The sequence below is a fragment of the Patescibacteria group bacterium genome (assembly GCA_041661625.1).
Taxonomy (GTDB): domain Bacteria; phylum Patescibacteriota; class Patescibacteriia; order JAHIZJ01; family JAHIZJ01; genus JBAZUB01.
In genome coordinates this window covers 345,833-576,518 of record JBAZUB010000001.1, presented here as the reverse complement: position 1 = coordinate 576,518, position 230,686 = coordinate 345,833, and the positions used below count along the sequence as shown (strand labels likewise).

Annotated in this window: 196 protein-coding genes, 7 tRNA genes, 1 rRNA gene, 2 pseudogenes and 1 riboswitch (2 of these 207 cut by a window edge); of the genes and pseudogenes, 86 read left to right on the top strand and 120 right to left on the bottom strand. The window is 49.3% G+C overall.

The genetic code is table 11. The features are described from left to right. From WC734_02850 to WC734_02835, 4 genes are all read right to left on the bottom strand, one after another. On the bottom strand, positions 1-738 hold the 5' portion of the coding sequence (locus tag WC734_02850; GenBank protein MFA6198071.1) for a DEAD/DEAH box helicase. The gene continues 726 nt to the left of window position 1, outside the view; the window shows 738 of its 1,464 coding nt (coding positions 1-738); the start codon lies at positions 736-738; its stop codon lies beyond the left edge, outside the window. 250 nt (positions 739-988) lie between these two features. After that, complete coding sequence (locus WC734_02845) at positions 989-1,525, bottom strand: YfcE family phosphodiesterase (GenBank protein ID MFA6198070.1); 537 nt, start codon at positions 1,523-1,525, stop codon at positions 989-991. Positions 1,526-1,562: 37 nt separating this feature from the next. Beyond that, a tRNA-Gly gene (locus WC734_02840) sits at positions 1,563-1,633 on the bottom strand. A 20-nt stretch (positions 1,634-1,653) separates the two neighbouring features. Beyond that, positions 1,654-1,974: an MGMT family protein gene (locus WC734_02835; GenBank protein ID MFA6198069.1), complete on the bottom strand. Its 321-nt coding sequence runs from the start codon at positions 1,972-1,974 to the stop codon at positions 1,654-1,656. A 140-nt stretch (positions 1,975-2,114) separates the two neighbouring features. Here WC734_02835 and WC734_02830 point away from each other — a divergent pair, with 140 nt between their 5' ends. Both WC734_02830 and WC734_02825 read left to right on the top strand, forming a co-directional pair. Beyond that, positions 2,115-3,863 carry a 2-oxoacid:acceptor oxidoreductase subunit alpha gene (locus WC734_02830; protein ID MFA6198068.1) on the top strand — a complete coding sequence of 583 codons (1,749 nt, stop codon included), beginning with the start codon at positions 2,115-2,117 and terminating at the stop codon, positions 3,861-3,863. Between the two features lie 34 nt (positions 3,864-3,897). Beyond that, positions 3,898-4,734 (top strand): thiamine pyrophosphate-dependent enzyme, encoded by an 837-nt coding sequence (locus tag WC734_02825; GenBank protein MFA6198067.1) that lies wholly within the window; start codon positions 3,898-3,900, stop codon positions 4,732-4,734. A 79-nt stretch (positions 4,735-4,813) separates the two neighbouring features. Here the strand turns inward: WC734_02825 and WC734_02820 are convergent, their stop codons facing one another. The 14 genes from WC734_02820 to WC734_02755 all read right to left on the bottom strand — a co-directional run bounded on the left by WC734_02820 (position 4,814) and on the right by WC734_02755 (position 19,087). Continuing rightward, positions 4,814-5,521 (bottom strand): ferredoxin--NADP reductase, encoded by a 708-nt coding sequence (locus WC734_02820; protein MFA6198066.1) that lies wholly within the window; start codon positions 5,519-5,521, stop codon positions 4,814-4,816. 80 nt (positions 5,522-5,601) lie between these two features. After that, positions 5,602-6,075, bottom strand: a complete 474-nt coding sequence (gene bcp / locus WC734_02815) for a thioredoxin-dependent thiol peroxidase (protein ID MFA6198065.1) — start codon at positions 6,073-6,075, stop codon at positions 5,602-5,604. 94 nt (positions 6,076-6,169) lie between these two features. Continuing rightward, positions 6,170-8,176, bottom strand: coding sequence for a beta-propeller domain-containing protein (locus tag WC734_02810; protein ID MFA6198064.1), 2,007 nt, complete (start codon positions 8,174-8,176; stop codon positions 6,170-6,172). A 25-nt stretch (positions 8,177-8,201) separates the two neighbouring features. Next, positions 8,202-9,230, bottom strand: coding sequence for a 23S rRNA (adenine(2503)-C(2))-methyltransferase RlmN (rlmN, locus tag WC734_02805; protein ID MFA6198063.1), 1,029 nt, complete (start codon positions 9,228-9,230; stop codon positions 8,202-8,204). Between the two features lie 46 nt (positions 9,231-9,276). Then, positions 9,277-10,410, bottom strand: a complete 1,134-nt coding sequence (locus WC734_02800; protein ID MFA6198062.1) for a DUF5667 domain-containing protein — start codon at positions 10,408-10,410, stop codon at positions 9,277-9,279. Positions 10,411-10,414: 4 nt separating this feature from the next. Beyond that, on the bottom strand, positions 10,415-10,981 hold the full coding sequence (locus WC734_02795; protein MFA6198061.1) for a sigma-70 family RNA polymerase sigma factor: 567 nt from the start codon (positions 10,979-10,981) through the stop codon (positions 10,415-10,417). Between the two features lie 29 nt (positions 10,982-11,010). Further along, positions 11,011-11,793: a PD-(D/E)XK nuclease family protein gene (locus tag WC734_02790; protein ID MFA6198060.1), complete on the bottom strand. Its 783-nt coding sequence runs from the start codon at positions 11,791-11,793 to the stop codon at positions 11,011-11,013. 106 nt (positions 11,794-11,899) lie between these two features. Then, complete coding sequence (locus WC734_02785) at positions 11,900-13,696, bottom strand: right-handed parallel beta-helix repeat-containing protein (protein ID MFA6198059.1); 1,797 nt, start codon at positions 13,694-13,696, stop codon at positions 11,900-11,902. Positions 13,697-13,842: 146 nt separating this feature from the next. Continuing rightward, positions 13,843-15,252 carry a putative Ig domain-containing protein gene (locus tag WC734_02780; GenBank protein ID MFA6198058.1) on the bottom strand — a complete coding sequence of 470 codons (1,410 nt, stop codon included), beginning with the start codon at positions 15,250-15,252 and terminating at the stop codon, positions 13,843-13,845. A 132-nt stretch (positions 15,253-15,384) separates the two neighbouring features. Next, a complete protein-coding gene (locus WC734_02775) occupies positions 15,385-17,004 on the bottom strand; it encodes an Ig domain-containing protein (GenBank protein MFA6198057.1) in 1,620 nt (539 codons plus the stop codon). Between the two features lie 131 nt (positions 17,005-17,135). Beyond that, positions 17,136-18,275 (bottom strand): CapA family protein, encoded by a 1,140-nt coding sequence (locus WC734_02770; GenBank protein ID MFA6198056.1) that lies wholly within the window; start codon positions 18,273-18,275, stop codon positions 17,136-17,138. A gap of 270 nt (positions 18,276-18,545) precedes the next feature. Further along, positions 18,546-18,622, bottom strand: a tRNA-Pro gene (locus tag WC734_02765). A 51-nt stretch (positions 18,623-18,673) separates the two neighbouring features. Next, positions 18,674-18,749 (bottom strand) — tRNA-Phe (locus tag WC734_02760). 261 nt (positions 18,750-19,010) lie between these two features. Then, positions 19,011-19,087 (bottom strand) — tRNA-Ile (locus WC734_02755). 352 nt (positions 19,088-19,439) lie between these two features. Here WC734_02755 and WC734_02750 point away from each other — a divergent pair. After that, positions 19,440-19,874 carry a hypothetical protein gene (locus tag WC734_02750; protein ID MFA6198055.1) on the top strand — a complete coding sequence of 145 codons (435 nt, stop codon included), beginning with the start codon at positions 19,440-19,442 and terminating at the stop codon, positions 19,872-19,874. Positions 19,875-19,937: 63 nt separating this feature from the next. Here WC734_02750 and WC734_02745 read toward each other — a convergent pair whose 3' ends face one another. From WC734_02745 to rpsP, 10 genes are all read right to left on the bottom strand, one after another. Further along, the gene (locus tag WC734_02745) at positions 19,938-20,774 is read right to left on the bottom strand and encodes a hypothetical protein (protein ID MFA6198054.1); all 837 of its coding nucleotides are present in this window, start codon (positions 20,772-20,774) and stop codon (positions 19,938-19,940) included. A gap of 516 nt (positions 20,775-21,290) precedes the next feature. Then, positions 21,291-22,907: ribosomal RNA gene (locus tag WC734_02740) — 16S ribosomal RNA — on the bottom strand. A 619-nt stretch (positions 22,908-23,526) separates the two neighbouring features. Then, positions 23,527-24,084 carry a hypothetical protein gene (locus WC734_02735; GenBank protein MFA6198053.1) on the bottom strand — a complete coding sequence of 186 codons (558 nt, stop codon included), beginning with the start codon at positions 24,082-24,084 and terminating at the stop codon, positions 23,527-23,529. Between the two features lie 102 nt (positions 24,085-24,186). Further along, positions 24,187-24,564, bottom strand: coding sequence for a hypothetical protein (locus WC734_02730; protein MFA6198052.1), 378 nt, complete (start codon positions 24,562-24,564; stop codon positions 24,187-24,189). Between the two features lie 256 nt (positions 24,565-24,820). Further along, positions 24,821-26,149, bottom strand: coding sequence for an MFS transporter (locus WC734_02725; GenBank protein MFA6198051.1), 1,329 nt, complete (start codon positions 26,147-26,149; stop codon positions 24,821-24,823). Positions 26,150-26,152: 3 nt separating this feature from the next. Then, positions 26,153-26,749, bottom strand: coding sequence for a CYTH domain-containing protein (locus tag WC734_02720; GenBank protein MFA6198050.1), 597 nt, complete (start codon positions 26,747-26,749; stop codon positions 26,153-26,155). Then, entirely contained in the window at positions 26,746-27,417 is a 672-nt protein-coding gene (trmD, locus tag WC734_02715; GenBank protein ID MFA6198049.1) for a tRNA (guanosine(37)-N1)-methyltransferase TrmD, read from the bottom strand. The genes WC734_02720 and trmD overlap by 4 nt, the downstream gene beginning before the upstream one ends. Positions 27,418-27,672: 255 nt before the next feature. Beyond that, the gene (locus WC734_02710) at positions 27,673-28,089 is read right to left on the bottom strand and encodes a KH domain-containing protein (GenBank protein MFA6198048.1); all 417 of its coding nucleotides are present in this window, start codon (positions 28,087-28,089) and stop codon (positions 27,673-27,675) included. 133 nt (positions 28,090-28,222) lie between these two features. Then, on the bottom strand, positions 28,223-29,047 hold the full coding sequence (locus tag WC734_02705; GenBank protein ID MFA6198047.1) for a reverse transcriptase domain-containing protein: 825 nt from the start codon (positions 29,045-29,047) through the stop codon (positions 28,223-28,225). Between the two features lie 621 nt (positions 29,048-29,668). After that, the gene (gene rpsP / locus WC734_02700; GenBank protein ID MFA6198046.1) at positions 29,669-30,139 is read right to left on the bottom strand and encodes a 30S ribosomal protein S16; all 471 of its coding nucleotides are present in this window, start codon (positions 30,137-30,139) and stop codon (positions 29,669-29,671) included. 234 nt (positions 30,140-30,373) lie between these two features. Here rpsP and WC734_02695 point away from each other — a divergent pair, with 234 nt between their 5' ends. Further along, the gene (locus WC734_02695; GenBank protein ID MFA6198045.1) at positions 30,374-30,742 is read left to right on the top strand and encodes a hypothetical protein; all 369 of its coding nucleotides are present in this window, start codon (positions 30,374-30,376) and stop codon (positions 30,740-30,742) included. Between the two features lie 212 nt (positions 30,743-30,954). On the opposite strand, the gene WC734_02690 is transcribed toward WC734_02695, so the two are convergent. The 11 genes from WC734_02690 to rpmF all read right to left on the bottom strand — a co-directional run bounded on the left by WC734_02690 (position 30,955) and on the right by rpmF (position 41,998). Further along, positions 30,955-33,636: an AAA family ATPase gene (locus WC734_02690; protein MFA6198044.1), complete on the bottom strand. Its 2,682-nt coding sequence runs from the start codon at positions 33,634-33,636 to the stop codon at positions 30,955-30,957. 180 nt (positions 33,637-33,816) lie between these two features. Continuing rightward, complete coding sequence (locus WC734_02685) at positions 33,817-34,035, bottom strand: hypothetical protein (protein ID MFA6198043.1); 219 nt, start codon at positions 34,033-34,035, stop codon at positions 33,817-33,819. A 76-nt stretch (positions 34,036-34,111) separates the two neighbouring features. After that, positions 34,112-34,309 (bottom strand): hypothetical protein, encoded by a 198-nt coding sequence (locus tag WC734_02680; protein MFA6198042.1) that lies wholly within the window; start codon positions 34,307-34,309, stop codon positions 34,112-34,114. A gap of 378 nt (positions 34,310-34,687) precedes the next feature. Beyond that, positions 34,688-37,534, bottom strand: coding sequence for a FlgD immunoglobulin-like domain containing protein (locus tag WC734_02675; GenBank protein MFA6198041.1), 2,847 nt, complete (start codon positions 37,532-37,534; stop codon positions 34,688-34,690). A gap of 5 nt (positions 37,535-37,539) precedes the next feature. Then, positions 37,540-38,445 (bottom strand): hypothetical protein, encoded by a 906-nt coding sequence (locus WC734_02670; GenBank protein ID MFA6198040.1) that lies wholly within the window; start codon positions 38,443-38,445, stop codon positions 37,540-37,542. A gap of 30 nt (positions 38,446-38,475) precedes the next feature. Beyond that, positions 38,476-38,600, bottom strand: a riboswitch (cyclic di-GMP riboswitch). A 174-nt stretch (positions 38,601-38,774) separates the two neighbouring features. Then, the gene (locus WC734_02665) at positions 38,775-39,068 is read right to left on the bottom strand and encodes a hypothetical protein (protein MFA6198039.1); all 294 of its coding nucleotides are present in this window, start codon (positions 39,066-39,068) and stop codon (positions 38,775-38,777) included. 98 nt (positions 39,069-39,166) lie between these two features. After that, positions 39,167-39,760 (bottom strand): hypothetical protein, encoded by a 594-nt coding sequence (locus WC734_02660; protein ID MFA6198038.1) that lies wholly within the window; start codon positions 39,758-39,760, stop codon positions 39,167-39,169. A gap of 166 nt (positions 39,761-39,926) precedes the next feature. Further along, a complete protein-coding gene (locus WC734_02655; protein MFA6198037.1) occupies positions 39,927-40,415 on the bottom strand; it encodes a DUF456 domain-containing protein in 489 nt (162 codons plus the stop codon). Between the two features lie 66 nt (positions 40,416-40,481). Next, on the bottom strand, positions 40,482-41,177 hold the full coding sequence (rnc, locus tag WC734_02650) for a ribonuclease III (GenBank protein MFA6198036.1): 696 nt from the start codon (positions 41,175-41,177) through the stop codon (positions 40,482-40,484). 121 nt (positions 41,178-41,298) lie between these two features. Further along, on the bottom strand, positions 41,299-41,757 hold the full coding sequence (gene nusB, locus WC734_02645) for a transcription antitermination factor NusB (GenBank protein MFA6198035.1): 459 nt from the start codon (positions 41,755-41,757) through the stop codon (positions 41,299-41,301). A gap of 13 nt (positions 41,758-41,770) precedes the next feature. Then, on the bottom strand, positions 41,771-41,998 hold the full coding sequence (gene rpmF / locus WC734_02640) for a 50S ribosomal protein L32 (GenBank protein ID MFA6198034.1): 228 nt from the start codon (positions 41,996-41,998) through the stop codon (positions 41,771-41,773). Positions 41,999-42,305: 307 nt separating this feature from the next. On the opposite strand from rpmF, the gene WC734_02635 reads away from it, so the two are divergent. Then, a complete protein-coding gene (locus WC734_02635) occupies positions 42,306-42,689 on the top strand; it encodes a hypothetical protein (GenBank protein MFA6198033.1) in 384 nt (127 codons plus the stop codon). A 225-nt stretch (positions 42,690-42,914) separates the two neighbouring features. Further along, a complete protein-coding gene (locus tag WC734_02630; protein ID MFA6198032.1) occupies positions 42,915-43,460 on the top strand; it encodes a hypothetical protein in 546 nt (181 codons plus the stop codon). A gap of 202 nt (positions 43,461-43,662) precedes the next feature. On the opposite strand, the gene gyrA is transcribed toward WC734_02630, so the two are convergent. The 3 genes from gyrA to WC734_02615 are packed head-to-tail and all read right to left on the bottom strand — an operon-like array spanning position 43,663 to position 47,232. Continuing rightward, positions 43,663-46,113, bottom strand: a complete 2,451-nt coding sequence (gyrA, locus tag WC734_02625) for a DNA gyrase subunit A (GenBank protein ID MFA6198031.1) — start codon at positions 46,111-46,113, stop codon at positions 43,663-43,665. A 28-nt stretch (positions 46,114-46,141) separates the two neighbouring features. Next, on the bottom strand, positions 46,142-46,618 hold the full coding sequence (locus WC734_02620) for a hypothetical protein (GenBank protein MFA6198030.1): 477 nt from the start codon (positions 46,616-46,618) through the stop codon (positions 46,142-46,144). 5 nt (positions 46,619-46,623) lie between these two features. Next, positions 46,624-47,232: an MBL fold metallo-hydrolase gene (locus tag WC734_02615; GenBank protein ID MFA6198029.1), complete on the bottom strand. Its 609-nt coding sequence runs from the start codon at positions 47,230-47,232 to the stop codon at positions 46,624-46,626. Positions 47,233-47,366: 134 nt separating this feature from the next. On the opposite strand from WC734_02615, the gene WC734_02610 reads away from it, so the two are divergent. Continuing rightward, positions 47,367-47,684 (top strand): carbon storage regulator, encoded by a 318-nt coding sequence (locus tag WC734_02610; GenBank protein MFA6198028.1) that lies wholly within the window; start codon positions 47,367-47,369, stop codon positions 47,682-47,684. A gap of 90 nt (positions 47,685-47,774) precedes the next feature. On the opposite strand, the gene WC734_02605 is transcribed toward WC734_02610, so the two are convergent. Then, positions 47,775-50,015, bottom strand: coding sequence for an N-acetylmuramoyl-L-alanine amidase (locus WC734_02605; protein MFA6198027.1), 2,241 nt, complete (start codon positions 50,013-50,015; stop codon positions 47,775-47,777). Between the two features lie 195 nt (positions 50,016-50,210). Between WC734_02605 and WC734_02600 the strand changes: the two genes are divergently transcribed. The 3 genes from WC734_02600 (at position 50,211) to WC734_02590 (ending at position 51,388) form a co-directional block, all read left to right on the top strand. Continuing rightward, entirely contained in the window at positions 50,211-50,405 is a 195-nt protein-coding gene (locus WC734_02600) for a hypothetical protein (GenBank protein MFA6198026.1), read from the top strand. A gap of 166 nt (positions 50,406-50,571) precedes the next feature. After that, entirely contained in the window at positions 50,572-50,994 is a 423-nt protein-coding gene (locus WC734_02595; GenBank protein MFA6198025.1) for a hypothetical protein, read from the top strand. Positions 50,995-51,094: 100 nt separating this feature from the next. Further along, positions 51,095-51,388, top strand: coding sequence for a hypothetical protein (locus WC734_02590; protein ID MFA6198024.1), 294 nt, complete (start codon positions 51,095-51,097; stop codon positions 51,386-51,388). Between the two features lie 533 nt (positions 51,389-51,921). Here WC734_02590 and WC734_02585 read toward each other — a convergent pair. From WC734_02585 to WC734_02560, 6 genes are all read right to left on the bottom strand, one after another. Then, entirely contained in the window at positions 51,922-52,485 is a 564-nt protein-coding gene (locus WC734_02585) for a hypothetical protein (protein ID MFA6198023.1), read from the bottom strand. Positions 52,486-52,728: 243 nt separating this feature from the next. Beyond that, a complete protein-coding gene (locus WC734_02580) occupies positions 52,729-53,139 on the bottom strand; it encodes a hypothetical protein (protein ID MFA6198022.1) in 411 nt (136 codons plus the stop codon). A gap of 151 nt (positions 53,140-53,290) precedes the next feature. Next, on the bottom strand, positions 53,291-54,514 hold the full coding sequence (locus tag WC734_02575; GenBank protein ID MFA6198021.1) for an O-antigen ligase family protein: 1,224 nt from the start codon (positions 54,512-54,514) through the stop codon (positions 53,291-53,293). Then, positions 54,511-55,941, bottom strand: coding sequence for an O-antigen ligase family protein (locus WC734_02570; GenBank protein ID MFA6198020.1), 1,431 nt, complete (start codon positions 55,939-55,941; stop codon positions 54,511-54,513). The genes WC734_02575 and WC734_02570 overlap by 4 nt, the downstream gene beginning before the upstream one ends. Continuing rightward, positions 55,938-57,071, bottom strand: coding sequence for a glycosyltransferase family 4 protein (locus tag WC734_02565; protein MFA6198019.1), 1,134 nt, complete (start codon positions 57,069-57,071; stop codon positions 55,938-55,940). Before WC734_02565 ends, WC734_02570 begins: the two co-directional genes overlap by 4 nt. Then, positions 57,068-58,489 carry a flippase gene (locus tag WC734_02560; GenBank protein ID MFA6198018.1) on the bottom strand — a complete coding sequence of 474 codons (1,422 nt, stop codon included), beginning with the start codon at positions 58,487-58,489 and terminating at the stop codon, positions 57,068-57,070. The genes WC734_02565 and WC734_02560 overlap by 4 nt, the downstream gene beginning before the upstream one ends. A 231-nt stretch (positions 58,490-58,720) precedes the next feature. Between WC734_02560 and WC734_02555 the strand changes: the two genes are divergently transcribed. Continuing rightward, entirely contained in the window at positions 58,721-60,718 is a 1,998-nt protein-coding gene (locus tag WC734_02555) for a SpoIID/LytB domain-containing protein (protein MFA6198017.1), read from the top strand. A gap of 6 nt (positions 60,719-60,724) precedes the next feature. After that, positions 60,725-61,033: a hypothetical protein gene (locus tag WC734_02550; GenBank protein MFA6198016.1), complete on the top strand. Its 309-nt coding sequence runs from the start codon at positions 60,725-60,727 to the stop codon at positions 61,031-61,033. A gap of 827 nt (positions 61,034-61,860) precedes the next feature. On the opposite strand, the gene queA is transcribed toward WC734_02550, so the two are convergent. Next, a complete protein-coding gene (gene queA / locus WC734_02545; GenBank protein MFA6198015.1) occupies positions 61,861-62,892 on the bottom strand; it encodes a tRNA preQ1(34) S-adenosylmethionine ribosyltransferase-isomerase QueA in 1,032 nt (343 codons plus the stop codon). An 88-nt stretch (positions 62,893-62,980) separates the two neighbouring features. Here queA and WC734_02540 point away from each other — a divergent pair, with 88 nt between their 5' ends. Then, positions 62,981-64,678, top strand: coding sequence for a DUF2207 domain-containing protein (locus WC734_02540; protein MFA6198014.1), 1,698 nt, complete (start codon positions 62,981-62,983; stop codon positions 64,676-64,678). Positions 64,679-64,835: 157 nt separating this feature from the next. Here the strand turns inward: WC734_02540 and WC734_02535 are convergent, their stop codons facing one another. From WC734_02535 to WC734_02475, 13 genes are all read right to left on the bottom strand, one after another. Further along, positions 64,836-65,390, bottom strand: coding sequence for an epoxyqueuosine reductase QueH (locus WC734_02535; protein MFA6198013.1), 555 nt, complete (start codon positions 65,388-65,390; stop codon positions 64,836-64,838). 75 nt (positions 65,391-65,465) lie between these two features. Further along, entirely contained in the window at positions 65,466-66,062 is a 597-nt protein-coding gene (locus WC734_02530; GenBank protein ID MFA6198012.1) for a hypothetical protein, read from the bottom strand. A gap of 337 nt (positions 66,063-66,399) precedes the next feature. Continuing rightward, positions 66,400-66,648 carry a hypothetical protein gene (locus WC734_02525; GenBank protein MFA6198011.1) on the bottom strand — a complete coding sequence of 83 codons (249 nt, stop codon included), beginning with the start codon at positions 66,646-66,648 and terminating at the stop codon, positions 66,400-66,402. A gap of 170 nt (positions 66,649-66,818) precedes the next feature. Continuing rightward, positions 66,819-67,847 (bottom strand): Holliday junction branch migration DNA helicase RuvB, encoded by a 1,029-nt coding sequence (gene ruvB / locus WC734_02520; GenBank protein MFA6198010.1) that lies wholly within the window; start codon positions 67,845-67,847, stop codon positions 66,819-66,821. 310 nt (positions 67,848-68,157) lie between these two features. Continuing rightward, positions 68,158-70,185, bottom strand: coding sequence for a VanW family protein (locus WC734_02515; protein MFA6198009.1), 2,028 nt, complete (start codon positions 70,183-70,185; stop codon positions 68,158-68,160). Positions 70,186-70,195: 10 nt separating this feature from the next. Then, positions 70,196-70,429, bottom strand: coding sequence for a hypothetical protein (locus tag WC734_02510; GenBank protein MFA6198008.1), 234 nt, complete (start codon positions 70,427-70,429; stop codon positions 70,196-70,198). 20 nt (positions 70,430-70,449) lie between these two features. Further along, the gene (locus WC734_02505) at positions 70,450-70,917 is read right to left on the bottom strand and encodes an Hsp20/alpha crystallin family protein (protein MFA6198007.1); all 468 of its coding nucleotides are present in this window, start codon (positions 70,915-70,917) and stop codon (positions 70,450-70,452) included. Positions 70,918-71,039: 122 nt separating this feature from the next. Beyond that, positions 71,040-71,387, bottom strand: a complete 348-nt coding sequence (locus tag WC734_02500) for a hypothetical protein (GenBank protein MFA6198006.1) — start codon at positions 71,385-71,387, stop codon at positions 71,040-71,042. 169 nt (positions 71,388-71,556) lie between these two features. Next, a complete protein-coding gene (locus tag WC734_02495; GenBank protein MFA6198005.1) occupies positions 71,557-73,137 on the bottom strand; it encodes a hypothetical protein in 1,581 nt (526 codons plus the stop codon). A 533-nt stretch (positions 73,138-73,670) separates the two neighbouring features. Beyond that, on the bottom strand, positions 73,671-74,465 hold the full coding sequence (locus WC734_02490) for a hypothetical protein (protein MFA6198004.1): 795 nt from the start codon (positions 74,463-74,465) through the stop codon (positions 73,671-73,673). Positions 74,466-74,615: 150 nt separating this feature from the next. After that, on the bottom strand, positions 74,616-74,969 hold the full coding sequence (locus WC734_02485; GenBank protein MFA6198003.1) for a hypothetical protein: 354 nt from the start codon (positions 74,967-74,969) through the stop codon (positions 74,616-74,618). Positions 74,970-75,109: 140 nt separating this feature from the next. Continuing rightward, positions 75,110-75,970 (bottom strand): C39 family peptidase, encoded by an 861-nt coding sequence (locus tag WC734_02480; GenBank protein ID MFA6198002.1) that lies wholly within the window; start codon positions 75,968-75,970, stop codon positions 75,110-75,112. 215 nt (positions 75,971-76,185) lie between these two features. Next, entirely contained in the window at positions 76,186-76,767 is a 582-nt protein-coding gene (locus WC734_02475) for an RNA polymerase sigma factor (GenBank protein ID MFA6198001.1), read from the bottom strand. A gap of 337 nt (positions 76,768-77,104) precedes the next feature. Between WC734_02475 and WC734_02470 the strand changes: the two genes are divergently transcribed. The 8 genes from WC734_02470 to WC734_02435 all read left to right on the top strand — a co-directional run bounded on the left by WC734_02470 (position 77,105) and on the right by WC734_02435 (position 93,361). Next, positions 77,105-87,532 (top strand): hypothetical protein, encoded by a 10,428-nt coding sequence (locus WC734_02470; protein ID MFA6198000.1) that lies wholly within the window; start codon positions 77,105-77,107, stop codon positions 87,530-87,532. 259 nt (positions 87,533-87,791) lie between these two features. Continuing rightward, positions 87,792-88,745 carry a hypothetical protein gene (locus tag WC734_02465; protein ID MFA6197999.1) on the top strand — a complete coding sequence of 318 codons (954 nt, stop codon included), beginning with the start codon at positions 87,792-87,794 and terminating at the stop codon, positions 88,743-88,745. Between the two features lie 33 nt (positions 88,746-88,778). Beyond that, complete coding sequence (locus WC734_02460; protein ID MFA6197998.1) at positions 88,779-89,849, top strand: hypothetical protein; 1,071 nt, start codon at positions 88,779-88,781, stop codon at positions 89,847-89,849. A 113-nt stretch (positions 89,850-89,962) separates the two neighbouring features. After that, positions 89,963-91,117: a hypothetical protein gene (locus WC734_02455; protein MFA6197997.1), complete on the top strand. Its 1,155-nt coding sequence runs from the start codon at positions 89,963-89,965 to the stop codon at positions 91,115-91,117. A 48-nt stretch (positions 91,118-91,165) separates the two neighbouring features. Further along, the gene (locus WC734_02450) at positions 91,166-91,426 is read left to right on the top strand and encodes a DUF4342 domain-containing protein (protein ID MFA6197996.1); all 261 of its coding nucleotides are present in this window, start codon (positions 91,166-91,168) and stop codon (positions 91,424-91,426) included. Positions 91,427-91,746: 320 nt separating this feature from the next. Further along, positions 91,747-92,232 (top strand): hypothetical protein, encoded by a 486-nt coding sequence (locus WC734_02445; protein MFA6197995.1) that lies wholly within the window; start codon positions 91,747-91,749, stop codon positions 92,230-92,232. 233 nt (positions 92,233-92,465) lie between these two features. Further along, positions 92,466-92,765, top strand: a complete 300-nt coding sequence (locus WC734_02440) for an RNA-binding protein (GenBank protein ID MFA6197994.1) — start codon at positions 92,466-92,468, stop codon at positions 92,763-92,765. A 149-nt stretch (positions 92,766-92,914) separates the two neighbouring features. After that, a complete protein-coding gene (locus WC734_02435; GenBank protein MFA6197993.1) occupies positions 92,915-93,361 on the top strand; it encodes a hypothetical protein in 447 nt (148 codons plus the stop codon). Between the two features lie 96 nt (positions 93,362-93,457). Here WC734_02435 and WC734_02430 read toward each other — a convergent pair whose 3' ends face one another. From WC734_02430 to WC734_02420, 3 genes are all read right to left on the bottom strand, one after another. Beyond that, complete coding sequence (locus tag WC734_02430) at positions 93,458-94,147, bottom strand: hypothetical protein (protein MFA6197992.1); 690 nt, start codon at positions 94,145-94,147, stop codon at positions 93,458-93,460. Between the two features lie 146 nt (positions 94,148-94,293). Further along, positions 94,294-94,806: an NUDIX hydrolase gene (locus WC734_02425; protein MFA6197991.1), complete on the bottom strand. Its 513-nt coding sequence runs from the start codon at positions 94,804-94,806 to the stop codon at positions 94,294-94,296. 28 nt (positions 94,807-94,834) lie between these two features. Continuing rightward, positions 94,835-94,910: transfer RNA gene (locus WC734_02420), tRNA-His, on the bottom strand. 258 nt (positions 94,911-95,168) lie between these two features. Between WC734_02420 and WC734_02415 the strand changes: the two genes are divergently transcribed. Together WC734_02415 and WC734_02410 are read left to right on the top strand one after the other, a co-directional pair. Further along, entirely contained in the window at positions 95,169-96,116 is a 948-nt protein-coding gene (locus WC734_02415) for a hypothetical protein (protein ID MFA6197990.1), read from the top strand. Between the two features lie 106 nt (positions 96,117-96,222). Next, a complete protein-coding gene (locus WC734_02410) occupies positions 96,223-97,038 on the top strand; it encodes a patatin-like phospholipase family protein (GenBank protein ID MFA6197989.1) in 816 nt (271 codons plus the stop codon). Here WC734_02410 and WC734_02405 read toward each other — a convergent pair. Further along, a complete protein-coding gene (locus tag WC734_02405) occupies positions 97,035-97,595 on the bottom strand; it encodes a 3'-5' exonuclease (GenBank protein MFA6197988.1) in 561 nt (186 codons plus the stop codon). The genes WC734_02410 and WC734_02405 overlap by 4 nt on opposite strands. A gap of 324 nt (positions 97,596-97,919) precedes the next feature. Here WC734_02405 and WC734_02400 point away from each other — a divergent pair, with 324 nt between their 5' ends. Further along, positions 97,920-98,255: a hypothetical protein gene (locus WC734_02400; GenBank protein ID MFA6197987.1), complete on the top strand. Its 336-nt coding sequence runs from the start codon at positions 97,920-97,922 to the stop codon at positions 98,253-98,255. A 78-nt stretch (positions 98,256-98,333) separates the two neighbouring features. On the opposite strand, the gene WC734_02395 is transcribed toward WC734_02400, so the two are convergent. From WC734_02395 to WC734_02370, 6 genes are all read right to left on the bottom strand, one after another. After that, the gene (locus WC734_02395) at positions 98,334-99,107 is read right to left on the bottom strand and encodes a hypothetical protein (protein ID MFA6197986.1); all 774 of its coding nucleotides are present in this window, start codon (positions 99,105-99,107) and stop codon (positions 98,334-98,336) included. Positions 99,108-99,261: 154 nt separating this feature from the next. Further along, entirely contained in the window at positions 99,262-99,516 is a 255-nt protein-coding gene (locus WC734_02390; GenBank protein ID MFA6197985.1) for a hypothetical protein, read from the bottom strand. 386 nt (positions 99,517-99,902) lie between these two features. Then, entirely contained in the window at positions 99,903-100,193 is a 291-nt protein-coding gene (locus WC734_02385) for a hypothetical protein (protein MFA6197984.1), read from the bottom strand. 618 nt (positions 100,194-100,811) lie between these two features. Next, a tRNA-Arg gene (locus tag WC734_02380) sits at positions 100,812-100,886 on the bottom strand. Positions 100,887-100,986: 100 nt separating this feature from the next. After that, complete coding sequence (xerA, locus tag WC734_02375; GenBank protein MFA6197983.1) at positions 100,987-101,940, bottom strand: site-specific tyrosine recombinase/integron integrase; 954 nt, start codon at positions 101,938-101,940, stop codon at positions 100,987-100,989. A 159-nt stretch (positions 101,941-102,099) separates the two neighbouring features. Then, positions 102,100-103,212 carry a helix-turn-helix domain-containing protein gene (locus WC734_02370; GenBank protein MFA6197982.1) on the bottom strand — a complete coding sequence of 371 codons (1,113 nt, stop codon included), beginning with the start codon at positions 103,210-103,212 and terminating at the stop codon, positions 102,100-102,102. Between the two features lie 369 nt (positions 103,213-103,581). Here WC734_02370 and rpsO point away from each other — a divergent pair, with 369 nt between their 5' ends. The 5 genes from rpsO (at position 103,582) to WC734_02345 (ending at position 107,690) form a co-directional block, all read left to right on the top strand. Next, a complete protein-coding gene (gene rpsO, locus WC734_02365; protein MFA6197981.1) occupies positions 103,582-103,851 on the top strand; it encodes a 30S ribosomal protein S15 in 270 nt (89 codons plus the stop codon). After that, on the top strand, positions 103,851-104,477 hold the full coding sequence (locus tag WC734_02360) for an NYN domain-containing protein (GenBank protein MFA6197980.1): 627 nt from the start codon (positions 103,851-103,853) through the stop codon (positions 104,475-104,477). The genes rpsO and WC734_02360 overlap by 1 nt, the downstream gene beginning before the upstream one ends. A gap of 95 nt (positions 104,478-104,572) precedes the next feature. Further along, the gene (locus WC734_02355; GenBank protein ID MFA6197979.1) at positions 104,573-106,846 is read left to right on the top strand and encodes a polyribonucleotide nucleotidyltransferase; all 2,274 of its coding nucleotides are present in this window, start codon (positions 104,573-104,575) and stop codon (positions 106,844-106,846) included. Positions 106,847-106,939: 93 nt separating this feature from the next. Then, positions 106,940-107,398: a cytochrome b5-like heme/steroid binding domain-containing protein gene (locus WC734_02350; protein MFA6197978.1), complete on the top strand. Its 459-nt coding sequence runs from the start codon at positions 106,940-106,942 to the stop codon at positions 107,396-107,398. Positions 107,399-107,465: 67 nt separating this feature from the next. Further along, positions 107,466-107,690, top strand: a complete 225-nt coding sequence (locus WC734_02345; protein ID MFA6197977.1) for a hypothetical protein — start codon at positions 107,466-107,468, stop codon at positions 107,688-107,690. A 48-nt stretch (positions 107,691-107,738) separates the two neighbouring features. Here the strand turns inward: WC734_02345 and WC734_02340 are convergent, their stop codons facing one another. After that, the gene (locus WC734_02340) at positions 107,739-108,368 is read right to left on the bottom strand and encodes a hypothetical protein (GenBank protein ID MFA6197976.1); all 630 of its coding nucleotides are present in this window, start codon (positions 108,366-108,368) and stop codon (positions 107,739-107,741) included. A 119-nt stretch (positions 108,369-108,487) separates the two neighbouring features. Between WC734_02340 and WC734_02335 the strand changes: the two genes are divergently transcribed. The 5 genes from WC734_02335 (at position 108,488) to WC734_02315 (ending at position 113,752) form a co-directional block, all read left to right on the top strand. Then, the gene (locus WC734_02335) at positions 108,488-109,057 is read left to right on the top strand and encodes a cytidylate kinase family protein (GenBank protein ID MFA6197975.1); all 570 of its coding nucleotides are present in this window, start codon (positions 108,488-108,490) and stop codon (positions 109,055-109,057) included. Continuing rightward, a complete protein-coding gene (locus WC734_02330; GenBank protein ID MFA6197974.1) occupies positions 109,038-110,684 on the top strand; it encodes a hypothetical protein in 1,647 nt (548 codons plus the stop codon). The genes WC734_02335 and WC734_02330 overlap by 20 nt, the downstream gene beginning before the upstream one ends. A gap of 627 nt (positions 110,685-111,311) precedes the next feature. Then, positions 111,312-111,674: a TraR/DksA C4-type zinc finger protein gene (locus WC734_02325; protein MFA6197973.1), complete on the top strand. Its 363-nt coding sequence runs from the start codon at positions 111,312-111,314 to the stop codon at positions 111,672-111,674. A 14-nt stretch (positions 111,675-111,688) separates the two neighbouring features. Further along, entirely contained in the window at positions 111,689-112,186 is a 498-nt protein-coding gene (locus WC734_02320) for a signal peptidase II (protein ID MFA6197972.1), read from the top strand. A 54-nt stretch (positions 112,187-112,240) separates the two neighbouring features. After that, positions 112,241-113,752 (top strand): YifB family Mg chelatase-like AAA ATPase, encoded by a 1,512-nt coding sequence (locus tag WC734_02315; GenBank protein MFA6197971.1) that lies wholly within the window; start codon positions 112,241-112,243, stop codon positions 113,750-113,752. 44 nt (positions 113,753-113,796) lie between these two features. Here the strand turns inward: WC734_02315 and WC734_02310 are convergent, their stop codons facing one another. Both WC734_02310 and WC734_02305 read right to left on the bottom strand, forming a co-directional pair. Continuing rightward, the gene (locus WC734_02310; GenBank protein ID MFA6197970.1) at positions 113,797-114,432 is read right to left on the bottom strand and encodes an SOS response-associated peptidase; all 636 of its coding nucleotides are present in this window, start codon (positions 114,430-114,432) and stop codon (positions 113,797-113,799) included. Between the two features lie 45 nt (positions 114,433-114,477). Continuing rightward, positions 114,478-115,476, bottom strand: a complete 999-nt coding sequence (locus tag WC734_02305) for a hypothetical protein (GenBank protein ID MFA6197969.1) — start codon at positions 115,474-115,476, stop codon at positions 114,478-114,480. Between the two features lie 390 nt (positions 115,477-115,866). On the opposite strand from WC734_02305, the gene WC734_02300 reads away from it, so the two are divergent. Next, a complete protein-coding gene (locus WC734_02300; protein MFA6197968.1) occupies positions 115,867-116,115 on the top strand; it encodes a hypothetical protein in 249 nt (82 codons plus the stop codon). 117 nt (positions 116,116-116,232) lie between these two features. Here WC734_02300 and WC734_02295 read toward each other — a convergent pair whose 3' ends face one another. Next, a complete protein-coding gene (locus WC734_02295; GenBank protein MFA6197967.1) occupies positions 116,233-117,525 on the bottom strand; it encodes a M23 family metallopeptidase in 1,293 nt (430 codons plus the stop codon). Between the two features lie 313 nt (positions 117,526-117,838). Here WC734_02295 and WC734_02290 point away from each other — a divergent pair. The 8 genes and pseudogenes from WC734_02290 to WC734_02255 all read left to right on the top strand — a co-directional run bounded on the left by WC734_02290 (position 117,839) and on the right by WC734_02255 (position 138,036). Further along, positions 117,839-118,957 (top strand): annotated as a pseudogene (locus WC734_02290) (class I tRNA ligase family protein). Then, complete coding sequence (locus tag WC734_02285; protein MFA6197966.1) at positions 118,943-121,354, top strand: class I tRNA ligase family protein; 2,412 nt, start codon at positions 118,943-118,945, stop codon at positions 121,352-121,354. The pseudogene WC734_02290 and the gene WC734_02285 overlap by 15 nt, the downstream one beginning before the upstream one ends. 18 nt (positions 121,355-121,372) lie before the next feature. Beyond that, complete coding sequence (locus WC734_02280; protein ID MFA6197965.1) at positions 121,373-122,023, top strand: L-threonylcarbamoyladenylate synthase; 651 nt, start codon at positions 121,373-121,375, stop codon at positions 122,021-122,023. Continuing rightward, on the top strand, positions 122,016-122,834 hold the full coding sequence (gene rsmA / locus WC734_02275) for a 16S rRNA (adenine(1518)-N(6)/adenine(1519)-N(6))-dimethyltransferase RsmA (protein ID MFA6197964.1): 819 nt from the start codon (positions 122,016-122,018) through the stop codon (positions 122,832-122,834). The genes WC734_02280 and rsmA overlap by 8 nt, the downstream gene beginning before the upstream one ends. Before the next feature lie 135 nt (positions 122,835-122,969). Next, positions 122,970-123,788 carry a hypothetical protein gene (locus WC734_02270; GenBank protein ID MFA6197963.1) on the top strand — a complete coding sequence of 273 codons (819 nt, stop codon included), beginning with the start codon at positions 122,970-122,972 and terminating at the stop codon, positions 123,786-123,788. A 3-nt stretch (positions 123,789-123,791) separates the two neighbouring features. Beyond that, positions 123,792-133,979, top strand: a complete 10,188-nt coding sequence (locus tag WC734_02265) for a carbohydrate binding domain-containing protein (protein MFA6197962.1) — start codon at positions 123,792-123,794, stop codon at positions 133,977-133,979. 4 nt (positions 133,980-133,983) lie between these two features. After that, positions 133,984-136,668, top strand: a complete 2,685-nt coding sequence (locus WC734_02260; GenBank protein MFA6197961.1) for a hypothetical protein — start codon at positions 133,984-133,986, stop codon at positions 136,666-136,668. A 6-nt stretch (positions 136,669-136,674) separates the two neighbouring features. Next, a complete protein-coding gene (locus WC734_02255) occupies positions 136,675-138,036 on the top strand; it encodes a hypothetical protein (GenBank protein ID MFA6197960.1) in 1,362 nt (453 codons plus the stop codon). Positions 138,037-138,342: 306 nt separating this feature from the next. On the opposite strand, the gene WC734_02250 is transcribed toward WC734_02255, so the two are convergent. Next, positions 138,343-138,726 (bottom strand): endonuclease domain-containing protein, encoded by a 384-nt coding sequence (locus WC734_02250; GenBank protein ID MFA6197959.1) that lies wholly within the window; start codon positions 138,724-138,726, stop codon positions 138,343-138,345. Positions 138,727-138,851: 125 nt separating this feature from the next. On the opposite strand from WC734_02250, the gene WC734_02245 reads away from it, so the two are divergent. From WC734_02245 to WC734_02195, 11 genes are all read left to right on the top strand, one after another. Beyond that, on the top strand, positions 138,852-139,982 hold the full coding sequence (locus WC734_02245; GenBank protein ID MFA6197958.1) for a glycosyltransferase family 4 protein: 1,131 nt from the start codon (positions 138,852-138,854) through the stop codon (positions 139,980-139,982). 198 nt (positions 139,983-140,180) lie between these two features. After that, complete coding sequence (locus WC734_02240; protein ID MFA6197957.1) at positions 140,181-140,879, top strand: hypothetical protein; 699 nt, start codon at positions 140,181-140,183, stop codon at positions 140,877-140,879. A 10-nt stretch (positions 140,880-140,889) separates the two neighbouring features. After that, positions 140,890-141,399, top strand: coding sequence for a nucleotide exchange factor GrpE (locus tag WC734_02235; protein ID MFA6197956.1), 510 nt, complete (start codon positions 140,890-140,892; stop codon positions 141,397-141,399). Between the two features lie 112 nt (positions 141,400-141,511). Further along, positions 141,512-141,937, top strand: a complete 426-nt coding sequence (locus WC734_02230) for an Hsp20/alpha crystallin family protein (GenBank protein MFA6197955.1) — start codon at positions 141,512-141,514, stop codon at positions 141,935-141,937. Positions 141,938-142,053: 116 nt separating this feature from the next. Continuing rightward, positions 142,054-143,958 (top strand): molecular chaperone DnaK, encoded by a 1,905-nt coding sequence (dnaK, locus tag WC734_02225; GenBank protein MFA6197954.1) that lies wholly within the window; start codon positions 142,054-142,056, stop codon positions 143,956-143,958. Between the two features lie 717 nt (positions 143,959-144,675). Continuing rightward, a complete protein-coding gene (locus WC734_02220; protein ID MFA6197953.1) occupies positions 144,676-144,969 on the top strand; it encodes a DUF3467 domain-containing protein in 294 nt (97 codons plus the stop codon). A 15-nt stretch (positions 144,970-144,984) separates the two neighbouring features. Then, on the top strand, positions 144,985-146,157 hold the full coding sequence (locus tag WC734_02215) for a hypothetical protein (GenBank protein ID MFA6197952.1): 1,173 nt from the start codon (positions 144,985-144,987) through the stop codon (positions 146,155-146,157). Positions 146,158-146,160: 3 nt separating this feature from the next. Further along, positions 146,161-147,261 (top strand): molecular chaperone DnaJ, encoded by a 1,101-nt coding sequence (gene dnaJ / locus WC734_02210; GenBank protein MFA6197951.1) that lies wholly within the window; start codon positions 146,161-146,163, stop codon positions 147,259-147,261. Positions 147,262-147,398: 137 nt separating this feature from the next. After that, positions 147,399-147,782: a hypothetical protein gene (locus tag WC734_02205; protein MFA6197950.1), complete on the top strand. Its 384-nt coding sequence runs from the start codon at positions 147,399-147,401 to the stop codon at positions 147,780-147,782. A 14-nt stretch (positions 147,783-147,796) separates the two neighbouring features. Beyond that, positions 147,797-148,816: a pyridoxal-phosphate dependent enzyme gene (locus WC734_02200; protein ID MFA6197949.1), complete on the top strand. Its 1,020-nt coding sequence runs from the start codon at positions 147,797-147,799 to the stop codon at positions 148,814-148,816. A gap of 103 nt (positions 148,817-148,919) precedes the next feature. Further along, on the top strand, positions 148,920-149,492 hold the full coding sequence (locus tag WC734_02195; protein MFA6197948.1) for a hypothetical protein: 573 nt from the start codon (positions 148,920-148,922) through the stop codon (positions 149,490-149,492). A gap of 217 nt (positions 149,493-149,709) precedes the next feature. Here WC734_02195 and cysS read toward each other — a convergent pair whose 3' ends face one another. From cysS to WC734_02175, 4 genes and pseudogenes are all read right to left on the bottom strand, one after another. Beyond that, positions 149,710-151,095 carry a cysteine--tRNA ligase gene (gene cysS, locus WC734_02190; GenBank protein ID MFA6197947.1) on the bottom strand — a complete coding sequence of 462 codons (1,386 nt, stop codon included), beginning with the start codon at positions 151,093-151,095 and terminating at the stop codon, positions 149,710-149,712. 112 nt (positions 151,096-151,207) lie between these two features. Next, positions 151,208-152,086, bottom strand: a pseudogene (locus tag WC734_02185) (AAA family ATPase). Positions 152,087-152,188: 102 nt separating this feature from the next. After that, positions 152,189-153,121 carry a magnesium transporter CorA family protein gene (locus tag WC734_02180; GenBank protein MFA6197946.1) on the bottom strand — a complete coding sequence of 311 codons (933 nt, stop codon included), beginning with the start codon at positions 153,119-153,121 and terminating at the stop codon, positions 152,189-152,191. A 140-nt stretch (positions 153,122-153,261) separates the two neighbouring features. Continuing rightward, the gene (locus WC734_02175; GenBank protein ID MFA6197945.1) at positions 153,262-153,831 is read right to left on the bottom strand and encodes a hypothetical protein; all 570 of its coding nucleotides are present in this window, start codon (positions 153,829-153,831) and stop codon (positions 153,262-153,264) included. A gap of 143 nt (positions 153,832-153,974) precedes the next feature. Here WC734_02175 and WC734_02170 point away from each other — a divergent pair, with 143 nt between their 5' ends. From WC734_02170 to WC734_02090, 17 genes are all read left to right on the top strand, one after another. Continuing rightward, positions 153,975-154,484 carry a hypothetical protein gene (locus WC734_02170; GenBank protein MFA6197944.1) on the top strand — a complete coding sequence of 170 codons (510 nt, stop codon included), beginning with the start codon at positions 153,975-153,977 and terminating at the stop codon, positions 154,482-154,484. 35 nt (positions 154,485-154,519) lie between these two features. Further along, positions 154,520-157,036, top strand: a complete 2,517-nt coding sequence (locus WC734_02165) for a type IV secretion system DNA-binding domain-containing protein (protein MFA6197943.1) — start codon at positions 154,520-154,522, stop codon at positions 157,034-157,036. A gap of 98 nt (positions 157,037-157,134) precedes the next feature. Continuing rightward, on the top strand, positions 157,135-157,731 hold the full coding sequence (locus WC734_02160; GenBank protein ID MFA6197942.1) for a hypothetical protein: 597 nt from the start codon (positions 157,135-157,137) through the stop codon (positions 157,729-157,731). Between the two features lie 111 nt (positions 157,732-157,842). Then, positions 157,843-159,378, top strand: a complete 1,536-nt coding sequence (dnaX, locus tag WC734_02155; protein ID MFA6197941.1) for a DNA polymerase III subunit gamma/tau — start codon at positions 157,843-157,845, stop codon at positions 159,376-159,378. Between the two features lie 150 nt (positions 159,379-159,528). Next, positions 159,529-159,599: transfer RNA gene (locus WC734_02150), tRNA-Gln, on the top strand. Between the two features lie 221 nt (positions 159,600-159,820). Beyond that, complete coding sequence (locus WC734_02145; GenBank protein MFA6197940.1) at positions 159,821-160,747, top strand: FAD-dependent oxidoreductase; 927 nt, start codon at positions 159,821-159,823, stop codon at positions 160,745-160,747. A 212-nt stretch (positions 160,748-160,959) separates the two neighbouring features. Further along, positions 160,960-162,828 carry a DUF2207 domain-containing protein gene (locus WC734_02140; GenBank protein MFA6197939.1) on the top strand — a complete coding sequence of 623 codons (1,869 nt, stop codon included), beginning with the start codon at positions 160,960-160,962 and terminating at the stop codon, positions 162,826-162,828. Between the two features lie 39 nt (positions 162,829-162,867). Beyond that, positions 162,868-163,956, top strand: coding sequence for a hypothetical protein (locus WC734_02135; GenBank protein ID MFA6197938.1), 1,089 nt, complete (start codon positions 162,868-162,870; stop codon positions 163,954-163,956). Between the two features lie 10 nt (positions 163,957-163,966). Further along, positions 163,967-164,617: a hypothetical protein gene (locus WC734_02130; protein MFA6197937.1), complete on the top strand. Its 651-nt coding sequence runs from the start codon at positions 163,967-163,969 to the stop codon at positions 164,615-164,617. Continuing rightward, positions 164,614-165,375 (top strand): hypothetical protein, encoded by a 762-nt coding sequence (locus WC734_02125; protein MFA6197936.1) that lies wholly within the window; start codon positions 164,614-164,616, stop codon positions 165,373-165,375. Before WC734_02130 ends, WC734_02125 begins: the two co-directional genes overlap by 4 nt. A 224-nt stretch (positions 165,376-165,599) precedes the next feature. Next, positions 165,600-166,826, top strand: a complete 1,227-nt coding sequence (locus tag WC734_02120) for a S1C family serine protease (protein ID MFA6197935.1) — start codon at positions 165,600-165,602, stop codon at positions 166,824-166,826. A gap of 6 nt (positions 166,827-166,832) precedes the next feature. Then, positions 166,833-167,540 (top strand): glycosyltransferase, encoded by a 708-nt coding sequence (locus WC734_02115; protein ID MFA6197934.1) that lies wholly within the window; start codon positions 166,833-166,835, stop codon positions 167,538-167,540. Between the two features lie 10 nt (positions 167,541-167,550). After that, the gene (locus tag WC734_02110) at positions 167,551-168,576 is read left to right on the top strand and encodes an NAD-dependent epimerase/dehydratase family protein (protein ID MFA6197933.1); all 1,026 of its coding nucleotides are present in this window, start codon (positions 167,551-167,553) and stop codon (positions 168,574-168,576) included. 72 nt (positions 168,577-168,648) lie between these two features. Next, positions 168,649-170,097: a flippase gene (locus WC734_02105; protein ID MFA6197932.1), complete on the top strand. Its 1,449-nt coding sequence runs from the start codon at positions 168,649-168,651 to the stop codon at positions 170,095-170,097. Beyond that, positions 170,094-171,026: a glycosyltransferase family 2 protein gene (locus WC734_02100; protein MFA6197931.1), complete on the top strand. Its 933-nt coding sequence runs from the start codon at positions 170,094-170,096 to the stop codon at positions 171,024-171,026. The genes WC734_02105 and WC734_02100 overlap by 4 nt, the downstream gene beginning before the upstream one ends. Before the next feature lie 3 nt (positions 171,027-171,029). Then, a complete protein-coding gene (locus WC734_02095; GenBank protein ID MFA6197930.1) occupies positions 171,030-172,031 on the top strand; it encodes a glycosyltransferase family 2 protein in 1,002 nt (333 codons plus the stop codon). Between the two features lie 7 nt (positions 172,032-172,038). After that, positions 172,039-174,240 (top strand): hypothetical protein, encoded by a 2,202-nt coding sequence (locus tag WC734_02090; protein ID MFA6197929.1) that lies wholly within the window; start codon positions 172,039-172,041, stop codon positions 174,238-174,240. Here WC734_02090 and WC734_02085 read toward each other — a convergent pair. Genes WC734_02085 through WC734_02055 form a run of 7 tightly spaced genes read right to left on the bottom strand, consistent with a single transcriptional unit; the run spans position 174,223 to position 182,696 of the window. Further along, on the bottom strand, positions 174,223-175,350 hold the full coding sequence (locus WC734_02085) for a glycosyltransferase family 1 protein (GenBank protein MFA6197928.1): 1,128 nt from the start codon (positions 175,348-175,350) through the stop codon (positions 174,223-174,225). The two genes, WC734_02090 and WC734_02085, sit on opposite strands and share 18 nt — an antisense overlap. Further along, the gene (locus WC734_02080; protein ID MFA6197927.1) at positions 175,347-176,264 is read right to left on the bottom strand and encodes a glycosyltransferase family 2 protein; all 918 of its coding nucleotides are present in this window, start codon (positions 176,262-176,264) and stop codon (positions 175,347-175,349) included. Before WC734_02080 ends, WC734_02085 begins: the two co-directional genes overlap by 4 nt. Next, positions 176,257-177,045 (bottom strand): glycosyltransferase family A protein, encoded by a 789-nt coding sequence (locus WC734_02075; protein ID MFA6197926.1) that lies wholly within the window; start codon positions 177,043-177,045, stop codon positions 176,257-176,259. Before WC734_02075 ends, WC734_02080 begins: the two co-directional genes overlap by 8 nt. A gap of 4 nt (positions 177,046-177,049) precedes the next feature. Next, positions 177,050-178,096 (bottom strand): glycosyltransferase family 2 protein, encoded by a 1,047-nt coding sequence (locus WC734_02070; protein MFA6197925.1) that lies wholly within the window; start codon positions 178,094-178,096, stop codon positions 177,050-177,052. A 15-nt stretch (positions 178,097-178,111) separates the two neighbouring features. Beyond that, positions 178,112-181,693, bottom strand: coding sequence for a 6-pyruvoyl-tetrahydropterin synthase-related protein (locus tag WC734_02065; protein MFA6197924.1), 3,582 nt, complete (start codon positions 181,691-181,693; stop codon positions 178,112-178,114). Next, a complete protein-coding gene (locus WC734_02060) occupies positions 181,659-182,003 on the bottom strand; it encodes a DUF2304 domain-containing protein (protein ID MFA6197923.1) in 345 nt (114 codons plus the stop codon). The genes WC734_02065 and WC734_02060 overlap by 35 nt, the downstream gene beginning before the upstream one ends. After that, positions 182,004-182,696: a glycosyltransferase family 2 protein gene (locus WC734_02055; GenBank protein MFA6197922.1), complete on the bottom strand. Its 693-nt coding sequence runs from the start codon at positions 182,694-182,696 to the stop codon at positions 182,004-182,006. A gap of 110 nt (positions 182,697-182,806) precedes the next feature. Here WC734_02055 and WC734_02050 point away from each other — a divergent pair, with 110 nt between their 5' ends. Both WC734_02050 and WC734_02045 read left to right on the top strand, forming a co-directional pair. Next, entirely contained in the window at positions 182,807-184,777 is a 1,971-nt protein-coding gene (locus WC734_02050; GenBank protein ID MFA6197921.1) for a hypothetical protein, read from the top strand. Between the two features lie 107 nt (positions 184,778-184,884). After that, on the top strand, positions 184,885-186,150 hold the full coding sequence (locus WC734_02045) for an oligosaccharide flippase family protein (GenBank protein MFA6197920.1): 1,266 nt from the start codon (positions 184,885-184,887) through the stop codon (positions 186,148-186,150). 41 nt (positions 186,151-186,191) lie between these two features. Here WC734_02045 and WC734_02040 read toward each other — a convergent pair whose 3' ends face one another. The 19 genes from WC734_02040 to WC734_01950 form a co-directional block, all read right to left on the bottom strand. Next, positions 186,192-186,818 (bottom strand): methyltransferase domain-containing protein, encoded by a 627-nt coding sequence (locus WC734_02040; protein MFA6197919.1) that lies wholly within the window; start codon positions 186,816-186,818, stop codon positions 186,192-186,194. Then, positions 186,808-187,653 carry a glycosyltransferase gene (locus WC734_02035; protein MFA6197918.1) on the bottom strand — a complete coding sequence of 282 codons (846 nt, stop codon included), beginning with the start codon at positions 187,651-187,653 and terminating at the stop codon, positions 186,808-186,810. The genes WC734_02040 and WC734_02035 overlap by 11 nt, the downstream gene beginning before the upstream one ends. 54 nt (positions 187,654-187,707) lie before the next feature. Further along, positions 187,708-188,361 carry a methyltransferase domain-containing protein gene (locus WC734_02030; GenBank protein ID MFA6197917.1) on the bottom strand — a complete coding sequence of 218 codons (654 nt, stop codon included), beginning with the start codon at positions 188,359-188,361 and terminating at the stop codon, positions 187,708-187,710. Between the two features lie 38 nt (positions 188,362-188,399). Next, the gene (locus tag WC734_02025) at positions 188,400-189,689 is read right to left on the bottom strand and encodes a radical SAM protein (GenBank protein MFA6197916.1); all 1,290 of its coding nucleotides are present in this window, start codon (positions 189,687-189,689) and stop codon (positions 188,400-188,402) included. Between the two features lie 142 nt (positions 189,690-189,831). Next, positions 189,832-190,845 carry a glycosyltransferase family 4 protein gene (locus WC734_02020; protein ID MFA6197915.1) on the bottom strand — a complete coding sequence of 338 codons (1,014 nt, stop codon included), beginning with the start codon at positions 190,843-190,845 and terminating at the stop codon, positions 189,832-189,834. Next, complete coding sequence (locus WC734_02015) at positions 190,842-191,906, bottom strand: glycosyltransferase family 4 protein (protein ID MFA6197914.1); 1,065 nt, start codon at positions 191,904-191,906, stop codon at positions 190,842-190,844. The genes WC734_02020 and WC734_02015 overlap by 4 nt, the downstream gene beginning before the upstream one ends. A gap of 45 nt (positions 191,907-191,951) precedes the next feature. Then, complete coding sequence (locus WC734_02010) at positions 191,952-192,611, bottom strand: class I SAM-dependent methyltransferase (protein MFA6197913.1); 660 nt, start codon at positions 192,609-192,611, stop codon at positions 191,952-191,954. After that, on the bottom strand, positions 192,601-193,728 hold the full coding sequence (locus WC734_02005; protein MFA6197912.1) for a glycosyltransferase family 4 protein: 1,128 nt from the start codon (positions 193,726-193,728) through the stop codon (positions 192,601-192,603). The genes WC734_02010 and WC734_02005 overlap by 11 nt, the downstream gene beginning before the upstream one ends. A gap of 1 nt (position 193,729) precedes the next feature. Beyond that, positions 193,730-194,689: a glycosyltransferase family 2 protein gene (locus WC734_02000; protein MFA6197911.1), complete on the bottom strand. Its 960-nt coding sequence runs from the start codon at positions 194,687-194,689 to the stop codon at positions 193,730-193,732. Then, positions 194,682-196,040 (bottom strand): radical SAM protein, encoded by a 1,359-nt coding sequence (locus tag WC734_01995; protein MFA6197910.1) that lies wholly within the window; start codon positions 196,038-196,040, stop codon positions 194,682-194,684. The genes WC734_02000 and WC734_01995 overlap by 8 nt, the downstream gene beginning before the upstream one ends. Further along, on the bottom strand, positions 196,037-197,026 hold the full coding sequence (locus WC734_01990; protein MFA6197909.1) for a glycosyltransferase family 2 protein: 990 nt from the start codon (positions 197,024-197,026) through the stop codon (positions 196,037-196,039). The genes WC734_01995 and WC734_01990 overlap by 4 nt, the downstream gene beginning before the upstream one ends. Then, on the bottom strand, positions 197,019-199,784 hold the full coding sequence (locus tag WC734_01985) for a glycosyltransferase (GenBank protein MFA6197908.1): 2,766 nt from the start codon (positions 199,782-199,784) through the stop codon (positions 197,019-197,021). Before WC734_01985 ends, WC734_01990 begins: the two co-directional genes overlap by 8 nt. A gap of 9 nt (positions 199,785-199,793) precedes the next feature. Next, positions 199,794-200,834 (bottom strand): DUF362 domain-containing protein, encoded by a 1,041-nt coding sequence (locus WC734_01980; GenBank protein MFA6197907.1) that lies wholly within the window; start codon positions 200,832-200,834, stop codon positions 199,794-199,796. A gap of 9 nt (positions 200,835-200,843) precedes the next feature. Beyond that, positions 200,844-202,226: a phenylacetate--CoA ligase family protein gene (locus tag WC734_01975; protein MFA6197906.1), complete on the bottom strand. Its 1,383-nt coding sequence runs from the start codon at positions 202,224-202,226 to the stop codon at positions 200,844-200,846. After that, complete coding sequence (locus tag WC734_01970; protein ID MFA6197905.1) at positions 202,213-203,331, bottom strand: glycosyltransferase family 4 protein; 1,119 nt, start codon at positions 203,329-203,331, stop codon at positions 202,213-202,215. The genes WC734_01975 and WC734_01970 overlap by 14 nt, the downstream gene beginning before the upstream one ends. A 24-nt stretch (positions 203,332-203,355) precedes the next feature. Then, on the bottom strand, positions 203,356-204,144 hold the full coding sequence (locus tag WC734_01965; GenBank protein MFA6197904.1) for an S-methyl-5'-thioadenosine phosphorylase: 789 nt from the start codon (positions 204,142-204,144) through the stop codon (positions 203,356-203,358). Positions 204,145-204,149: 5 nt separating this feature from the next. Beyond that, positions 204,150-204,671 (bottom strand): adenine phosphoribosyltransferase, encoded by a 522-nt coding sequence (locus tag WC734_01960; GenBank protein ID MFA6197903.1) that lies wholly within the window; start codon positions 204,669-204,671, stop codon positions 204,150-204,152. Positions 204,672-204,699: 28 nt separating this feature from the next. Continuing rightward, the gene (locus tag WC734_01955) at positions 204,700-205,716 is read right to left on the bottom strand and encodes a glycosyltransferase family 2 protein (GenBank protein ID MFA6197902.1); all 1,017 of its coding nucleotides are present in this window, start codon (positions 205,714-205,716) and stop codon (positions 204,700-204,702) included. An 8-nt stretch (positions 205,717-205,724) separates the two neighbouring features. Continuing rightward, positions 205,725-206,648 carry an SDR family oxidoreductase gene (locus tag WC734_01950; GenBank protein MFA6197901.1) on the bottom strand — a complete coding sequence of 308 codons (924 nt, stop codon included), beginning with the start codon at positions 206,646-206,648 and terminating at the stop codon, positions 205,725-205,727. Positions 206,649-206,871: 223 nt separating this feature from the next. Here WC734_01950 and WC734_01945 point away from each other — a divergent pair, with 223 nt between their 5' ends. The 8 genes from WC734_01945 to rfbD all read left to right on the top strand — a co-directional run bounded on the left by WC734_01945 (position 206,872) and on the right by rfbD (position 214,656). Beyond that, complete coding sequence (locus WC734_01945) at positions 206,872-208,527, top strand: glycosyltransferase family 39 protein (protein MFA6197900.1); 1,656 nt, start codon at positions 206,872-206,874, stop codon at positions 208,525-208,527. A 54-nt stretch (positions 208,528-208,581) separates the two neighbouring features. Beyond that, positions 208,582-210,213 carry a hypothetical protein gene (locus WC734_01940; GenBank protein ID MFA6197899.1) on the top strand — a complete coding sequence of 544 codons (1,632 nt, stop codon included), beginning with the start codon at positions 208,582-208,584 and terminating at the stop codon, positions 210,211-210,213. 4 nt (positions 210,214-210,217) lie between these two features. Next, complete coding sequence (locus WC734_01935; GenBank protein ID MFA6197898.1) at positions 210,218-210,646, top strand: hypothetical protein; 429 nt, start codon at positions 210,218-210,220, stop codon at positions 210,644-210,646. A gap of 33 nt (positions 210,647-210,679) precedes the next feature. After that, positions 210,680-211,393: a sugar phosphate nucleotidyltransferase gene (locus WC734_01930; protein MFA6197897.1), complete on the top strand. Its 714-nt coding sequence runs from the start codon at positions 210,680-210,682 to the stop codon at positions 211,391-211,393. Then, positions 211,386-211,934, top strand: coding sequence for a dTDP-4-dehydrorhamnose 3,5-epimerase family protein (locus WC734_01925; protein MFA6197896.1), 549 nt, complete (start codon positions 211,386-211,388; stop codon positions 211,932-211,934). Before WC734_01930 ends, WC734_01925 begins: the two co-directional genes overlap by 8 nt. Before the next feature lie 4 nt (positions 211,935-211,938). After that, positions 211,939-212,709, top strand: coding sequence for an archaellin/type IV pilin N-terminal domain-containing protein (locus WC734_01920; GenBank protein ID MFA6197895.1), 771 nt, complete (start codon positions 211,939-211,941; stop codon positions 212,707-212,709). A 94-nt stretch (positions 212,710-212,803) separates the two neighbouring features. Then, entirely contained in the window at positions 212,804-213,811 is a 1,008-nt protein-coding gene (rfbB, locus tag WC734_01915; protein MFA6197894.1) for a dTDP-glucose 4,6-dehydratase, read from the top strand. Beyond that, positions 213,808-214,656: a dTDP-4-dehydrorhamnose reductase gene (gene rfbD, locus WC734_01910; GenBank protein MFA6197893.1), complete on the top strand. Its 849-nt coding sequence runs from the start codon at positions 213,808-213,810 to the stop codon at positions 214,654-214,656. The genes rfbB and rfbD overlap by 4 nt, the downstream gene beginning before the upstream one ends. On the opposite strand, the gene WC734_01905 is transcribed toward rfbD, so the two are convergent. Then, on the bottom strand, positions 214,625-215,959 hold the full coding sequence (locus WC734_01905; protein MFA6197892.1) for a PEGA domain-containing protein: 1,335 nt from the start codon (positions 215,957-215,959) through the stop codon (positions 214,625-214,627). The genes rfbD and WC734_01905 overlap by 32 nt on opposite strands. A gap of 86 nt (positions 215,960-216,045) precedes the next feature. Between WC734_01905 and murA the strand changes: the two genes are divergently transcribed. The 4 genes from murA to WC734_01885 are packed head-to-tail and all read left to right on the top strand — an operon-like array spanning position 216,046 to position 220,686. Further along, positions 216,046-217,308: a UDP-N-acetylglucosamine 1-carboxyvinyltransferase gene (murA, locus tag WC734_01900; protein MFA6197891.1), complete on the top strand. Its 1,263-nt coding sequence runs from the start codon at positions 216,046-216,048 to the stop codon at positions 217,306-217,308. After that, on the top strand, positions 217,302-218,576 hold the full coding sequence (locus WC734_01895) for a S41 family peptidase (protein ID MFA6197890.1): 1,275 nt from the start codon (positions 217,302-217,304) through the stop codon (positions 218,574-218,576). Before murA ends, WC734_01895 begins: the two co-directional genes overlap by 7 nt. Positions 218,577-218,590: 14 nt before the next feature. Continuing rightward, positions 218,591-219,037, top strand: coding sequence for a 50S ribosomal protein L9 (gene rplI / locus WC734_01890; protein ID MFA6197889.1), 447 nt, complete (start codon positions 218,591-218,593; stop codon positions 219,035-219,037). Beyond that, complete coding sequence (locus WC734_01885) at positions 219,034-220,686, top strand: CTP synthase (protein ID MFA6197888.1); 1,653 nt, start codon at positions 219,034-219,036, stop codon at positions 220,684-220,686. The genes rplI and WC734_01885 overlap by 4 nt, the downstream gene beginning before the upstream one ends. A 51-nt stretch (positions 220,687-220,737) precedes the next feature. Here the strand turns inward: WC734_01885 and rpmA are convergent, their stop codons facing one another. The 10 genes from rpmA to WC734_01835 all read right to left on the bottom strand — a co-directional run bounded on the left by rpmA (position 220,738) and on the right by WC734_01835 (position 229,931). After that, positions 220,738-221,019, bottom strand: a complete 282-nt coding sequence (gene rpmA, locus WC734_01880) for a 50S ribosomal protein L27 (GenBank protein MFA6197887.1) — start codon at positions 221,017-221,019, stop codon at positions 220,738-220,740. A 64-nt stretch (positions 221,020-221,083) separates the two neighbouring features. Next, on the bottom strand, positions 221,084-221,359 hold the full coding sequence (locus tag WC734_01875) for a hypothetical protein (GenBank protein MFA6197886.1): 276 nt from the start codon (positions 221,357-221,359) through the stop codon (positions 221,084-221,086). An 11-nt stretch (positions 221,360-221,370) separates the two neighbouring features. Next, complete coding sequence (gene pilO, locus WC734_01870) at positions 221,371-221,955, bottom strand: type 4a pilus biogenesis protein PilO (GenBank protein MFA6197885.1); 585 nt, start codon at positions 221,953-221,955, stop codon at positions 221,371-221,373. Beyond that, positions 221,952-222,503 (bottom strand): hypothetical protein, encoded by a 552-nt coding sequence (locus WC734_01865; GenBank protein ID MFA6197884.1) that lies wholly within the window; start codon positions 222,501-222,503, stop codon positions 221,952-221,954. Before WC734_01865 ends, pilO begins: the two co-directional genes overlap by 4 nt. Beyond that, positions 222,500-223,579: a type IV pilus assembly protein PilM gene (pilM, locus tag WC734_01860; protein ID MFA6197883.1), complete on the bottom strand. Its 1,080-nt coding sequence runs from the start codon at positions 223,577-223,579 to the stop codon at positions 222,500-222,502. Before pilM ends, WC734_01865 begins: the two co-directional genes overlap by 4 nt. A gap of 46 nt (positions 223,580-223,625) precedes the next feature. After that, positions 223,626-225,038 (bottom strand): hypothetical protein, encoded by a 1,413-nt coding sequence (locus WC734_01855; protein ID MFA6197882.1) that lies wholly within the window; start codon positions 225,036-225,038, stop codon positions 223,626-223,628. 1 nt (position 225,039) lies between these two features. Next, the gene (locus WC734_01850; GenBank protein MFA6197881.1) at positions 225,040-225,681 is read right to left on the bottom strand and encodes a prepilin-type N-terminal cleavage/methylation domain-containing protein; all 642 of its coding nucleotides are present in this window, start codon (positions 225,679-225,681) and stop codon (positions 225,040-225,042) included. Then, positions 225,656-226,978, bottom strand: coding sequence for a carboxypeptidase regulatory-like domain-containing protein (locus WC734_01845; GenBank protein MFA6197880.1), 1,323 nt, complete (start codon positions 226,976-226,978; stop codon positions 225,656-225,658). The genes WC734_01850 and WC734_01845 overlap by 26 nt, the downstream gene beginning before the upstream one ends. Further along, the gene (locus WC734_01840) at positions 226,978-228,195 is read right to left on the bottom strand and encodes a type II secretion system F family protein (protein ID MFA6197879.1); all 1,218 of its coding nucleotides are present in this window, start codon (positions 228,193-228,195) and stop codon (positions 226,978-226,980) included. Before WC734_01840 ends, WC734_01845 begins: the two co-directional genes overlap by 1 nt. Before the next feature lie 2 nt (positions 228,196-228,197). Next, positions 228,198-229,931, bottom strand: a complete 1,734-nt coding sequence (locus WC734_01835; GenBank protein MFA6197878.1) for an ATPase, T2SS/T4P/T4SS family — start codon at positions 229,929-229,931, stop codon at positions 228,198-228,200. A gap of 156 nt (positions 229,932-230,087) precedes the next feature. On the opposite strand from WC734_01835, the gene WC734_01830 reads away from it, so the two are divergent. Beyond that, positions 230,088-230,537, top strand: coding sequence for a hypothetical protein (locus WC734_01830; protein MFA6197877.1), 450 nt, complete (start codon positions 230,088-230,090; stop codon positions 230,535-230,537). 107 nt (positions 230,538-230,644) lie between these two features. Here the strand turns inward: WC734_01830 and WC734_01825 are convergent, their stop codons facing one another. Next, positions 230,645-230,686, bottom strand: the 3' portion of a protein-coding gene (locus tag WC734_01825; protein MFA6197876.1) for a glycosyltransferase family 39 protein. It continues 1,809 nt past the right edge of the window; 42 of the gene's 1,851 nt are visible here — the last part of the coding sequence; its start codon lies off the right edge, out of view; the stop codon is at positions 230,645-230,647.

Genomic DNA, 230,686 nt, shown 5'->3' with positions numbered 1-230,686 from the left:
AGTACCATGGTATTCAGCCAATAGTTTTTCCAGCAGTTGATTCTTATTGGCGTTTGGCACGATAAAAACTTCATGCGTGACATGTTCGGCCGCGGTACCGGCTGGGCTGACCTCGATCCGAAGCGGTGAGCGCATCGTGGCCTGGGCTATTTTGACGATCGTATTGGGCATCGTGGCTGAAAAAAGCATCGTCTGCCGTTCGCGGGAAACGCTCAGCAGCACCTGCTTAATTTGGGGCAGAAAGCCCATGTCCAGCATCCGATCGGCTTCATCGAGCACCAACATATTCACCTTGGTCAGGTTGAGAGTTTTTTGCTGTAGGTGATCGATCAGTCGGCCGGGCGTGCCGATGACAATATGCGGCTTGCGCTCCAATTGTTTGATCTGGCGATTAATGTTCTCGCCGCCGATCAAAATAGCCGTGCGCAGTCCGATCACGCTGCCGATCTGCTGTAGCGCCTCATTGACCTGGTGCGCCAGTTCGCGGGTTGGCAGAATAACCAAAGCCTGGCCGCCTTTGGTGGCGATGCGCTGAATTATGGGTAAGCCAAAAGCCAGCGTCTTGCCGGTACCGGTCTGGGCGATACCCATCACATCCTTGCCGGTCAGGCCGATGGGGATGGTTTGAGATTGGATCGGCGTGGGTGTAAAAATCCGCCGTCCTTTGAGAATCTGGACGAGTTTTGGGTTGACGCCCAGAGCCGTAAAATCGGGCTGGACAGTTTGAGGTTGTGTCATAATTGCTTTTTCCAGCACCACGGGGGTGCTGGATTCCGTTCGTGGGTTTAGGGAGAACGAAGATCCGTGACCCGATTCCTCTGAGTCACGGAAAGCTATGACACAATGTGGTTCGAGTCTTTGCCCCATCAAATTGTGGGGCGGTTGTTGATTGGTGCTAAAGATACCACGATACAATATTTATGTCAATGGCTGATAGGATATCAACCCGCCGCGATTGTATAAAATCATTGAGTATCGAAGCGCGTGATTATAGCTTGGCTTCGTACAATTCAGCCGTACCGGTGGTAGTATTGTATATCGAATAGGTCACCGGGACTAACCGTCCCGGCTGTTCATAAAACCAACCCACCAACGAACCTGGATTTATGATTGTTGTTTTGCCTTCCTGGTTAATCCGTGGGACATGATTGTGCCCTAGACAAAACACATCAAACAACTGGCTTTCAATAATAACTTTATTCAGCGCTTCGTCGTCACCGTGGGAAATAGCAATACGGCGGCCATCGACCGTTATATCCTGAAAACGTAAGCCGATATCCAGGTCGAGGCTCTTAAGTACCTGAAGATTTTGTAATTGATATTGAAACTTCTGGATGTCGGGATCGCCATTGCCTAGGACGGCTTTTATCGGAATATTAAAATCGATAAAGCCTCGCATTGAAAAAGGCATATCGAAATCTCCACAGAACAACAACAGTTCAACATTGTGTCCTAGTAATTCTTGGCGCACGATTTCTAGGTGGCGGAGGTTATCGTGTAAGTCGGCGATAATACCGATTTTCATAATCGAATAATGAAATATATTCTGTTCATGTCAACTGAGCGGGTGAGGGGAATCGAACCCCTAGCATCAGCTTGGAAAGCTGAGGTATTGCCATTATACGACACCCGCTCAGAAGACACGAACTGCGATTATTTAACTTTTGGTTGCCAAAGATACTTTTTCAAATCAACCCGATACTCATCGCCATTGGTTTCTACCTTTACTCCTTCGGATTCAAGCAACTGTTTTTGATATTCCCGGGTGTGGGTCTCGCAAGTGGTGCTGATCACGCCCCGGCTATTGATTACCCGCTGCCACGGATAGGGTTGATTGTCCAGTGCGTGCAATGCCCAGCCGACCACGCGCGCGGCTCGGGGCGTGGAAATCATGGCCGCAATCTGGCCATAGGTGGCCACCCGGCCGCGCGGGATCCGTTTGGTAATGGCGTAAACTTGTTGAAAAAAGTCCATATGACTAAGTTAATTTAGCAATAAACGGGATTAATTTCAAGTCAATGTATTTAAATACGCCGTAGGCGAGGTTGGCCAACCTCGCCTACGATGGTCGTGATGTTCCTAAAGCGGCGATATTTTGGTACAATACATACACTATGGTGCAAACAAAAATCTTTAATTGGGAGATTGGTGGACCGGCTGGTGCCGGCCAGCAGATTGCCGGTAATATTTTCGCCAAGGCGTGTATGCGTTCTGGTTTATATGTTTGTGATATGTCGGAATATCCATCACGGATCCGGGGTGGCATTGTCACGTTTCAAGTCAGTCTGTCAAATAAACCAATCTATGCCGTATACGAGCCGACTCATCTGTTAATCGCGTTATCGCCAGAGGCTTTCGCGTATTGCCAAAAAGACGTGGTGCGTGAGGGTTTGATTCTGTTTGATAAAGACAAATTCACGCCCGAAGCCAAATACACCCGCGGCCGCAAAATGCACGGCGTGTCTTTGAAAGCAATGACCGAACAAGCCGGGGTGCCGATAATCGCCGGCAACATGATTATGTTGGGTATCGCGGTACGGCTGATGAGTCATAATCTAGCGATGATTGAACAAGTAGTACGCGAGATGTTTGGCGGTAAGGGAAGCGAGGTAGCCGAATCGAACGTGAAGGCGATTACATTCGGATATCAATATGCCCAGCGAGAACTTCATCCCAAGCAGTACCCCTATCAGTTTGACCACGGTAAGTCTGGACACAACCGTGTGTTGGTCACGGGCAATGAGATGGCCGCTCTAGGCGCTGTCGCTGCTGGTTGCCAATACTATGTGGCCTATCCCATGACTCCGGCCACTTCAATATTACACAATTTAACGAACTGGGCGGATAAAACAGGTATGCTGGTGGTGCAGCCGGAAGATGAAATTGCCGCCGTGCATCACGCGATTGGCGCCAGTTATGCCGGCGTACGATCGCTGGTAGCGACTTCCGGTGGCGGTTTCGCGCTAATGAACGAGGGTGTGAGCTTGGCGGCTATGACCGAGACGCCATTGACCGTCATAGATTCGCAACGTCCCGGACCGGCGACCGGCTTACCCACCTGGACCGAACAAGGCGATCTGCAGTATATCTGTCACGCGGGACACGGAGAGTTTGTGCGGGCAGTGTTAGCGCCGGGTGATCAAGCAGAAGCGTTTACACATACGGCTCTGGCATTAAATTTAGCCGAGAAATATCAGATTCCCACGTTTGTATTATTGGACAAATATCTCTCCGAAGGCCATCAGGCTATCAAGTTGCCAAACACGACCGTGGCCGTTGATCGCGGTGTGATGTTAACGACCGCTCAACTGGCCAAGATAAAAAACTATCAACGCTACCAGATTACCGCCAGCGGAATCTCAGCGCGGGCAGTGCCGGGTCAGCCTGGCGGGGTACATCTAACCAATAGTGATGAGCACGATGAAGCGGGTTTCACTATCGAAGGTTTTACACCGGCGATGCGCTTGGCCCAGACCAACAAACGGTTGGCAAAACTAAAGAGAGTATTGAAAGAACTACCCAAGCCAAAGCGATACGGGCCGGCTAAAGCCCGTTTGACTTTGATCGGTTGGGGTTCGGTTAAGGGTCCGGTGCTGGAAGCCTTGAAATCATTGCCGAACGTAAATTATATTCATGTCCAATCTCCCTGGCCGTTAGATGAAAAAACCTACGTTCAGTTATTAAAAAATACCAAACATTTGGTCGCGATCGAAAACAATGCCACCGGACAATTTGCTCAGCTGCTGCGCCAAGCCACTGGTATTACCATTACTGCCAAAATACTCAAGTACAACGGTTCACAATTCTACCCGCAAGAAATAGTCGAGCGGGTGACCAAGATTACTTGTACTCAACGAATATAATATGCCCACCTCAACCACATCGCCACAAAGCTTTATGAACCAGAATCAGCCGACTTGGTGTCCCGGTTGTGGCAACTTTGGCATGTGGACGGCGTTGACCCAGGCGCTCAGCGGTCTGGGATTAAAACCGTATCAAGTGATGATGGCTTTTGATATCGGGTGCTCCAGTAATGGCGCCAACTGGCATCGGCTGTACGGTTTCCACAGTCTGCACGGGCGGGCACTGCCGGTAGCGCAAGCAGTTAAATTAGCCAATCACGACCTGACGGTATTAGCGATGGGCGGCGATGGCGGCGCATATGGTGAGGGCGGCAACCATTTCTTACATGCCTGCCGGCGCAATATTGATATGACCATGATTGTGCATAATAATGAGCGCTATAGTTTAACGACCGGCCAAACTTCGCCCACTACCAAAACCGGCGATAAAACAAAAACCGCCCCAACCGGAGCAAAAGAATATCCGCTCAATGGTTTGCAGATGGCTCTGACGGCTGGCGCCACGTTTGTCGCCCGTGGGTTTTCAGACGAAGTTAGCCATCTGAAAGATTTATACCAAGCTGCCATCAAGCACCCCGGTTTCGCGGTGGTCGAAGTAATCCAGCCCTGCGTGATATTTTACGACAAGAAAAACTTACGCGAGGAAGTTAAGCTGCGCATATACAAACTGGAGACAATCAACTGGCTGGCCAATAATCGGGCAAAGGCTTATGTCAAAGCCGGTGAAATGGAAAAGCTGCCAATCGGGATTCTATTTCAAGAATCAAAACCGACTTTTGAATCACTTCATCCCCAGTTACAAAAAGCGCCGTTAGTGCGGCAGCTGGCCAATAGAACCGCGGCCAAGAAGATCTTGGCGGAGTTTAGGTAGCACCAAGCCACTTTTGCGAATACAATAACGTAGGCGGGCAAACGTTTGCCCGCCTACGGTTTAAACTAGCTTGAAGAGTTTAAAACTTCTCATTATGCACCTGCTGGGCGGGGACGCCGCCATCTGCCAATAGCTTGATCATTATTTGGATAAATATCGGCGGTCCGCAAATGTAGTATTCTTTAGCTGCCATCGGATCACTGTATATTTTTAGCAGTTCCGGCGTAATCCGTCCGCGTTCGCCAGACCAGTCATCGGAGAATGATTCAGCAAAATAGACGCACTTGATGTTGGGATGTTGTTGGGCCAGTATATCCAATTCAGTTTTGAAAGCTAGCTCTTCCGGACTGCGAACGGCGTACAGAAGGGTGAAGTTCTGCGTAATATTATTATCAGCCGCGTAACGTAGCATACCCAACAACGGCGTCAGGCCGATGCCGCCAGCCAGCAGCACTACATCCCGGGTGGTCTGCGGACGCAGGGTAAACACGCCGAATGGCCCGGCGATCGCGACCCGGTCATTCTCCCGCAACTCAGCCAGCCGATGCGTAAACTCCCCCTGGATCTTGTAAGAAAGCTGGAGTTCGTGCTTGTTGGTGGGCGTGCTGCAGATAGAATAGGGTTTCTTGGCGATTATCTGACCAGCTTTATCGTAGACTCCAACCATGACAAATTGCCCAGGCTGGTATTCAATTAACTGGCCCGTTTCCGGTTGTAGGGTAAAAGAAATAATCGTGGGCGTCAGCTGCTCCCGGCGCGCAATTCGATACGGTGTAAAATCAGGCATGGGGCATAAGAATGATTTAGTAAATACCCCCTAAGCCTAACGAATAACACGCCACTTAGTCAAGCTGATGACTGCGCCGTTTATTTGCCGCGGAGTATTTTCAGATCGCGTTTAACTTCATCGGTATGGGCGGCGGGTTTGACCGGGTCATATATCTTGGCAATCAAGCCTGCGGGGTCAATGAGAAACGAAACCCGTTTCGTACCGAGAAATTCTTTGCCGAGAAACTTCTTCGGCGCCCAAACGCCGTAAAGTTTGACCACTTCTTTCTGCTCATCGGCCAGGATAGTGAACGGCAGATGGTACTTCGCGGCAAACTTCTTGTGGCTGGCCACCGAATCGGTGCTGACGCCCAAAACCACGGTGTCTAATTTGCCAAAATCTGGGAAAGCATCACGCAGGCCGCAGGCTTCGGTGGTGCAGCCGGGCGTGTCATCTTGGGGGTAAAAATACAACAATACCCAACTGCCGCGGTATTGGTTCAAGTGGCGAACCTGACCGCTCTGATCGGCCAGTGAGAAATCCGGCGCTTTTTGTCCGACAGTAATATTCATATAGTTGTTCCTAAGTTAATAACCACACACTATACCGCGACAAAAACGGAGCGTCAAGTTTGGCGCTCCGTCTATCTTCAGCAATAATTCACGATCAATTCGTCGGATATTGAAGCTGACCCACTTGATTCCAATTGGTTTCATCCAGCACCACCAGGCTCGACTCGCCGATTATGTAGAGATTGTTATCGAGATATACCGCCCGTTTCATGGACAGGCCATCTACTTTTTTCGCCAGGGTCAGGGTGTTGGCGTCGTAGCTATACACGTAACCATTAGTTCCGCCCGGCAGGAAGAACACTTTATGTTGTGCATCCTGAAGGAAGGCGTGATGATTATTCTGCGCCTCGGACCAGTAGTCATCCAATTTCTGATTTGCCAGCTCGATGGGTTTATTGGCGTCGGTCACGTCAAACAGCGATAACTTCGCATGGGAGCTCTCAGCCCCAACTCCCAGGACTAATGTATCGGTTAGGGGGTGAAGATATGATGAGTAGCCGGGGATTTTCAATTCACCCTTCAATTCAGGTTTGCGGGGATCGGACAAGTCGAGGACGAAGAATGGATCGGTCTGCCGGAAGGTAACTAAATAACCGCGGTTGCCGACAAAACGGGCGGAGTATATTGTCTCGCCCAATCCGAGATTTTGCAGCTGGCCGATCTTGTCCAATTTGCTATCGAAGACATAGATATCGTTGGCGGTGTCCCCCGAGCCCAGAGAAGAGAACTGACTGCTTGATGTGGTGGCAATGCGCAGGTTACCCTGGTATTCATCGATTGAGAATTGGTTGAGGGGATAACCGGGCACTTCGCCGGTAGCGGTAACTGTCAGGTCAGATAGGGTTATTTTTGTCAGGCCGGTTTTCTCCAATTCGCGGCGATGTTCCTGGAAGTACGCGTCGAGGCTTTTTTCGATCGCGGTTTGCTGGCGCAGACGATCCTCGGCGGTTAGCGAGTTGTAGTAGTCATCCAGGATTGATTGGAGTTCCGTATATTTGGCCTCGATGCTTATATCATAAGTATTAAGCCGGGTGATTTTATCTTGAACGCTGGTAGGCAGCAGGGTCAGCGCCGATTCAATCATCGAGGTGTAAGAGTAAGCCGCATAGTCGATCACGGCGGGATGGGTCAGATAAATAGCATTCGGCGATACGTAAACAGTTGACGCGTCGGTACTGCCGACAAACGAAAGCGACTGTTCAACTTGGCCGGTAGCGGGGTCGATCTTCATGACTGAATAGGTTGAGTCGACGGCCGTATCAGCGGCTGGATGGTATACCCGATTGCAAGGAATAGTGATAGTTGTATGATCGGTCGCTAGAGGTTGGATCGGACAGGGATTTGATTCGTCGATACTAGCGTCGACAATCAGATAGATTTTATTCTGCCACAGGCGCGCGGTCAGATACGAGCCATCAATGTCGTAAGTCCAGCTTTGGGTTGGCTTATTTTGATCGGCTACGTTATAGCCCGTCACTTTTTTATCGGTGGAAAAAACAACCAGTGTATCTTGCGCATAGAGTAGTGGGCCAGTTTTGGCCAACGTGCTGGCGACGGCGGCTTTGTCAGCCGGAAGCGCAGAAACAATCCGGGTGGGAGTGGTGGGGGCGGGCAAGGCCGTTTCACTCGATGCGCTGCTCTTGACCGCTTGGTCTTCTTCCAGTATAGCTGGTTCAACCGCGCCATAATAGGGGCTTTCGGTAGAGATAAATATTTCTTGGCCATTTGTCTTGACGATATCAGGTTCGTCGATGCCCGCCACTTGGACATTGGTTTGTGAATATCGGCTGGCGCCGCTGGTCGATTTTAGAATACCAGCCGCATCCTGCTCGGCCATATTCGGCAATGCTAAGTCAGTTACCCTGGCGTTGGAATAATTGCGAGCGTTGACACTCGATGATTCTTGGAGAAAACTCTTGAAATCGTCGGCGCTGGTAAAATAACCATTGCCGGGGTAGTGGAGTTCCCTCGGGGATGGTTTAGTATCGGCTGTTTGATTTAGCTTGTGATCCAACCCGATATACAATGTAGCGCCGATAAAGACAATAATCAGACTGGATACCAGAGCTACGTAACTGTCCAAGCGTCGTTGTAAAAACATAGATAAATTATTACTGATATGATTATTACTTTGACTGTCCTGACCGACCGGCCAGCTGGCCGCAGGCTGCCATAATTTCCTGGCCGAACTCGGCTCGTTGGGTAACGCTGACGTGTTGCCGGCGCAGCAGATTGATGAAGCGCTTTACTTGGTGGGCGGGAGTGGGCGAATAAATGCCTGTCAGATTGTACGGTATGATATTCACGAAATATAGCGGATGTTTTAACAGCGCTGCCAACTCTTCGGCGCAATCGTCGGTATCGTTCAGACCCGCTATCATTATATATTCAAACATCAAACGGCGTCGAGCTTTGGACACGTATTCAGACGCAGCGGACATTAGCGTCTTGAGCGGGTAGGTGGTGTTGATCGGCATCAGGCGGGTGCGCAGACGGTCATTGGGGGCGTGCAAAGATATTGCCAAATTGACCTCGAGGCGTTCTTTGAGAAAACGTCTGATACCCGGAACTATTCCGCTGGTGGAAATCGACATATGCCGGGCGCCCAGGTTGAGGCCGGCCGGGTCATTGAGCAATCGGATTGCAGGTAGAACTGATTCGTAGTTCAGGAAGGGCTCACCCATACCCATAAACACGACGCTGTCGACGCGCTCGTTTTTGACTTTCAATTGGCGGCTGAATAGCAAGACCTGGCTGATGATTTCCCAGGGCGTTAAATTGCGCCGAAAACCCAGCCGGCCAGTGGCGCAGAAACTGCAGCCAACTGCGCACCCTACTTGGCAGGAAACACAGACGCTATTGCGTTTTGGGTAGCGCATCAATACTGACTCAATTACCGCACCATCGGCCAGCGTCATCAGCGCTTTCGTGGTGCGTTGGTCGCTTGATTCCAATCTTCTAACTTCAAAAGACAAGGGCCACGTATTAGCCAAACCGGCACGAACCGTTTGTGGCAAAGTGGTGGCCTGTGACCAATTGTCGATCAAATCATGAAACACGGCGCGATTAATCTGCGCGTAACGAAAAGCCGGCCAATCTGCCGATTCGATCGGCCAGGGCAATAGACGATGATTTTGGTGCGGCAAGTGCTGCATCAGTTCTCGGTATATCAGTTAATGAAGTGACGGCTCCAACTGGATACTACTCAGCTACGAGATGCCAGGTTGAACGAATTTGATCAGCACTTAAACCAGTTCTTTGGCTGATGCTGGCAATAATCTGCTCGGCGTCAGCCGTCGGGAGAGTCCAGGCAAAGATCGCCAAACCGTTTTGCGTGATTCCAACGCTGGCCGTGTCGTCCTGGGTGGTTACTGTTATGTCCCACCCTGCCGGCAAGATTGTACTACCATTTACCGGCGACGGGTCGGCTGAATTGGTATCGGCGGTAGATGGGGCAGCAGTAATATCACTTACCGGTTGGCCATCATTCGTGGAATTAGTGTTTGAATCGTTGGCACCAGTGGGCGTTTCGGAATTCGGTATGCCATCGGCCGCGTGATCCGGCTCGAGTACGACCATTTGTTTGATCTCCGGCAAGCCGATGCCGGTGCGTTGGGCAATACTTTGTTCAATTTCGGCTAAATTGTCGGTTGGAAGCTGAAAGGTAGCGACAGCCGCGTTCAGTTTCAGGGTTACAGTCGCCGAGTGCTGTTGTATCTTTATGCTGACGCCGGTCAGTCCTGTGGTGGCCGGGCTGGGTTCTGAATTAGTCAGCGAGTCCACTTCGTTACGAACCTGGTTCAAGTCGGTCACGGCCGCACTGTCGCCCCGCTCGATCAATTCAGCTCGAACGGTGTCATTGGTCTCAACCGCCCGGCTAACAGCGGCCACGGCCAGCTGTTCGGCTTTTTGGGCGGCCGCGGTATTGTCGGTCAACTTCAAATCTCGGTGCTCTTGTTCCCGTTCCCGGGCAATGTCGGCCAGCAGCTTGGCCCGTTGGATCTGATCGGGCGTAACCGCCAGCTGGACGCGTTCTACGGCTCGGTCGATGCCAAATAAGAGATCGCCCGGTTTAGCGTCGTTGGCAGCCGAAACAGTGCCAATCCCGGCGCCAATTATTACCACGAAGGCCACGGAGATAATTACCGGAGCCAGGCGATGCCGGGGCGTTGCGGAAACCGGAGGCATTGAATAGCGGTATTTCTGCTCCTGATATTCGGACAACAAACGCTCCCGAATGCGCCGTTGCGCATCCGATGTCAGGCAGACATTTGCGTTTTGGCATAGCCGGTCGGCGATATCGGGCTTTGATCCGGAGGTGGATGGAATATTCATATAATTAGGTTGGTGGCAATAATTTACGCGCGGCGCGAATTGCCCGGTGATGCAGCACTCGGACATTGATGGCGCTGGTTTTCAGAACTTTAGCAATTTCGCTGGTACTAAGTTGTTCCTGGTAGCGCAGGTGCAATATCGTGCGGTAGTTTTCCGGCAATTGATTCAGTAGATCATCGACCACCGGCAGCTCGTAGGCCACCGCGTCAACGGACAGATTTGGGTGCGCTTGAGCCGGCAGATCGTCGATTGAAACGTGCTGACGATGCTGGCGATAGTGGTCAATCAATCGAAAGCGGGCGATCTGAAACAACCAGGTCGAAAATTTGGCGTCTGGATGAGTTTTGTAGCGGCCCAAAGCCTGGAGCATCTCTAGAAAAACCACCTGGGTCAAGTCTTCGGCGGTCTCATTGTCAGACAGACGAACTCGGAAGAACCGGTAGATCCGATTACTGAAGATATCAAATAAGCGGGCGAAGCCGTCCGCGTCACCTTGCTGGGCTCGAGACACAATGATCTGGATGTCCGCTTCGGTTGGCTCCGTGGTACTTGTATCGTTTGATGCGGGCATAATATTACACTATTATTGGCGCCTATAGGCTAGAGTAATTTTCCCACACCGGTTAACTTGGGTTCGACCGATTTGATGGCTTCGCGATACCGGCAATAATCACAATCCGCTCCAACGGGCGGCAGTGACGCCGACTGCAGACACTGTTTCATTATAAGCAAGGCCGGTTCAATCCACTGGGTATCGCCGGTGTATGGGATCAACTTAACTTCAAACTCCAGTTTCGCATCAAAAGCGATTCGATCGGTTTGGCCATTGCAATAAACGAAATAACCGGTGGGTGAAACCTGAAATCCATTTTGGCGGAATAGCCACTGGTAAACTTCCATCTGCCGCTTGTACCCGATTTGCCAATCGGCATCCAGGCTGACTTCGCCGATTTTTGCGGTAGCTTTATAATCAACGATGATGAGTTCGCCAGTCGGGTTAACCCAAACATCATCGACGCCGCCACTGATTAAAAGATTGGTGCCCGGGTGCAGATATTGAATGCCGCGCCGGAGCGAATCGCGCCACGCTTCCAATTGCTCGTGCTGATAGGGCACGGCATCGAGTCCGTAAACCTTCATCATTGGATGCGGTGTGCCGGCGGCGCGGTGCGAGTCGAATTCTTTTTTCAGAAGCGTATCCACGGCTGAGTTTAAACTAAATGGATAGCCAGGCGGCTGAGCCACGCCCAGACGCCGGTCAAAATAAAAACATCGGGGGCAGTTCATAAACAAGTCGATTTTCGATCGGCTGATTTGAAACGGGAAGCTCTGTTTTGGATCGAAGACGTTTTTTACCCGTTTCGGGGTGTAATACTTTGACATATATCGGCAGTAAAATACTTAATAGTCCCGAACATCATACCCCGAAGAGGCGATAATGTAAAGACGACAAAATCACTTGATCGGCTTCAAGTTGGTTGGTTGATATCTAGTTGGCCATCAAATCTACCACTACCCCTGGCGCCGTGCTATCGCAATCGGCTGACTCAACAGGCCGGCCAGCATCCGAACCGCAATTATTATCATCATGGCAGGATCGGGTTTGTTGTGAATCAGCACACACCGACCAATTGGTGCACCACCAGTTGGGAGTGCAATTGGGGTCGTATTCGAAAGCGCCAATATCGAAACCAGCACCTTTGGGACGCGGGACATTATCGTAATCATGAGAATTACCAACGTTGACGCCAGTATCTACAACGAGCGCGCCTGAAAGCAGATGAAAGTTATCACTTGTCCAATCCGTCCAAAGCGGTGTTCCGTCGGCTGTCCGCGAGTTCATGTCCTGTCCGGTTATACCCTGGCAGATCGTAAGTGTGTCTTGGGTAGTATGACAGATCTCAAACCAACCGGTCTGCGCGAGCCAGTTGGAGTCTGGACCATCAGTGGGAAGAAAGTAATTATCATCGGAATCGAGCAGAACTTCCGCCCAAGTGAAAGCCGGACAATCAACGGCGTTTATATAGTAGCCACTAAAAATATTATTTCTTAATGTGATTTGATTGGGAATGCGACACTCATAATTTGAACTACGTTCCATGAGTAAACTAGAAAACAATGAATTCCCAATGGTCATACCAACATCGCCGTGGATATAAAAACCTTCTTGGCCACGCAAGATGATAGAATTTGACACGCTCATATTTATTGAGTTCGATCCATTCATAGGATGATTTGGGCAATCGCGTGAAATTACCCGGTCAAATAACGTGTTAGTGTTATTGCCCCACTGGATATTATTCCAGCCACGCTCTATCACACAGTTTATTATTTTAGCACCCGTACTTTCCGAAACATTCAACCCGTCATATCCCGCATTGACCGCCACCAGCGTATCGTGAATATGGCAGTTCTGGAAGGTCACATTGATTGCCCCTCCGTCGATCGACATTCCAGATCCTATGGTTTCGAAATTTTGCACGGTAATATTTTCATTACCTCTATTACCAAAATAGATCGAGGCATAGCGAAATATGAGACCATCAAACACCAGGTTCTTTACCGACGCCGCCAGCGTGAGAAATCGTCCTCCAAAAGGTCGATTAACTTCCCACTCATGTGTGGTCGGGGCGTCACCCTCGCGGGTATGGATGTAGAGTTTGCGCGATTCGGTATCGAAGTACCACGAATAAGTTGTCGAGTCGACCGCGGCTATGTTAGCTACTGGTACGGCGGAGTTTTCGTGGAGGATATTATTAAACTGGTCACTTCGATATCCGGTATACACCGACTGCCCGTCTAGCTGGACGAGTCCGCTTCTTACAATATCAAACACACCCTGGTAATAAGCGGAAGCGGGGATTTGCGCTTCAGTTATTTCATAGACCGAAGTGAAGCCAGCAGTTTTTTGAAACAATGATTCATCCAGCGGCACGTTTCCGGTTAAGATGGCACCGTCTCCAATTGCCCGAAATGTAATAGGTTGCGATTCCGTCCCGGAATATGAGAAGGTGGTATTCGTACTCGAGCGGTATATGCCGTCGTACAAAAGAACCGTATCGCCCGCCCGGGCAGTGTTGGCCGCTTTCTGAATCGTACAGTAAGGCAAATTCGATGATCCTGAGCCATCATCGCTGCAATCAGTTGGCCGAACATAGTAGGTAGACGCGTCTGCACGAGCTTGAGGAGTATTATGCAATATCGTTACATAGCTTAGTGTGACAAATAGTACCACAAGTACGATACGAGGTTTTTTTGACACTGTTTTTATTAATACTTGAATCATTGAATTCGTTTGTTGTTTGGCTCCATGTTTCGATAGTTGGGTACTATATGATTATCTTATCGTAGTCCTGATGGTTAAACATTGTACCTTAAATAGCCCCATCGGTAAAATATGCCCAGATTGATTTAATGTAATTTATAACTGCTTTATCGGAGGTCGGATACAATACCCGGTGCCGTACTGTCGCACTCGGCCGATTCCACCGGCCGTCCGGCATCGGAACCGCAATTGTTGTCATCATGGCAGGATCGGGTTTGAATCGAATCAGCGCAAACAGACCAATTCGAACAATCCCAGGCCGGAGTACAGTCAGCCGCTCCATCCAATACGGTAATAGTAATATCTTCGGTATCCGTGTCGGTTCCGTCCGTGACTTCGAAGTGTATGTTAGAATATATATTGGCCTGTTGATCGGTCGGTGTCCAAGAGAAGGCACCCGATCCACCATCATTATCTGTAAAAGTAGCGCCGGTAGGAAGATTGGAAGCTGACAGAGTCAGCGTATCTTCCGGATCATCGTCTGAAGCTAACACGTTGATCGTCAGGGTCTCTTGTTCATGAAGAGACTTATTACCAATGCTGGCTAAAACCGGGGGAATATTTGAGGCGATACCCCCGAAAGTAATTGGATAACCGGTGGTATTTACCACTCCATTCTCATCTACCACATAGAGATAGGCCGACTCACCATTAGTGAAGGTACCTTGGTTGACGGTGAATTGAATCTGGTCGTCATTCCAGGTGGTGTGGGGTATTTGGATCTCACGATGGGTATTCGTATCCCAGGTTGAGGTATTGCCGATCTCGACACGGGCTTGGGTAGTGTCAATATAGATGTCATCTAAGTACAGTTCATAATATCCAGCGACATTTGCCGCCATCAGACCAAGTAATACTGTGTCCCAATGATAGTCATATCCGATTGAGCAGTTCTCTTGCGATATCAGCGCATGAATGTCATGGCCGACGCATTCCGTCATAACAGAACCATCGGAAACTCCAGCCGTCGAACGTTTGGTGTGGGTGTCGATTCGCGCCCATTCGTTATAAGGAACGGTAAGTTCGGCTAATGGTGGCGCAACGGGACTGCTAGTGTTTTGATAAAACAGATACGGTATTGAATTATACCGTGGATTCATATTGGTCAGAGCTGTTGTGCCGACCCCGTCATAAATACCTTCTCCACCTGCGGCTGGGCTTGATGTTATTCTGGTTAGTTTTGTAATGCCATAGTCGTCGATATCAGTGTAAGCGGTGCGCCACCAATAAGAAACGAATATGTTATCCGTGGGTGTGAATTGAAAATAATTTGTTGCCCACTGTGATTCTGGGGTGAGCTTATTACCGACTGAAAAAGGGCCACTATGATAATATGTGCTATCATATTTAGCCCCGCCTTGCTGAAACGCTATCCACTCAGGCTGGGTAGAGCCTAGGAGGGCCTCGTTTAAACCAACGTCAAATGTATCCCATTTTGTTGGTTCAACCGGATATTTTATCCCAAACCCACTTCCATTAATCGTCACGCTCTGACCGTTCTGTATGGTACTAGGCATAAAGATTATTTCAGGAGTCGTATCCGCCTTAGCCCGTGTTGGAAAATTAAACAAAACAAAAACACTACCGACAATAGAAAATATCAGTGTTAATATTCTTAAGATGTTTTTATGGTTTAAGCTCGACATATTTTAACTAGCCACCAAATCTACCGCCGCCCCCGGTGCCGTACTGTCGCACTCGGCCGATTCCACCGGCCGTCCGGCATCGGAACCGCAATTGTTGTCATCATGGCAGGATCGGGTTTGAATCGAATCAGCGCAAACAGACCAATTCGAACAATCCCAGGCCGGAGTACAGTCAGCCGCTCCATCCAATACGGTAATAGTAATATCTTCGGTATCCGTGTCGGTTCCGTCCGTGACTTCGAAGTGTATGTTAGAATATATATTGGCCTGTTGATCGGTCGGTGTCCAAGAGAAGGCACCCGATCCACCATCATTATCTGTAAAAGTAGCGCCGGTAGGAAGATTGGAAGCTGACAGAGTCAGCGTATCTTCCGGATCATCGTCTGAAGCTAACACGTTGATCGTCAGGGTCTCTTGTTCATGAAGAGACTTATTACCAATGCTGGCTAAAACCGGGGGAATATTTGAGGCGATACCCCCGAAAGTAATTGGATAACCGGTGGTATTTACCACTCCATTCTCATCTACCACATAGAGGTAGGCCGACTCACCGTCGGTGAAAGTGCCTTGGTTGACGGTGAATTGAATCTGGTCGTCATTCCAAGTGGTGTGGGGTATTTGAATCTCACGATGAGTGTTCGTATCCCAGGTTGAGGTATTGCCGATCTCGACACGGGCTTGGGTGGTGTCCACATAAAGTTCGCTGGTATATGTTTTAGACTCCTGCTGAGCGTTTTCAGCTCGCCAATAGTTGCCGATATATAGCATACTAAGATCGAGGGGAGTCACTAAAAGACTACCGCATCCAGGACCCGTTTCTGATACGGTCTGTAAATCTTCACGAAACCACTGCACCCAATCGTTGCCATTTATAGTCCCCGCATCAATGTATCTTTCCGAACGCACCCAACCCGAGAACTCGTTTTCCCACCAGGGTGACATATCATACCAGGTACTGCATGAGGCAATCTGATTGCGGTCGTATCCGACCATGAGGCCCTGTCCATTGCTGGGTTGGGACTCACAGCGGGCTTGAGGAAGGTAAATATAATCACCCGCATCGGCTTCGAACCTGCTCCAAAGCTTTACATTGGTGCTGTATTTGGCATCACCGCTGATGTCGTCCCGGTGGATGTACATGCTAGTGTACATGTGCTTATAGGGCGGGTTTATTTCTTGCAAACCTATATTTTGGTTGTAGTCGGTTACGTCATAATGCTGGGTAGCAACGACGTCGCCCATAACGCGTTGTGACTCGGTTGAATAGTACGGGTAGTGCACGAATGCTTGTGTAAACCATCCGCCACTGGCCTGATCATTTATACGTTGTCCGATCGTCCCGTCTTGGAAGTCGTCATAACGTAGGGGTTCGACCGGGCTTTTTACTCCAAACCCAGTTCCGTTAATGGTTACAATCTGACCGTTCTGTATGGCACTAGGAGCATAGTCAATTACAGGAGTCGTATCGGCTTTGGCTGGCGTGGGACGGTTAGTTAAAATAAATACAAAACCGATCATCACAACAGTGACTGCATACAAAAGTAAACTATTTGGTTTACGATCGACAATAAAAAAACAACGCGTCACGTTGTCTCTTTTTGGTTTGGTATCGTTTGATAACATGAATATTTTATCACTCTGTACTATCTTTGTGGCAATTATTCCTTAGTCAATAAGGTAATTATAGCTGAAAAACGACGTTTTGTCAAAGAGAATTGCTGGCACGAAAGAAGTCAATTAACAGTTGGGTTGATTTACCGTTTTGGCTCCCATAATTCAATCGCGGTTGGGGGATGATTTGCGTCTAGCCGTTTTAGTATAGCCGATGCTTCACCGGGTGCAGCCGGACGAGGTTGGGAGTAATCATCAATAATAATTGGTGAGAACGCGGCTTGTTCAACGCCATCTTCGTCGACAATTATTTTTGCGGTTACACCATGGCGGGTATCTTCCGACCACATCTGGTCAAACACAAAATTACCCAGGCTGTACATAATCAATTTGTCTTTGTATGTTTCGATCGTTTGAACTACATGCGGATGATGGCCGATCACCAATTCCGTGCCGGCATCGATAGCGGCATGGGCGAAATCGGTTTGTCGATTATTTGGTGCGGAAGTATATTCCGTACCACTATGCATTGAGACAATCACAAAGTCGACCGTCGGCTTAATGGCGGCGATATCTTTTTTTAGTTCGGTAATATTCATTAGGGCGGTACCGGCTCGGTTGGCACTAGCACCGTAGGAGGCAGGAACCACATCGGTATCGTTGTAGGCCAGGAAGGCTAATTTAATCCCGTTACGTTCGATGATAGCCGGTTGATGCGCTTCGATACTGTTGGATCCGGCTCCGGCATAAGAAATACCGGCCTTTTTCAAATAGCTGAATGTATCCAAAAGACCATTCTGGCCAAAGTTTGGAGTGTGATTGTTGGCCAATGAAACGACCTGGAAGTTAGCCCGCTTCAAAGCATTCTCCACGCCGGGATCAGCGCGAAAACTCATCATGCCGGCAGTAATGTTGGGACCAGCCGTAATCGACGTTTCCAGATTACCAAAAGCAAAATCAGCTGAATTGAGATATTCGTTTGTTTTAGCGAACGGATAATTAAAACCATATTTACGTATTTTATCCGACACAGTTCGAGATAGCATAATGTCACCAACCGCGAAAAAAGTCAGTTCACGCTTGGATTCAATGGCGGGCAGTGGTTTGGTGGGATTGTTTGGGGTAGTTGGTTCGTTGGCTATGTCCGTCGGGAGTGCGTTAGTCGTTGGTTTTGCCTGGAATAAATAAACGCCGGCGCACAACCCAAAAAACATCAGTAAACAGATTGTCCAAACTGGAAGTAGGGATACTAATTGTGTTTTAAGTTCAGCCGATGGAGCCATATACGATAATGCTATCATCGTTGACATAGGCTGGCAAACTGTTTTGCTTGAAAATTACAACACTCCACATTTCAATTGTAGTGAGGTATAATAAAACGTAATCTACTATGACCGCCTGATCCCGTCTGACTGCCTTAACCGGGAGTATATACAGCTGGTCGTGGTGGAGGGACTTGCCGCGAGCCACAGCGGGTTCGTGGTCCGCCTTGGGCGGAAACCCTCGACTTCCTGTTTCCAAGTCCAACTGCGCTGACCGGTAGTATATACAGCTGGTCGGGGTGGAGGGACTTGAACCCTCGACCTCCTGCTCCCAAAGCAGGCGCGCTAGCCAACTGCGCCACACCCCGTTATCATACTACCAACGATCGCTTATACTTTGGGTTCATTCAAAAAAACTCTGGTGCCGAGGGCCGGAATCGAACCGGCGACGCAAGGATTTTCAGTCCTTCGCTCTACCAGCTGAGCTACCTCGGCTTATTGTCAGTACTTTTTAAAATAATTTTCCTTCGCTCTTCCGGGGCAGCACCTGCTACTGCTCTGAGCAGTCGATGCTTACGGCGCCCTGCGGGCTTGTTCGCTTCTGCCCGCCCCGCTTTGCGTGGCCCAGCTGAGCTACCTAGACATGGCCCCGCCAGACGAAGCCTTGGCGTAGGCTGGTGGGCGATCCAGGACTCGAACCTGGGACCTCGTCATTACCTGCCCGCCGTACGAACGCTATAAATAACTGCTTCGCTCTGGTGGGCGATCCAGGACTCGAACCTGGGACCTCGTCATTATCAGTGACGCGCTCTAACCACCTGAGCTAATCGCCCATGAGGGTAGCGAATTCAGCTATTTATCTGGCAATGTTCTCCCTACTTCGGCAGGCGGGTCAGTGACGCGCTCTAACCACCTGAGCTAATCGCCCTTACAATTTCAATTATTTAATGATCCTTTCTTACGCCGCCTCACGACCTGAGTCCCGATGCGATTACTTCGTAATCGATCGGGATCCCGATTCCCGCAACGGGACATCGGGACTAATCGCCCGAATTAATAATATATTTGAAAAAAGCCATTTAGTGACTATCACAATTTAGCAGAAAATAGTATATTTGACAAGGGTCGGTATTGTCCGGGTTAGCTATTTCATGATAATAGAACACATTCTAGTTTATTGCCATAATGAAAAGAAACGAAAGACGGGACTATTTCGATAAGTTTCCCAGGCGCCGACTCACCTGGCGGATTTTGTTAATATTACAGATTGCAGGTTTGGGGATGGTAGCAATGGCCATGCCATACTTCATTCGTCACTTATCAAAAAATGTGGCACCGATTTCAGTTGATGGGTTATTGAATGATCGAATATATTCTTTGGTAGGCTCCATCTTATTTCTTAGCCTGGTCGTCTTAAACACGCTAGCCGTAATAGGTATCTGGCGCATGTATCGGTTGACTCAAGCATATCTGATAATAAAATTATCAGTCGCCATATTTTTAATACTATCAGTATTTATTTTCGCGGCTGATTATTATGTTTTGTTTGCTTACATACCGCTACTTGGTTCGTTAGTATTTATGAACTGTGCGTATAGTCGCTTGATCGCGAGACCGTAATATTATCATGGTAAAAAAAGAAACCCCCAACCGCAGCAGAGCCGTCAGTCAGGGGAATGTGGGTTATATCGTCGTGGAGGTGAACGTCACCGCCTCTGGGGTGACGTTGATGGTGGCATAGCCGGGATGGCCGATGCCGCATTGGAAGCCCCAGGCGGCCGGGATAAACCATGTTTTGAACGGAATCAATCCAAGCGCGGCCACATCGCGCCGTGCTTGGGCCGCAAAGTGCGCGTCACCGAATGTGACCGCGTGAATGGTGTACCAGAACCGCCGCAGTACCGGGTCGATCATCACGCTCACCCGATGGGTGAATAGAACCACTCGACCGATCGGCGCGTCCATGAGCACCTGCTGCAGGAACTCATCCTGGCGGCGCATTAGGTCGAGGTAGTAGGAATTATTCAGCCTGTAAAACTTCTCCCGCCAGCGGATGAGGTCGCAGTCGAGCCAGACAAACGTCCAGCCTTCGACCACGGTGCTACCCCAGAGCGGTCCGACTCGCTCGAGCCATTGCGTGATCGCATCGGGATCGTACCGTCCCCCGATTTCACGCTGTAGGATTAGCCCGGGTCTCGGTACCAGGCTATTCCAGGTTAGCCGGGGGAAGGGATGAGGGTGGCCGATAAGCAGGCGGATCAACCAGACAATGAAACGAAAAGGCCACCACTTCACATGAGGGAAATAATCAACTCCATCCCAGTACCCCAATTCGTGTTCGGAAGGTACTTGGAAGAGGACTCGCTTGGCTAGCCTGGGTAGATAGCTAAGCAATTCCGCCATCACCGCGCGTCCGGCGAGACCGTGGCCGCCACGCTCCTCGACACCGTGGATGGTGTCACCTACCGTAATAACCGAGTCGAACTTGTAAGGCCCGACCACGGACACCAGCTTCTCCATCGCGGCGACGCTGGTCTGCCGCAGCTTGGCGACAATCCAGCGCACCAGCCACAGCGGTATCCAGCGCCGCTGCAGCAGCCATGGCATGAATTGAAGCCGTAACTGTTGAGTCGAAAGTGACTCCACATGACTGATCAAATGAACATCCGAAACCACCAGTATCTTGGACATGGCCGGAACCCTCCTCTATCGTTCGGGCAACCCAAGTCGATTTCGTGAATAGGGAATAATACAGGAAAAGAGGCAGATTGTCAATAGCCACTGTAATAACAAAAAACCCGTTGTTGAAACGGGAATGTTGTTTGTTGCCCAGTACCACGGGGGTACTAGGTTTGTTAACCTCGTCAGTCGCGACTGACGGGGGTTGACATTCCGAAAGGTGATAAGAAAGGCAGTGACATGTATCATCCGAAGATGATCCATGCATCGACCCTTTTATAGGGTCCGTTACCCACCGAGGTAACGGGGTTGGTCAGTACCAGGCGCTTGCGCGTCGGTACTGACTTTTCTCCCTAGAAAGGAGGTGATCCATCGACAGCTTCCGCTACCGATGCCTTGTTACGACTTAGCCCCTATCATCGGACCTACCTTGGATCCCCGAAGGAAGCTTCAGGTATTTCCGACTCTCTTGGCTTGACGGGCGGTGTGTACAAAGCCCGAGAACGTATTCACCGCGCCGTGGCTGATGCGCGGTTACTAGCGATTCCAGCTTCATGGAGGCGAGTTGCAGCCTCCAATCCGAACTGAGGGAAGGTTTGTTGAGATTAGCTTCGTCTCGCGACTTCGCAACTCATTGTTACTTCCCATTGTAGCACGTGTGTGGCCCAGGGCGTCAGAGGACCATGCTGACTTGACGTCATCCCCACCTTCCTCCACCTTATCGGTAGCAGTCTGACATGAATAATTTAACATGTCACGGGGGTTGCGCTCGTTAGAGGACTTAACCCAACATCTCACGACACGAGCTGACGACAGCCATGCAGCACCTGTCACCGGGTTCCTTGCGGCACTCCAACCTTTCGGCCGGATTCCCGGGATGTCAAGCCCTGGTAAGGTTCCTCGCTTATCGTCGAATTAAACCACATGCTCCACCGCTTGTGCGGGCTCCCGTCAATTCCTTTGAGTTTTAGCCTTGCGGCCGTACTCCCCAGGCGGAACACTTAACGCGTTAGCTTGGTTAAACGATACTGAGAGGGTCGATTCTCCCAATACCTAGTGTTCATCGTTTACGGCGTGGACTACTGGGGTATCTAATCCCATTCGCTCCCCACGCTTTCGTTCATATAGCGTCAGGAATGTTCTAGCAAACTGCCTTCGCCATTGGCGTTCCTACCGATATTAACGCATTTTACTACTACACCGGTAGTTCCGTTTGCCTCTCCCATCCTCGAGCTCGCCAGTTTCCTCGGCAGCTTCGGGGTTGAGCCCCGAAATTTAACCAAAGACTTAACGAACCGCCTGTGAACTCTTTACGCCCAATAAATCCGGATAACGCTCGGGGCCTTCGTATTACCGCTGCTGCTGGCACGAAGTTAGCAGCCCCTTATTCTCCAGGTACCATCAAAATTTTTCCCTGAAAAAAGTAGTTTACGACCCGAGGGCCTTCATCCTACACGCGGCGTCGCTCCCTCAGACTTTCGTCCATTGGGGAATATTCTCGACTGCAGCCTCCCGTAGGAGTCTGGGCAGTTCTCAGTCCCAGTGAGGCGGGTCGTGCTCTCACACCCGCTATCCGTCATCGCCTTGGTGAGCCATTACCTCACCAACTAGCTGATGGACCATAGGCCCCTCCCGAAGCGATCTTGCGACCTTTACCCCAGTACCATATGGTACTGGGCCACATCCGGTATTAGCCCATCTTTCGACGGGTTATTCCGAACTTCGGGGTAGGTTACCAATGTGTTACTCACCCGTTTGCCACTCGCCTACACTCATCGCTACGCTCGAGTTCTCCATCCTCCGTAGCAGTAGACTGCCACTGCGGAGGACGGGCGGCGAGCGCAGCTCCCTATTGGTTAGGGTAGCTTGCGCGCCGAAGCTCGGAACGAAGTGAAGAGCGTAGGCGCGTTCGACTTGCATGCCTAAGACACGCCGCCAGCGTTCATCCTGAGCCAGGATCAAACTCTCATTAGAATGAGAGAGTGTCATTCCGTTTAAGGAATGAAGCTCTATTATTTCTTGTTGTCTCGCTCAAACCGTTCGTGAGAAGCGGTTGAGGAGACGGAATTGAATTGATTGAAGCCTTTCTTATCACTTTTCGGTTGTCAACGTGCATTTTTTCTTCGGTAGCACTTCGCAAAAAGTACGGGGGACAGTGTCGCCCGTAGCCTTGGCGTAGGGCGAAGAAAAAACAGTGATACCCAATATGATTTGATACCCCTGTTTTTTCTCCGAGCGGTCAAAGGAACTGATGGTGGTTAACCTTGGGTCAAATGTTGTCTCCCCGGTTAATACTAAACGGTTTTGTTTGAAAACCCCGACTTTTCTGTAGCACTAGTACTATAAGGTATTTCCAAAAGGCTGTCAAGCGATGCTCGGTATAGATTAACAGGCGCCAAAATGTTTAAAATACAGCCCATTCAGCACCCAGACCGTACCGGCGGTAAAAGAAGATCCCGCGCACGGCGGCTACCAGAATCAGACTTCCATACTAAAACGAATACCCAAGCTATTCAATAATGATGGATACAAAACGACCCGGTGTTTCTCGCTAGGTCGTTTCGGACAGCTGGTATACAAACCAGTCTAGAGTTTATTGGGTAGACGCATTCATACTATAGACGTCTTTCGTCAATGCCCACCAAAGTGAGGTATGAGTAACAAGGGGTTTTGAATCAGAATCCTTCGCAATAGTCATCACGTCATTTTCGATATCCACGATTGACCACTTTCCGGGAGTGTATATATAACCACTCCATTTGGTGTTATTTCTCGGAATGCGCAATATCTTTGTCTGTCCGTTTTCTTTGTATACTTCAAGAGTGGCCAGCATGGGTCCATACCCTCTTTCGGGTAGTTGGAACGGGTCGTTGTTTGTTGGATGGTAGGCGGACAAGGCATAGTCAGGTGCCAAAGCGGAATAAGAATAGGTCTTGAATGCAGCGGCGAACGGTTTGTTAAATTGATAATAGACTCCCAACACGGCTACGGTGAATCCGAAAAACGCAAAGATACTAATCGCGGTGATACCCACTCGTTTCCAGGGCGATACACTCATTTTGAAGATAAACCAAATGATGCCCGCCAGCCCGATCAGTAGAACCGGAAAGATGACGTACCAAGTGATCATGTTTGTGCCAAAGTTGTTCATGTCTTGTATTTTAGGTATTAATACTAAATGTATATGACTTGGTTGATAGTAAGAAATCGCTCTGACGACAGTTTTGTTAGTCGTCAGAGCGCTGGTCGGTGGTTACGGACAGCTGCCGCTCCATGGTTCCGGTTCGCCCGCTCCATTGAACTGCAGACAACCGAGTTGGGTGGTTCCACTGACGCACTTTGATGGCCAAGTGTGAGACTCGATTCCTACGCCGTTCAGCCAGGCATTTCCGATGTAACCACACCCGGGAGGAATGTTGTAGAAAATGACATTGCGATATCCATTAACCAGAGTCACGTTGGTGTTTTGAGCCCTTAGCACCCCGTTCTGCCAAGGTTGAACCGTGTAACTGACGCCATACGAGGGTCCCTTGATGGCGACTCGTGCCGTGTCAGCCTGAGCAACGGACGCGACGACTCCGATCGCGATCACCGCGAAGAGTAGTAGAACACAGAGATTCTTCAGTTTCATAACTTCTCTTGGTCTCCTTTTAGGTTTCGTGTTGCACAGTGGCTGGTAGTGTGGCGAGTGAACATGGAAAGTCTTTTTGCTACCTCCTTCCCATTTGTTCTCCATGCCAACGTCAGTCGTTTGGCTACAGATAACTTTGCGGATGTAAGGAACGATTCAATTCACCAAGAACTGACGAATCGCCCACGACCGTCATTATACACATTACCAATAGGGGGGGGTCAAGATGGAATCTACGGAAAATGGCAGTAAATGGCTATTCTGCGCCCAAACCATACCGACGGTAGAAGAAGATACCCCAGACGGCCGCGGTCATAACAGTCAGTCCCAGAATCAAGACGACAACGTTGAGATTAACTAGGTTGGTAATGGCGCCAATGATCAAAATCGGAGCCAGCCCGGCTAGGTTCATAAAGGTATACAATCCGCCGAAGACCCGTCCGCGGTCAGCCGGCTCGGTGCGTTCCTGGAGGGTGGTCTGAACCGAGACGATAATAAACGGATCTGCGAAGCCGGATAGAAATGCCAGAATAGATACAATAATCGGAGCGAATGCTTCCTGGGAAATTGATACACCCAACGCCGTTAGAGCCGAATGTCCAGCCGTCCAAAAAGCCAAAGAGAGCAGGGCCAGCCCGTTGATAATCATGCCGCCGGTGATCATCTGGCTCTTGGCGACGCGATGCTTGATAGTGTTGGCTAACAAGACGCCCGCAAGCGCGCCGACGCCGACGGGTAGAATTAAATAAACGCTGATCTTGTCGAGGTTAAACTTCAAAAAGTTTTCAGCGAAGGCCGGTGCCATAGATAAGAAGCCGCGCTGGATGCTGAATACAATAGCCATCTGGATCATCACGAATCGGATGACCCGGTTGGTAAGAATTATTCTCATGCCTTCGGTCAGGCGATGACGGAAGTCGGCCCAGTCAATCAGCCGCAGACTGCGTTGGGCGGCGTCGCGCAGATGCTCAACAAGGGGAGGCAGCCAGCCCGACAGTAATGACGCAATGCCGTAAAGCACCATGACGCAAATAAATAGGTTGGTGGAGTGCCAGCGCTGAAGCAGCGGGCCGGCAATCGTATAGCCGATTAGAAAAGTGGTATAGCTGGTAAATGAGTAAATGCTGTTAGCCGTGAATAAATGCTCCTTGTCGACCAGCGTGGGAATCGAGGAAACTTCGGCCGGACTGAAAAATTGAGCCAGCACCGACAGGATAAAGGCGACTCCCAACAGTACCCAGGCTTGTTCATGAAATATGATCGCCATGACAACCAGAAAAAAACGAGTCAGGTTTGATAAAAACATGATTGTTTTGCGATTATGGGTGTCGGCAACCACGCCCGCTGCCGCGGATAGTAGGATGGGCGGTACGCCAATCAGCACCAACAACAGACTGACCATAAAACTGGAATGGGTCAGCTGGTAGATCAGTATCACAAGGCTGAAGTTTAGTACATTCTCGGCCAGCTTAGAACTGGCCTGGGCGCCCCAGAGCTTGAGGAAGTTTCGATATCTCAAAATGCTCACGTAACGATGGGTGCGGGTGGCGGGTGATGCGGACAAGTTTTCGGATTGAACATCCATGAGTTATTTTCTTTTTCGCTTTTTGAGCAAATCCTGAGGAATATCGGTGAAAGTGGCACTTGGCCAAGAATCAACTTCTTGCTCCGTAACATCATAATTTTGCTGGTACGCGATTTCGACACTGCCAAACAAGGCTCGTTCCCACTCCAAACCTAAAGCTGCGGCAGTTTTGCGAACTTCTACTTCGGTAGGTGCCTCGATTTCCAAAAAAGTGGGTATCCAGGGCCAGGTGTCAATGGTAATCTCAACCGATTGGTATAACCACTGCTCGCGGCGGGTTTCCTGGTAGGATCTTAGAACCAATCCAATATCCAGCAGAAATTCACAAGCACGATCAAAATCATCTACCCGTACCGAAACTTCTTTTGTGCCTTGTAGTGTACGGTTATTAAGTTGCTTATAGGCCAATGTGATTTTGCCATTTTCTTCACGAACCCAAACACAGCCGCCAACCCGCTCCATGTGATGATCGGGGGAATCGAAAATCTTTCTCTTTTGTAATTGTTCAGAGTAAACGCAGCGTGCTCCAATTTGCTTCAATGTATTTCGTATCGCGCCCGGATCAATGTCTAAGAATTTAGCTTCGATTTCGGTCTTCATGGCCGTGGCTTTTTTATACGCTGATTTGCTTTGCGCCAGTTGGCAATGGCTGAATGGTCACCTGACAATAAAATCTTCGGTACCCGTTGGCGGCGGAATACTTCCGGGCGGGTGTAGTGGGGGTATTCCAGGGTCTTTAAATCTTGAGAAAAAGACTCGTCATGGCTGGAGGTTTCATCACCCAGCACGCCAGGTAGCAAGCGGCTGACGGCGTCCACTACGACCATGGCGCCTAGCTCGCCTCCGGTCAGCACGTAGTCGCCGATCGACAGCTGTTCATCCACCAGTGAGCGAATGCGTTCGTCGAAACCCTCATAATGACCGCAGATAAAGATCAATCGTTTGAGTTCGGAGTATTGGCGGGCGATAGGCTGATTAAAAGTCCGTCCCTGAGGTGTGAGCAGAATAACTTTCGTATCCTTAAGTTTGTGCGGTGCCACGGCGCGCAGTTTTTTCAAAGCCTTGAAAACCGGTTCTACTTTCATCACCATGCCGGGCCCGCCGCCATAGGGACGGTCGTCGGTGGTGCGGTGTCTGTCGGTCGTATAATCCCGCAGGTCGTGTATGACTATATTAATTCGGCCGCTCTTCCGGGCGCGGTTGATTATGCTGGTGTTGAAATATGATACAAAAATATCGGGAAACGTGGTCAGGATGTCGAAGCGCATGGAAGCAATTCAAAATGTAAAATGCAAAATGCAAAATGAATGTAACCCCGCCCAGCGGGGAATCACATGTTTTGAATTTTGAATTGTACAATTTTACATTTCTCAACAAATCGCTGGCCGAATTGTACCATAAAACAAGCAAATTGTCCTCACGATAAAAAAACAAAAACCGCCAGTTAAGCCAGCGGCTGTTGTCCTCTCGTTATCAGGAACATGGTTTCTGATTTCTAACTTCCGATTTCTGACCTCTGCTAGTTATAGTTTCAGATCGTCCATATCGGCGTCAACCGCGGTTGGTTGCGTCTCCTGCGGCGCCTCTTCCATCATCTTGCTCTTACGGTGACCTTCAGGTTCATAGATCTTGAGGTTCACTCGGGCGTGGTGCTTGGCACCGACGACCCGGAGCAGCGTGCGAAGCGCTTTGGCGGTCTGGCCTTGGCGGCCGATCACCTGGCCCAAATCTTCTGGATTGACTTTGAGAGTGATCAACACTCCCATTTCATCAACCATGCGATCGGTCGTGACGTCTTCCGGACGGTCGACGAGGCCCTTCACGCAATACTCGACAAACTCTTGATCTTGTTCTTTAGCCATTACATCGTTGCGGTTAATTGTTACGAGCTGATAGCCGGAGATGCTGTTTCGACGTGTTAACCTCGGAGAGAGAGGCACGACAGCCTGGCATCAGTAGCTTCATTATAAAATGTTCTGGCGTAGTGTCAAATCCACCCAAATCAACTAGTCACAAATGGCTGGGTTATCAATAGAAAAACCGGTCTGTGTCGGCCGGTTGCTGAAAGCGTGATTAGAACGGAAGTTGATCGTAGCGCGGCTTGGATCGCAGGTTAATCCGTTGCCGTAGGCATCGGAGTCTGCCCGCCCGCCCGAACGTGAGGAGGTAGCCGCGGTGTCCGCAGCGCTGAATGGAGGTGAGGTTTCCTTGGTCGGCAGCCGTACATACACGGGTGACATAAGCCGAAGGTGGCCGTACGCGTCCGTGTACAATCACCACGCCAGGAAGTTCCATGATCCCATGTCTACCCTCGCGCGTTTTTGTCGCGTTGAGAATCAGGTGGTGTTCTCTTATCACTCGGTCGATGGTTCCCTTGAGCGCATCAGGGAATTCTTCATCCGGGTGGGAGAAGCAGAGGTCGTCACCGTATCGCGTATATATCGGACCGCTGTATGGAAATCCCTCCAGTTTGGCTCGATGGAATGTCACAGTTTTCGTCGGAGCGCCGATCGCAGCCGCAACAGTTTCATCAAACCGCTGCATGAGCAGGTTGTAGATGAAGGGTGAGTACGGGCCACCCTGCGGAAGTCCGCCGTTATAGGTGAACATCCGGCAGATAATCCATGCTAGATCGGGCGGGAACTGCTTGCGGAGCAGAAAGCGGTACAAGTGCTTCATGCGGATGGATGCGAATGCACCCGAGATGTCAAGACACCAGCTTGACTGATTGTGGCGGTGCCATCGGGCGTTGCGAATGACATTGCACCCGGTGTTGTATGCTGTTGCCGGGAAATCGGTTCCCTCACTCGACTGGGTCGTTCTGATGTTCCGATACAAGTGGCACGGCTCTTGCGCGATGAGCAGATGTCCGTTCCGGACGGAAAGGATATAGCGCATGAGGTTCCACAGTCTGTTCTGGTACCACCGGAGCTCGCCGCTTGCCACGAAACAAATGCGCTGTTTTCCCTTGCGCGAACTGCGCCCACCTGTAACGATGCGGCGATGCCAGTGAAGATCAGGATTTGTCAGGATCGATGCAAGAAATGCCTGGCCGATCCGCACCTCCTTGAGGAGTGCTGCACAGCCCGACACCCGCATCACAACACGCGGGTCAGAGGGGAGCGCAAACTGGCGCGGGTTGACGAACGAATAGTACCTCTGGCTGCTACGGAGCATCGGGTACACTCCTTATGATGAAAGGATCAAGAAATATGAAGGGAGACGTTGGGAAGGATTGCTCCTCTGCGACTGTCTCCCTAGGCTTCAGGTCAAACGCGAAGCGTTGCGATTCGCCTCGTACGAAAACGCTCCCCTCGGAGCGCATCTGCAAGGTACGCCAGCCCTCTTCATAACCAGTGCCTGTCGCATCTCCCCGGGCCGAGGACCCATCAATAGGGCCAAAGGTTAGTATTGTAGGGCAGCACCAGTATATGTGTGTGGGGTATAGTTGTCAACCCCCGATAAACGAAACCCAGCCCCCGTAGGAGCTGGATGTATCGATGATAAATTTGGATGGAACTATTCCGCTGGTTTCGGCTCAGCTGGCGCTGGCGTCGGCGCAGTTTCGGCGGCTGGCGCGGGTTTAATCGGTTCAGGCGTGGGAGTCACTTCAGGGGCTGGCTCGGCCGGTGCTGATGTGGCTTCTACGATCGATTCAGCTTTGGCTGGCTCGGAAGCGGTGGCTGCCTTGGTGGCCTCTTCGGGGCTGACCTCTTTCTTCTTGGGCTTCCAGCTGGTCACTTTCGGTTCGTCAATTATTTTTTGATCTACCAAAAGATTGTGCACGGTGGGCGAGGCTTGAGCTCCTTGAGACAGCCAATATTTTATCCGTTCGGCTTTGAGTGTCGCCTGAGCCGGATTCGGGTGCGGATTGTAGTTGCCGAGCAGTTCAATGTAGTCGCCGAAAACATCCTTGGTTTTTTCGGAGACGATGACGCGGAAGAATTTCTGCCCTTTCTTGCCGGTTGGTGAGAGTCTAATTGCTAACATAGAATAGTCGTAGGTTATGATGACAAGATTTAAGTTCGGAACTTTGGTGACTTAGAGTTTCAAGCCTTTCGTTACACGCGTAACTTATAACTTGCCCTTCGTAACCCGATTGATGGTATGGTGATATTACAGAAACAGGCTGTTTTTGTCAACATTAGGCATGTTGATTTATTGATTTGGTCCAAAATCGAGTGTACAGTTTATATATTAACCTTGAATAAAAGGCAAACATCCATGTCGCACAAACTACGTCGTTGGATTGGAATCGCGCTGCTGCTAATTTTGGCTGCGATTAATGTCTGGGGGATGATCACAGTGTACACAACCGCCGGAGACAAGGGGTTATCGCTCGGGCAGCACATAATTACCATTCTAGGCACCATCTTATCGATAATACTTTTCATTTCTGCACTGCTAGGGCGCCGTTACGTGATTGGCCTTTCGATTATCATGGGCATATTCTATCTGGTTGCCCGGGTCGATGAATTTACGTCTACAAACACGGCCGTGACGATATTAGTTCAGCAGATGATTATCGCGGTTATTACTATAGTGGGCGCTTGGACGTCAAAACCAAAAAAGATAGCCGCCCCAACCCAGTAGCACGCTACGATAAAAGTAAAGAACGAAAAAGCGCGTTTCCAGGTGGGGCGCGCCTTGCTCTATTTATATCATGACAACCACTTCCATTCCAGTCATTGCGAGCGAGTCAGCGAGCGCGGCAATCCCATTGTTTGGTGAACCTTCATGGGGATTGCTTCCCCCGCTGAGCGGGGTCGCAATGACGGAATTAATTGGGGGCGGTTGAAACCAGTTTACCGATTCCCGTGTTGGTTGATGACCGCTTCGGCCTCTTCCATTTTCACCGACAAGAGTTTCGACACGCTGTCCGCACCCATGGTAACGCCGTAGAGAATTGAAGCCTGTTGCATGGTGGCGCGATTGTGGGTGATGGTAATGAACTGCGTCTTGTGAGCCAGCTCGGTTAGGATGTTCGAGAACTTAATCGAATTCGATTCGTCCAAGGCGGCGTCCACTTCGTCCAGGATCACGAAAGGCGATGGATTATTAGCAATGATCGCGCAAATCAGCGCGATGGAAGTGAGCGACTTCTCACCGCCGGACAGCACATTGATGCTGCTGACCCGTTTACCCGGCGGAATGGCTTGGATTTCAATGCCGGTGACGACTTTGCCAATCGAATGCTTCTTCGGTTGTTTCGGCGCTTCTTCTGTGGCGTCTTCTTCGCCATCGAATTCATCATCTTCGTCGTCCTCATCGGCGTCTTCAAAAAGCTCTTCTCTGTTCAAAATTAATTTAGCCGAACCGCCCTTGAACAGCATCTTGAAGTACCGGGTGAACTCGGTATTGATCTTTTGAAACGATTCGTCGAACTGATCCTTGATTTGTTCGTCCAGCTCGGCGATGCCTTTGTCCAATGACTCAATGGCTTGGTGCAGATCCTCGGCCTGTTTGGATAGGAACTCAAAGCGCTCGTTGGTCTGCTCATATTCCGAGCTGACGTTCTCGTCGATGCCGCCGATCAGCTCGATCTGATGCTTGATGCTGGTGATTCGTTCTAGCAATACGGAAGCGGGCGATTCGCTGATAATATTTATAAAGTCTTTTTGTATTTCGATTAACAATGTTTCGGGCAAGTCGGCGCGCATTTCCCGATCGAGGTCGTCGCGGCGGGTTTCCAGGCGGGCTTGTTTGACCCGCAGTTCGTTTGATTCCTGGGTCACCGCGTTGAGAGTATTCTGCCGGTCACGGAACTGTTTCTGCAGGGCAAACAGCTCTTCTTTTTTCTGCTGCTCGACCTGGTTGAATTGCTCGATCTTGATTCTAGACGATTTCAAATCACGATCTAGGGTTTCGATGCTCTGATTTAGGCTCTGGTTCTCTTTGGCGGCAGCGGCGCGCGATTCAGCCGGTTGTTTGGAACTGCTTTCGGACAATTCCAGTTCGCGTCGTAAACGATTTAATTCCTGTTCCAGTTCATTCTGATGTTCGATCAATAAGGCTTTCTTGTCTTCCAGCATACGTACTTTGACGATCCAGTCATTGATCTCATTGACCAGGCTATCGCGGCTCTTCAAGAAGTTGGTCAGCTCGTGTTGTAAGCGTATTACTTCATCGGTACCGGAAGCGGGCGCTGACCGGCTCAACTCGGTTAAATACTGGCTCAGACTGCGGAATATTTCCTGGGCGTGCTTTTTGATACGTCCGATATCCTCCACCGTCTGGGCGGCATTGAGCGCCTCTATGAATTTTGCTTGACGTGTCTCGATATCCTTGAGATGGTCGTGGATCTCTTTTACCGAAATAGGCTTGCTGGTTTCCATGCGCTCCTTAGCCAACAGCAAACCGCGTTCTAATTCTTCGAACTTTGTCACCACCACGGCCTGTTCGCTTCGCTTGGTTTCCAGGGCGGTTTGAGCGGCGCTAAGCTGGTCATTGATCGGTGCTAGATCATCACATACTTCTTTGATCCGGCGGTCGATCTGTTCGGCCTGTTTTGACAGCCAGACCCGATTTGTCTCACCGGCTTGATGGGCTTCGACTTCCAGGCGGCCCTTGAGTACGGCTTGGTCTTGCAGCAGGGTGTTTTTTTGGTCGAGTAAGCGGTTGTATTCTTTTTGCAATTGGCGGAAAGCATCCTCGCGGGAACTCTCGCTCTCGATCTTTTCCAGCTGGGTTTGAACAGCGCGCAGCTCGCTAGTAGCCGACCGCAGTCTTTGGTTGGTGGCTGACTGCTGACCATCCAACTCGCTCAACTGGCCGGATATGTCCCGCCACAGCCCGGCGAAGTATTCCTTCTGTACCAAGCGTAAGTCTTGTTCGATCGTCTCGCGCCGCTCCAGGCGTTTGACCTGGCGGGTGAGTGAACGCAGCCGCGGTTCGATTTCCTGCATCAGCATTTCGCCTTGGCGCAGATTCTCTCGAGTGTGCTCCAGTTTCTGTTGCGCCTGTTCTTTCTTGATCTGGAATTGGCGCACGCCGGCGGCTTCATCAAAAAACTCTTTCCGTTCCTGGGGTGATGAAGTCAGCACGGATTCAATCATACCCTGGCCGATCACCGAATAACTGCGCTGGCCGAAGTTGGATTTGGCGAGCAATAGAATTATATCCTGCAGTCGGACCTTGGAATTGTTCAATAAGTACTCATTTTCACCCGATCGGAACACCCGGCGAGTGATGACCACCTGTGGGTAGTCGATCGGCATAGTATTGTCCTCGTTGTTGATATGCAAAGAGACCTCGGCTAGCCCTAAGCGAGCTTTCTTATCCGAACCGGAAAAAATCACGTCTTCGGACTTTTTACCGCGCAGCAGTTTCAAACTCTGCTCGCCCATCACCCAGCGCACCGCGTCGGCCACGTTGGATTTTCCCGAACCATTAGGGCCGACAATCGCGCAGATCCCCCGGTTGAATTGCATTGATACTCGGTTGGCGAATGACTTGAAGCCTTGGATTTCGAGTTTTTCGAGATACATAACTGGTGGTTTACAGACAGACTTTGAAAATAAGAAAATTTTCAGAAACTAACGATAATTACCCACATATTGTACAAGATTATTATCAATCCGGCAAGAAAATTATTATTGTAAACTAAAAAACCGCCCTTACCCGGCACCCGACCGGGAGTTGGACGGTTTATTTTCGGTTAATTCACCCTACCAGTCTGAGCCGCCGCCCTCTTGGCTGGCATTTTGAGTTTTGCCCATACACCGTGCAATGCAGTCAGAATTATTGCCGCACTGTTCGTAACAATACTTTAGCCTACCCCAGGTCGCTTCAGCCGGTTTAGGTTTGGCCATCACGCCAATACCGGCGACGAAGAGGGATACGACGAGCAGGCCAATGGCCATGCCGAGCAAACGTATCTTTGACATACACCATTCCTTTTCTCTATATGAGATAAATAATTAGCACTGATATATTTAAACCGGTACTGTACCGATAATATATTTACTGATCCTTAGCTAGACATCGATCCAGGCAGGCTTGATCGTTGCCGCATTCGTGGTAACAATACTTAATCCGACCTATAGTCATTCTATTTGATGCTTCCGCCAGTTTGGGCTGGAAAAATACACCCGCTGCGACCACAAATATGGCCGAAACCAGCAAGCCAAACCCTAGGCTGATAAGACGCTTTCTTGTCATAAGTTATTTCCTCGACCCCCCCTAAGGGTGATTACGTGTAAATAGTTCAATAACTATTAATGCTAGTTCTTCGCTAAGCAGCGAGCTAAGCAGTCGTGATCATTGCCACAATCGTGGTAACACAATTTCAGTTGTCCGTACGTAATTTCAGTTCTGGCTTCAGCCGGTTTGGGCTGTGTCAGCCAACCAGCTACTACCACAAATAACGTCGCCAATAGCAGGCCACTTCCTAGGCCAATGATTTGCAGTTTTTGCATAGTCGTTTCCTCTCCCCATTTAGTGGGGTTAATAATCAAACACTCAGATGTGGTGCCTGTGCGTTAGTCTCGAGGGCAGACTAAGCACAGGCACTGGCTGAGGGTTCGATCTGGTGGAGGGCTAGAGGAGCGTAACCTTGTGCGATGTTACGATCCGCCCATCCAATTCCAATCGAACGAAGTAGACACCGGCCTGAGCGCGGGCGCCGTTGTCATTCTGGCCGTCCCAGGTCAAGCTGTATGATCCGGGGCTCTGGATGACGTTCGGTGTCACCAGAGTTCGGACGCGCTGGCCGGAGACGCCGTAGATGGTCAAGGATACACGCGCCATACCCGGTAGGTCGTAGCGCAGCTCCGTGGTCCGGCCAGGATTTGGAGCGTTGGTCAGCTGCAGGTCGGCTTTGTCCGGCAGGGGTTGGAAGTCGGGCATGCCGGCCGGGCTAAGGAAGTCGTGCAGTGGAATGGGAAAACCATAGGCCATAGCCAGCTTCAGATAGGTGCGCATGGACTCGGTCTTCCAGAGTCGTTTGATTGCGGTCTGGTAGACCTCCTGTGCACACCAATGTCCGGGAGAAATCCTTTCGCTGAAGTACTCCCGGGCTAGTCGGTGGTGGAAGGCTTGGGATCCGCCGCGGGAATGAGACAGCTCGAGCACGGCTGATGCGCCGGCCGCGGGATCGTTCACCATCCACCGTTTGGTGAGCGGCGGGTAGTAGGTGGGATTGTTGCGGTCCCCGTCGGCCATGTCGCATCCCGGGAACTCCAGCACGATCCGCTGCTTCGTGGGAAGCAGTGACATCGATAACGGAGAGCCCATGGATAGTTGAGCGAAGAAGCCGGGCCAGATTTCACGCGTTGTCAGCGAGCCGGTTCCGATGATCTCGGTCACCCCACTCTGGACAGCTGCCACGAACATATTGCGCTTAGCAAGGTAGTCATAGCAGCCCGTACTTGTTTCGTTGAGTTGGGTGAAAGGTACCCCGGCACCCGTGTACCACCCGCCGATCTCCTGGAAGAGGAGGCGTGGGGCCGGCACGTCGTGGCACATGCTGGATAGGTCGCCAACGATGGCCAGGGCTCTGGGGCTGGACACGTACTGCCCATTGTAGTACTGCAGTGTGGATGTGACGCAGTTGTTGAGCTCCTGCGTTGTAGTAGCGTAGACCCGGGAGTAGTAACACTCGGGTCCTTCATCGAAGAAGTTGACCATCTGCAGGTCTGAACCGCAGCTATTCCAGTAGCACTGTTGATTCTCGTCGGGAATGTAGAATGTCCCAACGATGTTAGCCGCGGGTCGGTCGCCCTGGTTAGCTTCCCCGACGATCGTGCAGAATGGGGGATAGGAACACCCGGCGGCAACGTTCGCGTCGTAAGCGGCCCGGAATGTTGATTTGGCCGCGTTAGGGTCGTTCGACCCCACGATCACCTGCGAGTTCCAGCCCCACTGAGCCCAGTAGTTGATGATGGGTTGGATGATGGTCACCCAGCTAGCTTGGGACGTGTAGTAGGTGAAGTGTGACGCCGGAAGGACAGTTGTCGTGGAGCGGTCTTGTGGTAGCTCCGGCGTGTATGGGGTTGGTTGCCAGGTCGACACCGTTTGGTTCAGCTTGCGAAGGCTGGCCAGCTCCGGTGGTGGTACCGGTGAAACCGGAAATGGCCGCGAACTGGTTTCAGTCGTGGGATCCTTGGCTTTTTCCGCGACTTCTAGGAAGTCGGCCGTACTCTGGACGACCACCTCATAGAAGTGCGGCAGAACGCCGCCCTCGGCTGGCACGGTTGTCAGGAGCTGTTCTCGGTGTTCACCGCCCCAGACCTGAAAGTTGATCGATCCCAGTTCCGGATCCGTCAGCCAAAGAACGTGGATTCCGTCTATGTCCCGGAACGCCCACACACCGGTGAAGGTAGCGGCGGTGTTCGGGCTAGTGTAGCCGCTGGCCAGGCTGTAGACGTAGTCGTCCCCATTGGGACCTTGTCCGTTTGTGTCATAGGGGTTCTGGTTGCCGTCCAGGATGGCATTACTGCCATCCGTCAAGTCTGCGCAAGTGATGGTGAAATCACCCGGAAGCAGCAGGTTGATCTTGTAGTTCAGCCGGTGGTCGCCCGACCACCAGAAGTCGGTTAGATAGGCCCAACCGCTGGCTTGGACACGAGTGGCGACGTCTTGATTGGTGTCCATAGCTGAATCGAACTCGATCCAACCGTCGGTCTTTTCGTCATTGAGTAGTGTTCCGGGGTCAGGGTTGACATCCGTAACCACCGGGGAGAATACGGTTTCCCCGCTACCGGTGTAAGTAAGCCCACTGCCGATTCCAGCGATGGCCGAGCTGGCGCTTCTAAGGTTGGCGCCGCCCTCCCCGTTCATACGGCTGAGCATGGTGTTGGTGTATATGTTGCCAGCCGTTGAGCCACTGAAACCGACGGCAACCCGGGCGTTGGCGAACCCAGTGCCGATCCATCCAGCACTGAAGCAACCGTCCACGATGGCGATTGTGTTCAGCCCCGACTGGAGCAGCCAGGATATCTTGGTGGGATTGATACAGATGTCATATCCATCCGATGTCTGTCCAGGCCAAAGATCACCCGGTGCCCAGTCGTCGGTCGCCTCATAGGCGGTGATCGCATTGTTGCGCTCTGTCTGCCCCGTAAGACTGTATGCTTCGAAGGCAGCCGCCGTACTCCATGAATGGGTATCCACGAAGTACATGGCGATACTACCTTCCTTGCAGTACCAGCGCCACCGATCCACGGTGGCGTCGTCGGGTGCGTTGTCCCCTTCGTCGTTGGCCCAGACCACGTAGGTCTTACCCTGGTCGGTGAGCTTCAAGCAGAAGTTGCTGTAGTTCTGTAGCGCCCAGTTGTAGGGCGCGAACAGCAGTCCTTGGTGGTATTTCGGGGACTGGTTAGCCCCCAGTACCGGTCCCGCCAGCATTGCCAGCAAGACCACGGTGATGATTGCTGGGCGGCGCATAGCGGTCAGCCCGCCACGCGGCGAACCTTGGACAGGGTCGCCGGGTTTCGGAAGAGCATCGCCGACATCGGATCGATCAGGTGGCCATTCCAGGTGCGCTTGTCGAATCCGGCGCGCGCCCGCTCAATCTCCGCCTTCCAGGCTGGCCAGTCGGCTGATCCGACGGAAGCAAAACTGGAAGACGAGTAGATGAGCAGGTACTTACCGCGTGCTAGGTCGTATTCGTAGGCGGTCTTGATGTCTTGAAGCCGTGCTGGCCCGGAACGCTTGCCGGCTTTTTCCTGGGTCGGTATGCGAACGTACTCCGGGCGGTCGGGCTGGTCAGCCCAAGTTACCAGGATCGTGATTTCGTCGATGATCTCGGCCTTGGCCACTAGATCACTCGCTCCAAACACTTCACACCCGGCTCGCGCGATGGCGTAGTTGGTTTTGTCCGTAGCCTTGGCTACGAACATGGCATCGTATGCCTCCTGGCTCAGATTGCCAGTCGGTGTGTCGGGCCGTCGAGTCGGCGGCGTCGGTGGTGCGATAGCCGCCACGTAGCCGTTCACCGACAGGGTATCACCGACGATGGCCCACGTATAGGGCGTCGCAGCAGTAGTGTCTGGGGGAATAGGGTTCCCCTTGATCCAGACCTGCTCCGTCTGTGCCCCCGCCACGCTCGTGATGAGCACGGTGAGGATGATGAGTGTTCCGATGAGTCGCATGACAAGACCTCCTTCGATCAGGACGGACCGGATGGCCGCTGAGATGTATTCCCATCGGCAGTTGTGCAGAACTTTACTATCACTTGGATGTTTGTCAAACAGGTTGTCAAGGTGCTGTCGGGTTTCCCTCCAGCACCCCGTCTCACCCGAGGTTTGTATTCGGATAAGACTAGGATGCTTGAGAAAATGCCTAATATTACACAAAAACCTCAACGAATTGAGGCTGATGATCGAGTGGAATCGTGTCGGTTTCGCTACTAGCTCCCTATTGTCCGCCCCTCCATAAAAGCCTTTAGACTAGCAATTATATAGGGAAAGCGACCAGATTCAGACAATAGCTCATCGCCTCACATATTCAATTTGATTCCACCTTAGTACTACCTGTATACAATGTCAAGAGCGGGCCAACTTTTGTAAAATAAGCAGTCAGGCTAAAGCGATATAATAATAAAAAAAGAGCATCGTGCTTCATCCGCCCTTGCGATTGAAATACGATGCCCGAGTACCAGATCAGGAACCCCGGAACCGTCGATCTACCAGAGGATACCCTGACCGTCCTGGTAGAGCTCGCACATGCCAGGCACCCCGGCCCTGCAGAGCTCGTAGATCAAGTTCCAGGCTTGCGCGTTTCCACCCTGTGCGAATGTGATCTCGATGTTCGCCAGATGGATCGTTGTCCCGATGTCCGTCGGTGCCGTCGCCGTGTTGACGTTGCCGGCGGTCATGATCGTCGCGTTGTTCTGATCGGTCGTGACCTGGACGGTCGGTATGACCATGGGCGTGACCAACAGAACCAGCGCGAACAGGGGAACCAGAAGCCGTCTCATGAGAACCTCCTTTGGCGGCTATCCCAATGGCCGCCATTCCTCCGTGGCAACTAAGGTTACCTTCGCTGCGTTTATGCCACGGACACTCTTGGCCCATGTCACTCGATGACGAGGCCGGAAACTTGGCCGTTGCGCCATTCTTTCCCAGATTCAGTCTGGTTGGGAAAAACGCAAAATAATTCAAACGAGCAGCCGGAGTCACTCATGCCTTGTACACCGGGAACAAACTGTAACCCGAATGGCTCGTGGGCGGAAAAGATTCCGTTAGTCAGGTATATCCAGCTTGTCGCCCACACTCGATCACCGGATTTGAGAACTAACCCGATGTTCCATTTGAAGTTAATGGCGTGAACCGCGGGTAACGGCCGGATTGAACATGAGAACGTTCGCGTATTCGGGTTTTCCATCACCTGCTTGATAACAAACTCCAAATTCGGGCTGCCCGGTGTTGTTTGCAGATATTGAAGAAACTGGACCGACATGTCCTCCTTCGGGAGAATCCGAAAGGCGAAGTTTTCCGCCTGGATACACCAACCTCTGGTGATGCAGGCCTTGTCAATGTCGGATGGCTTGACGAAGCATTTATCGGTATCGGCTGATGCCGACGACTCGGTGTCAGCTGACATTGCCGGGTTGAACGCCCAGAACTGGCTGAACAGTACCGCTAGAATTACCAACGCTCTATTGTTCATGGATTCGCCCCTTTCTCTAGGTTGGCAACGAACGTATCACACTGACCTACTTGGAAGGTGCGCTTATTATGGAAACGGTTATTGCCTCATCGCTTGATGTCTAACCCAACGCTACCAAATTTTTGTCATTTTGTCAATAGGTCAGACTCGAATCGTGATAAAAGACCTACAGCACCTTCGACAGAAACATGGCAATCAAGGTCACGCCTACGGCTACTCTTACTATTGTACCCCCGACAAAGCCGATAAAATGATAGTTCTGCGTTTCGACTTTATAAATCGCGTCACGGCCGGTTAGCAGTTCGGCGATGACGGCGCCGACAATCGGCATAATAACCAGCGTGGCTAATGAATGAAAACTGGCCCCAACCACACCGCCGATTATCGCTCCAGCCGCACCCCAAAAGCTCGCCTTAATTTTTTGAGTGCCACGTAGGCTGGCAATCAAATCAAGCAGAATAATCAATCCCACCAGCAACGTCGTCAGAATCATAAAATTCTTATCGATTTCTTCAAACTTAGTAGTGATGCCATAAATCATGACCACGCCCCAGAGCAACGGCAATCCCGGCAGCGTTGGCACAAGAGTACCTAAAAAGCCGACAATCATCAGGAAAGTAGTCATGGTAATGAGAACGAGATCAAGCGCGCTCATAGTCAAGAAAAATTAATAATTCAAAATTTAAAAGGTAAAATTAAGGTAATTCTCCGGAGGAAAAGATTACAGCCAGCTTTTTACTTCGAGGCCTTTGCGGGCGGCTGCTTCTTCGGCTTCCTGCTTCGAAGCGCCAATGCCAGTAGCGACCCGCTCATCATTGAGGAAAACCCCCACTTCGAATCTCTTGTCATGATCAGGGCCCGACTCGGCAATTACCTGGTAACGGGGCGTGACGCCAACCACTTCCTGGCTGCGTTCCTGAAACCGGCTTTTCGGATCCAAGTAAAGTTGATTGGCCAGGATGTTGGCCAGCTTGGGCAGCAGCTCGCGATGCAAGAAACTTTCGGCGCCCTCAAAGCCCTGATCCAGATAGATCGCGCCAATGATAGCTTCGTAGGCATTGGCGAGAATGTAGCGGCGCGCCTTGGATTGTGAGTCTTTTGATTCGCCTCGGCTTAAATAAAGAAAATCGTTGATATTCAGCTCTTCGGCGCACTCGGCTAGTTTATCGCTATTCACCAAGCTGGCGCGCCAATTGGTCAGTTCGCCCTCGGTTTGGGCCGGGTACTGCTCATAAAGATAGCGCGTTACAGCCAATTCGAGCACTGCGTCACCTAAAAATTCCAAGCGCTCATTGTGACCGAGCCGGAATTCCGGATGTTCATTGAGATAGGAACGATGCACCAGGCTCTGAGTGAGTAAATCCTGATTCTTAAACTTGACGCCTAAACGTTCTTCGAGTCGGGCAAGATCTTTCATGTGTCCTCCGCGGACCAGAGTAGGGAACCTGGTATCAAGTTTGATACCGTGTTTCCTGCGCCGGCCAGGATTTAAGAATTAATAAGTAACAAATAATAATTAACCAATAGAAACTCAGGAACTATCTTGAAACTGCTGATTTTGGAACTTGGGGGGTGATTTTCTTGGCTTCGAGATCCTTGAAGATAGCGCCCAGTACGCCATTAACGAACTTGCCCGATGATTCGCCACCAAAAGTCTTAGCTAACTCAATCGCCTCATTGATCGCCACTTTGGGCGGAATGTCGGGCGAGTATAGTAATTCAAAAACTCCGATCCGGAGTATATTCCGATCTACCACGGTGATTTGCGGCAGCGGCCATTCGGGCGCGTATTTGACGATGATGCCGTTGATGCCATCTAAGTGCTTCTGAATGCCGGTGATCAATTGAACGGTAAACTCGCTGTCATCAAAACCGGGCGCGAACTTTTCCACGTTCGACCGCGCCGCCTGCGTTAAATCGGACTGTTTTTGGCCGTTGAAGTCCCATTCGTACAGTGTCTGCATCGCAATGGTTCGACCAAGGTGTCGGTTCGACATGCCGTGAAACAGTTTATGATTTAGCGTTCTTTGTTTCCGCTTTGGCTTTCGATTTGCCGGCTTTGAATTTCACGGCAACAACTTCGCGCCCTTTATAATAACCGCAGAAACGGCAGGACTGATGCGGCCGAATCGGTTTCTTGCATTTTGGGCAGGACGTCAGATTGGCTGCGATTTGTTTCAAGCGCGCCAGTCTCGGACCTTTTGCGGACTTCGGTAGTTTTTTCCCAGGTAATCCCATATGTGTTCGAGAGAATCATAACTAATATTTGGTATTTTGGCAAGGGCTGGTGTACACCCTGGACTTAGGCGAGGTTGGCCCCACCTACGCCAGGGCTTCGGCGGGCAGGCATCCTCGCCTACGGTACTGGGTTGACAGTAGTGATAAAAATGCTAGAGTCTGGGTAACTCAAATGGCCAAAGCAAAACAATCTCTAAACCAGAGATGATCCGATTTCTGCCCTTTTTCAACGAGGAGCTAAAAGATGCCACTTGAATTGAAGCCCATTACCTGTCCTCTTTGCCAAGGCCGCCGACCATATTATGTCGTGCTCGAAGACGACTCAATCGTTTACTGCTATCCACCGGTCTATGATGGCGTCCCGGGCTTGGTCAACGCGGTCTCAGTGGGCAGTGCGATTATCGCGGCGGCTCGGAAAGAGGGTTTCGATCCGGACTCGGTACAGCATTTTGTGCTACTGGCCGGGCTCAACGCCCGTTTCATCGGAAGCCCCGGCCACTATCTCTTTGCTCGCGTCATACTGCGTTACGGGGCGGGGGGCTCATACGCGCCGTTGGGAGGATTCTTCGCTACCACGCCAACGCCGTGCCCTGAAGTTGTCCTGACGTTGTGCCGCGTCTGGCTGGGCGAGAAACCAATTCAAGTGACGGCATCGGGTGGCGACTGGGAGCTGCCACCACCACTAACCTAGACTCGGATGAGATCATCCGAGTCGTTTTTATTTAGTATCAATACAACGTAGGCGGGCAAACCCCGTACCGAGTCTGGTACGGGGCCCGCCTACGAATTGAAGGTTCTGAAGTTTGACACAATTTCCAATTGATATTAAGGTTCGGTTGGTTCTTTGACGGTTTCCAAACCGGAAGCCCGATCCAACAACCATAGCCGACGGTTTTTACCTAGGCGACTGGAGGGCATGATGATTCCTGAAGGGTTTGTTGACTGGCTAGCGGAGTTCACCGAAAAAAGGCTACTTTTCCGAGTTGTTTGGAACCCAAGTCAACTCGAAGCTGGAACATGGGAACCATCAAGGTTAGTTGAGGTGGTCACACGGTGGAACGCGGGTGACCAGCCGTGGGTTGTGTTCATTTTCGGCGAGCACTTAGGTGGCCAAGGTTCCCATCTAGAACACACCGTTGGCAAACTTTGGCGGAATGAGGACCTAACTAGGCTTGTCCAATCATGGGACAAGGCTGGATTGTGTGAACAGTACAGCGTTCAGCGCCAAACCGTTGCCTGCGTCCGGGCTAAAAGTGGTGTGTTGGAAGTTGCTCCACGGCATCCTAAGGTCATCGCGGCCATGCTTGAACTGCGAGGGTACCTCTGGGCTCTGACCGCAAATCATCAACCGGACGATGATGGTATCCGGGTCATTCGAGAACGGCTGGGTGGCATGCTGACGGATCTGTTCCGGAACATCGAAACGGTGTGGCCGCTCACAACGGAAGATGTTGGGCGGTGACAGACAATCAGACTCGGACGTAACAGTTCGAGTTTTCTTTTGGTATTGTATACGGACCACGCCGTGGCTTCATTTTCGGTATTTAGAAACTTTTAAAAGTTTCGAATTGAAGTCATATACCAAAACAGCCCCCGTCCTCCGGAGGCTATTATCTGTTCCGTAGGCGACCAATCGCTTGGTCGCCTACGAATAAATTGGTGTGTTATATGATTGTCACCGACGCCACCTTATCCGCTGACTCGGAGAATCGCATCAGACGGACGCCTTGAGTGGCGCGGCCGAGCACGGAGACCGATTTGAGCGGCAGGCGGATTACTTGTCCACGCTCGGACATAATGATAATATCGTTTTGTTCCAGTTTGGCATTGACGATGAAGGCAGCGCAAATCTGGCCGGTCTTGGGCGTGATTTTGGCGGTTTTGATACCGCTGCCGCCCCGACCCTGGACTTTGTAGTTCTTGATACCGGTGCGCTTGCCAAAGCCATTAGCCATCACTACCAGGATTTGCTCGTTCGGTCCCGGTTTGCCTTCGGAGATTACGTCCATTCCGGAGACTCGGTCATTCTTCTTTAACCGGATGCCGCGTACACCGGAAGCATTGCGACCCATAGCTCGAATATCTTTTTCCCGGAAGTGAATCGACTGGCCCTGTTCGCTGACCAGAATCAGATTGTCATGTCCGGTAGTGGGTTTGACCCATTGCAGGATGTCATCGGCTCGCAGCTTGATGGCGATCAAACCAGAACGCCGCACCTTGGCAAAGTCAGTAATGTCGACCTTCTTGATCACGCCATCGCGGGTGACCATAGTCAGGAATTTGTATTCCTTCAATTCCGATATCGGCAGAATTACTGAAACTTTTTCCTCGCTCGGCAGCTGCAGGAAGTTTACTATCGCCTGGCCCTTGGCGGTACGGCTGGCCGGCGGAATATCATAAGTCTTAAGCTGGAAGACACGGCCCTTAGTAGTAAAGAACAGCAGGTCGGTATGAGTGGTGGTGCTGAAGAAGTGTTCCACGAAGTCTTGTTCTTTGGTGGTTAGGCCGATAACACCTTTGCCGCCGCGGCCCTGGGTGCGGAAAGACTCCGGCTCCACCCGCTTGATATATCCGTCATGGGTTGTCATGACGATAGTCGGTGTGTTTGGTATCAGGTCTTCCTGAGTAAATTTATCGACGGCGTTGGGGAAGACCTGAGTACGCCGGGCATCGCCGTATTTCTCTTTGATACGCGCCAAGTCGGCTTTGATAACGCTTAGAATCCGTTTAGGAGAAGCTAGTAATGCCTGCAAATCTTTGATGATGGCCAGCTTTTCTTTTAATTCGTCCAGGATCTTTTGCTGTTCCAGGTTGGCCAGCTGCTGCAGCTTCATTTCCAGAATGGCGACGCTCTGGATCTCGGTCAGCTTGAACCGCTTCATTAGGTTTACTTTCGCTTCATCTTTGTCTTTCGACTTCTTGATCGTCGCGATTACCGCATCCAGATGGCTCAAGGCGATTTTTAGACCTTCCAACACATGGGCCCGCTCTTTGGCTCGATCCAGATCGTATTGAGCCTGGCGCCGGGTCACTTCCTGCTGGTGCTTGATGTATTCTTCGAGCACCATCTTGAGCGTGAGCACGCGCGGCTGCAAGCCATCAATTAACGCCAGCATGTTGACGTGAAAAGCGGTTTGCAGCTCGGTCAGGCTATACAGGCGGTTGAGAACTTTCTTGGGATAGGCGTCTTTTTTCAAATCGATCACCACCCGGATGCCATCTTTGTCCGACTCGTCGCGCAGGTCTCTAATGCCATCGATCTTTTTATCATTGACCAGCTGGGCGATATGTTCGATAAGATGGGCCTTGTTTACCTGGTACGGTATTTCATTGACAATAATCTGAAAACGTCCGGAATCGGCTTCGATAATTTCACACTTGCCGCGCATCACAATCCGGCCCTTGCCGGTGGCGTAGGCCTGGGAAATTTCATTGATATCAAATATTTGACCGCCGGTCGGAAAGTCCGGCCCCTTGATAAACTGCATCAGGTCTTCGACCGACGCGTTGGGGTGGTCGATTAGGTGAACGGTCCCTTCGATGATTTCGCCGAGATGGTGCGGCGGAATGCTGGTGGCCATGCCGACGGCAATGCCCATCGTGCCATTGAGCAGCAGATTGGGCAGCCGTGATGGCAACACCTGGGGCTCTTGTTGCGAGCCGTCATAGTTGGGCAGGAAGTTGACGGTGTTCTTTTCAATACTGCCCAGCATCTCGTCCGAAATGCGATCAAGCCGGGCCTCGGTATAACGATGGGCGGCCGCGCTGTCACCGTCGATCGAACCGAAGTTGCCCTGGCCCTCGATCAGCGGGTAGCGCAGAGAAAAATCCTGGGCCATGCGGACCATGGAATCGTAGACGGCCATATCCCCGTGCGGGTGATATTTGCCCAGCACCTCACCGACCACATTGGCCGATTTGCGGAACTTGGCGCCGGCCCGTAAGCCGATCGTCCACATGGCGTAGAGGATTCGTCGATGGACCGGTTTCAAACCGTCACGCACGTCCGGCAAGGCGCGCGAAACTATCACGGACATGGCATAGTCGAGATACGACTCCTGCATTTCGTCCGTTATCTGGCGGGGTGAAATTGTGCCGATGGGATTTTCAGTCATACGTCGGTAATATTAACTGTGATTACTATTATTTAATAAACTCGGGAAAAACTTGTTTCTGCAACTCCTTGACTTCCGGCGTAGTTGGGTCGCCGGCGTCGTCCAATTGCTGTTTGACATCATTAACCTGCTGATCGAATTGGTCAGAGAAGTCTGACAGCACCCGTCCGATATTGGCTATTGTCTCGTCGGCCGAATTAGGGCCGGATCGCTGGGGCCGGAAGCGCATGACGCCCAACCATATCGTCAGCACCAACATGAAACTGATACCCACTCCCCAGACCAAGGCGCCGCGTCTGGCCGGCCGGTCAGGTAATTGAAAAACCGGCGGAGTGCGTTTGGCCACCGTGTCCGGCTTGGGTTTCACGGCCGCACTCGTGAGTGGGCGGTGCTCCAGGAATGTTTCATCTAACGCCGGCCGGGCCGGTTCCGGAGCGGATTCAAGTACGCGAATCGGTACGCGGCGGGATCGTTTGGCAACAAGTTTTTTAGCGGCTCTGGGCATGATGATTACGGGGTCAAAACAACCACCTTGGTTTCAGACTGGGGCAGGTCGCGTTTGATCAGTTTAAGCTTGGGGAGCGACTCCGGCGTCTGTCCGCCCATGGCTTTGAGAAAAGGCTGCAACGGTTCGGCCGGCGATTTCAAGCCCGGTATTTTATAAAACATTGGCACAACCAACCTGGGTTCAATTTGACTAATCAATTTGACGGCTTGGTCCACTTCGACAGCCTTCGGATTCCCGGCTGGCACCAGCAGCACATCGACATCTTCAAAAGTTTCCAGCTGTTCGCTGGTCAGCGGGTGCTTGAGAGCCGCAATATGGGCGATGCTGACGTTTTCGACTTCAAAATAGAACAACGTGACACCAGCATCGGCGATGCCGCGGATAAAGATTTTTTTTACCTCATATTCTCCTGGACTGACAATCCGGTAGGGTGTGCCGCTGACGCCGTCAAGGTTATTAGCTAGTGGATTTTCGGGTTGGGAAACGGTCACAACATCAGCCTGGGAACGGGGGAATTTCAGTCCGGAAACAATTCCATAAGGGTCCGTGAAAAGTGTGCAATCGGACGTTTGAATTTTGAAGGAATTTAAGCCCAGCCAGGTAAGATACATAAAAAAATCGGTTAGGTATTATCGGGTATAATCAGGCTTCATAATAGCATAAAAACTCTCCTAGGTAAAGCGAAAATAGTATGAGTATTTCATACCAGTTGACAAGGCGACGACCAGCCAGTATACTGTGTGCGATGTGCTGCCAATTAGCGCACCTTGGGACACCTCAGATCACAACAAACGAAGATAGCGCCATCAGGCAGGAGGATGTGGCCATGCTCGTGATGAAACGTACCTATGGTGACGTGGTCCGAATCGGACCCGCTACAATCACCGTAGTCTCTGTCAAGGGGAGAGTGGTCGAGATTGGTGTCGAAGCACCGTGGTGGATGCCGATTCTGAGGGGGGAGCTACCTTGGAATTACCTGCTCCAGCTCAAGAATGCGGTTATCCGTTTGTGGGTTCAGTTCTGGCGGCGTCAGGCGATCGGACCGCCCCGACCCGGCTCCTAGGCAGCAGCTCGGGCACCTTCAAGCTGCTCGTCGAAAGACCCCCGTGCGCCACTCGCTAGGGGTCTTGTTTCTTTATGATTAGTATATTGTCTACTTAGGATCAACGCGCAGTATCCGGACGAAGTTACTGTCCGGTACGATTTCGGGTGAAGCGGAGGTAGTCAGTTGAAGTTCCGTCCGGTAAAGACCAGATCGAGCCGGGTTCAAGCGAAAGGTAAAAGTTGCGGTAGCACCCGGGCGAACGGTGGTCTCTTTCATCTTGATATCACCCGCGGAAGTGTTCCAGCTGGTATCGCGGAATGGACTGGCGCGACCATTGAGATCATATATCTTCAAGCGCATCGAACTATCCCAGGTGGCCGAACCGGTATTTTTTACTTTCACCGTGACGGTGGGGCGCCAACCGACCCGCGTCGCTAATGGGACATTAGCGCTGACCAACTCGGCTTTGTAAATGGGATCGACCCGACTGATCAGTTCGGTAGCAGAATTTATCACCAGCTGATTATCGGTATAGAGACTGAAGACCTGCTTGTACAGTCCGCTGTAGGCCGGGCTGGTTTCATAAAATTCAAACGTACCCACCTGCCCGGTGGCGATGCTGGCTTCCTTAAGTTTTATTTTACCAGCCGAATCGGGCCAGCTGCGGTCGCTGTAGCGACTGGGCCGGTTGTTGAGATCGAGTATTTTTAAATAGGTGTTTTTCGGCGTCCAGGTTATCTTGCCTAGATTGGTATATTGCAAGACCATCTTGGGACGCGATTTAACCAGCGTAGCTACTGGGACAGTTTTTTGTTTCAAGCTTGCCGCACGATCTAAGCCGGTAACATCTATGTGTATATTAAATTTAGTGCCGTTGAACAACTGATCGCCAATCGCGACCAAGTATTCTTCATCGGCGGTCAGTCGATCGCTCGGTGCCGTTACTGTAAAGTCAACGGCCACGTTGTCGCCCGGGGTAACAGTTGCGGCAGTTAACTGCCCGGCGATGCTAGCAGCTGGCCAGTTGGATGACGCCATGATCGCCGGGGATTTAACTGGCCTGATGGCCAGCAATGCCTGGTCAAAATTGTGCCACGGCACATTACCAATATTTGAAATGATAGCCCGGATAGTTTTCGTGGTGCCGCGCTCCAGATCAAATGATGATTCGCTGATTAAATCCAGCCGGGCATTTTGGGTGAGCTGAATCGTTCCGCTATCGTACAGCGTTTGGCTGGCGGTGCGTATTTGAGGCAGTAATGTATTCAGGTTCTGGCCGGGACACAACGTACAATCAATATCACCATGGCCGACGACGTTTGGCAGGGCCGACATACCTAGGAAGTCTGAGGCGCCGGCCGGCTGGATACCGTCAAGAGCGCCTTTTTCAGCAATCAAGTTTGATAAGGCGTCGATTGCCGCTTGGGTCGGTTGATTCGTCTCATAGTTACCCAACAGGGCAATGCCAATAGTACCGGGATTAAAGTTGATTTCAACATTTCCGCCGCCGAAACGTGACTGATTGCAGGTCGCATCGCGCGCCGCGTGGGCGCCAATCACCGCGTCGCCGCCTTTGCGTCCTTCATATACCAAGCCGGATGAATCAATTAAATAATTATAACCGATATCACCCCATCCCAATGTCACCGCGTGATAGTACTGGATAGCCCGAATTGTGGCGGCCGGGTCAGTGCCGCCATCGCTGGTCACGGTATGGTGAACGATGAATTTTTTAGGAGCGGCGTATTCCGGCTGCCAGGTTGAGATCGATTCATCGGCACCCCAGGCGGTTCGGTTGACGATTGAGACACTGGCGGTGGCTTTTGGAATCAGGCGCGTCAAGAGATTATGGAAGAACCCGGTTACTGCGCGGGTATGTCCCTCTGACAAAACGGTAATTTTAATGTCGCTTGGTTCTGCAACCGAGTGGGTACGATAGCGAAAAGTTTTTGATGGTATTAAGAAAAACAGATCGGTGGCGTGCCGGCTCGCGTCTTTGGGCTGAATATCGGTCGAGGCGGTGATGGTGGTCCAGCCACTCCATTGACCATCGGTGAGATATTGAATATCAAATGAAATATCAGCTGGTTCGCTCCAGGTGAATCCGACGGCTTCGATTAACGATTCGGCTTGAATGGGATCGGAAGTGAATTCGAACACAGCCGGTGAGCTGTGACGCTGGCCGGAAAGCGAATCTTGCGTGTAGGTGTCCGCAGTTACTTGGGGTGTTGGTTCGGCTTGAGCCGTCGCGGCTACGATCCAGCCGATGATGGTGAATACAAAAACGATTCCGATCAGCCGACGGATCATATGCCGTGAACCCAGATTGTGGCGCTTTTTATTTTTCATTTTCTGACTTTATTATAGCGCAAATTTGTGATTTTGTCCAGGAGCAATATTTTATAGCACGGGTACAATAATAACTTTTAGTACCGGTGAATATTGACACCAAGTTGTTGTGGTATTAGGATGAACGCGTTCACATGTCATGATGTTTCTTGGGCCACCAACAGGAGGGGAGACTTGTACGGCAAGAGGCGCCCAATGGATGAGGGGGTTTACGTAGTTCTGGCGCTTGGCCAGAAGGGCGGTCGTGTATCGGCTACCAGACAAGAACTACAGCGAGCCAAGTCAAACTTCCAGGAAACGATTCGACGTTCCTGGGGTGAACCTGATGTGGACGTCGAGCAGGCATGGCAAGCGCTCATGGCCGACGACGCCAGACTCGGGCGTGAGTGACAAGCTGATTCACGAACCTTGGAACGCCAGCGCCGGTCGAGACCCATTCGTAACAGGATGGGTCGTTTCTTTTACTGCACGAAATCCGATTGACAATGAATCGATTATTGCAGTAAACTGCGACCGGATGAGCAACGGGGTATGTGGTATTAGGTTAGGAGGAGCCATGGATGTTTTGGCCAGGTTTGAGTGCAAGATCGGCCAGGTAACGATCCGGATACTGTTGCTGTCACCACCGCCGGGTCGGAAACTACCCGTCTGCTACTTCGCTGATGTGGGCAGCGACGGTCCGGGTGATGGAGTGTCATTCGCCACAGCGCGGTATCGGTTGGCACAACTCATGAGACTACGGCCCCATCGGATTACTTGGCGCCGACTGATGACCACCCGGCACACGCAACACCTTCGTCCCGGCGAATGGGGGCACTATCGTCTGGATCACCGCCGGTCGGGCTACCCGGCATCAGTCAGGTTGGCTGACTCTGTGCCGCCAGTCGTATTGACGGCGTTTGCTGACATCATCTATCCCGAACCCGCACACGCGCACCTGCCCGATCCGATGGGCGTGGACGCAGCGCTTCAGCAATGAGGCGTTTTATTTTACTTGTTTCTTGCCGACAGCCGTGTATACTGTATCTGGTTGGGCTCGGTGTTGGGAACCACCGGTGCCAAATCAGGAGGGAGCCAATATGGAAGTGACCGATGATCAGGTTGGCAGCTGGATGCCACTAGCCGGGCCTGGTTTGATGGCAACCGGTCATTCGTGCAGCGAGTGCGGATGTGTGGAGCGCGGCCTACCATTGCCCAGCCACTGCCCAAGCTGTAACGCCGCTATGACGATCCCGGCGGCAGCCGACGAAACCGCGGTTGGGCGACTAATGGGCGTTGTTCTGCCAAGCCTGTCCGTTACCGGACTCTTTCGCAGCGCTATCCGTCCGCCGGGCATGCGGCGCGACCCGCTGACGCGCCGTCCGGTCTGCTAAGGTTCGACACCAGATCGAACCTTTTCTATTTGTAATAAAAAAGGCCGGTCGCAGTGAAACTGGACCGGCGAAACGAGCATGAAACACCCGTGGCAGGTTGGCGATTATGCGCGGGTCTGGCTGTCCATGTGGACGGGGTTGAGCCGCCCGCTGGTCACCACCGGGGCGCCTCCGGCGTAGCCCGTGATGATACCCGCCACACCGTAATGGAAGTTGGGGTGTCGCGGTGGAACTTGGGGCGTGGCGCTGGTCGGGAAGGCCTCCATGTCGGAGGGCGCGGTTGGCGTAGCGTTGTCCGGTGTGGTCAAAGCGGGTCTCCTTTCCCGAAAATGGCGGTGGATCATTCGAGAATCATGAGCTTGGCTATTACAACACGAACATCAGACAAGCTAGAACCTATCGACGATACCCTAAATCTTGATCGATGTCAATGGTTGTTGTTAACGAAACGACAGTATTATTACAAAAAAAGTTCCATAGGCGAGCAAATGTTTGCTCGCCTACGTTTGTGTACGAAAAGAAAACCGGTCCAGCTAAACTGAAACCGGTGCGTCGAAGGCCACCTTCTGGGCGCCGATAAAGTGTCCGCTTAAATCGCGGTACACGATGACACCCTCACCGGGAGCCAGCGCCAGCGCGCTGCTGGGCACCACGTCTAGCAGCGCCAGGGTGATCGCCGGTTCATCGCTGACCGCGACCACGAATCGATTCGTTCCGCAAGCACCATCCAGAAAGGCTCTCAGTCGTCTAGCCTCCATCCCGATCGCTGATTCTTCACGGATGGCGCGATCTTCGTAGGCGTCCTGGAAGATGGCCGCGCGGGTCATGTCGGCTGCTACCCTGATCTGGAACCAGTCACCGGGCAGTTCCTTCAAGCTGTGGCAGACCGCCAGCTCGGGAGCAATCTCAATCTGCCCGGGTTGGAAGAGGTGGTAACAGGTCAGTATCATCGCCGGCGAGGGTCCCGCCCGATAGACCGGTTCACCGAACTGGTCGGTTGGTATAGCTGTGATTACGTTCTGCCAGACTACCCGATGGTCGAGGCATTGTTGCAGTCCCAAGGCCGTTAGCGTGCGAGATTTGGGTGGGCCGTCCATGAGGGTATGTCCTCGCCGAACGAGCACACACACTTGGCGAGTCTGGTCGGGAATCTGCGGTTTCATGTCAGTAATCCTCCCATTAAGTTGAAGCCGATATGTGACAGCGTGATCTGCCGGTGAGTGTCGAATGATCAATCAAGATACTTAATGGTGCAATATAGCACAGGTACGGCGGAAGTAAAGTGGCGCTGCCAGGTTACGATGTCATATATGCGAATCTAATATAAAGCGGTCCTTTGGCTAGGACCGCGCGGGGGGATTGGTGGTCAGGATGATGAGTGTGCCTGCGTAGTTAGTGCCGGTAGTATCGAAGGCACGCCAGTACCACTGCCCTTTTTCCTGCTTGTACCTCAGCCATCTCAGCTGCAGGCCGTTGATGTAAGGGACCGAGACGAAAATATCGATCTCTTTCACGGGTCGGAAGTCGATACCCCAGACGATGCCAGAGATCGAATTCCAACCGGCTGGCACCTGGTCATAGAAGAACGTGAAGTTCTGTCCTATGATGTTGTAGATGTTGTCGGGCAGGCCGGCCTGCTTGAGGAACAGCGCCTTGGCTTGATTGGCCGCGGCGATGCTGTTCTCGGACTGAGCGAACACCGTGCCTGCGAATAGAACCGACACCAGCAAGACAACTAGTGCGACTTTCATGGCTCGAGCCTCCTTCTTGGGTTGCGCAGATGACCGTTACGACCTTACAGCGATTGATTGCGAGTGTCAATAGGCCAACAAGTGGGTAATAAAAACACACATCGGTTATGAGGATGATGCGGCGCCAAATGATTTGCGTCTCGTTGTAATACTAGCTTCGTTCACTTCCCACCCAGAGCAACCCCACCAGCACCCAAAACTGAACGGCTAGATCGTTCTTGAAATATGGCGCCTCGACCAAGCCGTAGACAATCAGAGCGATGAGGGCGGTGATAATTCCCAGCGACAATACGGGCGACCGGCCGCGGCGGATATTTTGCCTGCCTTTATTGAACGCAGCGGCTAGTATACCGACAAATGCCAGTAATCCCAGCAAACCTATTTCCACCCAGAAGTTAAATAAAATATTATGCGGATAGAGCAACAGTTCAGTGTGTTTAATTTGCCGATACTGATCGTACAATTTTGGAAAACCAGCCAGGCCGGCACCGAGGATGGGATGAGCCTTGAGCAGATCCCAGGTACCCTGCCAGAGCACCACCCGAACATCGGTGGAGGTGTCTTTCACCGACACGACTGATTGAGCGGTGTGGCGGAGTTGGGGAATGATCAGCACGGCCGCGACAGTCAAACCAATTATTAACCAAACAATCTTTTTCCGGTGACTGGCTAAAGCCAGGAACAGCAGCGCCGCGCCGATACCAAGCCAAGCACCTCGGGTATTGGCAAAGAATATCGCGGCAAAACTAGCCAGGACAATCAGGCCGGATAGGAAATAATTCCACTTGTGATTCTTGGTGGCCAGAAAGGTTAAAAATAGTCCGATGATCGGAGCCAGGTACAAACCAACGGCATTGGGATAGTCGAAGATTGAAGCCATCCGCTTTGGCGTTTCGGATATCCATGGTTCGGAGCTGGCCATCCAGCCAAAATATTGCGCCAGAGCCACGCCTGCTACTCCAAGTGCGGATAGGCCAAACGCCCAGACCAGCCAACGGCGGTTAGCCGAACGCAAGGCGTTAACAATGACAATGTAAAACAATATTGGCTCGATGAAATATGCCCGCCACAAACCCAGTGCGGCACGGTGGTCGGATGAAACGAAGATAGCGATCGTGGCCGCGAGCATGAATACGACCAGTAGCCACTTGAGGGGCAGGCGGATCTGTCTCCAGCTGCCGTTGACCGCTACCACGCCCAGCCAAACCACAAAAACGATAATAATCATCCACTCCAGAAACGTAAACGGAATGCCGAAGATGGTAAAACGGATCAAATATGTTGGCAGCAATAAAACTATTAACGCGATGCTGTATTGCAATCGGAATAGGGCGATGAGGGCAAAGATGAACAGGCCGATAATGATGGGAATCATGGCCGTTTGGGTGACAGAATAAGATTCTGAACGGCGATCGCCAAACCAAAGGTGAACCAGATGTGCATGATATAAAGTACCGAAAAAGTTTGATATTGAGCGACGAAGGCGAGAATGGTGGCCAGCAAGCCAATCATGATGGCTCGAAGCCAGGGATCCTGCGCACGAACAATTGCCTTGATGGATCGGAAGACCAATACTATTAAAATAGCCGAGAATACAATTAAACCAAATACGCCCGTCTCGGCCAGCAGCTCCATAAATTCATTGTTGACAATTGCCCAGCCGTCTTTCGGCTCGACGTTTGAAATCGCCGCTGCGTAGGGTCCGTAGCCGCCGGGTCCGACACCGAACCAAGGGTGGTCCCGCCAGGCTTGTTGGGCGACCTCAAACGTTGCGAGGCGCTCGTTGTATGCCGGTCCGGACAGCGCATTGGTAACGTGCGACACGAACGTGCCTGTATTCAAATTGAAAATATCTCCCAGGCCGAGCAAACGCGGCACCAGAAACAAGATAATCAAAAATACTCCGATCACCGGCAGCAGAAATTTCCAGTTGAACACTTTGCGCAGGTACAAAATGCCAATGCAAACAAACGACACCGCGATACCCAGGTAACCGCCGCGCGAAACAGTTAAGACCAGATTCAAACCGCCGATCAACAGCAACCCAATCAACCACCACAGTCGAATTTTGCCGGCTCGGCTGACCAACAGCGTGAAAAGAAGCGACAGCGGCAATAACAAGAAGTTGGCAAAATACAACGGTTCAAGCGCGGTTGACTGAATACGCGGAAAACCGAATACGGCTTTTGTATATTGCTCACGCAAGCCGGTTAAAGTTGTCGGCAGGCCCATCATGTCTCCGGCAAACTGATACAATCCAAATATAGTAACGATGAAAGTCGTAATCAGAAGAGCATTGACAATCCGATTGGTCTTGGTGGGCGAGTCGACAATCTCGGGAATAACCAGGCTGAAAATCAGCGTGAAGCAGGTGACTAAAAATACCACCAGTGAACGTTGGAAATTCAACGCATTGGTCAGCGAAATGAGATTAACCAGCAGGAACAAGCCGATCAACCAGGCGATTGGATTGGGCCGGAAATGCTTGTGCCGGACGACGATTGTCCGAAGCACCCAGGCAGCGATTAAAGCTACGGCCAATAACTGGCTGATCCGGATGGTGCCAATCGAGAAGTCATATGAGCCAATTCTTTCGAACGGTAGAAAGAATGCCACGCCGAGTAGCAAGGCGAGTGGTGAACGTAAGCCCATTGCAAGCACAATCACCGCCAATAATCCGCCGATGATGAAGATTAGTGATTGTGTGCCGACAATCAATCCCAGAGCCACCGCAATCAAACCCAGCATAAGCAATCCGAGCCACCACCAGGAACGATTATGATGTGCCCGAAAAGGAATCATATTAGTGATTCAAATGTTTGATAAAACTGGCTCAACATCTGCTCCATGGAAAATTGTTGGGTGACCCATTCCCGGCCGGCGACCGCCAGCCGATGGGCGGCTTCCGGGTGCTGGTAGTAGTATAAGATGGCCTGGGCGAGCTCTTCCGAATCACCCGGCGTGACCAATAAGCCGGTTTGCATCTGTTTGACGATCTCCGAGGTGCCTTCGATTTCCGACGCCACGACCGGACGATCCAGTGCTAGTGCTTCGACCAATGTCCGGCCGAAAGATTCGCGTCCCACCGAGGGCAGGGCATAGACATCAAAATCACGAATCCAATCAATCGGCTGGCCCTGGTAGCCGACAAACTGGGTGTGCGCGTCCAATTCCAGATTCTTGGCCAGCCATTCCAGCCGCTTGCGTTCCGAGCCATCACCCACCACTACAATGCGCAGCTGCGGAATCAGCGGCAATATTTTCTGTGCGGCTAGAAGCAGATATTCGACGCCTTTTTCCTTTTCCAACCGGCACACCGTTCCGACAATGAAGCGATCGGCGGTGGGCGGACGATAGGGCGTCCGATTGTGTTCGAAGGTCTGAAAGTCAAACCCGTTGTAAATCACCTGGATGCGTTTAGCTGGTATGCCCATGGCAATCAGCTGTTGTTTCAGCGCCATCGAAATGACAATAATCGTGACCCAGCGGGCATTCCATTGGTAAAATATCTTCAGTGGATTGAGGCTGAGCCAGCGTTTGAACCCGACATGTTCCGCCCAGACGACCCGCATACCCAACAGCCGAGCCGGGATGACTGCTAGGATTTTTTCAGTCAGCGATAGGCAGTAGACCAAGCGCGTGCCAAAGCGAATGCGGTAATAAATCAGATTACCCACCAGCACTAGCCACATCGGTATGGCTAAAAATGGAAACAGGATCAGCGACCATTTGGCGACCGGTTCGGGCATGGCCCAAATGCGGCGGGCTGGCCAGTGGCGTTTTTTAAATTCGCCCAAGAGTACCGGGCAGGTCGCTACCAGCGTAAAGGAATAACCCAGCTTCGATAAACCCTCTACCAGAGCGAAGGTGTGCATTTCGCCGCCGCCTAATTGTGAAGCGTAGGGAAATTTGAATATCAAAACGTGTTTCATGAACGTAACCTGATGATTTCCTTAACCTCCTCTTTGGTAATGGCGCGGAAAGCCAAGAGTGATAAAACATAAACCGCCGTGCCGCCGACCAACAACAGGTACCAGGGCAGGTCGCGCGTTAACCAGATCGCGCTCATCATGATGAGCGTGGCAATGATGGCTTTGATGGCGAATTTGAAATTTAGGCCTTGCCGTGTGCGGCGGTATACCAAGGCAAAACTAATGGTAGTAATCAGAAACTCCGACAGCACGGTGACCCAAGCCGCTCCATAGTAGCCGTATTGCGGTATGAATAGAAAGTAGCCGGTCAGTGACACCACGGCCACAAAGACATAGCCCCAGATCATACGTTTTTGCAAATTGACCGCCACGATCGCATTGCCGAATAGAGTGCCCACAAATATTACGCCGGTTGCCAAAATTAAGATCCGCAGCACATTACCGGCCGCGTCAAAGCCGGCTCCGGTGACGAAACGCATTAGCGGTGTGGCTACAAATAATGTAGCACCGACGATCGGCAGGCCCAGCATCAGCAGGAAATCAAAAGCTCGTTGCTGTACCCGCCGGAACCGTTCCATATCGCGCATGGCGTAAGCGGCGGTTAGCACAGGCATGACCAGTCCGGCAAACATGGCCGGCAGAGTCACCATCACCTCCAGTACTTTGTAAGTAGCGCCGTAGACGCCCACATCGGCGGCGGAATGATAGAGGGAAAGAATCACCGTGTCAGCTTTGAAATATACCAGATTAAATGCCACCGATACGCCGATCGGCCATGAAGCCTGCAGGATATTCCGCCAGATAGGCCAATCGAAAGCCAGCTTCAGCTTTACGTATCGCCGGGTCATGATTAATAAGTAGAGAAAGTTGGCTACGCTGCCCAGAACGACCACGCCGAGCACGTTTAATAATGACAGCTTCAACGCAATCACCAGTAATATCCCACCCAGCAGGACGAAACGGCCGATGTTTTCGGCGATCGCCACATGATCCATGCGCAGGCGTTTTTGAAACAGGCCCGTCAGCACCTGATTAAGCGTAATGCAGAGATAGGAAATCGAGGTAATGGCAATGCCGATCTTAACAATCCCTGGGTAAGGAAAAAACAAAGCGATTAGCGGCGCCAGTCCCAGGAAGAATACCGCGCTTAACAATCGAATAGTAAACACGTTACTGGTCAGTCGGTCGACATCGGCGCCGGGCTCGGAGATTTTCTTGACGAAGATTATATAGAGTCCCAGGTCGAGTACAATGGAAAACACCTGAAGAAAAGCGATGACAGTAGAATAATGTCCGTACCCCTCAGCCCCCAGGTAGCGTGTGAGCATTCCGACAACCAAAATTCCGATACCGGTGGAGAGTATCTTGCTAATCAATTGAATCAGGGTATTGTGGGCGATGCGGCTGGTCAGTGACATTTGAAATATTCAAAAAATACGGGCTCATCATAACATTTATTCAACTAGCTGGCAAACGTTCTATATAGGTCGAACAATCTGATTGTTCAATCGATGTCGCTAACCACTTCAAAAGAAATCGATCGTCGATTCAACATTGACAAAATGCGAAAAAAATGATATCATTAATGAGTTAGAACTGAAATCGCAACCGATGCAGTTCTAATAAAACAAAAACAAAATCAAAAGACAGTGAATCAAAAACAAAACGACATTGCGAATATTTGTTTTTCTAAGGGTGTGCTCGATAATTCGAGAGGACCTTTTTTTGCGCGCCGAAACTGGGGCACGTCGACATTCGAGTCCATTGCGCGGATCGGATTGTTCTCGATGACAGTAGCAGTATCGGCTATACTTTTGAACATCGCCCAGCTGGCGCTCACTCCCGATGTCCAAGCCTGGCCGGTGATACAACTCAATCAAGTTACCGAGCGACTCAATCGGGGGTATTTCAGCGCGGCTTCAATTGCCACCACGACACAGCTAAGCCTGGCGGAACCTAGCCGGGTATTGGGTGTGGCCACATATCGGGCGCCGGCAACTACTTATCAGGCCGAACTAGTCAGTCAGAACGTTACCAAGCTGAACATTCAATCAGGTCGCGCGTATACATTGGAGGCAAAATTCAAAAATACCGGTACGGCCACCTGGGCGCGCACCGGCCAGAACTTTCTGGCTATGAACGTGGCCGAACCGGCTGGCCGAATCTCACCCTTCAAAGACGCCAGCTGGAAAGAATATGCCTATCGGCCCACCCGGCTTAAAGAAACTAAGGTTAAACCCGGTGAAATAGCCACTTTTCGTTTCGTCATTAAGGCGCCCAGTACGGGTGGGCAATATACCGAAAAGTTTGCGCTGGTCGCAGAAAATAAAACATGGTTGGCTGGCGGCCAGGTCATTTTTGCTATTACGGTTACGCCCCAGCCAAAGCCCTACCAGGCCAAGCTGATAGTCCAAAGCCACACTTCATTGTCGGTAGCGCCGGGCCAGGTATTTACCCTGATGGCCGATTTCAAGAATACCGGCCTGAAGGCGTGGAGCAATACCGGCCAGAATTTCATTGCGCTAAACGTAGCCAATCCGGCTGGCCGAGCCTCGGCATTCAAGCATGCCAGCTGGAGTGAGTATCCTTATCGGCCATCCCGACTGCAAAACAGCGTTTTACCAGTTGGCCAGATCGGGCGGGTGATATTAACTATGCAAGCGCCATTGCAACCCGGCGTATATACTGAAAGCTTTGCTCTGGTGGCTGAAAACCTGGCCTGGGTACGAGACGGTACGGTGACTTTCACCATCACTGTCACTCAGCCTGATCATACCGTACTAACCAACGAGCCGGACATTCGAGTTGGTCTTTACAGACCGGCCGGTTCGGTGCAGTTGACCATGGCCGAACCATTCAATGTTACTGATGGCAATGGGCAATTGCTTCTGCCAGCGGCGGCTAGTGAACCGATTACAGTTTCGTATCTGGCCGGTACATATACGGTTCAATCAGCGACCGTGACTCAAACTACCACCCAGCCGGTCAGCGTCACAGCCGCGGACGGTGATGGCGTAATTGAATTGCTCAACTATGATAATCGCCCGTCCTGGAATCTATCACTTAATGATAACAAGTTTCGTCACCAGATTGATATTCAGTACGCGGCCGCGACCCAGAAGCTCTGGGTAATTAATCAATTACCGATTGAGTCATACTTACGCGGCATCGCCGAAGCCGGGAATGACAATCCAGACGAATTCTTGAAGACGATGAGTATTGCTGAACGTACTTACGCGATGTACCACGTTCAGCGCCAGACTAAACACGCCGACGAACATTACACGGTGGATGCGGCCAACGATCAAGTGTATCGCGGGTATGGTTTTGAAATCAGGGCACCGCACGTCGCTCAGATGGTTGAGGCCACGGCCGGTCAGATAGTTACATATAACGGTGAGCTGGCGATCACGCCTTATTATTCACACAGTGATGGCCGGACGAGATCCTGGGAAGAGGTCTGGTCCGGCGGTCCGTACCCGTGGCTGGTATCGGTGCCCGACCCGGACTGTCAGGGCATGGAGCTGCTCGGTCATGGTGTCGGCATGAGCGCGCTGGGTGCGTTGTCGAGGGCCCGAGCCGGTGCGACAGCTGCGCAAATACTGGCCTATTATTACACCGGCACCAGTACGGCTAAATTATACTAAAACATTATGAACCTTTCGCCATTCAATCAGCCGGCACTGGCCAATTGGAACACAGATCAACTGGAGTTGTATTTGACCCAGCAGGGCTTTTTTCATGAGGAAATCAGTGTGCCATCGACCTACTCGGGACAGATGGATCAATTGGTCAACGTGGCTAAAGAATATTATCATAACAAAAAAGAACATCTGGGACACAACTCTGAAGAGTATTTGGATTTGATCAGTCGCGCGATCTTGCATCGGCCGGTGATCGAACTGGATGACCAGCAAAAACACGTGTTGAAGAATTTTATTGAGTTGCTGGGGCAAGCGTAAAAAGAAAAGTAACTGGCGGATTATTATGTCAAGCCAGTTTTTTATATATAATGACGGCATAGGATTACTCCGTTGCCGTCGTAGGCCGAGGCTCGTTTGATGATAGCGGGTCGTAGCTACCTACTCTCCTGTATCATCATCCGGGTCATCGGGCTGGGGATCGGGGGGCCAAGTATCTGGATCCGGATCGTGTAACATGCGCCCTCCAGTTTTGTGCCATTTCGCGTCCCACGGAATATGGGACGGTGCGACACACAATTATTGTATAACGAAAAAAGAAAGATCGCCACTTTCAAAGACTATTGCTTATTAGTGAAGCTATTACACTTCGTTGGCCGGAGATATTTATTTCCTCAATTGCCAGCTTGTATTAGTAATATCGTAGAACATTGACAGATAGACCTCTCGGCGTATAATGTGGATGTTCACGGAGGGGGCATTATATGAAACCCTCGGTCTGCTAGTGGCTCGAGACAAGGAAAGGAGCTTCGGATGTTTACGCTCAAACTCCCGGTTTCTGCCGACACAACCAAGGTGCGCATACGGCCACCGAACCACGACGGAGTTCTCTCAGCCGGCCCGCTGTTTGTGAACCTGGCTCAGTTGGGCCAACCGCAGGCTTTCACGGAGACTCAGGGCGGACCGTGCGCGGTCACTGTCCTTGGGGTTGGCAAGCGGCGGTATGGGCGCCGAATGGTTTCGCTCGAAATCGACGGCGCGACTGCGACCGTGGAATCGACCATCGTCTGCAAGAAGGTTGCCCCAAAGGCTCCGACATCGGACAAAGAGAACTAAGACCGTCCAGCACAGCCTGGCGGCCTTTCTATTTATACAATCAACATCGCGTCCCCAAACGAATAAAAGCGATATTTCTTTTGGATCGCCGCTTGATACGCCTTGAGTATCATTGGACGTGTGGCGAAAGCGGACACCAGCATCAACAACGTTGACTGAGGTACGTGGAAGTTGGTAATCATAGTGTCGACAAGCTTAAACTTGTATCCGGGGAAAATAAAAGTATTAATCCAGCGCTGGCTATGTATGGGGCGAGCGGGTAAGGTTTCGAGTGTACGAACCACGGTCGTGCCGACTGCGACGATGCGTCGGCGTTCTTGTTTCGCTTTCAGCAGTCGTTGATGGGTGGCTTTATCGACTTCCACAAACTCCGGGTGCATTTTGTGTTGTTCAATCAAATTTGTTTTTACCGGCGCGAAAGTGCCGTAGCCCACGTGCAATGTGACATATTCAATTTGTACGCCCTTACGTCTCAAATCAAGCAATAGTTTCTTAGTAAAGTGAAAGCCGGCGGTCGGCGCGGCCACGGAGCCGGTTTTATCCGCGAATACGGTTTGATATTCTTTTAGGTTTGATCGGGTTTTTATGTACGGCGGTGTGGGCGCCTGGCCAAATTTATTGATGGCGTTTTGAAGTGCCGCGCCCGACTTATTGAAACGTACCTGCCAAGTGCCATCGGGGAGGCGTTTGGTTATCACACCACGCAGGCGACCCAGGCCTCTCGCGAGAGGCTGGGCGCCCACGGAAAACAATAGGCCGGCATTATGGTTCTTCCCGCCCAACAAACACGACCAGGTGTTTTTGTTTATTGGCCTCAATAAAAATATCTCAATCTTACCGCTGGTCGGCTTGTGGCCGATTAACCGGGCCGGAAATACTTTGGAATTATTCAACACCAACACATCGCCCGCTTTTAAATATTCCACAACATTATAAAAATGCCGATGCTCGAATTTTTTAGTTTTGCGATTGAGCACCAATAAACGAGAATGGTCGCGCGGTCGAACTGGCCGCTGGGCAATCAGCTCTTTTGGTAAATGGTAGTTGAAAAGTGAAAGCCTCATGGAATAGTTTTTACTGCTGTATCATACGTGGTTTAGCACAATATGAAAAGCCCTTGTCAGCCGTTAAATATCAGATATACTATAAGTGATGAAAAATAACTTGATTAATAAATACTATTGGATCGGGCTGCTCGCTGGACTGGCGATAATTTGCCCAATTTTTGCGGCTCACGCTGAAAACGTAGATAGCTTTTCATCCGATATACAGATTGAAACATCCGGACAACTGCACGTCACCGAAACCATTAAGTACAATTTTGGCAGTATCGAACGGCACGGCATTTACCGAGATGTGCCGTATTCTTACCGTTCCACGGCCGGTACAAAATACGTCGCGGCCGTCAAAGTCTTGTCAGTGGCCGATGAAAATGGAATCGCGTATGACTACGATTTAAGCCGTTCCGGTGGGTACGTCGATATCAAGATCGGTGATCCGGACATATTGATTACCGGAGTGCATACCTACATAATCGAATATACTGTCGATAACGCGATTAAATGGTTTGATGGCGAGCCGGAAGTGTATTGGAATGTTACAGGCAATAACTGGCAGGTTGATATGATCGAAGTCTCTGCTCGAATTCACAGCGATATATTGATCAGTGGCCAAAAAGTTCGCTGCTATACCGGAGCGATTGGTTCGGCGGACTCGAATTGCACGATTACACCGTTCAGTGGTGTCAGCGGTGTTAATGTGGCCGCTACCGGCGCGATACTTAGTGGCGAAGACTTAACGGTGGCACTGCGCTTGCCGGCCGGATCAATTGCCGAGCCAACGCAATTCGAACGAATTATGAAATTCGTGGGGGATAATTGGCCCGTAGTCTTGCCATTTATCATGCTGGCTATTCTGATAGCTTTATATCGCCGACACGGGAAAGACCCACGGGGACGCGGCACCATTATTCCCGAATACGAGCCGCCCAAAGACATGTCACCCGGCCTGTTGGGTTATCTGATTGACGAAAGCATTGACGCCCGGGATATTACTGCTACCATCTTAAATCTGGCCGTAAAGGGATATTTAAAGATTCAATACGAAGGAAAAGGCGACGCTTATCGTCTGCTCAAGCGGAAGGAAGCTGGTGCGGATTTAACCGAATTTGAACGGGAGCTTTTTATTGGGTTGTTCAGCACGGGTAATGATGTGACCTTGTCAGATTTAAAGACTACTTTCCCAAGAAAACTAGCCGGTATTAAAGAGAAATTAAAAAATGAAGCTGAGGCAAAGGGCTTCATTGACAAGCATTCCAATAAAATTAGGAATTTGATTACGGTCTTGGGCGGTATTCTGTTTTTCGTGGGGTTGTTCTCGTTCGGCTACAGTACTGTCTTGGCCGTCGCTCTATTGATCAGCGGCGGGTTGTGCATGGCTTTCTATCCAGCGCTGGCTCGTCGCACCCAAAGCGGTGTGTTGGCCAAAGAACAGATTCAAGGTTTCAAGCAGTTTTTGACAGTCACCGAAGAGCAGCGGTTAAAGTTCCATAACGCACCGGCCAGGAAACCGGAACAATTCATGGCCTATTTGCCTTTTGCCGTGGCGTTGAGCGTGGAGCGCGATTGGGCCAAACAATTTGAAGGCATCACTATCGAGCAACCCGATTGGTATACGGGGAATTCTTGGAGTACATTTAACGCCGTTATTTTTGCCACCAGCTTACATGATTTTTCCCGCGCTACTCAATCGCAGGCATTCACGGCGCCGGCGCCCAAGAGTTCGGGTTTTTCCGGGGGCGGCGGGTTTTCCGGCGGCGGGTTTGGCGGCGGCGGCGGCGGAAGCTGGTAGGATGAGGCCAATTTAGAATTTAGAATTGAGAATGTAGAAATATAGCTTCCGAAATATAAATTATTTGGATGGTTTGTAACAACTTAATTATCACAAAACACAGCGCATATTTTCTAATGTGCGCTGGTTGGTGTATATGGAAACGGTTAGGCTAAAATTACGTCGTCGACTTTTTCTCGCTTGCGGGTTTGGAAAACACACAGCCACAGTAATTCTGTCGATAAAACTTGTATTGTTTCGATAGCTCAACCGCTCGGTGCGCACCGTCATTCTTCTTGAAATCAGCCTCGTAATACTTCACGCCGGTTTCTTGGGCAATTTGTTCCCCAATTGCGTTAACCCGATCAGCTTTTTTATACGGACTGGTAGTTAAGCCCGTTCCAAACATTTCGAAACCCAGTTCCTTGGCTTTGATCGCAGTGGCGCGGAGGCGCAGTTCGAAGCATTTATCGCACCGGTGGCCGCGCTCGGGTTCGTCTTCCAATCCTTTGATGGCCTCTAGCCACTTCTCAATATCATAATTCCCTTCGATCAGTTCCAGTCCAAGTCGGTCGGCGTGCTTTTTTAGCTCGTTCAAACGTTTTTGATATTCTTCCGCCGGTTGAATGTTGGGATTGTAATAAAATAACCCCAGCGTGTGTTCGCCGGACAATATTTCAATCGGATAGGCCACGCAGGGCGCGCAACAAGCTTGAAGAAGGAGTTTGGGCATAGAGTTACTATACGAAATGACGCGGGATAAATCAATAAGAAAGCCGCCCATCATGAGGAGGAGCGGCATGCGATACTAGGACTTCTTGCGCTTCAGAACCAGGCAGGGCTCACCCGTCCCGCAGCTGCTGTTGAGGAATCCGCTACCACTGTCATAGTCGATGATTCCCGCCCAGTACAGCGAGGTATTGAAGACCCTAACCTGACAGACCTCAGACTTCCCGGTCTCCTGATCATGGGTGACTAGACGGATCCCGTTAGCGTGGCGATCGTTGTACGCCCGGCTCACAGTCGTAAGCCGTTCACCGGATTGCCGGTTGATCCAGAGGATCCGGCAGTTCCGGATGAACAGCCACACCCGCCGGATCCGTAGCTTCAGACCGAACCCGGTACTGCTGAGACATGGGGTTGTGGCAGCGAAGACGTAGAGACCGGCGCACCAGGCGTAGCCCGCGACGAGCGCTCCGTTGGGGCCGCGACCGCGCGAGTACATAGCGGCGATGCTAGCCACTCGGTTCGAGTGATCGTGCTGAACCAGCCTGACGAGCTCGGTATTCCGAACCGGCAGCCAGCTTGCGAGGACGAGACGTTCACCGGGCCGGCGGTGGATCCAGAGGATCCAGCAGTCTTGGACGAACCTGACGACACTGCGAACGATAGACCTGAGCTTCATCTGAACCTCCTGGGATGCTGACGTGTTGGGTCATGCACCTCCAGGATGGATACGCGGCTCAGTCTGACTCAGCTGAAGGTGCGACTGGTAGTTGTACCAACGTTACCGATACTTCCAGCGCATAGAGCCACCTCCGTTTTTGTCCCAAGTGACCACATATACGGCCGGAGTGTATATCAAAATTCAGCATTTGTCAAGCCGCCACGTAAAATCCGGTTTGAGCAAGCAAACTCGATAACTTGATAGATATTTCTAATACAACAATGCGTCGAAATGTTTAAACATGTCTACGTGATCCGGAAAAAGAAAAGCCGGCGAGCGTTTACTCGCTGGCGTGTTAACTCGAGGTACGGATCAGCTTGGGCGCTCGTACGCGGTAGGTGCCGAATTGGCATTCAAGGACTCCTAGCTCTCTCCAAAAATGCCGGAGAAGGCCACCAACGCCATTGATTGAACCAATGTCGGTATCGCCACCTTCGTTAAACGCCGTCCATAGTTCCGGGGCTGTGAATCCCCCCTTCTCGTCTGTCAGCTTGCCCATCAAGACAATGAGTCGGACCCGATTGTTGGTCTCCTGGGATGTCATGCAGTCGATCCCTCCTCTAGTTCCAAGTCGGCAGAGGCGTATCTCCAGTATGTCCCATTCGTTACGCAGATGTCAATGCATGACAGCTTTTGAAACAGGTTACTAATCAAAAAACGCGTAGATATGTTTAAACTTGTCTACGGTAGTTAGCACTAACAACGTTATAAAGACTAAATCAATTTATCCTGCAAATTGGCCGGCACCTGACGACCCAAATGTTCGTAGGCTTGAGCGGTAACGACGCGACCGCGCGGAGTACGGGCCAGGAAGCCGGTTTGTAGCAAGAAGGGTTCATACACTTCGGTGATGGTGTCCATTTCTTCGGAGGTTGATGCGGCAATGGTGTTCAGACCAACCGGACCACCGTTGAATTTGTCGATGATGGTTTCCAGGATCAAGCGGTCGGTTTTGTCCAAGCCGAATTTGTCGACTTCCAGCATCTCCAGCGCTTTCAGTGCCGCCTCGACGGTAATTCGTCCGTTATGTTTCATCTGGGCGTAGTCGCGGGCGCGCTTAAGCAGCCGATTGGCGATGCGCGGCGTCTTCCGGCTGCGGCGGGCGATCTCCTGGGCGGCGGATTCTTCCAGTTCGATGTTGAGTATCTTGGCGGAACGATGAATGATCTTCTCGATGTCCTGATCCGAGTAATAATCCAGCCGAAAAGTATTGCCAAAACGGTCGCGCAATGGCGAAGACAGCTTGCTGACCATAGTGGTGGCGCCAATCAAGGTAATCTTTGGCAAATCAAGCCGCATCGTCCGAGCACTCAATCCTTTGCCTAAAACGATGTCAAGCACATACTCCTCCATTGCCGGATAGAGTGTTTCTTCGACCGTACGATTGAGGCGATGGATCTCATCAATGAATAAAATATCGTGATCTTCCAAATTGGTCAGTATCGAACCCAGATCGCCGGCGCGTTCAATGGCCGGACCGGACGTGACTCGAATATTGACCCCCATCTCGCGGGCAATAATATGCGCCAACGTCGTTTTGCCTAAACCGGGGCTGCCGTACAACAATACATGCTCCAGTGGTTCGTGCCGTTTCTTGGCGGCCGACATGAAGATCTGTAAATTTTCCTTAATGGCGTCCTGTCCGACATATTCCCGCAGGGAGCGCGGGCGTAATGTAGCGTCAAATTTCTCTTCTTCGGGTTTGACGGCGGCGCTAATCAGTCGGTCTTCTTCGGTGGTCATGCTCGGTCGGTAGGCTTATGGGTTTAGGGGCGGTAGCGGCAAAAAGTGCAATAAAAACCGCTATTCAGTGTACCATCGGCGGGCACCACTTGACAAGGTAAGCGGCCTGTGATAAGATACTCCATTCGGTAAAAAAAGCCGATGTCAACAAAACTAAAGCAGCCGAACGAATACCTGCAGTCACGAAAAGCATGGGGCTTTTTCTGAGGTTAGAACAGGTTTATCCCTTTTCTATCTCCTTAGAAAAATTCTCTTGACTGCAGATATACGCGCGGCTGTTTTTGGTATAGAGCTTCGGCACCTTCAACTGTTAAGGAGCGTTAATGTTGCTATTGACTACTGGTGCGGTCGAATTGGCGTTAGTGTTTACAGCCGGTGTCGAAACATTCGCGTTCACATTCGATGGCGCGGCGTTGGTATTAGTATTCACTGAACTGTTTGTGCTCACATTCGCGTTGCTATTGCTATTAGCATTTGAGTTTGAATTGGTGGGGGCGGCCGGAGGCGTTTCAGTGGGAGCACTGGCTGCTTTGCCGACCAAGCAAACAGCCGGCCAAACCTTATAATGAGATTTAAACAATACGTTCTCGGTGCGTCCATCGGAATATTTTACCGTGTAGGTAAATTCCGCGTCCGAACCATTGTGGGCTTTTTCGGTGCAGTTCTTCTCACCTGGCTTCAGGTCTTCGGTTTCAATGATCTTGGTCGGTCCGGGTTTGACGACGTTTGATATCACCGGGTCGGTGGCACTGACCGTCCGTCCGTCTTTGGTGCCATAGATATCGAATATTAGTTCAGTACCTTCGATTCGAGTTTGGATCAACAAACTGCTGGCATAGTCATTTTTAAATTTGAAATCTGGTTTTGGATCGTAAATAGTGGCGTCCATGCCTACTGGCGGCTCGTAGTACGAAACCCGATACGAATGATTCTGCCGTTCTAACACCGGAAGGCCGGCATTGAGCACCGCTCGGAAAAAGGTCGTTCCGATCTGGCACAGGCCGCCGCCATACTCGGGCGTGGTCTTGTTTCCTTTGATCACCAGCTCCGGCAGGTAGTCGTTCGAAGCGTCGATGGGCACCAATGCTTTGATAACGGAAAAATCCTCACCCGGTTTTATTACCAAGCCGTTGAGCGCCTTAGCGCCAACCGTGATGTTGTGTACCCGGTTCTTGGGGCTGCCCTTAAAATTGGTCCGGCCGGTGCCGACCAGCTCTTTTATGCCAAGCGCATTGATATTGTCCGACTCACTAAGCGGCTGAATCACATCGACCGTTAATGCCGCCTCGGTTTTATAATTCAACAAGAATTGCTCCCGCAGCGTCAGGAGCGATGCGGTGACATTTATTTCCGCACCGGCCTGGTTAGCCTGAAAAGCGGTTACGCGGCCATTCTCCACCTGGAACCGGCCTTCTTTAACCGGCTGGTTCAATACTGCCCCCGGTACTGCGTCGAAGTATTCGGTCACGGCAGCGGCATCAAAGTCAGCCTGCACCGATCCCATCTGGTCACGGCTAAAAGTAAACCACTTGGCGGCCTCGGCCGCGTCCACCGCCCACTTTTTGTCTTGGTAGGTGAGGGTCCAGGGCAGACGTTTCATCGCCTGGGTAATTTGGGTAACGGCGTCGGCGGTTTCGTTGGTTCTAATATCGGGCTCATCTTGGACTAATTGCAAAGTAACCGGCTGGATCGTCAACCGCTCAAAATTGACGATTGTTTGGTCAATGGCGATGTCATAATCAAGCGCCTGGCCGGATGTTTCATCTTGTACGGTGACGATGCCGGCTGGTTTAACTTTGGGTGCGGCATTGTGGGCCGGCTTGTCATAGCTATCAAAATTATCCTGCAAAGTCTGGCGAAAGAGCGCGCGATCCACGGTATAGATCGGTTTGACTGTAATTCGGACAATTGCGCCCCGCAGAATATCGCCCAGGTCGCGCCACCAGTGGCCGGTGTGGCCATAGGCGTATACCGCCGCCGCCGTCCGGACAGTATCGAAATCCAAAATCTGCTGAGTTACATCGCCGGTGCCGCTGGAAATCAGGGTGGGCGTAATGGCCACCGTCTTTTTTTGATACGCAAAACCGAAGCCGCCATCCTCCAGCCGGCTGTCATACGATTCAAGGTATTGCGTGAGTTTTTCCCGATTCCAGCCGGTAGCGGCCGTCTGTCCGACGCTGATTCCCGGAATAATCGTGTTCGCGTAAGCTTTCCTTAGTATCAGTAATGCTGCAATCGCTACCAACAAAACGCTCACCACAGCCATTAAGCTGATGATCCGCCAGCGTCGGTTGAATTTTTGACGGGCGGGTTTATGGCTGGTGGCGGGCTTCGGCATGGTCGCGCGATTACTTAGAATCTTGGCCTCTTAGAATTTCATTTAGAATAGCCTTGGCCAGTACTTCGCGATCCATGTTTTCCAGTTCGGGTGAGGTGACAATAACTCTGACGGTGTCACCGACTTTGATGGATTGGGGAAGACGATCGACCGGCCAACGCAAAATCTGACCATTCAGCCGGATCTCCGCTTGATCTTGGTCAATCTTATCAACAAACCCTTCTTGTGATACCGGGTGGTCCATGCTTTTGGGCGACAATCCGATTAATCCTGGTCTTCCACTTCCACCACGCGAACCTTAGACTTACCGGACTTGGGTAGAACGATCGTTAGTATGCCATTTTTCAAGCTGGCTTTAATGCGGTCTTCTTTAACATCAACGGGCAGAATGATTGATCGGGAAAACCCGCCCCAGTGGCATTCCTTATAAATATAATCTTCTTCGTTAATTACCTCTTCTTGGCGTCGCACGCCCCGGATGGTAACCAAATCGTGATTGATGGATATGTCCAAATCTTCCGGCTGGACACCGCCAATGGTCGACTTTATGATTATTTCTTTAGGCGTCTGATAAACGTCTACCGCCAATTGCCCAGTGTAATCGTAGTTGTCTACCAAACTCTCGCCCATCGGCTCAACGGGCGCATTGGCTATGGGCGTGGCGGATGCTTCGGCTGATTCCGCTTCGACGTCCAGGTCTTTGAATTGAGTGGCGAATTTTTGACTTTCCATAAACATTACTCTTTGTTATGTTCACGCCTACTATCGACTGAAATTATACAATATACATCAAAGATGCGCAAACACTCCCAGCGGCATAGTTACCGCTCGGACCGGCGTATTCCGTCATATATTTACGAGGCAATGCCTAGAATGCTTTTCAATACTGATATCACCACCAGTAGCAGGAAGAAAATTAATATCCGGTTGGTTGATTGAACAAACATGCTTTTTGACCATTCGGAATATTCCTCATTAGTTCCGGCAGTGCCCCATCTGAAACCAAAAAGAATCGCTCGCATAGCAAAATAACTTATTATCGCCCAAACGACAAAGTAAATGGCGCTAACCACGAAATGAGCCCAGTCAACGTCGGGCAATGTTATCGATGGGAATGGAACCGAACTTGACTGGCTATCGACCGGCAAAATTGCCAGAAAATTGATGAAAAACACGAGCAGCGACACGTCAATGATTAACAAAAGGGCCGAATATTGGCCATTTCATAAAAGAATATAACACACCGCTGGATTTTTGAACAGGGTCGCCATAACCGCGTGGCGTCTTTTATGTTGGAATATAATATTAGCCAAAAAAATACCCAAACACAGCCATCAACGTACTTGATGGTACAAAAAACTTTTCGGGTGATTACAATTCTTCCTTTTTCTCCCGGACAAACTTAGTCAACTCTTCGAAAATGTGAACAAAGCTCTTGTAGGGCGTCTCGAAGACAAAGTCAAAGAAGAAAACGATCACGTTGATCTTGGGCGATTTTTGGCTGATCCAACGGCCAGCCCTGACGACCGGCATGGAAAAGAGATCAATTAAAAAGCCCAGAGTAGTTTCATTTTTCCGCACTACAATGTATTCTTTAGAGTCTTCCCGCAGCTTGATGCCAAAGAAGCTAACCAGAGTCAGGAACAGAATAAACAGGGATATGCTTAAGGGGTTGAATCCAAACCGATCCAGCAGGTAGATGATAAATCCAAATACGGTAATAAATATGGCTACGTATACCACGTTGAAAATAGCTGTTAGCACCGGACGTCGGCGTACTACCCGACGGATCAGTACCTGGCTGGCATTTCCCTGGGTCAGCAGTGTCTGGATACCCTTGAGCACCTGGAGAGTGTTTTCCTTGGCGGGTATGCGGACCGTCAGCGCGGCCATGAACAGAAGAAACGGGTGAAAAACGATGTTTATGCCGAGCGGAATGTATTGGATGGCGCTGCCCAGATAGAGATCATATGGGATTTCTAGTATCAGGGCCAGCAGCATCTTGGTAATAAAGATGTAAATGATGGCTCGCACCGCGCTGCGTCCCAATTTATCTTTGGCTTGCTTGTAGCGTAAAGTGCAGGCATCAATGATTTCCTGCTCGATGACGGCCGGTTGATTTAGCCGCTGAATGAAAGTGGCCGGGTCTTTTTCGATGATATCCTTCGTGACATGATAGTAGATGGTGTACTTCTTCAAATACCGAAAAAGATTGTCCCCGATTTTATGATCGACATGCGCATCAACTTTACCCTTGATGCTTTTAATATTCGCGGCCACCGACTCAACCATAGCCCGATCCGCCTTGTACCAGCCGTCATTGTAATATCGGAACAGATGGTAGCGCAGAATCGATGGATCAGAACGGAGCAGGGCGCGATGTACCGCTAAATATACCTGAATGTTTTTTTCTTGAACTGGAATTTTTTGATCCACCGTAATGTGCTCGGCGACGGTCGCGTACATATATTCAGCCAGCGCCTGGGCTTTTTCCGGTGAAATCAGACAGTGATCGATTTCCACTGCGGCAATGCCAAGCAGCCAGCGATAAGCTTGAGCGCGCTCCTTGCCCTGCAGATACAGCGGCAGCCGGTTGAATAAATAAAAATACTTATTGAGAATATTGGCTACCTGGCTGACCTTATGCTCCGGTATCATGTTGTCCGGCAGGTAGCGACCGCGAATCAACTCAGAAAGCAATTCCGGCGCCAGTTCCGATGGCTTGACCCGCCCGATCAGACGGCGTTTAAGTGTACGCTCAATGGCATTTTTTCGTATCAAGTGCACTTCCTGATACTCCAAAGCATTGCGCATGCGCTCATACACAAAAGCCATTCGGCTGGCCATCGCGCTGACTTGAATCTGCGCCTCGCCGGCGGACGCGGCGAAGTCTAAGTCGGGCTGTTGGTAGGCTTGGATCAGTTTTTGGAGTGGGTTGAGCGGAAGCGACATAGTTGAGATTGGAGTGGGTGTTGTGGCAATGGGTAGTTATACCAATACGCCACCTGTCTGTCAATTATACACAATACCGTAAGATTCGGCCACTTGGTAAACAAAAAACCACCCAGCTGTTATCGGGTGTATTGTGTTATAACTGGACAAAATAGCCCTGGGAGACAAGGGAGAGGATCGGCCTTTCCCTTGGTTTGGGGTAGATCAAGGAGAATTCCTTCTGCAATGTGCGCTACCCACCCGGATGATAATAACGGACACAGCGACAAGAATCGCACCCTGTAACAGCAGGAAAAACTTAAACGCTGGGTGCATTGACGTATCGCCAACTGACACAATACCGACGAGCATCAAGATAATAATACTCACAGAAGCGATGATGGAAGCACAGATCAGAACCTTCAGTCCTTTGTACATTGTGACCCCCCTTATACGCAGACCCCCCAAGACCATTTTTCTGTCAAAGAACAGGATATGAGATCTTATCTCTGAAGATACCTTGTGTCAAGAAGACGTAATATGTCCGATGGTTGCTAGTTAATTGTTGGCGCCATCACGGTCAGTTTACCCGATCCGAGCGGATCATAGCCCGAGGTGACCTCGGTTCCATCCATAAATCCATCCGCGTCACTATCGGGATCAATCGGGCTGGTCAGCCAAATGTTGAATTCTTGCGCGTCGGACAGTCCATCGTTGTCGGTATCTTTTAGCGTGGGATCACTGCCGGCGACGCGCTCCCAGACATCGGGCAATCCGTCACCGTCAGTGTCGCTAAATTTTTCACCCGCTTGGGATAACATCTGGGCGTTGAATTGTTTGGCGCTGGAAAGCATTTCTTCCCCTTTGGCAAAAGCCTGGCGGGCATCCAATAGTAGATTTGTTTCTCCCAGATTAGGATTGGTCCAGCGATTGACCAGATCAAAATAGCCATCCACCGCGATGATAGTTTCCTCGATCGAACGTTCCAGCGCCGCTTGGGATCCTTTGGCGGCATCGGGCGCGGTCCAGGCGTTTGACTGATCGCGGATACTTAGCAGCTCGGTTCGGGCGTCGATCAGCTGCCGTAACGTTGCGCCGAAATCGGCGGGCGCGTTACGATCCGTAATCACCGGCTTCAACCGGGCCTGAATCTGGGCCACCGCCTGAAGCGAGGGCGTTTGGGTAATCAAATAGGTCGTGGCCGTTTCGATGGCGTTGGTTTGGGCTCCTTTGACAGACGAATTGGATTTTATTTGCCGGCCGGGCAGTAAGAAATATGTCCCTATCCCCAGGCCGATGACAAACACCGCGCTGACGAGTGAGATGGAAACCGTGGTTTTTCGATCCATATGGTTTACGAAATGTTTAATATGGTTAGAATATACCACTAATTATCAATAATACAAAGCGGCTCATGCCAGTAATTTAAATAAAGAGGCCCGTGGGAACAGGCCTGTAAGTTAACTGCGTGTCTCCTAGGACCCGCGCTCTGGTTCGGTTCAGCCCTCCACCGGGGCGACCGCCTTCACGACATACACCGGCGTTCCGATCCCCATCCCTCGATTGCCGGTCTTGATGCCAAACGAACCCGGTCCGACGGCTTCCAGAACCGTCGTACCATTCAGTTGGATCGAGGTAACGTTGACCGAGATCACGGGTCGGCGCCGGGTGCAAGGTCGTTCCCGCGTACCAAACTGAAGTTCGTAACCATTTCCCACCCGACCACCATTGATCAGTCCCACGATGGCCACCCGTTTGCTGCTGCAAAACTGAGTGACTTCTCCCACAAGGTTGGGGGTTGAGCCTGCCGTTGCTACTCCCTGAATCCCGTTGGCCGTTGCCTGGTCGGACACGATACATTCCTCCCATTTGTTCGTAGCCGCCTTTTACCAAAGCCGCATGGCAAAAGCATATTAGATTATTGCAAAACTATTGTCAATATAAAAATACCAACCATGAAATAATTGGGTCAATTAGATTTGATTAATATATTCTAATTATTCTCTCGAATCACGATCATATTCTTCTGGCCGTGGTCGACGTCGCCGCCATTCCAATCATGGATGGCGTTCATCAGCACAGTCGGATCGTAGACATAATCCGCCCCTTTACGCGTACCGGGATCGTTGGTAATGATCTGGCCATTCTTTTTGTATCCTTTGATAACCAGGGCGTGATAGATTGGGCCCGGGGCTTTGTAGTTGGGATTGCCCAGCAGTCGGCCAGCGGCTAGAACAATTACCGGGTTACCGTCGGCCAATTCGTGCTTGATTCGTTCCAGGGTTACCTGGGAACCGGTGTAAATGTCGACCGTTTGGTAGCCCCACATATCTTTGATGAAGCGGGCTGTTTCCACGGCGGTGGTGTCTTTGTAGTTGCCGTAGTGCTGTTCCTCGAACGCCACTACTTCTTTGATCGTCGTTTCGGCGGCGTCTTTGGACGCGAACGTTTTATCCTGCAAATAATAGTGCACCATCAGCGCGGCGGTTTCCTCGCAGGCTTCTTGAAATGGTAAATCCCAATTCGCGGTCGGAGCTTGGGAAGTAAACGGGACTTTGAGATTTATCTCTACGGGTAGTGACGGGGCGGAATTGACTGGTTGACTGGTTGACTGGTTGACTGGGGAATTGGTATTGGCGTTTGAATTTGTGTTTATATTGGAATTAACGTTGATGTTCGCGTTGGCTGAAGTGTTGCCGTTCGAAATATCATCATGTGATATTGCCACGGGCACGTCGGGTTTACGTCGTGCGTCTATCCAATCAAAAATCGCCGTCCGCTTTGCCGCCGCGGTACCGGCACCGAAACCCAAGACGATCACTAACAGGGAAATAAAGAATGTTTTCTTTGACATAGCGAATCTAGCGTACTGAAAAATACTGATTCAGTCAATCGGGCACACAGACATGCCCCATTCGGCATATATTAATCATCGACCAGTCCAATAACACAACTCCCGTCGTATAAACGGGAGCCATGCGATTAATAGTACTCCACTATGTTAGGCACACTACCATGGAGAGGCGCGAGCCTCCTCACTATATTAAACACTTGAGCCAGGAAATAGTGTCAGGCGGCCCGCCCGGCGGGGGATAAGGCCGGAATTGCCCAAATGTTCGCTTGTTGCTCCAGTTCATTGATCCGGCGGCGTACTTTCTGGCGGGAACGGGATAAGCTCAATTTCACGGCATTTTCAGACCTCTTCATATGACGGGCAATCTGGCGAATCGACAAGTCTTCGCGATACCGTAATTGTAATATCCGCTGTTCGGTAATTGATAAACGGGATATTTCCCGCCAGAGCCGATCAATAGCCAGCTTTCGCTCCACGTTGTCAGCCATATCAATTGCCAGGAAACCGGCTTCTTCCAACGCGGCCACGGTGGGTCGGCGGAAATGATTGGCTAATAGATTGCGCGCAATGGTGATTAGGTAGGTTAAATACGAAAAACCCCGGAATTTAAATCTGGGCAGGTGTTCGTAGGCGCGCAAAAACGTTTCCTGCATCAGATCTTCGGCCACGGCGGTATTGTATCCGACGCGATACCACAGGTAATTATAGACCTTTTTGCCATATTTCTGGTACATTTTACCAAAATCGGTACTGTTTGTTTGGGCATTGATGACAATCGGCTTGTTTCCGTTTGACATAATGTTGTCAGTTAATTGTTTTTAGTTTGCGTCCCCTTACTAATTCGTATCCACCTGATATCGGATGGGATGAGCTGACTGTTACGCGGCTGAATTGGGACCGACATTGGCAGCGCTTCAATTATTATAGATTTGCCTCATCAAATTGAGTGTAAACCGTGTTCCTGAAGATTCCCCAAGTGTTTGGGGGCTTGAAAATAAGTCAATTTTCCTGTATAATAACGATGTCGAGCAAGTGCTTGACATAAGCAACGAAAAATATTCGTATCATAAGACCATCTTCTGGAATATTAACACTTTTCCGAAGCCTGAATATGGTCATTTTTGGCAACAATAAATGAAAGCCAAAACAACCACAAATATTTTTTCCAAAAAGGGAATCCATAACGCGTTTTTTGACCGTCGTGTGGCTCGTTTGTCGTCGATGGCATGGTCGGACGCCGGTTTGATATCGACACCCATCGGTAATGCGGAAATTTGGCATAGCAGTTGGCAAAATACCCGAGCCAAATGGTTGGTTGGGATGGCGTGGGCGCAGCGCTGGGCGCGCTGGATAGTTTTAGCTGCGCTACTGGCAACTTTCCTATTGCCTTTTCCGAATACGTTATCTCTGCCGCCCGTTTCGAGACCGGCTGATTTTCAGCTTCGACCGACCAAAACTGTCTGGTTGGATTCAGAAGCGCCCACATTCGCGTTGACGCTACCTGGCACGGTTAAGCCGGATGATTTTAAGATTAATCGAGTAGTTTTAACCAACTCAAAACAGGAAGCGCTCGAATCGCCTTACGTTGTTTTGCCCGGCGCGACCAAATCAGAAATGCTAGTACAGCTCGATCATCAGTCGCCACATCAACCAGGAAAAATGGCTATCGAAATACGGGGTAATGTTGCCGGCCAGCCGACAACGGTCGATGCTGAAATACTCTGGGGTGTGGTGGCGGTGAATGTTCGGCGGTCGATCGCGCCGCCCGGTCAGGCTCGAGAAATTCAATTAGCCGTACTGGATGATTTTGGCCGGACAGTCTGCGATAGCCATGTCGAACTGTCGGTGATTGACCCGAGCGGCCAGGAAAAGTCCTTCAGTACCGATGATGGCGGCGTGATAAACAATCCCGACTGTCAGGATCGCAGCGTTACCAACCAACCCGACTATCACGTCGACTATTTACCCGAGCTGGACGGTAATTACCAGGTGACCGTAACGGCCGAAACACCCGATGGTAGTCGGACGATTGCCGATAGTTTCACAGCCCAAGCGGCGGCCAAGTTTGACGTAGAACGCACTGAATTTCCCACCCGGATCTACCCACCGGCCCAGTACCCGGTGTCTTTTAAGGTCGTTCCAGCGGCTGACTTCAGCGGTTTTGTGACTGAGACATTGCCAGCCGGTTATCTGGTGCCCGAGGTAAGCCAGGGCGGTGCGGCCACAGCGAACAATAACGAACCGGTGCGGATTGACTGGGCCGTGAATTGGCAAGCCGGGCAAGTCTACACGCTCGGATACACATTCAAGGCTCCGGATATTTCGCCCGTGCTATACCACCTGGGCCCAATCAAGTTTACCGCCGCCCAGGACGTGATCTTCCAGGAGTCGCGCCGTTGGCAGATCGCGGCCGATGCCACCAAGACGTGGGACGGGGGCGGCGCCGATGCTAACTGGTCAACTTGTGCCAACTGGAATGCCGATACCTGCCCCGCCAATACCGGCGATGCAATTGTGTTTGACGGTACTAGCGGCGGTCAAACTAATGACGCGTCAACTTGGGAAGACGCCGCCACTATTACATCAGTAGCCAGTATATCTTTTACTTCATACAGCGGAGTATTTACGATATCAAAAACCTCGGCGGCGATCGCAGGAGATTTCTCCCATGCTTCAACCGGCAATGTTGTGTTTACTACGTCGGTATCTTGTGCGGGTAATTTTACGTTAACAACTAGCGGATCATTCACGCCCAATACCACGACGCTCACTATGACTGGTACGGGTGGAAAAAATCTCAACTCAAGCAAGTCATTATATAATTTAACGATTGATCCGTCATCGACCGCAACCATTAACGTTATTACCAATAGTTTTACGGTTACCAATACGCTCAACGTGGCGGCGGGGGATACGATGGATATCGCGACCGGTATTACGGTGACCCACACCGGTACTACGCTGACCTGGGGTGACGCCAGTAGTACCATCTCGGGCGCAGGCACGCTCACATTCACCAGCACGTCGGGCGGGCCGGGGACGAGCGGCGTCTTATCTTCGATCGTACGCTACGACAGTACGAGCGTAGCTATTCCATCGACCACAATCGACGCCCGAACCTATTCGGGTCGCGTAGAGGTATATTCAAACGCGACAGCTGTCAGAACGGTAGCTTTGCCCAGTGGTAACTTCATACTATCGGGCGCATCATCGCACCTTTATATTATCGCGGCCAACACGGCAGGCATGGCACTCACCGGCGTGGCCAACGCGCCTACGTTTACAATTGGAGGCGATTTGGATTTTACAGGCGCGGGCAGCGGTCTTGAGACATTGCGTACCGGCGCAGGTGCCTGGTCGGTGGCGGGGAATGTTGATGTTCGGGATGGAACTTTTGTGGCGGCAACTAACAATACTTTCTCGATGACCGGCGCAGGCAAGACGCTATACGCAAACGGTGGTTTCTACAATTTGACATTCAATACGGCGGGAACAATTTATATAGTAGGTGGTACGGCGATTACTAACACACTGACAATATCTACTGGCACTACAGTTACCTTTTATGATGTCAATGCGTATCTCGACGGAGCCGCTACCTTTGTATTGGATGGGACAATAAGCGGGCCGGGTTGGTTTTATTATTACGACACAAACGGAACCTTCCCGACCACGGGGACTGTTTCGTGCCCGATGTACTTCTATCTGTCCTCGGCCAATATGACGATACCGGCGCGCACCTACGGCAACAACGTCTTTGTCCAGCTAGAGGCTACGGGGTATATCGCCACGTTGGGCACAGCCACCGGCCAGACGGTTACCATCAGCGGATATTTGTATGTGGACGCTTATGGCGCGGGTAACCTCACCCTTGATGCCGCCACGTACGATCCAATCGTGATTGTCGGCGGCGATCTCGATTTCACGGGAGGTGGCGCCGGGCTGGAAATTATCACGGCGGGCGTTTGTCCGTGGACCGTGTCGGGTAATGTGAACTTTACCGGCGGGACATATACTACCGAAACCGGAGGGAGCTGTGGTGGTGCTAGCGCCGACAGCACACTGGCCATGAATGGCACCGGTAAGACACTTACTTCGGGCGGCAATACACTGCAAGATTATAAGGTTACCGGCGGGAGCATTACTCTAGCAGATGCAACCGCTATTGCTGGAAATTTGGTAGTCATGACCGGAGGGACTCTGACAACCGGCGCAACAGCTCTGACAGTGACCGGCACAACAACCGTAACGGGCGGCGGGCTATCACTGACCAATGACACAGGCGCTAAAACCTTTGTTGGTTTAGTCTCTGTCAGCGGCGGCACCATCAGCGGAACCAGCACCAATGTCATCGTTCGAGCCGGTATTACGCAATCGTCCAGTGGCGCGTTTACCATGACTGGATCCGGCACGATACTTTTTGATACGGCTTCGGCGGTTTTGACCGGAACCATGTCGATCCCGATAATCACCGTCACTAGTCCAGGCACGGTGACAAACAACGGCACCGTCACGATGACTGGAGTACTGTCGGGCAATGGTTCGTGGACGCAAGGAACCAGCTCGACGCTGAATAACTCACTAGTATCGGGAACGGTGATATCGGTTACGACTTTTAACGCCTCCACCAACGCCAATACGGTGGATTACAATGGTGCTGGCAATCAAACCTGTCGAGTTGTCACGTACAAAACCCTAAAGCTTTCCACCAGCGGCACTAAAACGTGCGCCGTGACCGCGGTGAATACGCTTCTGGAAACATCGGGCACGGTGACGATGTCTACGGGAGCTAATCTGACCACCAACGCATTAACAGTTGGCACAGGAACGACTTTTAACGCGGCTGGTTACGATCTTACCGTTACAAACACAACCTCGGTTACAGGGATACTCGATTTCACCGCTTCAACGAGCGGCACGAAACTCTTTAGCGGTGCGATTACGGTCAACGCCGGTGGAGTATTTCAAAACACAATTAATGAAGGTATCAGCTTCCGTGCTGGCATCACCATGAATGGTACTACGTTTAATACCGGGACGGGGGCGATAATCTTTACAGCCAGCCAAGCATTGGCCGGTTCCAGTAATATGACTTTTGGCGGGTCGGCGACGATCAACGCTGGCTTTACCCTGACCAATAATAACCTCGCGACGGTATTATTCAGCGGGGCGATTACCGGCGCCGACGGAGCGGCCTCGTTTGCCACCGGAGCGAGCTCGCTCACGCAATTTGCCAACACGGTGATGGCGACCGGCACGCTGGTTCCGTCTACCAGCGCCCACACCATCCAATATACGGGGGCAAGCCAGGCCGTGAAATTACCCACGACCAACCCGTATTATCATCTGACTCTGTCAGGCAGCGGAACGCCGACATTATCAGCTTCTATGTCGGCCATCACCGGCAACTTTGCAATTTCAGGCAGCGTCGCAGTTGATACGGCCGCAACGTTGACAGTTGGATTGGACGTGACAGTGGCAACGGCTACGACATTTAACGTTAACCATGATTTGACGATCAATGGCGGAGATTTTACCAATGCGGGAACGGGCAAAATCGATAATACATCAGGTACGCCAACTATTACGGTTTCAGGCGCGGGTTCGATTGGCGGCGTTACCGGGTCAACAAAATTTTACAACCTAACTCTATCCGGTACGCCGACGTTTGCCTCAAGTTACACGGTAAAAAATAATCTTACTTTGCCGGCTTCAGTAACGGCGGGTTCTACGACAGTTACTATGTCTGGTACGGCCGGCACTCTGGTTGGTGGAGGTAGTACCATTTATAATCTCACGATCGATCCATCATCTACCGGCACGATCACATTGAATACTTCGGATCTGACCGTTGCAAATACGTTGAACGTGGCCGCCGCCGACACACTATCTATCGCCACCGGCCGTGTTCTGACCCACACCGGTTCGACACTAACCTGGGGAGACAGCAGCAGTACGATTTCAGGCGCTGGCACGGGCACGCTGCGTTTTACTGACGCATCCGGCGGACCTGGTACGGATGGCGTGATATCAGCCATTACCCGTTTTGACGCGGGCAATGGAAATATTGCCAGCACAACATTCGATGCGCGTACGTATAGCGGCCAAGTCGAATTATATAACAGCGGTGGCAGCGCTAAAACCGTATCGTGCGCTGATGCGTCAACCTACACGTTCTCCGGTGGCTCCTCGCATTTATATTTGTACGCAGAGGGTGCAGGAAGCATGACCCTGCTTTGTGATACCACCACCGACCCGACTGTCACGATTGGCGGAGATATTGACTTTGTGGGTAGCGGAATCGGATCCGAATCCATCACTACCGGCTCGGGAGTATGGACCGTGTCAGGCAACGTCACCCTCACTGATGGCACGCTTACGGCCACGTCTGGGAATACCCTAGTCATGAACAGCTCCACTACGACCAAAACATTGACCAGCAACACTCAAACCTTGCAAAATCTGACGCTGTCGGGCAAGGTTACTCTAGCTAACGCGGTACACACCGTCGCGGGTAATCTGGATTTGACCGGATCAACTCTGACGGTTGGCACCTCAACAATTACCATGACCGGCACGTCGAACTCAATTACCGGCGGCGAGAAGATATTAAAAAATCTAACGATCGATCCGGCATCAGCTGGAACCATATCGTTAGTTGCATCCGATTTGGCTCTATCGGGACTACTGACGGTTGAAACAGGAGATGCGCTTTCGATTGGATCGGGTCTTTTGCTTACTACAGCATCATCTGGTACCTCAGTGACACTGAATGGCACGGGCACCATTTCGGGCAGCGACGGAACTCTGATTTACCAAACAGCGACTGCTTTTCCCACCACCGGCACCGTGTCGTGCATTGTCCGGTTTGATTTGGGGTACTATACAACTACCCAAACCATTAGCGGCCGGACATACGGCAGCAATGTGGAGGTGAATTCAACCACCCAAGAGGGTGCTAGCAGCGTCGTGACCCTAGGCACGGGACCGATCAATATTTCCGGCAGCCTCATTCTCACGGCTGGGGGTTTTGACAGTCTGACATTGACCGGTCTAACAAATGGTCCAGCGGTCAACATCACTGGCGATCTTGATATTGCCAATTCTCCGTCAAATACCGAGACAATCATTACCGGCACCGGAACCTGGACTGTATCGGGCAATGTTGACCTGACCAGTGGCGTTCTGACCGCTACCGCCGGCCATACTTTGGTCATGAATAATTCCGGTGCGACCAAAACGTTAACCAGCAACGGTCAAACTCTTCAAAATCTGACGATTTCCGGTGTGGTAACCTTGGCCGATGCTGTTCATACCGTAGCCGGAAATCTTGTTCTGACCGGCGCTACTTTGACGCCGGGTTCCTCGACAATTAACATGACTGGAACTTCCAATTCCATCACTGGTGGTGGCGTCACCCTGGCCAATCTGACAATTAACCCGTCTTCGGCCGGTACGATCACGCTGAGCAGTTCCGATCTGTCAGTGTCCAGCTTGTTGACCGTGACCAGTAGCGATGAATTGGCGCTGGGAGCCGGTCGGAATTTAACCCTGACTGGCACGTCAGGCACTACCCTGTCGCTGAGCGGCACGATTAGCGGGACAACCGGCCGGTTAATTTACAGCTCAACCGAAGCGTTTCCAACCGGCGGCACGATTACCTCGATTCTGCGCATGGACACTACCGGCCGAAGCGGCATGGCGCTTTCGGATCGTTCCAGTACTGACTATGGTGGTACGGTGGAGATATACAACAATAGTGGGTCAGCATCATCGATTGCGTTCACGATTGGCACGGGTTCATCGCAAACGATCAATTTCGGAAGTCACTTGTACGTCATTTGCGACAATGTTCAGGGTGTGGCCGTTGCTGCCGATACCTATGATCCGACCATCAATGTTACGGGGGATATTGATTTCACTGGAGTGGGCGCGACCGACAATCAAGAACAGCTCAATTTTGGCGACGGCACCTGGACAGTAGGTGGCAATATCAACTTTACCGATGGTTATGCCGCCGGCGCGGCTAGTACGTTAATAATGTCCGGCACGTCAAAAACGCTCACGTCAGATGCTAACTCGCTGAACAATTTTAACGTAACAGGAACGATCAGTACGGTAGACGCCGCCGATATCAACGGTACGTTCACAGTTACAACCGGGTCATTTACCCAAGGCGCGAACGTGAATCTGAATATCTTCGGTGATTTCACCTTGGAAAGCGGCACAACTTTTACGGCCGCTTCCGGTACTGGCAAGGTAATCTTTGACGGCGATCTTTGGTTCAATGACAAGAACGCCTCCAAACAGGACATTGGCAATGTCGAGATCGGCGCCTCGCCTGATACGACAGATATGGCCAGTGATATGACGGTAAAAAGCCTGAAGGTGCTAGCGACCGACATATTGAATACCCACGGCTATGACATTGATTCGGCCGGTAATATCACAGTATTGGGAGAACTGAACGCGACCGACGATGGCGAAGGCGATAGCACAATCATCAACTGCGCCGGCAATTTCAATATCAGCAGTGGCGCGGCTTATACCGCCGACAATTCCACGCTCATCATGGACGCTACCGGAACCGTGACCAAGACGATCGTCACAGACGGAGATTTTAATTTGTACAATCTGACCATCAATGACGGCGGCGGGGCCAACAACCTAACCGTTCAAGTGTCTGACGCCTTGGTGTTAAAAGGCAGCCTGACGATTACCGGCGGTAATCTTGATACCGTATCGGGAGTAAGTAGCGCTATCGATGTCGGCGTCGACTGGACCAACAATGACACCTTCACGGCTCGCAATGGCACCGTAACTCTGACCGCTTCATCGGGCACGCCGGCGATCGATGCCGATGGCACCGGTGCCGACGCCTTTTATAACTTGGTGATAAACGATAGCGGCGGCGGCGCGACCTACGAGTTGAATACCGCGATGGATGTCGACCACGATTTCACCATCACCGGCGGCAATTTTGATGCCAATGGCAACACTCTGACCATTGGCGGCAGCTGGGCCAATAATGACGCGTTTACCTCGGGTACGCAGACGACCACTTTTGATGCCGCCGCCGGCACGCCGACGATTGACGGTACCGGCACAGGCACCAGTTCATTTTCGACGGTGATATTCAACGATGGCGGCAACGGCATCACCTGGCAGTTAACCTCAGATATGGATGTAAATTCCGATTTGACTATTACCGGCGGCACACTCGATTTCAACGGTTCAAACACCATGTCGGTAGCGGGCAACTTCACTAACTACGACGCCATCACTCAATCAACCGGCACGTTAAAAATGGATGGCACCAGCGGCACGAAAACCATCGACATGACCGAAGCAAACGGTAATGTATTTAATAACGTAACATTTGATGATGCGGGCGGGGGAACGACCTATAAAACAAAGTATCCACTGGACCTGGACGGCAACCTGACTATCACCGGCGGTACGCTCGATATGTCAGATGCGCCGACCATCTGGTATCTGACGAATGGCGCTACCAATGCCAGTGCGGGCAGCTGGCGAATGAAATCAACCGATCCCGCGGGAAGCGCTGATGATACAACCTTATGCTCGGACGAGGGTTGGGTTTCGGATAATCGTTATTGTGTTCTGCCTCCGGGTGAGATTGGGTCGTGGAGCGCCGCCCCGACGTCGATAACTGAAACTGGCTGGATGCTAAATAATGGCGCTCCGGTGGCTGGCACTATTGCAGCAGGCGCGTGGTCAGCCAAGATCACGGCGGTCTATACACCGGGAAATTGCGGCTATACCACCAAAAGACTTAACAGCCGTTTGTGGAAAGCTAATGCCGATCTGTCTTCACCAACCGCGCTGACAGGCTGGGTGGTCCAAAACCTTTCGGAAGGAGCCAATGATTACACGGTATCACTTGGAACACTTTCTGCCCAAACTCTGTCCAATCAGGTGCTGTATCTGGAATTTTATGTAACCCTATCGATCCAATCGTGCGCTGGAGATCCTTCGGCCACCATTATCAATTTTCGCGTCAACGAGGGCGGTTCGAAGCAGCAATTGACCACTCCGGCGTTCACGCCGCAGATTAACATAGCCGGTAACTGGGACAACAATGATCTATATACCCACGCCAACGGCAAGGTGGTATTCGATGCCAGCGCAACGGGCAAGACGATCGAAGCGGGCGCCTCCTCGTTCTATGACGTAGATGTAAATAATGCCGCCGGCGGCTGGACGGTTCAAACCGACAACATGACCGTGGCCAATAACCTGTCCCTGACGGCCGGTGCGGCCTGGGCGCTGGCTAGCAGCAAAACGCTGGAGGTTGACGGAACTTATTCCCAGACCATCACCGGAGCGAACACAACCTGGAACGCCGGATCCGTACTGTATTTTAACGGCTCGGGCGGCATGTACGATGTTAATGCCAAAACGCACAGCGGCGATGTTTATGTTACTCTGCGCATAGGTCAGACAGAAGATATCGCGATGTGGAATTCGAGTGCGAGTACATACGTGATTGACGATAGCGGTCTGGGCGATATGGGTTGCTTATTCTCCGAGGATCATGGTACGACCGATGGGCAATTGAATATCTATGGTGATTGCTATTCACGACTGAATGAATACTGGAGCTATGCGACTGATTTTGATGGAACTGATATCAGCGGATCGCCGCGGCAGGCGAATACAAAATTTGCTGCCGGTGCCATCATGACGGTTGATGCCGGCGATGCTCTTCAGATCCGAGGACAAAATGCCAGCTCCAACCGAACCGCTGTCACACGTCAGTCAAGCGGGAATTATAGCATGCTGGTGAGTGGAACGTTGGACGCACAGTATTATGATTTTGACTATTTAAGTCCAGCTGGTCTAAATTTCGACGAGACGGCCACAATAACAGAAATGTCCGACGGAACCTTTGATAATCGGGCTAAAGCATTCGATCCGGGCTCGTATATCAATTTAACGAACACAACTACCACTAAGAATTTATTTCGTGTAATTTTTGATGATCCAGCCGACGGAGCCGATGCTAACGCGCAAATTAATATTCAAGCTGAGGGCGTGGGGGTAAATTGGACAATGTTTGATTGGGGCGGCTTGAACGGGGGAGAGGATTATGACATGGAATACACGGGTGCATTCGTGGGTTGGGTTCACAGCGAGACGCTATCCCTGAGCGCCAATACGATCAATTTCGGTCTATTAAACCCGTCTATTCTGGCCACCGGCAACCACGATATCAGCGTTTCCACATCGGCTCAAGGGGGATATTCCTGCTATGCGCAGGAAGACACGGAGTTACAGAATGGGTCATTCGATATCGACGATGTGGCCGATGGGACAGTATCCACTGGTTCTGAAGAATTCGGCTTGAATTGTACCGGTGCCGACTGTGATTTGGTCGCTGATACGGCGATTACGACCTCGCCATTGACAGTAGCGTCAAATAGTGGTCCAGTAACAAACAGTACCACCACAATGGATTACAAAGTGTCGGTAAGTTCAAGTACGGCCAATGGAGCCTACGAAAATACGGTCACTTATACCTGCTCGGGTAATTTTTAGAGAACAATCCGTGTATATCATTAACAAATACTGGAAACAGACATTGACAAAACTGTAATTATGTGATAAACTTAGTGTAGTGGGTAAGAAAAAAGGCCAAAACAAGCCAAAAAAGAAGTTTTTAGTCTGTCAGGTTAGCCAAAATAAAAAGACAATGAAATCTCCAGCCAAAACAAAAACTATTAAGCATTTATCGAATCCGAGACCAGTACGGCGTGTTTCCGTAGTGGTTATTTTGTTTCTTATTGGAATTTGGCTAATGCCAACGCCAAAAGAGGCACGTTCAGCTGGTATCGATACTGCCGATATCGCGATAGTACTCGAGGATGAAGCAGTAAATACAGCGGGAAATGTAGATATTACATTTACTTGGGGAACGCTAACAAACGGAAACACTATTGATATATATCTGGGTGATGTTGATGGGGGTAGTGGTGAATGGCAATTGAACAGTGTGGCTGCCGAAGATATAACCTGTGATGATAATGGCACAGGGGAAACGTATAATGGCATAACCGTTGCCGCCGCTACGGCGACAGTCCCAATGAAGGTACATGTTGTTGCGCAAACCGTTGGCGCAACGGCCACAGCGACACACTGTGTAATTGGTGACAACGCCCCAGATCCGAAAACTCCGACCGTAGCAGGGTCATATTCGGTTGCTATCGTAACTACAAATGACTCAGGTGCCGGAATTGCTTATGTCGGCAATGCCAACGATGTTACCGTGTCAGCGACGGTGTTGCCTAATCTAGCTCTTACTATTAGTAACGGTGATGGCGCGATTTGTGTAACTAGTGGTGGCGGAATTACCTCTTGTGATTTTGGTGTGATGACAACTTCGGCTATCAAGGAGGGAAGCTATCGTGTCGGCGTTGGTACGAATGCTGCCAGTGGTGCGACCATGAATATTTCAGAGAGCGGTGATTTGGGGGTAATAAATGACGTCGCCGATGGCACCGTTGATGCCGGCTCAGAGGAATATGGTATTAGTGCTGCCCCAACGAATACGGTGGGCACCTGGACTCTAACGAGTCCCTATAACACTGGTGATGATCCGATCGAAGCCCCGGCCGAAGTAGCGGATTCCAATGCTCCAGTAGATATGACGCTGGACTATGTTACCATTACTCATAAGATAGCTATTGCATCAACCACTCCTCCGGGTGCAAACTCCCACACCGTAATATGGACCGCTTCGGCGACTTTCTAAGGCACGAGTTAAAAAAACAAAAATAAAATCTAAATGAGCCGGATCAGCCACAAAATAGTATTTTGGTTAGGACACCGCCATACTCAGCGGCTGATTATTTGGTTAGGGGTGTTCGCGCTTTCGACCAGCTTGATATTGCTAATAGCGCAGAGCGGACATTCGACCGGTTTGGACGAGGTAACGGTAGAATTGATGGACAGTGAGGTAACTAGTGCGGCCTCGAGAGTCAAAGTTACATTCACCATAGAAACTGCGTTGGTAAACGGAAACACAGTAAAATATTACATCGGTGACACCACCGGCGGGGGCAATAATTGGGGCATCAGCACGGTAACCACCGGAGATATTTCCTGCGCTGACGATGGTGCCGGCGGTGGATCATATACGATCAACTCTATCACGCCTGCCTCTGCGACAACGCCCATGTGGGTTCAGGTGACAGTTGTTTCTTCCGGAGCGGGCGCTACGGAACTTGCTTGTACCATCGGCGATGGTACGCCCAATCCCACCAACCCTGGCACGGCCGGGGCTTATTCGGTAGCTGTCGTTACTACTAATGACAGCGGTGCCGGCATAGCCTATGTAGGACACGCCAATGATGTGACCGTCAGCGGCGTGGTATTGTCAAATCTAACCTTGAATCTCGACAACCCTGATACCGTCGCATGTTCTCTAAGCGGCGTGATCATGAGTTGTAATCTAGGGACATTCACTTTGGCGGATGTAAACTCTGGTTATTATGATGTTAACGTTGGAACCAACGCGGCTAATGGCGCCACCTTGTTAATATCTGAAAACCAGCAATTTCAAAATGGTGGCGTACTCTTTGACGATGTGGTCAACGACGAATCGGTTTCGGCCGGCAGCGAAGAGTATGGCATTCAGGTGGTAGCCGACGCGCCGACCTGGACTGAGCTGGGCACGTTTGCGATCGATGATTCGCCGATTCCAACCGGATCTCCGGTCGCGCTGGCTTCAACCAGTACGCTGACCGATAAAAACGGTCCGGATATAAAGATTACCCACCTGGGCGCAATCTCTTCTACAACGCCAGCGGGAGTGTATAGTCACATCGTTACGTGGACGGCCACCGGTAACTTTTAAATGTAAATGTTTAATAGGCATGATTGGGTTACCGCCCGGCCATTTGGAAGCCGGAGCTTTTTATGTTATACTTTGGCCAAATCCTGTATTCAAAAAACCTCGAAAAAACAATTATGAAACTAAAAGCCTTTAGCTACGCACTGGTGTTGCTGGGATTAGCAGTATTCATTCAACCTGCCCAAGCCGTTACCATCACTGAACACACCGTCGAATTGAGCGCCAAACCGGGCGATGTGATCGAGCGGAAACTCAATCTCTACGACGATAAATTGCAGGGTGCGACAATATATACCTCGGTTTCAAATTTCAAACCCGACCCCGATTCAGAAGGTTCGGCGTTATTGGTAACCGAACCAGCTGAATTGAAACCCGACCGGGAATGGGTCAAGCTGCAGGCTGATAAAGTTGATCTGCCCAAAACCGGCGAAATGGTACCATTCACCTATCGGATCGAGCTCCCGGCTGATGCCGATCCCGGCACGCACCTAATATCACTGGTGTTCAGTACCAAACCGCCGCCCGCCGATCCCACTAGCAGTACGGTATCGATCGGCACCAATCTGTTGGTTAATATATTTTTAAGAGTTGGCGGAGCGACGATCGACTCGGTTGATGCCACTTTCAAGGTTGGTACTTTTTCCGGTGCGGACTCGAATCTCAAGCCGTCAGACCGGGAAAAAATGTTCAAAGAAAAGAAATTCTTCCTGAAACCGCCGGTCGATTTTTTGCTGCGGGTGGACAACAAGGGTAACACCCATCAGAAGCCGGATGGTAATATTAGAATCCAAAACGATCTTTTCGGCCGCGCTTACGATACCATTCCGGTCAACAAAGAAAGCCTGATCATCGCACCGGGAACCTCCCGGGCCTTTACCGTCGGCTCATTTGGCACCGGTCTGATGATTGGCAAATATCGCGCCAAACTGACCCTGGTCTATGGCAACCCGCTGCGCGACATTACGAAGGAAGTTGATTTCTGGATTATTCCGCTGAAAGAAATCGCGATCGCGCTGGGCATCTTGCTGATATTGATTATCATCATCGTGTTCATTCGGCGGATCAGCCAGCGACGAAGCCGAGCCAAGGAAAAGAAGCAAGAAGAGGAGATGCGCCGGGCACTGCGGGAAGAAATACAGCAAACGATGCGGGAAGCCCAGCAGGCCAGCCAGCCGGACAAACCCAAGCAGCCCGAAGCACCCAAGCCGGACGAGGAACCAAAACAACCCAACCCACCCAAACCGACAGAGGAACCGAAGCAGCCGGACTAGCCAGTAGCGCCTCCATCAACAACTTGAAGTACAATTAAATCATATATTATGGATCAGAATAATCAATCGCAAAAGACGGAAGAGTTTTCCCTCAACGGCAGCGAATTGGTGGAACGAATTAAGGAGCTGATTAAGCAGGGAAATATCCGCCGGATCATCATCAAGAACGAAAAGAACGAATCGCTGATGGAAATACCGGTGACGATCGGTGTGGTGGGCGCCTTGTTGCTGCCCACGCTGGCAGCGGTTGGCGCTATCGCCGCATTGGTGACGAAATGTACAATTGTGGTGGAGAAGCGGGAAGATTAAAGTTCAAAGGACCGGTAGCGTTTACAATGTTCGCGAAAACATCCCCCATGCCAAGTAACTAAAGTTATATTTCTAGGTAACGCAATACTAAAATCCGCCCCCGCCTTAATTAAGGAGGGGGCCGTTTGTTAGTATCATCTTTCATGCACAATTCAAAATGGTTGGTTAACATGGGGGAGGTTTTCGCCCAAGCTACGCATTGACAAAAATCCACGTTTTCCATACCATACCACTGTTCCGCAAACGGTGGAACAGTTTCGTACATTCCAGACCTCGGAGAGGTCAAAGGGCGGTAGCCCAGGAGGTACCCAATGCGGCCGATGAAGGACGCGATTGGTCAGGTTGATTGTAGTGAAAGAGCGCGTCGACGAATCGAGCGCTTTTACCGCATGGTTTGCGTGGAGTTTCCATGGCTATGGGCATTACGTCATGAGTGGGACTTCAGTGACTTGTCCACGATGCCCACGGTTCGGCGACTTGGCGATCCCGGTTTGAAAGGTCATCTGCAGGCGGATTCCAGTTTGTTGCGGCCGCAGACTTGGCTAGTCATCAAGCGGGGTGTTGGTGCTCACGTAATACAGATCGGAGCTAGCCGGGGAACAACTTGGATGAGAGCCATCGATCGAACGCTATGCGCGACCCATGGCTACGTGGGTAAGGCTCAAATCATCTACGTGGCCGTGGTACAAGCGCGCGTTATCGGAGAAAATGCTAAGTGGGTCACCATCTATCGAAGTCCGGCGGGTGGCTGGAAGTGGAGCATAGGAAAGCCCTTGTTCGGCTTCGATAAGAGAGCGCTGCAATAACTCGATGAGTACGGGAACACTTCGAAAGCGTTCCTTTTCTATTTTGCCCGCGTTCTGATAAAAAATGGGCTAAGTATCGGCACTTTGTCCTAAATTTAGCTGGACATTGACAAATCCGGGCACATCTGATATAGTGTCTTTGCTAGTCTTTTTAGGGTAGGTTCTCTAAGGATATTAGAGGATAGGTCTTCCTAAAGAGCATGCGCATTATCAATTAAGTCACGTTTAAGAGCATGGCAAAAAAACTCTTTGTGGGAAGCCTTTCCTACAGCGTCACAGACGATCAGCTGCGCGAATTCTTCGCCGCGGCCGGCACCGTCGAAACAGCCCAGGTAGTAATGGACCGGATGACCGGCCGTTCACGGGGTTTCGGCTTTGTCGAAATGTCTTCCGATGAGGAAGCCAAGAAAGCGGTCGAAATGTTTGACGGTAAGGAAATGGGTGGCCGAGCGATCGTGGTGAATGAGGCCCGTCCAATGACGGATCGACCTCGCCGCGACAACGGCTTCCAGAACCAATCAGGCAGCTTCTAGTATCTCGGAAAAAGTCCCGTCAGTTCGCTGGTGGGCTTTTTCTTTTGTGCTAGTTATCTATACCTGACCGATTGACAGGTAATTGGTAACGATATAAGATAGCATCGAATTCGGTACAGTTAGGGCGCTCGGATCAATGGGAGGAAACCATGAGCGAACGGTTCGATGAGGCACTGGTGCTGTGCGCGGCTGGTGTCGTTGACAAGGAATCATTGGGTGGTCTCAATGCTGCGCTGGGCGATCCATCACTGTTCGGTGGTAGATCCAGACAACTTCGACTCGCCGTTCGGCATTGTCAGCAATATGCTGTTCATAAGATACTGCTACTGTGTCGGGGCGGGATAGTGGAGGAGGATGATCTGCGCGAGCTGAAGGAGTTGGTTGGCACGGAATATGTCAGCCATGGAACTTCGGCGGAAGAGATCAGCGGGTTTGAAGACCGGCTCCAACTGCATTGGGCGCGCAGACATCTGGCGCTCATGCGGGCGGGAATTACCGGTCACGAAGCAATGCTGCGCGGTCTGATCCAAACGAAGTGTGTTCGGCCAGACGCGCTCGATCTGACACCGGCGGAACGGCAAGCGCTGAGCTGTTGAGGCGGGTCGGTAACAGGCGGTAACTACGGTTACCGTTTTTCTTTTGACAAAAAACCGCGCCGGTCAGACGCGATTTTGTTATATGAGGGAAGCGGTCTATTTGACGAGTGTGAAATTCAGTAACATCTGATCGTAAATGGCGGTGTACATGCCGCGGTCTTCGGTTTTCGGGATATACTGGATGACGCGGTAGATCGATGTGCCACTTTTGGCATAGATGACATTATAAAAACCCAGCGGACCATTTACGGCGCGCCAAAGTCCAGTGGTGTCGGCCACGGTCACGTTTGATTCGCTCAAAATCGTACCTTCGCCATCCTGGCCAGCCGCGAAATCCTGGATAGTGGCCGTTACGTTTTGATCGACCACTATTTCAATCTTTGAACCCTGGAGTAATTCGGTATCGGCAGTTTGAGCCACGGCCACCGGGTCGGCAAACATTGCTGGGTTGGCATCGGCAGTATTATCGTCCGACCAGCCGTTTGGGTATTTAACTGTGTAATGATAAAGCGTATTAGTATAGGTCGGCCAATTAGCCGTAGCGGTAATCACATTGGTATTCGTATTAGCAGCGCTATTGGTATTTGTACCGCCGTTGGTGTTGGAGGCGTTAGCGTTCTTGGGGTGATTGCTGGTGATGGAGGCGCCGCCATTTACCAAATCGTCCCGGCTGTAAATATATACAGTGGAGGCAACTAGGGCAAACGCAACAACCGCGATGGTGATCAGGATCACCATGTGGTAGTTCATGGGCTGGGTTATGACAGGTTTGTTTTTCTTGAGCATAGATAGTATTTGTTAATTTATCCTGCCGCTATTATACAGCATGCAGTAATAAAATAACATGATTGATTTTATCCAGACTCTTCTGTAGTTATTAGGGGGCCAGGATTGGAGAAAATTAACCCAGCCGGTGTCTATCATTAGGGCTATTATGATTTGGCCGACCGTATAACACGATCGTTCATCCAGGCATCGATCATATCCCGGCCGTTCTTGAAGGCAATGTCGTTTGGAATCTCGGTAGGCGCAAACCATCTAACTTCTTCAATGTCGTCTCCGGGAGTCAATTGGTTTGATATAGCCCTAACCACAAAACAAATATTCAACGTTGCGTCGCCAGTCTGGTCGTATGTGTCCATAAAAAACCCAAGCAGACCATCAATTATCACGTCTAGCCCGGTTTCCTCTTTGACTTCTCGCCTAACTCCGACTTCGGGGTGTTCCCCAAAATCTAAAAAACCGCCAATGACATCCCATTTACCTTTTGACGGTTCTATGCGTCGTTTCCCAAGAAGAATCTTGTCACCATCAACAATAATTGCACTGGCCGTTGGCTTTGAATTAATATAAAAGGTAAATCCACACTTAGTACAACTGAGTATGTGTTTTAGTCCTTGGCCAGAATACTTCCAACCGCATTTTGGGCAATTATTGTAGAGCATGTTTTCGAGTGGTCGGCTAAGCTCTGACTGGGGTGGCCAGAGGGAATTGCACCCTCAACCGCCGGTGCCACAGACCGGTGCTCTACTAATTGAGCTATGGCCACCACACATTACTTTTCAATACCGCATCGCTAAACTACCAATTGAGTCCCGATGCGGTCATAAAATGACCGATCGGGATCCCGACTTCCGCGTAGCGGAACGTCGGGACTATGGCCACCACGAAAGCTCTTTCACATATTAGCAGCATATCCAGCATCTGACAAGTGTCATGTAAGAACGGCATTATTCAATAATCTCGTAGTAAGTGTTATAATAAAATAAAGTATATAAACACATTAATTAAATAACAAAGGAGAAAAATGAAAAGAGTATTAATCACCACTATAGTTGTAGCCATCTCGGTTCTGATAACCGGCGGCATTGTTTATGCCGCAACCACGCGAAATATTACTTCAGTATTGGGAGGAAAATCGGGAGAGGCATTTGATCTTGACGGTACTCTAATTGTGGATTCGTTGAAAGTCGGGGCGCAGGGGGCGGGCGGAGTAACTTTTTTCAACGGAACCATCATCAACGACACCAAGACTTCGGCCGGTGGTGATAATCCGGTAGCTTTTGGCGACAATGTCAGAATCGATGGCCGGGTATATCGGGGAGCGCTGGCTGGCGTGACTGACACCCAACCCTTCTTGGTAAACGATAACATGGAAGTGGCCGGCTCGTTGACCTCTGCTTCAATTTCCACTGGTGTCTTGACTGCCACGAGCCTGGTTGGCTCCGGGATTATAAGCTTGAGTAACCTAGCCAGCGATTCTGTCACCACAGCAAAGATTACTGACGGCACTATTGCCACAGCCGATTTGGCCGATAGTTCAATCACCAGCGCAAAAATCAACGATGGTACGATAGCTTCCGCTGATATTGCCAGCGGCGCGGTCACGCAAGGTGTCCAGGGTACGCTGGTCTCATATACTAATATTCTTCAAGCTGATGGTTTTGGCACCCTAACCTCTCTTTCGATTACTACCGGAGCCAGTTCGTTATTTTGTTCCTGGAGCGGGTGGGGCGACACCATTAACGACTATGAGGCAATCAGAATACAGATGCTGATGGATGGCACAGTGATTCCTGGGACGATGCGTATTACCAGGACATCGGCCGGTTTAGTCAGCACCGCCAGCTTGGAGACGCACGCGATTATATCGGTTGCGGCGGGTGCGCATACTGTAGCGCTACAATGGAGTACCGATGATACAAGTGCCAATATGTATGATAATACACTAGACTGCATCGAGCTGAAGAAATAGTATAGACAAAAACCAGCAGTTATATATAACAACGCCATAAGACAAAAAATCTTATGGTGTTTGTTTTTAGCTAGGCGTATCGGATAATAATTGATAGAATGAAAATATGAATAAAGTTAAACGATCAAAGAAGAAAATCGGAATCGCGTTGGGTTCCGGTGGCGTTAGGGGCTTGGCGCACATCGGCGTGCTGAAGCAATTAGAGAAGATGCAGATTCCGATTGATTATATTGCCGGATCGAGTATTGGCGCATTAATTGGCGCGCTCTATTCAGTTTGGGGTAGCGCGGAACGGCTGGAGAAATTTGTATTGGAACACAGCACCTTTCGGAATTGGCTGGCTTTGATGGATCCGACGCTTAAAGGGGGCTTTATGGCGGGCAATAAAGTCGAGCGGCTGTTACATACCCAGCTTAAACGCGCTAAATTTGAAGACCTAAACATTCCACTGGTTGTGGTGGCCACCGATTTACAGACCGGTGATGAGGTTCATCTGCAAACCGGGGATGTGGGACAAGCAGTGCGGAGTAGTATCGCGGCGACACCGGTTTTTACCCCCGTCAAGAAAGCCAAGTGGCTATTGGCCGATGGCGGCTTGTCCAATCCGGTACCGGACGACGTGGTTCGAACGATGGGCGCGGATATAGTGCTGGCCGTGAATCTTGATTCCAGTTTTCAGCTGACACCACTGCCGAAGCTTAACATTACCGATGTGGCCTATCGGGCGCTGACGATCATTCGGCATCATTTTTCAAACCAAACCATTTCCAATTCTGATATAATCCTCGAACCCGATATTCACGGAGAAAAATTAGTGGGATTCAATGACTTCTTTAAAATGGAAACCGTCCGGCAGAACATTTTGTCGGGAGAAATAGAGGTAAAACGCCACGCAGCTGCGATTCGCAGGATGGTTAACTAGACGGTGAAGTATTTATTGGTCAGACCCATGCGGCGGCTAACGGCCTGGAGCAGACCCAGCGTCAATCGAGCGTCAGCTAGAGCGGTGTGCGGCTCGGGTTGAGGCGGCAAAGCATATAATTGTGCCTGGCTGGACAAGCTAAGCGATTTTGGTTGAGCGAAGGTTTGACAGTGCAGCCACGCCACCGAGAAAACGTCGAAAACATGATAGTCGATTTCGAACTTCACGTTATGTTGCACACAGGCCTCTTTCAGGAACATCCAGTCAAATGAAACGTTATAGCCAGCCAATAGCCCGCCTTTGGAAAAGCCGGCAAACTCAATCAAAGCCGTTTTTAAATCTATCGCGTCGGTCCAGTTGATTGGTAGGTAGCCATTAACCTTGAGTGATTCCGGATCAGCCGTTTCAATATGGGTTGGCAGAACCTTCTTTTCGAACTGACCTATTTCGGTTGTTAAGTCAGCCGATACTCGTATAGCGCCGATTTCAATAATTTCGTTCCAGCGCGGTTTCAAGCCGGTGGTTTCTAGATCAAAGATGACAAATTCGGGAGGCATAATATACTTTAATATTTTGATTATTTACTACTCGATAAGTATAACATCAAACGGCCAATTGGTATAAATACACCAGCGGTAATTTATAGCAGCGGCCTGTCGGTTTTGTGGGCATATGTGATTGTGTTAGAGTTTGTTATCGTTTCAGCATACACCATTAGAATGAATAAATAAAAACTTTAACTAATGGTTATAGTCTAGCGCCTGTAAGGGAAATTTTATCGTTATGCGAAGAGGTAATATGGATGTATTAAAATAAATCTTGACTATATATTTCGCCCGTTATAAGATTCCGGCGGTGTTTTGGGGCCAAAGGAGGAACGGATGCCCGAAGTAACCGGCTCTGATCGTTGTGAGCACTGTGGTAGGCCGATTGGCATGGGTGAACATACCCACCGAATTGCCAGCTTTGATCCGGCCACGGGTGGCTTCCAAGCTCTCGCCAGTCAGAAGTTTCAAAGTCCCAGCCGAGAGGGCGGCGGTAACCCGGGCCAGCGGAGTATGTATGTTTGCTGTGAGGGTCATGGTCGCGAGGTATGCCCCACGGAACACTTCATCGTCTGGCTGGACGAGTTCGATCAGGCTCCCGTGGTGGTCTGGGATAGCTCAGGCCACCAGCTCGAACCTTTCTGGGGACTGAAAACGTCACCGAGCCGATAGTTGTAATGATTCGAACAGGCGAGACCTACGGGACTCGCCATTTTCTTATGCAAAATAAAATCCCTGAGCCAGAGTGGTTCAGGGGGTGTTTCGGATGACCTGATGCAGTGCGGCCAGGCCGGCTAGCAACGTCAGCTGGTGAATGGCCGAATCGGTATTGTGCGGACACAGTTCGTATCCCTGATCCAAATCGGGGTAGTCCAGATTGTATGGGTCAATACCGCACGCGTCACCCGGGCATTCCAGATGGAACCACCGAGGCGGTGTGCTGACGAAGCGACATTCGTTATGCGTCGGGAATGTCGGCACCATGGTTCTGTATACTTTCTCCATGGCCTGTTCGACTAGCGGTAGGCGCGACGGTTGGTTGCGCCTCATCCAGTCGCTTACGGCGCGACTGGCCTTGACAGTGATCGGAGCGCCATAGCAATCCCGCATTTCGATGCTGGTCGAAACGACGAACAGCTGTGGTGGTCCAGCGGTTGAGGTAAGCGGGCAGACCTGCAGTGCCCAAAACAGATATTCGAGCGTAGCGGCGACGGCATGCACAGCCGACCAGTCACCCGTCAAGACGCCAGTGATCACCGGTGGAATGGCGAATGTCATTCGGACAATACCCGAACTATCGCTTTGTGCGGTGGCACATCCGCCGAAACCCCAATGGCAGAACACGAGCATATGCCGGTAGTTCTCAAAAGGGCGAATTCCCAACAGCCGTGACTTCGACTGTGTGTCCTCAACACGGCGAGTCAATGCGTGGTCAACTTCAGCGGCCGTCTCGATCGACATGGTCACGAATAGATTCGTGCCCTTGACCCCCAGCTCGTACCAAGCCGGGATGTCTTGCTCCATAATTTTGTAAGGTTCCACAGCTCCCTCCCGGGTGGTTGTAGCCGGGCTTATCTAACCACAAAGATATAATTGAAGCAAGTATGTTTTATTAGCCGAAAAGAAAATCCCTGAGCCAGAGTGGTTCAGGGGAACTTGGGTGCCGGCGTGGCAGTGGTTACGGTGATTCCGGCGGCCTAGTCAGCGCTTGGGTGGCTTCGGCCACCAGTCGGATGTATCCGGGGTCATTGGTCACCAGCCGATCGAACTCTTCAGCCAGAAGGGCATCACCGAGGATTGACTGGATCAGGCTCTCGGGGATGGCTCCTCTGATCGAGCAACTCCTGGCTCGTTGTAGGACACCGACGGCCGCTTCGCCAAATTGTCCAGCGTGGTCGGCGACATACTTCTCGACACACGACAGTGTGTACATCTTCAATCTCCTCCGTCTCGAAGTACGTGTGGGGGGATGGACACGTGGGATACGGTGGAGCGAGTAACGCTACGTGTCTGACTTCCAATGGTGCCAACTACTAGCGCCATACCGAGCGCTGAAACAGCCATCAGGGTTAGAAATCCATAGTACACAACGGAGCCTGAAGGATGCGATCCGTGGTAGTATGTAACGATGGTTCCGACAGTGAAACCGGCGACAAACAAAGAGCGCAGTGTTCTCATGATCCACCTCCAAGTTTGTCCAATAGACCCGGGCAATCTAATTCAGACAGTCTTGTCAGGCGAATCTAACCATAAAACCAGCCGGAAGGCAAGACCCCGCGGCACATTACCCGCTAATAAACTGACAATATATTTTACCAACTACGCTGCTTTTCGAAGTATACCCCCAGCCCATTTCTTGGCTCGGGCAATTACAGCTCTTGGAACATCTCTTTTGTCCGCCGTACCTTCAACCGCGTCAATATTAATTTTACCATTACGCAGGGCACAGGTTAGGACGTAGCCTTCCACCTCAAGTCTCACTCGGTGATTGATATGGTCAACCTCCGGCGCTTCTCCATCATGCTTTTCTGAACGCTCCGAACCCGATTTAGCCGGTTCGGTAGGGAAAAGGTTTTCTTGAATAGGATGGATTTCTATTTCACGAGACATAACCAATGGGGTAATAAATATTTGAATTGTACCCCTATATTTTACCTCTAGAAATATTCCTAACGCAAGCTGGCCAAATAGAAAAGCGGGCTCAGGTGAAACCCGAAACCGCTTCAGGAGAAGCCACGGGCAGCCAGTGACCTCACGCCCGAGTCTCCTCGTACCACGCGTAGCCGTCCTTCTGGGCGGCGAGCTTGAACCCGGGTTCCGGTTTGTGCTGACACTGACTCGAAATCAGCACATGTTGGATCCGATGATGCTCGATCACCTCACCAGTTGGAACCGTAACCTTGAGTCGGCATTTACGGTCCGAGCACTCACAATCCAGTTCGACTAAGGTGTCGTTTCCCATGACCGAACCTCCTTCTAAACGCCCTGGCAGATCAATTCAAGTTTATCATTATAATATAAAAAAGTCAAACAAATTTGACATAATGAAAGTCTTATTAAAACAAACATTCCCTGACGCGGTCGGCAAGATACGATTGAAAAATATAACGTAAGTAGAATGGTGTTCTGGTGTCCCCAGGAACCCCGCAACCTCGCTACGCTCGGTGCGGGATCTTCGTCCCGCTAGGCGGGACTTCGAAAATCGGACCTGTGTTAAGTTGTTGTCTGTGGTGTCCCCGAGAGGAATCGGACCTCTATCCGCAGCTTAGAAGGCTGCTGTTCTATCCGTTGAACTACGGGGACATGTAAAAAAATTGTTCTATCCGTTGCCCCGAACCACATAGAGTTCGGGGTTCGCCTTGAGCGGAAACTATGGGGACCCGAATTATGAACAATACGATGTTTACTTCGCAGAGTCAACTGATTTTGATGGCTTGCGCTTGCGGTCGTGAAATGATTTGTACACGTCGCGCAATTGCTGGTTCGTGATATGGGTATAGATTTGCGTGGTGGTGATAGAGGAATGCCCGAGTAGCGATTGGACCGAACGGATGTCAGCGCCGCCGGTTAATAAATCGGTGGCATATGAATGGCGCAGAGCGTGCGGGGTGATCCGCTTGGTGATGCCGACCGACTTGGCGTATTTCTGCACCAGGCGCTGGATGCTTCTGGGCGTGAGCGGCTCCTGCTGTCCTGTTTGAGCGGCGCGGTCGTGGCGGATAAACACGGACAACGAAGCATCATGCCGCGCGTCGAGATACTCTTTTAGCCAGTGCTTGGCCTGGTTCGATAAGAAGACCAGACGCAACTTGCTGCCCTTGCCCCGCACTGTAAATTCATCCTTCACGAGGTTGATCTGATCGGTGGTTAGGTTTGCCAGTTCCGAGACGCGCAGGCCGGTGGAGAAAAATAGTTCCAGGATTGCCTTGTCCCGTTTTTGAATGATCGGTGATTCATTTGATTTTGAAGGCGCACCTAGCAATCGTTCCAGATCCTCACCTTCAAGGAAGCTGACCTGTCGCTCGGGCATCTTAGCCAGTTCGATCTTTTCCGGTGCCAGCGCCTTGATGTCGCGCTTGGACAGATATTTTAGAAATGCCCGGAGCGCGATCAAATAGTAATTCTGCGTGCTCTTTTTGAGATTTTCTTTCTTTTGGCTTTGCTGGCGGTTGAGCCACAGGCGAAAATTGCGGACGGCGTCGATATCGATTGACTCGGCTGTCTTTAGCTTTGACCATTCCACGAAACGATTGAGGTACGCTTGGTAGTTGCGCTTCGTGGCCAGACTACAATTACGCTCGATCTCAAGATAGTCGAGGAAGTCCTGGATAAGTTGGGGGAGCGGATGTGGAGCCATATAGAATAATTTTACGACACAATCACAGAAATGTAAAATTTAGAATTCAAAATTCAAAATTAACAATGCGAAATAAAGATGACATAGAGTGCTTCCGTATAATAAGAAAAAGCTCCTTGCACAGAGGTTGTCCTAATGTGTGCAGAGAGCCTTGTGTGATCAGTTGAGCCAACGACCAAGTTCTTTCGAGAGGACGCTCGTTCGTGGCAGTGTCTTGTGTACTTCCTCGCTCACCGAGCGAAACGTCTCACCGTGCCCGGAGCCATGAAGATGGCGCCAGCGGGCAAGTTCGAGCTTCGCTTCAGCTCTCGTCTCGTCAGAAATCGAGACGTTAGAGCGGGCAAGTTCGTACGCCCTTGTAACTTCGCCCATAAACGGCGTCGGTGACCTTCCGAATGCAATCAGTGCATTGCGACGTAACCCAAGCGGAGGAGTAACTCCCAGTTCTGCAAGCGGGTCGATCATCCACACGATCCGTCGTTCCGCATTTACTGCGGCCAACTCGATCTGGGATCGCTGGTCCTGGCCGCCGATGTAGGCTACCGGCCGATCGGCCCACCCGGGAAGCGGTGAAAGAAACTCTCGGACTCCCAGACCCGCCGTTTGACGATGCCAGTCACACGCGTGATCCTGTGTTGCGAGTTCACGCAGATCACCGTGCGATCGGCGGCATCCAGCGCGGACGAGCAGCATAGTTTCATGCAAGTCCGCCGGTGGTACGATCTTCACGGTCTCTGGTTCCCAGAGCGTACGCAACAAGTCATCGGGACTGATCGGATCATCCCCTCTGCCGAAGCGACACGTCGGAAGCGAAAACGCAATGTACGGGACACCAGATTCGTATGACGGAGATACCTGCTGCAATGCGCTCAGCGTCTCCCAGACGTATCTGCGTAGACACCACTCGTTGTACAGCACAACGTCAACGTATCCCATGAGCAGCGCGTCGAGCATCCGATTGTCCCACGGAAGCGACACGAACACCACCGGACAGCCGAACCTGTCATAGGCATCCCCCAACGCCCCCAGCACGGGAAGCGTGGTATCGCTGAACTCGCAGCAAATGCCGATACGCAGTAGCGGAAACGTCTTTCTGGTACCCGACGCTCCGTTGTCGAGCCGTTTAAGCGCTGCCAGTGACGAACCGCGCGGTTTTGACAATCCAGATTCCCACCGTGTGATGGTACGCAGATTCACATCCAGCCGCTGGGCAAGTTCGACTTGGGTAATGCCCAACTTGCCACGAAGCTTCTTCACGTCAATGACTGACATCGAGCACCCCTTTCTAAAGGAAAGAGCCACCATGAAACTGTTGACTACTTCTTACATGATATTTCCTTTATTGTCAATACAAGAATTAATATCAAATGAAAGGTGAATCGACCGGCGACATGTGATGATATCGAACCAGCCGTGAGGGTCGTGCCTTCATTCAGTATTTATCATTATTTAGTGGGATTGCTTCGCTCTCCTCGAATACTCGTCGGGCTCGCAATGACGGGTGGGAAAAACGCTCATCGTAGCAAAATTGACACAATTAAGCGTACGTGGTACTGTGCTGGGTGATATTATCATTTATACGGTGGCTTGGTTGGGCCAGAACAGACCCTACTCGGACACCGCGGACCCAGAAAGGACGTTATGCCAATCGACAAAGCCAAAAAGGAGGAGCTGATCCAGAAGTTCAAGACGCACGCCAAGGACACCGGCTCATCTGAAGTGCAGGTAGCGATTTTAACTGAAGAGATCCTTCAGTTGACCGAACATCTCAAGCTCCACAAGAAAGACTTTTCCTCACGTCGCGGGTTGCTCCGCAAGGTGGGACAGCGTCGCCGGTTGCTCAAGTATCTCGAAAAAGAGAACAACGAGAGCTATCTGTCGCTGATTAAGAAACTCAAGCTCAAAAAATAATGATCCAGCACACTGAACAAAGAGTGGGCGTCTTCGTAGATGTCCAGAATATGTATTACTCGGCCAAGAACATTTATCAAGCCAAGGTCAACTTCGGAAAAATATTGGAAACCGCTATTGCCGGACGCAAGCTGATCCGGGCTTTCGCGTATGTTATTCGAGCCGAAGCGCCGGAGGAGCAAAGCTTCTTTGACGCGCTCAGCAAGCAGGGCTTCGAGGTTCGGAGCAAAGATCTGCAAGTATTTTACGGCGGCCAGAAAAAGGGCGACTGGGATGTCGGCATTGCCATTGACGCGATTCGTCTGGCACCAAAGCTGGACTCGGTTGTACTGGTGAGCGGCGACGGTGATTTCATTCCGTTGGTGGAGTATCTGCGCTATAACGGCCAGCAAGTCGAGGTGGTGGCCTTCAGCCGATCATCTTCATCCCGCCTGATGGAATCATGCGATGAATTTACCGATCTGTGCGCCGATGAGGATAAATATCTGATCAAGAGCAATTTCAGCCTGCGCCGTTTGGTCAATCCCATGCGTTCGAAAAATCGGCATCAACCTATTGATACAGCGCCAAATGGTCAGCGGGATAATGGCAGCCGAGACAATCAAAACAGCTTATCAATTAAGTAAGTCATAATTAACGCTCTGGCCGGCAGACCGACAGACTTTTTACCCACGATCGTGGAAGTCTGGAGTCTGAAGGCCAGGCACAAGGAAACACAGTTATGCCAGTGAAACAGTTCGAAACCGAAATCGGTGGCAAGAAACTGACCATCGAGGTCGGTCGTTTTGCCGGACAGGCCGACGGCGCCTGCACGGTTCGGTACGGCGACACCGTCGTACTCGCCACCGCCGTTATGAGCAGCAAACAGCGCGAAGGAATTGATTACTTCCCGCTGCTAGTCGATTACGAAGAGCGTCTCTACGCGGCCGGTAAAATCAAGGGTTCCCGCTTCATCAAGCGCGAGGGCCGACCGACCGATGAGGCGATTTTGACGTCTCGATTGGTGGATCGTTCCATCCGTCCGTTCTTCAATGAAACAATTCGCAATGATGTTCAGGTGGTTATCACCTGTCTGTCGGTCGATCAGGAAAACGATTCCGATCTGCCGGGCTTGATTGCCGCTTCATGCGCCCTGAGTATTTCCCGCATCCCCTGGGCCGGTCCCGTGGCCGGTGTTCGGGTAGGCCAGATCAATGGCGAATGGGTGCTGAACCCAACCTACGAGGCTCGCGAAAAGTCTATTCTCGACCTGGTAGTGGTTGGCAATACCGACAAGATAGTAATGCTGGAGGCCGGCGCCAAAGAAGTACCCGAAAATGTGGTAATCGATGGTTTGAAATTTGGCCAGAAGCACATCAAGAAAATACTTGAACTGATCAGCACGGTGCAAAAAGATCTGGGTGTGCCGAAAATCGCCGTTCCCGAACCGACTGATGAAGAAAAACAGGCCGCGGAACTCCTGAATAAGAAAGTAACAGAATTCGCCGCACCAAAAGTCCAGGCCATATTGGACATGACAGAAAAGACCGCGCGGGCTGAAGCCAAGACAGCCGCGTTGGCCGAGCTTGATGAACAGCTCAAGAGCGATAATAACGTCAGCAAGGAGCTGCGTTTGAAAGCGCCGGCGATATTCGAACATCTGATGGATGAGTCAGTCCGCCGCCGGGTGCTAGATACCGGCGTCCGCGCCGACGGTCGGAAGCCGGACGAAATCCGCACGCTAACCGCTGAAGTTGGATTGCTGCCGCGGACGCACGGTTCGGGCTTGTTCCAGCGCGGTGAAACGCAGGTACTCTCGATTGTAACGCTGGGCAGTCCCGGTGATGAGCTGGTACTCGATACGATGGAAGAGAGTGGCAAGAAACGCTATATGCACCACTATAACTTCCCCGGCTTCTCGGTGGGTGAAGTGGCGCCATTGCGCGGCCCCGGACGCCGGGAGATTGGACATGGCGCGCTGGCTGAAAAAGCCCTAGTGCCGGTACTGCCGGACAAGGAAGCGTTTCCCTACACGATTAGGGTGGTATCAGAGGTGCTGTCGTCCAACGGATCATCTTCAATGGCTTCGACCTGCGGGTCAACGCTGGCTCTGATGGACGCGGGCGTGCCGATCACCAAGCCGGTAGCCGGTATTTCCACGGGTCTAATGACCGATGAGGCTACGGGTAAGTTCGTGCTGTTGACCGATATCCAGGGCATGGAAGATCATGTCGGTGAAATGGATTTCAAAATTACCGGCACCAAAGACGGTATCACGGCCATTCAGCTGGATATCAAAAACAGCGGCTTGACCATGGAAGTCTGTGAGCAGACATTTGTCCGCTCCAAATCGGCGCGCGATATCATATTGGCCAAGATGGCTGAGTCGATCGCCGAGCCGCGACCGGAATTGTCACAGTATGCGCCGCGTATTACATCAATCAGAATTGATCCAGCTAAGATCCGCGACGTGATCGGCAAAGGCGGTGAGACAATCAATGAAATTATTGATCAATGCGGCGGTAAAGACGTGATCAAGATCGATATCGAGGATGATGGTCTGATTATGATCACTTCACATAGCTCAGAAATGTCGGACAAGGCGACTGAGTGGATCAAACAGCTGACCTACGATGTCCAGATTGGTGAAGAGTTTGAGGGCAAGGTGACTCAGATTGTGGCCGATCGAAACAGCGGCGCGGAAATCGGTGCCATTGTTGAGTTCATGCCCGGCAAAGATGGGATGGTCCACATATCCGAATTATCAGAGGAGCGCGTACCGGACGTAAGCTCGGTGGTCAAAGTCGGCGACACGATAAAGGTAAAAGTCATGGAAGTCGATAAGGAGCGTGGCCGCATTAGCCTGTCGCACAAGGCGGTCGGCAAGTCCGCGGAAGAAATCGCGGCGACGCGCAATGCCGCCCGGCCCCGACGGCCATTCGGACACTCGGGTGGATTCCACGGCAACGGCCCCCGGGGTGGCGGTCACAACGACCGGCGGGGACGGTTCTTCTAAAGAACTCTCGTCATATCCACGGCTATACCGACGCAGGCGGAAATATCTCCGCCTGCGTTTTGGCATTGAAGAGGTATCTGATATACTGTAGGCATGAAAAAAGAACTTTATTTTGGAATCGTCGGGGTGATTGCCGTATTGATCCTTGCCGGCTACTACGCTGGCCAGTATTCCGGCAAAAAGGCCAATCCTGCGGTTGGTAATACCCAGGCCTTATCGAACCTGTCTGATAACACCGTTGCGTTGACGACTGCCGAGGTGCTTAAACATGGCGACCGGTCCGACTGCTGGCTGATCATGAATGGTAGTGTGTATAACGTGACTGGGTATCTGAATAGCCATCCGGGCGGTGTGGCGGGCATTGTCCAATACTGCGGCCGTGACGCGACCCAAGGTTACGATACCAAAGGCGGTCGGGGCACGATGCATTCCGGTATGGCTGACCGTGATTTACGGCAGTTGCTGATTGGCGCCTTGAATGCGACCGTCAATTCCCAGCAGGTTCAGAATACAAACAGCGTTTATAATTTTAGCGGAGGCGACGATGACTAAATGGTTTCACTTCGCACGTCTATTCCATAGATTATTGGTATTAATTATTTTCGTTTTGATTCTGTTTATGGCCGGGACCGGCTTGCTGATGAAATATTCTTCCTTCAGTTCTGAACATTTGACGTTTATCGATTTGGGTGCGGTGCGTTATTTGCATAATAAGTTAAGCGTCATCACGACAGTTGTATTTGTCATCATGGCTATAACCGGGTTATTGATGTATTTCATTCCGCCCCTGATCCGTCGGTGTCACATTACTTCCAAACCCGAGACGGCTGATCCATCTAGCTAATATTAAAGAAAGACGGCCGGAGGTGGCTCGGGCCGTTTTGGTCTGGACTTAAACTGGGATTGCGTTCGAGTGTCTTGAGCCAGGAGGATAGGAGTGTGCCAACTTAGCATCCAGTTCCATCACCTGGCAGGCTCCAATCGGTGAAAGAACTACGTGGCCGCCGAGCATCTGATCCAGCAAGTCGTAATCGCAATGCAGTTGCAGCGCCAGATCGTCGAGAGCGATATGCGCGCGCACCAAGTGCAGTCCCAGAATGACCACCTGATGGCAGAGGTAATATGGCAATGGGACGGGATACCCCATCTCCAGCAGCCAGTACCAGATCAGAGCCTCAGTCAGGCTGTCAAAACACCTCGTTTCTTCGGTTTCTGATGCGATACGTGTGGCGATTACCGACGGAATGGGGTGCCTCTTACGGTGAAGTTTGGAATAGTGGCGCCAAGCCACCCGAGGATTTACACCGGTTGATCGGCGTAGTCCGGGAGCCAGCACGATCTGGGTAAGCAGAAACGACATCTTTCCCCGCAGTTCCCTGGGCGGCCGGGCGCTATTGACGAGCCACTGGCTCCAGACTGATTCCGGAACGTTGAAAAGATGGCTGGCGAAATCGTTGAGATCCGGGTTGTTGAGGCTAGTCAGCCAGATTAACCCCTGTTTGAAACCCAGCAAATGTTTCACAACGCCCCCCCCAGTTGGTGATTGAGATTCAGCCGACTTCTGTTGGCGGTAACTTTATCCAATGAACACAATATTGTCAACCCGTTTACTGATGCGAATTTGTTTGCTACAGTACAGGTATGATTATTTCAATTTCCGGCATGCCGGGTTCAGGCAAGACGACTAATGGCCGATATTTGGCGCAGGAACTCGGTTATAAATTTTATGGAATGGGAATTTTGCGTCGCGAAATGGCGCGCCAACGGGGATGGACAATCAAAGAATTAAACCAGGTTGGCGAAACGCAAGAGTTCACGGATAAGGAGGTTGATGATTTCCAAGCTAAGCTGGGACAGACTAGTGATAACTTCGTGGTTGACGGCTGGACGTCGTTTTATTTTATCCCGCACTCATTTAAAATATTTTTACAATGTGATCTGCGTACCGGCGCGGCTAGGATATGGAAGGAGCTGCAGAAAGACGGGATCACGCGCAATGAGGGTCGGGAATTGCATACAGTGGAAGATGTGGAAAAAGACCTGGCGATTAGAATTGAGAGCTCGCGCCGGCGTTATTTGAAATATTACGGGATTGATTATATGAAATTGGATCAGTACGATTTGGTACTGGATACCAGCCATCTAACGCCTGAAGAAGTTAACCAACGCTTGCTAGAGGAGGTAAACAAAAATGTGGTGGCAGCCAAATAAACCTGCAGTCGAACGGTCGGCTCTAATAGCTATTATCGGTGGAGTGGCGGTGCTTATCTTCATTGCCGTCGTTACTTTTGGCGTTCAACATTGGCCGCTATGGAAACATACCTATACGCTGGATCAGTATGCACCGCGTGACGTGTCGGTATATTTGCACGTGGATTTGAGCACTCGGCAAATGAAGCGCTGGGATACGGAGCAAGCTATGGCGCGTTGGTCAACAGTGATGACAGCACTGGAAGATAAGTTAAAAAGTAGCACGGCCTCGTCAACCGATGCATTGGAAATGGCTAAGTATATTGGGACAGAAATTGCTTTCGTACAGCTAACCGTGGCCAATCAGCCGGAGAACGTGATATTGATAAAAACCAAATCGGCTGACAAGTTTGAGGCCGCACTGCGCCGGGCGGTGCCATCGCACTTATTACCGCAAGAAAAGAACGTCTGGATATCCGATGATGTTTCGGATATTTTCAGTCTCGCCTCAATGATTACACCTCAATTCAAGGCAGCGGCGCGACACGTCTACTGGACGAATATTGACAACGGCATATACATTTTATCTTCCACGCCAAAGTTCATTTTGGACGCGAAAAAAAACGATGGAAAATACCGCAATTCAATTGGCGATGCCATAGCGGGGTATCGTATTGGCGCGCCACTGATTAGCGGCTTTTTGCCAATAGAAAATATCTGGTCGGCCACCCAGACAAATCCAGATCTAAAGGAATATTCAACACAGTTGGGCGGAGCAACAACGGAGCCGGTTTATGTCGAGCTGAATGCTGACAACGACTATGTTTGGGGGCAAATACGCAACTACTCTCAGCGGCTGTTTGACCGATTGTCTACCAGTGATGCCGAGTCGTTAGCATTGGGTTCACGTCTGAATCTACCCACGCAATATCGTCTGGCATATCTGCATTTATCTTTGGGAAAAATACTTGAACAACTCACTGGGTCAGGCGAAAAAGCAGCGCCGCTTCAGTCATGGGTAACGTTTGTCAAGCAGCAATTAGGTGCCGACTGGGATAAAGAGATAGCACCGATTGTCGATTCGCCAGCTGATCTGATCCTGGGTTCGACAGATGTTGCCAAAAAGTCGCCGCCATTCTTACTGGCTCTGTTGCCGACCTCAACTGATACTCTAAATAATCAGCTGAACAATTTAGAAGCTTTGTTTCGCCGCCTAGCCGGTCAGCTATACCCACGCGAAGTGCCGACCACTTTGATTGATGGTACGCAGGTAACCGAACTTGTGCCGGATCCACAAACCAATGCTTGGCGCGCTTGGACGGGCGATGGTGCGCTGGAATCATTTCAGATAATGGATCTGCCAACGGGCGGACAGCTTTTGCTGGGTCGATTAAACGGACAGAATATTATCACCAATTCCACCGAACTGTTGAAGACTGTCGCTCAACCAAAGCCATCTTTAGAGATTAATACCGGTAATTGTCTCAGTCGGATTCATGGCAACGAGCTGGTTGTGGTACCAGGCAGTGGTTTAGTAAATCAAACCTCACTGATTAACAAATTCGAATCGCTGTATCTGGCTAACGGCAGCGATGGCAATCGGATAAGCCTGATGTTTTGCATGATGCTGCCGCGGGCTAACCATTAATTGGTTAATGCACAGCGTTTGCGTTGCCAAAGTGTGGAAAAAGTGGGCTCATAAATACAATCGAATTAAAATACGCTAATATTACAATAAATACGGCTATTGACAAGGTCGTTTTTATTTGCTATACTTCTGTCAGATGCTTTGAAAACCTATCGTTTCATTCCATAACGGTGTGAAAAACTGCTCCGCAAAGCATTTGGGAGCTGGAAATTTCATACTGTTCGAATAACTTGCCCTTCCGGCGGGCTGAAACAAAAAGAACTCCTCCCAAAAAGAGAGGAAAACAAAAACAAAAAGGTACATCTTATCGCTTCGGTGATGAGGCAGTACCGCAAGAATGGTATGAATCAATCATGATTGAAAGCCGGATAGACCATGAATAAGGGAACTGACCGACATACTCTGTCGGGCTGCTACAGCGCTTCGCTTAGCCACGAAGTTGGGCGCTGCAGCAGCCCAAGGAGTTGAGTCAATTCCTTGGGCGTCATTCGCTCCATTAATTAAATTATTGGGGGCTCGAAGACGCCCTTTAAAATTGGAAAGAAAAGCTTAGCCGACCCAGCTACCCCGCGCCAGGGCAGTGTGTTATAATAGAGCGGTTTCAATCTACAGACTAAATATACCCCCATGGACTCCAAATTTATCGCCGAAATCAAAGCTCGGTTACTCCAGCAAAAAACCGCGCTACAGACCCAAGTAAATGACTCAACCAAACAAGGCACCTCATCTGATGATGATGCCGGTACTCGGTTTCCTCAATATGGTATTTCACCGGACGACAACGCGCTGGAAGTATCCAACTACCAGGATAGCATTTCAGTACAACATGGATTACAGGAAGAGCTGGATCAGATCGAACGCGCGTTGAAGCAGATCGAACAAGGCACATATGGTGTATGCAGTAACTGCGGCCAAGCCATACCCAAGGAACGGTTACAAATATTTCCCGCCGCTACTGTGTGCGTAGTTTGTTCCAAAGCCAAACCGTAAGTCAGATTCGATTGATGCGATACCGCACAACAGTTATCGGTCTAGTCAGTCTGGCCGGCGCGTTGCTGGCCGATCAGTTTTTCAAACTAGCCGTCCAGACGCGTTTGAATCAGATGACGACTGAAACATTTGTCGGACCTTTGCGGCTGGGATATTATCCCAACGCCGGCATTGGTTTTGGAATTCAATTACCCATTTGGCTGATCGCTGGAACGGTTGGTCTGGTCGTCATCGGATTGGCTGCCTGGTTGTTGCGTGCGCATCATCGAATCGCCCCGATGGTAAGTTGGGGGGTTGGGCTGATATTGATCGGTGCCATTTCAAACCTGTTTGATCGGATGATGTATGGCCACGTAATAGACGTATTCAATTTCAACGACTGGTCGGTATTCAACATCGCCGACGTGTGGATTATCGTGGGTGTGTTTGTTATTGTTGTTGGAATATCTTCAAAGAGAAATGCCACACCAAGTCCGAAAAGGATGCCATCGCAAGACTTGCCAAATAATTAATGATCGTTTAGAATACACTGTGACAGGCAGGCGAGATGACTCGGCTGTTATTTTATGTCTATCCATGTTTATTCAGCCACGGTCACCGGGCTCGATGCCGAACCGATCGAGGTGGAAGCGGACATTAGTTTTGGTTTAACCCGCTGCCTGATCGTCGGCCTGCCTGACGCGGCAGTCCAGGAAGCGCGCGAGCGGGTACGTTCAGCTATTCGTCACAGCGGCTTCAAATGGCCCAATACGCACGTAACAGTTAATTTGGCACCGGCTGACCTGCGGAAAGAAGGCCCCGCGTTTGATTTGCCGATCGCGTTAAGCGTGCTGATGGCTTCGCGTCAATTTATCGTAGACGATCAGGAAGCCTTATTCATCGGCGAATTATCTTTGGAGGGAGAAGTTAGGCCCGTATCGGGTGCTTTGCCTGTGGCGCTGGCAGCGCGTCGGCACGGTTACCGGCGCATCTTTGTACCGGCTGACAATGCAGCTGAAGCGGCCATTATTGACGACATCGATATCCACCCGGTGAAATGTTTAAATGATGTAATTAAGCATTACACCGGCGAAAATTTAATACCATCTTATCAGCGTGAGCCGGTATCAATTCCAGACGATCAAACATACCCAGTCGATTTTAGCCAGATCAAAGGCCAGACGCGAGCCAAGCGGGCGCTCGAAATCGCTGCGGCTGGCGGCCACAACGTCTTTTTGTCTGGACCGCCGGGGTCGGGTAAAACCATGTTGGCCAAGGCGCTAATTTCCATCATGCCGCCGATGGATATATCAGAAGCGCTTGATGTGACGAGGATTTACAGTGTAGCCGGCTTGGTGACCTCTGATGAACCGTTAATAATACGGCGGCCATTCCGATCACCGCATCACACCGCGTCATCGGTGGCACTAATCGGCGGCGGGCGCTTGCCCCGGCCCGGGGAAATATCATTGGCGCATAGGGGTGTGTTGTTTTTGGATGAATTTCCCGAGTTTCCACGCCCGGTGCTGGAAAGTCTGCGCCAGCCGCTGGAAGACGGCACCATCACAATAAATCGGATCAACGGCAGTTTGAAATTCCCCGCTCGGTTTGTATTAGTGGCGGCTCAAAATCCCTGCCCGTGCGGTTATGCCAGCGATCCAGAGATAGCCTGCCGGTGTTCGGCCTGGCAGATTGCCCGCTATCAGCAGAAGATATCCGGACCATTGCTGGATCGGATCGATTTGCATCTCACGGTTCCCCGCGTCAAGGTCGATGATCTGGTCTCGGCTCAAGCCGCTGAGCCATCAGATGTGATTCGTCATCGGGTAGTCGGTGCCCGCCAGCGCCAGCTGGAACGTTTTCGTACGACGAGCATTATTGTCAACGCCGAGATGGATCAGCCGTTAATAGAACGTTATTGTCAATTAGGCCGGCCGGCCGCGGAGTTATTGAAGAATGCTTTGACTCATATGCAACTATCAGCGCGGTCGTATTCGCGGGTATTAAAAATCAGCCGCACGATTGCTGACCTTGAGGCAGTCGATACTATTACTACCGCTCATATCGCGGAAGCCTTGCAGTATCGGACGATGGGGTAGTATATACACGTAGGCGACCAAGCGCTTGATCGCCTACGGAATTTCTAAATTGGTTTTATCACACTCGGTGTATCGTTTTTGACCGAATTTATCAGATTGGATACTCGGCGACTTTCTATTGGTTCGGCGTAAGGACGAAGCAACGCCAGTTCTTTTTCTGGTTGCGCCTTAGCGTCGAGCCAAGTTGATTCCTCGCCGGGAGATAGAATTACCGGCATGCGATAATGCACTGGGGCAACTGTGGCATTGGCGTTGGAGGTGATAATCGCGAAGGTGGGGCAACTATCTCTATCCGGATTGCGAGCTGGCTCCCAGATGCCGGCAAACGCGAACGGCTGATGTTGTGGCAGAGTAAAATAATATGGTTGCCGGTTTTGATCCCATTCAAAGAAACCATCGGCAAGTATTAGGCAACGGCGTAGGCGCAGGGCGTTTTGAAAAGCCGGGCGCTCCTGGATGCTTTCTGCTCGGGCATTGATCAGGCCGGACTTGGATCGGAGCCAGCTGGGTTGCAAACCCCAACAGCCCAAAATAATTTTCCCAGCCCGATGATTGGTAATTATGGGTAGCTGTTGAGACGGTGCCGCATTATAACGCGGCAAAAAAGCCCGTTGAGCAATCGCGTGCCAGCGCTGCTCAAGCTTTTTTACATCCGCGACGATGGTAAACCGACCGCACATGTGATGGCGATTATATAATCAACACTGGCTGACTTGGCACAATCGCTAGCTAGGCGTGGTTCCAATCAGCCAAATGAAAAATCCAATATATCCCAGCCCCATTAGTATGCCCAGAACCGCGTACACCTTATAATGACCATTGGGTTTCGAAAAAACCTGGGGATCGCGCGGTAAAGATTTTAGATTCATGAACAACAGGTAAGTGTAAGCCGCCATGATGGGCGCCACGATAATGCTGATTAAGGAACTCAGGATGCCCATCGAGATGGCACCCAAGACGCCGCCCGCTAAGCCCAGCAAAAAACCAAATGCCAAGAATCTCCAAAAAACCGCCCACCAGTGCCCATAGACATACTGCCAGCTGCGAACTAGAGCGCTATATCCTTTGGTATCTTCGGTCAACAGTACTATCAAACTGAAGGAGATTGCTATGCTGGCGATAATGCCAGGCACGTACAATAACATCATGCCGCCCATAACGACCAGCATGGTCAAAATATATACCCACAGAAACGAACCAAACTTTAACCAAGCAAAACTATAAGCTTGTTTAACGCCAACTTCTGAGTCTGATCGAACCACGTGATACATGGCGATGTACCCCAAGTATGAGAACAGGCTAATGGCCAATATCGCAATAAGGCAGATCGCAAACAGCAGTATTGATCCGCCAATGTCGAATGATTCATTGTTTACCGCGGAGCTGCCAATGCCAGATGTAAACAGCGTTGTCAAGCCACCCACCAGCATTAGAATAAAAATTGCTGCGCTGGCTAGTATTTGAAAGGCCATAATGCCAAAGTAGGTCTGCCAACGTTTAATGAACAGATTCCAGCTGGCCTTCACTAGGTCGATTACGCCCATCAATTGGTCGGGGTTATTTTGGGGAATAGGAGCGGACGCGCCAGATTCAACCTGTCGAAAACCGGCGGCGATGTCTTCCTCCTTCCAGCCGTTTTGGCTGAGCAGGCCGGTGATCTGTGCTTTGGTTTTACCCGCCGACTTCTGCTCCCTGATAAATGCGATTAGTTGTTTAGTGATCATTGTAAAAGGGTTACATTTATTGTGTGCCTGAGGCAATTATAATCCAGTGTCAGTATCGACGCAAACGTGCTCAGTTCTTTTTCTGTCTATCATGACAGCAAGAATGCCGTCATTTCCGGTTTATTAGAGTAAGAAATATGGATGGGCTCTCGACACCTTTATATTCCCCAAGTGTTTAATACTAGTTAGTATATGAGTTACAGTGTTGGTAAAGGCCTTTAATAATTAAAGAAATGCCATGTCCAAGATGAATAACGCTCAGGCTGTTTGCGTTAACACGGTCGATAATAGGCCAGGTAAGGATAAGACTACCGCTAGGTTATATTATCGCCCCCCTCCCATTTGATCTCAAAAAAATTGGAGGGACGCGAATTATTTATGAAATGACACATGACAATTTCGAGTTTGAAAACTAGTCACAGAAAACGCGGAAAGCTGATAGTTTCGTTGCTATTGATGTTTGCATGTAGCGCACTTCTTGTTTGGGGGTTGTTTGGTCTGACGAAGCGCGTTTCCAAGTCAGCACCATTATCGTCTTACGGAAAAGAAAGCGTCAGCGGATCGTTGCGCGAAGGGTACTATGGCGGAACCAGTACAGCCGAAACATACGATCAAAATATTTCCAGCCGCGCCATATGATCAGTTGATGGAATTCGCAAATTTACACTTAACAAATACTTAAATAACTACATTCTACAGTTGTATACGATCGCAGAACAAAACAGCCGCGTTGCTGCGGCTGTTTTTGCCAGGGTGTTAGAGATATGAAAGTGGATTAAGCTTGCGTCCGCCGCTGATGACTTCAAAATGCAGGTGCGGTCCAGTACTACGGCCGGTATTACCCATGTTGGCTATGTTCTGACCTTTAGATACCTGCTGGCCAGCCGTGATAAATGTCTTGCTTAAGTGGCCATACAGCGTTCGCCGTCCATCGGCGTGTTCCAGAATGATATATAACCCGTAACCGCCCTTGTTCCAACCGACCGTGGCGGCTCGGCCACCTTCAGCCGCGTAGATGGGTGATCCGATGTCGCCGTCAATATCAACACCGGTGTGGCCGCGTCGAAAATATTGATTAATCTTATGGCTGGAAGTAGGCCAGACCATCTTTTGTGAAGCCGATACTTTGACTGGGGGCAGCGGTTGTGAATTGTCGGCCGATGATTGATATTGGCCCGCCCGGGATTGAGCCAAGGTCGGTTTTGGGGTGACAACTTCCGGTGCCTCGCCGCCCGGCACGATCAGTATATCTCCGACTTTGATATCGTCAGCTGAAGCCAGTTTATTGAAATCAATAATAGCCGAACTGTCCACACTGTATAGTTTTGCCAGCGAAGCCACCGTGTCGCCCTTTTTCACCTGGTGGGAAACACCGCTCATCGGCAATATGGTTAGTTTCTCTCCGGGTTTGATATAATCTTTAACTCCCAGACGATTTTCTTGTAATATCGTATCCGTTGAGATGCCGAATTTCTGAGCAATAGTACTGACCGTGTCGCCGCCTTCGACAACATAGTATTCAACTTGGTTGCGATCTTGCTCGGTGGCGTCAGTGGTGGGCATGTTGGGCTTGATAATCGCACTACCTCCTTGGGCCAACGACACTTGAGAGTCGGATTCAGTATCGGTGCCATTGGTATCGGTGCTGGTCAACGTACTACCGACCAGGCCCTTCTGGCTCGCGTAACTGACCGGTTTAGCCAGCTGAGTATCGGAAGTTTCTTCCACGACCGTCGCATCAGATGAATTATTCAAAAACTTCACCACCAAACTACCCGAGCCGAATTCCTCGGCGGAGACTTCGCGAGTACGCAGGCTGTTGATAGTCACGCCGGCCGCAATACATAGGATCATTAGGTGGATGACAAAGCGACTGGAGAATAAAAACAGAAAACGGTTTCGAACCGGTCCGAGACGTTCGACGATGCGGCGCTTGATTGGGAAATATACGATATATAGCTTCAAAATTACGTATCGGAACAGCCAGCGCCAGATAAGTTCCAACGGTTTAAGCAATATCCAATAGATGATCAGTCCAATTCCGCGCAAAACATAAGAACACCCGCGGAGGAAACGGCGGATGAAGATAATGCTGAATTTTGTGAGATTGAGAGTTATATCGGCTTGGTTAAGCCTCTTATATTTTGGCTAATATAAGGGCTAAAACAGGGCTCCAGGTGCCAAATCATCGGAGGTAGTAACTCGCATAACTGGCAGAATATCACAATTAACCCCGACTGTCAATGACGTAAGGGGTATGATAAAATCATTGGAATAAGACGGTTTTCGTGATATATTAGCTACGGTATCTGGCCGCATTTGGAAGCTGGCTGCCGGTCATTTATTACAACACCTTCGAACTATGTCGGATCAGCGGAAACGAGCCAGTGGGAAGTATTTGGCCAGTAAAATTGAGGCAAAATGGCAGCGCAACTGGGAAAAGCACCCCCAAACGGCTCAACCTAACTCCAAACTGCCCAAGAAATACGTTCTGATTGAATTTCCCTATCCATCGGGGGATGGTTTGCACGTCGGCCATGTGCGTCCATATAGCGCTATGGACGCGATAACCCGCCAGTCGCGTTTGGCTGGCCACAATGTTCTGTTCCCAATTGGCTGGGACGCGTTTGGTTTACCGACCGAAAATTACGCCATCAAAACCAGTCAGCATCCACGAAAAGTTACCAATGCTAATATTGCCAACTTCCGCCAGCAGATGAAAATGCTAGGGCTGTCTTTCGATTGGTCACGGGAGGTAGACACCACCGATCCGGCTTATTACAAATGGACCCAGTGGATATTTTTACAACTGTTTGAAAGGGGGTTGGCCTATCAGGCTACAATGCCGATCAATTGGTGTCCCAGTTGTAAGATTGGATTGGCCAACGAAGAAGTGGTCAATGGCAAATGCGAACGTTGCGGCACCGAAGTCACCCGGCGCATGCAGAAGCAATGGATACTCAAGATCACGGCCTACGCTGAACGGCTTTTGAAGGATCTCGATACGGTTGATTATCTGCCCAAGATCAAGACGCAGCAGGTGAATTGGATTGGGAAGAGCGAGGGAGCAGAGATACAATTCAAAATTACCAATTCAAAATTCAAAATAAAGGTATTTACCACTCGGCCGGATACCATTTTTGGCGCAACGTATCTTGTGGTGGCGCCGGAGCACGAGATAATTCAGAATGGAAAATTGAGAATTGAGAATTGGGGAGAAGTGGAGAGGTATATCAAACAGGCGGCGAAGAAGTCGGATTTGGACCGAACCGATTTGGCCAAGACGAAAACCGGTGTCGAGTTAAAGGGCATCAAAGCGGTTAATCCGGCCAACAATGAGGAGATTCCGATCTGGGTGGCTGATTACGTATTGAGCACATATGGTACGGGAGCTATTATGGCCGTACCGGCGCACGATGAACGGGATTATGAGTTTGCCCAACAGTTCAAATTACCGATTCGACGAGTGGTGGAACCAAAGTTTACAAACACGAGAGACGAATCGGCTGTTCATGAAGGCGAACCTTACGTTAAGCGGAACGCCGTCGCCGCCGTGATTCGCAATCCCAAAACCGACAAGTATTTATGCATAAGCTGGAAGACAATAAGAATGCACGGATTAGTTACTGGGGGCGTTGAGGAAGGCGAGGATATTGTTGAAGCGGCCAAGCGGGAGACGAGAGAAGAGACTGGCTATAAAAATATCCGGTTGGTTCGTGATCCGCAGGTCGCTATTCACAGCCTATTTTACCACCGGGTAAAAGAGCAGAACCGCTGGGCCAGGTTCCAGTATCTGTTCTTCGAATTGGAAAATGAAGAACGCGACCCGGTCGACGAAAAAGAAGCTGCGTTACATGAAGTTCTATGGCTGGATGAAAAGGAAATGGCGAACTTCTTTACCGTCGTTGAGGGCGAATTTGTCATGAACTTGTTGAAGAATCCCAATTATATTCATACGGGCGAGGGTGTGATGCGAAATTCCGGCCAGTTCGATGGGATGGATTCGGAGGCGGCAGGCAAGGCGATTATAAATCAATTAGTAGGGAAGAAAACATCAAACATAGTTTACATACACGGCTCGTCTGGTCGAGATAAGCGCAATGATCCTGACTATATTACTCCAAATCTTCGCCATTGGCACGGCTGGTTCGTTAGAGAGCTTAGTGAGAAAGGATATGATGTTGAAAACCCCGAAATGCCAAGAGATTGGGCACCCGTATATGAAGAATGGAAGGAAAAGTTTGATCAGGTCTATGTTGACGAAAACACCATCCTAATCGGCGATAGCGCTGGTGGCGCTTTCGTTTTACGTTGGTTGGGTGAGACGAAACGGAAGATTGGACACCTTATTTTAATTGCGCCAACTTTAGAGCTCGAACCTAAAGAGAAGCGCTTGGTCGATTTTATAGATTATACTCTAGATAAAGGTATAACCGAGAGAGCTTCGGGTGTCACAGTGTATATCTCAAATGACACACCGGCGCGGCTTTCCAGCGCCAAGAAGATAGCGCATACGTTGGGGGCAACAATAGTATCTATCCCAGGTCGGGGTCATTTTACGCTCATGGATAGTGCCAAGAATAATCAATTCCCTGAATTGCTTGACGAGGTGATTCGAATTACATCAAAGTCAGTGCCAACATATAATAACAGCCTGGCTCGTTTCGCAGTTCAGTATAAGCTCCGTGACTGGGTGTTTTCCCGCCAGCACTATTGGGGCGAACCGATCCCGATCATTCATTGTGATAAATGCGGTGTCGTACCGGTGCCTGCCAAAGATTTACCGGTTGAATTGCCCCACGTGGAAAAATATCTGCCGACCGACACGGGCGAATCACCCTTGGCGAATATGACCAAGTGGGTCAACACGAAGTGCCCCCAGTGCGGCGGACCGGCTAAGCGCGAAACCGACACGATGCCGAATTGGGCCGGTTCGAGCTGGTATTACTTGAGGTATTGCGATCCGCATAACACCAAGAAATTTGCTGAATTTGATAAAATGAAATATTGGCTGCCGGTTGATATTTACAATGGTGGCATGGAACACACTGTACTGCATTTGCTGTACTCCAGGTTCTGGCACAAGTTCCTGTTCGACCAGAAACTAGTTCCATCCGCGGAACCCTACAAACATCGGCATTCGCACGGCTTGGTATTGGCCGAAGACGGCCGCAAGATGTCGAAAAGCTGGGGCAATGTGATCAATCCCGACGATGTGGTGAAGAAATACGGTGCCGACACACTGCGCACCTACGAAATGTTTATGGGGCCGTTCGAAGATGCCATACCGTGGTCGACACAGGGCATGGTGGGCGTGTATCGATTCCTTGATCGCGTGTACAAAGTTATTTCATCCCTGGGCATGGAAAGAAAGACATTAGTCGACACGCCAGGTATGTCGATTAAAATACATAAGCTGGTAAAGAAAGTTACGGAAGACCTGGAGCGATTTCGGTTTAATACGGTCGTAAGTTCGATGATGGAGTATTTTAATGATCGTGACTTCGCCTCGAAACTTTCACATGAGGGACAACTTGAGGGGAATAGTGTTGATTATGAAGCAGTGAACAAGTTCCTGGTATTGCTATTCCCATTCGCACCACATATCGCTTCGGAATTGTGGGAGCAAATAAATGGCGGCGATATTCAGAAAGAATCGTGGCCAACGTTTGATTCGAAATGCCTCAAGGATGAGAACTTTGAATTAATTGTTCAGATCAATGGCAAGGTGCGGGGAAAAATTCCGAATGTTACTACGGGAATTAATCAAGCCGGCGCAGTGGCGGCTGTCATTGCCAATGAAAAATTGAAAGACAAGTTGGCCGGATACAAGAAAGTCGTTTACGTACCGAATCGGTTGATAAATTTTATATTATAATAAACAACGTGGGCGAGGATGATCATCCTCGCCCACGGATTCAGTATGGAAACAGTCAAACTTGGAAATAGTAATGCGCACAAGATAATGTGCCGAGCCACCGAGGTCATCAAATCCGGTGGCGTGATTGTCTATCCGACCGACACGGTCTACGGTTTGGGCTGTGATCCGTTCAATATTAAAGCGGTACACCGGCTGTTGAAAATAAAGCGGCGCAGCGAGCAAAAGGGCCTATTGTTGCTAGTAAATAGCTGGCTGCAACTGCGCCAGGTGGTCAAACCAACACTAAAACAATTAATATTGCTTAAACAATACTGGCCGGGGCCGTTGACTGTCGTACTACCGAAGCATCGGGCCGTTTCGACTCTGGTCACGGGCGGTCGCCGAACTGTGGCCGTACGATGGCCGCGGCACGACTTCGTGTCGAAATGTTTAAACATGTTGACCTACCCCATCATATCCACCAGCGCCAATTTGTCCGGCCAACCACCGGCTTACACTATTGGTAAAATAAAAGACCAATTCCAGGGCAAGCGCTACCAACCCGACTTAATAATCGATGCTGGTCGGTTGCCCAATCGGCCACCTTCGACTATTATTCAATTTACGAGTCGAAAGATCGCAGTGGTGCGCCAGGGAGCGTTACATATTAAGGAAGCTAATGCCTAATATCAGACAGCAGATACAATTCGCTGGTATTAGTCCAACCAAGTCCGCCGGACAAAATTTTTTGATGTCCGGCCAAACACTGGAAAAAATTACGGCCACCGCGCAGATTAAAAAAACTGACACGATTGTTGAGATAGGCTCCGGCCCGGGGAATTTGACGGTACATCTGGCCCGGCACGCCAAAAAAGTCTACGCGGTAGAGCGGGACTGTCGCATGATCGGGATTCTGGAGAAAAATACTTTGAAATATGACAATGTCACGATCGTTAACGACGATATTTTCAAATGGCGCAACACCCATTCAGAGTTATTACCCGATGGCGGGTACAAGATTGTCGCCAATTTGCCCTATTATCTCACTTCCCGGGCATTGCGTGAGTTCTTGGAGCGCTTACCCAAACCCAGCATGATGGTCTTCTTGCTCCAAAAAGAAGTCGCCGAGCGGATGATGTCCGAACCGGGTCAGATGAATTTGTTAGCTTTGTCGGTGCAGTATTACGCCGATGTTGAGTATCTCTTTGATGTCGATCGCACCCAATTTTGGCCGGAGCCGGAGATTGATTCGGCTGTGGTTAGGTTGTCAAAAATTCAACCCAGTGGACCAGAAGACAAACAAATGTTCCGAATCGCTCGAATTGCTTTCGCGGGCAAGCGCAAACAGCTCCAAAATACCCTAAAAAACGGTTTGAAAGTCAGCACTAAGGAAATGTTAGCCATTTTTAGTGAACTAGGACTGTTGGGTACGGTGCGGCCCCAGGAATTATCCGTCAAAAACTGGGTCAGCTTGGCTGAAAAACTTCCGATCGAGTAAAAACCCGCCCAATTGACAGACATTTGTTTGACACTGGCGGTTTATTGTGATATAATGGTGAAGTAAAAAAGTGGATAAATATCGGGAGTGACGTAAAAAAAGTCAGCCAAATGGTTATTCCCAGCCCCACCCCACATGAACCCAAAACCAAACACACTTGTAGCCTTGATTATCACCGCTGGGGCCGTTGGAATCGGCCTGGGCGTTTTTCAGTTGTACCGCGAGCTCAAATTACCCGCTCCCAAGAGTGAAAATATCGCGACAATCAATAATACCCGCAACGAACTGATCGCTCTGCAGGAACGGGACACCGATCAGGACGGTATTAGCGACTTTGACGAGCTGTATTCCTATGGTACGTCGCCGTATCTGCCCGATTCCGACAGCGATGGCATACCCGATAAGGACGAAATAGACGCCAATAAAGACCCAAACTGTCCCGAGGGCAAAACCTGCCGGGATCAGTCCGTCAACGACAACACTAACAGTAACAGCAGCAATACGAACGCATTGGCCAATTTATTCGATATTAACAACAACTCAGTCGCAAACGACAATTCAAATACGCCCATCACCAGCAATACGATCGTCAATCCCACGCTCGACCAGGTGTCCAACGAAGAACTTCGGGAAGTGCTGAAGAAGTCTGGCGTACCGTCCGAAACGGTCGACAAGATGGACGACGCGACCCTGCGCCAATTGTACGCCGAGGCCCTGCAACAAGAGAATTCCAGCAGCAATACCAACACCAACAGTAATACGAACGTAAATAGCAACGCCGTTACGAACAATAATAGCGTAACGTCGGGCAATCTCCAGAACTTATCAGCCACCGATATCCGGAAACTGCTGGTGGACAGCGGCATTTCCGCCAGCACGCTCGATCAATATGACGATGCCACCCTCAAATCAATATTTACCGAAGCGCTAAATTCTAGCAACGCCTCACAATAAAGTATGTTCGGCACGAACCCACCCAACCAAAAAAATCACAAAGCCCGCTACGCCCTGGTTGGTTTTGGCGTCGCGCTGACTCTGACCGGCACCCTATGGTTCGGTTTTGTGGCGCGTGCTATCCCAGTTGAAGTTGTGAGTCCGGTGGTTGTTGCTACCGACATTTCTACCGAAAAGCAGAGTCTGTGGCAGAAGGTGCAGTCCGCTCTGGTTAAGGCCAGTTCGGCGGCTTATCGTCAGGTCATTTCCCAATTCTTGAATCGGATGGCCTATGATACCGCCGTCTGGATCGCCACCGGTGAGCGGGGACAGAAACCGCTGACCATCAGAAATTGGGGCACCTACCTGCGCGACACCGGCGAGGGAGCGGTCGGCGACTTTCTCAACAGCATTTCCAAAGACTTTACGGGCATCAATCTCTGTACATTCAATCCGCAGACAACCATCAAGCTGAACGTCATGGCGCGCCGGGCCATGGAACCGCCCAAACCGTCCTGCCCGCTTAATGGACCGAATGGCATTCTAGCTAACTTTGACCGGATCGGTCAGATGACCATCTCGGACATGATTGACTTTCAGAAGAACTTCAATCCGGAGTCCAGCGAGCTGGGCGCGTTTATGACCATCAGCTCGACGGCGCTGCAGAAGAAAAGCGATGCCGAAGAATTGGCCAAATTCATCCAGCGGAATACCGACTTTCTTTCATCCAAGGCGACTATCACCGGCGATGCCAAGAGCCCGCCCGAAATGACGCTCCAAATTGCCCAGGTGCCGCTCTGGTCCAGCATTCAACAGTATTTTACCTACACGGGCAATCCGTACGGCGACGCGCTAAAATTGTTCGGCAATACGCTATTGAGCAAATGGCTGTCTTTGCTGAAGGACAAGGGCATATCAACGCCAGGCGGAATGAACGGCGCTGGCAGCGGCGGCGTGGCCGCAGCCAAACAGCAATTAATCGAGCTGGCCAAACCGGATTTTCAGACGCCGGGTGCGTTGGATATTCTTAACGTATTGTCCAACTGTCCGTCAAATGTTAAAGATCGCCAGCCGGAAAACTGCGTGATCGACGATCGTTTTCGGGCGGCGATCGACCAGCACCTGACCGTCAAGCAGGCGATTGACCTGGGATATCTTGAGGGCACGCGCACGTTCGGCTACGATGCCACCGGCCAGGAGCCGGAATACAACAGCGGCTATCCCTACCGCAGTTTGGTGATATTGAGAAAATATCGAATCGTGCCTTCGCTCTGGGAAACTACGGCGCTGTACTTGAAAAACTTTCACGTTCCCGCTAAAAACTATGGCATCAAGGAGCTGGTGGATATCTACGACAAAGTGCAGATACCAAACGATGCCGGCGTGATGGTGACGAATCCTTTTTACCATTTGATCGATCCAAATTGGGTGCTGGTATCGCCGGAAGCTTATTGTGCCAAGGAGGGGTCCGGCGAGCAGCTAGTCAACGAACAGTACATGCGTGTCAAAGATACGAATGGCGACGGCACGATTGATACGAACGATGTGCCGGTGCGCATTGTCACCCGGTCGAATACCTACTGCGGCGACGTTCGAACCTGCATCGATGAAAATCCGGACGGCACCTGCCGCTTCTATGGCTATTGCAGCGAGGAACGGCCCATCTGGCATTTCAAGGGTAATCAATGTGAGCCATACCAGAACACCTGTACGACTTTCCGCGGTCCGGACAGCAAAACAGTGTCCTACAATCAATCCACGACCGATGGCCTGGGCTGTACGGCCGACAACGCCGGTTGCCGCTGGTACTGCGCGACCAACGATACCAACATTGAAGATTTTGATTGCAGCGTCGATCTCAATCAGGCCGCCGGCAGCAAACGCAACTTCGACAACGGCGTGGAGAAATGCGAAGCCGGCGGCAAGGGCTGTAATCAGTACCTGCCGATCGCGGCCGGCACCAACCTGGCCGCCAACTCCAGTTTTGAGACTTTTACCGGACAGCCCGACGATTTAATTGCCGACACGTATACGATGTTCCCGCCAGCCGATCACTGGGATTGGCAGATTGCGGGTAATGTTATCGCCGTTTCGCAGCCCTACTCGGGAGTTTATTCCATGGGTGTCAACGACGCTAACACGCTGACGTATTCGATTGAGACCGGAGCGCCAATATTAAACCAGGAATATTCGCTGTCCGTCTATGCCAAGGGCCCGGCCGGTTGCCGGATATCACTGGATGCCAGTGGCGCATCGAATAACGTACCATTAACCGGCGGCGACTGGCAGCGGGTTAGTGTTTCGGGCAAAGTGGCTGGCGTACCAGCCGCTCAAACCCGTCTGTCGGTTACGATCAAGCCGGTCTGCGGAGATATCAGTAAGACCGTCTATCTGGACGACGTCCAGTTAGAAGTCGGCAGTAACGTGACGGCTTATCAGGAATACGGTGCCGGCGGTATCACCGAACGCCAAACAACAGAGAACCTTATTTCTAATGGTACGTTCAGTGTTGACAATGGAACTGATTATTACAACAAATCCGCTTTCGATAACGATATCCCATATGATGGCAAAGCTAATGGCTGGGAAGGCGCCGCTATTATCACTGAACCATCGGTCGGTTACAACGATAATTATGCAGCAGACGGAAGTGGTGGAGTAGGCACTCAGGATGTCACCGTAGCCTATGGAGAGGAATACGATGTTAGTGCGTGGGTTTATGAACCGGGAGCGTCGCCGATTAGAACTCATTGTCTCGATGAGAATCACACGATAGTTGGTGGCGCGTGTAATCTCAGTGCTCTGGCTGGTGATCCACGTACGCAGTTTGTCGGTGCTAATAATTCGGGCTGGCATTTTATAAGTTTCAGTGTTCGCAACGATAATATCGATGCTGCCTTTGTACGTGTTCGACTGGCTGACGGCAGTAGATTTGACGAGGTGTCGGTTCGTCAGATTCGAAAGTCGCTCGACTGCCGCGTCGATGAAATAGGTTGCGACCTTTATAAGCCGATCGAGAGGGGCGACAGCGTACCCGGTATTGTTCGGGGAGACGATTACTGTTCCGCCGAGTTTGCCGGATGCAAATCATACCAGCAGATGCCGGTCACCAATGGCGCGCGTCTAAATTTGGTCTCGCGCAACGGAATTAATCTTGATCTAGCCACAGGCGGTCTGAACGCATTTGATCTGATTGCTTCCTCTGGTCAAAGCTGCGAAGCGGCGGGAGTGGGCTGCGAACAATTTACCAACCTCGACGAAGAAGCCCGGGGCGGTGAAGCTATTCAATACTATAAGCATATCCGCCAGTGTCTCAAGCCCGATCCGGCGCAGTGTCTTACGTTCTATCGGTGGGAAGGCAGCGATGTTGACGGCATGGAACTAATCGCCGAATCGTTAAAACAAACGGCCGGTGGCGCACCGTACACAGAACCTGCTGCGGCGGGCGATTGCGATCCAGCTCTCGATCCTGACTGTTATACTTTTTACAACCCAACTGGTGCGTCGTTCAAGCGGCTCTACAGTAATACGGTCAGTTGTTCCGATGACTGTCATCCATTGCGCAATACACTGGATGGCCAGATTTATAACTCTATTCCGTCGCAGAGCCTGAAGTGTACGGCCAATCAGAATAACTGCCGAGAGTATCGCGGCAGCACGGGTTATAATATTCGTAAAATAATTGAAGACACGTTCGAAGACGGCGATACCGCCGGTTGGGATACGCCAGCCAATGTTACAATCAGCACGGAATCAATCAAACCGGGAGGACTGTCGGCTAAGGTGAACGGACAGATGTCGTATGCCGCCAATGACACGACCGAGTCGGGCAAGACGTATATGGTTGAGTTCTGGGCCAAGGCATCCGGTGCGGCACTCACGCTCCAGGCCGGTTATCGCAGTCCGAGCGGCGGTCACCCCGACCAAGTATTCCCAGGTACGGCTGATCTGGCTACCGGACAGTGGAATCGGTACCTGCTCGGCCCGCTTCAGTATGACGTAACAGTGGCGTCAGACGAACAGTTTGTGATTTTTGGAGCCGGTAATTTCTATATCGACAATATTATCGTGTGGGAAACCAGTGGCAATGTTTATCTCAAATACGGCACATTCAAGAGCTGCCCCAATGCGGAAGTCGGCTGTACGGCGTATAAGAACCGCGCTAATGAAACCGTGAATGTAAAAAACTTCAGCGGTTTGTGCCGGCTGGACAAAGTCGGTTGTACGGCGGCGATCGATACCCATAATTCTACCACCGCATTCCAGAGCACGGTGGGCAGCGTCACCACGATGGAGGACACGGTCCGGCCGATCGTGGTGGATTCACGCTTCAGCTGCTCCGCCAAAGATAAGGGCTGTACCGAATACGGTTTACCCAATATTACGCTGGATGATCAAGTCAAAGAATTCAAGAAAGTATATCTCAAGAACAACCCCGACATTTACACCTCCAGCCTGTGCAATGATGGCCACCTATATTGCGACCAATACCAAACGGGTATAAATAACAGTTCCACGCTCAGTTTCCGCACGCCGGGTGAGAAAACCTGCGAATACAAAACCGGCAATAATGTCGGCGGCCGGACATACGATACCTGGTTTATCAAAGGAACCAATAAATTCTGCCCGGTGGAAAAATATACCTGCGTCGGAGGTCCCAACGCTGGGCAAATTTGTTATGGTGAAACTGATAACGTATGCCCCACCTTTTGCCAGCCATATCAGGCCTATCCCATGCCGGCCCGGGTCTGTGTCGGGCCGAACGACCGGGATAATCCTGAAGCCGGTGCTAAATGTTATGGCGGTCCGCGTGACGGCGGAGACTGCAGCCAGTTGGTTGACTCAGATCATCCCACGCTGGGCTGCGGCGATGGAAAATGTTATCAGCCGACTGAAATCTGTTATGGCGGTTCGCGCGCCGGACGGACTTGCGACAGTGATGCCGACCCAAATGACGACGCGTTAGTTGATATTACTTGCGGTAAGACCTATGACGAAGGATCGGGCTATTGCGCTCCCAAAGTTTGCGCGACCAAGAATCACTGCGATAACGATGCCACCAAAGAATGCCTCAGCGATTCCGATTGCTCGGTGGGCGGACACTGTATGAACGATAAGGCTGTTCCAGCCGACTTGGAATCCCAGTGCGGCGGCGACCAAATCTGCGGATATAGCTGGGTCGGCCAGTGCCGGGAAGAAGCCAGCGGCTGTTCCGAATTCCGGGATCCGCAGTCACCGGCGCCAAACATGTCGCTGAGTCAGCGGGTTTGCAGCAATAACCTGGCTCTGATTTGCGACGAAGATTCTGACTGCGGCGGTAATAACACCTGCATACCATACCCCGGATGTAATGCTTCCTGTCGGGTCGAATTTGACGCCCAGGGAGCGTTCTATCGAACTGACGCATCGTGCAAACCATATCCTAATTCCGCGGCTACATATCGGCCGGGCTGCCAGCCGTACTATTACGTCAAGGAAAGCGTGGACCAGGCCAGCTGTGCCGGTTTGGTTAATCCCGATGAAGGCTGCGAACTGTTCAATGATACGACATCAAGCAATGGGCTAGTCTTCGACAGCGACTTGAGCCGGGCCAATATCGACAATACCAACGAACCGACCCGGTGTGATCCCGCGGCGGGCATCGGCTGCGACTCCAATACGGTGATCAAAGTGGAACGTGATCGCACCTGCAATCAATGGCTGTATTGTCGCAGCAGCTATACCGACACTGCCAAAGGTCAAAAAGAACGCAAATGTTTGTCGGTGGGCAATTGCCGCCAGATCGGTACCAACGGTGAGTGTACCCGGCCGGTGGGCGAGGGGCAATGCGATAACGATCCGGTCCGGCCTTGCCGCATTAACACGGATTGTCTCAACAATGGCCAGTGCCTCCTGCCAGCCGAAAGCTACAAACACCCCGGCATGCATTGCCACAACGCGCCGGCTACCACTTGCACGACCGGAGCCGATTGTCCGCCGGGCGATATCTGTGAACCGCCCGACAACGTGAAGCTGCAATCAATCCGACCCGACAGCCATCCCTATGATATTACTTATCCGCACCAACCGGGCCAGGTGACTGACGGCACCGATAAGCTGGCTAATATGTCCGGCTATAGCCACGTTGGTCTGACTTGGGGCTGTTCCGCTACGGGCAATCTTTGTTATTCCGATGGCGTCTGTTTTGGCGGTATCAACAATCTCGGCATGTGCCGGATTGCCTCGGACTGTCCCGGCGGCACCTGTGGCACGGTTGGGCCGGGCTCCGCCTATCCCGACCAGTGTCCGGGAGCCGACAATAATTGCAACGTTGTTCACGGTTATTACCCCGTCGCTGCTATGCGCGAGTCGGCCGGATTTGCGATTGAAAACAGCGGTTTCGGCGACCAAGCGTCACACGCCATAACCCCGTGGGAGCGGTACCCTATAACCAATCCAGTTAACTATGTCGAGGCGAGGGAGAAACCAGGCATTGGCGCCACCGACTACGGGCTGTATATCAAGGGGGCGGTCAATCAGGGCGCCCAGATAAATCTGCAAACCCAGGTGAAATCTTATTCATTCTATACGGTCTCATTTGATCTTTATTCGGGCGGTTCGGTCGCGGTGGCAGCGATACTCTGCCACGGTCCGATAGCGGCACCGGTATGCAACGAAGTCGGCCGGGTGCAAGCTACCAATCAATGGCAGCGGGTAGTGCTGCCTCCGAACTCATCCTATCGAACCGGTCCGGTTTCCGGCGATGTCTATTTACGTTTAGTTAATGTTACCGCTGGAGATCAAGAGTTTTATGTGGACAATGTCAATATACTGCCCGGACTGGAAAAGAAATCGACCCAGAAGCCGGTTGAGCTGCCGACCGATCCGCAGACCGTCCAGCGCTCCTGTCGGCTTTACCCCCAGGAGGACGCTCCCAGTTGTGAATATATGGCTTATGATGATGGCAGTAACACGGCCGTAAAAATCTCGCAAAAAGGCTGGTATGGTTACTGCCTGGAATATGACCCGCGCAACAGCAACATGTGCCTGCAGTGGTGGCCGGTTGATAAGATCAAGAGTGAGACATTGACCGGCGATCCCCAGCCAGGCTTAGCCGCTCCGATGTACCAATGTCTCCAGGAAGGCATCTATGAATTCCGCCGCGCGTTCCAGAAAACCGGTTTTGACCACGACTGTATTGCCAATGGGGACTACAGTTGCCCGATCGGCTATCAGAAAACACAGTGCTGGAAGAACGAACGTACCGGCCGGCATGACAAGTGCGTACTATTCTGTATTCCTAATGGTATTTCGAAAAACGATGTTTGTCCCGGTTACCCAGGTAGCAGAGTGTTCTACCATCCCGGCTATTGGACACAGTGGGACGGGGGTGATGTATTCTACGAATCGGGCGCGGAAGATGGCGGGCTGGGCGCGGTAGAGATTATCGCCCGGCGCTGCGACGTGGTTGGGCAAGTCGTTACTCCGCTGGGCGAAAATCGGGCCTGGAATAACCGGGTTCGAGTCGGAGCATACAACGTCTGGGATATCGGCTATACCAAAGCCGCTGATATGGATCCATACGGCAGTATTGTTCCTCCGCTCCAATCCGGAACCGAGAATGATATCAACGATCCAGCCACATGGAACTCGCGATACAATGAAAATTGGGGCGGGACGATTTACGATGGTATCAATGCCAGTCCACCGGAAAAACAACCGCTTTATGTATTGGAGCCCTCCAATCCGCGGATACCGTCATATTTTGACGAACCCGATTGGGCCAACAAAGCGCGCGCCGGCAGTCCCTACGCCTGCAAACATGGCACAACGGTTTACAGCTGGACAAGTGGATTCCCCCCGCGGCTGACTAGATCGACGGCTTACTTGTGTGATGATACCAGCCAATATGGTGCTACCACGCGCTATTACCCCCGGGAAACATTCGCCGGTGCGTATGTCCCCGGTAACTGTGCTCGAGGCAGCACGGCCAACGAGTGCAAAGGCGTCGGTCTGAAGCGGCTCCAGCGTTTATTTACCAATGTGTATGGAGTTTGGATTTGGAGCGATGGAAAATGCATTACGCCCAGCGCTAATATTTGCACGGGTAACGAATTAGCCGGTAATCCCTGTGCCGACGCCACCGAGTGCAACGTAGCCAATGGGCAATGCAGCAGTAAAAAATGCGTCGGCGGAACTAATGATGGCTCGCCTTGCGGCTGTCCGGGCGGAGAAGTGTGTTCGCTGGGCATGAAGTGCGACGCCGCCTCGGGGGCGTTGAACGGTCAAGCTTGTGGCCTCGGGGCTTGCACGGCAGTGGGCGATTCCTGCGTGACAGACCGGTGCAGCGGCGGAGTTACTGACCAGCAAGCATGTAATCCGGCCAATGTCTGTTCCGCAGGGGAAACCTGTACGCGCGGCGGCGGCGAAGACAAATGCGTGGATGATTCAAACAGCACATGCGACTGTCCCAATGGTGGCACCTGTACCGCCTACACTTTCTGCGCCAATGATCTCAACCTGCAATGCGGTAATGATGCGGGCTGCGCTTGGGCTTGCGATATGGACGACGATGGAAACGGCGACGGCGTGTTCTGCATCAGCGGTGACAATAGTCCCTGCGGCGTGGCGCCGAATCCATTGCACAATTGCCAGCCTGTTTCAGGGCGGTGCAGTGCCGCTTCGAATCGCTGTTCGAACAGCATGTCGACAACTTGCAATGACACGTGCGATCCCGGCTATACCTGCAGCGCCGGATCCAAATGCGTTAATCCGGCCATAGGCCAGTGCGCCTGCCCAGGCGCCGGAGCCTTCTGTGCGCAGGGCGTATGCAGCAATGATGGAGGCATTCTTTGCTCGGCAGCCAATCAAGCGGCAAAATGCGGTGGTGCGAATACCTGCGTTGTAGCGGCCAATGTTTGTCTCAAGGAAAACGCCCGTTGCGATTGTGGTAGCGGTGGCGGGACTTGCGTCGAAAGCCAACGATGCAGTCTGACGGGCGGGAATTGCGATGTGTCAGCTTGTGTTGACGGTCTCTGCTCGGACTTTTTCTGTGTCGGCGGCGGTTCAAAAGAAGGGGTAGCCTGTACCGGGCTAAGTGATACAACCAGCTGTTTCGACAATGTCGGAACATGCAGCAATGGTTCCTGTACCGGCACGGTTGATGGCCTGCGCGACGGTGTGGCGTGTAATATAGCCAATGGTAACGCTGATTGCTGGGCTCAGGGACAGTGCGTTACGGCGATCTGCGTCAATGGAGGCATCAACGAAGCCGGCGCCTGCGCTTCGGATGCGGCCTGTTTAGGAACGACCGCGGCTGGCGCGTGCACGGCTTTCAATGGCGTGTGTATGGACGATACGGTCGTGCCCAATATGACTACCGGTACGCCTTGCCGAGTCGGGGGACCAGCTACAGACTGTGTTAATGAGCTCGGTGTGCCATTTGGTTATTGTGCCGCTCAAACATGCGCTGGCGGTATCCGCGATTCGCAGGACTGTTCCGCAGCCGCCCCGGCACAAGCAGATCGAGATAAATGGTGTAATTTACAGGAAGGTACCGTAGGTCCATTGGAGCAGTCGTATCTGCCCGCTTTGTCGACTAATCCGATATATTCCCAGATTACCAGCGACTTTAATAATATGAACCAGTGCCGCTGTCCGGGCGGTGTCTGCGGTCTGTTTGACGTCCGTCCCAACGAAACCAGCTTCCCCAATGATTTCTGCTGGGTGCAGCCAGCCGTATTTAATATCAAGATCAACGCCCGCAGCCAGGGTGATATAACGATTCCCAATGGCGGCGGCACCGCATCGCTGCAATTCAACACCACGGTTAATTTGGAGCAACTGCCGGTCAGATGGATCAATGTCGACTGGGGTGACGGTACGACGCCGGACACGATCAAGTTTACCCCCGGCATCTTCGCCAAAGAACAGCCGACCGATCCGCATCTGATGCTGCACGATTATTCTGGAGCGGGCGGACCTTACACGGTCAGGGTTTGGATCGAAGACAACTGGGAAAAAGGCAGTGGCTACTGCACCGGCGGTGCTAACAATAATAAGAATTGCTCCGGCGACGGCGATTGTCCTGGGGGTGTCTGCGAGGGTGTTTGCCGCGGTTCCGGCGCCAATGACTTCAAACACTGCAACGCGGTCAACGCGACCGCGCAGTGCGGCGGCGCGCCGGGATATTGCTCCAGTGTTTATCAGGGCCGTATAACTGTGACGCTCTAACTACATGAAACTGCGCTCAACATTTAATCGAGTCTGCCGTTCCCGCTGGTTGCCGGTGGTGATATTGTTGGTAGTTGGCTTTGGGATAGCTTTTGCCGTGGTCCATCCCGCCCTAGCGTTGCCGGATGGCAATCCTCCTGCTGGCATGACAAAAGCACAGGAAGAAGCGGCCATTACCGGCGGCACAGCGATTGGCGGAAAAATTGCGGAAATATTTTCCCACTTTCTATTCAGCATTATATCGCTGTTTGGCAAGCTGCTGGTGGTACTGATCGGCATCATGGTTCAAATCGCGCAATTCAATAATTTTACCAAAGCCACGGCAGTACAGCAGGGCTGGCAGGTGGCGCGGGACGTTTGCAATCTTTTGCTGGTGATCGTATTGCTGCTGATCGCTTGGGGGACGGTCTTGAGAATTGACAGCTACCATTATCGGCGCATGTTGCCCAAGTTTATCTTGATGGCCATACTGATCAACTTTTCCAAGAGTATCTGCGGCTTCCTGATCGACATCGCCCAGGTGATTATGATCTCGTTTGTTAACGCCTTCAAGGGTTACGCCGCCGCCAACCTAACAACCGGCGTCGGCCTGGAAAAAATATTGAAATTCGGCAATAGCATATCCGGTTCAAATTTCATCGATACAGCCGGTGCCTTGCTGTTGGGTTTAGTACTCATTGCACTGATGCTGGGAGCCGTACTGATGCTGTTATTTATCCTCTTGGGCCGTATTATTGTACTGTGGATACTGGTAGTCCTATCGCCCGTGGCATACCTGGGTGAAACCATAGGTGTATTGAAGAAGGCTGCGACGACCTGGTGGAAGATGTTTGGTGATTATTTGGTGGTAGGGCCGCTGGTGGCGTTTTTTCTATGGCTAGCCATGCTCGTTATCAGCATCAATCCGGGCCAGGTGGGCAAGCAGCTAGCTCCCGGCGGTACCGGATCTACCACGGTAGTTAACAGCACCACCGATACTTCGAATACGGGGAAATTTGCCGCTGCCGTGTCCGACATTTCATCGTCTGACAATTTATTGAGTTTTATCCTAGCGGTCGGGATGCTATTTGCCGCCAGCATGGCTGCCCAGCAGATAAAGACGCTGGGTGGTGGCATGGGTGTGGCGGCGTACAATAAAGCCAGCAGTGCCGCCGGCTGGATCGCCAAGAGTCCGAAGACCGGCGCCGGCTGGTTGAATCGTAAAATGGCGTCAGGGGGAATGCCTTTTGGGGGAGTTGGCAAGGGTATAAACCTGAGTCCGTTCGCGGCTTGGAAGAATATTACCACCGGCTATGGCGAAAAGCGAAAACGCGAAGAGCGCGATATGGCGATGCACGCGGAAGAACGGCTGGCCAAGGGTCACGTCTGGAGCCCGATACTAGGCGCTACCGCGCCGTCGCTGGTCAGCCAATATGCCCAGGGCTTGTTTTACCATAAGGGCATTCGGAGAGCCTTTGGCCCCGATAAACAGAACGCCATGGGTGTCAATAAAAAGAATCTGGGCAAAAAGACTGACCAACTAAGCCAGTTGCAGGCGGAGGAAGGCCGATTGTCAACCAATCTGCGGCAATGGAAACCAAGCGACCAAGAGGTGCAAGATCGTGCGTCCGATATTATAACTCGCAGCGGCGGCACGATAAAACAGGCTGATGCCAATAAACAGGCGATGACAGATCTGCGCAATGAAGAAATTGCCGCCAACCCTCAATTGCTCGCCGTAACTCAGCAACGCGCAAAAGTGCAAGCCGAAGTAGCGGGGCTCACAGCCGGGCTGGAGCGCATCAGTCAATGGAAACCAAACGACTATTATGCCGATCAGAAACGTCGATCGGCGATTGATGAAGAAGCCAAAAAAGTCGGTACCAGCGATGGTGATCGACAGCGTGTGTTATTGGACAAGGCGATCAGTAGCGGCAACCCGATTGAAGCCATGGGTGTGATCAAGAAAGCCTTTGAAACTAAAAATCAGGACGACTTGGTCAACAGCACCACCGCGACCGATAATTATTACAAACGTAAGGATGGCCGGCTGATTGGCGAAAAAGAATTCCAGGGAATGAGCCTGGCCGACCGGAAGGGATTGTTGGAGAACGATACGCCAATGATTGCTCGTGGCACGAAACTGAAGGAGGGAGCCGATGGCCTGCAGGCGTTCATGAATGAAGTGGTGGTCAAGAAGCTGAGAGTGTCAAGGCGGACAGCTGACGCCTTTACCAGCGAGATGCAGGACATCGCCGAGAGCAACGACCAGTCACATTTAGCCGGTTCCATTGGCATGCGGCCGGACGGGGAGTACTTCTATCGTTCTCGAGCCGACCAGCAAACTAAGGTGGCGAAAGCGCGTGATAAGAATATCCGCAACAATTACATGAAGGGGAATGATAAGGGCATGTTTGACGGTGACCGGCTGAATGCCATCGCGATCCGCGAGGTGGCCAAAGAATTCAAACGTCTGGCGCAGCTTTTGAAGAGCGGCCAATTTAACGGCAAGCTAGCCGGTAAAATGACCACCCCGGACAATATGAAAGTTTTAGGCGATATCAAGTTAACCAGCCTGATCAGAGATGAAGATAAGGGCGCATATCAAAAATTTGTTGACGCGCTGTCGGGTTATCAGACTGGCGAGACCAGTATATCCGATAAACTGGACCAAATTAATAAAGAACTTCCGCCTCCCCCCAGCCCATAAAAAACTATGAATCCAAACGATAACACCAACACTAATCGGGGTATACCCCAGCTATCCAATGTCGCCACTCTGGAAGAAATGCGGCGTGATTTTGAAATCGTAGCGGCACAAGATTTATCCGTGGAGGCGCTGGGGTACGCCAATCTGATAAAAAGACTGGCTGAACTCCAGCCCGAGATCACCAGCAATCCGATGGGCCATGATTACGAGGATTTGTACTACAAGTTCCGATGGCTGGGCCTGGAGCAGCATGAGCCGACCCAGATTATTGAATTATTCCAAAAACATTTTGCGCTGACCTATGAGATACCCGAGTATGTAGTCTGGGAGAAACTGCGCCGCCGGCTGGTTAGTCTATTAAGCATCGAAGCTCGGACGAAGTTGAAGGCGGACATTCTTAGTGCTTTGCGGCAAAACGAGGAATCGATCACCGACGAAGGAGTCATTAAAGATGGCGTAGGTCAAAAAGGCACGGTCAAAAATTGGCTGATGGATCTGCAAATCGCGCTAGGCACTCAACCGATCGATCCAATCAAACTTTCCGATTATCTGGTAAGCGGTAATAATACCCGATCGTTATCCGGGGTGAGCCGGGAAAGAATCAACGCATTAATTCAGCTAGTCGAAAAATTGAAACTGCCATCCGATACGATCGAAGGTTATGAAGCTGCAGTGCCATACGACAATGAAGGCGAGGTAGGCGAGATTCTGGGCGGTCAATTAGTCAGCACTGGCAAGGAACACGCCAAGTTATCACAGGAACTGAGCCAAATTGACCGGATTTTAAAAGGCGTAGTGCCAGCCGTCTCTACTCCGGTACCAACGACAGCGCCCATAGCCACTACCGAAAAGAAACCACCGACTAAAATCGGCAGCCAGCAAGTGGTGGAACTTTACGAGCAGAATCCGGCCATGCGCCAGGCGATCGCCGATGCGGAACAAAAAATATTATCGGCTATTGGCGGCGGGAAGTTTGACGTACGAGTTGAAATGGGTACGGCTATCGCCCAGGCCGACCGGGCCCGGGTTATTGCCATGTTGATTGTGTTAGCCAAAACGCAGGACCTTTTCACGCTAATTGAGACCGATGGTGGGTTTCGTGACTGGCTACGCGGGCAGTATGGACCGGAGGCAGAAAATCAATTCACCAAGCAACCGGCCGATCCATTGTTTTATAGCCTTTGGCTGCAACAACTGCTGGAAGAACGGCTCCAGATGGCCGCCAGTGATGCCGCAAAAGTAGGCACTCTAATAGCTAATCTGGTCGGCCGCCGCTATCTCAAAGCCGCCTACCTGGAAACCAGCACCGGCCGATTTGTCTGGGCGCCGATCCGGAAGCAGAAAGACCGCCTGGTGTTTGCGCAATAGTTATATCATGGAAGCAAAGTATAGGGGCTTGAAATCTCAACCGCCCCCTATACTCATTAGCCTTGTAGCAAAATCATCGGGAAGCGTTACTAATCATCTGCCTCCTCCTTCTCTAAGGAGAGGGCCGTTTGATAAATACGCTAGATTTATAGATATTCTCTTGGTAATTAGAACGGGGGGCGGTTGTTACTTCAGCCAATCGCAACCACCCCCACCCCCTCCTCCGAGAGGAGGGGAGATGTACGGGTGCTCTTCGCCTTCGCTCAGAGCATTGTAGAACGTTCCCCTCCTTTACCAAGGAGGGGCTTAGGGGTGGTTGAGGAGTTGTTCCCTCTCAGCGCACACTTCCTTCAATTTTACCAACACATTATCCAAACCTTCAAACACGTCTTGGTTCGTAAAACGTATTACTTGTATGCCCAAAGACTCTAACCATTGTTGTCTTTTTTGATCATATGCCCTTTCCCTCGGTGTACTATGTGTTGCTCCATCAACTTCGATTGCTAGCTTAAGTTTTGGACAATAAAAGTCTAAAACATACTTTCCAATCCCTTGCTGTCGACGAAATTTATACCCACAAAATTGACTGTGTCGCAAACACTCCCATAACCTCCACTCTGCGAGAGTGCTTCGGTTTCGTAACGCCTTGCGCTTTGATTTGTGATTTCGCAGATTAAACAAAACCGGCATATTGTTTCCAGTCCTGCCGTTGCGGCTATTCTACCGTTCAACGTTAGATTAGTCAAAAACCTAATAAACACTGTAATTTACTTGAAATGGAAACTAAGGTACAATGATCAAAGTACCGATTCTTTGTGTTTGACTATATGCGTATTGGCATTGTAACTCAAGCCTATTTCCCCATTCACGGTGGCGTCACGGAGCATGTTCATCACACGGCGGTCGAGCTGGAAAAACGCGGCCATGAAGTGACGATAATCACCGCAAATTTTAACCGTGACGATAAGCAATACGACAGCCACCGAGTCCGTCGAGTGGGATTCGATGTGACCCTGCCCAGCAACGGAGCTTTTTGTAATGTCACCTTCGGTTTTCGGCTGGCCGAGCAATTGCGCGACTTGGAGCGGGAAAAGAAATTCGATCTGGTGCACATTCACTCGCCGGTTGACCCAATCCTGCCGCTGGTCGCCACCAAGACATTCATCGCGCCCAAGATCGGTACTTTTCATACCTACATGGATTCATCACTGGGTTTCGAGATCCTGCAGCACTTTACCATGAAGATATTCCAGCGTTTGTCCGGACGGATCGCGGTTTCGGCGCCGGCCCGGGATTTCTTCAATAAGTACTACCCGGGTGATTATCGGGTGATACCCAATGGGGTTGACACCGAGCGATTTCGTCCAGATGTCGGAAAATTGGAACAATATCAGGATGGTTCGCTCAACATTGTGTTTGTCGGTCGGCTGGATCCACGCAAGGGATTAAAATATCTGCTCAAAGCCATGCCGATCGTCGCCGCGGCGGTTCCGAAAGTCCGTCTGATCGTAGTCGGCGGGGGAGCGCTTAAGGAGTATTACCGGACTTTTGTCATGGACGAGATTCGGGATCGGGTAATTTTTGAAGGCTTTGTGCCGGCGGCGATTCTGCCTAGCTATTTTGCCACAGCCGATTTATTCATTGCGCCAGCCACCGAAGGCGAAAGTTTTGGGATTGTACTTCTAGAGGCAATGGCAGCCGGCGTGCCGATTGTCGCTTCGAATATTACCGGTTACAACACGGTGCTAAACAATGGCCAAGAGGGGTTTTTGGTACCAAAAGAAAAACCGCTGCATTTGGCGGAAAAGATAATCGAATTGTTGCGTGATACGGAACTGCGCCAACGGCTAGGCAAACAAGGCTGTCAAACCGCCCGGCAATATTCCTGGCCCAAGGTGACCGATCGGATTGAGGCCTATTATCACGAGGTACTGGGCAGGAAGTAACAAATAACAAGTAAGAAGTAAGAAGGATAGAGGCTCACTTTGTGAGCTAATTTGCTTATAATGCAGTGTACTCGAACAGAACTGCGCTACTTGTCGTTTATTACTTTTTACTTGTCTTTCTATCTCTTGACACCTGATTTATGTTGTATTATTATGCAATTAGCACTCGAATTGTGTGAGTGCTAAATATCCCCACTTATGATAACTGACCGCGAAAAAACCTTGTTACTGGCGATTGTCAATGAACATATCCGAACGTCGCGGCCGGTCGGTTCCCAGATTATCGTGGAAAAATACCTGTCCGATGTCAGCTCGGCTACGGTGCGCAATGATATGGCCAGGCTGGAAGAGACGGGCCTGATCGAACAACCCCACACTTCCGCCGGTCGAGTGCCGACACCGCGGGGCTACGAATATTACGTGCATTACTTCCTGAAAGAAAAGCAGCCCACCGCTACCGATCAAAGCCAGCTGGAAAAAGCCGTCAAACCGGCTCGGGGCGGCGAAGAGCGCGTACGTTTAGCCGCTAAGGCAATGGCGGAAGTGTCAGCCGAAGCGGTCATCGTAGGCTTTTCGGCGCGGGACTTCTACTACACCGGACTGTCGAATCTTTTCAAACAACCGGAGTTTGCCGAGCGAGACGTGGTCTACAATTTTTCTGAGATTATTGACCGGCTAGACGAAGTAATGTCCGATATTTATGACCAGGTGGATGACGATATTCGAATCCTGGTCGGTCAGCGCAACCCGTTCGGGCGGAACTGCGGCGTACTGTTAACCCGGTGCCAATATGACCGACAGGGCGGAGGAGTGATGGGCATCCTAGGTCCGGTGCGGATGGCTTATGGCGAACAAAAAGGTTTGCTGCGCTATGTTCAACACTTACTTAAACGATAATAATATTGGTATGACTCACAGTCACGACGAACCCGTTAAAGATGTACCAGATAATAACCAGCCGGTTAATCCCGTTTCAGAATTGGCTCAATGCCGCCAACAAGCCGAGGAGTATCTCAACGGCTGGAAGCGGGCCAAAGCCGACTATGCCAATCTGCGAAAGGAAACGGACAAGCAGCAGATGGAGTTCGTTAAATACGCCAATGCAGCGTTGATCCACGAACTGCTGCCTTTGGTGGGACATTTTCAGGAGGCTTTCAGGCATTTACCAGATGATCTAAAGGATTCTGATTGGGTTAAAGGCATCCGGCATATTCAAACCAATTTGGACGCGCTACTGGCTAATTGCGGCGTTAAAGAAATCCCGACCGTTGGGGAAAAGTTCGACCCCGAGCAACACGAAGCCGTTGGTACGGTAAAGGGCGATCAGCCCAGTGGCACCATCGTTGAAAAAGTGAAGCCCGGTTTCAGAATGTACGAGCAGGTTTTACAACCGGCCAAGGTTAAAGTCGCCGAATAGTAAACCAACAAATAACAATTAACAAATAGTGAAAGGGGGAGGAGAACGAGAAAAGAATTAGAAGTTAATAGTTAATAATACATAAATTCTTAATTATTAATTGAGTAAACATATGTCAATCATCAAATGGCAACCATTAGTAGAACCGTGGGACGAGCTCGAGCGCTGGTTCGGCAACGCCGCTCCAATGGCGCGCGGCGGCATGATGCCCGCGGTTGACGTCTATCAGACTAAAAATGACGTGGTCATTGAGGCGCCCTTGCCGGGTTTGAAAGCCGAAGACGTCACGCTCTCGATCGAAAACGACGTATTGACGATCGAAGGCAAAGTAGAGCATAAATCCGAGATTGATGATAAGGAATACTACCGCCGGGAAGTACGGATGGGATCATTCCACCGGGCGGTGGCACTGCCGACGTCGGTGCAATCAGACAAAGCCGACGCCAAGTTTGAAGACGGTGTGCTCAAAGTGGTCATTCCCAAAGCGGAACACGCCAAGCCCAAAACGATCGATATTAAGGTCGTGAAGAAGAACTAAGGATAGTCTAGCGATACTTCCAGCGCATTCGACCCATTGTGGGATAATGCGCTGGGTCATCGACAGATCATTCGTTTAAAAAAGTAATTCACTAATGTAAATAAGGAGAACTCACAATGGCAAAAACACTCGGAATTGACCTGGGTACGACAAATTCAGCGATGGCCGTGATCGAAGGCGGCGAGCCGAAGGTGCTGGAAAATCGCGAAGGCGCCCGCACAACGCCGTCAGTAGTGGCGATTTCCAAGAGCAACGAACGGATGGTCGGCATGACTGCCCGCCGCCAGGCCGTGACTAATCACCAGAACACGATATTTTCTATCAAACGGCTGATTGGCCGCCGGTTCGATGACGCGGAAGTACAGCGCGACTTGAAAACGCTGCCGTACAAGATCAAGCAGTCGGGTGAGGGTGTGGTCGTGGACATGAACGGCCAGGATTATACGCCCCAGCAGATCTCAGCCATGATTTTGCAGAAACTAAAAGCCGACGCCGAAGCCAAACTGGGCGAGACGATCACCGACGCGGTGATTACCGTTCCGGCCTACTTTGACGATGCCCAACGACAGGCTACGAAAGACGCCGGACAAATTGCCGGCTTGAACGTCAAGCGGATCATCAACGAGCCGACGGCGGCCGCGCTGGCTTACGGCTTCGATAAGAAGAAAGATGAAAAAATCGCGGTCTATGACCTGGGCGGTGGTACGTTTGATATCTCGATCCTGGAAGTCGCCTCGGACACCGTTCAGGTGCTATCCACCAATGGTGATACCCACCTAGGCGGGGATGACTTCGACAAGCGGATCATTGATTGGATCATCACTGAATTTAAAAAAGACCAAGGCATCGACTTGGGTAACGATCCGATGGCTCTACAGCGGCTGAAAGAGTCGGCTGAAAAAGCCAAACACGAACTGTCGACCACGACCGAAACGGAGATCAACCAGCCGTTTATCACCACTGACGCTTCGGGTCCGAAGCACTTGGTACTGAAACTAACTCGAGCCAAGCTGGAAGAGTTGGTTGGTGACTTAATCACCGCCACGCTGGAGCCGGTAAAAAAGGCTTTAGCCGACGCCAAACTGTCCACTTCGGATATACAGGAAGTTGTGATGGTCGGTGGCATGACCCGCATGCCCTTGGTGGTGCAGACGGTCGAAAAATACTTCGGCAAGAAACCGCACCTGGGCGTGAACCCGGACGAAGTCGTTGCCGTAGGCGCGGCTGTTCAAGCCGGCGTGCTCCAGGGCGAAGTGCGCGACGTGCTATTGCTAGACGTCACCCCGCTAACACTTGGCCTGGAAACTCTCGGCGGTGTCATGACTCCGTTGATCGAACGCAATACCACGATCCCGACTGCCAAGTCGCAGGTCTTCTCGACCGCGGCCGACAATCAAACCTCGGTTGAAATCCACGTCCTGCAAGGTGAACGACAAATGGCCGCCGACAATAAAGCTCTGGGCCGGTTTATTCTCGATGGCATCCCACCGGCACCGCGCGGTGTTCCGCAGGTGGAAGTCACCTTTGATATCGATGCTGACGGTATCTTGAGCGTCACGGCTAAGGATAAGGCAACCAGCAAAGAACAGAAGATCACTATCCAGGCCACGACCAGCTTGTCCAAAGACGAGATTGAAAAGATGAAAAAAGAAGCCGAAGCGCACGCCGCCGATGACAAGACCAAGAAAGAATTGATCGAAGTGCGTAATATGGCCGATACGCTCATCTACACTTCCGAAAAAGCCCTGCGTGAAGCCGGTGACAAGGTCAAGGACGATGACAAGAAAGACATCCAATCCAAGATCGACGCGGTGAAGAAAGTCAAAGATGGTGACGACAAAGCCGCCATCGATAGGGCCACCCAGGAACTTTCCCAAGCCATTCAGAAGATCGGCCAGGCGATGTATGGCAATCAGCAACCCGGTCAGCCCGCAGATGGAGCTCAACCCGGAGCCGGTGCCACCGAAGCGCCCAAAAAGGACGAGGGACCGGTTGAGGGTGAAGTACAAGATAAGAAATAGATAATTTAATTTAACGTAGGCGAGGATGATTATCCTCGCCTACGGGTTGGTGGAAATAACCCGCTGGCTCGGGTGACCGGGCCCGCTGTGAGAAACCGGCTAGCGTGGATAGAAGACTCCGAAATATTTTCGGCACTACAGCTCGTGTGTGTTCAGAGCCCTTTTCAAAAAGAAAAACCACACTCCGGGGGGATTGTGGCTGGGCGCGGGTTGCACGATTGTGACAGGAGACCGAGACTACTCCTCGGGGGGTAGGATACAAATGTAGTCGTCATTCTCGAGCCCCAATAGCATGCGTAACCCACGCAAAGGGCGGGAAAAGGGTAGGGGCCGCACGGAAGCCGTATCGGACGAAACGCCGGTGCCGTGTGTCGAACCAGTGGCCACCGCAACGATATCGCCGCGACACATACAACCATGCGAGCCCCACCAAACTGGCGAGAGGTACAGGCCTAGAGTGTCAACGCGTCTGATTCCAGCCGATCTCCATCGACCTTGTCAGTTCTGGGTGCGAATTGGGTAAAGTATCGCGTTGATGCCCTGGTTAGCCCGTACCTCCCACAAATCATTGAATCAGTACGATTGATTACCTAATCGTAAAAAGGTGTCCAATCGTACCGATCCAAAGGGATTTGTGGAAAAAGAGCGATAAAGTGCACTAGAGAGTATACACGAGAGTTATCCACAGGTCAAGGGTTATTATTAAATATCGATAATATGGACAACCAATCTCAACGCCAGATTCAGATCAAAGTGACCGATGACGTCATGCGCGGGGTGTACGCCAACGCCATGTCAGTGGTACACTCAAAGGAGGAATTTACCATTGATTTCATGAATATCTACCCGCATCAGGGCGCCGGCATCGTCAATGGAAGGGTGATAATCTCACCGGGTCACATGAAGCGGATTATCGAGGCGCTCCAGGACAATCTGGGTAAATATGAAAATCAGTTCGGCAAGATCGAACCGGCCAAAGCGCCCGAGCCGATCGGCTTTCAAACCGCCTAAGACTACTATTCAACTATGAAACAAAAAGAGGCTATCAAGCTGCTGGTGCTGTGCGGCCTGGCTGTACTGCTGACCATCGGGGGCTGGCTGTTGATCAAAGATGCCTTTACCCGGCTGCATTTTGAAATCTCCGTGCCGTCAATCAGCATCCTGACACCGTTCATCGGTTCGCTGCTGTTGTTTTTCGCGGCTTACGCGGTTTTCGGCGCACTGACCGTCTTGGCGCCAAAAGCGATTTGGGGCTTGATATTGTCATTGGTATTAGCGGTGGCGGGCTTGATAGTGGTGGGGTTCAATGTCTATTCGCTCGTGGCGATGGTTATTTGGGCGCTGGGACTGAGCCAGCTGGCGGCGCGCATCCGGGAAGAAAAACGCGAACGGCGCAAAGCATCGATTCACAAGTATATGCGATCCGGCGTCAGTCTGGGCTTGATCGCCTTGTTGCTGGCCATTTCGTTTTGCTTCTACTCGGTCAGCATCCGTTCGGGCGAATCACAGCTCGATCCCAGCGAGTCACTCTCGAAAATAACGGTAAATCGAGTAAATCAATATTTGATTACACAGCTGCCGGGATACGATCCCAATATGACCGTCAACGAATTTCTATTCTTGGTCGCGATCAAAGGCAGCCAGCAAGCCAAACCGGCGGGCGCGGCGGTCGTAACTGATCTACCGGCCACCGAAGACGTCAAAACCGAGGTATCGGACAGCGTGCCGGGCTGGTTAGGCGTCGATATCAATAAGCTCAACCAGCAGATTGATACCATTTCAGAAGATCAGCTCAGGGCGCAGCTGCCGGCCGATTTCCTGGACCAGGTTAAGAAAAATCCCCGATTGTTAACCGAAAAGTTCGCCGAGCTCCAGTCGAGTATGATTGGACAGCAGATTGATGTGGCGCGGAATGAAATCGCCCGCCAGTTCAATATTCAAGCCGGCAGCCAAGAGGCGATCGGTTCGGTGCTAGAGCGGGCGGTGGCCCAGAAGTACCAAGACTTGTTCGGCCCGTTCATATACCTGGTTCCGCCGTTATTGGCACTGGGTTTGTTTTTCATTCTCCAGATATTCAATTTTGTATTCGTTATTATTACCATAATGTTTGCCCGGATAATATTTACGAGCATGCGTTGGATGGGTTTCTATCACATCAAAGAAGAATCCGCTCCGATCGAAACGCTGGTACTGGATTAATATATGGCCAAAGATTACTACGAGACATTAGGCGTACCCAAAACCGCCACCGAAGCCGAGATCAAGACAGCTTATCGCAAGATGGCGCATCAACACCACCCCGACAAACAGGGCGGTGATGAGGCAAAATTCAAAGAGGTCAACGAGGCCTACCAAACATTGTCGAATAAAGACAAGCGCGCCAAATATGACCAGTTTGGGCGCAATTACGATGGATCGCAGGGTTTTAATTGGCAGGACTTCGCCCGGCAGCAGGGCGCATCATCCGGCTACAGTACCAATGTCAATTTCGAGGACATGGGTTTCGGCGATATCGGCGACATCTTCGGCGATCTGTTTGGCATGGGCGGACGCAGTCGGCGCCAAGCCACGGATTACAGCGGGAACGATGTGGAAGCCGCGATCGAATTGGATTTCCGGGAAGCTGTTTTTGGCACCAACAAAACTCTGAACCTGCAGAAAACAGTGACTTGTTCCCGTTGCCGCGGCAACACCGCCGAACCGGGGACGAAAATCGAATCATGTTCCCAGTGCGGCGGTACGGGTCAAGTGGAACGTTTACAAAACACTGTCTTAGGACAAATTCGCACCCGGGGTATCTGTCCCAAATGCGCCGGAGTGGGCAAGATACCGGTCGAGCCCTGCCATCAATGTCATGGCCAGGGGATTATCCGTGACCACCAGAAGCTGGAAGTAAAAATACCGGCGGGCATAGACGATGGCCAGACGATTCGACTGTCCGGCCAGGGTGAAGCCGGGCAGCATGGCGCGTCGGCGGGCGATTTGTTTTTGCGCATCAGAGTCGGGACCGATCCGAGGTTTGCGCGCGAACGCGACACTATTCGCACCGCAGCCGAAATTACGATTTCTACGGCGGTACTGGGCGGCACTGTGTCAGTCGAGACGATTGACGGCGAAGTAGATTTAAAAATCCCAGCCGGAACGCCATCGGGTCGCGTCTTCAAACTCAAGGAACGCGGCGTGCCAAAGTTAAACAGCCGCGGCCGGGGTGATCAATTAGTCACGGTGTCAATTCGCGTTCCCCAACACGCTTCGAAGAAAGTGAAGAAGATCATGGAGGAATTGGAGGAAGAAGGTGAGTAATAAATGTTCCGTAGGCGAGGATGGCCCCGCCTGCTACGCCTGAGCGAAGCGATGGCGGGCAGGCATCCTCGCCTACGTTTGCTAGAGATTCACAATATCTCCAGAATTTGCCATAATGAAACAAAGAGTTAATATATATGCCCAAACCAAAACGCCGCGCACATAAGAAGAACCTAAGCCATCCGCCCACCAATCTACCAGTAGTGCGGCGGAGTTGGTACGCACGCTGGCACGACTTCCCGGCCCACCGGGAGATTCATTGGTTATCGGCTATCGCGATTGCTTGGGGAGCGGCGCTGGTTATTTTGGCGGGGATAGTTGGCTTGAACCAAGATTCACAACCAACTACGACCGCGGTGCGCGGTGCTACCGTCAGGCGCGTTGAGCCGGTTCAACCGATGGGACAAGTTCTAGGCGAAGAAACACATCGCACACCGACCGACGCCCCCGGCATACCGGCCGATGTCAGACCAAGGTCGTTTGATGTAACATTGCCCCAGAGTTTATTATTGCTAAACTAAAGGATTAAGATCATATGGCTTTATCACAGAAAGAAGAACATATACTGAAAACAATTGTGGTTGCCTCGGAAAATAATCCGAATAAACCCGAATATCCTCCCGATCATCCGAGATTTCCCGCCACACCAACGTACAAGATAAAAGTATCAGGTTTTACCAATGTCTGGTTAAAAGATGAAAGCAAGAATCTTACCGGAACTCACAAGGACAGAATGGCTTGGGAGATGGTGGTTACATATCGGGATTTATTGCTATCGAAAAAGGCGGGGAGAATTAAGAAACTCCCAGCATTATCAATATTGAGCTCTGGCTCCGCGGCTCTTGCGATACAGACACAATTAAGAAAATATAGTCTACCAAATCTACGCGTCTTGATGGATTCTCAAACAAAGGTTGATAAAGTAAGTTGTTTGAAAGCTATCGGCTGCAAAGTATATTTAAAGGATCTCGGAAGAAAAATCCTGAATTGGGAAGATATACTACGGTTAACAAATAATCGGGGTGGTTTTGATATAACCTCGAATGATGCATATGATCCGACAGTCAGATTCTACGACTGGTTGAGTTATGAAATCATTAACAGTGACGCCGAATATATTTTTGTTCCATACGGTACCGGACAGCTATACGAAAACATTATGAATATTATAAAGAATGAATTAAGTTACAATAGATGTGATCCACGTTTTCGTGGTAATCGACAGATACTTAAGAGAGCATCCGTTCTAGGGGCTACAACGACAAACCCAAGAAGTAAAGCAGATAAGCTATATGCTCCTTTTCTACCCTTTGCGAATTACTCTAAACAATGGATACGATTTTATCAATACACTGGATTAACGGGGAAAATGAGTCGGGTATATAACCTTCGTGAGAAGTACCTAGAACAGGCGATGAAGGTAGCTGGTACACAGGGAATTAACTGCGAACCATCCGGGATCGCTGGTTTAGGCCTTTTATTACAGATCAAGAAAAATATACCAGCAAACAAGAAAATAATTATTGTAAATACAGGCAAGACAAAGAATCCGTAATCTTTTATCGACATTATTAGTGAATCTATAATTTGCACATTGCGACTAAATCCCAATTGTGCTATAATATATAGGTTAGCAGGATATACACACACAAAAAGCCATGATTTTTGCGGCAGTTGCCAACGTCAACTCTAGCTTCATCGCCAATATCGACTGGTCCAAGCCCAGTTGGGACTTGTTTATTATTTTGTTTTTCGTAATTTCGGCGTTTCTCTACGGCTTGTCGCTGGGTCGCGACCGGATCGTGGTAATCCTGGTCAGCATCTATATGGCACTGGCGGTGGTCAACACCGCGCCGTATCTGGGCAACATCAATGCCGAGGTGGGCGTAAATAATCTATTTGTCGTCCGAGCATCGCTCTTCCTGGGCGTGTTCATTGTTCTGTTCATGCTGCTGTCCCGTTCGGCACTGCTCAATACAATTGCCTCCGGTGACAATCGGGGCAGTTTCTGGCAAATTATCGTGTTCAGTATGCTGCACGTTGGACTGCTGATCAGCATTACCCTATCGTTTTTACCGCCCAGCGCGACTAACACTTTAGCACCGCTGACCCGGCAGATATTTACCAGCGAGGCTGGCCGGTTCATCTGGATTGTCGCACCGATTGTGTTGATGATGTTGATCAAATCCGAGCCGAGACGGAGACGATCGACGGCGGCGTTGGACGATTAAATAAGTAACAAGGAAGAAGTAATAAGGAAGAAGGAAAAAAGGAAGGACGCTCCCGTCGGGAGCTTTTTAGAATAACAAAGAAAATATAAAACCAGTCATTGCGAGCGAGTCGGCGGGCGTGGCAATCCCGTTGTCGGTTGGTACAAACTGGGGGATTGCTTCGTCGCTCGCTTTGCTCGCTCCTCGCAATGACGAGATGAAAAAGGGCGGTTGAGATTTACTTAGCCGGTTTAATCTTCGGCCCGTCCGGAGCATCTTCAATCTGGAAACCCAGCCGTTCGATCTCACTCCGTAGTTGGTCGGATTGGCGGAAGTCTTTGATCTGGCGGGCGAGTTCGCGCCGGCGGGCTAATTCCAGCACATAGGCAGGGATTTCCACCTGGCCGGCTCGTTTTGGATCGATTGAGAGATTCAAGCCCAGCACTTTGTCGAATTTCAGCAGGGAGGCGTATTTATTCGGCCAGGGAGCGGACGCGCGCAACAGACCCGAGACTACACTAAGAGCTTTGGCAGTGTTCAGATCATCGTTAATAGCCTGGCTAAATTTTTCCTCAAACTTTGGCAAACCTCGGCCACGTTTGTCGGGTTCGGAATCAATCCGGTGCCAGATACTATCGAGCCCGCGCTGGGCGGCTTTGAGCGCGTCCCAGGTGAAGTTTAGCTTCGATCGGTAATGGGCCTGAAGTACGAAGTAACGGTAGGCTAGAGGATGGATTTTCCTTTCCTGTAAAGTTTTCAATGTAATGAAATTACCCTTCGACTTGCCCATGCGGCCGTCGTTAATCTGCAGAAATTCGCCATGCAGCCAGTAGTCCACAAACTTCTGGCCCGTGGCCGCCTCGGACTGGGCGATTTCATTCTCATGATGTACTGGAATGTGGTCAACGCCGCCGGTGTGAATATCGATCGTCTTACCCAGGCATTTTATGCTCATTGCCGAACACTCGACGTGCCAGCCGGGAAAGCCGACACCCCAGGGTGACGGCCATTCCATCTGACGTTTGGTGCCGGTTGGTGAAAACTTCCACAGTGCGAAATCAGTCGGGTGTTTCTTCTCGGTATTGCGAGCCACGCGCGCCCCCTCTTTCTGTCCGGCTAAGTTTAATCGCGCTAACCGCCCGTACTTTTTAAATTTCGAAGTATCATAATAAATGCCATCACTGGTTCGATAGGTAAATCCTTTTTTCTCTAGGGTTTTGATCAGCGCGATTTGCTCTTTGATATGCGCGGTTGCTTTTACCCAAACGGATGGCTCAATAATGTTCAACCCCTTCAGGTCGTGCTGGAAAGCTTCTGTATAGAACCGAGCCAGTTCGGCAGCTGATCGTCCTTCGCGGCGCGCGCCGGCTTCAATTTTATCCTCACCCGTATCGGCGTCTGAAGTTAGGTGGCCAACGTCGGTGATATTCATCACGTGTTTCACCTTGTAGCCATTCCAAAGCAGCGCCCGCTTGAGCACATCTTCGAACAAGTAGGTGCGCAAATTGCCGATGTGGGCGTAGTTATAAACGGTTGGTCCGCAGGTATATAAACTGACCGCACTTTTCTTTAACGGTTTGAAAACCTCTTTGGTTCGAGTCAGTGTATTAAAAAACTGCACCATATATCCTCATTGTATCAATAATTGGATAATAAATCCATCAATACTCCAGCGAAACGGAATTGAAAAAGCCTCCAGTTCTGGAGGCCGGGTCGCTAAGGCGGGATCGTAACTATTACATGTCTTTGTGGATGACGTTTTGATGGTTGGCTTTATTCTTCTCGTTGTTCCACTCGGCAATTATTTCCTTGACATCCTCGGTGGTAACTTGGGGATAGAGACCGCCTTTGTACTTGTCGGGATTGGTAATTGCATCCAGCCGAACCTTGGCGGCGGCTTCGTCAATGATATCAATAGCCTTATCCGGAAAGGTCCGCTGGGGCAGGGCTTTTTCTGACAGTTTAATCGCCGCGGTGATCGCTTCATTGGTTATTTCAACCTGATGGTGGTCTTCGTACCGGTTTCGAACGCCCTGCAATATTTCGAGCGTCTCCTCGGCGGTCGCTTCGCCAATGGTTACCGGCTGGAAGCGTCGTTCCAGCGTCAGATCGTGTTCAATGTACTTCCTATAATCCTGTACCGTGGTGGCGCCCACTACCTGCAGGTCGCCGCGAGCCAGAGCCGGTTTGAGAATATCGGCGGCATTAATAGCACCGCTGGCTTCGCCGGCTTCGGCCAGTGTATGGATTTCGTCAATGAAAAGGATAATGTTGCGTTCCGACACGGTGATTTCATCCAGGATGCTCTTGAGCCGCTTCTCAAATTCGCCGCGATATTTCGTGCCGGCCACCAAGCTGGAGATATCGAGCTGCAGCACCCGCTTCTTTTTTATCGGTCCGGGCACGTTGCCTTTGGCAATCTCGGATGCCAGCTTTTCCACGATGGCGGTTTTGCCCACGCCCGATTCGCCCAGAATCACCGGGTTGTTCTTGGTCCGGCGGGATAGAATTTGGATTACCCGGTGCAGCTCATAGCTGCGCCCGATTACTGGGTCGATCTTGTTTTCCTGGGCCAGTTCGGTCAGATCGCGGGAATATAGATCCAGTATCGGCGTTCGGCCGGGCGTTAAGTTACGGCCTCGACCCCGCGCCCACCACAGGGCGACAGCCGCCATGATCAGGAAAACAATTAATATGTAGGGGAAGTATTCCATAGTTTATTTGAGCATGCCTTTTTTCTTGACGTAGGCGAACAATGACAGTCCAACGACGGCGCACAAACCACCCAGAATCCAGAAGCCATTGGCTACGTGAATGAAAGGCGTATTGGCAGCGCCGGCACTAAACATGAAAACCACAAAGTTTACCGGCAGAGCCAGCACGGAAATGATGGTCAGCGTCTTGATAACGTCGTTGATCTTGAATGAAATCAGGGACTCATTGGTTTCCTGCAATGCCTCAATCGCTTCCTTGAAGCCCTGCAGCGTGTCCCAAATGTCTTTAGCATCTTCCACTAGCTGTTGGAAATAGATCATCAGACCGGTTAGGCGATACACCCGCTCGTCCCGGCTCTCGACCAGCTTCTTGATGATGTTCTTGTGCGTCTGCATAACCTTGCGGAAGTTCGTGATGTTGCGCCGGATGATCAAGATTTCCTTGACCATGGTTTTTTCTTCGCCGGCAAATATCTTCTTTTCAATAGTAGAAATGTCGATACTCAAATGATCCATCATCGGGTAGCAGTACTGCATCAGTGAGTTCAAAACCGTGTAAAGCAGCGATTGGATACCGTCCTTGAGGTTCTTTTGGACCGCGTCATCATTCATATTGCACAGTTCAAACAGGTCAACCAGCGGTACCAGCTGATCGTCATGAACCGTGATCAGGTAATCCGGCCCAATGAAAAAGTCCACCTCGGCCGGGAAAATTTCACGCGTCTTACGGTTGAACACCGGAAAGAGCAGCACTAAGAAAATATAGTCGGGGTATTTTTCAATCTTGGGACGCTGGGCGGGTGAGAGACAGTCCCGCAAATCAAGCGGGTGAAACTTAAACTCGCGCCGCAGGTATGACACCTCGTCGTCGGTCGGCTTAACGATATTGATCCAACGCAAGCCGTTGTGTTGGACTGTTCGGACGTTTAATCCCATTTTGGTTGTATTTTTGTTTCGTGTAGCTAATCAACATATATATTGTAGCACATTTTCAGGAATAAAGCAAGAACAATAGGATAGTTTAAACGCCGGTTGGGGATCGGACCCAAGCGGCGTTTGATTGGTGGCTCGAGGTGTTAACCCCAGCCGTACTTGGCGTTGAGCGCCGCCCGTTTGGTCGGCGCGGCGAACAGCGGCACATGGACGTCGTTTATGACGTTCAAGTCCTCGGTCAGGCAGTCGGTGAAGACCACCCGGACCGTCAGGACGTGATAGCCATCTCCCTTGTTCTCGATACAGAATCGAGAGCCTGGACCACCACCGTGATCAGCCTCGATATCCACGTGGCGCCAGTGGTTGTTCTGGTCCACCATGTATCGGATCGAGGCGATCTTCATGCCCTTGGGAATGCGGCCGGGCGCGACCGCGAACTGCATGCCCTGGCCGGGGAACAGCACTACCTCCTCAGTGGTGATAGTGGCAATGCTGTCTGCCACGGCCTTGGTCTGCTTCCGCAACGGGTTGAAGTACCCGTTTTCGCGGATGTAGACCGACGACCCGCCGCCCGATATGATATCGGCGGCGACATCGCATGGGTTGCGGGGGATGCTGATCCAAGCACCTCCGGCTGCGGCACACCCACCCAGCAAGAGGATGGCGGCCGCGAGAGCAAACAATGACGCATAAAAGAGCTTGTTGGAACGCATGACATGCCTCCTATGGCTGTGGGTGACTACAGTTTCGGTTCTGCTGAATCGAATATATTAGCATAGCCAGTGGAATTTGTCAATGTTTGGCGGGCGCAGTTGTTGTAAAAAAGCCGGTTTTGTGATATGATATTTAGTGAAATATGGCATTTCCCGAAAAACCAGAAACACAAAACACTGAGAGCGGGTTCACGCCCGACAACGCCCGCAATGAAAGGCCGCCCGAAAGCGGCCGCGTTGAAATTGAATCAACTTTAGAGAAACAAGAAAACCGTTCCCAGATTCAAAACGAGAACCAAACCGGTCGCGAATCAAGGGCCTTTCCCGGCACCACGGCGCCAACAATTCCGGCCACACCAGCAGTCAAATCACCCGAGCTGGTTAAAATTGAACATATTCTTCAGGAAGATCTGGCGGTTATTTACCAGCAGCTCGATCCTAAACACCAAGCCAAGATGAAGCAGGAAGGAGAGCTGGCTGCCACCAAAATAGACCAGCTGATTCGAACCGCTAAAATAACGGCTAAGAAAGTACTGGACATCATCCGTCATTGGCTCAAATCAATTCCCGGCGTAAATAAGCACTACCTGGAGCAAGAGGCGAAAATAAAAACGGATAAAATACTCGCCATGAACCGCGACCAACGGCCATGATATGGGTGGTGCTACCAGTCGTCGAGGTTACGCCAATGGACTCATTTGTGTCCCGGGTGTCCGGTTTTATTTGGCCGGTAGTTATCATTGCTGGAAGCCTGTTGGTGTTGGTGGGTCTGCTCTGGATGATCCGGGCATTGTTCATCACGTCCGGCAGCCACATACCAGCGGCGTTTCAGAAAACTATATTACGCGTAATGGTGCCGAAGGAGCACATGGAGCTCGAAGAGCGTTCCGACCGGCCTCAGGGCGGCATGAAAGAATTGATGGCCGTAGCCGAGGCGCTGTACGCCAACATCGGGGGAATAGTCCGTTTCCAACGCTGGTACTCACGATTGCTGTTTGGACGGCAGGATCATATTGGCATGGAGATTGTGGCCGATCAGGATGAGGTGACATTCTATTTCGCAGTACCGCATAAGTACGCCGAATTTGTGGAACAGCAGATCCACGCGCAATATCCCGAAGCCGAAATCGAATCGGTGCATGATTATAACATCTTCCATCACGAATCGTTTATCGTCGGCACATATTTGCGGTTAAGTCAGCGCAGCATATTTCCGATTCGGACCTATCAAAAAATGGAATCAGATCCGATGAGCGCCATTACTAATGTACTGAGCAAAGTACGGGAACCGGAAGGGGCAGCCATACAAATATTAGTCCGGCCGGCGCCGCGGGGCTGGCAGACCGGCGCCCAAAAGTATACCCATCAAGTGATCACCGGAAAATCTAATGGTGCCGGATTGGGATCAACCATGGACGTGGTCTGGAGCTCGGCTTTTTCCAACCGCGATAAAGAACAAAAAGCGGCGGAAGAACAGCGATTTTACCACATGTCGCCGATGGAAGAGGAGCGGATCAAGTCGATCGGCGAAAAAGTCAGCAAAGTTGGGTTTGAGGTCAATGTACGAATTGTCGTTGCCGGCGCCGACAAAATGCGGGCCAATCTGACTCTGGACAATATCGTAAACACTTTTAACCAATATGCCCTGCAGGAAGTGGGCAATCGATTTGTCCGGATCAAGCCCCGCGGCCACTGGCAGCACAATCTGATCCGGGACTTCATCTATCGACATTTTCATTCCCGGCATGCCATGATATTGAACACCGAAGAGCTGACCAGCTTGTTTCATTTGCCATTGTCTGACACTGAAACTCCCAATATTCGGTGGGCGTCAGCCAAACGGTCTGGTCCGCCGGTTAATATTCCCAAAGAGGGCCTAGTGCTGGGTAAGAGTAATTTCCGCGGCCGGGAGACTTTTGTGCGGATCAAGCGCGACGATCGGCGCCGCCATTTCTACATGATCGGAAAATCGGGTGTTGGTAAATCGAACCTGATTATCAACATGGCAGTGCAGGATATTGAAAATGGTGAAGGCGTGTGCGTGATTGACCCGCACGGTGATTTGATTGAAGATATTTTAGAGCATATCCCGGTTCAGCGGGCGGACGATGTGATTATCTTCGACCCGTCAGACACGGAACGCCCGGTTGGTTTGAACATGCTGGAAGCGGATCGTCCCGAGGAGCGAGACTTTGCCGTTCAGGAAATGATCGCCATTTTCTACAAGTTGTTTCCACCCGAGATGATCGGCCCGATGTTCGAGCACAATATGCGCAATGTTATGCTGACCTTAATGGAGGACGCGCAGCATCCCGGCACGATCACCGACATCCCGCGCATGTTTACCGACCCGGAATTCCAAAAGTACAAGTTAAAGTTTGTCACCGATCCGATCGTGCGGGCGTTCTGGGAAAAAGAAATGGCCAAGACCAGCGATTTCCACAAATCGGAAATGATGGGCTATCTGATTTCCAAAGTCGGTCGCTTTGTCGAGAATCGGATGATGCGAAACATCATTGGCCAGCCACATTCCGGATTCGATTTCAAGGCTGTTATGAATGAGAAGAAAATCCTGCTGGTCAATCTGGCCAAAGGTAAGACCGGCGAAGTCAATAGTTCATTGCTGGGCCTGATTATTGTCTCAAAACTGCAGATGGCGGCTCTATCGCGAGCCGATATGCCGCAAGAACAGCGCCACGACTTCTATCTCTATATTGATGAGTTTCAAAACTTTATTACGGACAGCATTGCCACGATATTATCCGAAGCCCGGAAGTACCGGCTGAATCTTATCATCGCCCACCAGTACATGGGCCAGCTGGTACAAAACCAGGACACTAAAATACGCGACGCGGTACTGGGCAACGCCGGCACCATGGCAGCATTCAAAATTGGCGTGGAAGACGCTGAAACGGTATCAAAGATTTATGCTCCGGTTTTCAACGAATACGATCTATTGAATATCGAAAAGTACAATGCCATCATCAAGCTGTTGGTCGACAATCAGCCGGTGCGAGCCTTCAACTTCCAGCCATTGCCGCCAGTTAAGGGCAATGCTGAATTAGCGGCCAAGATAAAGCAGTTGTCGCGGGTCAAATATGGCCGAGATCAATCCGCCGTGGAACGCGAGATTATCGAAAGCAGTCAGCTGGGTGCGTCAAAAGCCCCCATACCGACCACCCATCCAGCCGAGCCCCGGGGCTGATGAAAACGGCCTGAATCGAGCCAGTTGACAGCCGGAGCTCTCTCTGTTATACTCCAAACTACTTATTTTATTGACAAAAACTAAAAGCGTCCAAAAAAATGCCAAATTCAAACAATCTCCAAAAAATCCACGAAATGATCGAAACCGCCCAAGCTAATCTGCAGATTGCCCGGCAGCTTTTGGATGAAATGGCTGGCGGTACTTTGTCGACTGATACGTCCGTGAAACAGCCGGTAGCGGGCCGGATGCTGGATAGCGATGAAGGCAAGGTTATTGAAGGCATTTTTGACGGTCAGAATATGATCGGGCCAGATGGCAAGCAATATTCCGTGCCGGCTAATTACGCGTCAAAATCGAAACTGATTGAGGGCGATACGTTAAAGCTGACGATTACCGGTGATGGCTCGTTCATCTACAAGCAGATTGGCCCAACCGACCGCATCAGATTGATTGGCATACTTACCCGGGATGAAGAAACCCACGAATACCGGGTCTTGGCTAATAACAAGAGCTATCGGGTGCTTTTGGCTAGTATTACCTACTTCAAAGGCGAGCCGGGTGATGAGGTTGTGGTGCTGATACCAAAAGACAAGGACACCAAGTGGGCCGCGGTTGAGAATATCATCAAAAAGGCCTCCGGTCTCTCGGCCGCTGATTTACCCGAACCTGAAACAGTCGCCGTAGAGGATATTTAAGGCCGGGCGGTAACATATCCGGATGACAGCCGCACTTTGATGCGCGCGGTAGTTTTTGATTTTTGCCGGCGGGTCGAATTCCTGCTACAATGAACAGACAAACTACACACTATGGCCGAAACACTCTATCGAAAATATCGCCCCCAGACGTTTGACGGTTTGGCGGGTCAACAACACATCCGGATCACTCTCGCCAACGAGATTAGCACCCAAAAATTAGCCCACGCCTATTTGTTTTCGGGACCGCGCGGCGTTGGTAAGACAACCACCGCCCGGATCTTCGCCAAAGCGGTGAATTGTCAGAATCGAAAGCCGAACGAGAGTGAACCATGCAACGAATGCGAAGCTTGTCGGGAGATCACCGCCGGGCAATCGTTAGATTTGATCGAGATTGATGCCGCTTCACACACCGGCGTAGATAATGTGCGGGATAATATCATTGAGAATGCCCGATTCACGCCCGCGCGTTGGCCATATAAGGTATTTATCATCGATGAAATTCATATGTTATCGGCGGCGGCGTTCAACGCTTTACTAAAAACCCTGGAAGAACCTCCCGCGCACGCAATTTTTATCCTCTGTACCACTGAACTGCACAAACTTCCTGAAACAATCATTTCACGTTGCCAGCGGTTTGATTTTCGCAAGATTGCCCGGGATGATTTATTTGAGCGTCTGAAACGTTTGGCCAAGTCAGAAGGCAAAGAAGTGGTCGATGAGGTGTTGTATGGAATTATTCGATTGGCGGAAGGTTCATCGCGCGATGCCGAGAGTCTTTTGGGCCAGGTGCTGACGGTGGGCGAAAAGAAGATTACCGCCGAGCTGGCTCAGATCGTATTGCCGCGCTCGCATGCTGATGCGGTTATGAAGCTAATCGAATGTGTTGTCCGGCGCGACATCACCGGAGCCCTGGAAACAATCAACACCCTGGCCGAAGAAGGAGTAAACTTCGTTCAATTCTCGCATGAGCTGGTCGATTGGCTCCGGTTATTTTTGTTGATCAAAGCCGGTGGTAATCTAAGCGGTGCCAACCAGTTTGAACTCAGCGCCGACCAAGATCAGGCGCTCCGGGCGTTGATACCTGAAATTGAAATGAACCGGTTAGTCGCCTGGATAAATGCCCTGCTGGATCGAGAGCGGGATATTAAGAATCTGGATATACCCCAGTTACCGCTTGAGTTGATAGTGATTGAGGCTTGCAGCCTAGACGCTCCCCGAACCGAAAGCGACCAGCAGCCGCCAGCCGTTCCTCCGGCTGCCACGCCCACCGAATCGAAATCGGCTGACACACCAACACGGTCAGCTACAAAGTCTTCCGGTCATAAAATGGAACTATCCGAGATTCAAACCCGCTGGCCAGAGATACTCCAAAAAGTCCAGCAAGAAAACCAGCCTCTGGCGCTGGTATTGAAACTAGCCCGACCCGGCGCGATACGTGATGGCAAGCTGATCCTGCATTGCCAATATCCGATCCATGCCGAGCGGCTCAAGCATCTCGGCACCCGCCAGGCCATTGAGAGCGTGCTTGAGACAGTGCTTGGCGAGGCCTGGTCAATCGATGCCGACGTGGTCGCGTCCGACGAGCTCTCTGATGCTGATATTGTTAGTCCGCTACTCGAAACATTCGGCGGGGAAGTAGTGGGCTAAAGGATGGTTGACGATTGAATAATAAAAGCGTAAAGTGGGTTCGGCGGATGGCGCATATTTTTATAGTCGAATATTTTCTGATCAGCGCTCTGGGATAAAAAGGACGCCATCCCGCATCGCCGTACTTTAAAATCTATTCGATGGCACAGCTCCGGGATCGTCTAATGGTAGGACGCCAGGTTCTGGCCCTGGTAATTGGGGTTCGAGTCCCTGTCCCGGAGCTGTGCAATTGAGTGGTAATCAGCAAAAATTTGTGAAACGGCTGGTGTGGGGTGGCCCTGGTAATTGGGTGTCGAAGCGGAGAAAGCAAGTGGACTGCTTCACTTGCGACCGCTGAGACGGGTTGAGCGATCTCCGCTTGGCGGAGCGCTAAACCCCGGATCGAGTCCCTGTCCCGGAGCATTGCTCAGAAACAAAGAATAACTAATCGGTAAAATAATATATGTACGACCTCATTATCATCGGCGGTTCAGCGGCGGGAACGTCAGCGGCAATCTACGCGGCACGGGCTAAGCTAGATTTCAAAATACTCGCCATGGATCTCGGCGGGGAAGTTGCCCACTCGGGCGGGGTTGATAACTATCTGGGTTTCAACGAAACGACCGGGGTTGAACTATCGCAGAAATTTAACGCCCAGCTGGATCATAACCAGGTAAATGTTGAAGTCGGTTTTGAAGTACAAAAAGTTGAAAAGATAGTACTGGGTTATCGGATTACCGGTCGAGACGCATCATCGCAAACGGTCTCGTATGACAGTAAAACGGTTATAGTCGCGTCGGGAGTTAGGCCGCGACACCTGAATGTGCCAGGCGAAAAGGAACTTTATCAGAAAGGCTTATCATACTGTACGACTTGCGACGGCCCATTGTTCAAAAACAAGACTGTCACCACGATTGGCGGTGGTAATTCAGCGTTGGAATCAATCCTGATGATGCGAAACCTGGCTACGCGGGTATATTCCATTAATAAAAATCCAGAATTCAAAGGTGAACAAGTATATATCGACAAGGTTAAGGCCGACTCGAAAGTAGAATTAATCCACGATGCTGCCACCGTACAAATTATTGGCGATCAGCAAGTCACCGAGGTGGAATATATGGACAAAGCCACCGGTCAGCTCCGGCGCATTAATACGGATGCCGTCTTTGTGCATATCGGCATAATTCCCAATACGGAAATGGTCAAAGATCTAGGCATACTCGACCCGGCTGGTTTTATTGTGGCCGATCAATTAATGTCCAGTAAACTGCCCGGATTGTTTGCCGCCGGAGATGTGGTAAATATACCGTATAACCAAATTATTATCGCGGCTGGTCAAGGCGCTGCCGCTTCATTAGCGGCTCAAACCTATTTACATCGTTTAGCCTAAATACGGTCAAACGCGGGGTAGTCTACATATAAAGTGATGTGATGCCGGCATCGGAAGTGATGCCGGTTTACATTATTACCCGATAAAGGTAAACCGTTAGATACCGATTGTGGGGCATAGTTGACAACCTTATCCGGTCGGCCATGGTGGTGAAATAAACCAATGAAACATATTTGCCGTATCGGGCAAAAAATGGTAAAATATGCCGGCATATGCCTGACAAAATAAAAGACTATTGGTTAGTTTATTGCGTCGCCTTTTTGGTGTTATTGGTCGGTTTGTTTCCAAGCCAATCCCAAGCGGCGGACTGGGCGATTGAAAACTGGCAAACTGATGTAACGGTGACAAAGGATGGAATCTGCCAATTCCATGAAGTTCGGTCGTATCTGTTTACGGGTTCGGTGTCTGAAGTGGCTGCGCAATGGCCGGTCGCAGCAAACAGCGTAGTGCAGGACTTTACGGTATTGAATGAAAAAGGGGACACCGTGGTGCATGAGGTTCGGCCGGTGCCAGATTCCAACGACCTGCTGCGCTATAATTTATCAGTTCCGGTTTCACCTGGGCGAGCCAGCTGGCAGATTTCATATAACGCCACCGGCTGTGTCAGTTATTTTGACAACTTCGATCAATTGTCATGGCCCCTGACTACCGATACGCGGACTGAGATAATTGATCAATTAAGAGTCCGGGTGCGGTTGCCGCGCCCAGCGGAATATTTGGATCGTTTCAGCCAATCACTAACCATCGGAACCGCCACTGGACGACGTGATCTAGCCGGGAGCCGAATAATCGATTCGCAAACGATTGAATTTGCCGGCTCAATCTTGCCAGCCAAGAGCAGTATCAATTATTCTGCCAGCTGGCCCAAGGAGGTATTGGATGATCCTGGTACGCTCAAAGTAACGGCTAATGGGGTCAATAATGAATCAATATCAGTTCGGATATTGGTAGGCGGGCAAAATTTGGGCATAACTACGCCGTATGTTTTTTATCTCAGCAGTCCAACCCTGAATCGCGAAGTGATTTCATTAACGGTGCAGCATTTTGGCTATCATTCCGAGAGTCGAGAACTGATATTGATGCGTGGTAAGTCTGATTATTTCGCGTTTGAATTGCGGCCAGCCTGGTGGTACCAACCGGTTCGTTATGGATTAGCGGCATTGGTACTAGTGTTCTGGATTCTACCCTGGTTGGCCTGGTGGTTCTGGTATCGACGTTGGCGTCGCGCCGGCCGCGATCCAAAGATCTCTCAAATAATAAAACCAGAGTTGGGCCCCGGGCAGCTGACACCCAGCCAGGTAGGCGTGATCGTCGATGAGCGTGTCGATCGGCGTGATTTAACGGCTGGTTTGATATTTCTGGCCGTACATAGGTATCTGGCGATTGAACGAATTGATCACTCCTGGAGCCACAATCGAAAAGGTTTCGTTCTGGTGAAGCAGGACAAAAACGATCAGGTGCTCGGTACTTTTGAACGATGTTTGCTTCAGTGGATCTTTGAACAAAAATCTAGGACCACCTTTTCCGAGCTGGCCGCGCGTATGGTGACGCGGCCTAAACATCTATCGACCGCACTGTACGATAATGTAGTTGCGCTGGGATATTTTACCGAATCTCCCGCCACAGTGCGACGCCGGTATCTCCGTCGGCCGGTAAATTGGTTGCTGATTACGCTAGCTTTGAACATTGCGGCACTGGTCAGCGATCCGGGTATATTCGTCGCGGTGCTACCTTTGTTGATGGCTTCGGCGGTGGCGGTTCTGTTTGCCGGTATCATGCCGAAAAAAACACTCAAAGGGGCTGAGGTGGCACACTGGTCCGCGCGGTACGCTAGTGTGTTATACGACCAACCGCAGAAGTCCGACCGATTGATACCGCAATGGGAGTTTGAGCGGGCGCTACCTTATCTGCTGGTGTTGGAAGCGGACGCGATGTGGCTTTCAGCTTATAGCCGTACCCTGATGGACTGGCCCGGCTGGCTGCGCCCGATCGGCACGGCCCGACCGTACTCTGCCACTCAATTCGTCCAGATATATAACCAATTAATCTCGGCTAGCGACGCCGTCTTTAAAACGATCTAATAATTAGCAGCGGCTTAAACGTCGTTGCGTAATAACCACATGAAATTAAAAATCGGATTACTATTACTAGCACTGGGCTGTGGCGTCGGGTTGTGGTATTGGGCGCAACATCAGAATCCCACCGATAGTCAAATTAAAGGCGTCCAGACTGACAGTCGCAGCCAACAATCATCTGGTTTGGGCTTGGTCTGGTTAATTAACAGTCCGACTGGCGGCCGCTTAGCCACAATGGGGGCGGATAATCAGCCCCGACTGCTTACTCCCGAAACCAAAGATATTAAATTGGCCTGTCGCATGAATGATACGCAGTATGCCTACTTTGACGAAACCGACGGTTTCAATAAACTATGGCTCGGGTCGGTTACGCAAGCCGAGCCGACATTTATCATGGCCACCCGGCAGGAACCGGTTGAAATAATTTGTGATCGGCTAGGCAATCATCTCATGTACACGACTTTCGATAGCGACCGCCAAATTCTAAATCAGGTAGATCTGGCAACGCGCACTTCTCGATCTGTCGATACGGTCACCGGGCGAGCGGCTTATGACCAGACTGGGCAGCGAATGATTTATCCGATGTCGGACGGATTGTATTATCGTGAAATAAATCGAACGGGCGAGCTATCCGAATCGCTTCAGGTTGTGGCCGGCACGGTTGAATCGGCGATTTTTTCCCAATCTAATAATGCGGTGATTTACGTCGCTCAAGAGAATAACGGATACGTGCTGTATCAGACCGATTGGCGCAGTCAAACCACGTCACAATTGTCGCGTTTCGACATCGAATTGGGCGAGCTGGAATGGTCGCTGAGTTTGTCTAATGATGGGGAAGTGATATTGTATCGCTTTGCTCCAAAGCAGTCGACCTGGCAATCAACAATCGGAAGCATCAGAGCGGATGGCACTAGCCAGCAGACGTTGCAGGAAGGAGTCGGGCGAGCTGCTTGGATGCCAGGCGAACCGGTTGTCGTATACGAGAAATTACGTTTGAGTTCAGGGGATATCGCCGTTGATCTCTGGCAAATGACGGCTCAGGGGAGCAACCGCGAAATAATTGTTGGAACCGGGCAAAACTATTTGACCGGGTACCGAGCGGTTGACCCGAGCAGTAGTGAATCGGCGCAATAATATATTATCCATGACGAGAATAGAGCGGCCATTAACACCAACTACCACGCCAAATCCAGGCAGTCACGCTGGCGGTCGTTTGCTTTCAACATTGTGGCGCAGCAACCGCTGGTTGCGCCGACTTATTGGCTTGGCATTTATACTTTTAATAATCGCGAGCGTGGTAGCATATTTCGGCATTGCTAATATACCGGTGATCAGTCAGATTGTTTATCGTCCCATCGTCCCGATTCGCCCGGTATTGGGAGAGGGATGGTCGACATCGATAGATGCATTGGGGGGCAGCGGCACAATCAATGAAGGCCAGCTGACAACCATGTTAAAGCAGCTCGACCGTTTGCCTGGTACGGCCACCGTGTTTTATGATTTGCAAGCTGTGGTTGAATCAGGGAAAGTCCAGGTCAATGGAAGACTATTTCAATCAAACGGGTACTACCGCTTTGTGGCAGACGCCGAGCCGGTGATAACGGAGGGACACTTGGCCTTTGCCGCTCGGAATCTGCGTGTCCAAAAGATTAACCTGCCGGCATCATACATTCAACCATTGTTCAACCAATTGGCCACGGTGAGCAATGGCGCAATGCTAAACGCATATATCCAGAACCTAGCCACCGAATCCAGTCGGATAAACCTTACCTTCAAATCAACCAGCCTGCGATGATATTACTCAAACGTCTTCAGCCATTATTATCGGTTGTTATCGCTTTGGTCGCCTATGAGGTGGTTTTCTATCAGCCGGGCTGGTTTTATTGGTTGTGGGCAGTTATGGCTTTATTGGTCGCGCTGTCACTCTCATGGCAAACAGCCGGAAAACCGCTCCACGAATACGGTGTATTATTGATCAGTCTAGAGCTTTATATTAGCGCGACTATTTTGCTTTTGTTTTTTACCGAGGGAGTGATATTTCACCAATTAGTCATAGCCATATCGGCGATATCCCAGTTAATTTATTTAACTAATATTTTTTACTACTACTATCGGACAGAGAAGTATAATGTTCACTCATTGCAGAGTATCTCTAGTTATCTGAATATTAGTGCCATGTTTGCTGTGGCAGTGGCTGCATTTAGCGCTATACTGTACATCAATTGGCCCGCCTGGTTGTTGACGTTGATTGTGCTGGTCGTTGTCTGGCTAATATCTTTACAAATGCTGCAGGTCAATCTAATTGAATTCCGACGCCAGTGGCTGCATACGCTCATAATAGCCATCGTGTGCGCTCAAACCTTTTGGGTGGCGAACTGGATGCCGTCGGGCGTTTATGTCAATGCTTTGGCAGTCACCATTGTGTTATATATCACCTATAATGTGAGTCGCTATTATCTGATTGAACATTTGACCCGGCCGGTCTGGATGCGCTATTTCATTGTCGGTATTAGTGTGCTATTATTAGCATTAATTACGGCCCGTTGGGTTTAGTCTGGGCATTCGTTTACGCTTCCTTGTAAACGGACAAAGCCCGTTAATAAGGAAGCTTTGGCCAATATCTTCGTTACCGCCTTCGGTTCGACCTCGACGTAGCTCCACAATGCCTTCGGCCGAATCCTTGGCGGTGCCCCCGCCCGACTGGCTTGACGCCAGTCAAGGCGGGCGGGTCGATCTTAGCCAAAAACGAACACCCAGTAAGTTAACAACCATAATATATGGACCTCAAACCAACTCCCACATCACCCAAGATGAAAAATACGGAAGATTTAGAGCGCCTGTACCAAGATAAGGAGCTAAAAGAATTGCATCGACCGCGACGTCAGAACGGTCGCTTATTTACCCTTATATTGGCATTGGTCTTGGGCGGATTCGCTGGGTGGTTCGGCTCCTGGTTCTACAACAACCAGAACCCAACTTCCTTGAGCTGGAATGGCACCCCATTTCGCAACAGTGGCAGCGACAACGCGCGACTCCAAAAGCGCAACGATCTGAACAGCCACTTGCCGGAATCGGCTGTGGGTATTTTTGAAAAAAAAGACACCAGTTCAATAACTGATCCGCTAGCCACAGTCTATGCTGAAACCGATCAGCTGTCTTCGGGGTTGTTGGTAACAAGTGACGGCTGGATTGTAGCGCCGAAATGGTCCGTACCCGATTTAAAAAAAACCTACGTGGCTATAACAGCCAATGGTCTGGTGATAACCGTTGATCAGGTGATCGGTGACCCCAGTTTGCCAGTCTATTATTTAAAGATTACCGGACAAAATTATCAGGCGATAGATTTTATCGATAATGACAAAGTTGATGCGCTGGATGATATCCTCTACTTGCGCCACGATAATGGCCAGGACATTCGTTTGGGCGCTGGTCTGGTGATTGATCCCTATTATCTGCCGGCACCGACCGCGGCCGACCGTCTGCTCAGCTCGGAGACAATCGCCGCTCGGGTGCTAGTGCAGGATGTCTTGTCGGAAGATTATCAGGGAGCCGCTATGGTAAACTATGATGGCAAGCTGGTCGGTTTGGTTGCCAGCGCCTCGTGGCCCACCGCTCAGGCAGTACCAGCGGGGGCAATTCGAGCCGGTTTAAACAGCCTATTAAAAAACGGCGCGGTTGTTCGAAGTGAGTTTGGTGTACATTATCTGGATTTAAGCGCCAGCCGGGATGTCTCGTCCGTTTTTTCGCAACATCGGCAGGTGGGCGCGTATATTTATGGTGATCGCGAAGCCGACCGTCCGGCGATCGTGGCTCAGAGTCCAGCGGAAACAGCTGGTCTAAAAAAAGGCGACATTATTACCCAAGTGAACAACGTGAAATTAGATACCAACATGACGCTATCGGACGCGGTGCAAAATAATGCGCCGGGCGATGAATTAAGGTTAACGATTTTGCGCGATGACAAAGAGACGGCCTTCACCCTTAAGCTTGGTAGTCTGAAATAACTTCGCATGCTCATATCTCTCATTATTCCAGCCTATAACGAAGCTCAGCGGATCCGGCGCACGCTGGATGACTATGTCAAAGATTTTTATCCGGGCAATGTGGAATTAGTAGTGGTGCTCAACGGCTGTCGTGACAACACCCGCGAAGTAGTCGAACAGGCCCAGCGGGAATCGGGCCACGCCATAGTCATTCATGAACTGCCTAAAGGTGGCAAGGGTCGAGCGATAAAATATGGCTTTCAACACGCCCAAGGCGATCTAATTGGCTTCTTGGACGCCGATGGATCAACCAGCCCCGCCGAATATCGCAAATTGGTCGAGGCAATACTTCACGAATCATATGATGGAGCCATCGCGTCAAGGTGGGTGACGGGTTCCCGGGTAGTGGGCCGGACCACTTTTCTGCGCACTTTGTTCAGTTACGGCTTCCATTATTTTACCAAGATGTTGTTTTGGCTGCCTTATCGCGACACTCAGTGCGGCGCCAAACTATTCCGTCGCCAGGTGGTTGAGCGGATCGTAGACAAACTTACAATAACCGATATGTCGATTGATATTGATATACTAGTACAACTAAAACGGGCCAAATTCAAGATCCGCGAAGTGCCTACGGTTTGGGTTGATCGTTCCAGCGCGGAAATGTCGGGCGCCAAGTTGCTGCGTGCCAGCTGGCGGATGATCGTGTCATTATTAAAGATTCGTTTTTCACATTGAACTAACTACTATGGAAACATCTGAACCATTGCAACGAAAAAACGTATTAGTCACGGGCGGGGCTGGATTTATCGGTAGCCATCTGTGCGATTCATTGATCGGAACATGTAATGTCATTTGTTTGGATAATCTCATCTCGGGCAACATTGAGAATGTCAATCATCTGCTGCATTTGCCAAACTTCGAATTTATTCGGCACGATTTGTCACAGCCAACCGATTTGGAAGTATTTCCAGAGCTCAAAAAGTTCAAATTGCCATATCACGGTCTTCAGGAGATATATCACTTGGCCTGTCCGACGTCGCATTACGAAAAACACGCGCACCAGTTGGATACGGCACTAGCCAACAGTCATGGTACCAAGAATGTCCTAGACTTGGCGGTGAAATACCACTCCAAGGTGATGTTGGCGTCCAGTTCGGCGGTCTATGGCGAACCGGAACCGGGCGAGCAGGTGTTGTTGGCCGAAAACAATTACGGTCGGGTCAACCAACTGGGCGAGCGGGGGTGTTACGATGAAGGCAAGCGCTTTGCCGAGACCCTGGTGAAGATTTATCGTGAGGAATACAAGATTGACGCTCGGATCGCCCGGATATTTCAGACCTATGGGCCGAGGATGAGCCTGGAAGACAACCGGCTGATTCCCCGGCTGATATCGCGCGCCATCACCAATCAACCGTTGGTGGTTTATGGCGAGCCAAACCTGCGGACTAGCTTATGCTATATTGCCGACATTATCGAAGGTATCGGTAAATTCATGCAATCCGAACTGGCTGGCCCGGTCAACCTGGGCAGTGATCAGCCAGAAACCTACCAAAAGGTTGCGGATCTGGTAAAAGAATTGACCGATACGTCATCGGTGATATCATTTGAATCGGAGTCGCCTTATATCGCGCATCGCGGCATGCCGGATATCAAGCTGGCCAAGGATAAACTGGGCTGGTTCCCGGTCGTTCCGCTCAAAGAAGGGCTTGAGCTGACGATCGCGAATATGCGGGGCAGCCGGGTGGTCAAGATGACGGATATTAAGCTTTAGGTCATCCGGCATCCTTTACGCCCATAATTATTCCTATGCAAATTACCGGATCAATTCCCCGGTGTTCATGTGATGTCGAACGTATATAAACTATTAGTAAAAAATACAATTTGGCTTTCGGTGGCTGAACTAGTCAACGGGTTATTAATGTTTGTCTTGACGGTAAAACTAGCCAGGTATTTGGCGGCAGATAATTTTGGTAAAATTGGGTTTGCCATTAGTTTGGCGACATTACTTTCGGTGGTCGTGGATTGCGGATTTGGCACGCTAGCAATTCGTGAAGTCGCCCGTCAGCCGCAACAGGCAAAAAAATACATCGACAATATATTCACTCTCCGGCTACTCCTGGGTATAGGTTATATCGGTCTGTTATATATCGTATATTTGATAAGCCACAAGGAAACGGTGGTATTATACTTGATCTTGTTATATGGGGCACAAGTCGTATTTCAGAATTTGATTGGTGCGATTGTTACAGTCTATCGATCTACCCAAAGGATGGTTTACGAGATGATTGGTAAAATCACAATTTCGGTGGTGACATTCGGACTGGGAATGTATTTTATTATTCGGGGAGCTCCGTTAGTTGCGTTTGGCTGGATGTATGCGTTGGCCGCGGTCGTGGGTATGATCGTCACTATGGTCATTGTTGCCCGTAATTTCTTTGCTGTTTCATTAAAAATTGAGCATCAATTCTGGGGACACCTTTTTCGTGAATCGTGGCCTTACGCGCTCAGCATGATTTTTATATCGATCTACTACTTTTTAGATACGGTAATGTTGGGTTTCATGAAACAGGACGCACAGGTTGGTTGGTATAACGCCATATATAAGATAGTCCTATTTATACTGATATTTGCGAACGTGCTTGGAGTAGTGCTATTTCCTCAAATTTCCGCATTATTCAAAAAATCACCAACACAGTTACAAGCACTTACGTCCTCTTTTTCAAAATTTGTTGCAATCGTGGCATTACCGATCGGTTTTGGTGGGGCCATCTTATCGAAGCCTTTGATCGGCCTGATATATGGTTCGGAATATCTTGGGGGCGTGACGGCTTTTCGATTTCTGATCTGGACCGTAGTGGTGATATTCTTCAGCATAATATTCAGTAATGGTTTGCAGGCGTGCAACCGGCAAAGATCATATCTGGCCATCGTTGGATTGGGTGCCATAATGAATATCGTGCTAAATCTGATATTGATACCGCGCTTCAGTCTGAATGGAGCCGCCGTCGCGACCTTGTTATCCGAACTATTAGTGTTTGTGGTCGCCTATCAACGTTTTAGAGCGATAGTAGTTGTGCCGTTTTGGCGCTATGTACCTAAACCGTTAATAGCCAGTCTGGGTATGAGTATTTTTCTAATCGCTGGTAAATCGTGGCCCGTTCCGTTGTTGATCATTGGCGGGGCCATCACATATGGTCTGTTTTTGTACCTTATCGGAGGTATTGGGCAGAATGAGTGGTCGATATTCAGACAGCTGATCAAACCGAAGGAATCTGACGAAACAATCACATGATGGAGTATCCCAGAGTATCATTTGTCATTCTGAATTGGAATGGGGTCAGGGACACAAGGGATTGTCTGGCTTCTCTGAAGAAAATCAGTTACCCAAACTACGAAGTAATTGTAGTAGACAACCACTCGAAAGGAGATGACATTGCCATTCTGCAGCGTGAATACGGTTCATATATACGCATTATACAAAATAGCGAAAATCTTGGTTTTGCCGGTGGAAATAATGTTGGTATTGGGTTGGTTTTGCGGGAATCGCGCAGTGAATATATCATGTTGCTGAATAATGATACGACGGTTAAATATGATTTTCTGGAGCATCTAGTAAAAAGGGCGCGGGTTGGTGGAGACTTGGGTGTCATTGGGCCGGAGATACGATCCTATCAGGATATGGGGTTGGTTCAATCAAGGGGTGGCATTCTGAGCTTATATACTGGATGGCGTCAGGTGGGCGGTTCATTGCATCCGAGTCGCTTCAAAGATCAAAATAAATTCACGCTAAAATATTATTCGGGCAGTGCACTAATGATACCAACAGCAGTACTGAAACAGGTGGGCGCGTTTGATGAACAATATTTTTATTATACCGAGGACGTTGATCTCGGATATCGGATATATCTTGCCGGGTATAAAATCGTTTGCGTCTCTGAGGCAATAATATATCACAAAGAGGCTATGTCAGTGGGTGGAAACGTTCGGAATCCTCTCACGGCTTATTACGAAACGCGTAATGGCATCATGTTTATTCGCAAACACGGCAATTGGTTTCAGCGGGGCGTATTTATCATTGGTTATTTAGCTTTGTTATTAATAAACTTCATTTTATATTATTCGCAGGAAAAAAAAGTATTTACCTCACGGTGCAGGGGTGTTGTCTGGCATTTCTCTCATCCTGTCAGCGGAACACCTAAACTTGATCACATGAAAGGATAACAAATGTATATCAGTATTTGTATATTGAATTATAATGGAAAGAAATTTATTGACGCTTGTTTGGGGTCAATTCGTAATTTACATTTTCCGGAAGGCCAATATGAGGTAGTATTCGCGGATAACGCATCGTCGGATGATAGCGTGGATTGGGTAAGAACTCACTACCCCGAAGCTCGGATAGTCGTACACCCAAAAAACTATGGCTTTGCCAAGGGTAACAATTTGGCTGTCAAAGAATGCCGTGGCGATTATGTATTTTTTCTGAACAATGATACGGCAGTGGATCCTAATTGCCTCAGCGCGTTAGCCCAGGCTGTGAAACAATATCCCGATGCCGATTTCTTTGGGAGCAAGCTGCTGATTCAAGCCCAACCAGACCATCTGAATTCAGCCGGAATAACTCACACAATCATCGGGGCTGGATACGATCGGGGATTTGGTCGGTTAGATACCGAAGAATATGAAAAAAATGCTTTGGTTGGTGGAGTCAGCGGCGCGGCCATGTTGGTGAAAAAGCAGCGTTTTGCAGATCTGGGGATGTTTGATGATGATTACTTCATGTATTTTGAGGATGTTGATCTGTGCTTGCGCAATCTTTTATTGGGAGGAAAAAGTGTCTTCGTGAGCCGGTCGATTGTTTACCACGCCGTTGGCGGTTCGGCGGGCGGACATCGGAATAACTTTCGCTTGTATTATGGAACGCGCAATCGTCTAACCACCCTGGTAAAAAATTTTCCAATTGGTGGCATAATTGTTGGATTCGTCGTATCGGTTCTATTCGACTTGACTGTGATGGTTGCGGCATTGTTACGAGGAAACTTCAAAGCACCATGGACAATCCTTAGGGCTTACGCCGGGTTTATGGTTTCGTTGCGAGCCGCGTTAAGCAAGCGGCGCATGGTTCAAATACGACGGAGTGTGTCCATGGCGGAATTAAAACGCCAGCACCTGGTGGTTGATTTGATCCAGTCGGTTAGAGAGTATTATAAACTACGACACGCATAGCCGAATCATGGAAAAAACGCTACATAATTTACACTCGCGTAGCAGGGGGCCGCTGGTAATCTTACTGGTGGTACTACCATTGATATTGGTGGCAAATGTTTATTCAATCGGTATAAGCTGGATAGGAATTGCGGTGTTGGCGGCATATTGGATAATCAGCAGTTTGGTATTAACTGAAATATCGTATAGTCTATTTAGGATCGAGTTTATATATCGGGTAATTTTTGGCCTGGTTGGGTTTTTATTTTTAGTTGGATCGGGCGCCGCCGCCGCAACCATGATTTACGCGTTGAACATATATCTGGTATCGATAATACTGGCGTTGAACTCGGGTTTATTAATTTGGGGGTATTATAAATACCGATCAGGTGATCTGGTGGAATCTAAACTAACCGAAGTGGCAACATCACTGGGCGGAAGACTGACGTATCGTTTATTGGGTTTGGCGACATTGGCGTTAACAATTATTGGTCTTGGTATCGCCTGGTCGCGTCGAACCGATAAGTTTATTATGTCTCCTTGGGAAGCGTTGTCCAACGTTTTTGGTTTGATTGCACTGATCAGCGTGTTTCTGCTGATCGTATTGTTCTTTTTCAAGAGATCACAGCGAATCGCGTTGATATTACTAGTTGGTTGTTCCATCCTCATCCATTCATATCTGATATTCGTATATCGGAATGGCTTCGGCGGTGATCACTGGCGGCACGTTTCGTATGAAGAACAGATTATTGATGAGCGCCCGATACCCCCGACATTGTATTCATCTCAGGGAATGGCGACCGTCAAGGTTGGTCCCGTCACGTTGCCGGCCGTGTTAACCGATTCCAGGGTGGGATATAGTTTTGCCTGGGGATCATTGGCGCTGATCGGCAAACTGACTTCAACCGACCCGCTGGTGCTGAACATATGGCTTTATCCCATGTTGTGGGCGATCGGGTTACCCCTGCTCTTCTATATCCTGGGCCGGTTGTTGGAAATGAGGCGCGCATACGCGCTCCTGTTTGCCGCGCTGCCACTGGTATTTGATCTGTACCAAGTAGGCGGATCCTTGAGCGTTCCACTCAGCATAAGTCTTTTTCAATTTGTTACCTGGGCGATATTGTTAATATTGTGGATGCGCGGCGCACTGATTAAGCCATGGTTGTTAATCATTATCACGCTTTTGTTCCCATTTCAGTACCCCGTGGTGACCATATATTGGTTTCTGTTGCTAGTACCGATCGCGCTAGGTAAACTTAACGGACGAGTCGGCACGCGATTGAATCGATCACTTTTGTGGTTTTTATACGGGTTGGCGGTCATATTTATTCTGCTGGCCGATACGTACGAATCTTTATCGGTAATTCTCTGGAGCCGTCTAGTGCATGCCGGTGAATTGGTGTCTGCCACATGGGGATGGGTGGTCAATTTAGTTGTGGGGTTAAGGTTGCCCTTTACCACGGTAACGGATATAAATTGGTTAAACTTAGTTCGATGGGCTTTAGTGATAACCGGAATCATTGCAGTTTACACCGGAACCGATCCGAAGCTGAAGCGTTTTCTAAAACCGATGGCTCAATTATTTGCCATCAGTATATTGCTAAGCTTTATCGGAAACGTGTTGATGGATGGGCTGCGGTTGATTATCGGGCGGATCGATATATTGCTCAACCTTTTTACGCTGCCATTTATCGTCTACGGTATCAAGTGGTGCATCGATCAATCGAGACGTAAATGGCCAGTCGTGATACTGACCAGCCTAGTGATCAGCTTGATGCTATTCCATAATTATACAAACGCCCCAACCTTAAAAACTGTCACCGGCGACGAACTGCGGATGTCGGAATATCTCTATGATAACGCCTTAGTTAATGATTCCCACCCTTGTGTAATCGGCGAAGAGTGGCAGTTACTGGCATTGCAAAAAGTTTCCCGAAATCGCCTGCAGGGTGGCGGCTTCCCGGTCGATCGCGACTTTATCCAAGGAGAAAAAGACGCGATATTCTATGGAATACTGCGTGATCCGATAGCCAACCACGCCGACTTATTAAACCGGGCGTTTGATGTTACTCGGGCTGACCGTTGCTTTTACCTTTTCGAAAACCGATTTTCGAGCAACCCCGATACGCTCGATTTATTAACCGACGTATTTGGCCGCAGTCAACAAATCGGTGATGTTTACTTATTCACGATTATTCGAGACGAACATCTTTCAGCGACGCAACGATAGTATGGCAGCTAGGGTTGCCTGGGCGCATTTGGACCAGGAGTAATTATTTTTTTGAACCAAACCGGCCGATTTCAGATCCTGCTGCCGTTTTGGATTAGAGATGACATTCCAAATGGCGGTAGCAATAGATTCGGAGCGGTAAGGATCGTTAATAATCTCAGCTGCCGATCCTGCAATTTCAGGCAATGGGGGAGCGCTGGAGACAATCACGGGCGCACCGCAAGCCATCGCCTCAATAACCGGCATCCCAAAGCCTTCATAGAGTGATGGTAGAATATACGCTTCACTGCCACTATAGAGCGAAGCCGCTGTGGCTGTCGGCATATAATCGGTAAAAACAACATATGGCTCCAAGTGTAGCTTTTGTACCGTTTCGAATATATCTTTATAAAGCCAACCACGCTTTCCAGCAATCACGAGCTGATGTTCGAGCTGCTTGTCCGCGCGTAGCTGGGCATAGGCCTCGATTAGGCGTACGATATTTTTACGCTTTTGAAGTGTACCAAGATATATTAAATACCTTCCGGTTATTCCAAACTGTTTCTTGGCCACAGTGATCTCGTCCGGCGAACGGGGGAAAAACTGTTCCTGGTCGTATCCATGATAGATAACCTCGAGTTTGTCTTCTGGAACATGGTAATGCCCCATAACGTCCCGCTTGGTCTGCTGTGATATGCAGATCATTTTTTGGGCGTGTTTGACGGTAAAATTGGTCGTCAGATTGGCCAAGACGAAACGGTTCCAAGCTGTGAAATAGTTGGGGAACTTTATAAACGCCAGGTCATGAATAACCGCTAAAGTCGGCTTGGGACAATACAGCGACATCGACTGGGTGGGGAAGTAAAATACATCGAACTCGCGTCCACGCGTCAATAGAAAATGCCAAGTCAGGCGGGTCTGGGGCCAGAAATGTTTTGGCGTCAATATGACAAGTCTGAAATTGCTCGGAAACTGGGATCGTAATTCTGCTGACACTGAACCATCCACGTACAGGACAAAATTGTGGTCTGGTGCGGATTTGGCCCACTGACGAAGAACGTTGGTAGCATATACATGCATACCCTCCTTTTTTTCAACCAACAAGCTTCTGGCGTCTACTCCGATGTTCATGTTCGTGGGGGTGCTAATGGTCCGGATACATGGGTGAAGTAATCTTGTAAACCTTTGATAATCATTTTATTCTGTTCGCGCCGACCCTTGAAGACATTCTTGATAAACAGCTGGCCATAATAGAGCATATACGCCAGAATAAAAATGATTTTCTGGAGCCAGTTGGCGTATTTCATCCCAAAACGTAAATAGTTTCTGGTCAGATAATAGGTTTTCATGGGGGACAGGGTTTGTCCTTCGGATACTTCTTTGTGCCAAATCACGGCGCTAGGTTCGTACCAGATCTGATAGCCGGATCGGGTTACTGCCACCGACCAGTCGGCATCTTCAAAGTATAGAAAATAATCTTCCGGTAGCAGACCGACTCGATCAATCGTCTCGCGTTTGATAAGCAGACAGCAGCCGGTCATAAAATCGATTGGTTTTGGTTGGCGATACATTTCGTTATCGGGCTGATTGACGCCGATGTGGGATAGGCGAATCCCGGTGTTCCACCGAATACGACCGCCGGCGAACCAGACGCGTTTCCGGTGCTGGTATTGGAGAATCTTTGGTCCGACCATTCCTGTGGTCGGGTTAGAGTAAAGACGCCGAACCAGGTGATCCAAAAAGTCGGGCGCAACCACCGTGTCATTGTTCAACAACAAGACGGCGTCGCACCCATCAGACAAGGCTCGTCTAATGCCGACATTATTGCCGCCCGCGTATCCCAAATTTTCTGAATTGGTAATCATTTCAATGTTATTACCAAATTCATTGGTCAGGATGGATCCAGCTTGATCGGGGGAGTGGTTATCAATTACGTAGATGCGGAAGCTTGGATACTGTACTCGCTGTAGCGACTGTAAACATTCCCGCGTATCATCCAACCCATTCCAATGAAGTACGACAATGCCAATTTTTGGGTTAGGCATCATGTTTGAATAATTTTTGATAGGTTAGCCAATAGGCCATATATAGGGGATGTAGGATTTTGAAACGCCAATCGTACAATTTAGGATGATTATGCCGGATCAGTGATAGATTAAGCTTCATATTTTTCGCCGTACTCATGACGCTGGAGTTGCGGCTATTGGGATGAATTGTATAACGGAATACCGGCTTGGGAACATAGACGCCGTAAAAACCGGATTCAACATAGGATAACCAGAGATCCCAATCTTCCTGACCGGAGCTCATATTGTCGCGAAAGCCGCCCACCTGATCAAATGCTCGCCGGCGGGTTAAGCAAGTTTTGCTGATATAGTTGCCGGCATGAACTAGCTTGATGGGTGAATACGGATAGCTCTGGTATAGATCTTGCCGCTCGCCGGTGTACTGTACTTGCCCATAAGTTAAGGCGGCCGTAGGGTGCTTCTGTAAGGCTCTCAGAAGGTCGCTAGTAAACGAAGGCAGTAATTCATCGTCGGCATCTAGAAACACCAGCAGGGGCGCACTGGCGGTTTTTAAACCAATTTTCGTGGCACCGATACACCCGAGATTACTCGGATTTCTGATGTATTGTATGGCGGGGTAGGCTTGTACCACTTGCTCGGTATTATCGGTCGAAGCATCGTCTACCACTATAATGTTATGCTCTCCCACTGATTGATGGAGCACGCTCTCAATCGCGCGAGCCAGCCACCGTCCGTAGTTGTGCGAGGTTATAATTACGTCAATGGGTGTATTTTCGGTAACTGGTTCGAAATTGATCATAGTATTAAAGCAATCGGCGGATGCAAAACCAATAGACCGTCAGTAATGGATTCACGATCCAGCGTAACAGGGGATTGTTGATTTCGCCGAAAACCACTCCGGTTGATAGCAGATGAACGAACTCTCGGTCGGTGACACGTCGGGTAGACTGGATTCCGCGCCGTTTTTTGAGAGTATGCGGTAGAGCAACCAAGGCGTCAAAGTAACTTTTCAACTTATAACCCAGCCAGCCGGTCACGGCGGCATAACCGAGCATGCCCAGCTCCATTATTATAAGTGGGAGCAGGATTAATAGCAGTGTTTTTATTGAATAATTTTTCGCCAGAACAATGAAGCGATTGCGCTCCATATAGTAAAACTTCTTTGGGTTACGGCTGAAATTGTATTTATGAAAAACACGCGACTTGGGGGCGTTGGTTACTTTAAATCCCGCCAGCCACAAGCGCCAGCCTAGGTCCAAGTCTTCGTGATACATAAATAAATCCTCGTCCAGCACGCCGACACGTTCAACTGCGGCCTTGGTTAGCAAGAAAGCGGCGCCACTGGGGTAGGCGATCTCTTTGGGTTGGTCAAACGCGGGCGAATCAACTTCCAAGTAGTTGCCCGAATAACCAAAACCCAAGTATTGGAGTTTGTTACCGACGGTGTTGATCTGCTCGGGGTGATCGTGTAGCAGTATTTTGGCTTGGACGGCGCCGATCTTCGGATCACTTTGGGACTGAATCGCCAACTCCATCAGCCAATCAGGTGCTACGGTCGTGTCATAGTTTAGCAATACCACCACCTCAAAGCCGTGTTCCAACGCCCAACGGATACCTTGGTTGTTAGCTGCTGAAAAACCCAAATTCGTAGAATTTTCGATTACGACCACATTGGGAAATTCACTTTTGGCAAAGAGGACCGAAGCATCGGTCGAATGGTTATCAATCATTACGATCTGCCAGCGATCGGCGGGATATTTGGTAACAGCTAGGCTACGCAGACAGTCGGGGAGATATGTTTGACCGTTCCAGTTGACCAGGATAACGGCGATTTTTGGTGTCGAGTTCATATCGGTATTTCCGTCTTACTTTAGATAAGTTCGTCCGTATTTGAGATCATCAATCCAGGCCTTGGTTTGCGGTGAATTAGATTCCAGGTTTATCGATACGCCCAGAATGCGTGATTGGGCGCATTGGGCGCACCAAAATATCGGAACATCGTTTTCATATAATGTTAACTCACCCGAATCCGTGTTAACCACGCGAAGGTTATTCCATTTCCCCAGTTGAAAACTGTGCTCAAATTCACCGCTAACCGTGGGCGACCAGCCCAGCCCGAGATAGGGCGTTTTCAAGTTAAGCGACATGCCGTCATTGTTGATCAGCTTCAGGCTTAGTGTCGTACCTTCGGGCCACGCGTCCATCTTGATCCAAGCGCTGGCTTCAGCGCTGGTCGTATAGCCGTCGAAGTAGTGTGTCATTATCGAGGTGCACGCTGGCGATTCTTTTGAAACAGCGCAGGCTGGCTTAATCTCAAATGATTGACGAGCAGTGTAGGAATCGTCGGTTGTTGCTTTACCGCTGGACTCGTCATAAACCACGGCGGGATTTTCATAGCTATCCACAACAGATTCGGTTTGGGCTGGATTTTGTGATTTAACATATTCTATGAAAGACGTATAATCAGTGGGTAGGGTGGCCCAATCACTCATCCTATATGATTCACCACTTTGTCCAAACTCAACAGAAAAAGTGAGAGTATTGATGCCCTCCGTGAGTCGCCCAATGGTTAAAACTATCTCATTGTCACCTGGGTACAAAATGTAGCGACCGACATACTCTTCACCTCTTGTGAAGTATACGGTTCGATTTTCGGGGGTCGGATTATTCAAGCGGCCAGTGAGTCTGATTATAGCATCGGATTGTGATTCGATTAACGATAGCTCGTCACCGTCCTTAATATTTACGTTGTATACATCACAGAAAGCGCCATTTAACATCAACTCGTGGGTTTCGACTGATTGTTGGGGTGGAGAAATTTGATAGAGTACTGACGCGTCGTCTTCGAATAATTTAGATGTGGACAGGGCGTTTTGGAAATAAAGTTTTGAGTAAGCAATTTGTCCTGAAGAAAATAGCTTCTTATCAAGCATGACATACCCAATATTTTGTTCCAGTAGGTTGTTGGTAGTGAGATAATACCAGTAAAGGTCGTTATACGTTTTTTTCTCATTATTGTATGCCCAGCCCCAGTAATAGGTATCATTTTGCATGTAACGGATGATGGGATGATTTCGTATTGATGAGCTGGCCGTATCGGTTGACCAGCCACTTTCATGGTAATCAGCGTCAGACATCTGAACGACTTTATGGTTTCCCAACTTTGCCTGGTCGCCTGTTTGTGGGACGGTGGTATACAGATTACGGTAGCCTACCTGCAATACCGAACGATTGTCGGGTTGTTGAAGTAATATATCGTAAGCTATGGGCAAGGTAACGTCCGACAACTGGGCATACTTTACTGATAGTAATTTAATTACCTGATTTAGGCTTTGGGTGTCACCATTGTCAGTTAAGGGCAAGGAGAAACTCAACGAACTGTCACCAGTCGGTACGTTTGGCAAATTAACAGTATACGTTATCGGATCCGGCCCGATGTCAATCGTATCGATGAGTTTATCTTGATACTTTAGTGATACCCGATAATTCTCATCCTCACTTTGAGCTTGAAAAGTGACGCCAACCAATTTATTCTCGCTTGAAGAGTTATGAGCTACCAATGATGAATCTTGGCCGCCCAGGGCGAATGGTTTCCACGTCACCGGATCCTTATCCGTTTGCCAATTGTTTCCCAGGCGGACATATGAAGCACCGGTCTCGGTCGAGCCGTCCTTCATCGCCAGGTATACGAGGGTGTCATTGTCTTCATAGTATTTCGAAAGCTTGAGAGTATCTTCGATGAAATGCTTAGTGAGTTCGAAATTTTCCGGCAGAATTCCATAGCCAATGTATGGATTATCAGTGATAAAGTTTTTATGCAGAATAATGTACTTCAGATTATTTTCTCGGAAGATAGTCTGAGCCAATGCGGGATAATCTTGTCTCACCACATCCAAGTCAGGAGTCTGGCCCTGGGGGAGGGAATAGAGTAGGTTGCCCAGTACGGGTGTTTTGCGAAGCCAGTCGAGGCGCTCGTTATCATATTGATCGCGGCTGAAATAACCCTTTTCAGCCAGTGGTTGCTTATCATGTTGGGAGTTATAATAAACTAGATACGAAGAGGGGTTGTAACTAGTAACGCTAGGGATTTGGAGTATAGAATAATTGCCACTTTCGGCAGCAATTTGAGTATAGAACTTGGGCACACTCGTATCATTAGTTTTTGGCACTGCTAAGAAATCCAACATTCCTAAGACAACAACCAGGAATGTGAAAATATATTTCTTTTTATACTTAAGTTTGACGTAAAGTACGCTAAACCCATAACCAGCCAAGATGGAAAAACCAAGCATACCCAACAAATAAAATCGACCAACTCCTCGTAAATTATCGATAAATGGTATATATTTCAACAGTAGTAAGTAGGGTAATGGAATTTTAGGTTCGATAATGCCGCCAAGTTTAAGGAAAGGGCCCAAGCTTAAAATACTAAAAGCAATAGTAATGCCTAACCAGTATTTTATCCAAACTAATTTCTTGCCGCTGTAAATTCCAACAATAACTAAGATAAAAGTAACAATTCCGATATAGTTGGTATTTTCCCCAATTGATCTGATAAATTTACTGGAATAGTTTTGCCAAAAGAAATCCCCCCATATCGGATGATACGCGTATGGGGTAACAAACCCGGCAGCATCGTTTGAGTAGGTGATTATTTCTTCGACTGAAGGCTTATTATAGCTATTGTCTGACGTGGCAACCTTAACTAAGTTTTTCGTGTGAAAGACTAACCATAAACCGCACAGCGCAGCAAAAATACCCATATAAACCAATAGTCTGCGATCTTTTAACATTTTAGGCCGACGAATTGTCTCGTAGACGACATAAATAATCGAAAATAATCCGATAAACACGGCGCCGTGTATATCGTATGATGAAATAAGAAGGATAAATGCCACCAACCCCAGTAAATATTTAACTGATGGCCGATTAAGTAGTTTAAAAAGGAGTAGTATTGCGAATGGATACAACTCAAGGTGTCCGATACCATGAAAACCGGCCGAGAGAGCGAAATGAATAGGGGCGAGCGAAAAAATTCCCCCAGCAATATATGCGGCTGAGCGTTTACGAAACATATAATACGTCAGCAGATACGTGCCAAAACCAGTTAAAGCAAAAGAGGCAATCCAAAAAATATTATACCCGAGAGGATCGCCAAATATTTTATGCAACAGCAAAAGTGGAAAAGTAACGGAAAATATGTTTTGTAATCCAGACATGGTTAGCAGGTCGGCAGGTGACCAAGTCTTACTCAAAGAATTAATAGTGCCAAGCAACTGAAAGGCGTCGGTTTCCCCAACAATTTTATCTGAGACATTTGCCAACACCGACCAACTGCTAATAATTGCCAGTATAATAAAAATCAGCCCGGCAAGAAGCGTACCGTGTCTTGAGCATAAACTTGCTCGGCTCTTAGCTATTTTGATCTTTTGGTTTGTGGGCTTCATTAATCGCGACGGTGCGTACAATTGTGGTAATGTCTTTTTCAATGCGCTCAATTTTACTGACCATCTTATAATTAACGTAAAACAATGCCATAATAGAAATCACTACCATCAGGTCGAGACCCCGCCCAACACCAACCTTTGCAGCCAGTAGATCAGTGGTTTGCGGAAGCATAATCGCAATACTCACCAGAACCCACAAACTGGACCAAAGTACCAGCTCTTTAGCAGAAAGTTCTTTTTTTCGATAACGTTTTATCACGCCAAACAAGACCAGAACAATAAAGACTAATAAGATCAATTTAATTAGCATTTATTTAAATATATTTTTTAATATTAGATCGCGTACAATCTTTATGCCACCAGAAAAAGTTTGACCAAAATTATGATACTCAATAACAACGGGAACCTCGGTATATCGTAAATGATGTTTTTTCACTTGAGAAAGAATTTCCGTAGCATGGGCCATGCGGTTTTGTTTGAGTTGTATCTTGATGGCAGCGTTATTATTTAAAGCACGAAAGCCGTTGTGGGCATCGCTCAACCAAAGTCCAGTAAAGGCCCAATTGACGAGTTTTCCAATGGGTAAAATTACTCGACGTTTAAAATTGGGGATATTGCTAGATTTATTAAGAAACCTAGACCCAAATACAACATCTGTCTCATTTTTAAGTAGAGGGTTTATAATATCTTTGATGTCTTGTAAGCGGTGTTGGCCATCCGAATCGAAATGTGTAATTATACTGGCACCTTGCTGCACGGCATACTCGGTGCCTGTTTGAAGAGCCGCACCCTGACCTAAGTTTGTTATATGTCGCAGTAGGTGGACCGGGTAACGCGAAACAATGATACAAGTATCATCTTTTGAACAGTCATCAACTACAATAATGTTGTGATATTCCGTCAGCAGGCTATCTAGTACTGTCCCTATATTGCGAGCCTCGTTGTATGCCGGAATTACAATGAAATGTGTTTTAAAAGCGTTGTTATTAATGCTTTGCGTCATCCAATTAATAAGTTATTTACAACTACTATTTTACTAAGAAACAATGAATATGTCAATGGTTTATATTCCTTATGATGCATGGCTGGTGAGTCTGCAGTGTGCTATACTGAATGCTGTCTAATTTAAATATGGTTGTGACACTGTTGATTAATAAGAAAACAAAAACATTTACTTATAAGTTAATTCTCTTAGTGGACCAACACGAGATCTTTTTGTTTTGGTTACTACTGTTTTTGCTGCTGCTAGTATTCTCTTGGGGTATTGGCATCCAGCATTATTCTAACCTTGGTGTGCGCCCGCTTCATACCGGAATCGCTGGCCTCATACTCGTCGTATTGATATTATTGCTCAAGCGGCCAAGAGGGATGGTATGCGCGTTTTACCGCTACAGTATTAAGGTGTCTGATACCGCATCATTGGACGACCAGGCGAGCAAATTATATAACCAGAAAAAAGAGCGTAAATTCTTTAGTAAACACCTACTTATTAGACGCTTACCTCTAGTTAGGCGGATTATTGGTTGGCTAGTCGCAGAAAGATGGAGATATGTTATTCCGCTATTTATTGTTTTTGTTGTTGGCGTGTCTCTGAGATTTTATAATTTGGGAAATCTATCACCAGCTGGCGATGAGTATCGCCACCTGATGGCCATGAAGCATTTTATTACGGAAGGTTATTATGAATATACAGATTCACACATTATTACCCATATATTAATTTATATCAGGAAGATAACCGGATCAGAGTCGCTTTGGTTGTTGCGTTTACCGTTTGCGTTTTTCGGTAGCGCTACAATTCTAATGTTTTATTTTATTGGTCGTAAAATAAATAAGTTAACGGGATTGATTGCGGCCTATCTGTTTGCGTTTCTTCCATTAGCTGTTGGAATGTCAAAGTACATTCGTGGTTATGAATTTGAAACATTTACCGCCGTGCTGGGGTTGTTGGTTGTTCTGAGTCGGTCTTGTAGAAGGAAGCCGATTATATGGTTAATCGCGCTTACGGTTGTATTATTCCTACTCGATCGATACAATCACAACCCACAATTCCAAGCCAACGCCGCACTTTTAATTCTATTCGCCGGTATTTATACCGTTATCGAAATAATAACTCGCTGGTTTAAGGACAAGAAATCAAGATTTATTGCAGTACCCTCTTTTCTGCTGCTAAGTTTGCTTGTGGGAGCGTTTGCAATCACCAAACTTACTCCGTATCATACAATGCTGAAAATTGAGTCAAGATACTTCTATATATTTAACTCAATTAATTCTGAGGTAACCTGGTTCCTTCCATTTATTCCTTATTGTGTAATTATATTTATTATATTGTGCGGTCTTTTATATCGACAATCTTTTTACTTAGTTATCTCAATACTTTTTACGACAGTGTTAATGCTGTACTTTTATTTATATTATTTTGATGCACCGCGACGCTTTCAAGTTCGGTATATTTATCTAATTTACCCATATCTGATAATACTCCTTAGTGCTGGATCGGCGTTCATATTTCGGTTAATTGCACATTATTTTAGTAACAGATCGAGATATGTCATTCCTGCGATTAGCATCATTTTGTTTCTAGGAATATTTAATCCTGGAAAAGCCATATACTTTACTCTTACTGCCGAAAGTGGTCAAATGGACAAGAACACACAGCTTGGACACTACGACGACGCGGCGTTAATCAAATATATCAATGAAAAACAGATTGATGTGTCAAAAGTATTAACCAGCGTACCCGGAACTTTGCATTACTATTATAACCAACCGTTTGCTAACTCGGGTGCTGATAAAAAGAAATATCTACTCTATCCAGACACTCAAGATTTTGAATTATGGGACAAGGAACAAATATATAGTATTAACGGCTATTGGAATGATTTAGAATTAAAGAAAATCAAAGAGCTCGTTGCCAATCAGGATATCGAGTACATTATTTTTGTCACTCAACCAAAATCAATTGATTTCCAAAACTATAAACAGATATTTGAGAAAAAGTTTCCCAACATTATTCATCTTGATACAATAGATGCCAATAAACTCTATGGCTATTATGTATACAGGGTTGTTTCAAGGAAGTAGCGGGATAATGCTGGCCACACGCAATACGCTATCGGGCGTAAGATATTGTCGGAAAGTTTGTATAAATCTATTTTACATTCAGGATCATAGAAATATAACCCCTTTTTATGTCCATAAGAACAAAATTTAAATATTTAATAAACATAACAGGTTTGGGTAGCGGATATTATTTAAAAAACGGTCTATGGGTGGCGATTCGGCAGCTGGTCGGCTTCATTACGGGCCTGGTATTCTCGGTAGCTTTTGCCCGTCTTGCTTCCAGTGAGGTATTTGGCAATTATCAACTCGTCATCTCGATAATTGCCACGCTAGCCATACTTTCAATTCCCGGATTGAACACATCGATTATCCAGTCAACTGCGCGGGGATTTGATGGAAGCTACATTAGGTCGGTACGCATCAGTTTTCTTTGGAGTCTGCTGGGCGTACCAGCCCTACTCGTGATCGGGGCTTATTATTATTATTTCCAGGGTCATGCAGTTGGTATGGCATTAATGGTGTCGTCAGTGTTTTTCCCTTTTCTTTATGCGCCAAACACCTGGGATGCTTTTTTCCAGGGAAAAGAATTATTTAGACTCTCGACAATCTACTCCTTAATCCAGGCAATTATAAACACAGCCGCGATGGTGGCGGTCTTGATTATCTGGAAAAATAATCTGATAGCAATTACTCTATTATATCTCTCAAGTCTCGGACTATTTAATATATTGTGGTATCAACGCAGTAAGCGTCGTGTTACGAACACAAACGTTGATAAATCAACATTGTCGTACGGCTGGTTTTTAACCAAGATAGGGATTTTGGAGACGTTAAGTTCTCAAATGGATCGTATTATTGTTGGAATATACTTTGGCCCCAAGGAACTGGCAGTGTATTCGATCGGTATGACAGTTGCAAGAAAAATATATGATCTAGTTAAGAGCTTCTTAGCGTTGGCCTCGCCGAGAATATCGCGCTCCAATACAGTTTCGAGTATAAAATATCTAAAGATATTTATAGCTACAGCGTTTCTCGCTGTGATATTAATTGTATTGTTTCCATTTATTATTCCCCTGCTTTATTCTGAAAAATATCACGAATCAGTTATTCTATCGCAATTGTCTATTGCGTTTTTACCCTTCTTTGTCCTTCACTCGCTCTATAGTACCCATGTATACTTATTTCTAAGAAATCGTCTTGTCATCGCCATCAATTCAGTTGTTACGCCATTTGTCTATACCGGATTGATGATAGTGTTTATACTAACATGGGGAATTACCGGATTGGCATTATTTTCGGGATTTTTCTATATAGTAAGATTGCTAATTTATTTATTACTTACACGTTGTGTAAAACAAAAAACACCCAAACCTAATACGCGTCCTGGGTTATAATAGCCAACATGTGTTAGTGGGGTGATATCCGACAGGAATTACTATGTTTCCGAAGTCGGGCCTTTAGTCGCTTCCATTTTTACTTCAATGCCGTAGCACCAGCAGATATTTGTCAAATGCCCTTCGTAAAATTCCTGCAACCTAACCGATGAATTGCATATTGCGCCAAATATGCGTTTCAGAAGAGATATAATCGGATAAATAGAAATAAAAATAAATTTGGTTGAAGTAATTTTAAAGTCGCAGCTATTATAAAATGTTGGCACTCTACGGAATAGTTTTTCTTGCCTTTTTGAATAATAGTAAAAGGTATAATAACCAAAATGTCTTACATGTGTTGGATCAGAGTAAAAGTAGGGGTTGCTGAAATGCGGTACGAACAGATTGATGATTCCGTTTGGTTTCAAAACGCGATAAATATCGATCATCAATTGATTGAAATTCGTGATATGTTCAAAGAAGCTGGTACTCTGAATCTCATCAACTGAACTATCAGGTAAAAAACTAAGCCCACTCTCCAGGTCGGCGACAATATCAATATTAGGAAGATCTAGTTTATCAATTGTAATGCTACCCGGGTACGCTTTCTTGCCTGCACCCAGCACTACGGTAACCTTACCATTGCCGGATAGCCTAGCCTGTAGGTTGATACGAATATTAGTATTCATGTTCTTGCTCGTTAACAATCTTTTGGCAGACAGCAAGCCACTCGTGTTTTTCTTCAAGGCATTTGTTTTTTAGTAACATTTTACCGATTACCGGAAGCCAATAAATACCACGAACAAACACACTCGTGTGTTGATTTAGGTATTTACCGGCACCTCCGGATGAACCTCTCGAAAAATGTGAGGCAAAGATGTGTTGATAATCTCTATCTAGATAGTATTCGGCACAAATAACATGGCGAAATGGACCAGACTGATATGTTCGGGTATTTTTCATTTCGATGTTTTCGCCTCGGTATCCCGCTTTGAGGTATTTATCTCGTAATTCCCATCCGGTATCTTGTGTTTCGTCTTTTCCACTGGGACGAAAGTCAATCTGAAGCTTGTTAAATGTTTCCATTTCGAAAAGAATAGCAAACATTAGGGGAAAGTCCTGTGGTTTTACGGACCCGGCCGGGGCGGCCGTACCAATGATTTTTACTTGGTCATTTAGGCGGTTGATCAGAATGTTGTCCCAGTCCTTGATCAGAAAAGTACAATCAGCGTCAAGAATAACGCCATAGGTAGTTTTGATATTTTGCACCATATCATTCAAGGCAGTGCCATGAGCAACCGCACCCGTCAGATTAAAGCCGTCTGCTCGATAGATGTGGACATTGTTAAATGACACTATTGCTGCAGCGAGAGTCGTGTAATCCGACAGCTGTGAATTGTTGTCGCGGATAATGACTTGGTATTCGTTTTTTGTTAATCTCGATAAGCAATATAGCGTATTAATTACAAACGCGCTTGAGTTGTAATTCGTAATGCAAATAGTTATTAAGGGTTTCTGGGTCATAACATAAACGCACGATAGTATACAATCATCTGTGAATATGAGTGGATTATGAGGTCATTTCTTTTCTGCAACAATGAAATATCCGCCGTGATATGAATTTAATAGATTATTATTTTTCACAACAGGCCAGGAATCAAATTTCGTTATTAAATCCAAAAACGGAAATAACAAGTAGCCAAGATGTCTCAATCCGAAAGGAAGACTCTTAATCAATGATCTGGTCATGTCCCCCCAAACTAAAAAGTATGTTCCCATGATTACACAGCGTTTGACAGAAAAAGATGAGTGGCGTAAAATCATTCGCCATTTTTCTTCGGTCCAACGCTGATAATCGAACGGATCGGCGTGGACCGGAAATAGGAATGGAGCCGATAGTATCAGATTGCCACCAGTTTTTAATACTCTGCTGCATTCCCGCAAACCCGCCTCAATATTGTTGACATGCTCAAACAGCTCAATAGCATTGACAACATCAATACTGCCCGTTTGGATCTGGGGCATGTCGGTGACATCAAGCAGTATGTCCGGCGCATACTTTATGTCGATATCAGCAAATATCCATTTTAGTACGTCGTTCTTTGGTTTGACAAAATTGCCACGATCGCGACCACCAATATCAAGTACAGTACCACGATACACCGTACGATATTGATTCTGGATTTGATCCAGTAATTTACGTCGGTAGGTGGCCCAGAAGTAATATTGCATAAAACTGAATATATTTGACACGTCGATATGGCTAGGAATTACAGCGTCGTCTGACTATTTAGTTTATCTAAATATTTCTCGTCTGAAAATGGATTATCATCCAAGATCTCTAGACCATCAACTGGGGCGGGGGAGTGATTGCGGCGGTACTCAGCAAAGAATGATTTGACGGCATTATCACGGATTTTCGCATACTCATTGGCATCGGTATTGCGCATCTTTTCACGATCGCAATTTTTGCAATATTTACATATTGGATTCAGAGGTTCTTTGTTTACGGTGCTGCGTAAATACTGAAACACGGGATGGTTCCATAATGTCATGAAATCAGCCCGCTTGGAAAGTTTTAATTTTCGGTAGTTAATTTTGCATAGAACAATCCGATTACATACGCTGACATAGAAAGAATCTTTTTCATCAAGAACTGGGTCAAAAAATAAATTTAACCACGGAAATGGGCAGGTAGAATTCTTTTTGTAGTTTTCGTTATTCCAATCTGGCTTCTCGTTCTTTTCGGCCCAGTGTGATGGGGTGGTTGGCTTCAAGTGGACCCCTAGTTTATCGGCATATTGATAGATTTTATCTAGCTCTTCGTTACCTTGCTTGGTGTCATAGTCATATGAAACCATCTTGTCTTGAAGTTTGTTCCGACCGCCGTAGTACTTATTAATAAGCACCGCACTTACATTGAGACGTTTAGCAGTATCAATAACTGCGGTTGCTTCAGTCGCGTTTTCCTTCTGTAGGGCGAAATTAAATTCAATAAATGGTTTTTTCTTGCCAGCTTCTAATTTTCGTTCGGCTAGATACTGCAAATTATTGTTTACATTATCTATGTCACCAGTAGTGGACAATTCGTGGTATTTATCTTTTGTACCAGCGTGGTATGAGACTAATATATAATCAAAACCATATTTCACAAATAAATCAGCATATTCCTTGGTTAATACTGAGGCATTGGTATTTACCATCATCCTTGTGCCGTATTTTGATTTTAAATATGCCAAGATCTTTTTTAGGTCAGGATTGAGAAGCGGTTCAGCGGATCCGCCGTACAACTCAAGATTTTTTGCCGTGGATAAAAATGATTCAAAATTATTAACATCATTCATGTCAATCGCATTGCAGGGGCGATTGGGATACATTACGTTATCCTTGTGTATTTCACAAAATAAACAGCGATAGTTGCAGATTGAAATAGGCGCTACCCTAATTAGTATTGGGTTATTTTCTGTCTTGGCTGAGGCCTGATTTAGGCTGTGTGCCGCTATTAAAAGGTTGCGGTATTTCTTGAGTTTGTTGGTGTTCGGTGTGAGTTTGGCAAACATATACCCAAGCGTAGCCAAAACACGATTATCTGCCACGGTGTTGAAGGGTCCCCTAGTCATCGTTTTTTCGAAATAAAAAATTAGTCCAGGCTGAAATTAACCCTTATATTGTACACAATATCGCCGATCTATACAAATATTGCTAATAGGTTAATCTAGTACGAATCAGGTAGGCGATAGACATGAGATCTAGTTTCATTCGATTGGTAAAGGATGGGCCAGTAGTCTGGCGTGTCCTAGTGGTGTGTACCATTTCTGCAAAGGCTTGATACTGATTAACGACAGATCTTATTGATGGGCTGACAATAGCCTTCTGATGCCGTTCGTATTGGCTGGACATAATATCTAGACATGTGGATGTTTCTTCGGGTTTATTGAATGTCAGTCCAGCATCACGGATTAGCTCCGGGTGACCACCACTCTTGAGAACAATAGCCGGTAATCCACATTGGAGCGCCTCGATCAATGAATTAGAACATGGATCATTCATTGATGCGCTCAAGTACACATCGGATTGGCGCAAGTATTCTGCGAGTTTGTAGCTGTCTACGGGTGGAATATGTTTTATACGCTTAAAAACAGTGGGGCTATTGCCGATAAATATCATTTCATATTTTTTGGTATCTAGGTGCTGATCGAGCCATTGGTATGCGGCAAAACCCTTATTCTGATTCGGTGACCAGCTAGTAGCGATAATTTTTAATTTCCGGTTCATGTCGAAAACTATTCGTCCGCGGGGGTGGAATATTTCAGGATCGGCAGCGTTATATATGACAGTTTCGAAAATCTTAGTTTTTAAACCTAGTTTCTTATTTTCATTTTGCGAAAATTCAGATTGAAATACGGTACCATCGGCAAGCACATTATTCAATTGGTAGATCGATTTATCAATATATATATGATGTCCGCGATAGCCAGAGATTGGTCCATCAATACGATGGATGATGGTTTTACCTTTTTGTTTTAATTTTATTATTAATTGCGTATCCGACCAGGGAGCATCGAATGGGAACGAATTAAACAACACTATGTCGGCTTTCCATGGGTCAGCTTCGTAAACGCCAATTTGTTCGAGGTGTCGTTTGAGCGCCTTTAGAAACTGATTACCGCCGCCATAAGGACCGTCTTTAAATTTATATTGTATGTGAATTTTCATATTAGAGTAGAATAGATTTCGGTGTAGTATCGTTGAGCAATGCGATCCCAAGAAAATTGGGCCACCTTGCGCAATCCGCTGGAGACTAGTTTGCGGCTGAGAGCGCTATCTTCGATAATCCGCAGACTATGTCGGACCAGGGCGTCAACATCTTCAACGTCGGCCAAGAGAGCATCTTCGCCATCATTGATTATATCGGGCACCATACCGACTTTTGTACTGACGACCGGAACCCCGGTAGCGAGTGCTTCCAAAATTTGTTTCGGGCCGCCCTCTATCCGAGAAGTGATTAGATAAAGATCCAGCAAGTTATAGAGTCGGGCTACCGCCGATAAATCGTTGAGATAGCCAAATGTCCGGTAGGGGATGTTGCGTTTGGTAAGCTCATTTATCACATAGCCCCGAGCTGGTCCGACCAAAACTATATATATTGGTTGAGTCTTTGAAAGTTGTTCAACCACCTTGATATATATATCCGGTCCCTTGATAAGTTTTGGCACGTCACCTCTGCCCCAACCGTCGCCATCTTTTTGAAATGAACCGATTATGCAGGCATTCTCGGGAATACCCAGTTTCTTTCTTTGGGTCTGTTTTGAGGTTGACTCGGCGGGTCGGAATATCGAGAGATCCACGCCAAGCGGAATAACGGTTAGGCTAGTCTCTTTAATGCCGGCCTGGATTAAATGTTGTTTGGTAGAGTGACAGGAAGTGTGAATACGATCAAAAGAACTTTGCGAATCAATGATAAGCTGGTTGGTCTTTAAGTCAGGAACGTAATGGAACCAAGTCAATACACGGTGTTTAGCTGTGGTTGGTTTGTTGTCTAGGATGCTCCGTAGGGCCGTATATTCGGAACCATAATGCGTAATAGCGCCTCGGTAGCCTCGGTCGGTTAAGGCGGCTCGAGCGGTAACTAGCTTAAGTTGATTCAGCGCTTGAGTGATATATTTGCCATCATACTGGATGGACCAATGAGCTGGCTCCACAACATATAAAAGCTGCGAAGTATGGTCAAGAGTGTTTCGCAAACTATCAAATAGTTGTTTTATCCGGGTATTCATGGGATTGTCATAAAAGTATAGCGCCCATATGCCTTGTTTTACATATCATAAAGACACAACCACGGACCAAATTTCCCCGAACTGAATCGTTGATTCGACAATTCTGAGGTGCGCTTGGTTTAATTCGTTTTGAAATGATTCGAAAGTATATTCAGTTCGATGATCTTTGTCAGAGTAGGGGAATAGTCCTAAGCTCTGCTGGTACAGCGGCAGCCAGTCCCGGTTGATCATGGGAACGCGAATCAATAGGGTCGGAGCCAGCTGACGAATGTCATTCAAGAAAGCTGCCCGATCCGTGATATGCTCCAGAACGTTAGAAAGTATCACGTAATCAAACTGCTCTTGAAACTTTTCCCGAGTCGCGTCTGCCAAGCGAAAATCGATATTCGGCGCTAAATAATGTTTTTTAGCAAAAGCAATGCTATCCGGATTGAGATCGACCGCCACGACTCGTTTGGCCTTTTTGGCTACATCGGCCGCAACGATTCCGATGCCACAGCCGATATCGAGCACGACCGAATCTGATTGAATGTGGTCAGTAAAGAATTTGTGATACTTCATCAAGCTGTGTTTGGGGTGAATGCCGTGATTGTCTGCGACCACAAAAGAATTAATCAGCATTAACGACAGATTGTGCAGTTTGATGCTGGTACGAATCAGCCAGCGGCGCGTAGGCTTGAATTTGCCAATGGAATTAATGATCATGATTTAGTAGTTGCTGATAAATTGCCAGCTCCTTTTGAGCGATGTTGGTCAAGGAAAAATATTCCATTATATACGCACGCGCTTTTTTGCCCAACTCAGCTTGTCGCGCTTTATCCTGTAATAATATTTCGATATTGCTTCGTAATGACGACACAGTGTTTTGGGAAAGGAGGCCGGTTTTACCGGATATGATCAAGTCATGTACACCGGTTACGTCAAAGCCAATCACTGGCAGGGCGCAACTCATGGCTTCCAGTAAAGATTTAGGATTGCCCTCGTGCAATGACGGGAACACGCACAAACGGGACGCGTTAAAATATTTCGGTAAATCCTGATTTGGAACCTGCGCGATAATGTCCAGCGATATGTGTTGCTGGGCGGCGAATTCTTTCAAGGAATGCTCTTGCGGTCCTCGGCCAATGAAACACACCGAAACAGTAAGCCCGGAAATAGCTTCAAGGATGGCTCGATGATTTTTATTGTCATTTAAATGAGCTACATATATGATATCATATTTTTTCTCAGTCGGCTGAGGCGAAAAGAGATCAGTATCGATGGCGTTGTTCATTTGAACTATTTTGTCTTTGGCAAAAGCATAGCGTGTACGCAAATGGTCGACATTGTTCTTCATTGGCATAAAAATACGATCGGCAAAACGACAGGACAGGTACTCAGACAAACCAATATACCAGCGATAGTGGAGCGGGCGGTGGAGCCGTTTTACTACGGATGAACCGACAAATCCGAAACGCGCCACGCATTTGTTGTGATACAGCCATTTGGTAATAATTGCCGCCAGCGAGCCGGAGCACTGATTGGTTTTTAGTATCCCGCATTGAGCTAGTATCCGGCGGTGGCGGAAGGGGATGGCAATCTCGTATAGATAATCATAGAGCCGAATAGCTTTTGGGATAATGACAATGTTTTTTTCAACGGCGTGTTGATATGACAAATCTTGTTTCGTGCCGTAGGTGAATATATAGATGCGCCTAAAACTGCTGGCCATTCGATTATAGATGGCTAGCTCGCGACTTAGGATGCCAACCTGATCCCAGCGTTCGAGGCTAGTTCCATTATCCAGAAATAAGGCGAGATTTGTGTCTGACAGTTGCGTCATACTAGCGGTTGTGTAATTTCTCCATCAGTCGAATAATGCGCTGCGGCAGGCAGGCGATCAGGTAGTAGATAGCCACTTTATTGAAAAAGCCATGCTGTGACAAATATTTGGCCGCGTATTTCTTCAACAAACCCCGGTTGTGTAGTTCATACAGTAGGTTGATATAGCGTTCATCCGCTAGGCGCTCGCTAAACTTGGGCGGTTTTAATTCGAGGATGGTTTTTGGATTAAAGTTATCGTAATCACTCCATCCGGTCGATTTACATTGAAAATAAAAATGCCGCATCTTCAGGGCAAATTTGTGAGCGTAAAAAGAATTAGAAAAAGAAATAGATTGTTTAATAAAACGATACTTGATTAACGGTTCCGATAAGTTGGCCAATTTCTTTCCAGCCAGCAGTAGGCGGAGATATAAGTCATAATCCTCACAGTGTAAAGCTTTGTCGCGGTATCGGATGAATGGTTCGGATAAAAACATTATTGACGGATGGGACAAGCAATTTGATTTCTCCAGCTTTGCGCAAATAGCATCCGGTTTGGTAGTTACACGAGTTGTGCCCAATACTTGACCGCGCTCATCAATAATGGTTGTAGCGGTGCCGACAAGAAATATATCACTGTGCGATCTTAGAAATTCTGTCTGGATGGCTAGTCGATGGGGCAGGGAAATATCGTCTGCGTCCATGCGTGCAATATATTTTCCTGTTGCAGTATCAAGCGCCTTGTTTAAAGATTTAATGAGTCCAAGATTAGTTTCATTCCAAATAACTGTAATACGGCTATCTTGTTTCTGGAATTTATTTAGTATGGTTTGGGTGTTGTCGGTTGATCCATCGTTAACGATAATGAATTCAAAATCAGTCAGTGACTGGTTCAAAATAGATAGGATCGCCTCCGAAATGTAACATTCGGTGTTGTAAACGGACATAATTACCGAAACCGTTGGGTTCGTATCAGGCATTTGTTACAAAGTAACCCTGTATCCGTTTGTAAGTTTGATAGACTGGCGAAAAAATAAACCAGCGCCGGAGCAGAAGATAGACGGCTTTACGGTAGTCGGTTTTCTTAAACACCTCATATTGAAATGTCTTGGCAAAGTGAATAATTTGCGACTGGGTCAGATCGGGTAGTTTTAGCACTGATTTATTTATGAAGTTGAAAGATTGTTTTTTTGTCACAAAACCTTCGCGATAGGATAGGTCGCCCAATGGCGTGCCTGGGAAGGGGTAATAGATCGATACCTGGACATCGGTCGGTTGGATGATGCGGTTTAGTTCGATGGTTTTGAGCACGCTAGCTTCTGTTTCATGAGGCATACCAACCATATTGAATGACGATGTTTCCAAGCCATGTTTTTTTGCCAAAGCAAAGGCGGTGATAATGTGCTCATTCAGCATGTATCGGTTGAGGTATTTTTTACGGTATTCTTCGTCGCCTGACTCAATACCGATGCTTATACTGCGACAGCCACTATCGCGCAATATAATGGCGGTCTCTTCGTCAAATAACTCGGGTCTAGTATTGCAGTAGTAGGGGAGTCCGACTCTTTGGCGATACTGCCGGCAAAAATCAGTCAGCCATTGTTTGTCCTTCGTGAAGCTGTCGTCGTCAAAACAAAGGTGTGTCGGATGATATTCTTTAACGAATCTCTCCGTTTCCTCAATCGCCGAGTCAGCGCCACGAATACGAATTACCGGTCCTTTACCCAGGAATATTTGTTTCAGTCGGCTGTTGCAGCAGTACGCGCAGGAATACGGACAGCCTCGAGAGAACATCAGATTGGGGTAGCTTAAGACAACATGGCGTGGGAAAGCGGATCGGTCTGGAAATGGCAGCGTATTCAGATCAACCACAAGATCATCAAGTTCGTTTCGGATAATTTTACCATCGCGCCAGAACCAGAAATTTTTTACATCTCGATAGTCTTCACCGCGTTCAAGTTTCTTAATGATATTCAGCAGTGAGTATTCACCCTCACCGACGCACAAGCCGTCAATGTCTTTGGTTTCAGTTAGACAGTTTGGGAATAGAATGGCGTGCTTGCCACCAACGAATATTGGCAAATTAAAATCTCGTTTTATCCTAGCCGCTGTTTCCTTGATGTAGCTCCAATAATTGGTGTAGCACGAAATTGCCAGTACATCCGGTTTATAATCTTCGATTTCTTTTTTTATCGCGTGATAGCTGGTATTGCGAATTACATAAACACGGACATCATGATGGTTTTGTTTCAGTACGGCGGCTATCGAACCGACGCCGGAATTAAACGCCGCCAGATTTTCAATTATTGGAAATAGGAATAGTACTTTCATATTGGTCGTTTGATTTTTAGGAATACGTCATCTGGCAGGGTCCGTTCGGTCTGGATTCTGCGCCGCTCTTTTATGAGTGATTTATAATTATTAAAAAAGTATCCAACGGAAAACATGAAACGGGACACAACATGCCAGTCTCTGTAGCGTAGCATATTTAGTGCCGTTTTCATAATGCAGATTAAGCAGAAATACGGGTAAGCAATCAACAAATTCACCAGTCGGTAGTTTTTGAACATTACCCGTGACAGTCCGGAAAAATGATAACCATATTTCCAGAGCCAGCCAGCTTTATTTGTTTTTCGAGCCGTGCCTAAGTGGCATAATATTTGCTTATTATATACATAGGTACGGTATCCGTAAATGGCCGCCCGTAAGCCCAGGTCGCCCACGTCTAAATAATATGGCTGGGAGACATCATATCCGCCGAGCGTGGTGAAGGTACTTTTCTTGAAAAATATCGCTCCACCGTCGGGTGAGCTGGCCGGATGGAACTCTTGTTTGGATAGAGCGTCAATCGACAGGGGCCGGTTGGCGTAGACCGAAAATAGGCTGATAAAACCGCCATACAGTTTCGTCTTCGTCTGATCGGTTTGTTCCTTCATTAACAAGCTGATGAAGCCTGGGTTAGACAGTCTTTGGTACAACTGAATGAGCTCTGATAATAATGTGGGCGTCTCGATTAGTATATCTTCATCAAGTAATAAAATATACTCTCCCTTGGCTTTAGCCACGCCCAGGTTCTTGCCCCGGCCGTAGCCGGTGTTTTCTTGGTATTCAACTAGACGTAAACGTGGATCACGACGCGATGCCGATCTTAGAAAGTTGATACTTTCATCGGTTGAGTGATTATCTACGACCAATATTTCGTATTGCGTATAATCAAGCTGCAGCAACGGGGGAATGGTTTGCTGAAGATACGCCAAACCATTGTAATTCAGCATCACAACACTGATTAAGAGCGATTGATCAGCCGGGCTAGTCATGGGTGTGGCGATGCGTTGTTAATGCGAGGATCTTATGGACCACCAAGCCCCAACTGAATCTCTCCAAATTTCGTTTTCCATACTCGATCAACTGTTGTCGGTAAGACTCATTAGAAATAATCTTGATAATACCATCACGAATATCATCGATAGAGTAGGGGTCTACGATGTACGCTCCACGGCCGGCAATTTCGGGACAGCTGGTGACATTTGAAGTTAGTACGGGACAGCCAGACGCCTGAGCTTCCAGTATTGGCAAGCCAAACCCTTCAAAAATTGATGGATACAAGTAGAGAGTCGCTCTTTGGTAAAGCGCTCTTAGCTCTTCTTCGGTAATGTAGCCTAGAAAAAACACTCGGTCCGCCAGATTGTCCTTGATAAATTGTCGTACGTCGGCGTCATACCAAGATTGGCTGGCGGTGACATAGAAGTTATGAGGGATTTGGTCTTTGACCTGGGCAAAGGCTTGAAACATCCGTAGCGCGTTTTTGCGCGGGCTTAGCACGCCGCAATAAAATAAGTAGGGTGCCTCAATGTTAAGTTTGCGGAATATTTCTTCGATTCGTTGTTGGGGGACCGGTTGTTTGAACCGCTCTTCTACCGCCTCAAATATCACTTTAAGCTTATCGGGCTTGAGGCCCATTTTACGAATCGCGTCCTGCTTCGTAGCTTCGGAGACCGCTAGAACGTAGTCAGCTTTATTACATGAAATTGGAGCAGCCAACTTTAGATATATAGTATCCATCAGTTTATATTCCAGAAACTTTTCTTTCATGAAAGCTAGATCGTGTATTACGACCAGTTTTTTGAATGAGAATACCAGGTGGGTTAGGGGAATGGTACACTTCGGATAGATCATATAGTGGCACTTTTCCCGGCGGATACTCGGAAAGATTTGGAAATACTCCCACAATATTTTGTTTATCTTTTTAACGTATGCTACCTTGACGCGAGTAAAGCTGTTTTGGTAGCTTGGTTCGTCGGTAAATAACACAAATTGATAATGGGGATTGTTTACGTTATCAAATTCGGACAGAACATTGTTGATGAATCGGGTCACGCCGCCGCTAGTTAAGCCACGAGCCAGCAAACCGATTTTTATCGGTTGGCTAAACCCTGCCATTGTCTGATCGGGTGGCGTGACGGGTTTTTTGGCTTTTACTATATACGCCCAAGGAATCTTGAGCCAAGAATTCATCGGGATTATTTCGATATTAGAAAAACCCGATTGTTCCATCCAACGTCGAATTTCAGCGTGTCGGTAGCAGTATTTCTTGACGTGTCGCACGTGGCGCGCCATCCAGATATATAGACCACCCCAGCCTTTTGGCGATATGGCCGTAAATATCAATTCGCCGTTTGGCTCAAGTACCGCGTGCGAGTTTTGGATGAATGCTTGCAGTTCATTGGGTCCTAGATAATCGGCCAACCAAGACGAAAATACTAAGTCGTATTTTCCAGGCACTTTGTCTTTGAAGTCATTTGCGCCACTCTCGATTACCGGGAACGATTGGCCGGTGGCGAGGTGAACGTTTTTATCGACCCCCAGTACACGATTGTCCTGTGCCGTGAAAAAGTTGGTATAACATCCCGTACCGCAGCCGACGTCGAGAATATTACGGTGGTGAATTGATTTTACCAACGGCATTAAGATGCGGTCAGATGGCATGCGCCAAAAAAAGTATGTTGGCAGGAAGCGCTTGTTATACTGTTTAGCGCTGATATTTTTATAACGAAGATAGTTGTTGAACCGCAGTCCTCGTTTCAGGGTGGACAGTTCGGGTATAATGTTATTTTCTCGATACAGCTGAGCCACCTGGTTAACGCTGACAAATTGACAACCCAGTTTCTTGAGATATTGAAGGATCTGAGTTAAACGATTAAGGTACATTTTCTGCTCGATTTTTGATCTGACAAACGGCGTTCCTTTGATTACCGTCTCCATCGAATGAAACATCATCGTGAAGACAATAATCGGCTGGTCTTGATATAGTTGGATGGTCTTTGAAATCAGACGTTTTTGTTCAATTACGGTCATGTGGGTCGGGCGCAGCCATTGATAATACAGCCAGCTATCCGGCAGCAGGCGTCCGAAGCGGCCTAGTCGTTTACCAAAAATAGTTAAGGGAATTTTAAGAATTGTATTTGGGTCATCGTTGGCCTCGTAGAAGTTTTCTGATGCAACATAGTAGGGCTGGATTGGTGCGTTTGAGTGGTCGGGCCCGCCTCTGGTTGTCCAGTCAATGAATGGGGTGACCGAGCTATCCGACCGGTACCCAAGCTTTTTAAGGGATTGGATGGTGTCGAGATCCGCCCCGAAACGACCAGCTCGATAAGAAATGGGTCGGCGACCGATGCGAGCCTCGATTAGTTCGGTAAAGTTCTTAATTTTTTCAAATTCAACTTCCTTCGAGTAAACGGAGCAGGTAAACTCATCGGCGACGGTGCCACTGGCGTCACTATATTTTTGTTGTGGCTCAATATATTCTGGGTGAAGGTGGGCGCCAATTTCAGCTCCCTGTTCCTGTTCGTTTTTAAGGATGCGAATGCAAGCATCATCCTTGATCACAGAAGGGGAGGTGAAGTAAGTCGGGTTGATATCGTACTTATTCCAAAGTGGTCGGTATAGTTCAGGAATAAAGCGCGTTACGGAAGAAAATGCGATCGGTTTTGTGATCCGCCAATTAATATCGCAATCAGGTTCGGTATCGAGCGTAATAGCGCAAAGTATTAAGGGTTTCTTTGGGGAGCTCGTCATAAAATATGATTAACGTTTTGGATCATTGGGTTTATTAGATTCTTTAAAATACCAACTATAGCTTCCACCGCGCAGCCGCTTCAAAATGTGGCGCAACCGATAGGTTATTTTGGTTTGAAACCATTCACTGAATAAAATATTCACAATCCACTTATGTTGCATCAGATGACCCTCGATAGTGATAAACAAATTCTTTTTTGAGGGCTGAAAATTACGGCGGACATCTTTGAGATTCCCAGTTCCAACTATTGAAATATTATTGAGATCGCATTTGGCCCAGTCATTGCATAAACTGATATGTTGTATTTTGACAGGATCAAAACCCATAATTTGGGCGACGGTCGCGTCATTGAGCAGGGGGTTATCGGCAAAAAGCATGACATCGAGATTTACTCGCCGACCATAGAGCGGGCCATTGCCCTCCATGGCGACAATGCCATCGGTGACAATAAACATTTTATCGTAAAACAACTGATTCAAATCGGCCAATGTCTGATGAATGTTCTTATGATAAATGATGCGGCGCGGGTCCGGGATAGTGCCAAACATATTTTTAAGGGCGCAGGTAATCGTGGCATATTTATGCGTCTTGATCTTTGGCAGGTTAATGATTAGATCTGACGCCATCAGGGTCTCTCCCATGATTAAATCGGTCACGAATTTGCCTCCTGGTATGGGCACTCGAATATGACGATCGTAAGTGAGATTGACGATAGTAAAGTTGTATTTATCTTTGAGTGCATTCACACCCATTATTTCCAAGGCACGATCAAGCTTCCGACCCTTAATGCGGGTGCCGGATTCGCTTTCGCCGAGATAGATTTTAAGATGGGTGTAGGCCGACAAATATTTCAAAATCGCCTCAATTATTCGAATGTCGGTATTAGCACCTTCATCAATGTACTGCTTGATATCTACCACCAGGTTTGGTTTCAGGAATACGGTCTTGATGCGGCGCAGTTTTTCTTCCATGCCAAACGCGACGAATCCATCCTGAATGATTCGGTCGAGATCTGGCCCTGAAAATTTGTATAGTCCGACTTTATTCATTGATAAATATCAGTTCGATTTAGTTGTCTGGTCCGGTGGCTTTAGCTCACTGACCACGTAGAGATATTTACCACTGGATAGCCGGGGGATGTCGTCAACGAAGTTCCAGTCAACTTTACAATCACTGCCCATCGCTCGCCTGATTGTATGTTCGACGTCCGGAGCAAGAGCGGTGACTGAAGCTTGGTTTTTTGTAACAACGTTAATGCAGATCTGGTCATAATCTTTTTGCACCACCTGAAACTTATTTATACTGCCCTGGTTGAATACTACGCCGATGTAATGAATAAAGAATTCAGCCGGGACAATCGTTTTATCCCTGGTTCGGAACACTGTCATTTCCCGGCCATGAACCTTGGCCAATAGGGGGGTGCCGCGTCCACAAGTACAGCCAGATAAGGCATACTCTGCTAAGTCGCCAATATCATACCTAAGCAATGGCATGGAATAATTATGTAGCGTGGTGACATAGACTCGGCCCATCTGGCCAGCAGCGATTGGGCGTAAGTCATCATTGAGTATTTCTACGAATGAATTCCATGCGCTCAGGTGCAGCCCCTGACCACCCGGACAGCTGCAGGCGATACCGCCGACTTCGCGGGATCCATATCGGTTAATCACCGGACAACCAAACACTTGTTCAATCTTTTCCTTCATGAAGGGGTAGAGGGTGCCGGCTGAAGTAAGTATGCCGACCGGAGTATGCATCGAGATATGATTAACCTCAAAAAAATTCGCGAATTCATACATAGCGTCAACGTATGATTCAATCCAGCGCGGGCGGAAACAGTTCCAGTCTGCAGCATATTTTACCATATCGGTCGGCGTCATGCGAAACGCGTTTATCTCGCGTCGATGGTACAGCCAGTTGCGCAGCCGGGTGGATATTTTTTCATGACCAATTTCCAAATCACGCTCCGAACCCCACAGACGCAATTCGCTTTGGCCGATCGCCTGTTTGGCGAAAGTTTTATAATAGATTGAGTTGGCGACATTCCATTCGTGATATGCTCGGTCTTGGGTGATTTTCAGTGGCGTTCCACTTGAACCACCCGATGAATTAGGGTAGGGATGGCGGTTGGCGCTGTCGCGACTTTGCAGGTTGGCAAACTCATTTTTGATAATATCTTTGGTTAAGACAGGCAAGTATGAATATCGCGACAGGTCGATTTTGTCGTTCGATAAAATCACACCGGCGTCTTTGAGAACATGTGAATAATAGGGAACATTGTGGTAAGCGTGGATAATAATTTGGCGCAGGCAATCAGTCTGGTATGAAGCAATCTCGGCGGGCGGGCGATATTCCATAGCCAACATTGTGCGCAGATGACTTAGGGTGTGATCGCGGGTGAGAGAGAGCAATCCGGTGATGATAGGTTTACGCCAATTCATACATTCGATGGTAGAGGTTAGCATATTGTTTGGCAGTATTGGCCCAGCTCAAAGTTTCCGCTTTAGCTCGGCTGGCTTGGCCCATAGACTGTAATACCGCGCGGGACTGATATATTAGTTTGATTGCCTCACTCACCGTGGCAGTATTGGCTTCGGACACGATCCAGCCATTTGATGCGTCGACCAGCTGGGCCGCTCCGCCGGTGCGTGTGGTTAATATTGGCGTACCGCAAGCCATTGCTTCCAAGAGCGTGTTGCTCATGCCCTCACCCGCTGAGAGTAGGGTAAACACAGAGCAGTTGCGATACTCATCTCGCAGCCGGTCTTTTGATAAGTGTCCGGTAAAATTGACCGCCTGTTCAAGGCCTAATTTCTGAACCTGTCGTTTCAATGCTAGCAGCTCCGGACCATCGCCAGTCAGAGTTAATTTGGCATTCGGTACGCCCGCCGAAACAAATTTTGCGAACGCTTCAATCAGGATAGGAATGTTCTTGACGGCGTGGAGGCGGCCAACGTATAAGATGCGAAAATCGGACGGACGCTCTAGGAATGGTGAATAAAAATCCAAATCAACTCCGTTGGGAATTATCTCGTACTGGCGTTGCTCGAAATTCAGGGCCTCGTTTTTCAGGTCGTCACTGTTGGCGGCAATAATATTGGCGTTTCGAAACACACGTTTGATAAATGGATGAAGAATCGAATAGGCCAAGCGAAACTTCGGATTGTGTCCGGGAACATCGGTTCCGCGGAGTGAGATAATTTGGGGTTTGTTTAAGCGTTCTGCCACAATGCCACATGGGACAGCAAAAAACGAATGGACAAAATCAAAGTTGTTGCCGTGGTGCAATGTGCGGATATATTTATTTGCACGCCAGCTATAGGTTAGCAGGTCACGATAAGACTGATGCTGGAGGTTATGATTATGCTTGTTTATGTTGAGTCCGTGAATTCGGACTTTATCCGAAAGTGATTTGACGTAAGACTGATCGGGTGAACTGGTTACCAGATCAATAAAGAAATCATTCTGCCGGCAGAACTCTTTTAATAAATACAAAGTCGCATTACCGGCACCACCACCCAGTGGCGGGTACTCATAATTAAGCATTAATATTCTCACGAGTTTGAGTTATCAGGAAATGGCATCTTCTAGGGCATGTGCACAATTACAGTGCGACTGTTCAGGTATGTGCTCGATAACGTCAAATAATACTTGTTTAACATTTACGAGACTAGCCTTAAAAACCTCAGCATATGATCTTGCCGTGACGGCGGTAATATCCTCTCGACCTGGTACACCAGCATCAAAATCAGTTATGAGCGAAATGTTGGTGTAGCAGATTTCTTTTTCTCGGGCTAACACAACTTCCGGATATTGAGTCATATTAATCACGTCGGCAATTTGGGCGTACATTCGCGATTCGGCCTTAGTTGAAAATCTTGGTCCCTCAACTATGACGACGGTGCCGGTCGTATGGCAGGGAAGTGAAAGATTAGCACAGCTCGAAATGACGACCCCCCTAAGTTCGGGACAGTAAGGTTCAGCCATCGAGATATGGGCGATCTTTGGACCATCAAAAAAAGTATCGACTCGGGACTTGGTTCGATCGATCAATTGATCGCAGACAACGAAATCGCCTGGCTTTAGATCGGGTTTTAATGATCCAACGGCGCAAGGCGCAAGGATATGTGTTACCCCCAACTCTTTCAGGGCGTAAATATTGGCGCGATAATTTATTTTATGTGGCGGGAGTTGATGAATTTTTCCGTGTCTCGGTAAAAAAACTATTTTTCTGTTTTTATAAGTTGATATCAACAGACGATCCGATGGCTGTCCATAGGGAGTTGTTACGGTCAACTCTTCTCCGGGTAGAAAGTCATACAAACCCGAGCCGCCAATTATTCCAATCACATTTTCCATACCAGCTAGAATTTAACTAAATATTTTACGTTAAAATTTGACAATTGATTGATACCCCGCAGGCTCTCAAGTACTATAAAGAACAATACGCCTTTAATATTACCTCCAAGCTTCTGGACCAGGTCGCTGGCTGCCCGCATCGTTCCTCCGGTCGCTAAGAGATCATCGCAAAGAAGAACATTTTCACCAGGCCTGATGGAGTCCGAGTGTATCTCAAGATTACCGCTGGCGTATTCGAGAGCGTACTCTTGGCTGATTGTTTTATAGGGCAGTTTACCCTTTTTTCTGACAATGACTAAACCTGTTCCTAGTTTGTAGGCTAGAGCCGAGGCCAAAATGAATCCGCGCGCATCGATGCCAACGACCTTGTCTATTGGGCTATCCGGAACCAGCTTGGCTAGTTCGTCGATCAATAGTCTAAATAAATCCTTATCCTCAAGAATTGGCGTTATATCGCGAAATATAATACCTTTTTTCGGCCAATTTGGAATAGTGCGAATTCCCAATTTCAGCTTGTCGACTGTCATGATAAAATATTGTAAATGAGTATTCGCATCATTTATTATTTTCAATAGTATTCTTAATTGAATAAAACATTTTCTTATCTCGAAAGTAGGTTTTAATCGCGATATCACCCAAGAGGCCAGAAATAAAAAGTTGAATGCCGGCCAGTATCAGGAAGAATGAAACCAGCGGCCAAACACTGTTGACGAGCGAAATAATTCTGAACGCTCTCAGTATAAATAACGTCAGTCCCATGATTACACCGCATCCACCCAATACAATTCCGAGACCGCCAAAAAGATGCAGGGGTCGAGTGGCATATTTTCTCCAAAACCAAACGCTAATCATATCAATTAAACCTTTTAGAACGCGCTTCCAGTTGTATTTAGTCTGACCGCTTATGCGGGGCCGATGATTAACTTCCAGTTCGCCGATATTGAATCCATGCCACGCTAGTACGGCTGGTATAAACCGATGTATCTCTCCGAATAGATCAAAATCTGCAAAACATTCGCGTCGATACACTTTTAGCGTGCAGCCGGAATCTTTGACATTATCAGCCACGAAAAACCGTCTTAAGATACTTGCCCCCTTCGAAATTAATCGTTTTGAGAAATCATCTCGACGGTTTTTACGCCAACCAGAAACCAAGTCATATCCTTCATCTAGTTTTTTTAGTAATTTCGGAAAATCATTCGGATCATTTTGTCCGTCACCATCGAGTGTGATGAATATTTCACCCTGAGCATATTTGAATCCGGCATCGAGTGCGGCTGTTTGGCCAAAGTTTTTTCGGAACCGAACAATTTTGATGGGGGAGAGGCTGTTCAGGCGTTCAAATGTCTGATCGCTGCTGCCATCATCAATAAATATTATTTCAAAAGACTGATTTAATCCCCGCATCACCTTAACAATTTCAGAGTGTAGCGCGGTAACCGCACCTTCTTCATTATAAACCGGCACGATTACAGAATATTTTAGTGGCGTTGTGCTAGACTCCGAAGTGACGTTTGTTACCGGTTTGGTAAAGTCTGAAGTAGCATTGCTGTGGTTTAATGAGTCTTCCATTGTTGCGGTTATTTCGTAATAAATTGTTCGGAATTATCTTTATACCATTTGATAGTCTGTTCTAATCCAGCATCGAAGCTGGTTTGTGGCTGCCAGCCGAGCAGTTCTTTGGCCTTGGTGGTGTCGGCCAGGGAATTACGCGGCTCGATACGAGCGGCGATATGTTGGATCGGACCGCCGACTACGCTGGCGATGTAATTCACGCTCCGGTTGTCACTATTGCCAACATTGATCACTTCGCCTTGGCCAACCTTTCGGCTTTCCATTGCTAGCATATTGGCTCGGACGACATCTCCGACGAATGTAAAATCACGGGTCTGTTCACCATCGCCAGTAGGTGTTAGGGGTTGATTGTTCAATTTCTGTCGGTTGAATATGGCGATCACGGTTACATAAGCACCTTCCGATGCCATATTCGGGCCAAACACATTAAAGTATCTTAGAGAGACTGTTTCTAGTCCCCAGAACATGGCTGCTAATTTCATGTATTCCTCGCCGACATATTTTTGCAGGGCGTAAGGACTGATCGGCTCCGGTTTCATAGTTTCTTTGAGCGGCATCACGGGCGAATCACCATAAGCAGACGATGAGGCAGAGTAGACGATACGTTTTACCCCAGCCTCCTTGGCTGCCCAAATAACATTGAGCGTGCCATCAATATTTGATCCGTTGCAGCCGATCGGATTTTCAATCGACGCTTGAACTCGGGGCAATGCAGCCACATGAAACACACCTTCGATTTCTTTGAAAGCTGGTTTGATCTGCTCAAGATTGGTGATGTCTGCTTCAATAAATTCAGCCTCAGGGTGTAAATTTGAGCGTTTACCAGTGGAAAGGTTGTCTAGAATGCGCACTGTATCGCCACGTTCAACCAGAGCTTTAACTAAATGAGAGCCGATAAATCCAGCCCCACCCGTAACAAGTGCTTTCATTGGATTATTTCAAATAATATAATCAACAGTCACTCATTATTAAAACAGAAAAGTCAATATATTGCAATAATCCAAAAAAAAAAAAGAAAACCTGCAACCTGGTGTGGCTAACGATGTATCCTATAAATTTATTCAGTGATTTAATAGTGTTACTTTGAGGCATCCACCAACGACTGACCAATATTGAATTATATCGCAAATAATTGTATAATGACCAGCAGTTATGGCCATATTAATACAATATCTGAAGAGGTTATCCATACATCGTGACGTTATCGTGCTGTTATTGGCCGCGGCATTTTTTGTTATATTAACTTCATACGCTTCAACGGGGTTGTCGGCGCGTTTTGTGTCACCCGATGAAACGGCGAATTATTATTTCACGAAAACGTTTGCTCAGCAGGGGGCGCTTCGAGTGGCTGAACCGCTGAACGCAGTAATGCCAGCCATAGTGGCGCCACGGAGCATGGGTATCGCCGACGGTTTCTTGGTTCCGGTGAGTTTTATTGGTCTGCCTTTGATGTATGGATTAGTGGCAAAAGTCGTCGGGCTTTGGATTATCAGATATATCACCCCCATCATCGCCATGATTGGTGGTTTGGTTTTTTATTGGTTAATAAGACGTATGTTCGGTCGATCCATTGGATTGGCTGCGGCACTTTTATTATTCCTACACCCGGCTTTCTGGTACTTCACGGCCCGCAGTATGATGCACAACGCATCTTTTGTTAGTTTAACCATTATCGCGGCCTATTATTTCGTCCGAATGATTTCGAACGGACGTTTCTGGTCCTATGGATTATTTGGTTTAAGTTTGGGGGCGGCTCTATTGTTTCGCACGGTTGAGGGTATCTGGCTGATCCCATTGTTTGGTCTACTGATAGTATTTGCCCAAAAGAAACTTCGATGGCGCTTGATCTTGGTAACGCTAGCGGGCGGAGCGCTGATGATAATACCCATGTTGATTATCAATCGACAACTATACGGCAGTGTATTTGCTTTTGGGTATTCGCCATCGGCTGTGGCATCTGATTCGGTTACGGCTTTGGTGCAGGGGATAGGCGGTAAGATTGGGCAAGCGTTGTTTCCATTCGGTCTGCGTATGGGTGATGCCTGGCACAATTGGACGGCCTATTATTTGCGATTATTTCCTTGGTACGGAATTCCGGCTTTAATTGGCTGGCTGTGGTTCTTGATCAATTGGTTTCAAGAATGGCGGAAAAAAGTCGCGGCCGCACCAAATCGGAAATGCCAGCGTATCTATTTCGTGGCCATGACGTTAGTTAGTGTTTGGTTAATATTCTACTACGGCAGCTGGCGCATCCAAGAATTCGAAAATCCAAACCAATTAATTCTGGGACATTCATACATTCGGTATTGGTTGCCGGTTTACATATTTGGTTTGCCATTTGTGATCTTGGGTGTAAGAGAAATCATCAATCGTTTGCCGGTGCGGTTGCGACGGGCGAGCGCGGCTCTGATTGTATTGGTATTTGTCATCGCTTCGATGAAACTGGTCGTGCTTGACCCTTTATACGGGTTAGCCAAGGTTCGAGCGGATATTAGCGAATACAGCTTAATCAACAAGCAGGTACAGCTAGCAACACCGTTTGACGCTGTGGTTTTAGCGGGAAAGGCCGACAAGGTTGTGTTTCCCGAACGGAGCGCGATTGCCCAGGATCCGTTTACAGACGAAGTTGTGGCTCAACGAGTGCGTGAGATAATGCGTCAACGGCCGGTATATTATTATTGTTCCTTCACGGAGGGATGGTGTCAGGCTGGGCGTACTACTGGAATATTAAATCGAGGGCATTTTCGGCTTGATAAACCGACCGATTTATTTCATGGTAACTTGATATATCGCTTGTCATCCGATTAGATAATACGGCATATTTGTGATATTCTATATAAGTATTTTGACGGTTTTACTTTCATGAATCATAGAACGAGTCAAAAAATTCTAATGCAGGTTAATCGGGTCATTATCGTTCTGCCTTTTGTGTTGGTGGCTTGGCTGGTTTATCGTAATATTGTTCCGACGGGTAAGCTACACATTCATTTTAATGCCAATCAGACAGAATCAGCGGCCATAAAAAACTTTGCCGCCAGCGAGCCGGATGTGGTTCTGGGTCGTGACACCAAGACGGGTGAATCATATCGGCTAATTACCCAGGATCTGGTCAGTTTTGATGTCAAAGTACCAAAACCATTTAAGCAGGCGACCGTCCGAGTCACTTACCAAAATCCTCAAGGTCAGACTGATTTAGCGGTTGGTGCGGTTCAGAAAGCCGGTGGATATTATTTTCGTGAAGCCGCGCAGTATAATGAATCGCTTGAAAAATTACCTTCATATTGGCAAAAGACGCGATCGGGTGATTTAGTGCTATATCAGCGCGATGGGTTGCTGGCTGATTTGAGAAGCCAGCTGGATGAATTACACCAGACTACCGATCAAAACACGATCGATCACACTAACGAGATCGAAGCATTAGAGGATCAAATCGCCAATCATTCTTTTACACCGATCTACGCTGACATTGCTCAATTCACACATCAGTTACCAGACCCAAAAAAAATTGTAGCATATAATTATGATCTAACCGGGAGCGTGCTTTTGCCAGATTATCAGCCAGCAAACCAGGAGACTACTACTGCGCACACGCTAAGAGGATCACATGAATTTTATACGTACATCAAAAACGAATCATTGGTAATGAACTTCGCGCTGCAAGAGTTAAATCGTAAAGCCGGTGTCGATAATGCCAAGATTGAAGTATTTCACGGGGACGATAAGGTATTTTCTGAGGCCATAGCCGACGATGGCAACACCGACGCTGACGGTAGCGCCAGTTTGGTAACAACGACTAGGATCAATCTACCAAATCTGACCGAGGGCGTTTATCGTGTCGCCTACACCACCAAAGATGACGAGACGTTAATACGCTCTATCACTACCCGTCAAAAATACCTCGTCTTCATTGGGCACGTCTATCTGGCAGATAATGCTGAATATTCTTTTGCTGGTGTGAATGAGCAACCGACTACGGTTTACACCGACAGTAAAGAAATATCCTTGAGCACCGCGCATGTTAACGGATTACAAGAAGTAAGGTTTGGTAGCCAATCAGGAAAAATCGATAAGATAAAACAAAACTTACGTCTTGAAAAAACAACCCAGAATGCTCTCGAAACTATTATATTGCCCAGAAACGACGTCACGATCAGCGGGCGATATTTCTCCTTTACGCCGGAACAGTATTTCGACCCTCGGATGGGATCAAAAGATTTCGCGGAAGTATCGGCCGGTCAGCTCGATAATTATGATTATATTATCGGAAACTATCCCATCGCCCAGATCGAAGGCGAATGGCTAGTAGCCAGTCAGACAGTTACCGTGCCGCAGCTGTACACCGAAAAAGGGACAATCCGCATGGCTCTGAACGCCCCCGAACTGAAAAATAATCGACGCGTTTTGAAATTAAAATCCATTGATATTGATTTAGAGAGAGATCCGATAACATTAACCAAAGTAATCGATAAATTGCGTTCCAAGCTACATTTCTAAAAATATGCCGACACCCGAACTTCCTATCAACAATAAGAAGCTAATCTATCAATTGCTTAGTGGTGTTATTGATCGATTCTTTATAGTGGCGGTGATAACCTACTTCTTTCTGTTTCTGGTTGATACAATTTGGTTAGGCTTTGTTTCGGCGAATCTTAACCTCACCCTATTTTTATTTGTTGTAATAATTAGTGGTGTTATCAGTAGTCTACTACCATTCCGAGACAACACTTTAGATAGCGCCGGCGACGCGAGAGGACGCAACTCTGTTTCTAAAAATGGGATATGGTGGGTAGTTGTATTGGGATTATTAGTGAGTGTGGTGTTATTTTGGATAACGAAACAGATCGGTCAAAATGCCATTATTGTCGCGTTGGCCGGTGGATTTATCGCCGCCATATTGGCAAAATTATTTATACTGTGGGAAGATTAACCTAATATTTCATCAAGTAATCACAATAAATCCATGAAAGGCATAATTCTCGCCGGCGGCAAGGCTACGCGATTGCGGCCGCTCACATTAGTAACCAGCAAGCAACTTCTGCCAGTCTACAATCAGCCGATGATCTACTATCCCTTGCAGACGCTGCTCAAGGCGGGGATAAAAGACATATTGATCATCGTCGCGCCCGATTATGCCGGCCATTTCCTGCATCTGCTGGGATCGGGTAAAGAATTTGGCGCCAGGTTTACCTACGAAATCCAGGAGGAACCGCGGGGATTGGCCGATGCTTTTATTCTTGGCGAAGATTTCATCGACAATGATGATGTCACTATGATTCTGGGCGACAATATTTTCGATGATGACGTATCGAAAGATATTCAGTCATTCACCAGCGGCGGGAGAATATTCGCCAAGAAAATGCCCGATCCGGAACGCTATGGCCAGGTGAAATTTGACGCCAATAATAAGGCCATCGAAATCAAGGAAAAACCCAAAGAGAAAATCAGCGATTATATCATTCCCGGTTTGTATGTTTTTGATAACCGAGTGACTCAATTTGCCAAGGAAGTGAAGCCATCAGCGCGAGGTGAAATCGAAATTACAGATTTGCACAATCGTTACTTAGAGCTGGGCGAACTGGACGTACGCTTTGTTGAGGGCGAGTGGTTCGATGCCGGAACTTTTGATTCACTTTTAGCCGCCTCAAATTTCATTGCCAATAAAAACCATGCTTGACATTATAACTCAATCAGCGATTATCCCCGGTATATTTTTCATCGAACGGCCAACTTTTGGTGATGACCGAGGATTCTTCCGGGAGTATTTTAGATTGAACGAATTAGAAGCTGCCGCTGGTCGGCCGGTGAATTTGGTTCAAGCCAATCATTCGCGCTCGGTTCAACGCGTACTGCGTGGCGTTCATGTGGCCACCTACGACAAGCTGATATATATCGTCAGCGGCAACGTTCAGATGGCGTTGATAGATCTGCGACCGGACAGCCCGACATTTAGGAAGCTGGAATATTTCGAAGCGGGTGAGAATAGCCGCCGAACCGTATTTATTCCAGCCGGCATCGGTAATTCTTTTTACACTGTGTCGTCGCAAGTCGACTATATCTACTTTGTGGGGGAGTACTATGACCCGGCTAAAGAACAAACCATTCGCTGGAACGATCCGGACTTAAACATTCCTTGGACGGATTCGGAACCGATCGTCTCGGCGCGGGATCGTGACGGCGCCAAGGCGTTCAAAGATATATTTACCGATAAAATATAAACAGATGAAAAACGTTTTGATCAACAAGCGTGGTTTTGTACCACTGCTGGGTCTGGTCATTCTATTGGCTGTAGCCATCATCGCGGCTGGGGCGATCTATTACGTTGCCAAGTCGGAGTCGACGAATACTAATTCCTCGGTATCTGTTAACACGAACAACTCCAATCAGAACGCTGACCAAAATTTAGGCGGCGATCGGGATGAACATGGCTGTATTGGCTCGGCCGGTTATTCCTGGTGCGAAATCAAGTCCAAGTGCCTGCGCACCTGGGAAGAGGCTTGTGCGGTGGTGAATACCAATTCCAATACAAACGATAACACTAATGCCAATACCAATGCGTATGATACGACACCAACGGATTGGAAGACGTATACAAATACAAAGATAGGATACACAATAGGCCTTCCAGAAAAATGGAACCCAGTTGCTGGGTATGATGGTCGTATTCTTCCACTTCAAGGCGATGATGACGCGCCTACTTTTCAAGACACCTCAGAGACAACACGGGGAGTATCACTAACTATACAGGCCTGTTCGCTTATTCAGCCGTATTTGTGCGCCATCCACTCAATAACAGCATGGAAGAGCCAAGTACATTTCGTACAAATCACCGACCCAGAACTATTGGTTCCGGGTTTCGAGGTTGGTCGCGATAGGGACGGAACACTAACTTATCTTCGCGAGAACAGTAAATATTTTGTATACGCGTATGCGAGTAAGGTAGCAGAGAATGATGTCCAAACGATTCTCTCCACCTTCCAATTCACTGAATAAATATAGCTCAACGGGTGCCACCACAGAGAAATAAGGTGGCGTTTTGGTTTGGATTCGTGTACAATATATGAGGTATTTTTAATGTATTTACACTATGAAATTCTTAATAACTGGCGGTGCTGGGTTCATGGGCTCAAACTTTATCCGTTTTCTGTTGGAAAAATATCCGGATTATGAAGTATTGAATTTCGACAAACTGACCTATGCTGGGAACCTCGAGAATTTGAAAGATGTCAAAGATAATCCGCGTTATCATTTTATTAAGGGCGATATTGCCGATGAAACGGCGGTGGAGCAGGTTTTTCAAAAGGGGATCGAGTGTGTGGTTAACTTTGCCGCCGAGACGCACGTAGACCGGTCAATTTTGGGGCCAAAAGGCTTTATCATGACAGATGTATTGGGTACCTACACGTTATTAGAGGCGGCTAAGAAGTATGGTACCAAGCGGTATGTTCAAATCTCCACGGACGAAGTATTCGGTTCCACAGCAGATGGTGAGTTTAGTGAAACGACACCGTTTGAGCCCAATAGCCCATATTCCGCTTCCAAGGCTGGCGGTGATCATCTGGCGCGGGCGTATTGGAAGACGTTTGGCGTACCGACAATCGTTACCCACAGCTGTAATTTCATCGGGCCCTATCAATATCCCGAGAAGCTGGTTCCATTATTCGTGACCAATCTGATCGAGGGAAAAAAGATCCCGGTCTATGGCGATGGTTTGAATATTCGTGAATGGATCTACGTATCGGATTATTGCCACGCTATTGATACTATTATTCATCGGGGTATTATTGGCGAGGTTTACAATATCGGCTCGGGTGAACGGAAGACGAACATGGAAGTGACCAAGTTAGTGTTGGAATTAATGAATAAAGACGATAGTTCGATCGAATACGTCAAAGACCGGCCGGGCCACGATCGTCGGTATGCGGTAAATTCAGAAAAGCTTCGGGCACTAGGCTGGAAGTCAGAATACGATTTTGAACGATCCCTGAGAGAAACCATTGCGTGGTATAAAAAGAACGAAAGCTGGTGGAAACCGCTTAAGAGTGGAGAGTACCTCGAATACTACAAAACCCAGTACAATAACTTACCGAAATGAAAATACTCATCACCGGTTCGAACGGCATGTTGGCGGGTGCACTCAGAGAAACTCTCAAAGATAACGATCTGATACTCTGGGATCGAGCGGAGTGCGACATTACTAGTCAAGACACGATTGGAAAAGTGGTCGAGGCGCAACCAGACTGGATCATAAACACCGCAGCCCATACCGCCGTGGATGCCTGTGAAACCGACTCAGACCAGGCCATGTCGGTAAATGGCACCGGTGTGCAGTATCTGGCTCAAGCCGCCCAGCAGCTAGATATTCCAATCATTCACTATAGCTCGGATTATGTGTTTGATGGACAAAAAAAAGAGGGCTACCTGGAAGACGACATGCCGAATCCAATTAGCGTCTACGGTCGTTCGAAGCTTTTAGGCGAACAATTATTACAGCGGTACGCCAACAAATGGTATCTGATCCGCACTGAATATCTTTATGGTCCAGGCGGGAATAATATTGTAGACACCTTTCTCAAGCTAGGACGTGGAAAACCGGAATTATGCGTAGTAGCCGATCAGTACAGCAAAACGACCTACACCGCTGATTTGGCTCGGGCTACGGCCGAAATGATCCGTCAGAACCAGCCTTGGGGGCGATATCATTTGGCCAATGAGGGGGTGTGCAATTGGTCGGAATTCGTTTCCAAGCTGTTTGAACTGGCTGGTATTCGTATACCCTTGAAATCGGTGGGTATGTCGGAATTCGTCCGGCCGGCTCCACGACCGCAATATTCTGCTTTGATCAATACCAAGTTACCCCCGTTGCGCCATTGGACGGAAGCTCTAACTGAATACCTGGAATTTCTGGTTACTCGTGCAGACGTCGAAGCCAGAGGGTAGATCGGGATTGATTAGCCGTTAGATATGCCACCCAATGGCCATCCGGATCGACCGCCAACCATTCGGTCGCGTTTTCGGCAAGGGTAATCGAAGACGAGGGGCTAGTCTGGCTGTCGAGCAGTGTTAATCTGCCGTCGTTACTCATGACAATATGCGGATAGTTGCCACACCAACTGGCGGAAGCGATGGGCTGGCTGACCCGGGTCAGCAACTTGCGTTCGTTTTCTTCGGGCAGCCAAGAGTAAGCCTCGTAATCGTTATAATAGAGCAATTGAGAATGATCATCATTCCAAACCGCGTCTTTGGCCGCTTTGGGCAGTCGGACTAGGCTGGTTTCGGTCTCATTTAGGTCTGTGGTGTAGAGGTCTTGAGTAGCGCCGTCTATGAGCACCAGTATCTTGGGATTATCGGCCACCAGCCGATAACGCTCCGATCGGGGCAGGCGAGTGATCAGTTCGGCATGGCTGATGTCACGGTTCTTTACCCAGTACAAATATGTTGTCTGTTCGTCGCTGTTAAGATAATAAAGCGATTTATTGGCGTACCAGAATGATTGGCCAGACAGGGTCTGGCAAGCGACTGTTTTCTCGGACAACAGGACGGTGCATGGGCCTTCGTTTGACCAACTTATCAACTCATTGCTCGAAACCCACTGCCATTGACGCAGGTCGGTGGTAATGAAGTCGAGCGGCAGGGCAGTTTTGGATGAATCGGCGTCAACTAAGAATATCCTCTGACGAGCACCAGACGGGCTGGAGATCAAAACACGATCATTAAATGGCTCTGTCAGTAATGTGGTGCCAGTAGCGTATATCCCCAGGTTTTTCACTGTAGCGGCCGGCAGAGCAACTCTTTCCAACGCTAGACCACTGTCGGATTGTGACAGCACAAAAGCCGCAGTGCGATCCGGTGAAATTTTTACCTGGGCGACATTACTGGCCGCTAATACTTGTGGCGCTTGATCGAGGATCAGGTCAATCGTGCCCAAGACCGCGGCATGCTGACTTTGGACGGCGACGCTCTCTTGCCACGGCAGATAACCGTCCATGGTGGCCCGGATCGTATAGGTGCCGGGCAGTAGATTTGATAAAAACACCGGTGTTTTTTTAGGTTGAGCGACGCCGTTCAGAATTACAGTTGCGCCCTTGGGTTCGGTGCCCAGCGAGATTAAACCCGTCCGGAACAGCCGCCGCTGTGACCAATCAAACCGGTAGCCAGACGTATGCAGCACCAAGATCGGCGCGATAATCACAAACACCAGGAAAAACCCAATAAACATCAGTCGGCGTACGCGCTTGTCCATTTTGACCTTTTCCTCTTTAACGAGTAAAATGTAGTGGTAGCTAGGATGTATTGTATACCAGATTTGTTAAATTGATCAATTACCATATGGAACGACTAGTCATCGATGGCGGCAGCCAGCTGCGGGGTGAAATCGACGTGCGCGGCGCCAAGAATCACGCGCTCAAGGTTATCGCCGCAACAATATTGACCTCAGATCCATGCCGGATTACCAATTTGCCCCGCATTGCTGATATTGAGGCATTGCTGACCATTATCAGTGACATGGGCGGGACGACCAAATGGATCGATCAGCACACGATTGAGATTGATAACGCGAATATCGACACGGCACGATTTAATTCGGATCTGGTTAGAAAATTGCGAGCCTCGGTAGTATTGCTCGGTCCGTTGTTGGCTCGATTTGGCGAAGTGAAGTTTCCTCATCCCGGTGGTTGCGTCATTGGCCAGCGGCCGATCGACATTTTTATCGATGGTTTTCGTGAATTAGGCGTTGAGGCCACAGAGTTCGAAGATCACTATCATTTGAAAGCTTCGAAACTGCACGGCGCGACTTATGTATTTCCTCGAATCAGTGTGACCGCCACGGAAACATTTATGATGGCGGCCACATTGACCAACGGCACAACAGTGTTAAAGAATGCCGCTTGTGAACCAGAAATTGAAGCATTGGCGGAATACTTGAACAGCGTTGGAGCCGATATAAAGGGCGCCGGCACGCACACCATCGTCATCAGGGGTGTCAAAAAAATCAGCGGTGGCACAGCCGAGATTATCCCGGATCGGATCGAAACCGGCACGTTCGCCATTTTATCGGCCGCGACTGGCGGGGGACTGACTATCCGCCGTTGTCAGCCGGCGCATCTGGAAGTGCCCTGGAAGCTTCTCCAACAAGCCGGGGTACGGTTTGAATTCGGTGCCGACTGGGTCAAAGTATTGCCCGATCCAAAATTAGTCGCTACCAACCTGGTAACGCACGAGTACCCAGGCTACATCACCGACCTCCAGGCGCCTTATACCGTATTGATGACCCAAGCCGAAGGCCTAAGCCTGATTCATGAAACTATTTACGAGGGTCGCTTGTTTTACACCGATAAGCTCAATAAAATGGGCGCCAAAATAATCATGTGTGATCCGCACCGTGTCGTGGTAGCTGGGCCGGCAAAATTGCATGGCAGCAAACTTGAGAGTCCCGATATTCGAGCCGGCATTGCCCTGGTGATCGCGGCATTGGTTGCCGCTGGACGCAGTACCATTGAGAATATCTACCAGATCGACCGCGGATATGAAGATATTGATAACCGGTTACGGGCTCTGGGCGCCCAAATCACCCGAGAGGAAATATGCTAGAGCCAACGACCACGTTTCCGCCCGTACCACCTCCGATAGAACGCAAGAAACGCTGGTTTTTGAAATATACGCTGTGGTATGCGATTATTTTTGCGTTGGTCGCCAGTTTTGGCATCGGATATCTGATCGGCGGACGCGGAGCAACTGACCAGACGGGTAATCGCTATTGGAAGGCAGTATCGGACGGCATGCCATCGGCGCTTCGGCAAAAGACGCTGGATCCATCGATGTATTGGCAGGTTTGGTCGGAGATAAACGATAAATCAATCTATCAACCGGTTGACCCGGTGGCTTCGGTATACGGCTCGCTCAAAGGCATGGTGGCCGCGCTCAAAGATCCCTACTCGGTCTACTTTGATCCGACCGAGACAAAGCAATTCAACGCTGAGGTCAGCGGCCAATTTGAGGGTATTGGGGCGGAACTCGGCACCAAAGAAGGAACGATAGTTATTATTTCACCACTTCCCGGATCGCCAGCCGAAGCGGCCGGTATCAAGGCCGGCGATCAAATATTGCAGATTGATACTACCGTGACCACCGGCATGTCAGTTGATCAGGCGGTCGGTTTAATCCGCGGTGCTAAGGGCACGTCTGTTAAACTATTGATAATGCGCGCGGGATTGACCGAGCCGGCCACATACACCATCACACGCGATACAATCAGCCCTAGCAGCGTGACATGGAAAATACTGCCATCAAAAGTGGCGGTGATATCGATTAGTACGTTTTCCACCGATACCGGCAGCCAATTTGATAAAGCAGTCACAGAATTATTGGTGCAAAATCCCAAAGGCTGGGTAATCGATTTACGAGGCAATCCGGGCGGGTACGTCGATACGGCGATTGACTTAGTGGGCGAATGCGTTGGTCCGGAAATCGCGGTCATCGAAGAATCAACCGGCGGTAAAAGCGTTACCTACAAAGCCAAGGGTTCGGGCCGCCTGAAGGGCTTGTCACTGGCGGTGCTGGTAAATGGCGGTTCCGCTTCAGCTTCGGAAATATTGGCCGGCTCTCTGCAGGACTATGGTGCGGCCAAGATCATTGGTACGAAAACGTTCGGCAAGGGCGTGGTCCAGACTTATCAGGAGTTTTCTGATGGTTCCAGCCTGAAGCTGACCACGGCGCGTTGGCTGACTCCCAAGGGCCGCTCGATCAATGAACAGGGCATCACCCCCGACCTGGTAGTCGAATATACCGCTGAAGATGCCAAAGCCGGCCGGGATCCGCAATTGGACGCCGCGGTGGCGCAATTCCAGTCTCAACCATAAATTGACACAACCAAATGAAGGTTATTTTAAAGAAAGACATACCCAATGTTGGACAAGCCGGACAGGTCAAAGAGGTATCCGAGGGTTATGCCCGAAATTATTTATTTCCGCGTCAATTAGCCGCGGTGGCCACACCCGAAGCGATCAAGCGCGCCGAACGTCAACAATCTCAACGTATGGTTACGGACCAGAAGCGCCACCAGCAAGATAAAGAGGCGATTGGCCAGCTGAATAACGCCGTGCTGGAATTTCACGAACCAGCCACTAACGAAGGCCACTTATTTGCCAGCGTTAAAGCATCGACGATTATTGAAAGTATCCATCGTCGGTTTGGTTTAAGGCTGGACGAAACGGCGGTAAAGCTGGAACAGCCCATTAAACGTACCGGCCGGCACACGGTAACCATTAAACATGGTGGGCAGACGGCTCAATGTATTATTGATATCCAAACAAAATCATGATCAAACGCAAGTATATTTTTGTTATGGGCGGTGTTCTCTCCGGGCTGGGAAAGGGGATCGCCGTTTCTTCGATTGGGCTTTTGTTAAAATCTCGCGGTTATAAGGTCACGGCCGTGAAAATCGATCCGTATGTTAATGTCGATGCGGGAACAATGAACCCGACTGAACACGGCGAAGTATTTGTGACCAAAGATGGCCTGGAAACCGATCAGGATATTGGCAACTATGAGCGCTATCTTGATGCCGAGCTTAGCCGGGATAATTACATGACTACTGGAGCGGTCTATCTGTCAGTGATCCAGAAAGAACGCAATCTGGAATACCAGGGTCGGTGCGTCGAAGTAGTGCCGCATATTCCCGAAGAAGTGATTCGTCGGATAAAAAGAGCCGGTGACAAAAATAAGGCCGATTTTGTACTTGTTGAGATCGGCGGTACGGTGGGCGAGTATCAGAATCTATTATTTTTGGAAGCGGCTCGGATGATGCGTCTGCAAAAACCCAAAGACGTCGCATTTATCATGGTGAGCTATTTGCCTATCCCCTCGAAAATCGGTGAAATGAAAACCAAGCCAACTCAATACGCCGTGCGCACTCTCAATTCTGCCGGTATCCAGCCTGATTTCTTGCTCTGTCGGGCTGAAAAACTATTAGACAAGCCGCGGCGGGAAAAGCTGGCTGTGTTTTGCAATATGCAGCCCAAAAGCGTCATGGCAGCAGTGGACGTGGACAACATTTATCAGGTGCCAATTAATTTGGAAAAAGAGAAACTAGCCGAAAAGATTCTGGAACTATTCCAGTTAAAGTCGCGAATCAATCGATTCGGGCGCTGGCGGACCATGGTACGCAAAATGGGCCGTTCCCAGCGCGTGGTCCGCATCGGCATTATCGGAAAATACTTTACCACCGGTAATTTTACCTTAGCCGATTCCTACATATCCGTGATTGAAGCCATCAAGCACGCTGCCTGGTCAGGCCACCTGCGACCAGAGTTGCATTGGATCAATGCGGAGGGTTTCGAGAATAACACCAACACGACCCCCAGCCTCAAGGGGCTGGACGGCATTATCGTGCCGCAAGGATGGGGGAGTCGGGGTTCGGAAGGAAAGATTGCTGCCATCCGTTTTGCTAGGGAGCATGGCGTACCATATTTGGGATTATGCTATGGCATGCAAATGGCCGTGATTGAGTTTGCTCGCCACGTCGCCGGTTTGAAGAAAGCCAACTCACTCGAGGTGGATCAAGCCACGCCCCATCCGGTGATTCATATTATGCCGGATCAAGCCGAATATTTAACCAAAAAACAGTACGGCGGTACTATCCGTCTGGGCAATTGGCCCTGCCAGATCACACCCAAGACTATCATGGCCCGAGTTTATGGCTCGCGTCAAAAAAAGATCTATGAGCGCCACCGGCATCGCTACGAATTCAATGCCGCTTACCGGCAGAAATTAGTCAATAAGGGCCTGATCATATCGGGCACGTCGCCGGATGGTAAACTGGTGGAAGCGGTTGAGTTGCCCTCAAGTCAGCACCCGTTTTTTGTCGGTACCCAATTCCACCCCGAATATAAATCACATCCCGAGACGCCGCATCCACTATTCCTAGCTTTTATCAAAGCGGCTGAGCATAAGCGATACGGAAGGAAATAACCAAAAAAAGCGGGCTAACAGCCCGCTTTTGTTTTGAGATTGTAGATGTGGCTAGCTTTTTGAGACGACTTCCACGAAAGTAGCTTGCTTGAGAGCGCCATCGAAACGCTGACGCTTCTTCTTGGTGAACTTCACAACGCCGCTAGTCAGTGCAAACAGGGTATCGTCGTTGCCACGTTTAACGTTTTTACCGGGGTGGTATTTTGTGCCGCGCTGCCGGACAATGATCGCGCCGGGTTTGGCTATCTCGCCCCCGAAAAGTTTTACACCGAGCCGTTTGCTTTGGGAATCGCGACCAAGGGCGGTCGAGCCGCCGGATTTAGTATGGGCCATGTGAGTAAAGAGTGCTCAATAGTTACAGAACGTAGTATAGCTTCCGCTGGGGTGACTGTCAAGGCTATTCGGAACGGCTGATGAATGGATTAGTCAATGGTTCGTCGACTTTGCCCTGTTCCTTCTTTTCTGACCAAGCCGCCATGACTTTATCATAAGCAGCGTTGTTGAGTTTGTGCTGTCGCATATTAATATTACTAAAAGTAGTGTCAGGCGGATTAAGTATGGCTCGGTTGATACTTTGATAAGCTAACCAAAGCGACCAGATCACCACCGCCAAGCCCAGCGCCCAGACGGCCAGCGAATATGTTTTGTTCAGATGTTTAATTTCTAATCTCATAATTAAGACAATTAATGCCAGTAGGCAAACCCAGCTAGAGTCAATTGGATAGCATCGGCATCGCTAGCCACGAGCTCGTTACTGGTTGGATTGGTCGAAACAATACTCGCGGGCTTTACAGCCGTGCTGCTGTGAGTAATTGAAAACTGCTTGAAGTTGACATAATAATCCAGACCTTCTAGTGAACGGAGAAACTTGATAACGTCGTCATATTGTCCGGTTACGGTTAAGCTGATGGGGTGTTTCAAAATTGTTGCTGTGCTTGCGGGAAACTCATCGAATGATAGCGTCTCGGTAACGCCAGCCGTACGTGCGTGCTCCTCGATGGTCGAGAGGAATTCCAAAATACTCTGCTTAGGAATCAGTAGGCGATTAAGTTCGGTTTGTTTTTGATCAAGTTCCGTCTCGCCCTGCTGCTTGCCGATATTCTGCACCTGCTCCTGTAAATCAATCAACTCATTGCGCTTGTCGATGGCGGTATTCGTGCGGTTCTTCAGCTGACTGCTGAGTGGGAAATACGCAAACAGCACAAAACATATCGCTATAACCACCGCACCAATCAGCCAGCTAAATGAAGATGTTAACTTTAATTTCATTGAGCGGTTGGTGAATAGGTAAACTTGCCTTTGAATTCAAAATTGATATTTTCGCGTTGGATCAGGTCAGATAGTGGCGATTCAATATTTGAAACAAACGAGATGGCAGCCAGTTTTTCTTTATAGGCCACCAGATTCTGGCGAGTAAGAGCGGTACCGGTCAACGTGACAGTCTGTAGCGCGGCATCGAAGGAGATTGTATTTAAGGTGATTCCAGAGACGGTCGTATTCGACAGCTGGCCAATGATTGAAGGCCAGATAATGTGCTCCTTTTGAATGCCTTGCAGCTGGGCTATTTGTTCATTCATGGCTTCGATCTGGGCGTTGGAATCTCCGCCATGGCTGCTTAGCATCTGCCGAACACTGGAAATTTGTTCTTCGGTTGATTTTAGTTCATATCCAATATACCAATTGGTTGCCAGTAAGATGGCAAGGCACAGCACCAGACTGGTCATGAAGATGGCCACCAGTTTCTTCTGTAACCGGCGGGTGTGTTCGATTGCAATGCTGTGCTTCTTCTCGAATGGAAGAAGATTCAAGATTATCATACTTCGGATATTTTAGAACTCTGGGCGATAAGCCCCAGGCCAATTACGGCTGGTAATGCTTGGATGAGTTTATAACTGGCCAGGCCGTTTAATTTGATATTTCCGGCTTTAGCCCACGGATTGCCTATCACTACTTTTTGCTCCAACATCTCACTCAGATGATTTGTCAGTAGCCGCATGTCAGCACCGGTACCGGTTAGGACAATTTCGGCGATCGGTGTATTGGTTGGCGAGTGAGATCCATAATATTCCAAGATACGCTTGATATCACACGACAGCTGTTCAATAAAGGGCTGCAATATGGTGGGCAATGCGGCTCGTCCGCGGGTTGGATCAAGCCCGCAAAGTCGTTTGGCTTCTTCGGCTTCGGTGGATGTTATCTGTAGACTGGTGACAATCATATTAGTCACCGAATTCCCGGAAATGTCATGGTTGGTAGTACTAAACGTCACGGCGTCATGATCGACCACTATATAAGTGGTGCGGAGCTCATTCAGGTCGATGATCAGGCGAGCAGTGGCTGCCAAATCGGCGTGATTGGTCATGGCGTATGCGATAGCGGAAGGTTCAGCGATAAAAGCTATGGGCTTGAGGTCGGCATCTTCTAGGGCGGTGCCATAGGTATCGGCGATGGCTTTTGGAACGGCATTTATTAATACGCGTATCTTATCGAGTCCTCGAAATACCCCAAAAGGTTTCCAATCCAGATATAGCTCCTCGATCGAATAGGGGAGGTACTGGCTCACCTCGTCCTGAATTGCAGCTTGAGTCTGGGTGCCGTCGGTATTGGGCACCTCAATGATTTTTGAAAATGTCCGGCTGTCCGGGAGACTCACTACCACGCGGCGCGATGTAAAACGACCAAATCGGGGCTTGACTAAAAGTGATTTAATCGCCTCAGCCAAGCTTTTCGGTTCCTGTGGTTCACCCTTAACAATAATACCGGTTGGCAGTGATTGTTCGGCAAAAGCAGTGACAGCTAAGCCGCGGCGCTGACTGGAAAATTGTACCGCGCGCACGACACCGTCGCTCAAGTCGAGACCGAATGCTTCAGTATGTGATCGGAGTAAAGCCATGTGTAGATATTATATCGCGTTTACCGAGTTGAAGAAAGAAGTTGAATTACTGGCCGGGCATTAACTCTTCCCAAGATATCGAGCTGAATTCACCAATCGTGGGAAAGTAAGGAGGCGGCAGATATATTAACGCCGGTTCATAATGTGATTCGGTCGTTTGATAGCCGGATATTACCGTACCGCTGCCATTGACCCATGACCAAGTCCAAACATTATTACTGACGATTGACCCGCGTACCATGATTTTATTCTTGGGATTGTCGGGATTGTAGTACAAACGTTGGACAGCACCTTTTTGAGCCACCATGACAGCCTGTATTTCTAAAACATTAGGGGAGTCATAGGGAACCAGGACGTTCTGTTGGGCGATCAAGCCCAGCATGGTGTCGGTTGGGTCAGCGCGGGAGATGTTGCCGTTGATAATAATTGATGCGTTGGTGGCGGCACTTTCAGGAAACTGCGCGGCCGCCACGGTGGCCTTTTCTTTCAACACTCCATCCACCCAAACTTTTTTATCTTCCACAAAAATGAGATTTTGTTTATTGCATTCATCCACTGCCAGGGGATAATTGGCAATAAAATCCTCACCATTGCCCGGTTTGATATCATTAGAATCCCAGCTGCAGTTCCACTGGGTATCGCAGCCATAAACATTGGCCTTTAGTTTTACAACCTTGTATAAATCAAATGACCCGTCGTTTTTAAATTTGATGTGGTAGCCATACGCACCCGAAGGGCCGAAATAATACCCGCCGTTTTGAGCGGTCGCCTTCAAATCTGCTAAATCGGTTGTAATTGAGTTAAAGTCGATATAAGGCACCGGAAACGACCAAAGACCGTCAGCGTTGCCATTGCCGGTGCCCCAAATACCTGGTTTCGTCTGAGCCGGATTGCAGCCATGCATTGGCTGGCAGGTGTAGGTGGTTTTGGTTGAAGTCGAAATAGCGTTTTGGGTCCCATCCATTCGAATGCCGCCGTTGGAATGAAGCGGCCCCACGACGGACTCAGTATCGCCAATCCAGACATCAGAATTTGTCAGGAACGCATATTGAGCCAGCGACGGGCGTCCATAGCTCACCCGGATTATTCTTTTCATGTTCGGGTATTCATCAGTCCAGCCAGTGGATTTAATGGTGACAGTGGTAGTGCATTGTCTGGGTTCGGCAACTTCGAGAGTATAATGGCCAATTACCCCGCCACTGGGGTCGGAGTAGTCGTAGGTACCCGAAAAATCAAAATCATTCGAAGCGTGTGCCAGATGCCAGCGGGAATAATTTGCACCCGCTTCCGCAATCAGCAAAGCTCGGCTCCAGGAAACATTACGGATATTCGTTTTCTGCTGGGTCAAGACATAACTAATCAATGCGCCAAACATGGTAAAGATGACGGAAATAAATACTACAGCCATTACCAAAACCGAGCCCGATGATTGATGAATATTTGAACGCTGGTGGGTCATATTACAGATTGGTTTTTAGATTCCTGATCTGAACATTTGAAATAACTTCCAAACTGTCGGGAGCGCGGTTGACATCAACATTGACCAGCAGACGCAGCTGAACCATCTTGGTGTCGGTTAGCCGACTGGGGGTAGGTAGGGGATTATTAATCACGTCGCCGGGATATCCGCCATTATAGTATACGAATATCGGATCACTGCCATTGCGGACGTATGGAGACAGCTCGGTAATGGACTCAACGCCGCCGACATAGGTGGGCGGGTCGCCAATCGGGTTGGTCACGCCCTTTTTCAAGGTAGTGCCATCGAGAAAATATCTGACTTTTTCGGTAGTATTGTCAGTGTCGACGTCGCTGAAAAAAATTATTTCCTGGTCTTGAGCGTCAACTAATATGTACGTACCATCATCACCATACCGGGCTTCTCGCAACTCTCGTACCATTGTTTCGGTACCCTGGCGGAGACTGTTGACTGCCTGTGCTTGTTCGGTGGTGTAACGTTGCGAGCCCATGCCCTGAAGGTAAAAATTATACAGAATTGCCAACGCCAGTGAGAATATAGCCATGGCTACCATGGTTTCCATGAGCGTAAAACCAGATAATCGAGTAGTGGTTTGTTTATGGCGTGAGTGATATCTCAACATGGGATTGCCCGTTTACTGTTACTGGAGTAATAACATCAACGTAGCCGTCAGCGTGGGTTGTTAATGTATAATCACCGGAAGTCAGCGCGGAAAAGAATATTTGCCCGTTAGCGTTGGTGGTCTGAGTCACATCGTACGGTGGAGCCGCTAGAGTCAGCTGGGCGGTTGCGCCAGCCATTAAACCCCCGATCTGATCCCGGACCGTGACCAACAAAGTATGATCAGTGTGCGGCACTAAGGTAAGCTCGTATGATAGGCTAGCGCCGGGCGCGAGATTGATTGTTCCGGGCGGATTTGTGCCGGCAATGTCATAGCCAGTAGCTACCGAATCTATGGTCAAGACATATGTGTCCCATTCCATATCATTCAATACCGATTCTCCGCTGGCATTGGTGGAAACGTTCTGTAAATACTTGTATATTGGATTACCAGCAGCGTCAGTGCCAATCGTCTTTGAGCCCCGTAGCTGGTAGGCGACTGATCCGATCGGCGCCCCGGCTGGGTCAAGGGAATGAATCGTCAACGCTCCCAATTGATCGATTGTGAAGCTAAGCTGAGTGACGGTGCCGGCAAAGATCGATGCGGCGGGGGGAGTGGGATTTGGATTGCCCGCGCTAACTGGGTAGGTTGTAGAGGTGCTATAACCAGCTTTAGTGACCGAAATATCGTAGGTTTCCTGAGCTACCGGCATGCCTGGTAATACATACCGTCCATTAGCGTCCATCGTGGTATTGATGTTGATTGCCGGCACGACATCGTCGTTGAAGATATGAACGGCGGGTGATGGTACTGGATTGCCATTGGCATCAAATGCGGTCAAGATAAGCGTACCCCCGACATCATTATTTTCCACGCCTTTCGGGGTGGCGTCGGTAACCAATATGACCGGTATATGGTTAAGCATATTTGGCCAGCTGACTTCGATCCGGACCCGCTTGTAGTCAGTATTGAAGGGATCGTTTAGGGGGCCGCCCAATGTGCCGTCAAATGGGTCGTCAACATACCGGACATCAATCGTGATGGTGTAGTGAATATTGTTTACCGTCACCGCCTCGCTCTGCAGCAGGGTGCCGCTTGGTATGCCAGCGCTCGTACCAATGTTGTCGTATGAGAGATTACGAATCATCTCCACGCGCTCATTGGCTAGGGCGGTGGCGTCAAGTCTGGCTCGGCTATCCGTTGATACGCGCGAGCTTATTACGATCAATGAGTATAACCCCGCTAACGCGACGACGAATATACACAAAGCGACCACAACCTCGATAAGCGTCATCCCCTTTTTAGTATTGGCGCGCATTAGATTACTTGAGTCAAATTGTACATCGGCATGATTATCGCGATCGCAATTAAGCCTACGCCGACACCCAGGATCAACATTAGAATCGGTTCAATAATGGTGGATAATCCAGCCATCGTTTGTTCAACATCCTCTTCGTAAAAAACCGCAATCTCTTCGGCGATGGTATCAAGTGTGCCGGACTGTTCCCCGACATTAATAATCTGGGTAACAACCGGTGGGAACAGGGTGGGGTAATTCTCAATCACCGAAGTAACTGTGATACCCTGTTTTACCTTTTCTGATACCTGCATCATGGCATCGCAATAGTAGGTGTTGCCCAAGGTTTTAGAAATAATCTGGAAGGTCTGAACTATTGGGATGTCGGTCTTGAGTAATGAGCTAAGCGTTCGGGTGAAACGAGCCAGGTTAATTTTTTTGACTATTTTATTGGCAATCGGCAACTTCAAGCTCAGCCAGTCGATGGTTCGTTTGCCTTTGACCGTGCGAATCAGGCGGATTATCAATGCCACCAGGCCGATTATTCCGCCGATGACAAACACCGCGTTCTTTGATGCAAAATCGCTTACGCCAATCAAAATTCGAGTAGCCATCGGTAGCGCTACCTCGGTTTCCGCATATAGGCTAGTAATTTTTGGAATCACAAAAATAAACATGCCAATGGCGATGCCCACCATGGCTACCAGTATAACTACGGGATATGTTAAGGCGCTTTTTACTTTGGCAATCAGATTATGATCTTTCTTCATTTGCAGGGTCAGACGATCGAGCACATTTTCCAGCTGGCCGGATAATTCTCCGGCTTCCACCATGTTGATGAATATGGGGGGAAATACCTTGGGGTATGACCGGAGCGCCGTAGCGAGGGTGCGGCCCTGTTCGACGTCATTCTTGATCTGCTCAATGATGTAAGCGAACCTTTTCGTACGTGCCTGGAGTGACAGCGTTTTGAGCGCCTTTGATACCGAAAAACCGGTTCGTACCATTACCTGTAAATTTTGGGTAAAGAACATTTTATCAACCAGTGTTATGGCCGTATATTTGTCCGTCCAAGACAAACCACTTTTTTTATTGCCTTCGGACTGGGCAGTAGCGGAAACAAGCGTCAGCCCACCCGCCTGAAGCTTGGTAGCCAGATCGGTTTCATTATCAGCCGACAGAGTATTTTGCTGGATCTGACCGGCGGCAGTTTGGGCGGTATAAGAAAATATCGGCATAGCTAGTCTTTAGTAACCCGCAATACTTCTTCCAATGAAGTGGTGCCCATTTTAGCCTTGATAAAACCATCTTCCAGCATATTCAACATGCCCTTCTTTTTTGCGAGGGCGCGCAGGTCTTCGGCGGATACATTCTTGGTTATGGCATCGGCTACTTCGTGGTCGATTTCCATAACTTCATAAATACCGACCCGACCCTTATATCCCGTTTGATTGCATTCCTGACAGCCCTTGCCTCGGTAAAAAAGCAATGATTCAGGATTGGCCTTGGCCAAGCTGACCGCGCCTTCATCATTGAGCGTTTTCAGGATGGCTTGCAGATTGATCTGCTTTTCCAATTCGGATATTGCCCGGGTGCTTAGGGTATAACTGACAATACAATTTGGACAGATCTTGCGTACCAGGCGCTGAGCCATAACTAAGTTTGTAGTGCTGGCGACCAGGAATGACGGCACCCCCATTTCTAACAAGCGGGGGAGGGCGCCGATGGCATCGTTAGTGTGCAGCGTGGACAAAACCAAGTGACCGGTCATAGCGGCATTGGCGGCAATCTCAGCTGTTTCTTTGTCGCGAATTTCCCCGACCATGATAATGTTGGGGTCTTGGCGCAGTAATGAGCGCAGGCCGATCGAAAATGTAAAGCCGATCTTTGGGTTAACCTGGCTTTGATTAATCCGGGGCATGCGATATTCGATTGGGTCTTCGACCGTGGAAATATTCACCCCGGGTTTATTCAGAATATTTAAAACCGTGTATAACGTGGTGGTTTTTCCCGAGCCGGTCGGCCCGGTTACCAGAATCATGCCGTGAGGTTTGGCAATGTTTCGTTTCAATATTTCCAAAGACCGCGACAATAGCCCCAGCTGATCCAGGGTCAATACCTGGGCTGATTCGTTCAACAAACGCAAGACGATCTTTTCACCGTCATAGACCGGGATAATCGACACACGAAACGCAACCTGGTAATCATCATTAGTGACCTTGAACCGGCCATCCTGAGGCAAGCGGTGTTCGTCTAATTTTAAATTCGATAATATTTTAATGCGAGCCACTAATCCAAACTGGGTTTTTTTCGGCAAAGTCATTACCTCTCGCAAGATTCCGTCGATGCGATAGCGCACCATGACATCTTTTTCGGTCGGTTCGATGTGAATATCGGAGGCGCTTTCGAATATGGCATATTCCAGCAACGTATCGACAATGCGGATAATGGGCAGATCCTGGGCGAGCTTCTTAAGATCTTTTTGATCAATGGCTACCTCGGCTTGGTTGCCAGCCGTGGTCATCTCGTCAAATTTGGCCTTGATGCCCTTATGGTGCTGCTTGAGAATTTCTTTGATGGCCGTGGGTGTCGTAACTGTGATTTCTACGGTATTGGGGGCGCGTTTCTTTATGAATTCAATGATTTCGATGTCGCTGGGATCAGTGACGGCGACTTTTAGAGCTTTGGTGGTTTGTTCATAGGGGATGAGTTGGTGCGCCTGGACGACTGACTCGGGTATCAATTGCAACAAGTCCTTGCGGATTACTTGCTTCTTCAAATCAACAAAAACAGCGCCGTAATAATTGGCGACTGCTTCATAAAGACCGTTCTCCGAAACCAGTTTTTGCTGGATCAAGTAGTCGGTCAGCGACATGTTCTCGTTGGCAGCCTCAGTGACAGCCTTTTTGATGTCGGTTTCGGGTATGACTTTCGATTCCAACAAGATGCGCTCTATTTGTTCTTGTTTCAACATACCATTCTTTGTATTTTACTTACATATTATATCACAGAAAAATTGTTTAGTCAAACACACATTGACAATAAGCTGGCCATGCCGTTAAATAGGCAGTATCTCCCTTTAAGTAAACAGGGAGGCCATGCTTGAGGCTGACAAAGTCTGGGGGTTGGCATGGTAAGGGCAGGTCGGTATCACTCGCGTTCGTGGTTGAATCCGGCTCTGAAGTGGCTCTTTGGTTCGATGTTGTTTGCCGGCGTACTAATCGCCGTCAGCGTGGCCGCCTTTCATAGTCTGGTGGCCGCGTATTCAGAGAACCTGTTCTGTCCGATGGTCATCGTCGTGTTGGGACTGGTGCTGCCGATGATCCAGAATCGTATGGCTCGGTTCGGTTTCTTCACTGGCGCGGTGGCCGAAGGCATGCTGGGCAACGTATTCTGGTCCGGTTGCCAAATGGGGGATTGGCGCTGGTCGGTTACCGCCGGAATCGTGATGCTGGCATTGGGCGGGCTAGTCTGGCGGGTTAGGCGCGGAGTTGCGGAGATGAAATACATCGCGATAGCCATCTGGCTGGTCTCGGTGTTTGTCACCTGGCAATTGTTGCGGCCGATATTCCGCCACTGAAGTTCGTATACCGGCTTGCCGCAGGCCGGTTTTTCTTTATTAATGAGTCAATCAAAAACACCCGCAAAATAGTGCGGGGCTTTTGATCATCGCGGGATGGTGGGAGGTTATTTACGAAAATCGATGTCGTATACCCGAATGGAATATCC

Coding starts and splice junctions, on each gene's coding strand:
- WC734_02845 (MFA6198070.1), bottom strand. CDS start 1,525: ATGAAAATCGGTATTATCGCCGACTTACACGATAACCTCCGCCACCTA.
- WC734_02835 (MFA6198069.1), bottom strand. CDS start 1,974: ATGGACTTTTTTCAACAAGTTTACGCCATTACCAAACGGATCCCGCGC.
- WC734_02830 (MFA6198068.1), top strand. CDS start 2,115: ATGGTGCAAACAAAAATCTTTAATTGGGAGATTGGTGGACCGGCTGGT.
- WC734_02825 (MFA6198067.1), top strand. CDS start 3,898: ATGAACCAGAATCAGCCGACTTGGTGTCCCGGTTGTGGCAACTTTGGC.
- WC734_02820 (MFA6198066.1), bottom strand. CDS start 5,521: ATGCCTGATTTTACACCGTATCGAATTGCGCGCCGGGAGCAGCTGACG.
- bcp (MFA6198065.1), bottom strand. CDS start 6,075: ATGAATATTACTGTCGGACAAAAAGCGCCGGATTTCTCACTGGCCGAT.
- WC734_02810 (MFA6198064.1), bottom strand. CDS start 8,176: ATGTTTTTACAACGACGCTTGGACAGTTACGTAGCTCTGGTATCCAGT.
- rlmN (MFA6198063.1), bottom strand. CDS start 9,230: ATGCAGCACTTGCCGCACCAAAATCATCGTCTATTGCCCTGGCCGATC.
- WC734_02800 (MFA6198062.1), bottom strand. CDS start 10,410: ATGAATATTCCATCCACCTCCGGATCAAAGCCCGATATCGCCGACCGG.
- WC734_02795 (MFA6198061.1), bottom strand. CDS start 10,981: ATGCCCGCATCAAACGATACAAGTACCACGGAGCCAACCGAAGCGGAC.
- WC734_02790 (MFA6198060.1), bottom strand. CDS start 11,793: ATGTCAAAGTATTACACCCCGAAACGGGTAAAAAACGTCTTCGATCCA.
- WC734_02785 (MFA6198059.1), bottom strand. CDS start 13,696: ATGATTCAAGTATTAATAAAAACAGTGTCAAAAAAACCTCGTATCGTA.
- WC734_02780 (MFA6198058.1), bottom strand. CDS start 15,252: ATGCCTAGTACCATACAGAACGGTCAGAGCGTGACGATTAATGGAAGT.
- WC734_02775 (MFA6198057.1), bottom strand. CDS start 17,004: ATGTTATCAAACGATACCAAACCAAAAAGAGACAACGTGACGCGTTGT.
- WC734_02770 (MFA6198056.1), bottom strand. CDS start 18,275: ATGGCTCCATCGGCTGAACTTAAAACACAATTAGTATCCCTACTTCCA.
- WC734_02750 (MFA6198055.1), top strand. CDS start 19,440: ATGAAAAGAAACGAAAGACGGGACTATTTCGATAAGTTTCCCAGGCGC.
- WC734_02745 (MFA6198054.1), bottom strand. CDS start 20,774: ATGGAGAAGCTGGTGTCCGTGGTCGGGCCTTACAAGTTCGACTCGGTT.
- WC734_02735 (MFA6198053.1), bottom strand. CDS start 24,084: ATGAACAACTTTGGCACAAACATGATCACTTGGTACGTCATCTTTCCG.
- WC734_02730 (MFA6198052.1), bottom strand. CDS start 24,564: ATGAAACTGAAGAATCTCTGTGTTCTACTACTCTTCGCGGTGATCGCG.
- WC734_02725 (MFA6198051.1), bottom strand. CDS start 26,149: ATGGATGTTCAATCCGAAAACTTGTCCGCATCACCCGCCACCCGCACC.
- WC734_02720 (MFA6198050.1), bottom strand. CDS start 26,749: ATGAAGACCGAAATCGAAGCTAAATTCTTAGACATTGATCCGGGCGCG.
- trmD (MFA6198049.1), bottom strand. CDS start 27,417: ATGCGCTTCGACATCCTGACCACGTTTCCCGATATTTTTGTATCATAT.
- WC734_02705 (MFA6198047.1), bottom strand. CDS start 29,047: ATGCGCTATATCCTTTCCGTCCGGAACGGACATCTGCTCATCGCGCAA.
- rpsP (MFA6198046.1), bottom strand. CDS start 30,139: ATGTTAGCAATTAGACTCTCACCAACCGGCAAGAAAGGGCAGAAATTC.
- WC734_02695 (MFA6198045.1), top strand. CDS start 30,374: ATGTCGCACAAACTACGTCGTTGGATTGGAATCGCGCTGCTGCTAATT.
- WC734_02690 (MFA6198044.1), bottom strand. CDS start 33,636: ATGTATCTCGAAAAACTCGAAATCCAAGGCTTCAAGTCATTCGCCAAC.
- WC734_02685 (MFA6198043.1), bottom strand. CDS start 34,035: ATGTCAAAGATACGTTTGCTCGGCATGGCCATTGGCCTGCTCGTCGTA.
- WC734_02680 (MFA6198042.1), bottom strand. CDS start 34,309: ATGACAAGAAAGCGTCTTATCAGCCTAGGGTTTGGCTTGCTGGTTTCG.
- WC734_02675 (MFA6198041.1), bottom strand. CDS start 37,534: ATGCGCCGCCCAGCAATCATCACCGTGGTCTTGCTGGCAATGCTGGCG.
- WC734_02665 (MFA6198039.1), bottom strand. CDS start 39,068: ATGAGACGGCTTCTGGTTCCCCTGTTCGCGCTGGTTCTGTTGGTCACG.
- WC734_02660 (MFA6198038.1), bottom strand. CDS start 39,760: ATGAACAATAGAGCGTTGGTAATTCTAGCGGTACTGTTCAGCCAGTTC.
- WC734_02655 (MFA6198037.1), bottom strand. CDS start 40,415: ATGAGCGCGCTTGATCTCGTTCTCATTACCATGACTACTTTCCTGATG.
- rnc (MFA6198036.1), bottom strand. CDS start 41,177: ATGAAAGATCTTGCCCGACTCGAAGAACGTTTAGGCGTCAAGTTTAAG.
- nusB (MFA6198035.1), bottom strand. CDS start 41,757: ATGTCGAACCGACACCTTGGTCGAACCATTGCGATGCAGACACTGTAC.
- rpmF (MFA6198034.1), bottom strand. CDS start 41,998: ATGGGATTACCTGGGAAAAAACTACCGAAGTCCGCAAAAGGTCCGAGA.
- WC734_02630 (MFA6198032.1), top strand. CDS start 42,915: ATGATGATTCCTGAAGGGTTTGTTGACTGGCTAGCGGAGTTCACCGAA.
- gyrA (MFA6198031.1), bottom strand. CDS start 46,113: ATGACTGAAAATCCCATCGGCACAATTTCACCCCGCCAGATAACGGAC.
- WC734_02620 (MFA6198030.1), bottom strand. CDS start 46,618: ATGCCCAGAGCCGCTAAAAAACTTGTTGCCAAACGATCCCGCCGCGTA.
- WC734_02615 (MFA6198029.1), bottom strand. CDS start 47,232: ATGTATCTTACCTGGCTGGGCTTAAATTCCTTCAAAATTCAAACGTCC.
- WC734_02610 (MFA6198028.1), top strand. CDS start 47,367: ATGTGCTGCCAATTAGCGCACCTTGGGACACCTCAGATCACAACAAAC.
- WC734_02605 (MFA6198027.1), bottom strand. CDS start 50,015: ATGAAAAATAAAAAGCGCCACAATCTGGGTTCACGGCATATGATCCGT.
- WC734_02600 (MFA6198026.1), top strand. CDS start 50,211: ATGGATGAGGGGGTTTACGTAGTTCTGGCGCTTGGCCAGAAGGGCGGT.
- WC734_02595 (MFA6198025.1), top strand. CDS start 50,572: ATGGATGTTTTGGCCAGGTTTGAGTGCAAGATCGGCCAGGTAACGATC.
- WC734_02590 (MFA6198024.1), top strand. CDS start 51,095: ATGGAAGTGACCGATGATCAGGTTGGCAGCTGGATGCCACTAGCCGGG.
- WC734_02585 (MFA6198023.1), bottom strand. CDS start 52,485: ATGGACGGCCCACCCAAATCTCGCACGCTAACGGCCTTGGGACTGCAA.
- WC734_02580 (MFA6198022.1), bottom strand. CDS start 53,139: ATGAAAGTCGCACTAGTTGTCTTGCTGGTGTCGGTTCTATTCGCAGGC.
- WC734_02575 (MFA6198021.1), bottom strand. CDS start 54,514: ATGATTCCCATCATTATCGGCCTGTTCATCTTTGCCCTCATCGCCCTA.
- WC734_02570 (MFA6198020.1), bottom strand. CDS start 55,941: ATGATTCCTTTTCGGGCACATCATAATCGTTCCTGGTGGTGGCTCGGA.
- WC734_02565 (MFA6198019.1), bottom strand. CDS start 57,071: ATGAAACACGTTTTGATATTCAAATTTCCCTACGCTTCACAATTAGGC.
- WC734_02560 (MFA6198018.1), bottom strand. CDS start 58,489: ATGTCACTGACCAGCCGCATCGCCCACAATACCCTGATTCAATTGATT.
- WC734_02550 (MFA6198016.1), top strand. CDS start 60,725: ATGAACCTTTCGCCATTCAATCAGCCGGCACTGGCCAATTGGAACACA.
- queA (MFA6198015.1), bottom strand. CDS start 62,892: ATGAGGCTTTCACTTTTCAACTACCATTTACCAAAAGAGCTGATTGCC.
- WC734_02540 (MFA6198014.1), top strand. CDS start 62,981: ATGAAAAATAACTTGATTAATAAATACTATTGGATCGGGCTGCTCGCT.
- WC734_02535 (MFA6198013.1), bottom strand. CDS start 65,390: ATGCCCAAACTCCTTCTTCAAGCTTGTTGCGCGCCCTGCGTGGCCTAT.
- WC734_02530 (MFA6198012.1), bottom strand. CDS start 66,062: ATGAAGCTCAGGTCTATCGTTCGCAGTGTCGTCAGGTTCGTCCAAGAC.
- WC734_02525 (MFA6198011.1), bottom strand. CDS start 66,648: ATGACATCCCAGGAGACCAACAATCGGGTCCGACTCATTGTCTTGATG.
- ruvB (MFA6198010.1), bottom strand. CDS start 67,847: ATGACCACCGAAGAAGACCGACTGATTAGCGCCGCCGTCAAACCCGAA.
- WC734_02515 (MFA6198009.1), bottom strand. CDS start 70,185: ATGCCGAAGCCCGCCACCAGCCATAAACCCGCCCGTCAAAAATTCAAC.
- WC734_02510 (MFA6198008.1), bottom strand. CDS start 70,429: ATGGACCACCCGGTATCACAAGAAGGGTTTGTTGATAAGATTGACCAA.
- WC734_02505 (MFA6198007.1), bottom strand. CDS start 70,917: ATGGAAAGTCAAAAATTCGCCACTCAATTCAAAGACCTGGACGTCGAA.
- WC734_02495 (MFA6198005.1), bottom strand. CDS start 73,137: ATGTCGCTTCCGCTCAACCCACTCCAAAAACTGATCCAAGCCTACCAA.
- WC734_02490 (MFA6198004.1), bottom strand. CDS start 74,465: ATGGATCGAAAAACCACGGTTTCCATCTCACTCGTCAGCGCGGTGTTT.
- WC734_02480 (MFA6198002.1), bottom strand. CDS start 75,970: ATGTCAAAGAAAACATTCTTTATTTCCCTGTTAGTGATCGTCTTGGGT.
- WC734_02475 (MFA6198001.1), bottom strand. CDS start 76,767: ATGTCAAACGGAAACAAGCCGATTGTCATCAATGCCCAAACAAACAGT.
- WC734_02470 (MFA6198000.1), top strand. CDS start 77,105: ATGAAAGCCAAAACAACCACAAATATTTTTTCCAAAAAGGGAATCCAT.
- WC734_02465 (MFA6197999.1), top strand. CDS start 87,792: ATGCCAACGCCAAAAGAGGCACGTTCAGCTGGTATCGATACTGCCGAT.
- WC734_02460 (MFA6197998.1), top strand. CDS start 88,779: ATGAGCCGGATCAGCCACAAAATAGTATTTTGGTTAGGACACCGCCAT.
- WC734_02455 (MFA6197997.1), top strand. CDS start 89,963: ATGAAACTAAAAGCCTTTAGCTACGCACTGGTGTTGCTGGGATTAGCA.
- WC734_02450 (MFA6197996.1), top strand. CDS start 91,166: ATGGATCAGAATAATCAATCGCAAAAGACGGAAGAGTTTTCCCTCAAC.
- WC734_02445 (MFA6197995.1), top strand. CDS start 91,747: ATGAAGGACGCGATTGGTCAGGTTGATTGTAGTGAAAGAGCGCGTCGA.
- WC734_02440 (MFA6197994.1), top strand. CDS start 92,466: ATGGCAAAAAAACTCTTTGTGGGAAGCCTTTCCTACAGCGTCACAGAC.
- WC734_02435 (MFA6197993.1), top strand. CDS start 92,915: ATGAGCGAACGGTTCGATGAGGCACTGGTGCTGTGCGCGGCTGGTGTC.
- WC734_02430 (MFA6197992.1), bottom strand. CDS start 94,147: ATGCTCAAGAAAAACAAACCTGTCATAACCCAGCCCATGAACTACCAC.
- WC734_02425 (MFA6197991.1), bottom strand. CDS start 94,806: ATGCTCTACAATAATTGCCCAAAATGCGGTTGGAAGTATTCTGGCCAA.
- WC734_02415 (MFA6197990.1), top strand. CDS start 95,169: ATGAAAAGAGTATTAATCACCACTATAGTTGTAGCCATCTCGGTTCTG.
- WC734_02410 (MFA6197989.1), top strand. CDS start 96,223: ATGAATAAAGTTAAACGATCAAAGAAGAAAATCGGAATCGCGTTGGGT.
- WC734_02405 (MFA6197988.1), bottom strand. CDS start 97,595: ATGCCTCCCGAATTTGTCATCTTTGATCTAGAAACCACCGGCTTGAAA.
- WC734_02400 (MFA6197987.1), top strand. CDS start 97,920: ATGCCCGAAGTAACCGGCTCTGATCGTTGTGAGCACTGTGGTAGGCCG.
- WC734_02395 (MFA6197986.1), bottom strand. CDS start 99,107: ATGGAGCAAGACATCCCGGCTTGGTACGAGCTGGGGGTCAAGGGCACG.
- WC734_02390 (MFA6197985.1), bottom strand. CDS start 99,516: ATGTACACACTGTCGTGTGTCGAGAAGTATGTCGCCGACCACGCTGGA.
- WC734_02385 (MFA6197984.1), bottom strand. CDS start 100,193: ATGTCTCGTGAAATAGAAATCCATCCTATTCAAGAAAACCTTTTCCCT.
- xerA (MFA6197983.1), bottom strand. CDS start 101,940: ATGGCTCCACATCCGCTCCCCCAACTTATCCAGGACTTCCTCGACTAT.
- WC734_02370 (MFA6197982.1), bottom strand. CDS start 103,212: ATGTCAGTCATTGACGTGAAGAAGCTTCGTGGCAAGTTGGGCATTACC.
- rpsO (MFA6197981.1), top strand. CDS start 103,582: ATGCCAATCGACAAAGCCAAAAAGGAGGAGCTGATCCAGAAGTTCAAG.
- WC734_02360 (MFA6197980.1), top strand. CDS start 103,851: ATGATCCAGCACACTGAACAAAGAGTGGGCGTCTTCGTAGATGTCCAG.
- WC734_02355 (MFA6197979.1), top strand. CDS start 104,573: ATGCCAGTGAAACAGTTCGAAACCGAAATCGGTGGCAAGAAACTGACC.
- WC734_02350 (MFA6197978.1), top strand. CDS start 106,940: ATGAAAAAAGAACTTTATTTTGGAATCGTCGGGGTGATTGCCGTATTG.
- WC734_02345 (MFA6197977.1), top strand. CDS start 107,466: ATGGCCGGGACCGGCTTGCTGATGAAATATTCTTCCTTCAGTTCTGAA.
- WC734_02335 (MFA6197975.1), top strand. CDS start 108,488: ATGATTATTTCAATTTCCGGCATGCCGGGTTCAGGCAAGACGACTAAT.
- WC734_02330 (MFA6197974.1), top strand. CDS start 109,038: ATGTGGTGGCAGCCAAATAAACCTGCAGTCGAACGGTCGGCTCTAATA.
- WC734_02325 (MFA6197973.1), top strand. CDS start 111,312: ATGGACTCCAAATTTATCGCCGAAATCAAAGCTCGGTTACTCCAGCAA.
- WC734_02320 (MFA6197972.1), top strand. CDS start 111,689: ATGCGATACCGCACAACAGTTATCGGTCTAGTCAGTCTGGCCGGCGCG.
- WC734_02315 (MFA6197971.1), top strand. CDS start 112,241: ATGTCTATCCATGTTTATTCAGCCACGGTCACCGGGCTCGATGCCGAA.
- WC734_02310 (MFA6197970.1), bottom strand. CDS start 114,432: ATGTGCGGTCGGTTTACCATCGTCGCGGATGTAAAAAAGCTTGAGCAG.
- WC734_02305 (MFA6197969.1), bottom strand. CDS start 115,476: ATGATCACTAAACAACTAATCGCATTTATCAGGGAGCAGAAGTCGGCG.
- WC734_02300 (MFA6197968.1), top strand. CDS start 115,867: ATGACAATTTCGAGTTTGAAAACTAGTCACAGAAAACGCGGAAAGCTG.
- WC734_02280 (MFA6197965.1), top strand. CDS start 121,373: ATGATCATCCTCGCCCACGGATTCAGTATGGAAACAGTCAAACTTGGA.
- rsmA (MFA6197964.1), top strand. CDS start 122,016: ATGCCTAATATCAGACAGCAGATACAATTCGCTGGTATTAGTCCAACC.
- WC734_02270 (MFA6197963.1), top strand. CDS start 122,970: ATGAACCCAAAACCAAACACACTTGTAGCCTTGATTATCACCGCTGGG.
- WC734_02265 (MFA6197962.1), top strand. CDS start 123,792: ATGTTCGGCACGAACCCACCCAACCAAAAAAATCACAAAGCCCGCTAC.
- WC734_02260 (MFA6197961.1), top strand. CDS start 133,984: ATGAAACTGCGCTCAACATTTAATCGAGTCTGCCGTTCCCGCTGGTTG.
- WC734_02255 (MFA6197960.1), top strand. CDS start 136,675: ATGAATCCAAACGATAACACCAACACTAATCGGGGTATACCCCAGCTA.
- WC734_02250 (MFA6197959.1), bottom strand. CDS start 138,726: ATGCCGGTTTTGTTTAATCTGCGAAATCACAAATCAAAGCGCAAGGCG.
- WC734_02240 (MFA6197957.1), top strand. CDS start 140,181: ATGATAACTGACCGCGAAAAAACCTTGTTACTGGCGATTGTCAATGAA.
- WC734_02235 (MFA6197956.1), top strand. CDS start 140,890: ATGACTCACAGTCACGACGAACCCGTTAAAGATGTACCAGATAATAAC.
- WC734_02230 (MFA6197955.1), top strand. CDS start 141,512: ATGTCAATCATCAAATGGCAACCATTAGTAGAACCGTGGGACGAGCTC.
- dnaK (MFA6197954.1), top strand. CDS start 142,054: ATGGCAAAAACACTCGGAATTGACCTGGGTACGACAAATTCAGCGATG.
- WC734_02220 (MFA6197953.1), top strand. CDS start 144,676: ATGGACAACCAATCTCAACGCCAGATTCAGATCAAAGTGACCGATGAC.
- WC734_02215 (MFA6197952.1), top strand. CDS start 144,985: ATGAAACAAAAAGAGGCTATCAAGCTGCTGGTGCTGTGCGGCCTGGCT.
- dnaJ (MFA6197951.1), top strand. CDS start 146,161: ATGGCCAAAGATTACTACGAGACATTAGGCGTACCCAAAACCGCCACC.
- WC734_02205 (MFA6197950.1), top strand. CDS start 147,399: ATGCCCAAACCAAAACGCCGCGCACATAAGAAGAACCTAAGCCATCCG.
- WC734_02200 (MFA6197949.1), top strand. CDS start 147,797: ATGGCTTTATCACAGAAAGAAGAACATATACTGAAAACAATTGTGGTT.
- WC734_02195 (MFA6197948.1), top strand. CDS start 148,920: ATGATTTTTGCGGCAGTTGCCAACGTCAACTCTAGCTTCATCGCCAAT.
- cysS (MFA6197947.1), bottom strand. CDS start 151,095: ATGGTGCAGTTTTTTAATACACTGACTCGAACCAAAGAGGTTTTCAAA.
- WC734_02180 (MFA6197946.1), bottom strand. CDS start 153,121: ATGGGATTAAACGTCCGAACAGTCCAACACAACGGCTTGCGTTGGATC.
- WC734_02175 (MFA6197945.1), bottom strand. CDS start 153,831: ATGCGTTCCAACAAGCTCTTTTATGCGTCATTGTTTGCTCTCGCGGCC.
- WC734_02170 (MFA6197944.1), top strand. CDS start 153,975: ATGGCATTTCCCGAAAAACCAGAAACACAAAACACTGAGAGCGGGTTC.
- WC734_02165 (MFA6197943.1), top strand. CDS start 154,520: ATGGACTCATTTGTGTCCCGGGTGTCCGGTTTTATTTGGCCGGTAGTT.
- WC734_02160 (MFA6197942.1), top strand. CDS start 157,135: ATGCCAAATTCAAACAATCTCCAAAAAATCCACGAAATGATCGAAACC.
- dnaX (MFA6197941.1), top strand. CDS start 157,843: ATGGCCGAAACACTCTATCGAAAATATCGCCCCCAGACGTTTGACGGT.
- WC734_02145 (MFA6197940.1), top strand. CDS start 159,821: ATGTACGACCTCATTATCATCGGCGGTTCAGCGGCGGGAACGTCAGCG.
- WC734_02140 (MFA6197939.1), top strand. CDS start 160,960: ATGCCTGACAAAATAAAAGACTATTGGTTAGTTTATTGCGTCGCCTTT.
- WC734_02135 (MFA6197938.1), top strand. CDS start 162,868: ATGAAATTAAAAATCGGATTACTATTACTAGCACTGGGCTGTGGCGTC.
- WC734_02130 (MFA6197937.1), top strand. CDS start 163,967: ATGACGAGAATAGAGCGGCCATTAACACCAACTACCACGCCAAATCCA.
- WC734_02125 (MFA6197936.1), top strand. CDS start 164,614: ATGATATTACTCAAACGTCTTCAGCCATTATTATCGGTTGTTATCGCT.
- WC734_02120 (MFA6197935.1), top strand. CDS start 165,600: ATGGACCTCAAACCAACTCCCACATCACCCAAGATGAAAAATACGGAA.
- WC734_02115 (MFA6197934.1), top strand. CDS start 166,833: ATGCTCATATCTCTCATTATTCCAGCCTATAACGAAGCTCAGCGGATC.
- WC734_02110 (MFA6197933.1), top strand. CDS start 167,551: ATGGAAACATCTGAACCATTGCAACGAAAAAACGTATTAGTCACGGGC.
- WC734_02105 (MFA6197932.1), top strand. CDS start 168,649: ATGTCGAACGTATATAAACTATTAGTAAAAAATACAATTTGGCTTTCG.
- WC734_02100 (MFA6197931.1), top strand. CDS start 170,094: ATGATGGAGTATCCCAGAGTATCATTTGTCATTCTGAATTGGAATGGG.
- WC734_02095 (MFA6197930.1), top strand. CDS start 171,030: ATGTATATCAGTATTTGTATATTGAATTATAATGGAAAGAAATTTATT.
- WC734_02090 (MFA6197929.1), top strand. CDS start 172,039: ATGGAAAAAACGCTACATAATTTACACTCGCGTAGCAGGGGGCCGCTG.
- WC734_02085 (MFA6197928.1), bottom strand. CDS start 175,350: ATGAACATCGGAGTAGACGCCAGAAGCTTGTTGGTTGAAAAAAAGGAG.
- WC734_02080 (MFA6197927.1), bottom strand. CDS start 176,264: ATGCCTAACCCAAAAATTGGCATTGTCGTACTTCATTGGAATGGGTTG.
- WC734_02075 (MFA6197926.1), bottom strand. CDS start 177,045: ATGATCAATTTCGAACCAGTTACCGAAAATACACCCATTGACGTAATT.
- WC734_02070 (MFA6197925.1), bottom strand. CDS start 178,096: ATGAACTCGACACCAAAAATCGCCGTTATCCTGGTCAACTGGAACGGT.
- WC734_02065 (MFA6197924.1), bottom strand. CDS start 181,693: ATGAAGCCCACAAACCAAAAGATCAAAATAGCTAAGAGCCGAGCAAGT.
- WC734_02060 (MFA6197923.1), bottom strand. CDS start 182,003: ATGCTAATTAAATTGATCTTATTAGTCTTTATTGTTCTGGTCTTGTTT.
- WC734_02055 (MFA6197922.1), bottom strand. CDS start 182,696: ATGACGCAAAGCATTAATAACAACGCTTTTAAAACACATTTCATTGTA.
- WC734_02050 (MFA6197921.1), top strand. CDS start 182,807: ATGCTGTCTAATTTAAATATGGTTGTGACACTGTTGATTAATAAGAAA.
- WC734_02045 (MFA6197920.1), top strand. CDS start 184,885: ATGTCCATAAGAACAAAATTTAAATATTTAATAAACATAACAGGTTTG.
- WC734_02040 (MFA6197919.1), bottom strand. CDS start 186,818: ATGAATACTAATATTCGTATCAACCTACAGGCTAGGCTATCCGGCAAT.
- WC734_02035 (MFA6197918.1), bottom strand. CDS start 187,653: ATGACCCAGAAACCCTTAATAACTATTTGCATTACGAATTACAACTCA.
- WC734_02030 (MFA6197917.1), bottom strand. CDS start 188,361: ATGCAATATTACTTCTGGGCCACCTACCGACGTAAATTACTGGATCAA.
- WC734_02025 (MFA6197916.1), bottom strand. CDS start 189,689: ATGTTTGCCAAACTCACACCGAACACCAACAAACTCAAGAAATACCGC.
- WC734_02020 (MFA6197915.1), bottom strand. CDS start 190,845: ATGAAAATTCACATACAATATAAATTTAAAGACGGTCCTTATGGCGGC.
- WC734_02015 (MFA6197914.1), bottom strand. CDS start 191,906: ATGAATACCCGGATAAAACAACTATTTGATAGTTTGCGAAACACTCTT.
- WC734_02010 (MFA6197913.1), bottom strand. CDS start 192,611: ATGATCATTAATTCCATTGGCAAATTCAAGCCTACGCGCCGCTGGCTG.
- WC734_02005 (MFA6197912.1), bottom strand. CDS start 193,728: ATGACGCAACTGTCAGACACAAATCTCGCCTTATTTCTGGATAATGGA.
- WC734_02000 (MFA6197911.1), bottom strand. CDS start 194,689: ATGCCTGATACGAACCCAACGGTTTCGGTAATTATGTCCGTTTACAAC.
- WC734_01995 (MFA6197910.1), bottom strand. CDS start 196,040: ATGAAAGTACTATTCCTATTTCCAATAATTGAAAATCTGGCGGCGTTT.
- WC734_01990 (MFA6197909.1), bottom strand. CDS start 197,026: ATGACTAGCCCGGCTGATCAATCGCTCTTAATCAGTGTTGTGATGCTG.
- WC734_01985 (MFA6197908.1), bottom strand. CDS start 199,784: ATGACGAGCTCCCCAAAGAAACCCTTAATACTTTGCGCTATTACGCTC.
- WC734_01980 (MFA6197907.1), bottom strand. CDS start 200,834: ATGAATAAAGTCGGACTATACAAATTTTCAGGGCCAGATCTCGACCGA.
- WC734_01975 (MFA6197906.1), bottom strand. CDS start 202,226: ATGAATTGGCGTAAACCTATCATCACCGGATTGCTCTCTCTCACCCGC.
- WC734_01970 (MFA6197905.1), bottom strand. CDS start 203,331: ATGCTTAATTATGAGTACCCGCCACTGGGTGGTGGTGCCGGTAATGCG.
- WC734_01965 (MFA6197904.1), bottom strand. CDS start 204,144: ATGGAAAATGTGATTGGAATAATTGGCGGCTCGGGTTTGTATGACTTT.
- WC734_01960 (MFA6197903.1), bottom strand. CDS start 204,671: ATGACAGTCGACAAGCTGAAATTGGGAATTCGCACTATTCCAAATTGG.
- WC734_01955 (MFA6197902.1), bottom strand. CDS start 205,716: ATGGAAGACTCATTAAACCACAGCAATGCTACTTCAGACTTTACCAAA.
- WC734_01950 (MFA6197901.1), bottom strand. CDS start 206,648: ATGAAAGCACTTGTTACGGGTGGGGCTGGATTTATCGGCTCTCATTTA.
- WC734_01945 (MFA6197900.1), top strand. CDS start 206,872: ATGGCCATATTAATACAATATCTGAAGAGGTTATCCATACATCGTGAC.
- WC734_01940 (MFA6197899.1), top strand. CDS start 208,582: ATGAATCATAGAACGAGTCAAAAAATTCTAATGCAGGTTAATCGGGTC.
- WC734_01935 (MFA6197898.1), top strand. CDS start 210,218: ATGCCGACACCCGAACTTCCTATCAACAATAAGAAGCTAATCTATCAA.
- WC734_01930 (MFA6197897.1), top strand. CDS start 210,680: ATGAAAGGCATAATTCTCGCCGGCGGCAAGGCTACGCGATTGCGGCCG.
- WC734_01925 (MFA6197896.1), top strand. CDS start 211,386: ATGCTTGACATTATAACTCAATCAGCGATTATCCCCGGTATATTTTTC.
- WC734_01920 (MFA6197895.1), top strand. CDS start 211,939: ATGAAAAACGTTTTGATCAACAAGCGTGGTTTTGTACCACTGCTGGGT.
- rfbB (MFA6197894.1), top strand. CDS start 212,804: ATGAAATTCTTAATAACTGGCGGTGCTGGGTTCATGGGCTCAAACTTT.
- rfbD (MFA6197893.1), top strand. CDS start 213,808: ATGAAAATACTCATCACCGGTTCGAACGGCATGTTGGCGGGTGCACTC.
- WC734_01905 (MFA6197892.1), bottom strand. CDS start 215,959: ATGGACAAGCGCGTACGCCGACTGATGTTTATTGGGTTTTTCCTGGTG.
- murA (MFA6197891.1), top strand. CDS start 216,046: ATGGAACGACTAGTCATCGATGGCGGCAGCCAGCTGCGGGGTGAAATC.
- WC734_01895 (MFA6197890.1), top strand. CDS start 217,302: ATGCTAGAGCCAACGACCACGTTTCCGCCCGTACCACCTCCGATAGAA.
- rplI (MFA6197889.1), top strand. CDS start 218,591: ATGAAGGTTATTTTAAAGAAAGACATACCCAATGTTGGACAAGCCGGA.
- WC734_01885 (MFA6197888.1), top strand. CDS start 219,034: ATGATCAAACGCAAGTATATTTTTGTTATGGGCGGTGTTCTCTCCGGG.
- rpmA (MFA6197887.1), bottom strand. CDS start 221,019: ATGGCCCATACTAAATCCGGCGGCTCGACCGCCCTTGGTCGCGATTCC.
- WC734_01875 (MFA6197886.1), bottom strand. CDS start 221,359: ATGAGATTAGAAATTAAACATCTGAACAAAACATATTCGCTGGCCGTC.
- pilO (MFA6197885.1), bottom strand. CDS start 221,955: ATGAAATTAAAGTTAACATCTTCATTTAGCTGGCTGATTGGTGCGGTG.
- WC734_01865 (MFA6197884.1), bottom strand. CDS start 222,503: ATGATAATCTTGAATCTTCTTCCATTCGAGAAGAAGCACAGCATTGCA.
- pilM (MFA6197883.1), bottom strand. CDS start 223,579: ATGGCTTTACTCCGATCACATACTGAAGCATTCGGTCTCGACTTGAGC.
- WC734_01855 (MFA6197882.1), bottom strand. CDS start 225,038: ATGACCCACCAGCGTTCAAATATTCATCAATCATCGGGCTCGGTTTTG.
- WC734_01850 (MFA6197881.1), bottom strand. CDS start 225,681: ATGTTGAGATATCACTCACGCCATAAACAAACCACTACTCGATTATCT.
- WC734_01845 (MFA6197880.1), bottom strand. CDS start 226,978: ATGCGCGCCAATACTAAAAAGGGGATGACGCTTATCGAGGTTGTGGTC.
- WC734_01840 (MFA6197879.1), bottom strand. CDS start 228,195: ATGCCGATATTTTCTTATACCGCCCAAACTGCCGCCGGTCAGATCCAG.
- WC734_01835 (MFA6197878.1), bottom strand. CDS start 229,931: ATGTTGAAACAAGAACAAATAGAGCGCATCTTGTTGGAATCGAAAGTC.
- WC734_01830 (MFA6197877.1), top strand. CDS start 230,088: ATGGTAAGGGCAGGTCGGTATCACTCGCGTTCGTGGTTGAATCCGGCT.